Source organism: Cupriavidus oxalaticus, assembly GCF_004768545.1.
GTDB classification, from domain to species: domain Bacteria; phylum Pseudomonadota; class Gammaproteobacteria; order Burkholderiales; family Burkholderiaceae; genus Cupriavidus; species Cupriavidus oxalaticus_A.
The window spans coordinates 170,112-400,797 of sequence record NZ_CP038634.1 but is presented as its reverse complement, the minus strand read 5'-3'; the positions used below and the strand labels follow the sequence as shown (position 1 = coordinate 400,797).

Here is a 230,686-nt window from a genome sequence, read left to right as displayed (position 1 = left end):
CTGTGCGCGGTTGGAGAGCGGTCCCATTTTGGTCTGCGCATCGGCGGGGTCGCCCACCGTGACCGCGTTGGCCACCACCGCGGCAATCTGCACCGCCTGTTCATACTGCGCGCGCGGCACCAGCATGCGGGTCGGCGCGATGCAGGTCTGCCCGGAATTCAGCATCACGTGGGCGACGCCGCTGGTCACGGCGGCCTGCAAATCGGCATCGTCCAGGATCACCAGCGGCGACTTGCCGCCCAGTTCCTGCGTCACGCGCTTGACCGTCGGCGCGGCGCTGATCGCCACCTCGACGCCGGCGCGCGTCGAGCCGGTGATCGAGACCATGTCGACATCGCGGTGCGACGACAGCGCCGTGCCGACCACGCGGCCTTCGCCAAAGACCATGTTGAATACACCCGGCGGCGTGCCGGCGGCATCCATGATCTCGGCAAAGATCTGCGCGTCGAGGGGCGCGATTTCCGATGGCTTGAGTACCACGGTACAGCCCGCCGCCAGCGCCGGCGCCACCTTGGCGGCGATCTGGTTCAGCGGCCAGTTCCATGGCGTGATCAGCGCCGCCACGCCGATGGCCTCGCGCAACAGGTAGCTCTTGCCGCGCTGGCTTTCGAATTCGAACTCGCGCAGCGCCTGCACCGTGGCCTGCAGTTGCGCCAGGCCGATCGCGGCCTGCAGGTTGGTGGCGACGGTGATTGGCGCGCCGATCTCCTGCCGCACCGCCTGCGCCAGGTCGCCCAGGCGCGCCTGGTACGCGGCCATGATGCGCTCGAGCAGGGCGATGCGGTCCTCTCGGGTGGATGCCGACCACGCCGGCAAGGCGGCGCGCGCGGCAGCTACCGCGTGGTCCACGTCGGCAGCCGTGCCCATGGCGATCCTGCCCGCCACCGACTCGGTGGCCGGATCGATGAGATCGGCCTGGGTCGCACCCGGCGCGGGTTGCACCCACTGGCCGTTGATATAGAACTTGTCGACGAGTTTCATCGGGTTTGCCTCGCAGGTCGATGGGAAAATCGATGGGGTAATCGATGGGGAGGGGCCGCTCATGCCGGACGGTCGCCGATGATGGTGGCGCGGTTCATGTGGCGCACGGCGGGGAAGTAGTCCTGCACCGCGTAGTGCTGCGTAGAGCGGTTGTCCCACAGGGCGATGGTGTCGGGCTGCCAGCGCAGGCGCACCTGGTATTCGGGCGCCGCCGCCTGGCGGTACAGGTATTGCAGCAGGTCCAGTTCGGCGGGGCGATAGTCCGAGCCGATGCGGTAGGCCTGTTCCTTGACAAAGTTGGCGAAGTGCGTGGTGAAGGCCTCGTTGACGAAGAGGATCTTCTCGCCGGTTTCCGGATGGGTGCGCACCACCGGATGCACCATCGGCGGGTACTTGGCGCGCATTTCCGCATACTTTTCCTCGGACAGCGCGGCGCCAAAGGCGGGCATCGCGTCATGGACCGCCTTCAGGTTGGCAATGCGCGCCTTCACGTCCTCGGGCAGCTTCTCATAGGCCGCGGCCATGTTGATCCAGATGGTGTCGCCACCCACCTCGGGACAGGTAATACAGCGCAGCATCGAGCCCATCGACGGAATCCCGCGCCAGGACACATCGGAGTGGTACAGGTTCTCGCGCCCGCGCTTTTCGCCGTCGCGGCCGAACACCACCAGCTCGGGATGCTCGGGATGGTTGGTGAACATCGGATGCACTTCGAGTTCGCCGAAGCGGCGCGCGACGGCCACGTGCTGCGCCGGCGTGATCGCCTGCTTGCGGAAGAACAGCACCTTGTGCGTCAGCAGCGCGGCGCGCAGCGCGAGGTAGGTGCCGTCATCCAGGGCTTCGCGGAAATCGATGCCTTCGACTTCGGCGCCAATGGCAGGCGTGCAGCGGCGCACGGTGAACGGCCAGGAGGCCGGGTCTTGGGCGCGGAACGCTTCCGGGCTGAGGGTCAGGGCGGTGGCTTGCATGCGTTGTCTCCTTTGTGATGGCTGTTGCGGATGCAGTTCGCCGCCCGGACCAGCCAGGCGGCGAGGGGTTTTCAGCGGGCCGAGGCCTTGATCAGGTCCGCAGCCTTTTCGCCGATCATGATCGTCGGCGCGTTGGTATTGCCGCCGACCAGCGTCGGCATCACCGAGGCATCGGCAACGCGCAGCCCGTCGATGCCGCGCACGCGCAACTCGGGATCGACGACCGCCATGTCGTCGATCCCCATCCTGCAGGTGCCGACCGGGTGGTAGACGGTGTCCGCGTGCGTGCGGATGAAATGGCGGATGGCCTCTTCGTTGCTGTTGTCCGGGCCGAAATCGTCGGTCAGCAGCTCACGGCCCCCGTATTGCGCCAGCGCCGGCTGGGCGAAGATGCGGCGGATGGCGCGCACGCCGGCCACCATGCCGGCCATGTCCTCCTGCGCCGACAGGAAGCGTGGGTCGATCAGCGGCGCGTCGCGCATGTCCGCGCTGCGCAGGCGCACGTGGCCGCGGCTCTTCGGTCGCAGCACGCAGGCATGGCACGAATAGCCGTGGCCGAGCTTGCTGCGCTTGTCCATGTTGCGGTTGCCGACCAGCGCGACCACGAACACCAGTTGCACATCAGGGATGGAAAGCTCGGGACGGCTGCGGAAAAACGCGCCGGCCTCGGCAAAGTTGGACGTGACCATGCCGGTGCGGTGGCGCCGGTAGCGCATGACCTCGCCCGCCATGCGCAGCAGCCCGCCTGCGGTCTGCCCGAACAGGTCGGTCGAATGCAGTTGCTTGTTGACGATGATGTCGAGGTGGTCCTGCAGGTTTTCGCCCACGCCGGGCAGGTCATGGACCACGTCGATGCCAAGGCCGCGCAGCTGTGCCGCCGAGCCGACGCCCGAAGCCATCAGCAACTGCGGCGAGTTGAAGGCACCCGTGCTGAGCACGATCTCGCGCCGCGCGCGCAGCACCTGCTTCTCGCCGTCGCGCACGATCTCCACGCCGGTGGCGCGCCGGCCCTCGAACAGGATCCGCAGCGCCTGCGCGTCGGTCAACACCGACAGGCCGCTGCGTCCGCCGTTGAAGGCCTTGTCCGCGGCATCGCCGCGATGCAGGTAGGCGCGCGCCGTGTTCCAGCGCTCGCCGTTGCGCTGCGTTACCTGGTACAGGCCGGCACCTTCCTGCGTTAGTCCGTTGAAATCGGCATTGGGCGCCATGCCGGCCTGCAGCGACGCTTCGACAAAGCGCCGCGAGAACGGATTGGGCGAGCGCAGGTCGCTGACATGCAGCGGACCGTCGCTGCCGTGCAGCGGATCACTGGCCAGCCTGGCGTTGTGCTCACTGCGGCGGAAGTAGGGCAGCACGTCGTCGAAGCCCCAGCCCTTGCAACCCAGAGCTGCCCATTCATCGTAGTCATTGCGATGGCCGCGCACGTAGAGCATGCCGTTGATCGAAGAGCTGCCGCCCAGCCCGCGCCCTCGCGGCTGGTAAGAGCGCCGGCCGTTCAGCCCGGCCTGTGGTTCGGTGTAGTACGCATAGTTGCGCGGCCCGGCCTTGGGAACGGTGTGGGCAAAGCCGATGGGCGCCCAGACCGAGAAGTGGTGGTCATGCGGCCCTGCCTCGAGCAGCGCCACGGTTGCGCCACGGTCTTCGGCCAGCCTTGCGGCCACGGCGCAGCCCGCCGAACCCGCGCCGATCACGATGTAGTCAAAGTCCGCCGTCGCGCGCGCGGCGCCTGGTGTTGCGTGGGTATGCAATTGCGTGTCTCCTGAGTCGCCGGCATGCAAGGTGGGTTGGGGAATGTCGGGGGCGCTGGCATGCGCTGGCGATGCGATACTGCCATTACCTGTTATAACAGGTCAACGAGTTTACGGCCTAACCTGTCATGATAGGTATAATCCCTGATCCCCCGCATCGGAGCCGCCGCCAGGCGGAACACAACGTGGCGCTGCCAAGATTCAAGGAAATCGAGAACGAGATCCGGGAGCGGATCGTCCGCAACCAGCTGGGTCCGGGCGCAAAGCTGCCGTCGGAGGCCGAGCTGATGACGGAATTTGCCGTAAGCCGGATCACCGTGCGCCAGGCGTTGTCTGGCCTGCACAATGCCGGGCTGATCGAAAAGGTCAACGGCAAGGGCAGCTTCGTCACGCGCCCGGCCGACACGCCAAGCCTCGGTGCGCTGACCGGTTTCTACGAGACCGCCCGTGCGCGCGGCCAGCTGGCGTATGGCAAGCTCGCCTCGGTCAAGCTGGTCCGCGCGCCGGCGTTCGTGACCAGCGTGCTCGACCTGGAACCCGCGGAGAAAGTGTTGAGCGTGTCGACCGTGCGCTTCTGGGACGATGCGCCGGTGGCGTATTTCACGCTGCTTGGGCGCGAGCCGCTGATGCGGCGGCTGGTGCAGGAAGACCTGGAGACCAATGACGCCATGTCGGTGCTCGAGAGCCGGCTCGGCTACCGCTTCAAGGAGTCGACGATGGAGGCGAGCGCGGTAGCCGCGCCGGCCGAAGTGGCCAGGCGGCTGGGCGTCGCCGAGGGCGAGCCGCTGCTGCGGCTGCGTTGCACGCCGTACGACATCAACGGCACGCCGCTGCTCTGCGCCGAACTGGTGTTCCGGCCGGACCGCTACGCGTACAAATGGACGCTCAGGCGCTAGGTTCGTTTTTCTGTAAGCGCTGAACTAAACCACCGGGGGCGCGCGGTAAGTTTTACGCGCGCCGCGCACTTCTTACTGCAGCAAGCCCGCAGTGTTGTCCTTTCCCGCCGTTGGTCCGGCAACGGCAGCCCATTGCCGGCATCGCTGCGGACTACTGGTACGTCAGTTGCGTGATGACGCAGCGGAGCGGCGATTTCTGCGCGCTCGCCGGCCGGTCCTGCATCGATGCAAGGCCCGGTCGCAACCTGCAAGACGGAGGACCACATGAAAACGACGCTACGCATTGGCACTGCATTACTCGCCTCGCTCGGTATCCTGGCTGGATGCACTGCCACCGGCAGCACCAGCGGATCAGGATCGTTGTCGGGTTCCGGCTCGGTGTCAGAGCAGCAACGCAGCCGCAGCGGCTATGGCTCGCCGAGTTCCAGCACTTCCACCGGCACGTCCGGCGCAACCAGCACCACCAGCCCTGCCGGCACCTCCAGCGGCTCCAGCGGCGCGACCAGCGGCTCGGGCACGGCGCGCTGACACGCCCGCACATCTCTCGCGGCCGCCCGCAAGCATATGGGCGGCCGCCTTTCTTTCGAGCCTGCCGTCGTCAGCGATCCCTTCCTGTATTCACGCGCTCGTCACGGCGCGCGGGCACCACGCCCTCGTCGGCCAGCCGCTGCTGCAGGTCGTTGTTGGGCACGTGGATAAAGTCCTTGTCGATTTCGCGCGTCACCACGTCGGCGACGGCAGCAGGCAGGGTCTTGCGCAGCAGCCCCAGGAAGCGCGGCGCCGCGATCAGCACGAGTTCTTCATAGCGCTGCTTGTTGCGCGCGTCCGCCAGGAAATCCGCGACCCGATGCGCAAACAGCTGCGCTTCCTGGTGCAGTTCGTCCTCGCCCGCGGACGACGTAACCGTGGACGGGCCGACCTGGTGTGCGCCGGGATGACCGGCATCGCCCTGCGAGGCGGCGTGGCCACGCCGGCCGTAGGCATCGCGGCGCAGGTCGGCGCGGTCGGCGTGCGCGGCGGCATCGGTAATTTCTTCGACCACCGCCAGCGGGGCGGCGTCTGCATGCGAGGCAAAGACGCGGGCGACGGATTCGTCCGCCACCAGGATCCAGATGTTCTTCATGATCGCTCCGGTTGCCGGCCCGAACGGTGGGCCTGATTACCGGTGTTGCAAGGGGTACGCCACCCGCCGGCGGCGCGCGGCTGCGCCGGTTCGCGCGCCTCGCGGGCGTCCGGGTGCCGCATGCGGCATGGCATTGCAGTATCGACAGGCACGCCGTGCAACTTTTTCAGGCGGGCGGCGGACGCCACAGCGTCGATTTCCCGAACAGGCTTTCCACCAGGTCCACGGCCAGTTGGCCGGTCTGGTTGCGCACGTCGCAGGCCGGGTTCAGCTCCATCACGTCGAGCGATGCCAGGCGGCCGGTATCGGCGATCATTTCCATGCAGAGCTGGGTTTCGCGGTAGGTCGGTCCGCCCGGCACGGTGGTGCCCACGCCAGGCGCAATCACGCAGTCGAGAAAATCGACGTCGAAGCTGACGTGCAGGTGCGTCTGCGCGTCGATGCCGGCCAGCGCCTGTTGCATGGTGTAGCGCATGCCGTTCTCGTCGATGTAGCGCATGTCGTACACCGCCAGCTGCAGTTCGTGCAGGCGATGCTTCTCCTCTGCATCGACGCTGCGGATGCCGATCTGCCGGATCGCGCTGCGCTCCACCGCCGGCGCCGGCCCGGCCAGCGTGGTCAGCGGCGCGGGGCCGTGCCCGCACAGGCAGGCCACCGGCATGCCGTGCATGTTGCCAGTGGGCGTGGTGGTGCCGATATTGGCGTCGGCGTGCGCATCGAGCCACAGCACCATCAGGGTCTTGCCGGTGTCGCGGCAATGGCGCGCCGCGGCGCTGATCGAGCCGATCGCCAGGCAATGGTCGCCGCCCATCAGCAGCGGCAGCCGGCCTGCCTGCAGCGTGCCGAGGCAGGCGTCATAGACGCCGCGGTTCCACGCCACGACTTCGTCGAGGTGGCGCATGCCATCCTGCGGCGGCTGCCACGGATTGGCGGGGCCGCCCAGGTTGCCGGTGTCCTCGACCAGCAGGTTGTTGCGTGCCAGCGCCTGCGCCAGGCCGGCGACGCGCAGCGCCTCGGGGCCCATCGAGCAGCCGCGCGTGCCGGCCCCGACGTCGGTGGGGGCGCCAATCAGCGTGACAGGTTTCATGGCGGGTGCGGTGAGTGCGGACGCCCCTGGGTTTGCAGGTTCCGTACCCGCCGCGTTCACCACACGCCGAAGAATACGCCGGCCTGCTTGTACACGTTGGTTTTGGCCGCGACTTCCTCGTTGGTCACGGTCACGCGCGGCTTGAGCGTGCAGAACCAGTCCAGCAGCCGCAGCCGCATGGCGTTGCGCACGGCTTCATGGCCGGGGTCGGCGCCCAGGTCGAAGTACTCGTCCGGATCGCTTTCCAGGTCGAACAGCTGTGGCCGGAAGCCTTGCCAGTGGACGTATTTCCAGCGCGCGTCGCGCACCATCCAGGCGCGGCATTCGCCCGGGTGGCGGCCGAGCGCGACCCGTGCGCCGCGGTAGGCGTAGTCGAGTTCGGAAACGACGAAATCACGCCATGGCCCCGCATCGCGCGAGCCGGTCAGGTCCAGCAGCGAGCGGCCTTCGATGCGATGGCCGGCCGGAGGCAGTCCCAGCGCGTCGAGCACCGTCGGCACCACGTCGACCGCCGACACCATGTCCTGCGGCGCGCTGCCGCGGGTGGCATCGGCCTCGGGCGAGGGGTCGTAGACGATCAGCGGCACGTTCTGCACGGTGTCGTAGAACTGCTCCTTCTCGCCCAGCCAGTGGTCGCCGAGGAAGTCGCCATGGTCGGCGGTAAAGACAATGAGCGTGTCCTGCCAGCGGCCAAGGCGTTCCAGCTGGTCCCACAGCAGGCCGAGGCGGTCGTCGATCTGCTGGATCAGGCCCTGGTAGGCGGGACGCACCGTATCCGACACTTCCTGGCGCATGAAGTTGGCGCATTCCTCCTGCGTGCGGTACGCCGACAGCACCGGATGCGGGTCTTCCAGCTCGGCGGCGTGGCGGCGCAGCGGCAGGCAGTCGTCGAGCTTGTAGGCGGCGTGATAGGGCGCGGGCGCGAGGTAGGGCCAGTGCGGCTTGACCAGCGACAGGTGCAGCACCCACGGCTCGTCGCCGCGCGCGCCGATGTACTGCATGGCCTGGTCGACGGTGTACGCCGTCTCGGAATGCGGCTCGGCCACTCGCGCGGGCAGGCCCGCGTTGCGCATGTGCCAGCCGGAGACGATCTCGCCTTGCGCGTTCTCGGCGCTGATGACGTAGTCGGTCCACGGGTCGGCGCTGTCGTAGCCTTGCCGGCGCAGCCAGTCGGCATAGGCGCCGCGCGGCTCGGCATGATGGCCGTCGTGGCGGTCGACCTCGGTGAAATGGCCGCTGCGCAGCAGCGTCTCCAGCTCGGTACCGCCGTCCAGGTGCAGGCGCCTGAGGTTGGCGTTGTCGGGCATCACGTGGGTCTTGCCCGCCAGCGCCAGCGCGCGGCCGCTGTCCTTCAGGTACTCGCCCAGCGTGATTTCGCCCACCGGCAGCGGTACGCGGTTCCAGGTGGCGCCGTGGCTGCTGACATAGCGGCCGGTGTAGAAGCTCATGCGGCTGGGGCCGCAGACGCCGGAGGTGACGAAGGCGCGGTCGAAACGCACGCCGCGCGCGGCCAGCGCGTCGATATTGCGCGTGCGCAGCGTGGGGTGCCCGTAGCAGCCCAGGTGGTCGCGGCGCAACTGGTCGCACATGATGAACAGGGTATTGCGGATCGGCATGGTGGCTCGCTGCGGCTTGTCAGTCGCCGGTATAGCCGGAGGCCTTCACCACCGGCGCCCACCTGGCGGCGTCTGCCTTCAGCACGCCGGCAAACGCGTCGGCCGTGCCGGTGGCCGGTTCGAGCCCAAGCTTCAGGAACTTGTCGCGCAAGTCGGGCGACTGCACCGCCTTGACGATGGCGGCGTTGAGCTTGTCCAGCACCGGCCGCGGCGTGCCGGCGGGCGCCAGCACGCCGTAGCGGCCTTCGCCCTCGATGCCCTTGTAGCCCAGTTCGGTGAAGGTCGGCACATCGGGCAGCGCCACCGAGCGCTGCGTGCCGGAAGTGGCGAGCACGCGCACCTTGCCGGCGCGGTGCATCTCGGTCAGGTCGGCCAGCGTATCGACCGAGGCCGGCACCTGCCCGCCCACCAGCGCGCTCATCAGCGGCGCCGATCCGTTGAACGGCACGTGCAGCATCTCCACGCCGACCTGCTTGCCGATCATCAGCCCGAAGAAATGCGGGATGCTGCCCAGCGCCGGCGAGGCGTAGGAGTTGTTCTGCGGGCCCGCCTTGAGCCATGCCACGTAGTCCTTGAGCGAGCGCGCCGGGCTGGCCGGGCCGGTGGCCAGTGCCAGCTGGAAGTTGGCGGCCTGCGCCACCGGGACAAAGTCGCGCTGGATGTCGTAGTTGAGCTTGCGGTAGACCAGCGGCGCGATCGTCATCACGGCCGAATTGGCCACCACCAGCGTATGGCCGTCGGCAGGCTGCGTGCGAGCATAGTCCATCACCAGCCGGCCGCCTGCGCCCGGCTTGTTCTCCACCACCACGTTCTGGTTCAGGGTCTCGCGCAGCTTGTCGCCGACCAGGCGCGCGGCCAGGTCGGCGGTGCCGCCGGCAGGGTAGCCGACCAGGATGCGCAGCGGGCGCTCCGACTGCGCGCCGGCGGGCAGCGCCCAGGCGGCGGCAATGGCCGCCAGGCAGGCGGCAAGGCGGGGAAGGCAATTGCGGGGGCTCACGGTGTCTCCTCGGTCCGGATCGTCGTTTGGTATTCGTTAGGTATTCGTTTGGTATGGGTGGCACGCTAACACCCGTCGATATAATTGACAAAGTCAACTAATTCGCGGGTGTGGCATGGCACACGACGACGGCGGCGGCCGGCTGCAGCGGCCCAGGCGGCTGGGCGATTTCATCAACTACCGGGTCTATCACCTGAACCGCGTGGCGCTGGGGGCGGCGGGGCTTCATCTGCGCGCCACGGCCGGCGTGACGCGGCGCGAATGGCGCATGATCGCCTTCCTGGGCGAGCAGCCGGGTACCCGGCTGACCGAACTGGCGCAAAGTGCCGGCCTGGACAAGGTGCTTGCCAGCCGGGCCGTGCACGCGCTGGCCGAGCGCGGCCTGGTGCGGCGCGAGGCGCGTGCGCAGGACCGGCGCGCCGCCGCGTTCACGCTGACGGAAGAGGGCGAAGCGGTCTACCGCCGCGCCTTTGCCCAGGCGCGCGCCTTCAACCGCGAGCTGGCAGCATGCCTGAGCGCCGAGGAAGCGCGCGTGCTGTCGCGCTGCCTGGACAAGCTGCAGGCGCGGGCCGAAGCGATGATGGCAGAGGCGCAGGCCTTGCCGCAGCCGGAAGACGCGGCGCCGGCATGGGATCCGCTGCAGGTGTGGCGGGGCGACAGGGGGTGATAGGGGGTGATAGGGGGTAAGGGGTAGGGCTGGCTACGTTGCCCGCCATGGAGCGGTTCTTGCGTTGTATCTGGCGCCGGGGTGGCAGGAGCGCATCATGACAGTCTCAATACGATCTTCGCTGTGCCAATGGTTCCTTGCATGCTGCCTGGGTCTGGTGGCATGCGGTGGCGGCGACGGGGGCAGTTCCGGCAACGCCGGCGGTAGCGGTGGCAGCGGGCCGGGCGGCCCGGGGACGCTGTCGTTGACGGTAACCGGCCTGCCGTCCGGCACTCCGGCTTTGGTTACGGTGACTGGCCCGGGGCAATACCGCCAGGCCGTCGCCCAGTCGACTACCTTGTCCAATCTTGCCACCGGCACCTACACCGTCAGCGCCGCCGACGTGCTCGCCGGCACCAGCCAGTATCAGCCGCAGCCACCGGCCCAGTCGGTGACCGTCGGCGCTGGCGCGGGCGCCACGGCTAACGTCGTCTATGGCTCGCCACAGCCGGTGCGCCTGTCGCTGACGCAAGTGGCCGGCGGCCTGGCCGAGCCGATCTATCTCACCGCGCCCGCGGGCGACGCGCGTTTGTTCATCGTGGAGCGCGCCGGGCGCATCCGCGTCGTGCGCAACGGCACGCTGCTGGGCACGCCCTTCCTTAATATCGATGCGCTGACCACCACCGACGGCGAGCGCGGCCTGCTGTCAATGGCATTCGATCCCGGCTATGCCAGCAACGGCCGCTTCTACGTCTACTACACCGATAACAACGGCGCCATCACCATTGCGCGCTACCAGGTGTCGGCGGGCAATCCAGACGTTGCGGACACCGCAGGCACGATATTGCTGTCGATCCCGCACAGCAACTTCCAGAACCACAACGGCGGCCAGCTGGCGTTCGGCACGGACGGCATGCTCTATGTCGGCACCGGCGATGGCGGTGGTGGCGGAGATCCGTCAGGCAATGCGCAGAACCTCGGCGTGCTGCTCGGCAAATTGCTGCGCATCGATGTCAGCGGCGCATCGGGGCAGCCTTATGGCGTTCCCTCCGGCAACCCGTTTGCCGGCCAGAGCGGCAGGCGTGGCGAGATCTGGGCATACGGACTGCGCAATCCGTGGCGGTTCTCGTTCGATGCCGGTCTGCTGTATATCGCCGATGTCGGCCAGGGCCAGCGCGAGGAAGTCGACGTCGCGGCGGCCACCAGCGCCGGGCTGAACTACGGCTGGAACCGCATGGAGGGCACCGCGTGCGTGGGCGCCGCCACCTGCGATACGGCCGGACTGACGCTGCCGGTGTTCGAGTACGGCCATGAAGCCGGCGCCTGCGCCATCGTCGGCGGCTATGTGTACCGGGGCAATGCGCTGGCTGCGCTGCAAGGCCGCTATTTCTATTCGGACCTGTGCACGGGCAAGCTGTTGAGCTTTGTGTACCGCGACGGTGGTGCAGCCGAGCAGGTCGACTGGAATGTCACCATCCCCGGTAGCGTCTATTCCTTTGGCGTGGATGCCGGGCAGGCGCTGTATGTGCTGTCGGACACAGGAACTTCGGCGGCCAGTGGTGCGGTGTATCGGGTCGATGCGACCGTTGGCGGGCAGTAAGCCGCCCCTGGTCACACGGGTGGCCGGATCCGTGCCATACACGAATCCGGCCCGACCGCGTCTGCGCAGCGGTTGCGTTCAGGCCAGTTCGCCGGAAGGTTGCGCCCCTTCGTCGTGCTGCGCCTCCTCAGCATGTTCAGCCTTGCCGCCCGGCAGCACCAGGTTCAGCGTCACCGCCACCAGCGATCCAACCGAGATCCCCGAGCCGAATACTTCCTGCACAAACAGCGGCAGCCTGGACAGCAGCTCCGGGCGGAAGGTCACCGCCAGGCCGCAGCCGATCGACACGGCCACGATCAGCGTATTGCGCTGCGTGAACTCGATCCGGCTCAGCATGTTGATGCCGCCCGAGACGATCATCGCGAACATCATCAGGCCGGCGCCGCCGAGCACCGGCTGCGGAATCGTCACCACCAGTGCGCCCAGCACCGGAAACAGCCCGGCCAGCAGCAGCATCACGCCGGTCAGCGCCACCACGTGGCGGCTGGCAACGCCGGTCAGCGACACCACGCCGACGTTCTGCGCGAACGTGGACAGCGGCGGGCTCGAAATCAGTGCGGCAAAGGCGGAACCGAAGCCGTCGCACAGGATGCCGCGCGACAGCTTGTTGCCCGTGATCGGCGTCTGTGTGGCCGAGCCGAGCGCCATGAAGGTGCCGGTGGATTCCACCGTCGTCACCAGGTAGGCAATCGCCATTGCAACGATGCCCGACACCGGGAACGTCAACCCGAAGTGCAGCGGCTGCGGCAGCGCCAGCACCGGCGCATTTCGCATCTGCGTGAAATCGACCAGCCCCAGCGCCAGGCACAGCAGGTAGCCGCCCAGGATGCCGATCACGATGGCAGAGGCCGAGATCATGCCCTTGCCCCACTGCACCATCGCGATCACCAGCGCCAGCACGAAGGCCGCAATCGCCAGGTTGCCGACCGCGCCATACTGCGGGCTGCCGCGGCCACCGGCGGCCCAGTCCACCGCAACCGGGATCAGCGAAAGGCCGATCATGGTGACGACCACACTGGTGACGGTATGGGGAAACAGCTTGCGGATGGTCGGCATGAAATGGCTGCCGACGATCATCAGCAGCGAGCCGGCCAGGGCCGAGCCCAGGATGCCGGCCACGCCGTGCTCGGCGCCAACGCTGATGGCAGCGCCGACGAAGGAAAAGCTGGTGCCCATCACGCACGGCAGGCGGATGCCGACCGGCCCCACGCCCTTGCATTGAATAATGGTTACCACGCCCGAGCCGATCAGCGCGGCATTCACCAGCGCAATGATTTCCGCGGTCGGCAGCTTTAATGCTCCGCCGATCACCAGCGGCACCGCGATAATGCCGCCGAGGGCGGCGAGCAAATGCTGAAGCGCCAGCAGCACGGTAGTAATGCGCGGCGGACGGTCTTCCACCTTGAACAGCAAAGGTGCCATTCACGTCTCCTTTTTATGCGGGTGGATGTTTCCACCTTTTTCATTTTCCGGGCCGGTCGGCATATGCCGCCGGGAGGGGCAATGCGCGTGCAGCGAAGCATCGAGGCGGCTACGCGGCGCGCCCGGCATGCTATCCGGAAAGTAAATGAAAAATCAATCCATGTGATTATCAGGAAGCCGTGATGCTATTGGGGCGCGAGGTGGTGTATGTAGGCTTCGTCGGGAAATATTTTGTCGGCCGATAATAACGGAAGCTGGCCCTTGTTGAGGGGCGATGCGAGTCGTGAGTAAATACGACAGGCAATTCCTGCAGTCCGTCTTGTAAAGACGATAATCGGCACCGACATATATCTCCAGTGACAATGTCAGCACCGCTTCGTCGCAGCGCTGGTCATTGTCTTGCTGGATTGTCGTGCACTGGAATGGCGGTCACGCCACGACAGTTTGTGCCGACAATCATGCGGCGGCGGTGCGCCGCCGCACGGGGGATCAGGGAGTCAGCGGGACCCGCGCTGCACGAATCGCCGCTGGCTCATCCACTAGCGCTGGAACGGATCGAGGTTGAGGAACGGCTTGAGGCCGCTGCTCGCGCCGCCCGCGCCCACCGCGCCAATGCACTCCGTGTTGTCTACGCCGTTCCCGGTGCTTCCGTCCTGCAGCAGGGCCCCGGAATCGCCGACCTTATGCCCTTGGGGGACGCACAGCGAGGGGTGGTCGAACGGCGCCTTGCGATAGCGAACGCGGTCATCACTCAGGGCTAGCAGGAAAGCCACCAGGTCTTGCTTGTCCGTCTCGCTCAGGCCGAGCGGCGTAATGCCCCGGTCCAGGTTAGCCCTGTTGACGTCCCCGAAATCGCCGCCACGGTTATAGAAGTCGACCACCTGCATCAGGGTAGATTTGCCGCCGTTATGGAAATAGGGGCCGGTAAACTCCAGGTTGCGCAGGCTTGGTGTCTTGAAGGCACCGTCAACCGCCACCCGCTGTTCAGTTCCGACTGTGGTTTCCTTGGTGGCATCGAAGCCGTTCCCCAGCAAATGGGTTTTGCCCTGCTGCGCCATCCGCGTTTCGGACAACGGATTGCCGAACTGGTCCAGCCCGCCTACGCCGAGATCTTCTGCGGTCGGTTGCACGCCGATGTTGTAGAAGCCATTGTCATAGACCGCTTCGAGCCCGTCACCCATCGGCATCCGCCTGAGCCGCTGCGCGGTCACGCTGGAGAATGAGGCGGCGGTCAGCTCAGCGCCCGAGTGACAGCGGCTGCAGCGACCTGTGCCGGTGAAGATCCTGGCGCCACGCAACTGCTGCTCATTCAGGGCCCCGGTCTGGCCATCGAGGTAGCGGTCGACTGGCGTATCGTTGGCAATCAAGGTGGACTCGTAAAGCTGAACGGCGAGGCCGAAGAAGAGCGCGAAGTTGGCTTCCATCTGGCTTACCTCGAACTTCCCGGTACTCCGCTTGACGTGGCGGGGCGACAAATCCATCGAGGCGAATTTCGCCTCATCCGTAGCCGACATCTTCAAGAGCGTCGGCGAATTCCAATACTGGGAGCGGAATGCCTTCTTGATCATCTCGGAGTAGGTCGGTACCTGATCCTTGTTGCGTAATATCACCAGGGGGCCAAGTACGCTGTCATCCGCCGCGATCGCCTGGCCTGACAAAGGACGCTGGCCGAGCAGCTTCTTGCCGAGTTTCATGAATGACCGTCCATTGCAACTCATCTCGACCGAGCTCAGGGGAGGGCCGCTACCTTGCGACGCCAGGGACGCGCCAGGGATTGCCAGCTTGACTTGCCTGAGGACGCCACCTTCACTTTTCCACACAAGGTCATATGGATTGCGCATGCCAAACGGGTCGCCGCCGTTGAACATGTTGTTGGCGCGCCCATCCCAGAAATTGCGGAAATTGAATACCGCGTTGATGACGGAAGGAGTATTGCGTCCGGTCACCTGCCGCGTGTTGATGCCGTTGATGTTGAATCCCGAGCCGCCGTGGAAGATGTCATCGGAAACATTGGCGCAGGCATCGCCCGTGCTGCCTGTGCCAAAGTCGATGAAGTTGGCCGTGAACACCCCCTGCGAGCCGGAAACCTCGTTGACGTTCGAGAGTTGCGGCTGCGGCTGGTTCACGTCCACATGCTTGGTGAACCCAAAGTCTTCCGGCTTGAAGGTGTAGTTGGGCCGCCCCAGCTGGAAGGTTCTATCGGTGCCGGGCGCACCTGAACCTGGAGAAAGCTGGTTCGTGATGCGGTTATCGACGCCGGCATGGAAGTGGCAGCTTGCGCAAGAGGTATTGTTGTCGCTGCCGACCTTCATGTCCCAGAACAGCGCCTTTCCGAGCTGGATGGCGGCCGCCTTGTCCTTGACGAACTCGTCCAAGACTTCGGCAGGCGGACCGGGAACCGTAACCGTCTTGAGCGAACGCAGACCCGCCAGTGGGTCTGTCACCTGGGCCTGCGGCGTGCGCGACGTTAGGCCTAGTGCGGCAGCCAGGATGGCAGCCGTGAGCATTGGCGTGGCTCGGCCACTACTGATGTTGTTGATCATATCTCCCCTCACCGTAGGCAATTGCACCCCATGAATTCGAGCGGCGTTGTCGTATTCCATGCGTCAACAGGCCGCCTCCCGCCAGCATTGCTGCCTGTCCCTCAGGAGTTGGCATGCAGCCTTGCAAGAGGGCCCGACGGGCCCTTTCGCTATTAATTTGTAGGGGCCGCAGGATGACCAATGGATCGGCTATGTGCGGTACCGCACATAGCCCTGTAACCCCGTCATGGGCTTTCGCCAGCTCGCTCGCGTGGCACGGTCATGTGCCGGAAAGCGTTGTCGCAAAAGGCGAGGCAGGGAGTTGGTTGTCGATGCGCGACCGTTGTCGCGATCAGCGCGTAGGGATTCAAACTGGGAGTGGAAAGAGACACCCAGCTTGGAGCAGGGATGATTGGCAAGGTTTTTGCTTGGGCGGTTTCGCGAGGTGGTCAACGTCGTCCGCACATACCCTCAGTTGACGGTGAAATTCATGAACATAAAATATGATTTATTATCATGAATAACAGTAGGGCTGGCCCTGAACTGGCATAGCCCGCAAACCGGAGACAGCCCCATGACCGTCAACCTGCGCCGCCGCGCGCTGCTGTGTGCCGCCGTGCTGGGCACCCTGCCCACGCTGGCCTGGAGCGATACCTATCCCAGCAAGCCGATCCGCATGGTGGTGCCGTTCTCTCCTGGCGGCGCCACGGATGTGGTGGCGCGGCTGATCTCGCAGAAGCTGGGCGAGGCGCTGAAGCAGTCGGTGGTGGTGGAGAACCGTCCCGGCGCCAACGGCATCATCGGCACCGATATCGTTGCGCGCGCGGCGCCGGACGGCTACACGCTGCTGCTCAACACCGCCGGCGCGCAGACGCTCAGCCCGCTGTTGTACAAGGCAGGCTACGAGCCGCTGAAGAGCTTTGCGCCGATCTCGCTGATCAGCAATATCGGCTTCGTGATGGTGGTGCATCCGTCGGTGCCGGCCAGGACGGTGCAGGAGTTCGTGGCGCTGGCCAAGTCCAAGACCCGGCCGCTGAGCCTGTCGGCAGGCAGCAGCATGATCGAGCTGATCGGCGCGAGCTTCAAGGCAAGCGCGGGCATTCCCGATGTCGTCAGCGCTTCGTACAAGGGCACCGGCCCGCAGATGCAGGCGGTGGTGTCGGGCGAGGTAGACATGACCATCGATCCGTTCAACTCGATGGCGATGATCAAGGCGGGCAAGCTGCGTCCGCTGGCGGTGTTTGCCTCCAGGCGATCGCCGGCGCTGCCGCAGGTGCCGACCATGCAGGAGGCTGGCTTCGACGGCATGGCGTTCAACTCGTGGGCCGGCTTGCTGGCGCCGGCGGGGACGCCGAAGGAGATCGTCAACCGGCTGAACCAGGAGGTGACGCGCATCGTTGCGCTGCCGGAGATGAAGGAGAAGCTGGCGGCGATCGACTATGAGGCGGTCGGCAGCACGCCGGAGCAGTTCGCCACCACCATCGCCGAAGACACGGCCCGCTGGGCCCGCATCGTCAAGGAAACCAACTACAAGGCCGGTTCCTGACCAGCACGAAATCCATGCCGCAGATGGGTTGATCCGCTTCCGACGCAGACATTACACTGCGCCCCGTTCTGATAAACGGAGCTATCCGTGGACAGTTGTTCCAGTCATTCCCGCGGAAGGGGATCGTCCCGGGCCGCCATGGCGCGCTGAGCAACTGCAGTCTTGCGGCTGCAGGCGCGGCATCGCTGCCTGCAGTGGCTTCCATTGGCGACAACCCCATCGTTCCGGGCGGGCCTGCGCTTCTGGGTCGTGCGGGACCGGGTACAGGTCGATACCACCTATGGCAATGTGTTCGGCGGCGGGACCGGCGAGCGGTTTTTTACGATCGGGTTGCGGTTGTTGTTGTCGCCGGCGTTCTTGCCGTAGCGTTCATCAGGCCCTCGACTTCTTCGCGCGACGGCGGATACGCCCCGGCCCGCGTCGCTGCTACCGCCGCGGCTGCCGCAGCAAGTCGCGCCTGCGCCGCCAGATCGTGCGCGGCGCCCGACAGCACGCCGGCCATCCATCCGCCCATGGCAGCATCGCCGCAGCCGACCGTATCGGCGACTTCAACGCGCAAGGCCTGCTGTTCGACCCTGACATCGCCCTTGCACAGCGTCATGCCCTGCGCGCCGCGCGTCAGCATCACGGTGGCGTCCGGCGCCATGGCGCGCACCTGCGCGAGTGCGGCACAGGTGTCGAGGCCGGGGAACAGTCCCGCCAGGTCTTCGTCGGAGATCTTGACGTAGCTGGCCAGGCGCAGCATGTGCGCCAGCACCGCGGCGTAGCCAGGCGTGCGCATCAGGTCGCGGAAGTTGGGATCGAAGGCGATGCGCTTGCCGGCCTGCGCAGCCTGGGTGGCCTCTTCGCACAGCCGTGCGGCCAGCGGCTGGCGCACCAGGCTGATCGAGCCGAAATGCACGACTTCTGCCGCCTGGCGCCAGCCGGCGGGCAGCGCGGCGGCATCGAAGTGCAGGTCGGCGCTGTCGTCGCCGACAAAGAAATACTGCGGCGGATGGCGCGAGGCGACGAAGGCAAGGAAGGGCGAGTGCGGCACGCGCTGCAGGAAGCGCGTATCGAGCCCGGCCGCGGCGCTGGCGCGGGCGAGGTCGTCGCCGAACAGGTCCTGGCTGACGGCGCCGGCGAATGCGGTGGCAAGGCCCAGCCGCGCGCCGGCGCGCGCCACGTTCCAGCACGAGCCGCCAGGCAGGCCCAGCCAGCTGCCGTCGGGCTGGCGCACCATGTCGGTCAGGGCTTCGCCAAAGACGACATAGCGGGGCAGGGAGGTTGGCGTGGACATAAGGGTATCTCCGGCGGAAAGCTCAGGCCGCGGCGTCTTGCGGGGCGAGAGCGGCCTGCGCGCGGCGGATCAGCGCGGCGGTAGAGGCATCGTGCGGGGCCGCGGCCGCCGTGCCTTCCAGCTCGCGCTGGATCGGTGCGGCCAGCTTCTTGCCCAGTTCCACGCCCCACTGGTCGAAGGAATTGATCTGCCACAGCGCGCCCTGCACGAAGGTCCGGTGCTCGGCCAATGCGAGCAGCGCACCAAGGTGCCACGGATCCAGCCGCAGCAGCAGCAGCGTATTGCTGGGCCGGTTGCCTTCGAACACCATGTGGGGTACCAGGGCTTCATCGCTGACGCCTTCGGACCGCACTTCTTGCGCGGTGCGGCCGCGCAGCAGCGCCTCTCCCTGCGCGAAGCAGTTGGCCAGCAGCTTGGCATGGTGCCCGGGCAGGTCGCTGACCGGCTCCAGCGTGGCGATGAAGTCTACCGGAACCAGCTGCGAGCCCTGGTGCATCATCTGGAAATAGGCGTGCTGGCCGTTGGTGCCGGTCGTGCCCCACACCACCGGGGCCGAGCCTGCCTGGATGCTGCCGCCGTCGAGGCGCACCGACTTGCCATTGCTTTCCATCTCCAGCTGCTGCAGGAAAGCGGGCAGCAGTTCCAGCGGTTCGCAGTAGGGGGCCACGCAGCGGCTGCCGGCGCCGAGGAAGCTGCGATACCAGACATCGAGCAGCCCCAGCAGCATCGGCAGGTTCCGCGCTGCAGGCGCGCTGGCGAAATGCAGGTCCATCGCGCGCGCGCCGTCGAGCAGTTCGCGGAAGCGCCCGAAGCCCACTGCCACGGCGATCGACAGGCCCACCGCCGACCACAGCGAAAAGCGTCCCCCTACCCAGTCCCAGAACGGGAACATATTGGCCGGATCGATGCCGAACGCGGCCACCGCGTCGCGGTTGGTCGAGACCGCCACGAAATGGCGCGCCAGGTCCGCGCGCGACGCACCCTGCTGCATGAACCAGTCGCGCGCGGTGCCTGCGTTGGCCATGGTTTCCAGCGTGGTGAAGGTCTTGGAGCAGACGATCACCAGCGTGGTGGCGGCGTCCAGCGGTGCCAGCGTGCGCGCCAGGTCGCTGCCGTCGACGTTGGCGACGAAATGCATGCGTGGCCCGGCGCTGTCGGCACTGTTCGCACTCTCGGCGCCCGACAGCGCACGGCATACCATGCGCGGCCCCAGGTCAGAGCCGCCGATGCCGATATTGACCACATCGGTGATCGCGCGGCCGTCAAAGCCGGTCCAGGCACCGCCACGCACGGCATCGGCAAATCGTTCCATCTGGCCCAGCACCGTGGCGACGTCCGCGCCAACCGGCACGCCAAGCGCGCGGTAGCCGTCCTCGGGGTAAGCGCGCAGCGCGACATGCAGCGCGGCGCGGCGCTCGGTGGTATTGACCGGCTCGCCGGCGAACATGGCATCACGCCGCTCGCTGACGCGCGCCTGTGCCGCCAGGTCGAGCAGCAGTTGCAGCGTCTCGTCGGTGATCCGGTTCTTGGCGTAGTCGAGCGTCAGGCCGCAGGCCTCGGCGGTGAAGCGCTCGGCGCGCGCCACGCCATGCGGGCCGTCGAACCAGTCGCGCATATGGGTGTGGCGCATGGTCTCGGCATGCGCGCGCAGCGCTTGCCAGGCGGGGAGGGTGGTGGTCATGTCGATGGCTCCTACATTTCTTCGTGCCAGGCCTGGCCGTCGCGCGACAGCAGGGCGCTGGAGGCCGCCGGCCCCCAGGTGCCGGCGGTATATGGCTTGGGCGGCGCGGTGGTGTTCTCCCACGCCTGCAGGATCGGCGCGACCCAGCGCCAGGCCTGCACCTGCTCGTCGCGGCGCACGAACAGGCCCAGCCGGCCGCGGATCACGTCGAGCAGCAGCCGCTCATAGGCGCCCACGCGCCGCACGCGCGGCGCCGCGCTGTTCAGCTGCAGGTCGAGCGAAGCGGGCTGCAGCGCCTGCGTGTCGCCCGGCTGCTTGGTCAGGAAATAGAGGCGGATGCTTTCCTCCGGCTGCAGCGTGATCACCAGCCGGTTGCCGGCCATGGTGCCCAGCGGATGCGGGAACAGCGGGTACGGCACGTCGTGGAAATGGATCACGATCTCCGCCACGCGCGACTGCATGCGCTTGCCGGTACGCAGGTAGAACGGCACGCCGGCCCAGCGCCAGTTGGCGATCTCGGCGCGGATGGCGACGAAGGTTTCGGTGCGGCTGTCCGGGGCGATGCCCGGCTCGCTGGCGTAGCCTGGCACCGGGTTGCCCCCCGCGGCGCCACGGCAATACTGGCCGCGTACCACTTTCTCGGCCACGTCCTCGGTGCGGATCGGACGCAGCGCCTTCAGGATCTTGAGCTTCTCGTCGCGGATGGCGTCTTCGGACAGGCTGGTGGGCGGCTCCATCGCCACCATGCACAGCAGCTGCAGCAAGTGGTTCTGCACCATGTCGCGCAGCGCGCCGATGCCGTCGTAGAAGCCGCCGCGGCGCTCCACGCCCAGCTCCTCGGCAATGGTGATCTGTACCTGCCGTACCCATTCGCGCCGCCACAGCGGCTCGAACAACACGTTGCCGAAGCGCATCGCCATCAGGTTCTGCACCGACTCCTTGCCGAGGTAGTGGTCGATGCGGTAGATGCGGTCCTCGGCGAAATGCCGCGCCACTTCGGCATTGATGGCCTCGGACGATGCCAGGTCATGGCCGAGCGGCTTTTCCAGCACCACCCGGCTGCGCTCGCCGGCCAGCCCCACGCGCGCCAGCTGCGCGCAGATGGTGGCGAACAGGTGCGGCGCGGTCGCCAGGTAGCACACCACCACCGGCGCGGCGCGGGCGTTGACCAGTTCGGCCAGCGCGTCGAAGCCGGCATCGGCGTTGGCATCGACCTGCAGGTACACGATGCGCTCCAGGAAGCCTTGCCATGCCGCGGCGTTGCCGGCCAGCGCCGGCAGCACCTCGTCGTTGAGCATGGCCACGTAGGCGTCGTGCGACAGCGGCTGGCTGCCCAGCGCCAGGATGCGCCCGCGCGGGTGCAGCGCGCCGGCGGCGTGCGCATCGAACAGCGCCGGCAGCAGCTTGCGCCGCGCCAGGTCGCCGGTGGCGCCGAACAATACGAAGTCAAATTCGGGGGCGTGGATCGCGGCGGAAGGACTGTCAGGCATGTGGGGTAGAAACGGTGCGTTCGGCAAGAGAGATTGGAAAGATGGCGGGCCTGCCGCTCAGCGCGGCGTAGCCCAGCCCTTGTACTGGCCGACGTTGGCGCGCGTCACCAGGGTCGAAGGCAGCAGCACGGTCGGAGTTACGGGTCGCTGGCCATTCATCATGCCGACGCCCAGCTGCACCGCGGTGCGGGCGATCGCCCACGGGTCCTGGCTGGCCGAGGCCTGCACCAGCGTATCGGCCTTCAGCGCGGCTTCGATGTCGGGCGCTCCGTCCACCGAAGCGATCAGGATGCCGCGGCGGTTGAGCTGGCGCGCGGCCAGGTCGGCGCCCACCGCCTGCGGGTCGTTGATGGTGAAGACCGCGTCGACCTTGGGAAAGCGCGTCAGGTACAGCTGCATCACGTTCAGGCCACCCTCGCGCGAGCCCTTGGCGTCCTGGTCGTCCGACAGGATGCGGATGTCAGGGTGCCGCGCCAGCACGGCCTTGCAGCCCTTGACGCGATCGAGCACGGCCGACACCGGCGGCCCGTTCTGGATGATCACGTTGCCGCGCCCCTTGAGACGCTCGGCGATGAAGCCGCAGGCCAGTTCGCCGGCCAGGGTGTTGTCGGTCTGCACCGTGGCATCGGCGCCGGCGGCGGCCACGTCGACCGCGACCACCACGATGCCGGCCTTGCGCGCCTTGCGCACCGCAGGCTCGATCGCGCGCGCATCCGCCGCGTTGATCAGGATCAGGTCGACCCTGGCGACGATAAAGCTGTCGATATGGGTGAACTGCTTGTTCAGGTCATAGTCCGCCGACAGCACGGTGACCTTGACGTCGGGATTGACCTGCCGGGCCGCGGCCTCGGCGCCGCGCGCCAGCGCGACGAAGTACGGGTTGCCGAGCGAGCCCAGCGTTACGCCGACCTTCTTGAGCTGGCGCTGCGGGGCTTGTACGGCGGACTGCGACGGCGTCTGCGCGGCGGCCGGCAGCGCGCAGAGCGCGGCCATTGCGACCGCTGCCAGTGCGCGGAGGAAGGGAACGGGCTTGATCATCGATCTGTCTCCTGTCAGTGCGTTGCTCAGGTCCGCGCCGAACCCTTCTGACGGTAGCGGTCCAGCGCCACCGCGCCGATGATCACCAGCCCTTTGATGATGTACTGCCAGATGTCCGACACGCCCAGCAGGATCAGCCCGTTGGACAGCACCGCGATGATCAGCGCGCCCACCAGCGTGCCGGCGATCGAGCCGACCCCGCCGACGAAGCTGGTGCCGCCCAGGATCACCGCGGCGATGGCATCGAGCTCGTAGGACTGGCCCAGCTGCAGGCCATTGGCCGCGTACAGCCGCGACGCCGACATGACGCCGCCCAGCCCCGACAGCAGCCCGGACACGGCATAGACGAACAGCAGCACCACCCAGACCTTGATGCCCGACAGCCGCGCCGCTTCGGCATTGCCGCCGACGGCGTAGATCTGCAGGCCCAGCACCGTGCGTCGCAGCACCAGCCACGACACCGCCACCACGGCCGCCGCGATCACCACCAGCCAGGGCACGCCCAGCAGGTCGCCGTTGCCGATGAAGGCAAAGGAGATGTCGGGGTTGTAGACGGTGCTGTCATTCCCAACCAGCCGGGCCAGTCCGCGCACTGCGGTCAGGCTGCCCAGCGTGACGATGAACGGCGGCAGTTTCATGAAGGCGATCAGCGCGCCGTTGACCAGGCCGAACAGCAACCCGCACAGCAGCGCCGCCGGCACGCTCAGCGCCGCCAGCTGCGGCATCAGCGAAACCAGCATCGCCACCACCGCGGACACCGACAGGATCGAGCCCACCGACAGGTCGATGCCGCCGGTCAGGATGACAAAGGTCATGCCCGCCGCCAGTACCAGGTTGATCGACGCCTGCTGCGCGATAATCGACAGGTTCTGCAGGCTGGCAAAGTTGTCGGTCAGCAGCGTGAAGCCGAAGCAGAGCAGCACCAGCACCGGCAGCATGCCGAGCGCGCGCAGGCGTTCCTGCGTGGTGGCGCGGCCGGCGGCGCCGGGCAGGGCGGGGCCGGTGGAAGGTGCGGCCGCGGCAGCGGCGTGGGCGGCGGGGTGGAAGGGGTTGCGCATGTTGTCTCCTTGTCGGAACGTCGTGCCTGCGTGGGCCGACGTGCTTAGGTGCATTTATGTTTTGCGATTGGCGACTGATGAACCGATTGTTTGCTCCCCTCCCGCTTGCGGGAGAGGGGAGCAAACCGCGGGGACCGTCAATGCAGTGTGGTGGGTTGAATGTCCCCACCCGCCCCGGTCGCCAGCGCAATAATCCGTTCCTGCATGCCAGCCGCATCGGCACAACCAGCCACTTCGCCGACCAGCTCGCCTTCGCGCATCACCAGCACGCGGTCGCACAGGCCGACCACCTCCGGCAGCTCGCTGGAAATCAGCAGCACGGCCACGCCCGAGCGGGCCAGCTCGTCCACCAGCCGGTAGATCTCCGCCTTGGCGCCGATATCCACGCCGCGCGTCGGCTCATCCAGGATCAGCACGCGCGGCCGCGTTTCCAGCAGCCGCGACAGCATCACCTTCTGCTGGTTGCCGCCTGACAGCGCGCCCACGTTGACCTGCGGGTGCGCCACGCGGATGCCGAGCGAGCGGATTGCCTGCGTGGTGCGCTGGCGGGCGCTGGCGCGGTTGAGCCGGCCGCCGCGCAGCGCGTCGCGGGCCGCCACGATCAGGTTGATGTTCTCGTGCACGCTCTGATCCAGGAACAGCCCCTGCAGCTTGCGGTCTTCGGTCAGGTAGGCGATGCCGGCGTCGATCGCCTGGCGCGGGCTCGAAATGGCCAGCGGCGTGCCGGCGACGAACACCGCGCCAGCGCTGCGCGCATCGGCGCCGAAGATCAGCCGCGCCAGTTCGGTACGGCCGGCGCCGACCAGGCCGGCCAGCCCCAGCACTTCGCCGGCGCGCAGGTCGAAGCTGCACGGCAGCACGCGCCGGCCATCGGACATATTGCGCACCGACAGCATGATCTCGCCCTGGCGTGTCTCGCCATGGGTCTTGGTGTAGAAGCCGGACAGGTCGCGGCCCACCATCATCTTGACCAGCGCGGCGCGGGTCAGGTTGTCGCGCTCCAGCGTGCCGACGAAGCAGCCGTCGCGCAGCACCGTGACGCGGTCGGCCAGCTCGTCGATCTCGGCCATGCGATGGCTGATGTAGATGATCGCCATGCCTTCGGCACGCAGCTGGCGGATCAGCGCGAACAGCCGGTCGGTCTCGCGGGTCGACAGCGGCGTGGTGGGCTCGTCCATCACCAGGATGCGCGTCTCGAAATGCACCGCGCGCGCAATCTCGACCAGCTGGCGCTGCGCGATCGACAGCGTATGCACCGGCGTGGCTGGCGTGAAGTCTGCCCCGAGCCGCGCCAGCGTGGCTTCGCACGCGCTGGCCATCGCGGCGCGGTCAACCATGCCATGGCGGTGCAGATGCCGGCCGAGGTAGATGTTCTCGGCCACGCTCAGGTTCGGCGCCAGGCTCAGCTCCTGGTAGATCACCGCGATGCCATGCTCGCGTGCCGCGGCCGGGCCGCCGAAAGCGACCGGCTCGCCGGCGATGCGGCATTCGGCGCCGGGATCGGCGGTGTAGGCGCCGGAGAGGATTTTCATCAGTGTCGACTTGCCGGCGCCGTTCTCGCCCATCAGCGCATGGACTTCGCCCGCGTAGACGGTCAGCTGCACATTGCTGAGCGCCTTCACGCCGGGAAAGGTCTTGGAGATATTGCGCAGCGCCAGCAGCGGCCCGGCAGCGGCGGCGCCATGGGGGCGCTGCTGCTGGGGCTGGGGCAGGGTGCGTGATGCTTCAGACCATGGCATGGCGGGCCTCCGGGACAATGGCCGAGGCGCCCTTGAGCAGCTCGGCACGCGGCGAGAAATTCATGAACATCGGCAGCGACGCCGCGCCGACCGCGCCGGCGTTGGCGCCGAAGCAGCCGCGCACCACGGTGGCGGGCGTGCGCGCTTCCGGGGCGCTGTCGTTCAGGGCCTGCTGCAGCCGGTCGATCAGCGCCGGCACCAGCCCGCCGTCGATGTCGGCGTCGAAGATCACCAGCGGCACGTCCAGCACCGCCAGCGCCGATTGCAGCGCCGGCGCCAGCGCGTCGACGCAGTCGTCGATCCATTGCGCCACCGCCGGGTGGCCCAGCTCGGCCTGGCGCTGCAGGTCGGCATGGCCGTCGACCGCCACGCCGTGATAGCGCAGGTGGCGCGTCAGCGCATTGAGCGAGGCGCGCGACAGCAGCAGGTCGCGGCGCTTGCCGGCAGGCGCCGGCGCTGACGGCAGGGTGCTGGGCGGCACCGGCATCATGGCGATGTCGCCGGCATTGCCGGAAACGCCGCGCACGCAGTCGCCGTTGATCACCACGCCGCCGCCGATGGCGGGGCCGAGGAACACATAGAGGAAATGCTGCGCGTGGTGGCGCCCGTAGAACAGCTCGGCTACCGCGGCCGCGGTGCCGTCGTTCTCGCTGAACACCGGCAGGCCAGTGACGGCGTTGAGCATCGCGGCGAAGTCGGCTTCGTCCCAGGCGCGGAAGCTTGCCTGGAAGTCCTCGCCCTGCACGTCGAGCTCGCGCAGCCACGCCCCAAGGTTATAGGGCTGCGCCACGCCGATTCCCAGCAGCCGCTTCTGCTCGCCCGGGCTGAGCCGGGCGCGCATCGCGTCGATATCGCGCCGCACCAGTTCCAGCGCCTGCTCGGGATGAGGCAGGACCAGCTGGTGCGCATGGCTGGCGAGCAGCTCGCCGGCAAAGTCCACCATCACGGTCTCGATGCTGCCGCGGTCGAGCCTCACGCCAATGCCGAAGGCGCCTTTGGCCTTGAGCCGGATCAGGCTGGCGGGTTGCCCGCGCTGGCCCTCGGTGCGGCGGCCGGCCTGCTCCACCAGGCCTTCGTCGGCCAGGGTCTGCACGATGCTGCCGACCGCGGTGTTGGTCAGCTGCGCCATCCGCGCCAGATCGGCCTTCGACGCCTCGCCGGCGCGGCGCAACGCCAGCAGCAGCGCGCGTTCGTTGTACAGGCGCAAGCTGGCGGAATTCACGCCACGGCCTGCCTTGGATGCGGTCATGTTGTCTCCGTCCTTTGGCCGACGCTGGTGGGGGCGTCGGCTCGGTATTAATTAATTCAGGTTGAATTAAAGAATACTCGACGGCAGAACTCAACTGCGGGAAAACCCGTGGGTGAAAGCGCCGCAGGCGGGCTGGAGTGGCTTTTGGAACACTGCGCTTGCGCGGCGGCGCCTGGCTGGCTAGCGTAAAGACAGACCGAAACTAGCAACCCGGAGCAAGAGATGAAGGCCCGCGCCGAGACTGGCCAGTGGAGCCGCTACTACGTGCTGGACCTGAAAAACCGGCCGGTGGAGGTGGCGGCACGTGAGGAATGGGAGCGCTGGATGGCTGAGAACGATCCGGTGTTCCGCCGCACGCTGCTGCAGGACAGCGGCGGCGTGGTCACCACGCGCTTTCGCGGACTGGCGCAGGCATCAGGGGAAGCGCCGCTGTTCGTGACCCGCGTGACTGGCATGGGGGAGCAGGACAACGAAAGCTACGGCGCGCCCACGCTCGCTGCCGCGCTGGCATTGCACGATGACATCGTGAAGAAGCTATTGCGGCAGCTCGGCGGGACGGTGCCGTAGGCGTCGGCTGCAACTCAATCCGGCAGCGCCCCGGCCTGCCGCAGCGCCGCGCGTGCAATCTCCATCCGTGCCTTGGCGTGCTCGGGTTTGAGGAGATCGAGATTGAGCGCGAACAGGTAGTTGTCTCCGCCGCGCTCCACCCATCCCACCAGCCATCCCACTGCCGGCTGCGCCGAATCGGCCCAGCCGGTCTTGGCGTGCAGCGTATAGCCTGCGGTGCGTTCTGTCACCGTCAGCCGGTCCACGCCATCGAACGCGGCCGGCGAGAACGGCAGCGTGCGCTGCACCAGCCCCTTGAGGAAATCGATCTGCTGGTTGGCTGAGATCTGCAGCCGGCCATTGAGCCAGAAGCGGTCGACCGGTCCCGAGCTGTCGGCATTGCCGTAATGCGAGGCGGTCAGGTAGCGCTGGTAGGCCGGGCTGCCGACCCGTCGCGCCAGCGCCTGGTAGGCGGGCACGCATGAGTTGGGGAAGGCCACGCGCAGCGGCACGTCGGCATTGCAGGCTTCGGGCAGGACAGCCTTGCCGCCGACCAGCCAGACCTTGCCGTCCCACGGCAGCTTGTCGTGGTCGATGTCGGCCACGGCGCCGCTGTCCAGGCCGATCAGCGAATTCATGATCTTGAAGGTCGACGCAGGCGAATACGGCCTGGCCGCGCGCGCAGCGTTGTAGGTCAGCACGCGATCGCGGCGCAGGTCGTGGACGACGATGGTGCCGCTGGTACCGGCCTGGCGGAACAGCGCTTCCGCATCGAGCGGTGCAGCTTGCGGTGCGGCGGTGGCGGGCAGGGCGCAAGAGAGCAGGGCGAGTCCCACGGCCAGCGGGGACAGCAAACGGGCGATTCGGATAGGCATGGCAGTAACGTGTTGGGTTGGATAGGAATCCTCTGGTGGCAATCCGGGCCCGGACCGTGGTGCGCAGCATAGGAGAGCGCTCCACGCACGCCAACCGCGCACGCTGTAACCTGCGTAACATGACGGCGTCGCATCCTCTCCGGCCTCCAGCCTGCTACTGCTCCAGCCCATGTCCGCTGCCTTGCTTTGCATCGACGTCCGCGCCCCCTATCGCGTCAATGGCGAGCCCGCCCGCTTCCAGTCGGTCTGGCTGCTGGCGCGCGCCTGGCATGCGCAGCGCAGCGGCGGTGATGTGACAGCGGCGGCCGTGCGCAGCGCCTTCCCGGCCGCCGCCAACCTGCGCATGCTGGTATCGCGCGCCTTCGCGGACTTTGCCCGGTGGGGCGTGACGCTGGGCTGGGGCGCGGACCGGCAACGCGATCCGGCAACGGCCAACCCCGCGCAGCGCAGCCGCGGGCCGTTCTGGATGACGGCGGCGCAGGCCCGGCAACTGCGCTTCGTCGCGCACGGCCGCACGCTGGGCCCGGCGGCGCTGGCGCGGCAGCTGGGCTTTGCCGAGGCGGGGGCGCCAGAGTCCGGCATGGCGGACGGCGCGGCCTACGTGATGCGCGACATGGCCTTCTGGAGCGAACTGACGCAGGCCATGCGCAGCGCGCAGGACGGCTATGCCGGCGCGCACGGCACCGCCGTGGCCGAAGCGTTCCGCGTGGCACAGCGCAGCGCCGGCGATCCGTTCCAGCAGGCGTTGTCGCTGCTGAAGGAAAGCCTGGCCTGGCGCCGCTGCGGCAGCCTCGAGCAGAGCCGCGCCGCGCTGGCGCGCTTTGACCGGCTGTCCCGGGCAGGCAGCCCCGGCGCCGCCGTGCCCACCTTCGCGGCGATGGCGCACGTGGTGCGCGCCTGGGCCCGCTATACGCGCGGCGACCACGACGGCGCCGGCGCCGGGCTGGCCGCGCTGCGTGCGGATCCGGAGCTATCCCCGGCGGTGCGTTACAACCCGCGCCTGCGCTTCGAGGTGCTGAACCTGGAAGGGCTGCTGTACAAGGCCGGTGCGATGGGCAAGGCCGCAGCCGGCAGCGTGGCGCCGGCGCTGTCGGCGCAGCGTGCCCTCGATGCCTTCGCGGCAGCGCTGCAAGCCGGTTACGAAGCCGATTCGGTCGACGCCGTGCAGCATGCCGCGGCCAATATCGGCCTGTGCCTGTGGCTGTTCTGGCGCCATGGGCTGGCCGACCCCGGCCGCGCGCTCGATGCCGGCGCGGTGCAGCGGCAGGCGATGCGCTGGCTGGGGTTGTCGGAATGGATCTGCGACCGCTTCGGGGTGGGCGGCGGCACCGCGTGGAACGCGATCTTCCTGTTGCGCATCGCGCGCGGCAGCTGCGGGCCGGATGCGCCCGGCGATGCTGGCGAGGGCAAGGGCGTGCAGAGCGTGGCCGCCTTTCGCCGCCAGCGCCCGCTGTCCGTAGCCGATGCCATTGATGCGCTGCGGCCCTTCCACGCGCCGTTTGCTCCGGCCAAGGGATTCGTGCGCTGGTCGGCCGTGGCCGCCTTTGCGCTGGAAGACCACGACGCGGGCCATGTCAGCCTGGGGCCGTTGCAGCTGGCCAACCTGTTGCTGGAGTCGGCCTGGTACCTGACACACGAGCAAGGCGCAACCGCCAAAGCCTGCGCGGCGGTGGAGCGGCTGGCAGCGCAGTTGCCGGCGTTGCGCGCGGCCGAGCGGGCGTTCTTTGCGGCGGAGATCCGCGCCCTGCCGCCGGAACTGCGCGACGCGGCGGCGGAGGTGGCGCGCCGGCGGCGCAAGGGATAGCGGGGGATAGCGGGATCGCCGGCGTATTCATTGCGCGGCATCGCGCGCAGCCAGCGTTCAGTCGAACAGCTCGTGCCAGATGCTCTTCTTCCGATATTGCTTCTGGTGGCGTTCGTCGTAATAGCGGTCCCCGTCATGATGACGAGCGCGGCCCCACTCATGGCCGCGGTCCCGGTCGCCGTAGCTTTGCTGGGGCGGCGCAGCGGGCGCCACGGCCTGCGTCGCTGGCACCGCGGCGACGGAACGTTCCAGGATCTTGTCGAGTTCGCCGCGGTCCAGCCATACGCCGCGGCATTTCGGGCAATAGTCGATTTCGATGCCCTGCCTTTCGGACATCACCAGTTGCGTTTGCGGGCACACCGGACAATCCATGCCTTCTCCTCGTTGCTGTCGATAAGTCGAGGTATGACCGGCCCGCCCGGCAATGGTTCGCCAGTGTGCGGCTGTCGCCTGCGCAGAGACGCGCACGCCACGTGGCGGCGTGCGGAATTTGTCGGCCGCGCCGCCGTCGAACCGGAATGCCTCAATTCGATCCCCATCGCGGACCGGCTCCTGAACCGTCCGCTTCGCCAGCATCGGCGCCGTATGGCGATGCGCCGCGCCGCCGGCCGCTGATCGGGCGCCTGGCAGCGCCGGCGATGGTGGCGGCGATCTTGTGGGCCGCCTGGCCATGGCTGCAGCCCCAGCTCGAACGCGCCATCTACGCGGTGCGGCTGGCGGCCCGCCCGGCGCCGAGCGCGCTGCCGGTTCCGGTGCAAGGCGTCGCCCCGCGCGCGCTGCGCGACACGTGGCATGGCGCGCGCTCCGGCGGGCGCAAGCATGAAGGCATCGACATCTTCGCGCCGCGCGGCCGGCCGGTGCAGTCGGCCACGGAAGGCATCGTCTCGCGCGTCGGCACCAATTCGCTCGGCGGCAAGGTGGTCTGGGTGATGGGACCGGGCCGGCAGATGCATTACTACGCGCACCTCGACGACTACGCGGCAATACGCGCCGGCGATATCGTTGCACCGGGCACGGTGCTCGGCTATGTCGGCACCACCGGCAACGCCCGCGGCACGCCGCCGCACCTGCACTACGGCATCTATGCCGCCGGGGGTGCGATCAACCCGTATCCGCTGCTGAAGCGGCCCCCGACAGCCGGCGCGCCGCGGCGCTAGCCGGGGGCTGCGCCGCGCGCAGGAGCGCGCCGGAGGAGTCAGGGCCTGGCGTCGGCCAGGGCCTTCTGGATGGCAGCGTCGGTCTGGGCGTAGTTGCCTTCGCCGAAGTGCTTGTAGACGACGTTGCCGCTGGCGTCGACAAGATACAGCGCCGGCCAGTACTGGTTGTGCCAGGCGTTCCAGGTGGCGTACTTGTTGTCCTGCGCCACCGGGTAGCGGATGTCGAAGCGCTTGATCGCCGCCTGGACATTGGCGGTGGACTTTTCGTAGCCGAACTCGGGCGTATGCACGCCGACCACCACCAGCCCCTTGTCGCGGTATTTGTCGTACCACTGGCGCACATGGGGCAGGGTGCGGATGCAGTTGATGCAGTCGTAGGTCCAGAAATCTACCAGCACGACCTTGCCGCGCAGTCCGGCAAGGGTCAGCGGTTCGGAGTTGAGCCATTTCTCGATGCCGGTGAATTCCGGCGCCTTGCCGAAATCCGCCGGCGCGGCGGCAGCGGGAGCGCCGTGGGTGGCGGCGAAGATGGTGGTGGCGGCAAGCAGGGTACGCAGGATGCGGTGCATGGTGCAGTCTCCGTGTCAGACAGTGGGGGAAGGGTTCAGCGAACAGATTCCGCTGGTGGATTCAGGTCAGCGGGGCCAGCGACGTCAGCCAAGCGACGGCGAGGGTGTCGTACTGGAAGTACATGGCGACGGCCGTGGCCACCACCAGCGCGCCGAAGCCTTGCTGCAGCCGCTGGGTATGGCGCGCCAGCCGGCGCACATGGGTGGTGGCGAACTGGCCGCCATAGGCGATCAACAGCATCGGAATAGCCGCGCCGGCGGCATACATCCCCAGCAGCGCGGCGGCGCGTTGCAGGTCCTGGGCCTTGGCCACCAGCGCCAGGATCGACGCCAGCACCGGCCCCGCGCACGGGGTCCAGACCACGCCCAGCGACATGCCCAGCACAAAGCCGCCGGCCATGCCGCTGCCGCCCACGCTGCCGAGCCGGTCCGCCAGGCGCTCGGCGATACCGCCGAACGGCCCCGTCAGCCGCGCGAAGCCGGCCGGCCACAGCCGCGCCAGTCCGGTCGCCAGCAGGAACAGGATGGCGGCGTTGCGCACCACCCCGTGGGCGTCGGCAAAGGCGCTGGACAGCGCGCCGAAGGCAATGCCGAAGGCCGAGAACGCCGTGACGAAGCCCAGCGCGATGGCCAGCGGGCGCAGGCGGTCCGACTGGCCCAGGGAAGCGCCGAGCAGCATCGGCAGCACCGGCAGCACGCACGGCGAGGCGATCGTCAGCACGCCGGCGAGGAAGGCAAGCAGTGCGTCGATCATTGGCGGCTCCTGCGGGGGCGCGGCGCGGCACACCGCGCGGCAGGGGCAGGCAGGGCAAGGCAGCAGGTCATCGTCGGGCTCCGGTCGGGTCGATGACCGCATTGGAGCGCCCGCGCGTATCCCGCTTGTTTCCGGGCAGCGGCCGGAATGCAAGATTTCATGTCCGGCGCCGCGCCAGATACAGTGCGATACAAAGTGGCGGGTTGGCCGCAGGCACTGAGCGCGTCAGCGGCCTGGAAATGGGCATCGACGGCCAGGTGGCCCGCTGGGGCCGGTGAAATGCCGCCAAAGGGCGGCATTTCTACCACCATAAATCCGCCATTGGGCTGATTTATCGAATTCCGGACACCTGCCAGCCAGCGAATAATCAAGATATTCGTGCGCGAGGAGTTATGTCGGACATTACCTGATACCCCGCCAAATCCGCCCCGGAAACTCCCGCTTTACCCCCCCCGCTTTACCGCGGCTCTCGCGACACCAGGCCAGGCAAGGCGCCTGGCCAGAACCGAGTAATGTTTCCCCCGAACGGGTATTGTCCCGAGCCGCGGAATGCGGCAAGAATTCGCCCCGGGAATTTGATGCAAGCTGTAAATGTGTTTGCGAATGTTCACGATTTGATTTTCGCCACGCGCTTACACTTTCCCCCGATTTGCGGCAACGCACCCCGCCACCGGCGGAGGTAGCGTCTGCACGACGCCATGCCCATCGCGGGCTGGCCATCCGGCGTGGTTCCTCGGTACCCGCCGGATCCCGTAGGCCTGTCCTGCCGCCTCTCTCCTGCGGCCAGGCCCGATCGGGTTCCGTGTCTCCGTGCCGCATGTCATCTGCCGATAACGGACCCCAGGCGCGCGCCCGCTTCCAGCAGGCGAGCCGGCGCTCGGGCATAGATGAGACAGGCTGCGGATCCCATGGATTCACTGATGACGCAACCTTCGTGCGCCGGCACCGGTCCCGCCCGGCGCAAGGCCTTGCGCCGGCGCATGCCGGCCGGGCTCGCGGCCGGGCTGGCGGCGGCACTTTGCTGCATGCCGGCCCCCGCGCAGGCTGACGCCGAATACGCCGAATACGAAGCCCTGATCCAGCGCGCCCGCGCCGGCGACTACGGCAGTGCGCTGGCAATGCTGCGCGAGCGCGTGGCCAGCGCTCCCTCGGACCGGCGCGCGGCGTTTGACCGGATCATCATCGCCGGCTGGGCCGGCCGTTCCGACGAGGTGCTGGCCGCCTACGGCGAACTGGAGCAGGCGGGCGCCACGCGCACCGCGCCGCCGCAGGTGCTGGCCGCGGCGGCGGGCGCGCTGCGCGACCAGAAGCGCTGGGACGAGGCGCTGGCACGCTACCGCGAAGGACGCCAGCGCTACCCCGCCGAGCCGGTGTTCGCGCTGGGCGAGGTCGGCGTGCTGGCCGACAGCGGACAGGCCGCGGAAGCCGTCAGCGCTGGCCAGGCCCTGGTGCGCAAGCAGCCGTATGATGTCGACAGCCGCCTCGCGCTGGCCTATGCGCAGGCCCGCGCCGGCGAACCTTACGAGGCCCTGTTCGAGGCCGACCAGGCCTATACCCGCGCACCCAAACGCGCCGACGCCGTGCGCGCCTATGTGGGCGCGCTGCAGCGCGCCGGGCTGCCCGATGCCGCGCTGCGCGTCGCCGGCGAGCAGCCGACACTGGTCGACACCGCGGCCCGGCAGACGCTGGAACTGGACGCCGCCGCCGAACTGGTGCGGCTGGCCGACATGCCCACACGGATGGAAGCCGAGCGCTTTGCCATCGCCGACCGCGCGCTGGCGCGCTATGACGCGCTGCTGCCCGCACTGCAGGGGCAGGGCAACAAGGAAGGACAAAGCGAGGCCCTGTACCGCCGCGCCCGCATCGACCGCCTCGGCGCGCTGCATGCGCGCTTGCGCATGCAGGACGTGGTCGACAGCTACGAGGCGCTGCGCGCCGAGGGTGTCGCCGTGCCCGTCTACGTGCTGGGCGACGTGGCCTCGGCCTACCTCTACCTGCGCCACCCCGAGCAGGCCGCCGAACTGTTCCGCCAGGTGCGCGAAGCCTATCCGCCCGGACTCGACCCCGAAACGCGCCTGAAGGCCCAGACCGGCCTGTACTACGCCAACGCCGAAGCCGAAGCCTTCGACCCGGCGGGCGAGGCGGTGAGCGAGGCCCGCGCCGAGCAGCCGCAATGGCGCCGGGTGCGCGGCCAGCCGGCGCGCCAGCCCAACGAACTGTGGCTGTCCGCCGAGCAGACCGCCACGCTCGCGCTCCTGCAGGCCGGCGACACCCAGCAGGCCCAGCAGCGCACGGAAGACCTGGTGCGCAACGCGCCCGGCCATTCCGGCCTGCGCGTGGGCCTGGCCAATGTCTACCTGGCGCGCGGCTGGCCGCGCGCCGCCGAGCAGGAACTGAAGGCCGCCGAAACGCTGGCGCCGCGCGCGCTCGCGGTGGAAGTGCAGCAGGGCCACGCCGCGCTCGACCTGCAGGAATGGCGCCAGGTAGAAATGCTGCGCGACGATACCCTGGCGCGCTTCCCTGATGACCTGGCCGCCCGCCGCCTGGCGCGCGAATGGGCCGTGCACAACAAGGCCGAGCTGCGCATCGAAGGCTATCGCGGCCTGGCCAACGACAGCCCGGTGGTGGGCGACGGCAATTTCGGCATCGAGTCGGTGCTGTACACGCCGCCGATCAACTATGACTGGCGCGCCTTCGGCGGCGTGGGCTATGCCACCGGCCGCTTCGACGAAGGGCGTGTCGACTACCGCTGGGGCCGCGCCGGCGTGCAGCGGCGCGTGCGCGACCTGACCGTCGAGGCCGAGCTGTCGATGCACGGATATGGCTATGGCGCGCGCCAGGGCGGCCGGGTGGCGGTGGACTATGACCTGGATGACCGCTGGCGCATCGGCGCCTCGGCCGCGATGCGCTCGACCGCCACGCCGCTGCGGGCGCTGCTCAACGGCATTTACGCCAACAACGTGCAGGTCTACGGCCGCTGGCGCGCCAGCGAAGCCAGCGAGTGGATGCTGACGGTGGCGCCGTCGCACTTCAGCGACGGCAATGACCGGCTCGAAGGCGGCATCTCCGGCGTGCAGCGGATCTACGCCGCGCCGCACCTGAAGGCCGACCTGCTGGTGGACCTGTGGAGCTCGCGCAACAGCCGCACCGACGTGCCGTACTACAGCCCGCGCGCGGACCTGACGGTGTTGCCGTCGGCCCGGCTCACGCACACGCTGTACCGCCGCTACGAGACCGCCTGGGAGCAGCAGTTCCTGGGCGGCGCCGGCACCTACAGCCAGCAAGGCTTCGGCACCGGCGCGATCCTGCTGCTCGGCTACGGCCAGCGCTACCGCACCAACGACGTGTTCGACGTGGGCGCCACCGTCACCGCCAGCAGCCGGCCCTATGACGGCCAGCGCGAGCGCGAACTGCGCATCGTGTTCGACCTGACCTATCGATTCTGACCCGGACCCCCGCCATGACACGATTCCCGCTGAGCGCCTGGCGCCGCCTGTTCTGGCTGCTGCTCGCCGCATGCCTGCTGGCCGGCTGCGCCAAGGACATTCCGGTGTTCACGCCGCCGGCGCAGCGCCCGCTCGCCGCCGCCGAACAGCCCTGGCCCGGCAACCACCTGGTGGTGCTGGCCTACCACGACGTCGAAGACAGGGACCCCGACCAGGCCTACCTGAGCGTGCGTACCGACCACCTGATCGGCCAGTTGGCGTGGCTGCGCGAGAACGGCTACCAGGCGGTCTCGGTCGACCAGGTGCTGGCCGCGCGCCGCGGCGGCAAGCCGTTGCCGGCGCGCGCGGTGCTGCTGACCTTCGACGACGGCTACCGCAGCTTCCATGCGCGCGTGCTGCCGATCCTGAAGGCCTACCGCTGGCCCGCGGTGCTGGCGCCGGTCGGTGCGTGGCTCGACACGCCAGCGGGCCAGCCGGTCGATTTCGGCGGCACGCCGACCGCTCGCGACCGCCTGCTGACGTGGCAGCAACTGCGCGAGATTTCCGCCTCCGGGCTGGTCGAGATCGGCGCGCACACGGACGCCTTGCACTACGGCATCAACGCCAATCCGCAGGGCAATACCGAGCCGGCCGCGGCGGTGCGCGCCTTCGATGCCGGCACCGGCCGCTACGAGACCGACGCAACCTACGCGGCGCGCGTGCGTACCGACATGCAGCGCATCACGAAGAAAGTCCATGCCGTCACCGGCAAGCCGGTGCGCGTCTGGGTATGGCCGTACGGCGCCGAAGGAGGCACCGCGCTGCGCATCGTCGGCGAGAACGGCTACGAGATGGCGCTGACGCTGGAAGACGGCCTGGCCAGCGTCGACAAGCTGATGTCCGGCCCGCGCATGCTAGTCACCGGCGATCCCGGCGTGCCCGGCTTCGCGCAGTCGGTGGCGACGATGGAAGAGCCGAGCGCCATGCGCGTCGCGCACGTCGACCTGGACTACGTCTATGATCCGGACCCGGCCCAGCTCGATCGCAACCTCGACCGGCTGGTGCAGCGCATCTACGACCTCAAGATCAACACGGTTTTCCTGCAGGCCTTCTCCGACGAAGATGGCAGCGGCCTGGTCCGGTCGGTGTACTTCCCGAACCGCTGGCTGCCGATGCGCGCGGACTTGTTCAACCGCGTGGCATGGCAGCTCGGCAACCGCGCCAAAGTCAAGGTCTACGCCTGGATGCCGGTGCTGAGCTTCGACATGGACCCGTCGCTGCCGCGCGTGACCCGCTGGGACCCGGCCACCAATCGCGCCGGGGTCGACGCGAAGCAATACCGCCGCCTGTCGCCGTTCGACCCGGTGGCGCGCCAGCGCATCGCCGAGGTCTATGAAGACCTGGCCCGGCACGCCTTCTTCCAGGGCCTGCTGTTCCACGACGACGCCACCCTCAGCGATTTCGAGGACGCCAGCGCGCCGGCACTGGCGGCGTACCGCAAGGCCGGGCTGCCGGACAACATTGCCGCGCTGCGCGCCGACCCGGAAACGGTGCAGCGCTGGACGCGCATGAAGAGCCGTGCGCTGGTCGATTTCACGCAGGAACTGACGCAGCGTGTGCGCGCCATCCGCGGCCCGGCGATCAAGACCGCGCGCAATATCTTCGCCATGCCCATCCTGCAGCCGGACAGCGAAGCCTGGTTCGCGCAGAACCTCGACGACTTCCTGGCCGCATACGACTGGACCGCGCCGATGGCGATGCCGTACATGGAGCAGGTGCCGCGCGGCCACGAGCACCAATGGCTCGACCGCATCGTCGACGCGGTGGCGCAGCGCCCCGGCGCGCTGCGGCGCACGGTGTTCGAGCTGCAGGCGCGCGACTGGCGCAAGCCAGAAGGTGGGGTTGCAGGCGCAGTCGACAGCAAGGTGCTGGCCGGCTGGATGCAGCGCCTTCAGCGGCGCGGCGCGCGCAGCTTCGGCTACTACCCCGACGACTTCCTGAACAACCAGCCCCGGCTCGACTTGATCCGCCCGGCGCTGTCTAACGCCTGGTACCCCGCACCATGATCGAAAGACTGTTTGCCCTGGTTATCCTGTGCCTCGCGCTGGCGCTGCCGTTCGCGCTGGCCGCGCTTGCCACCGGCGACCTGCTGCTGGCCTTCGTGTTCTTCTATCCGCTGTTCATGTCCGGCTTGTGGATGGCCGGCGGCGTGTACTTCTGGCTGCATTGGGAGCGCGAGTGGCGGGGGGGCGAGCAGCGCGAGGCGCCGCAGGTGCCCGGCACACCGTTCATCTCGATCCTGGTGCCCTGCTACAACGAAGAGCAGAACGGCGAAGAGACGCTGCTGGCCGCGCTGGGACAGCGCTATCCCAAGTTCGAGGTGATCGCCATCAATGACGGTTCGCGCGACGGCACCGGCGCCGTGCTGGAAGCGCTGGCGCAGCGCCATGAGCGGCTGCGCGTGGTGCACCTGGCGCAGAACCAGGGCAAGGCCATGGCGCTGCGCATGGGCGCGCTGGCCGCGCGCGGCGAATACCTGGTCTGCATCGACGGCGACGCGGCGCTGGATCCCGACGCCGCGGCCTACCTGGTCGCGCCGATGGTGGCCAACCCGCGCGTGGGCGCGGTCACCGGCAACCCGCGCATCCGCACGCGGTCCACGCTGGTGGGGCGCATCCAGGTCGGCGAGTTCTCGTCGATCATCGGGCTGATCAAGCGCACCCAGCGCGTCTATGGGCAGGTCTTTACCGTGTCCGGCGTGGTCGCCGCGTTCCGCCGCCGCGCGCTGGACCGCGTCGGCTACTGGAGCCTGGACATGATCACAGAGGACATCGACATCAGCTGGAAGCTGCAGCGCGACCACTGGTCGATCTTCTACGAGCCGCGCGCACTGTGCTGGATCCTGATGCCCGAGACCGTGCGCGGCCTGTTCAAGCAGCGGCTGCGCTGGGCCCAGGGCGGCGCCGAAGTGTTCATGAAAAACGTGCGCTCGATCTGGATCTGGCGCCACCGCCGGCTGTGGCCGCTGATGGCGGAGTACTGCCTGTCCGCGGGCTGGGCCTTTGCCTTTGCCATGTCGATCGTACTGTGGGCGCTGGGGCACTTCGTCGAGCTGCCGGAGCATATCCGCATCCAGAAGCTGATGCCGCCGGGCTTTACCGGCATGGTGCTGGCGGCGGTCTGCATATTGCAGTTCATGATCAGCGTGGCGATCGACCGCCGCTACGAGCCGCGCCTGGGGCGCACGCTGTACTGGATCATCTGGTACCCGCTGGCGTACTGGCTGGTCGGCATGTTCACCACGCTGCTGGCCTTTCCCAAGGTCATGCTCAAGACCCGGCGCAAGCGTGCGCGCTGGGACAGTCCCGATCGCGGCATCCAATCGATGAAATCGTCATGAATCCCGACAACATGATCATCCGTACCCGGCGCGCACCGCTGCGCTGGGCGTTCGACGCGGTGCTGACCGCGCTGGCGTGGACCGGGTTCTTCTACCTCTTCGCCAGCGGCATCCGCGACATCCTGGCGGGAGCGTCGTCCGGCCTCGACGTGCCGTTCTGGTCCGCGATGATGCCCACCATGGGCACGCTGTCGGTGTACGTGCTGGTGGGCGTGTTCAATGGCGTGGTGCTGTTGGTGTGGGCCCTGTACAACCAGATCCGCTTCGCCGGCATGGACCGCCGCAAGCCGCTGCCGCCGCTGGGCGGCGATGAGCTGGCGGCCAGCTTCGGCCTGCCGGAACAGCGCGTCGAGGCGCTGCAGCAGGCCAAGGTGGCGGTCGTCGACCACGACCACGACGGCGGCATCGCCGGCGTGCGCGTCTTCCATGCGAGCGGCTCCCCTTGTGTGGGCGCTTTCCGGAGGAAAAGCGTCGACCCGGACAACGGGTAATCCATTAGTCGCGACCTTGTTTATTTACTCCGGATAATCGCTTATAAATACGTGACATGCTGCGGCTGATGTCACGCATCATGACTCCGCCCGCCGGGACGCCTGCGGGCCTTTTTTTATCCTCGATTATTCCTGATCGATATTAATCAGGAATCTTATTTTGCCCGTTTCTGATTCGGGCTGGTGAAAACCCTGATTTTTCCCGAAACATTACAAAATCGCAATGTTTCTCGGCTGGCCAGCATTTGACATGCTTTTGCCATGGCCGTCAATACTTCCATGAAAGGCGCGCGGCTATTGGGTTACAGGAATGTGACGCGTTTATTCATACGCCTTTCGCACTGATGCGGAAATGACCTGAATCCGGTGTTATAGCCATATTCCTCATTAATCAGCGGGCTAGTGAAAACCCTGCGCCGGTTCGTCTTGAACTCGCTTGATATATCACATACTGTGTATCCCATCGCATCTCGTAGTTTTGAAAACAGGTGAGTGCGGGAGACGTCGATATGGCGTCGCAATAAAAGGCAGTAAATGCCAACGACACAGGAGACAGAAAATGCCAGGAGCCACCTGCAAGTTGACGCGCATGGCGTCCCCACCTTCGTCCATCCCCACGGATTTCCCGAAACACACGGTTCAAGGAGTGCGCTATGAGTAACGCAAACGCAGGGGCCCTGCACCCCAATCACGCTCCGGAGTCCACGCGCTGGATCCAGCTGGTCGTCGGCGTGGTCTGCATGATCGCAACCGCGAACATCCAGTACGCCTGGACGCTGTTCGTGCCTGAAATCCAGGAAACCTACGGCTGGTCACGCGCCAGCATCCAGATCGCCTTCACCGTGTTCGTGCTGGTGCAGACCTGGCTGGCGCCGATCGAGGGCTACTTCATCGACAAGTTCGGGCCGCGCATGATGGTGGCCTTCGGCGCGCTCTTTATCGGCACGGCGTGGGTCATCAACTCGCAGGCGACCACGCTGATGGGCTTCTACGTCGGCGCCGCGGTCGGCGGCCTGGGCGTGGGCTCCATCTATGCGACCTGCATCAACAACGCGCTGAAGTGGTTCCCGGACCGCCGCGGCCTCGCGGTCGGCCTGACCGCCGGCGGCTATGGCGCGGGCTCGGCGGCGACCATCCTGCCGATCGCGGCGATGATCGAGTCGCAGGGCTTCCAGCACACCTTCCTGTTCTTCGGCCTGCTGCAAGGATCGCTCGCCTTCGTCGCGGCATGGTTCCTGCGTTCGCCCAAGACCGGCGAGGTGCGTGGTTCGAAGAAGCTGGCCCAGGCCACGCGCGACTACACCCTCAAGGAAGCGCTGTGCACCAAGCTGTTCTGGCTGATGCTGGTGATGTTCGTGCTGGTCGTCACCGGCGGCATGATGGCCGTGGCCCAGCTCGGCGTCATCGCCAAGGACCTTGGCGTGAAGGAATTCAAGGTTGACCTGCACTTCTTCGTGATGGCCGCATTGCCGCTCGCCCTGATGCTCGACCGCATCATGAACGGCATCTCGCGTCCGCTGTTCGGCTGGATCTCGGACAACATCGGCCGCGAGAAGACGATGGTGATCGCCTTCACGCTGGAAGGGCTGGGCATCATCGCGCTGGGTTACTTCGGCAGCGACCCGTACGCCTTCCTGATCCTGTCCGGCGTGGTGTTCCTGGCCTGGGGCGAAGTCTACTCGCTGTTCTCGGCACTGGCGGGCGATGCCTTCGGCACCAAGCACATCGGCAAGATCTACGGCGTGCTGTACACCGCCAAGGGCATCGGCGCACTGTTCGTGCCGATCGGCAACCTGCTGATGGAAGCCACCGGCACCTGGTCGACGGTGCTCTACACGGTGGCGGCAATGGACCTGACCGCTGCGTTCCTTGCCATCATGGTGCTGCGGCCGGTGCTGGCCTCGCACGTTGCGACCTCCAGGCAGCAGTTCGCGAAGGAATCTGCCGCAGCCGGCGCGCAGGTGGCGGCCTAGTCCACGCGCCGCGCTTCAGATAGACGGATCCACTGTAGTTGGCTGGGCGGGCTTCTTCGGAAGCCCGCTTTTTTTGGGCGTCACCGATTAGAATGCGAAGCTCGATCCACCGGCGATCTCGATGCCTCTCGCACGCGCAATCACCATAGGGCTGCTGCTGTCCACGCTCGCAGGCTGCGATTTCCTGCGCGGCTATGCCGATGGCCAATCCTCGGCCATGCGGGAGTTTGCCGGCAGTGGCACGCCGGCGCAGATCGGCGCGGCGCGCTTTGTGTTCGACGACTTCGGCGGCCTGAGCACTGATACGCTGGAATCCAACGCGCTGCCATGGAAGCTGGCCACGACCGCGCTGGTGCTTGCCAACGCCCCGGATGCGGTGCCTGCGCCGCAGACATTGCGGCGCGCGCTGCGGGAGTTCGGGTTTGTCTATCCCGACGGCATCCTGAACTGGCCGCTTGCGCAGCAGCCGCGCTTCGACAAGCCGCTCGGCATCGTCAGCGGCACCGTCGGCCGCGACCTGCCCAGGATCCGGCTGGAAGTCTCTAACCTGGGGTGCGCGGCGTGCCATGCGGGCGTGACCTACGGCAAGGACGGCCAGCCCAGCGGCAAGGTGTGGCTGGGTTTGCCGAATACCTCGCTCAATCTCGATGGCTTCGTCAACGCGGTCTACCTCGCGGTCAAGCGGGTCAAGTCCGACCCCGACAAGCTGCTGGTCGCCATTCCGAAGCTGTATCCCGATACCTCGGCGGACGAACTGGCGACCATCCGCAAGTTCGTCTGGCCGCGGCTGGTCAGGCGCATCGACGAACTCGCGGCCAGCGGCGATGCGCCGCTGCCGTTCAGCAATGGCGCGGCCGGCAGCACCAATGGCGTGGCGGCGCTGAAGTTCCAGTTCCATCTGCTCTCCGCCGGGACGGGCGCGAGCGGCTCGACCTCGATCCCGGAACTGGGCGACCGGCGCCTGCGCTCGTCGCTGCTCTATGACGGGGTCTATGCCAACAAGGGCGCGGCGCGCTTTGCGCCGGTTGCCGCGGATGCGGCCATGGATCCCGGGCGTCTCGCGCATATCGTGGCCTTCTTTACCGTGCCGACCATGGGCATGCCGCCGGATCGCGCCAGCCGCGCCATCCCGCAGGTGGAGGACGTGATGCGGTTTATGGCGGGCTACACGCCGCCGCCGTTTCCCGGACCGGTCGACCGGGGCCGCGCGGCACGCGGCGCCGGCGTTTACGCGGCGCAGTGCGCGCAGTGCCATGGCAGCTACAGCCAGGACGCGGCGCGTCCCCGGCTGGTCAGCTATCCCAACCGGCTGGTGGCGCAGGCGGAACTCGGCACCGATCCCACGCGCTGGCAGGCGATCGATGCGAGCCTGCTGCAGGCCATCGGGCGCTCCGCGCTGGGCAAGCATATCGATGCGGCCAACACCGGCGGCTATGTGGCGCCCGTCTTGTCGGGCCTGTGGGCGACGGCGCCTTACCTGCACAACGGCTCGGTGCCCACGCTGTGGCACCTGATGCATCCGGAGGCGCGGCCGCGCCGGTTCTGGGTGGGTGGGCATGCGCTGGACTACGCCAAAGTGGGCATTGCCGGGCGGCCCGATGCGCAGGGCGCGTGGGCCTATCCTCCGGACTACCGGCCGTGGTCAAGCCCGGTGCTCTATGACACCGCGACCACGGGGCGGGACAACCGGGGCCATGAGCGGGAGTTCAGCGCCTTGCCGGAAAGCGACAAGGATGCGCTGCTGGAATTCCTGAAGCTGCTCTAGCGCGGGCCGTCCGCCTGCAGCAATTCCGCCGCCGGCAGCCTGGCGCTGCGCGGAATCGCCGCGCCAGGCGCCGGGCCGAAACGCATCACGTTGACCAGCCGGTGGCCCGCTGGCAGCGCCTGGTGGTCCGTCAGCAATGCCGCGTAGCGGGGCGAATCGGACAGGGCCGACATCGGCACGCCGGCAAAGCCGAGGGCGGCCATGCCCAGCCAGAAGCGGTACCAGCGGCGCCCGGCCTCGAAGTCTGTCACGTCGTGCGCGGCGTGGATCAGCACGATCCGGGCGGCGCTGTTGACCTTGGCGGCGTCCGCGGCCAGCAGGCCGGTCAGCGACAGCGCCGACAGCGCGCGCACTACGGCCGGACGCAGGGCCACCGACGCTGCCATCGCTTCCCAGCGCGACAGCGCCATGCACTCGGCCGACAGTCCGTCGCGGGTCCAGCCAGCGGCGCGCGGGGACAGGCGCATCCAGTGGTAAAGCTCGCGCACAAAGGCCGGGTCGTGGAAGGCGGCCGCGGCGGCAGCCTCATGCCAGCTGGCGATCTGCGCCGTGCTGGCGGGCTCCGCCGCCATGGCAACCGGGGCATGAGTGGCGATGCACTGGTCCATGGCCGCGAGCTGCGCGGCGTCGGCAGGCGCGAACGTGCCGCGCCAGGTGCGGCGTTGCTCACAGGCGGCAGCCAGCGGATCGGCGCAGGCGCCCGGCCGGAGCTCGCCTGTGGCCGCGACGCGCGGGCCGGCAGCCGCGGGCGGGTAGGGCAGTGCCGCGACCTCCGGCGGCGAAAGCGCAAAGCCGATGGCCGACAACGCCAGCGCCATGCCTTCCCACGCCATGCCCAGCGCGACCCGGTTATCCCGGCCGGTCGGGTCGCCTACGGACAGCCAGCGCGCGGGATCCTCCAGCAGCAGGATGCGGTCGCCGGCAAAGTGCCAGCGGGCCGGCTGGATATTGTGGGCACTCGGGGCGCGCGCGGCCTGCGCGACCAGGGCCAGTTGCTGGTCTGGTGTCAGCATCGTAGGTTGCCATTCTCCGGCGCCAGCGCCCGGCGGAACAGGTGCAGGCGGTGCAGTTCGGTGGCGCCCAGCTTTTCCATCTGCCGCAGGCTTGCGCCATTGGTATCGGACACCCAGCTGATGCCCAGGTGCGAATAGCCGGCATCGCGCATCGCCGTCAGCAGGCGATGCAGCAGCACGCCGTTGACGCCCTGGCCGTGGAACGCCTGGCGTACCGAGAAAAAGATCACCGCCGCGCGCTTGCGGCTGGCGCGGAACCGCAGCAAGTGCCACAGCGTCGACCATGTCAGCCGGAATCCGGTGGCACGCAGGAACGGGTTGAGGTCCGGCACGCACAGCAGCACGCCGGCCGGCTCGCCGCGGTAATACGCGGTGTACGACAGGCGCTCGTCGATGATCCACATCATGCCGGCGCAGGGGTAGAGGAATTCCGCTTCCGTCAGCGGCACGAACATCGGGTTGCCGGCAAAGCCGTCGTTCAGCACGGCGCACGCTTCGCGCAGGCGCCCTTCAAAGCCGCGGCGGCGGATCGGCGCGAAACGCCAGTCCGGATCGCTGGCCAGCGCACGCTGCCGGTCGCCTAGCAACTGTTCGGGGTCGTAGCCGCGCACGTCCATCTCGAAGGTGCGCATCGGAAAGAAGCGCTCGAAGCCGCAGGCTTCCAGCAGCCGGGCAATGTGCGGCGGCGTGTATTCCTGGTAGGTGTACGGCGCGTGCCCGAAGCCATCGGTGACGATGCCGATCATCTGCGTAATGGTCAGGTTGAAGCTGCCCGCCAGCTCGTCGCAGCCTTGCCGGCTGGCCCATCCGGCAGCCGCATCGAGCAGCGCACGCGCGACGGCGATGTCGTCGATGCAGTCGAACAGGCCGAAATATCCGCGCTTCTGCCCGTACCGCCGGTTAGAGGCATCGTGCACATGGGCCAGGATGCGTCCCACGATCTGCCCGTCGCGGTGCGCGGTGTACCAGGTGCGGCGCGCAAACTGCCGGAACAAGGGGTTTTTCGCTGCATCCAGCGCGCGCGCGAGGTCGCCCTTCATCGGCGAGACGAAATGGGTCTGGTCGCCATAGCAGGCGAACGGCGCGGTGAAGAACGCATCGAAATCGCCTTCGCGCAATTCCACGGTCATGCGGCCTCCTGTCGGCGCAGGTGCCGCGCCAGCCGCAGGATCACGGCGGCGCGCAGCTCGCCGATGGCGGCGTTGGCGCCCTGCGGCAGGTTCAGCAGCACCACCATGGCCGGTTGCCGTGCGATCAGCAGGGCGTGGGTCATCTCGTGGCGCTCCATCAGGTCGACCAGTTGCTCCGCGGCTTCGATGCCGTTGCCGACGCCGCTTGCCTGGGGCTGCCGGGCCCACCCCCTGGCATCACCGATCGACACCGGCTCGCGCCGCTTGCCGGCCAGCGCGAACAACTCGCCCAGTGCATAGCCAGCCAGCTCGGCGTCGCCCAGCACCACATGGTCGGCCGTCTGCGGCAGGCGCCGCAGCGAATGGAGGAAGCCGTCCGGCGTATCGAGCCGGGCATGGAGCAGCCAGCGCAGGAAGGCGTTGCCGTCGCCAGCGAGCGACACAGCGCGGATGCGGACAAAGATGGCGGTCAGCAACACCCAGGCCAGTGCCACCGGCATGCCGCGCACGCCGGCCTGCCAGAATCCCTGGCCCGGCCCGTGCGACGCCAGCGCCATGGCACCGGCCAGGACCACGGCAAAGACCAGCGCGGTGGCAATATGCGCGAGCAGCCCGCGCACGACGCGCTGCGAATCGGACAGGTTCAGCAGCACGTAGACAAAGGCCAGCGCCCCGAGCGCGCCCAGCCGGACCGGCACATGCCCAAGTTCCTCGCGGAAATCCGTCGCCATTAGCGGCACGGCCAGCGCCACCACCACGACCACCGCGCGCGCCAGCCGCTCTTCATTGCTGGACAGGTCGGCATCGCGCAGCCAGAGCAGGAACCAGCCGTTGCTCGCCGTCACCATCGCATAGCAGGCCAGGAAGGCCAGCAGCAGCGGCACGTTGGCGGACAGGTCGGCAACGAGGTTGATGACGAAGAACACCACCGACACACCGAGCGCCAGCAGTTTCAGCCACAACGGATGATGGCGCCGCAGCAGCTGTTCGGCGAACAGCGTGGTCGCGATCGGCAGCAGCGTGGCCGCGGCGAACACCAGCCGGCCGAGTAGTCGGCTGAGAAGTGGGCCGAGAAGTGGGCCGAAATGCGGTCCGCCGAGCAGCCAGGCAAAGCCCCGGACCGCCAGCAATGCGGTCAGCACGCCGAACAGGAACAACCCGGTGCCGGTGCCAGCTTCGCGGCGTGTCCACAGGAAATGCAGGTAGAGGCCGCAGCCCAGTGCGCCCAGCCAGGTCACGGTGACATCGCTGGCAAGCGCGTTAATCACGGAACAGCCTCGCCATGAAGCGGCGCACCGCGGCGCGCACCAGCCACGCCGCCAGCGCATTGCGCGGAGTTTCGACGCGCATGGTCCACGGGTTGAAGAAATAGCCGCGCGCATCCGCCAGCCTCGGCCGCTCCAGCACCAGCTTGGCTGCCTCGAAGGCCATCAGGTTGCCGGTGGTGATTACCATCGGCGCGAACGACATGCGCTTGCGCTTGCCCGAAAGCAAGTCCTTCGCAATCGAAAGATCGACATGGCGGACCGAGCTGGAATGGACCATGACGTACTCCAGCTCCTTGCCCAGGCAAGCCTGCCGGATCTCCGGCGTCAGCGCCCGCCAGTCCATGCCGGCGGTCGGATAGCCCAGGCGCGTCTCCGGCCGCGGGTCGTGCGGCCGCACCACGGTGACCGAGGGCAGCGGCGCGGTATAGGCATCGATGACGGTGGCGCCATGCTCGCGCGCCTTGCGGTAGAGCGCGATGCCCGCGGCCATGTCGTCCATGCCGTTGACCACGATCGGGTAGCGCGCCAGCAGGTCGTCGAGCCGCCCCGGCCAGTCCTCGCCCAGCGTCTCGATCTGCAGCGCGGGGTTGACCTGGCGCAGCTGCGCGACGGTGGCCTCGACCTTGCCGACGCCGACGGTGGCCAGGCTGGCAAACACCTGCCGGTTCATGTTGGACACTTCGAACACGTCGAAGTCGGCCAGCGCAAAGCCGCCGACGCCCATGCGCGCCAGGGCCTGCAGGCAGGCGCCGCCCATGCCGCCGACGCCGCAGACCAGGATGCGCGCGTCGCGCAGCCGCTGCTGCTCGGCCTCGGTCACGAAGCCGATATTGCGGGTGGTGAATTCTTCGTAAGAAAAGGCAGGCGATGCGGTCATGCGTGGTTCCTTGCGCGCAAGTCTTCCATCGGCTCGCGCGGGTTCAGCCAATGCACCAGCGGCAGGACGATCCGGCCGAGCGCGAGGAACGCCACCTGCGACAAGATCGCCGGCAGCGAGTCGCGCGGGACTTCGCGCAGCAGGTACTTGCGCGCGCTGGCCAGGTCCAGCCGCGCAACCTGCAGGAAGTCGTCGCCGCGCTGGTAGTCGAGCTCGCGCTGGCACAGCGCATTGACGCGCTCGTCGCGGTGCTTGGGCGCCGCGTCGAAGGTCTTCTTGAGGTTGTCCGAGCCGCCGCGATACGCGTCGGTGATGACAAAGCGGGCCTCGTCGAAGCCGGCATCCGCGTCGACGCCGAAGACATGGCGGTGCGATTTCATGATCTCGCGCGCCACGCTCAGGTGCTCGAAGCTGCGCCGCGACGGCGCGAACGGATTGGGATACGCCGTGACGAAGACTTCGGCCACCTTGCCGATGATCGCCGGCACCTGGGTCACGTTGCTGATCCAGATCGGGCGCAAGCCGCGGCGGAAGAACAGCAGGATGCAGGTCAGGCCGTACAGCCCCCAGGAAAGTCCCTGCGTGCGATAGCCGGGATCGACCATCACCAGCCCGAGGTGGATGGCCTCTACCGGCCGTCCCCTGACCTCGATCGGCATGATCGACAGCGCGTTGAAGGCGATGGGATGGCCGCTGTCCCGGTCGTAGAGCAGCGTGACCACGGCGCGGCGCAGCCGCTCGGGATCGCCGGACAGCACCCCGTAGTCGAGATCCTTGCCGATGCCCCGCCGCACCACGCCGCGCATCTGGGCCAGCATGGCGTCGAGCCGGGCGCTGTCCATCCACAGCCCGGGCCGCTCGACCACCCGGATGCGCACGCTGCGGCTGGCGTTCAGGGTCAGGTCCAGGTAGCGCAGCCGCTGGCGGATTCGACGGATGACTTGGAACATGCAGGTCTGCCCGATGCCTTGTTCTTATGTAAGCGGTCCAGTAACTCCGGGAAACGGAGGTGCAGGGCGCAGCATATAACAAGATCGGGGCCAGTACGCAATTCGACAAGGCCGTGACCGGGCAATTGCCCTGGGCCTCACTGGCAGGTGCCGAAGTCACGGCGCAGCGCAGCGCGGCGGTGCGCGCCGCCCATGCCGCAATCGATGACGAAGAGACGGGGCGGGTCCTGTTCACTTCGGGCTCGACCGGCGTTCCCAAGGGCGTGCCGCTGTCACACCGCAACCTGCGGTCCGTGGGCGCGCGCTGTTCCAGGTGCAACCTGCCGCGCACGTCGCTTGTGCTGCATAGGCACGGCCAGGCCGGCAGCCAGCCGGCCTGACGCAACCTCGCATGGGCGGCGGCCCGGCCGCCCGGCAAGACTGTACTCCCCGGCCATCCCGCGCTTTGTACGTCTCCGGCGCCACCCCGCCGGCCTACTCTGGTGTCACCGCAACGATCCGGACGCGACCCCTGGTCCAGCCCCCCGGATGCCCCCGTCGTTACAGGACACCACGCCAATGAGCACCCCGACCCCCGAGAAAGGCCACATCGCCCCCTACACCCATCCCGCCGCCGGCTGGGGTGCGCTGAAGTACGTTGCCATCAACCTGATCAAGGAGAAGGTGGCCGGCGGCAAGTACAAGATGCTGTTCAAGCAGAACCAGGCCGACGGCTTTGACTGTCCCGGCTGCGCCTGGCCGGACCGCCAGCACGCGTCGACCTTCGAGTTCTGCGAGAACGGCGTCAAGGCCGTGGCCGCGGAAGCCACCAGCCTGCGCGTCACGCCGGAATTCTTCGCGCAGCACACGGTGACGTCGCTGATGGCGCAGACCGATTACGAGCTGGAGCAGCACGGCCGCCTCACGCACCCCATGGTCTATGACGCGCAGACCGACAAGTACCGCGCGATCGCCTGGGACGAGGCCTTTGCCATGATCGGCCGCCACCTGAATGCGCTGCCGGACCCGAACCAGGCCGCGTTCTACACGTCGGGCCGCGCCAGCAACGAGGCCGCGTTCCTGTACCAGCTGTTCGTGCGCGCCTACGGCACCAACAACTTCCCCGACTGCTCGAACATGTGCCACGAAGCCACCAGCCGCGGCCTGCCGCTGACGGTGGGCGTGGGCAAGGCCACCGTGGTGCTCGATGACTTCGAGCATGCCGACACCATCCTGCTGTTCGGCCACAACGCGGCCACCAACCATCCGCGCATGCTGGGCGATCTGCGCGAATGCGCCCGGCGCGGCGCGACCATCGTGTCGATCAATCCGCTGCGCGAGCGCGGCGTGGAGCGCTTTACCAGCCCGCAGCACCCGGTGGAGATGCTGACCGGCTCCAGCACCAGGATTGCGTCGATGTTCGTGCAGCCAAAGCTGGGCGGCGACTTCGCGCTCATCAAGGGCATGGCCAAGCGCCTGGTCGAGCTCGACGACGAGGCGATCCGGCATGGCCGCGAGCGGCTGGTCGATGTCGACTTCGTGCGCGAGCACACCATCGGCTTCGGCGCCTTCGTCGAAGACCTGCGTGCGGAAAGCTGGGCCGACATCGTCTCGGAGTCGGGCGTTTCGCTGGAAGACATCGATGCGCTGACGCAGGTCTATGCCCGCGGCAAGCGCGTGATCGCCTGCTGGGGCATGGGCCTGACGCAACACAAGCATTCGGTGCCGACGGTGCAGCTGCTGTCCAACCTGATGATGATGCGCGGCAATATCGGCCGTGAGGGAGCCGGGCTGCTGCCGGTGCGCGGGCATTCGAACGTGCAGGGCGACCGCACCGTGGGCATCGAGGAAAAGCCAGAAGCGGCGTTCCTGGACCGCCTGGGCGCCGCCTTCGGCTTCGAGCCGCCGCGCGAGCACGGCTATGACGTGGTCGAGACCATTGCCGCGATGCTGGAGGGCAAGGTCAAGGTCTTTGTCGGACTGGGCGGCAATTTCTCGACCGCCACGCCGGACACGCCGCGCACGCACGAGGCGCTGCGCCAGTGTGCGCTGACGGTGAATATCGCTACCAAGCTCAACCGCAGCCACCTGGTGCACGGCAAGGAGTCGCTGATCCTGCCGACGCTGGGCCGCACCGAAATCGATATGCAGGACGGCGTGCCGCAGGGCGTGACGGTGGAGGATTCGGTCTGCATGGTGCATATCTCCTTCGGCATGAACGCGCCGGCGTCGCCGCACCTGCTGTCGGAGACCGCGATCGTGGCGCGCATGGCCGCCGCCACGCTGGGTACCGGAAAGATCGACTGGCTCTGGTACGCGCAGGACTATGCGCGTATCCGCGATGCCATCGAGCAGGTGATCGAAGGCTTCGACGACTACAACGAGCGCGTCGCCGTGCCGGGCGGCTTCCACCTGACGCCGCCGGCACGCAACCGGATCTGGCAGACGCCGTCGGGCAAGGCGCAGTTCCTGGTCCACGGCATCGACAAGGACACCCCGATCCACCGCGCGCGGGACCAGTACGGCGACAAGCTGATGGTGATGATGACCACCCGCTCGCACGACCAGTACAACACCACGATCTACGGCCTGGATGACCGCTATCGCGGCGTGTTCGGCCTGCGCCGGGTGGTCTTCATCAACTCCGCCGACCGTGCAAGGCTTGGCCTGGAGGCGGGGCAGCACGTCGATATCACCAGCGTCTGGGACGACGGCGTGCAGCGGCAGGTCGAGGACTTCGTGCTGGTCGACTACGACATCCCGCAGGGCTGCCTGGGCGCCTACTATCCCGAGACCAATCCGCTGGTGCCGCTGGAAAGCACCGGCGACGGCTGCGGCACGCCGACTTCGAAATCGGTGCCGGTGCTGCTGACGCCGTCGCGCAGCCAGCCGGCAGTGGCGGCGTGAGCGTGGCCGGCGCTTGCCGTCGCCCCACGCAAACGCTCCTCTCCCGCGCAGTGGGAGAGGGAGCAGACCGGCAGCATTTCACAGGTTCATGAGGTCCCCATGCATTGCTTCGAACAGGCCGGACAGATCGACCAGATCCAGCACACAGGCTATGAATCCCGCCCTATCGTCCGCCACAAGGACATCGCGGCGCGGCCGGCGCTCGACAACGTGGCGGAGGAAGTGCCGGTGGCCCTGGTCTACAACGGCATCTCGCACGCCGTGATGATGGCCACGCCGCTGGACCTGGAAGCGTTCGCCGTGGGCTTCTCGCTGACGGAGGGCATCGTTGCCCACAACGCGCAGATCCACGACACCGAAGTCCGCGTGCACCGGCACAGCGCCGAAGTCCAGCTGCAGATCAGCGAGCAGGCCTTTGCCGCGATGAAGGCGCAGCGCCGTGCGCTGGCGGGCCGCACCGGCTGCGGCGTGTGCGGCATCGAGAGCCTGGAACTGCTGGACCTGCAGCCTGCGCGTATCCGCGAGCCGGCACGGCGGCTGGTGCCTTCGCGCGGGTTGCTCGAGCGCGCCGTGTCGGCGCTGCCTTCGCACCAGCGGCTGATGCGCGCCACCGGTGGCGTGCATGCGGCGGCGTGGTGCAACGCCAGCGGCGAGATCCTGCATGCGTTCGAAGATGTCGGCCGGCACAACGGCCTGGACAAGCTGATCGGCCACCTGGCCATGCAGCGCGTGGCGCTGGACGACGGCTTCGTGCTGCTGTCCAGCCGTGCCAGCTTTGAACTGGTGCGCAAGGCCGCGCGCATGAACATCCAGATGCTGGCGACGATCTCGGCGCCGACCTCGCTGGCGATCCGCATAGCCGAGCAGGCCGGCCTGCGCCTGCTCAGCTTCTGCCGCGCCGACGGCTATGTCGATTACACCGCCGCCGCGCCGGGCATGACTGGAGAAGTGGGAGGGGCAGCGTGCTGAGCTTCGACGAGGCACAGGCAGTGTTCGCCATGAGCGCGGAGCCGGTCCGCGAAACGGAGACCGTATGGCTGGGACTGGCGACGGGGCGCGTGCTGGCACGCGACCTTTGCGCCGTGATCGACACGCCGGCAGCCGACCGCAGCGCGATGGACGGCTACGCCGTGCGCAGCGAAGACTGCCGCGAGGCCTGCCTGCCGCTGCAGCAGGTGGTCTACGCCGGCACGCGGCCCGAGCCGCTGTTGCCGGGCCATGCCATCCGCATCTACACCGGCGGCGTGATCCCGCCCGGCGCCGACGCGGTCGTCGCACTGGAGGATGCCGAGGAAAGCTACCGCGGCGTGGTGTGCGCGCGCGCCCCCGGTGCGGGCCAGCATATCCGCCGCAAGGGCGAGGACGCCCGCCGCGGCGACCTGCTGCTGCCCGCCGGCACGCTGCTGCAGGCTGGCCATATCGCCGCGCTGGCGTCGCAGGGCCTGGCCGAAGTGCCGGTCTGCCGCCTGGTGGAAGTGGCGGTCGTGACCTCGGGAGACGAGGTCGCCGCCAACGACGAGCCGCGCGACGTCTACCAGGTGCATGACGTCAATGGCCCCATGCTCGAATCGCTGGTGCAGTCCATGGGCGCGGTAGTCTGCTGCCATCGCCATGTGCGGGACGACGAGCGGGCGCTGCACGACATCCTGCGCGAACTGGCCGCCGATGCGGACCTGGTGCTGGTGGCGGGCGGCGCCTCGGTCGGGCAGCGCGACCTGGTGGCCGCGGCGCTGGCCTCGGCCGGCGGGGAACTGCTTTGCCGCGGCGTCGACATGAAGCCCGGCAAGCCGGTCACGGTGGGGCGCCTGCGCGGCAAGCCAGTGGTTTGCCTGCCCGGCAATCCGGCCGCGGCGTATGCCACCTTCGCGCTGCTGGTGACGCCGCTGCTGCGCCGGCTGCAGGGCCGCGCGGTGCTGTTCCCGCCGGTAGGGCGCGTGCGCGCGGCGCTGCCGGGTGCGCGGGCGCAGCGCGGTGATGCCTTCTGGCGTGTCGGCGAGCCCGGCAGCCCGGCCGGCCGGGACAGCCTCGTGCAGGTCACCGCGCAGCAGGGCGCGGCGTCCGTGTCCGCGCTCGGCCACGCCAGCGGCTTTGTGCGCGTCGGGCCGCACAGCGCCGGATCGCTCCATCATGTGCCGCTGCCGTACTATGATCTCCATCGTTGGCTCAGCTAACAAGATCGGCAACACGGCAGGCGGGGAGCGCAGCGTGACACTATATGAAAAACTGGCTGCGGATATCGAGGCGCTGGTGCAGCAGGGCGTGCTGCTGCCGGGCGAGCGCATTCCGTCGGTGCGGCAGGCCAGCCAGCACCACCGCATGAGCATCACTACGGTGATCCGCGCCTATGTGCTGCTGGAGAGCCGCGGCGTGATCGAAAGCCGGCCGCAGTCCGGCTACTTCGTCCGCGCACGCCCGGGCGAGCCGGCGATCGAGCTGCGTACGTCCCGGCCCAGCGCCAAGCCTTCGGCGGTCGACGTCAGCGCGCTGGTGCTTTCCACGCTGCGCTCGATCCGCTCGGACGAGGCCGTGCCGCTGGGCTCGCCTTATCCGGATCCGTCGCTGTTCCCGTGGCAGCGCATCAACCAGTACGCCAACAACATCGCGCGCCGCTATGCCAAGTGGACGCTGCTCGACGACTTGCCTCCGGGCAGCCCCGAGCTGATCCGGCAGATCTCGCGCCGCTACCTGGAGAACGGCCAGGCCATCGACCCCAATGAAGTGATCGTCACCATCGGCGCCACCGAAGCCATCAACCTGTGCCTGCAGGCGGTGGCAAAGCCGGGCGACACCATCGCGGTCGAGTCACCGACCTACTATGCCATGCTGCACGCGATCGAGCGCCTGGGCATGCGCGCCATAGAGGTCGCGACCGATCCCGTGGAAGGCATCGACCAGGAGGCACTGGCCCGGCTGATCGACGAGAAAGGCGTGAAGGCGTGCATGGTGATGCCGAACTTCCAGAACCCGCTCGGCTTCCACATGCCCGACGACAGGAAGCGCAGCCTGGTGGCGATGCTGACCGAGAAGGACATCCCCGTGATCGAGAACGACGTCTACGGCGAGCTCTATTACGGCGAAGCCCATCCCAGCTCGCTCAAGGCCCACGACAAGGCCGGCATTGTGCTGCATTGCGCCTCGTTCTCCAAGACGCTGACCAATGCCTACCGCATCGGCTGGGCGCTGCCGGGCCGCTACCGCGAAGCGGTGGAGCGGCTCAAGTTCCTCAATACGCTGACCACGCCGGCGATCCCGCAGCTGGCGATCGCCGAGTTCCTGAAGAACGACGGCTACGACTTCCACCTGCGGCGCGTGCGCAAGGCCTATGCGCAGCAGGCCAGCATCATGGCGGCGGCGGTGCGCCGCTTCTTTCCCGAAGGGACGACCACGTCGCGGCCCGCGGGCGGCTACGTGCTGTGGGTGCAGCTGCCGGAAGGCATCGACGCCATGGAGATGTACCACGCGGCGCTGGAACACCGCATCACGGTCGCGCCGGGCCATATGTTCGCGCCAGGGGCCACCTACGCTAACTGCATCCGGCTGAACTACAGCGCCGAATGGTCGCCCGGCATCGAGTCCGCGGTGCAGACGCTGGGCAAGATCGCGCAGCACCTGCTGGCGCGCAGCCGGCAGCACGAACAGGAGAAGCCGGGCCATGCCGGACCATGACATCGATCCCGCCATCCTCGCCGCGTTGCAGGTGCTGAACCAGGCCCCGCGCGACGCTGCCACGGCGCCCTGGTCGCTCGCGAAGATCGCCAAGCGGGCGCAACTGCCGATGAGCGTGCTGCGGCGCGTGCTGACGCAGCTGCAGTCCGCGGGGCTGGCCGATTTTGCGATCGACGAGGCGGGACACGGCCACGCCAGCCTGACGCAGGCCGGGGCGGAGCTTGCCGCGCAGGCGTTCCCGCAGAATGACTGAACGGCTCAGCCGCCCACCAGCGACATGCGTACGGTGGGGTATTGGCACTTGCCGCTGGCAAGCCGTTCCGCGCGCAATTCGCCGCGCAGTTCGGAGTAGCGGTCGCCGCGCGCCTGCCATGCCTGGCTGATGGCATCGGCGAGTGCTGCACCCGGGCGAGTGGCCGACAGGTGCGGACGCAGGTCGACGGAACTGGTGGCGAACAGGCACAGGTGCAGGCGGCCATCGACCGAAACGCGTGCGCGGGTGCAATCGCCGCAGAACGGGTGCGATACGCTGGAGATAAAGCCCAGTTTCAGGCTGCCATCGGCCAGCATGTAGTTGCTGGCCGTTTCCGCATCCCGCCGCGCGACCGGCAGCAGCGCATGCGTGCGCTCGACCATGGCGCGGATCTCGGCGGAAGGCATCACGCGCGACTGCGACCAGCCGCGCGGGCCCTCCACGTCCATATATTCGATAAAGCGCAGCGTGACGCCGGTGCCACGGAAGTGCTCGACCAGGGGCAACACCTGCGCGTCGTTGGTGCCGCGCTCGACCACGCAGTTGACCTTGACCGGAGCCAGCCCGGCGGCGCACGCGGCATCGATGCCTTCCAGCACCCGTGCCACCGGGAAACCGACGTCGTTCATGGCGCGGAACACGCCGTCGTCCAGGCTGTCCAGGCTGACCGTGACGCGGCCCAGGCCGGCGTCGCGCAGCGCGCGGGCCTTGCGCGCCAGCAGGCTGCCGTTGGTGGTCATGGCCACCTCGACCGGCTTGCCGCCGGGGGTGCGCAACGACGCAATCGCTTCCACCAGCGCTTCGATCCCCTTGCGCAGCAGCGGCTCGCCGCCGGTCAGCCGCACCTTCTCGACACCGAGGCCGACGAAGGCGCGGACGATGCGCAGCAGCTCGGCATCGCTCAATCGTTGCTGCGCCGTCAGGAACGGATAGTCGGGCCCGAAGCGCTCTTTAGGCATGCAATACGTGCAGCGAAAGTTGCACTGGTCGATCACGGAGAGCCGCAGGTCGCGCAAGGGCCGGCCAAGCAGGTCGCGGCAGGCCTGGTCCGGCGCGATGGTGGCCAGGGTGGCGGGGTTGGCTTGGGTAGCGTGCTGGGTCTGCGCAGGCGCGGCTTGCATGGCGGCTCTCCCGGGGGCAATGGGGTGGGGCATGCCGTCCATGGTAAGGACGGCTCGCGGCCCGGCAGGCGCACACTTCGGGCCGGCCCGCAGCAGAACAGTTGGCGCCTATTCGTGCGCGTCGCGGATGCGCACCGTGGCGGTCTGGCCGGCGATCAGGCGTACCCCGGGCGGCACCTTGTCCAGGGCGATGCGCACCGGGATGCGCTGTGCCAGCCGCACCCAGTTGAAGGTCGGGTTGACGCTGGGGAGCATGTTCGGCCCGCTGCTGCGGTCCTGGTCTTCGATGCCGGGGGCAATGCTCTGCACCCGGCCGCGCAGCGGCGTGGGCAGGCCCATGATATGTACCTCCGCGGCACTGCCGACCCGGATCGCGGGCAGCTTGGTTTCCTCGAAATACCCTTCGACGAACTGGGTGCCGCTCGCCACCACCGACAGCGCCGGCCGGCCGCGGCTGGCAAAATCCCCAGCGCGCGGCAGGCGGTCGCTGACATAGCCGTCCACGGGGCTGGTTACGCGGCAGCGGGCAAGGTTCAGGCTGGCCACGTCCACCGCGGCATCGGCCGTGGCGACGCGCCCCTGCGCGCTGTCCGCCGCGGCGGGATCGCGGCGCGCCAGGGCCAGCGCCGCGCGTGCCGAGGCGGCCTCGGCCTGCGCCACTCGCAACGCCAGGCTGAAGCGCGCCTCGTCCACCACGAACAGCACCTGGCCGCGCCGCACCCAGGCATTGCCATCGACCATCACGGCCGTGACCAGGCCGGAGACATCGGGCGCGACCTGGATCACGTCCGCGCGCACATGGCCGTCGCGCGTCCACGGTGCTTCGGTGTAGTACTGCCAAAGATGCCAGGCGGTCAGTGCCGCCGCGACCACGGCCGCCAGGGTCACCGCGTAGGGGCCGAGCAGCGAAAGCTTGCGATTCATGATGGAGCCTGCCAGGCGAGCGCGACGATCGCGCCCAGCACGAGGATATAAAGCGAGAAGTTGAACAGGGACCGGTGCCACACGATGCGGTAGAAGCCGATCCGGCCGAGCACGGCGCGCACGCCGGCGGTGATGGCGAACGCCGCCAGCATCCACACCACGGTGGCCGGCACGAAGACGCCGTACAGGTCGAACTCAGTGGCGTGCATGAGGGCGTCCCTGGTCCGGATACAGCGCCAGCCGCAGGGTGGCGAGCGCCGCCAGCGCGGCGCGGGGGCTGGCGTGGAAATTCGTGGCCAGCGCCGCGGCGGCAGCGTCGATCCGCGCGGCCAGCGCCACAGCGGGTGTGCCGGCATGGCCGATGCGCGCGTACTGCCGGTAATGCCGCGCCACCCCTGCCAGCACGTGTTCCACGGCGCGGCGGCGCTCGGCCGGGCCATCGGCACAGGCGCGCCGCAGCGCCAGCACGGCGGCTTCCACCAGGAAGTCGGCTGCGGCAAGGCCGGCCGGCCTGGTGCTGGCGTTGTTGCGGCGCGTCAGCGGCGGCCACTGGCGCAGCAGCCGGTCCAGCATGCGGCCGCGCAGCCGCGCGCTGTTGACCGCCGCGCGCGGATGCGCGGCCAGCGCGATCTCGTTCCAGTTGGCCCTGGCCAGCCGGTAGGCCACCAGCTGCTGGCCGAAGGGCTGCATCAGCACGGCCCACAACGCGGCGAACACCAGCGCCGCCAGGCTTGCCAGGCTGCTGTTGAAGATGCCGGCGAAGCTGGCTGCACCGAGGTGCTGCGGCCCGGGGAACGACGCCGCGGTGACCGCCAGCAGCACCCCGAACAGCGCATTGCGCGGCTGCGTCGTCATCGCGCCGATGAACAGGTACGGAACGAACAGCAGCGCCACCAGCGAGCCGAAGTCATGCGCCAGCACCAGCACCACGAACTGGTAGTACCAGGACAGCAGCGCGCAGGCGATGCCCCACGCGATCACCCGGCCGGCCACCAGGCGCGGCTCCGCGGTGCTGGCGATAAAGCAGCTGGCAAGCGCGGCCAGCCCGGCCGGGACGGCGCCGTCGATCCAGCCCGAGGCCATCCACAGCAATCCCGCCATTAAAGTGGCCGAGCCGGCGGTGGCGGCGCGGAACAGCAGTTGCGCGTGATCGTGGTGGCGCGCCCGTCCGGCGGGCTCGACCCGATAGCGCAGCGTCGCCGGGTCGCTGCCATGCTGGCGCAGGCTTGCCTGCAGCAGGCGGCAGTCTTGCCACAGCTCGGCCAGCTCATCGAGGTAGGTACTGGTGGCCGCGACCAGGCGCGCATGCCAGTCCGCGGATGGTGCCGGTGCAGTGCCCGAGGGTAGCCAGGAAGGCACCGGGCGGCTCGCGCCCCGCTCGCCGGCGATCCATGCCAGGGTGGCGCGCAGCCGTTGCGCCACCGCGTCAGGCATGCCCGCCGGGTGGCGCCGCAAGGCGCCGGCGGCATCGGCAAGCGCCAGCACCAGCGGCAGCAGGGCCGTCATGCGCTGGTGCAGGGCGCGCGCGTGCCGCAGTGCCGGCGCACCGTCGGTCTCATATCTGAGCTGGGCGAGCTGCGTCTCCATGGCCAGGATATCGGCGGCCAGCAGGCTGAAGCTGTCGTGGCGCTGGCCCGCGCTGGCACCGGTGGCGCCGGTGGCCATGATGTCGCGGATCCAGCGCGAGGCATGGTCCAGCCAGGCGGACGCGCGCGCAGCCAGCGCCGGGGTGGTGCGCACGGGAAAGACCACCGCGCTGACCACGCTGGCGCAGGCGATGCCGATCACGATCTCCTCGATACGGGCAAGGCCCACGCCGAACACGGCCGCCGGATGCGTGACCGTGGGCAGCGCCACGATCGGCAGCGTGTAGGCGGCCAGCAGGCAGATGTAGTTGCGCGGCGCCGGCTCCAGCAGGGACAGGTAGAGCAGGGCGCCGGTCCAGCACGCGATCGCGGCCATCAGCAGCACGGGCTCGTCGACCAGCAGCGGCACCAGCACCACTGCGGACACCGCGCCCAGCAGCGTGCCGAGGATGCGGTAGGTGCCCTTGGCGTGGGTGGCGCCGGCCAGCGGGCTGGATACCAGGTACACCGTGGCCATGGCCCAGTACGGCCGCGGCAGGCCGAGCGCCAGCGCCACGCCGAGCGCCAGCATGGCCGCGCCGAACACCTTCAGCGAATGCAGCCACGGCGCGTATTCCGGGCATGCTGCCGCGAGCGCGCGGAGCCAGCGCTGTGCCTCGGTGGCATCGGGGGCATCCGGTGCATCGTGGCCCGGCAGCGTGGCCCGGGGAAGCGGGTTGGACGAGGCCATGCTTCAGCCCGACAACCCGACCGCCCGCATCAGCAGCCGCATCAGGCTGGCGCACACGAAGACCGTGCCGACGCCCGCCAGCCACAGGGCCAGCAGCCAGCCCAGCCGCGACGCGAGCCGCGAACGCATGAGCCTGGCCATCAGTGGTACCCCTCCCCGCGCTTGACCTTGCCGCGGAACACATAGTAGGACCAGGACGTGTAGGCCAGGATGATCGGCACGATGAACAGCGTGCCGACCAGCGCAAAGCCCTGGCTTTGCGGGGCCGACGACGCATCGAAGATCGAGATCGACGGCGGGATGATATTGGGCCAGATGCTGATGGCCAGCCCGGTATAGCCCATGAAGATCATCAGCAGCGCGTACAGGAACGGCGCCACGTTCGGCTGCTGGTGCAGCGAGCGGTAGATGCCGGCGGCCGCGACCAGCACCAGCAGCGGCACCGGCAGGAAGAAAAACAGGTTGGGCAGCGCGAACCAGCGCTCGGCAATGCCCGGATGCGTCAGCGGCGTCCACACGCTCACCGCCGCGATCATGGCCACCATCACGCCCGTCAGCACGTTGGTCACGCGCAGCATGGTCCATTGCAGCCGGCCCTCGGTCTTCATGATCAGCCAGGTGACGCCCAGGAAGGCGTACGTGATCACCACGCCCACGCCCGCGAAGATCGGGAACGGCGCCAGCCAGTCCAGCGCGCCGCCGGCATAGGTGGTGCCATCCATGGCAATGCCATCGATATAGGCGCCCAGCGTCACGCCCTGGAAGAACGCGGCCATCACCGAGCCCCACGTGAAGGCGGCATCCCAGTACGGGCGGCTGCGGTCGCTGGCCTTGAAGCGGAATTCGAAGGCCACGCCACGGAAGATCAGTCCCAGCAGCATGAACATCAGCGGCAGGTAGAACGCGGTCAGCAGCACCGAGTAGGCCAGCGGGAAGGCGCACAGCAGCGCCGCGCCGCCCAGCACCAGCCAGGTCTCGTTGCCGTCCCAGACCGGCGCCACGGTGTTCATCATCACGTCGCGGTCATGGCGGTCGCCGACGAAGGGGAAGAGGATGCCGATGCCAAGATCGAAGCCGTCCATGACGACGTACATCATCACGCCGAAGAAGATCAGGGCGGCCCAGATAACGGGAAGGTTGATACCCATGTCGATCACCTGTTCAGTGTTCAGGAATCGCGGCGGCCGTGGCGGGCCATCGCGTGGGGTTCGGAAGCCGCGGCGATGGCGGCGGGAACGACGCTGCCGGGGCCGTAGGACGGTGCCTCATGCGGATGTGCGTCAGGGGCGGGGCCGGCGCTGGCCAGCTTGAGCATGTAGCGGATGCCGACGCCGAAGCAGACGAAATAGACCACCACGAACAGCGCCAGCGACAGCGCCACCGGGCCGGCCGCATGCGCCGACACGGCGTCCCGGGTACGCAGCAACCCGTACACCACCCACGGCTGGCGCCCGATCTCCGTGGTCATCCAGCCGGCCAGCAGCGCGATCAGGCCGGTGGGGCCCATCGCCACGGCCAGGCGCAGGAACGCCCTGGACCGGTACATCGCGCCGTTGCGGCGCAGTATCCATCCCAGCAGGCCGAAGCCGATCATCGCCACGCCCAGGCCCACCATGGTGCGGAAGGTAAAGAACAGCACGGTGGCGTTGGGGCGGTCTTCCTTGGGGAAGTCCTTCAGGCCGCGGATCTGCCCGTCAAGGGTGTGCGTCAGGATCAGGCTGCCCAGGCGCGGAATCTCGATGGCGTAGCGGGTTTCCTCGCGCTCCATGTCGGGGATGCCGAACACGATCAGCGGAAAGCCGTTCTTGTCATCCTTCGCGGCCGTGTTCCAGTGCCCCTCCAGCGCCGCGATCTTGGCGGGCTGGTGCTCCAGCGTGTTCAGGCCGTGGGCGTCGCCCACCATCGCCTGGATCGGCGCGGTGACCAGCACCATCCACATCGCCAGCGACAGCATCTTGCGCGCGGCGGGCACGGCGCGCCCGTGCAGCAGCTGCCAGGCCGACGACGCCGCCACGAACAGCGCCGTGGACAGCAGCGCGGCGATGACCATATGGGCGAGGCGGTAGGGGAACGACGGGTTGAAGATCACCTCCAGCCAGTCGGTCGGCACCACCTTGCCGGCAACGATGACGTAGCCGGCGGGCGTGTGCATCCAGCTGTTGGACGCCAGGATCCAGGTGGAGGAAATCATGGTGCCGAGCGCCACCATCACCGTCGAGAAGAAATGGAGCCCCGGCCCGACGCGGTTCCAGCCGAACAGCATCACGCCAAGGAAGCCCGCCTCCAGGAAGAAGGCGGTCAGCACCTCGTAGGTCAGCAGCGGGCCGGTGACGCCCCCGGCAAACTGCGAGAAGCCCGACCAGTTGGTGCCGAACTCATAGGCCATGACCAGGCCGGAGACGACCCCCATGCCGAAGTTCAGCGAGAAGATCTTGATCCAGAACTGGTACAGGGTCCGGTAGACGGTGTCCCGGGTCTGCAGCCAGCGCGCTTCCAGGAATGCCAGGAAGCAGGCCAGCCCGATAGTGATGGCGGGAAATAAGATGTGGAAGGAAACCGTGAACCCGAACTGGATTCGGGCAAGGTCCAGGGCTGTGAGTCCGTGCATTGAGGTGCTCTCCGTGGGGGGCGCCGCCGGCAGATGGGCCGTACCGCGACATTACGGACAAGGGTACGGGTGACAGCCTGCCCGCCAGGGATACAGTTCTGGGGGAACCGTTCAAGCTCAGTTGTTCGGGCCGGGGCGACGCTGGCCAGGCGCGTGGGCGCCACCAGTACAGATAGCGCCGTTGCGCGGGATCACAGGCCGGGATGGATCCCGCGGCATCGACGGGCCCGGAGCCAGGGGCAATCGCATCGGGCGCCGCCGCAAGCACGGAGCGTGCTGCAGCGGACAGCCTGCGCGGTTGCTCAGCTGAACAGCGTCATGGCCTTGCCGAGGGTCGACCAGATGCCCGCGCCCAGCGGGATCAGCACATAGGTCCAGAACGCGAGCAGCAGCAGTGTCTTGCCGAAAGTGCGGCCGTTTTCCATGGTTTGTCTCCTGTGTTCTTGATGGCAGGCCCAGTCAGGCCGCGCTGGCCGCTTCGCGCAGGTGGTGCCGCGCATGCACCGGCCGGATCAGCAGGTTGCAGGCGAAGCCCACCACCAGCAGTCCCGCCATGATGTGCAGGGTGTCGACGTAGACCTCTGACCTGGGCACGCCCAGCGCCAGCTTGTACTCGCGGATGTAGTTCACCAGCGCCGGTCCGGCAATGCCGGCGGCGGCCCATGCGGTCAGCAGGCGGCCATGGATGCCGCCCACGTACGCGGTACCGAACATGTCGGCCAGGTACGCCGGAATGGTGCTGAAGCCGCCGCCGTACATGGTCAGGATCAGGAAATAGCAGGCCACGAACAGCGCCACGTTGCCGGCCGCGCCGATCGCCGGCACGGCCAGGTAGAGCGCGGCCCCGAAGGCGAAGAAGATGGCGTAGGTCAGCTTGCGGCCGAAGTAGTCGCTGGCGGAGCTCCACAGGAAGCGTCCCGTCATGTTGCCGATGCTGAGCAGGCCGACGAAGCCGGCCGCGGCCGCGGCGGTGATGGTGCCCTTGAAGGTTTCCTGGATCATCACCGCTGCCTGGCCCAGCACGCCGATGCCTGCCGTGATGTTCAGGAACAGGATCAGCCATAGCAGGTAGAACTGCGGCGTCTTCAGCGCCTGGTCGATATGCACGTTGGCGTGCGTGACCATCTTGCTCGCCTTGGCCTTGGGCACAAAACCGGCAGGCGCCCAGCCCGGGGCCGGGATGCGGATCGCCAGCGCGCCAAGCGACATCGAGATGAAATAGATCACGCCCATGACCAGGAAGGTCTCGGCCACGCCCGCGCTGGTGGCGCTTTTGAAGTGGTTCATCAGCGCGACCGACAGCGGCGCGCCGATCATCGCGCCGCCGCCGAAGCCCATGATCGCCATCCCGGTGGCCATGCCGCGGCGGTCGGGGAACCAGCGGATCAGCGTGGACACCGGCGACACGTAGCCAAGCCCGAGCCCGATCCCGCCCAGCACGCCGTAGCCCAGGTACAGCATCCAGATCTGGTGCAGCCAGATTCCCGCCGCCGACACCAGGAAGCCGCCGCCGAAGCAGCATGCGGCCGTGAACATGGTGCGGCGCGGCCCGACCTTCTCCAGCCACTTGCCCGCGAACGCGGCCGAGATGCCAAGGAAGAAGATCGCCAGCGAGAACACCCAGCCCAGCGTGGTCAGCTGCCAGTCGCCCGGCGCCGCGCTCGTGACGCCGATGATCCGTGTCAGCGGTTCGTTGAAGACCGAGAACGCGTAGGCCTGGCCGATGCACAGGTGCACCGCCAGCGCGGCGGGCGGCACCATCCAGCGGTTGAAGCCCGGCCGGGCGATGATCGCTTCCTTGGAGAAGGGCGATGGCCGCGATGCTGGCCGCGATGGCGATGGTCCTTGCGATGGCCCGGAACGGTGTTGCTCCTGCTTGGCGGGTGTTTGCGCTTGCGCGGAATAGGACATGAAGTTGTCTCCTACCTGGAAGTGGCAGCCTCTTGTTGCGCGGGTGCGCCGGGCTGAGGCGCGTCGTTCAGCAAGAGCTGTGCCGGTGGCCGATACCGTTTGCCATCAATGGGTTGCGGCAAGCGGCCTTCCGGAAGGGCGGGCCATTGGACAAAATGTCCGGGCACGGGCCCGGCGTGCGGGTCAAAATGTCCATCCACGGCCGCCGCCGCGCACGGTCGGGTCGGTTTAACCCCAATACAGGCGGATCGGGCACAGTCGCTAGACTCTCCGCCTGCACCGCAACAACCAAAGTGATGAGCGAACGACAAAGCAACGCCGCCGAAGCCGATAACTGGCAGCGCCGCACGATCCTGGTGGTGGACGACGAGGCCGGCATGCGTTCGTTCCTGTCGCGGGCGCTGGAAGGCAAGGTGGGCAGCGTGCTTACGGCCGACAGCGCCGAAGCGGGCGCCGCGCTGCTGGAGCAGCGCCATGTGGACCTGATCCTGCTGGACGTGGCGCTGCCCGGCGCCAGCGGCATGGAGTGGCTCCAGGCATTGCGCGCAGCCGGCAATCCCGCCGACGTCATCCTGATGACGGCCTTCGCCGACATGGACACGGCCATTGCCGCGCTGCGCTCCGGCGCGGCGGACTTCATCGTCAAGCCGTTCCGCGTCGACCAGGTGCTCAACGCCATCCGGCGCTGCTTCAACCAGGCCCGGCTCGCGCGCGAGAACTACCTGCTGCGCCGCGAGCTGGACAAGTACACCATCCACAAGGACTTCATCGGCGAGTCCGAAGCCATGAAGAAGCTGATGGCGCTGGTCGCGCGGGTCGCACCGATGCCGTCCACGGTGCTGGTGACGGGCGAGTCCGGCACCGGCAAGGAAGTGGTGGCGCGCGAGCTGCACCGGCTCAGCGGCCGCCAGGGCCAGTTCGTGCCGCTGAACTGCGGCGCGATGGCGCCCGAGATCATCGAAAGCGAGCTGTTCGGCCACGCCAAGGGCGCTTTCACCGGCGCGGCCGGCGCGCGCCACGGGCTGTTCCTCTATGCCGATGGCGGCACGCTGTTCCTGGACGAGATCTCGGAACTGCCGCTGGCGATGCAGGCCAAGCTGCTGCGCGTCATCGAGGACCGGCGCATCCGCCCGCTCGGCACCGAGCGCGAGATCGCGGTGGACGTGCGCATCGTTGCCGCCTGCAACCGCAACCTGGCCAACGAAGTCGCCGCGGGGCGCTTCCGCCAGGACCTGTTCTACCGGCTCGACGTGGTCGCCGTGACCATCCCGCCGCTGCGCACGCGGCCGGAAGACGTGGTGCCGCTGGCCGAGCATTTCTCCGAGCAGCTGTCGGCGCAGCTGGGGCTGCCGCCGGTGCCGCTGTCGCCGTCGCTGGTGTGCCTGCTCAAGGCCTATGACTGGCCAGGCAATGCGCGCGAGCTGCGCAACCTGGTGGAGCGGGCGCTGATCCTGGGCGAGTACCCGGTCGAACTGCTGGCCCATGCCGCCGAGCCGCGTGACGCGGATACGCCGCCGACGCATGACGCAGCCGCCGACGACGCCACCCTGCTCGAAGCCGTCGAGCGCCGGCACATCCTGCAGGTGCTGGCGGCGGAGGGCGGCAATCGCGTGGAAGCCGCGCGCCGGCTCGGCATCTCGCGCCGCACGCTGGACCGCAAATGCCTGCAGTGGGGCCTGCGCGCTTGAAGCCCTCAACGCCCTCAGCGCCCTCAATGCTGCTGCGCCGCTATCGCGCCTCGCTGCGCGCCAAGCTGGTGTCCATCGTGGTCGCGCCCCTGCTGGTGGCGCTGGTGGCGCTGCTGCTGCTGATGGCGCTGTGGGGCAATCGCACGTTCCAGGCCTTGCTGGCCTACAAGGTCAACAGCGACCTGCTGGTCGCCCACGAGTACTTCGAGCACATGGTCGGCGGCATGAAAGACCGCGTCCTGCAGGAGGCCAGATCCTATGCCCTGGTGGACGGTCTTGGCCGCGGCAGCGCCATGCCCGCCATCCTGGCCGACGCGCGGCGTACGCACGGCCTCGACTTCCTGCAACTGCTCGATCCCAAAGGGCGGCTGCTTGCCGCTGCGCCGGCGGGTGCGGCGGGTATGGACTACGCCGGCTGGCGCGTGGTGGAAAGCGCCGCGGCCGGCCGCCCGGATGCCGCCACCGACGCCTGGTCCGCCGCGCAGCTGGCTGCCGTCTCCGGCGACCTTGCCAGGCGCGCCCAGGTAACGCTGCGCGCCACCGCCAATGCGGCGCCGACCGACAGGACCATGGAATCCCGTGGCATGGTGGTGCACGCGGCGGCGCCGGTGTTCGATGCGGCGGGCAAGCTGGTGGCGATCCTGCACGGCGGTACGCTGCTGAACCACAACCTCGGCTTTATCGACGCGATCAACGCACTGGTCTACCAGCCGGAATCCCTGCCCCGTGGCAGCCAGGGCACGGCGACCCTGTTCCTGGACGACACGCGCATTGCCACCAATGTGCGGCTGTTCCATGGCGAGCGGGCCCTGGGCACGCGCGTCTCCCGCGAGGTGCGGGACAAGGTGCTCACGCGTGGCGAAAAATGGCTGGACCTGGCCTTCGTGGTCAACGACCGGTACATGAGCGCCTATGAGCCTATCGTGGACAGCCGCGGCCAGCGCATCGGCATGCTCTACGTGGGCTACCTGGCCAGGCCGATCAGCCAGGCCAAGGACCTCGCGCTGGGCGTGCTGGTGGGCCTGTTCCTGCTGCTGGCCGTGGCGGGAGCGCTATTCTCGCTGCTGTGGGCCAGGCGCGTGTTCACGCCGATGACGCAGATGGTCGGCACCATGCGCGCGCTCGAGGCCGGCAACGACAACGCGCGCGTCGGCCCGGTGCGCAGCGAGGATGAACTGGGCCAGCTCGCTGGCCAGTTCGACCGGTTGCTGTCGGACGTGCAGCAGCGCAATGCCGAGCTCAGGGACTGGGCGGACTCGCTAGACGGCAAGGTCGCCGAGCGGACCCGCGAGCTCGAGGATGCGAACGCGGTGCTGCGCGCGACCCGGCAGCAGCTGATTACCTCGGAAAAGCTTGCGCTCGCGGGGCAGCTTACCGCGGGCGTGGCCCATGAGATCAACAATCCGATTGCGGTGATCCAGGGCAACCTGGACGTGGCCCGCGATATTCTCGGCCCGGCCGCGGAGCCGGTCCGGCATGAATTGCGGCTGATCGACGAGCAGGTGCGACGCATCTACCTGCTGACCAACCGGCTGCTGCAGTTTGTCCGGCCGGAGGCCTACGCCGGCAATACCGAGCGCCTGGATGTGGGCGAGGTCGCGGCCGGCTGCGTGGACCTGGTCCGGCATATGCTGAAGGACGCGGCCATCCGGGTCGAACTGGCCTGCCAGGCCACACGCCGCGTGCGCATCAGCCGCAGCGAACTGCAGCAGGTCATCGTCAACCTGGTGACCAATGCCATCCACGCCATGCCGGAGGGCGGCATCCTTACGCTGGCCACGCGCGACTGGGAAGGGCACGGCGTGACGCTGCATGTGCGCGACACGGGCCGCGGCATCCGCGAGGAAGACCTGCCCAACCTGTTCAATCCGTTTTTCACCACCAAGAAGCAGATGGGGACCGGCCTCGGCCTGTCCATCAGCTATGCGCTGGTAGAGCGCTATGGTGGCCGCATTACGGTGGAAAGCACGGTGGGGCAGGGTGCCGAGTTCATCGTCTGGCTGCGCGAAGACGGGTCTGCGGCGCAGCCAGAGGCGGATGGCCGAGGGTGATGACGACTCACGCCACGGGACACAACTCCTCTGCCATCAGATCAAGTTGCGTTTTGATCATTGCCAGCAGGCAGTGTACGCCGTGGCATGCCTGCAAGCGCTCGCTTTCCACTTCCAGCAGCGACAGGACGCTACCCAGGCCGGCCTTGATCCGGTCGAGCGATTCAAGTGTTTCTGCCGGAATGCCGACGATAATGGCTTCGCGCTGTTGACGGGCTTTCTCTTGCATTGCGTTCTCCTGAAGAAGGTTAGGAGACCCGCCTGATGCAATTGCTTGAGGGGTGGCGGGCCTGACAGCGGGGGTCGAAATACCGGCTCACCAACGAACACCGGCCAGCCTGATTGGCTGCCCCGCCCGGCCCGCCATTGTGAAGCGACGCGCGCGTGCGTTTGAGGATGGTCGCCTGAGCGACCATCCGTTGGTGAAAGCGGGTTTCGACGCCCGATCACCGTTGTCTCGGTGATGGCCTTAGTTTTCCCTTTTCAGTTGGGGATGACGATCAGACGATTCGCAAGCTTCCTTTGGGTTCAACGGAAAGCGGCTTCCGGCGGCAGCTCTGCAACCGGACTCGGCTATTGCCTGACTGAAGTTCATGGCGATGAGGAAAGTAGATGCGGGAGAGTGTCTTCGCTCGCAGTGGGTACGGGCCCTGCCCGTCAGCTCTCGGGGTCATACCCAAACTCGCGGAGTTCCTGCGAGCAGCGGCAGGCTTTGGCGATCTTTGCAGCCCACAGGATGGCGGCTTCGCGCGACGGGAGCTGCAGGACACAGAAGCCACCGTCGAACTCCTTCGTCTGGGGATAGGTTTCGTTTGTGACCGTGCCGTCTGAGGCGACCATGAGTGGTGCGACATCCTCGTTGATACCACCACCGAACACGTACACGCCTGCAGCCTTCGCCTCGCGTATGACCTCGTGCGCAGCTTCGCCCACGGCGGCAAAGTCCTCGGCGGGGACTTGCATCGCCCTTCCAGGAAAGGAGATAAGGTATTTCGTCATCGTTCCATCCTTCGGTTGAGGTTGGTGCTGTTTGGGAGGCCTAGCCTGTTATGGGTTGATGTGTAACGCGCCCTAATACGGATGATGCGCTCTAACACGTGCAGATTCCGAGCATGTAAGCCGTTGATCTTGCAGAGTGGCCTATCGGACGGCAGCAATTCAGTCAGGCGTCTTACTCAGATGCTCGACAAGAAGGGCAGCTGAACCGGACAGAGCGCGGGAGGCGCTCGTGGCGATAAGCAGCCTCCGCTCTGCCCAGTCATCTACAAGCCGAACGGCTTTCAGACCCCACGGCTCGAGCTTTCGAAAGCATGCGCCGAGCGGAAGTACACCTATCCCCAGATTAGAAGCAATCATTTCGGACATGGCGTCAAAGCTTCGAACCTGGATGCGCAGCCGCAACGGAAAGCCAATGTCATGTGCCGCGCTAGAGATGGTGTTAAGCAGCGAACTGCCTCGATTCAGGCCCACGAAGTCATAGGAAAGACAGCTTCGGAAGTCGATTTCGTCCACCCCCGCCAACGGGTGCGTCTTCGAGCAAAGTACAACGAGCCGGTCAGTTTGATAGGGGATGACGTTCAGACCGTGCGTTGGTGGACCCTCGACGAAGATGCCTACGTCTGCCAGTCCTTCCACGATTGCACGGACGATGTCACCGCTGAGTTGCTCTTCGACCTCGACACGGGTGTCGGGGTAAAGGTGCAAAAAGCTTTCTAGTGCAGATGGAAGAAATTCGACCAGGGCGGACATGTTCGCCCAAAGCCGAACGTGTCCCCGAGAACCGCTTGAGTACTCGCTGAGCTCATTACTGAAAAGCTCGAATCCCTGAAAAAGACGCATCGCGTGCTGAAGCGCAACGTGACCAGCGGGCGTCAGCCGAATGCCGTGGGCATTCCGCTCCATCAGGACTGCGTTAGAGGCGGTTTCGAAGTCCGAAATCCGCCTGCTTGCGGCCGATAGCGCCAAGTTACACCGCTCGGCACCCTTGGTGATGCTGCCGGTCTGTGCCACGGCACAGAACAAACGCAGAGTGACGAAATCGACGCGAGCGGGATTGATGAAGTTCTGTGGCATGTAGGCACTTTATCAGTCTGGCAAGCGACCGGCTTCGCAAAATGCGAAGGCTCCATGCGAAATTAGGAATTCCTCCTCTCCTATTCGTGCGCATACATTCGAGGTCATCGCAAAATCGCAAGAAGGAGACGCTGGTGATTCATCACTTGGACCATCTGGTCTTGACGACCAGCAACGAGGAAGCATGTGTCGATTTCTACGTCGGTCTGTTGGGGATGACCCTCGAGACCTTCGCAGAAGGCCGCAAAGCCTTCAAGTTCGGCGAGCAGAAAATCAATCTGCATGTGAAGGGCAAGGAATTCGAGCCGAAGGCCCATCTTCCCGTGCCTGGCGCCCTGGACCTCTGCTTTATCGCGGCGATTCCGCTCGATGAAGTCATCGCGAAACTGAATGCGCGGGGCGCTCGCATTATCGAAGGGCCGGTCGCCCGTACCGGCGCGAACTACCGCCTGCGTTCGATTTACCTGCGCGACCCCGACCTGAATCTGATTGAAATCTCCGAGAGGGCCGACGCATGAGTGCCGCAAATTCCGAGCGCACCATTGTTGGCTTCGTTGGCCTCGGCCAGATGGGCAAGCCAATGGCTCTTAACCTGATTCATGCCGACACGGACCTGCGCGTCACGTCAAAAGTGCAGGACCCGTATCGGGAGCTGCAGGAAGCTGGCGCTACGACAGCCGACAATCTGGCCGGCCTGGCCGACGCCAAAATTGTGTTCCTGAGTCTGCCAGGCACCGCTGCCGTGCTGGATGTGCTATTTGGCGACGGTGGATTGGCAACGCTGCTTCGTCCGGGTTCCATCGTTGTCGATACCAGCACGATGGAGCACGGTGCGACGATGGATATTCATGCACGTCTTACTGCTGCCGGCATCGTGTTCCTCGATGCGCCGGTGTCGGGAATGCAATCGCGGGCTGAAGCCGGCACATTGACTGTCATGTGCGGCGGGGCGGAACAGACCTTTGAAACGGTGAAGCCGTGGCTCGAGCGCATGGGCAACAACGTCCTGTACATGGGTGACGCAGGTAGCGGACAGCTGACGAAGCTCGTGAACCAGTTGTTATTCGATATCAACTGCGCCGCTCTCGCAGAGATTCTTCCCATGTCCCGGAAGATGGGGCTGGACCCCGAGAAGATTGCGTCAGTCATCAACAGCGGCACGGGGCGTAGCTACGCATCGGAATTCTTCCTGCCCCGCATCCTGGCACGCCACTTCAGCGACGGCTATCCGCTCAAGGCGGCCTACAAGGACCTGGTCAGCGCGGCCGAGTTAGGCGCTCGCCATTGCATCCCGATGCCTGTGCTTGCCGCCGCTACCGCCACATATCAGATGAGTCTGTTGGCCGGCCACGGCACCAGCGACAAGGGCGCAATGACGCGTTTCTTTGAAGACATGCTTGCCGTGCAGTTCAGCGCCGCAGCACCCCAGATGGAGAAAGAACATGGCTGAACCGCTTGGCCTAGACAATGGCCTGACAAACTACGGCGACCGGGATTTCGCGCGTTACCTGCGCCGCTCGATGGCGCATTCGATGGGTATCTCGGGAGAGTTGCTTTCGAAACCGGTTGTCGGCATCGCGGCATCGCCCAGCGATTTCAACAACTGTCACCGCTACATGCCACAACTCGTAGAAGCGGTATCGCGCGGTGTGCTCGCGGCAGGTGGCTTGCCGCGCATGTTCCCCACGGTGTCCCTGGGCGAAGTGTTCCTCAACCCGACCAGCATGGTGTACCGCAACCTGATGTCGATGGACGTCGAGGAAATGGTGCGCGCCCAACCGATGGACGCCGTCGTCCTGATTGGTGGCTGCGACAAGACCGTGCCGGCTCAGCTGATGGGCGCTGCTTCTGCCAATCGCCCCGCCATCCAACTGGTGACTGGCCCGATGTCAACGGGTCGCCACAAGGGCGAGCGGCTCGGCGCATGCACGGATTGCCGTCGCTTCTGGGGCAAGTTCCGAGCCGCAGAGATTGACCAGCAAGAAATCCAGATGGTCGAAACACGTCTGGCCACCACTGCCGGCACCTGTGCCGTCATGGGTACCGCCAGTACGATGGCGTGCATTGCGGAAGCGCTCGGCATGTCATTGCCAGGCACCGCGGCGATTCCTGCAGTCGACTCGCAGCGTTTGGTGGCCGCTGAAGAGAGTGGACGGGCTGCAGTGCGACTGGCGCGTTCGCCAATCGTGCCTTCGCAAATCATGACCGAGCAGTCGGTCGAAAACGCCTTCCGCGTCCTGATGGCGCTGGGCGGTTCCACCAATGCCATCATCCACCTCACGGCCGTTGCCGGCCGCCTCGGCATCCGTATCAGCCCGCAACGCCTGAACGAGATTTCGGACGAAACCCCGGTGCTGGTCGACCTCAAGCCGGTGGGCGATGGGTACATGGAGGACTTCCATTCCGCAGGCGGCATGGGCGCGGTGCTGCGCGAACTGCGCCCGCTGCTGAACCTGGACTGCCTGACCGTGGATGGCAGGACGCTGCGCGAGCGCCTGGACGAACCGGTTGGCTGGGTGGACCGCAAAGTCGTCCGGGCGTTTGACAAGCCGGTTAGCGAGGTCGGCGGGCTGATTGCCCTGCACGGCAGCCTGGCACCGGACGGCGCAATCTTCAAGCGTGCTGCCGCCACGCCTTCGTTGTTCGAAACCGAAGGCCGCGCGGTGGTCTTCGAAGGCCTGGAAGACTTGGCCAACCGTGTCGATTCGCCCGACCTGGACGTCAATGCGGATGACATCCTAGTGCTGAAGAACGCCGGCCCGCTGGCAGCCGGTATGCCAGAAGCCGGCTATCTGCCTATTCCGTCGAAGCTCGCCAAGGCCGGCGTGAAAGACATTGTTCGCATCTCGGATGCCCGCATGAGCGGTACCGCATACGGCACCATCGTGCTGCACATCTCTCCGGAGGCGGCGGCCGGCGGCCCCTTGGAAGCGGTCCGCAACGGCGATCGGATTCGCCTGTCGGTGTCTAAAAAGAGAATCGACTTGCTGGTCGAGCCTGACGAAATTGCACGCCGTCTTACGGAGCGCAGGCCGCTGCCTCAGAAGCGCGGCGGTTATCAGCAACTCTATCAGCGCACAGTCACGCAAGCCCCTGAAGGCTGTGACCTCGACTTCCTCGCCCAGCCTCGCAGCTGACACCGTTCGTCACCAACCTTACTCGATTGACCATGAACTTTTATCCTCAGCTGCTCGCGCGCGCCGAGCAGGGAAACCCCGTGCGCGTCGGCCTTATTGGTGCAGGGAAATTCGGCTCGATGTACCTGGCGCAGGTGCCGCGCACGCCAGGCGTGCACATGGTTGGTATTGCCGACCTGAATCCGGCAAACGCCCATGCCAGCCTCGAACGCGTGGGCTGGGAACGTGGCCGTGCGCAAGCAGCGACCCTGGATGACGCGGTCGCCTCGGGCGCCACGCACGTCGGCGATGACTGGGAAGCGCTTGTGGCGCATCCGGGTGTTGACATCATAATCGAATGCACGGGTAACCCGATTGCCGCTGTCGACCACTGCCTCGCCGCGTTCAAGCATGGCAAGCATGTCATCAACGTCACGGTCGAAGCCGATGCATTCTGCGGTCCGCTGCTAGCCCACCGTTCCCGTCAGGCTGGAGTGGTCTACTCCTTGGCCTATGGTGACCAACCAGGCTTGGCTTGCGAACTCGTCGATTGGGCTCGCACTTGCGGGTTCCCCATCATCGCCGCGGGGCGCGGGCACAAGTGGCTGCCCAAGTTCCGGGAATCGACGCCCGATACGGTCTGGGACCACTGGGGCGTTACGGCCGACCAGGCACGCATCGGCGGCATGAATTCGAAAATGTTCAATGCCTTCCTCGATGGCTCCAAGCCAGCTATCGAAAGCACTGCCATTGCAAATGCCACCGGCCTTCATGTGCAGGCCGAAGGTATCACCTTTGCACCGGCGTCCGTCGAGCAGATTCCGACCGTCATGCGGCTCAAGTCGGATGGCGGCGTGCTGTCGCAAAAGGGTGTGGTCGATGTGGTGTCGTCGCTGAACACCGACGGTACTTCCGTAGGGTACGACATCCGTAAGGGTGTGTGGGTCTGCGTCGAGGCACCAACGGAATACATTCGTCGCTGCTTCAAGGAATACCAGGTTTTCACCGACCCCAACGGCCAGTGCATGGTCCAGTACAAGAAATGGCATCTCATTGGCCTGGAGCTCGGCATCTCTGTGGCGAGCGTCGGGCTGCGTCGGGAGTCAACCGGTGTGGGTCAGCACTTTAACGCGGACGTCGTTGCCACGGCAAAGCGGGACCTGAAGGCAGGGGAGATGCTCGATGGCGAAGGCGGTTACACGGTCTTCGGCAAGCTGTTCCCTGCAAAGGAATCGCTCCGTGTTGGCAGTCTGCCCTTGGGTCTGGCGCATCACATGAAACTGCGGCGGGATGTGCCCAAGGACCAGTCCCTCACGTGGGAGGACGTGGTCATCGATGCAGAGCAACCAGCCTACCGCGTTCGTAAAGAGATGGAAGCTCTGTTCCAGAGCTGACAGGCCACCGGAACGAAGCCGGGATGGGACGGACCTTCCCGACTTACATATATCAATAGGAGACGCAGAATGAAATGGAGTGTGAAGATCTCCGCGACAGCGCTCGTGCTGGCGGCCGCAGGGCCGGTGCTTGCAGCTGACGCCTACCCTAGCAAGCCGGTCACGATGATTGTCCCGAGCGCACCTGCTGGGTCGACCGACATCGTCGCGCGGCTAATTGGCGAGCAACTCGCCAAGGACCTCGGCCAGCCTATCGTGATTGAGAACCGGCCTGGCGCCAGCGGCAACATTGGCACAGAAGCTGTCGCGAGAGCCAAGCCGGATGGTTACACGCTCCTCATGCAGTACTCCGGCTATCACGTGGGCAATCCCACGCTGTTTCCCCAGGCGCGCTGGAAGCCTAAGGACTTCGCGTCTGTAGCGCTGGTGATGCGCGCCCCGCATGTCGTCGCCGTCAGCGGAAAGATTCCCGCTCAGAACCTGCGAGACCTGATTGCGTTTGGCAAGAAGGACAACCAAGGCTTGTTCTTTGCGTCATCAGGCAATGGCTCCATCCAGCATATTGCGGGCGTCATGTTCGGCAATCAAGCGCAGGTCCCGGTAACCCATGTCCCATACAAGGGGGCTGGTCCTGTGGTCAGCGACCTCATCGGCGGCCAGGTCGATATGTTCGTGACGACACCGCCGTCAGTAATCGGACAGGTTAAGGCCGGAAAAATCAAGGCACTGGCTTACACGGGGGCTAAACGCCACCCTTCGATGCCTGACGTCCCGACTTCTGCTGAAGCTGGTCTGCCAAGCTACATCGTGGAGTCTTGGTTTGCGGTATTCGCGCCGGCAGGCACGCCGCCGGACATCGTCAAGAAACTCTCCACATCGATTCAGAAAATCGTGGAGAGCCCGGAGTACAAGAAAAAGATTGAGGAGCAGGGCGGCTTTGCTGCCTACATGGACCCTCCGACTCTGGATAAATTTGTGACCCAAGAACTCGCTACCTGGGCGAAGGTGATTAAGGACGGAAGAATCACCGCTGAATAACGGTTGCGACGACCGAAGGTGGGAAGGTCTCTGGCATCGGGGATACTGTGAAGAGCTTCCGTGGGATTCCATATGCAGCGCTTGTTGTCGTTCTCATCGACAAAAACAAGGTCACCCATCACGGAGACCAGCGTCACCACGTAGCCGCCTTCATCGTCGGTGCTGACGACTTCGGGCGTGTGGCAGGACGCGGCGGTCTCGAATACCACGCTGCCAGGACCCGCAACCCAGTCGTGCTCCTTGTATTTCCACTGGCCTTCCAGCGTGTAGACGACGACGGTGCCGGAATGGTGGTGCTTGGGAAGCTGCATGCTCTTGGGCGCCTTCATCAGCACGATGATTTCGCCCCGAATCGGGTCAAGCTTGAAGTACTTCAGCAGGACGTCGTCCGAATAGGGGGTGAACGGAACCCACGGCAGCGATTCGCCATCGATGACTGCAGTATCGATTTGTTGGTAAAGCCTGACTGTCTCCAGTGATTTGGAATAAGACGGCATTTCAATACACCGCGTGATGCAACACGCGTGCGGTGAGGAGCCTCATCCTTCCTCGACATCGTTCCGGATGAGGCGCTGTTTGCCGCCGCCATGGGTTGGCTGGCGGACTTCTCAGGGGTTTTTCCGGCGGACTGTCCGGATCAGGAAAGGGATGTGCCTGTCAGCGTCGCGCGAAGCATCTTGCGTGGCGCATTGCCATAGTCCGCCACGGCATAGTGTTGGCACAGCAGGTTGTCCCACATTGCCACGGTGTTGTCGCGCCATTTCAGGCGCACCTGATACTCCGGAATCGCGGCCTGCGAGCACAGGTAGCACAGCAGGTGGTGCGACTCGGGCATGAAGTCCTGGCCGTAGCTAATGTCCGTGAAGTTGAAATAGTTCACGAAATGGGTCGTGAATGCCGAATTGACAAACAGAACCTTTTCCTGGGTCTCCGGGTGGATCAGGACGACCGGATGTTCACTGCCGGGGTTCTTTGCTGCGGCGGCGTGGCGTTCGTCCTTCGGATACTGAGCCAGGAAGACATGTTCGGCGCTGTGCTTGGCGTACAGGCCGTCAATTCGCTGCTTGATGGCGTCGGGAAGGCGTTCATAGGCCATTACCATGTTGGACCAGATCGTATCGCCGCCGTTTTCCGGTCCCATTTCGCGGCGCAAGACTGCGCCGCGCGGAGGGGCCTTCTTGTAGGTCACGTCCGAATGCCAGACATTCTCCCGGCTGGCCTTCTCGACAAAATTCTGTTTGTTCGGATCCAGATTCCGATAGAGCATCAGAAGCTTGTCGGCCTCCGGATGGCTCGGCGCAAGCGGGTGCGCTTCGAGTTCGGCGAATTGCGCGGCAAACGCCTGCTGCTCCAGCGGGGTAATGTCCTGGTCGCGGAAGAACAGCACCTTGTGCTTCAGCCACAGCGCCCGAATCTCAGCAATGAGGTCAGGATCCTGGGCGGCGTCGGCCAGGCTGATGTTGCTGAGTTCAGCGCCGATGGCCGGCGTGCAAAGCTCCACCTTGATCGAATGTTGACGCACCGATGTCCGGATGATGGCTGGTGCTGTAGGGGAGGCTTGTGTAGCCCAGTTCTGCGCCGTAGTTGCTGCTGTCATAGCTGTCTCCAATCTCAGTCTGGGCCGCGGTGCGCGAGTCGTTGGCAGGCCTTGGTGGTTCGGCACGCCAGCGCATCGACGGCGCTTGATCAAATCCACTTGGATGCAGCTATGGTAGGTTTTGTCGCCCCTCCATGATTCGCCCTATGGGCCAAATTCTTAGCATGTTGGGACACGCCGTCAATTGCCTTCAAGTCGCCCATGCAATGGGCAGTTGGCGCTCTTGCTTGCCGTTCGATGCTAGTCGGTACGAGAACCGGGCAGAAAGCCGTGGGCCGATGAAGCAGCCACACCTGCGTCAGGGACCTCCCAAATGATCATCCACGGTCCACCCGGGGCCTGGCTGTGGCCATGCTCTGCCTGTAGTTAGCCACCCAATCCGATGGGGTCTTGCCGAACTCCCGGCGGAACCAGCGGGAAAAGTCGCCAGCGGTGGAGAATCCAAGCAGTTCGGCGACTTCATATAGCTTGCGCCTGCTGTGGTCGCGAGGCTGACGCCCAAGGCGATTCACAGCACCGCCATGGCGACGCTCGCCCTGGCCTACAACGTCCTCGGCCTGGCGCCGGGTTCCATCGTCACCGGAGCACTGGCAGATCGGGTAGGGCTGACGGTGGCGCTCGAGCTATTGCCAAGAGCAGGGATCGCGTCGGCTGTTGTCCTGTTGATAGGCGTGCGCTATATGCGCGGTGAGAGATGACTGTTCTCGTGTCGGATGCGGAACTGATTACCAGCATTTCGCGGAATCATTGCCTTGTACGCGGCGTAGCCCAATCGCCCCAGCGAGTCGCCCCTCGATGGCGAGACAAGGGCTTACCGAAGGCATCGTAGCGGTAATCGCGATGGTTGGTGGCAAGACCGTCTTGGAAGTGGTGAATCAGACGCGGCGATCCAGATGCGGCTGCTGCGATTCAGTAGCGTGACGCGACGGAAGGCCCGGAACGGATGGGGTGACGCCTGAAGCGAAAATAGCCCCCCGCTGTGTGCGAGGGGCCACCGCTTTCCCTGATCTTCCCGGGCGGACCGGGAAGGCCACGCAGTTGACGCGTTCCGCTATTGCTTGCTGCCGCTATTGGCGCCGTCAGTAAACGGATCGGCCTTCCCTGCCTTCGCGCCGTCGGTATAAGGATCAGCTTTGCCAGCCCTCGCGCCGTCGGTATACGGGTCGGGCTTCTTGGTCGGCGCCAAGTCGGTGCGGGTCGACTCCTTAGCCCCATCCGTATATGGGTCGAATTTTGAGGATTTCGCACCGTCCGTAAATGGATCCGCTTTCCCCTTGGCCCCTTGCGTATACGGATCCACTGCCTTTTGCGCGTAGCCGGGCAGTGCTAGTGATGCTCCGAAGGCCGCAATTACCGCGATAATAATCGCTCTCATTTCTTTCTCCCGTGAGGATCAACTTCACTCAAGCGTAGAACCCGACTGGCGGGGGCGACCTGCCCTGAACTGGCCCTGCCCGAGGCGAATCCGCGACGGGCTGCCTCCCCATAGTAGGTCGTACTGTGCTTGTCTGCAACGGCAACGCCTGTGCCGCGTCGGCGCCGGCGCCGGAGCGAGATGACCGATACTTGACGCAAACGTCATTGCCCGCGGGCTATGCCAGCGCCCGTTTTTGGCCGACGGACTAAACCGCTCACACGGTAACCCTCCGGTCAAGCGCGAAGTGACTCAACCGCCAGCGCTGTTTCCTATGTTGAGGACCGAGGCAATTCGCCTCGAGCCTCGACAGGAGCACAGCCATGTCAGTCGCGACGCCTACCATCAGCCCGCTACGCCAGCGCATGATCGAAGACATGCGGATGCGCAAGCTTGGAGATAAGACCCAGACCCAATACATCCGTGCCGTGCGCCGGTTCGCGGTCTTTCTCGGCCGCTCTCCCGACACGGCTAGCACTGAGGACCTACGGCGCTATCAACTCCATCTGGTCGATCACGGCATCTCCCCGGTTTCGCTCAATGCCGCGATCACCGGATTGAAGTTCTTCTTTGAAGTGACGCTCGGCGACGCGCAACGCATGGCCAAGATGCGACCGGTACGAATTCCACGCACCCTGCCCGTGGTAGTCAGTCCCGACGAAGTCGGCCGACTGCTGGCGGCCGCTGGGAACCTGAAGCACCAGACCGCGCTCGCGGTCGCCTATGGCGCCGGCTTGCGCGCCAGCGAAGTGGCTGAACTCGTACTCGGGCTGGGCGGCGGCGGGCATCGGCTTCTCGCTGAACAACCCGATGCTGATCATCGCCGGCTCGCTGGTGGGCTCAAGCGGTGCCATCCTCTCGTACATCATGTGCCGCGCGATGAACCGCTCGTTCTTCAACGTGATCCTGGGCGGCTTCGGCGGCGATGCGTCGGCTGGCGCGTCCGCCGGCGCGCAGGCGCAGCGCAACGTGAAGTCCGGCTCGGCCGACGATGCCGCCTTCCTGATGGGCAACGCCGAGACCGTGATCATCGTCCCCGGCTACGGCCTGGCCGTGGCGCGCGCGCAGCATGCCCTGAAGGAACTGACCGAACTGCTCACCGAGAAGGGCGTGACCGTGAAGTACGCGATCCACCCGGTGGCGGGCCGCATGCCCGGCCACATGAACGTGCTGCTGGCCGAGGCCGAGGTGCCGTACGACCAGGTCTTCGAGATGGAAGACATCAACAGCGAGTTCGGCCAGGCCGACGTGGTGCTGGTGCTGGGCGCCAACGACGTGGTCAACCCGGCGGCCAAGACCGATCCCAAGTCGCCGATCGCCGGCATGCCGATCCTGGAGGCGTACAAGGCCAAGACCATCATCGTCAACAAGCGCTCGATGGCGGCCGGCTACGCCGGCCTGGACAACGAGCTGTTCTACATGGACAAGACCATGATGGTGTTCGGCGACGCCAAGAAGGTGGTCGAGGACATGTTCAAGGCGGTCGAAGCATAACCCTGACGCCTGGCGTGAAGGCGTCTACGTCTATAACGACATCCCACGTTCTGTCTGTGCCGCGTTTGCGGGCATCTTTATTTTGATGACTGGTGTTACTATAAATAGACAGAGAACAAAGCTGCGCAGCCTGACCTGATCGCTACCGGAACGCCCCGGCTGCGGAAATCGCTAAGACTGCCCAGCGAGGATGATCGACATGAGCACAGCGTTCAGCAACTCCGGCACGAATCGACATATCCAGCGCGTGGATCTCGGGCGCGTCTCGGTCTTCTTTGGCGAGAAGAGCGGCAAGTATCCCGACGGCAACCAGGTATTGATACGGGGCTCCGAAACCCGCGCGGCTTTCGACACGCCGCTTGTCGCGAACTACATCGGTCCCGAGTTTGACGCCACCGAGCTGGTGGTGATGGGCCATGTGCATGAGGACCATATGGCTGGGTTGCATCGTCTACCGGATGCATCGGTCTATGTGCACGAAGGCGATTTACCGGCGGCAAGGAGCTGGGATGGCATGGTCGCCGCTTTCGGTAATGCGGCGTATGCATCGGAGACCCTGCTCAGGTTTCAGCGCGAATTCTTTTATGCGCCGCGGCCCGATGCGCAGGGCTACGTGGACGGTGCGTGCTGGGATCTAGGGCAGACCGGCATTCGGGCTTTCCACCTGCCAGGGCACACCGCGGGCCATACCGTTCTCCTTGTGGAACCGGAGGGGGTGGCTTTCACGGGCGACATCGACCTGACCGGATTCGGGCCCTACTATGGCGATGCAGGGTCCAGCCTGGGGGACTTCCGTCGTAGCCTGGCACGGTTGGCCGAGGTTCCGGCCAAGGTGTGGGTTACCTCCCATCATCGGGGCGTCTATACCGATCGTGAGCACTTCCTGCGCGATCTCGCTGCCTATGCGGCCAAGCTGGACCAACGCGAACAGCGCCTGCTGACCTTGCTGCGCGAATCGCCAAAGACACTGGCACAGCTGGTCGACCTGCGGCTGCTGTATCCGCCGGACTTTCAAGGCTCATGGGTAGTCGATGCCGAGACCCGTACGATTTCCCAGCATCTGGCAGAACTGCTGGCGGACGGGCGGGTTGAGGTGAACAAAGACGGCGTCTACCGGGTGGGATGAGATACCCGGGAGGACCACTTCGGTAGTGGCCGCCCTTGCATCATGTCCCGATGCGGATTGCTGAAGCTGCCCGCATCGGGATTGCATCGGTCTGACGATTTCCGTCGCGCTCAGAAGTTGTGGCGGATGCCCAGCGCGACGCCGAACATGCTGTCCTTGCCAGCAGCGGGCTGATAGCCGTTGTTGAACGCAATGGAAGCGGTGTCCAGGCACAGGCCGGCATTCTTTGCGTAAGCGGTAGTCAGGTACAGGTCCGTACGCTTGGAGAGGCGGTAGTCGGCGATTAGCATCCACTGTCTCGGATTGCCGACAGGCCTTAGCACCGGCAAGGTCGAGGACCGGAACGTCTGGTGGTAGTAGTCCAGCGTCAGGCTCAGCGCAGACGTCATCTCGTAGTAGACGCCGGCCCAGTACAAGTTATCGCGCGTCAGTGTCTGCCCCGGCGCAGTCGACATGCCCCAGCGGTATCCAGTCATGAAGATCGCCGGACCGACGGCGTAGCTGGCTGCTGCGGCGGCCTTTTTGAATGTGCCGGTACCGGCGAAGCCGCCATTGCCGACGATGCTCGGGTTCACCTGGTCGTAGGTGACGGTGGCACTGAATGGCCCCGCCGCATAGGACGCCCGGGCGCCAAAGCCGGTATCGCGGCGAAACTGGCCCGGAACCTCGCCCGAGCCACCCAGGCGGCTCAGGTCCACGGTGCCGCTGCTCCCGCCGGTGCCAAAGCTCCAGTGTGCCCCGACGCTGACCGGACCAAAGGTGCCCGAATATTTGACGGTGTTGTCCTCGCGGTACACCGGTCCGATCTGGGCGATCACGGGCTCATACAGGCTCGACATCGCCGCTGGCGAGAAGTTGGCCAGTGCCTCCAGCATAGAGGTGTATTGGCGACCGAAGGTGATCTTGCCGTAGGTGGCGCTCTGCAGGCCGACAAACGCCTGCCGGCCAAACAGGCGACCGCCTTGCTGCATGGTGCCATTGTCTGCGCCGATGCCGCTTTCCAGCACGAAGACGCTGCTCAGTCCGTTGCCGAGGTCTTCCACGCCGCGCAGGCCCCAACGCGAACCCGACAGACCTTCGCCGTTCAGCGCGTATCGATTGGCCGAGCCGCTGCCGGCGCTCTTGAAGTTGGTGTTGAACTCCAGGTTGGTGTCGAGCGTACCGTACAACGTGACGGATGACTGGGCGTGCGCCGCGCCTGCGAAGACACCAAATGCTGCAAGTGCGACGGCAGGCGTCTTGCCCCAGTCGCGTGCCAGTTTGCACGGCACCGCCGTGACCACAGCCCCATCCTTGTTAGAGGCATAGCGCCTGAATGCATCCATCAACGATCTCCTTGTTTGTCAGTTGCCTGGCGGCCGCATGCAGCGCATCGGCCGCGCACTCGTCCTGAATCTGTCGGCGATTCGCGCAAATCGTGAATTAGAATAACGAGCGTGATGTTAAATAAAAAGGCCGGGTATTCCCTGCCTTGGCGGTACCATGAGCGAGCAGAGGTGTGGCTACGTGGGGGCGTGCGGACGCCGGCACACTACCTGGGTGGAACAGACTGCGCATAGGCCTTGCCCGAGAGGAGCTAGCCGGAGAGGGGCCACGTGGAATCAAAACATAACGATGATTCTGTAAAATCACGTATCTGGCGGCTAACCAGGCTGGCAGCCAGTGATCGTAATGCTCAAGAGACAGAACAAGACAATGGAAAGCGACGACGATATCGAGCAGGTCTCAACCCGGGGTCGTCCGGTCGGCGACCGCGAAGCGAAGCGCAAGGAGTTGCTGCGCGCGGCATCAACGGTGATCGCACAGGAGGGCTATGCCAACGCATCGCTGCGCAAGGTTGCGAAGCATGCGGGCTACACCACCGGCGCGGTGACCTATTACTTCGCAAACAAGGAAGAGCTGGTCGTGGCGCTGATGGAAAGCGCATTCGATCGTTTCGACGCGATGCTGGAGTCCGCTCGGGAAAGCGGTGACATCCTCGCGCCGTTCGAAAGCTGGATCAGGCTGACCGACCGCAGCACCAGGTTCTGGCCGGCGACATCGGAATTGCTGGCGCAGGGACGACACGAGCCTGCGTTTGCGGAAGTCATCAGCAGGCGCTACGCGCGCTATCGTCGCCTGCTCGCCGCCATTGTCAAGGACGCGCAGGAACGGGGGGCGGTCCGCAACGATATTCCGGCCGACATCCTCACCGACCAGCTCGTTGCCATGGGGGATGGATGGATGATGATGTACCCGATCGAACCCAAGCGCTTCACGCCCAAGCGAATGCGGGCGCTCATCGATGCCCTGGCGGTGCTGGTTGCGCCCGTGCCGGGCGAGCAGAAGTCCGGCGGACGGGCGGCGCGCGCGTAGCACGGGATCACAACCGGTGGTCGCCACGCAGGGCGCAAGCGACGTCAATGGCGGCTTTGGCGCCGGTCTCGATGGCACCGTCGATGCCGCCGACCCCGATGGGCGCTATGTCCGCGCCCGCGAAATGGATGCGGCCGTGGGTCTGCCGCATCAAGGGCGCGGCCTGCGTCAGATTGCCGGGGCGGTGATGCATCCATCCTCCTTTGGAGAACGGGTCGTTCGCCCAGTCCTGGCAGACCGTGTCCAACACTTCGATGTCCGGAATGAAATCCCGCAGCGTCTCCTGTACTGCCTCGCGGTCATTGCCGTCCAGCGCCGAGCTGTCGGAACAGAAGCACACCACCAGCGTATCGCCATCGGCGCGCCGCTCGGCATGGGCGGTGTTGATGGGATGCTTGCCCGCTGGTGCATAGATCACGAAGGGCTCGATCTCGCCCTTGACCCGTACCCAGATCTTGCTGGGCATGATCGGGTTTTTTTGCTCGATCATGGCGCGCACGGGGCGCGGCAGCGCAGGCGTGACGGAAAACTCGCTCAGCATGTTCAGCGGCAATGCCACCACGGCTCGCCGGGACCGGATACGCTGTCCATCGCGTGTGGTCACAATGACCTCGTGCCCGTTGTCATCGACAGCGGCCACTGGCGTCGAGAAGGCGCAGTTCGGCTTTCGATTCGGCGCTCATGGCGCCAATCAGGCGACCGGTGCCGCCCTCGATCGGCCAGTGCCCGGCGATTTCCTTGAACGCGCTCCAGTTGCCGAAGCAGATCGCGCACCAGAACAGCAGTTGTGCGAGCCCTTGCTCGCGTTCGGAGCAAACCAGGATGGACATCGCGTTGACCAGCACGTCGCGGTCGTGCGCCGAGAGTTCAAGCGCGTCAAGCCGGTCGCCGATGGTTTGCCTGTCGATCGTGCCGACGTCGGCGGCTGCCAGGTCATCCACCTGGGGAAAGTGCATCCGCGCATCGGCAAAGAAGCGGGCGACCAGCGGCGTGGCCAGTTGGTTGAGTTGTTCCCACGTCCCGGCGTGTACAACGCCGTCGGCGTACCAATAGGCCCTGGTCACCGGCATCGGTGTCGCCAGGCCGATGCCATATCGCTTGAGTTCGCGCCACACATGCGCCTGCGTCCAGTGCACGTAGGTGCCGCCCAGTTCAAGCTCCAGGCCAAGCGCCGTGCTCGACCAAGTCCGACCGCCGATGCGGTCACGCGCTTCAAGCAGTACCACAGAGTGGTCTGCCATGCTGAGGTCCCGCGCAGCGGTCACGCCTGCGAAGCCAGCGCCAATCACGGCAACATCGTACAGATCTGTCATGGGAATTTCCGTTTGAGTTTCAGGTGATACGTGGGCGGGAAAGGATGCTCCCGGCAATTGCGAGTCCGCCTCTCACGCTGCCTCATGCCCGGCGCGCCTTGCGGTTCGAACGTTCATCGAGACCGCTTGCGACATTCAGGGCGCCGTTGAGGGCCAGCCAGCGCAGGGGTTCCGGCAGCGTCGCGGGTGACGCGTGTTGCATCAGCATGACAAGCAGCGGGTTGCCGATGCCTTGGATGTCTTCCGCCAGCATGTGTCCGACCATGCCCTGTGTGCCGACGCCGTGACCGGAACATCCCGCCGCGTAGTAAATGTTCCTGTCTGCTCCTGTGCGGCCTATGACCGGCAGGCCGTCGTCGGCGTAGCTGATGTAGCCGCTCCAGCAGCGCCGGATGGCGATGCCCCTCAAGGGCGGGAAGCGGTAATGCAGGGCCATCCGCAGCGCTCGATACTGGTCGTGCTCGGGCACTTCGGGCGTCCGCGAGCCGAACGGGTAGCGCAGGCGCTTGGTCGTCAAGACCAGCGTGTTGCGCGCCGTCAGGCGATGGCTCTCCATGACCCGGTGCATGGTTGTGATGCCTTCGCGGCGGTGCCATCCAAGCGCCGCCAGCTGTACAGGGGAAAGCGGTTCGGTCTCCAGGGCCGAAAGCCGCAACGGCACCACCTTGTCCGCGAGCGGGCCGAGCTGGGGCGTATAGGCGTTGGTGGCCAGGATCATGACCGGCGCGCTGACGCTGCCGCGAGGTGTCTGCACCCTGACGGTTGGTCCTTCGGTGAAGGACAGCAACGGCGTGTTTTCGTGGATCGTCACGCCTGCCCGCAGGGCCGCGCGCCGCAGTCCCAGGACGTACTTGCCGGGATCGAGCGTGCCGCCGGTCGGCACGTAGCTGCCAAACAGGAACGCTGGCGGGATGCCGCGTGCTCGCATCTCGGCCTGGTCCAGGTACTCCGATGGGCATCCGAGTTCGGCGCCAATCCGCATATCCTCGCGCACCCTGGCTTCCTGCGACGGGTCGATGCCGGCACGGATCAATCCCGACCGGTTGTAGTCGCAGTCGATCCCATGCTCCGCGAACTTGCCTTCGGCGAAGCTAACGCCTTCCTGGTAGAAGCGGACGATCTGCTTCGCTTTCTCATGGCCTGCCCGCTTGAGGAAGCGGTCGTACTTGAGTCCCTGCCCGCCGGCGAGATAGCCCGCGTTGCGGCTGCTCGCTCCATAGCCACAGAACTCGCGTTCGAGCACGACCACCTTCACGCGCTGCCGGGCGAGCTCCAGCGCCGCGCATAGCCCGGCAAAGCCGGCGCCGACGATGACCACATCGGCGTTGGTATGGCCCTCGAGCGATGGCTGCAGGTCAGCCGGCCTTTCTATCCAGCCGCCCAGCGTTCGATATGTCTTGAAGTCTTCAGTCACGTTGCCGCTTTCCTTTGTCTGGTGATCTATGCGGGCGGGAACAATCCGCGCTAGACGCAAATGCCGTGTCAGGCGGCCATGGACGTGTCCGGGCATTGGCGCGCTCCGTTGGCAGCGCCCGACTCGTCGCCGGCAACGGCTTCCAGCGAGCGGTTGGTCGTGCGCGGGCCGAACAGCGCGACGGGGATGGAGAAGACGATGTAGCAGGCTGCCGCCGCTAGCATGACGCCAGCCATGCCGCTTGCGGAGAACAGCGCGGCGCCCAGGACGCCGGCTGCCGCTCCGCCGAACCGCCCGCCAGACATCACGATCCCGCTGCCGAGGGCGCGCAGCTGCGTCGGTATCGTCTCCGGGATGTAGGTGTAGTAGGCGTTGACGACGAGCCCCGTGATGATGGCGGCGAGTCCTCCTGCCCCGATCACTGCCCAACTGGTGGCCGAGATGCCGAGCACGGCCAACGGCAGTGCGCTTAGCACGGACACGACAAGGATGGTGGACTTGCGTTCATACCGGTCGAGAAACAGCATGGCGACTAACGGCGTGGCGCCATAGATCACGTTCCACAGGAACTGGATGAAATACGCATGTTCCTCGGAGTACCTGAGGCTGTATACGAGCGAGTAGACGCCCCATTGGCCGAACAGGTAATAGGCCAGGCTGGCGCCAAAGTAGCCGAGCGTGAGCACGGCTATGGTTCGCAGCAAGGCCTTGTCGTTGAAGAGGTCGCGTAGCGTGGGCGCTGCGGCGGTCGGTTGAACGGTGGCAATTGCGGGTTCGTCGAGCGGACCGCGGCGCAGCGCGCGCGCTTCCAGCTCGCTTACGATGCGTTCGGCGCGGTCGAATCGACCGCGCGAGACACACCAGCGCACCGATTCCGGCAGGATGAAGCGTGCCAGGGGCGCAATCAGCAGGCCGACGCTGCCGCCCAGGAACAGGTTGCGCCAGGCATCACTACTGCCGTGTGGGAGATAGAACATCGCCAGCGCGGCAGCACCGATGCCGGAGACCACGAACCCGATCGTCACTATGGAGACGAAGCGGCCACGTGCCCTGCCGGGAAACATTTCGGCGATATAGACAAGCAGCACCGATGTGGCGGCCTGCACGCCGATACCGGTGATGACGCGGGAGGCCAGTATGGTCTCGTAGGTAGGTGCGAATGCCGTCGCCAACGCTCCCAGCGAGTACAGGACGGTGGTCCATACGAGCACCGAACGTCGTCCCCATTGGTCAGACAGTCTTCCTCCCACCAGAGCCCCGATGATCATCCCGATGAAGAACGCGCTGCTGATGACGCCGATCTGCTCGGTGCTCAGATTGGTGTGGGCCTTGATCGTGGGACTGGCATAGGCAAAGATGGCGTTGTCGTAGTACTCCAGCATCAGGTTGGCCGCGAGCAGCGCGGCCCAGACGTAGTGGGAAGCCATTACCGGCAGGCGGTCAAGCCGCGCAAGAATGCTGGATGGCTTGTCCGGTCTGACGACCGCATTCGGACGCTTCATGTTTATGTCTCCATCAGCTTTGTCGCTGTTCTTTTTTCTAAGGATGTCGTGCCGCGGCCCCGGTGTGCAAACGGGGCACGGCCTCTGCTGTCAGCCGGCGCCGCAGCCGGCGACCGCAATCGCGCGTATCTCGACCAGGAATTCGGGCCGGGCCAATTGGCTTACGCCCACGCCGGTCCAGGAGGGATAGCGGTCGGGGAGGTATTCATCCTTGACCTTCACGAATGCCTGGATGTCGCCGCGCAGGTCGGTGTGGAAAGTCATGATTTCCACGACGTCGGCAAGGCCGGCTCCTGCGGCTTCGAGCACCGCCTTCAGGTTTTCAAACGCCAGCCGGGCCTGCGCTTCCATTCCCTGGCCCACCGTGGCCGTCACCAGATCGAAGCCCACCTGACCGGACACCCAGATCATGTCGCCGACACGGGTCGCCGAAGAGAAGTGAAGCTGGTCGTAGTGCCTTGCCTGCGTGCGGCCGGGATTGATCATTTGTCGTTTCATGGCTGCTGCTCCGTGCAAGGCGATATCAGGCGAGTTGGCGGAAGACAGGCGAGCGGAACGGTTCGCCTTCATTGAGCCTGGCCATTTCTTCCCGGAAGAGCGGCCCGTTGCGGGCATAGCGCGGGTTCGACATTGGCAGGGCGCGGAACGTGGCGTCGTCACCGAAGAAGCGCAGCACCAGCGTGTGGCGGGTCGGGCAGGCGGCATCGACGGCGGCTCCTCCGTGAAGCGAACGTGGATGCAGGAACACGACATCGCCAGGGGTCACCTCCCAGGAGAGCACGTCCCAGGAATTGGGGTCTTCGGCGAGCTCCTTGTCGATATGCGGCAGGCGGGGCAGGGTGCCGTCGCCGTACAGCGGATCGGTCGGGTCATCGGCATTTGCGAAGCTGGCCCCGTCGTACTGGATGCCGAGGTGGGAGCCGCGAATGATCTCCAGCGAGTTCTTCTTTGGAATGGCCTGGAAGGTAATCCACGCGTTGCCCCAATGCTGGCCGGCCCACGGCAGGTTCGCGGTGTCCTGATGCCACGGTCCGCGGCCGCTGTTGCCGCCTTCCTTGGCGAACACCTCCTCGGCGAAATACCAAACATGCTCCGAGCCCCATAACTCCTGGAACACCATTCCGAACGGCAGCGTCGTGACCAGGTCGTCAAGCTTTTGCTTAACCACCGGATTGGCGTTGTCGATATGGGTCTGCAGGCTGGTGCCGTCCAGCGAGCGGAAGTGATATGGGCCCGGGTTGGCGACGTTCCACTTGAAAGCCTCATAGCACCGGGCTAGCTGCACAGGGTCGAGGCAGTTCTTTATAAGTACGGCGCCGTCCTCGCGAAACGCCTCTCGTTGGGATTGGGTGGTAAGCATGATAAGTCTCCTTCATTCCTCGGTGATGGACGCTGGCCGGCGCGATGCATGAACAATAACTCGCAATTCGATTTAAGACAACACTCGTTGTGTTAAAGTGCGAGCATCGGGATTCTTGGAGAATCGTCGAGTTTGCCGTCCGTGTAATCGTGACGAGAGCTCGGCCGTGCTTGGTTCTCCGCGGACAAGAAGGCGTTGTCTAGGTATATGGCTTCAACTCGGGCAAAACGGAGGTGCGGATACCGCGGCGTATGCTGTGGCAACATCCCGCCTCGATTCGTAGCAGAGGGCCATGACCGCCAGACGGGTCTTGGTCGGATCGGGATGGGCCCGCACCCACCGGCTTTTCCGGGCTGGTCGCAGATCGGGTAGTTGAATGTCCCCACCGGGCCGTGCGCACCTGGGTCGTGGAAGGTGCTGTGCGCCGCCGGCCCATGGCCGCCGTCATGAAAGGCGTGAGGCGTGCAAAGTGTGGGGACTGGCGCGACGCCCGCGGTCGACCAAGGCTCAGTTGAAGGCCATCGACAACGTAGGGGTTTCCCGAAACGCTACCTGGGCAAATGGCTGCAAGTGGATTTAGAACGGTCCTTCGCTTCGTCGAGGTCAAAGGCCGCTTATGGCCGGGAAGGGACCTCGGCCCTCCGCTACCTGATTGCCTTCCTCCCCCACTACTGCCGCTCGACCAGCTTGGTAGCAACGATGGCTTGCATGATAGGCACGCGCTCGCGTCGACTGCGGGCGGGGCAGGCCAGGGAAACCACGCTTGAGCGGGTTGGCAAGCGCCAACTGGCAGGCGGCCTGAGCGAGGTCAGGGCGGATTGAATCCACCGTCGTTTTCCGCCTGCCGGCAACGTAGTGATCCCGCTATGCCCCGGTCGACAGAATTATCTTGCCCACGTTTTGGTTCGACTCCATGCGCCGGTGCGCATCGGCGGCCCGGGCCAGCGGGTACACGCTGTCTACCACCGGCACCAGTCCGCTCTCAGTAAAGCCCGGTAGCCAGCGCTGCGAGAAGCGCGCTACCATCTGCCGCTTGACCTCCGGCGTACGCGATTTCATCACCGTGCCGATGATCTGCAGATGGCGGTAAAGCAGCCGCTCCAGCGGTAGATTCGCACCCTCTGCGCCGCCAAGCAGGCCGACCTGCACCAGCCGGCCGCCATTGGCCAGCGAAAGAACGTTTCGCTCCAGGTAGGAACCGCCGATGAAATCAACGATCACGTCTAGGCCGTTGCCATCGGTTTCGCGCCTCACCACCTCGCCGAAGTCCTCGGCCTTGTAGTCGATCGGCACGTCCGCGCCGAAGCCGCGAACGCGCGCCAGCTTGCCGCCATTGGCCGTGGCGAAGACCCGCGCGCCAGTGGCATGCGCCAATTGCACGGCGGCCGAACCCACGCCGCTGGCGCCCGCGTGGATCAGCACCTTGTCGCCAGCCTGCAGACGACCCAGGTGCAGCAGCGCCTCGTGCGCCGTGACGAACACCTCGGGAATCGCGGCGGCATGCACGTAGTCAAGCCGGTCGGGGATGTGCATGGCCTGCCGGTAGTCGATGCGCGCCACCTCGGCATAGCCGCCGCCGCCCACTATGCCCATTACGCGGTCGCCAGTCGCAAAGCCAGCCACCTCGGCGCCGGCTGCGATCACCTCGCCGGCGATTTCCAGGCCCATCACCGTGGAATCGCCAAAGCTGGCGCGGCCATAGCCGCCGCGGCGGTGGATGATGTCGGCGCGGTTCACGCCGGCGGCGTGAGTGCGCACCAGCAGGTCCTGCGGGCGCAGTTCGGGCACGGGCAGATCTTGCAGTTGCAGGACGTCGGCGTCGCCGAAGTCCTGGAAGTCGATGGCTTTCATGGGAATGTCCTTAGTGGATGGGCCGGAGGCCGATGGGCAGATCAGCCATACGCGGCCCGGTTTCTGTGCCAGGGCCTCAATGTAGGTCGGCGCGGCGATGCAGTCATGCTGATATATTCCAGGTCAGCAATGCATTTTTGCATCACCTCATCCGCCTCCTCGGAAGGATCCGATATGAACTGGGACGACACCCGTGTATTCCTGGCCGTGCAGCGCGAGGGCACTCTGCGGCGCGCGGCCAAGGTAGTCAACATGGACCAGGCCACCGTGGGCCGGCGTATCGCCGCGCTAGAACACGCGCTGAGCGCCACGCTGTTCCTGCGCACCTCCGATGGATACGTGCTGACCAACGCGGGCGAGAACGCGCTCAGGTCCGCCGAGAAGATGGAGCAGTCGGCCCACGAGCTGGCCCGGCAGGCACAAGGCGTCGATACCCGGTTGGAAGGCGAGGTGCGAGTGACCACCACCGACACGCTGGCGCTGGGGTTCCTGATCCCGGCCATCGAGCGGCTGCACGCCGAGCACCCGGACGTGCGCGTGCAGCTCAACACGTCCACCCAGATGATGAACCTGGCACGACGCGAGGCGGATATCGCGGTGCGCACGATCAAGCCCGAGAACCCCGACCTGGCGGCCCGCCTGCTGGCCCGCTGGGCGGTGGGACTCTACGCATCGAGGGCATACCTGAAGCGGCACGGCGAGCCGGCCGTCGGCACCGGCTTCGCCGGGCACGACCTCGTCATCTACCAGCCCCATACCAGCGGCAGCCGCCTTCCGACGCTGGTGGGCGAGCCAACCCACGCGGGCCGGCTCGTGTCGGCGGTCAACTCCAGCCTGATGCTGCGCGCGACGATCCAGGCCGGCATTGCCATCGGCGAAGTGCCAGTGCACCTGGCCGAGCGCGACGGGTTGGTGCGGATCTGGCCCAAACGCGAGCGCGCGCAGCCCTACGAGGTATGGTTGGTCACCCATCAGGACCTGCGCCACACCGCCCGGGTGCGGGCGATGATCGAGGCCATCGTGGCAGAATTCGAGGGCAGCCGCTGAGCGAGGGCGGGGTATTGGCAGCAACAAGGATACCAAGTGGCCAGGAGCGTATGAAAAACACCTCCCAGACCTTGGACGGCCGCGTCGGCCGAACTGCGGTCGTCCGCAGATGGTGCGCGAATGACCTTGACCGCCTTCTCGAGTGCTCACGGGGCAGCGATGTCGCCACGCCTTAAATCAATGGAGGCGCCACCAATGGGATTCCGTTTCTGCCTGCGGCCAGATAGAGATCGGCAAGCGACCTCTGCCAGCCACTTGCCAGCAGGCGCTTCCCGACCCACTGCTGCCCTTCGAGCACAAGACGCCGCGACGGCCACTTTCAGAGTACAGCGGCCACTGCTCAATTCCGCACATACTTTCTGGGATCTGCCCAGCGCACAGTGCGGCTGATGACGTCGTCCGGACAGCGATAGCCGCGATTGGGTGGCCCTGACAAGCCGCATCGTCGCCACTGGCATTTGTCGTGGTCGGCGGAGTCGGGGGGGCTGGGTGGATTGCTTTACTCCGCTCGTTAACTTGGTGTACCGTCAGCTCAGGACTCTCGAGCGCATCCAGACGTCACTCAACCTGTCTCTTGCCGCTGGCGCGCTGCTGCACCTGTTGGTTCATCGCATTCCATTGCGGACTTCCTGCAACACCTCATCGAAAGCGTCAACGCGGATCAGGCCTAACCGCGGAAACTCCAAGTCGACGATGACATAGAGTGTCACCGTCAGCGAGGCCACGAAGAAAAGCGCATGCAACCAGTTTCGAGGACTGCGGCTGGCCATGCCATAGCCCGCAAACAATGCCCCAACCCAGCAAAGCGCGAAAAGCATGCCGAAGATGACGCCGGGCGGATGTTCCTTTGTTGCGGCGAGTCGGGTCGATGCCGTGTCGAATGCTGCATTGAGCGCTGGTAACAGAAGCATGGTGGCCGCCGTACTAGCGGATCGCTGGGACTCCGTTACGGATCTTGTCCAGAGGTGTTCACGCAGTACGTCCGAACGTACCAAGAAAGCCTCGACGCGTTTGCGGTCAGGGACGGCTCGATAGGCGCCAAGCCGGGTATCGAGATATTGCCGGAGTATCTCCTGCAACTCACCACGTGCTGGTTGCGGCAGCAGATCCAGACGCAGGTAAGCAGTGCCGATATCGTTGGCTTCCTGGACGATCAGCGTACGCCGCATATCAAAGCGGCTTGCCGCGCCGGAAAAGGTGAAGGCGATCAATAGCCCAAGCAGTGCGAATATCGCGCTTGCGACCGCGCTGACGCCCGTTGTCTCCGGTTCGCGACCGGAGGCAACCTGCCATTGCCACACCAGCCGGCCGAGCTCCAGGGCGATCAGGATACTTGTGAATATTGCGACCGCCAACACCAGCCCGCCGGCCCAACCGGCACCATAAAGTAGTGATGCCAAAATCGTCTCCGGTGCATTGCCGCGATGCGCGCTTTCAACGTTGAAGACGGTATGGAAAAGTTTCGCCACAGTATGTGCGCTTCCGCACCGGCGTCCGATAGCTGGGTGGAACTGACGCTTGAACGTCGGCGTCACGGCATAAGCCAACGCCCGTAGATGGCCGGCAAGCGACTGGCGGGAGCCACGTTTATCAGAGCCGGTCCACTATTGCGTTGCTGTGGGTAGCACGCTTCAGGCGACCGCACCTGGCGGCGCATGGCGTGCCAGGAATCGGTCCAATTGGCCAGCGAACGCCTTGCTATCCTGTGAGGCGTACGGTGCCGGACCGCCGGTATCGACGCCCGAGCCGCGGAGCTGGTCCATCACCTCGCGCATCGTCAGGCGCTCCTGGATATTCTCTCGGCTAAACCAGATTCCTCGTGGGTCGAGCACGAAAGCGCCCTTGCCGAGGGCAGCGGCGGCAAGGGGTATGTCCGCCGTAATCACGAGGTCACCGTTGCTGACCAATTCGACGATACGGTCATCGGCGGCGTCGAAGCCCGCCGGCACTTGCAGTGCCTTGATAAAGCGGGAAGGCGGCGTGCGCATATACTTGTTCGCCACCAGCGTGACGCACACTCCGACACGCTGCGCGGCCCGATACAACATTTCCTTGACGACAACCGGGCAGGCGTCTGCGTCAACCAGTACTTGCATCGCGGTATTTCCAATTGAGGGGCGGAATGCTCATATTACTGCCTGCGTACCGCGTCAGTCCGCCGCGCGCGCCAGCTTCGCAATTGATGTGGCGAAGCGCATAACGCCGCACCTCACCGTCCGCGGAAGCGCATGGCTCCATACGCAAACGGCAAGTTTTTACTTGTAGTACGGCCAGGCTCGACCGGCGGCAGCGCCTACAATCAAGCAACAACAGTGGGCGGTGGGATTGCCGCAGGAAAGGATCGCGCCATGGCTGCATACCTGATTGCTGATGTCGATGTAACGGACCCTGCCATTTTCGACGAGTACAAGCGAGAAGTACCTGCCACTGAGTTCCGCTACGGCGGAAAATATTTGGGCCGTGGTGGTCTGACCAAAGTTCTCGAAGGCGACTGGCAGCCACATCGTCTCGTCATCGTCGAGTTCCCGAGCATGGACTCCTTGATGGCCTGGTATGAGTCACCAGAGTACGCTCGTCTTAAGGCGATCCGTCAAAAATGTGCGACGACAAGGATTGTCGCGCTAGAAGGGATTGCCCCGTAACCTCGTAATTTCAGGATGGCCGGTCAACCCTCATGATCGCGCTGGCCGTGTCGACCACGGCCGCCAGGACAAGCATGGCGATGATCACCGTGCAAGCCTGGGGCATATGGAACAGGGACAGCTCGAAATACAGCATCTGCCCAAGCCCGCCGGCGCCGACAAAGCCAAGGATCGCCGCCGCGCGGATATTGGTTTCCCAGCGGTACAGGGTGTAGGACAGGAACTGGGGCCATACGCAGGGCAGCGTCCCATACATGAAGACCAGTGCGGCGGGGGCGCCTTTTTCCGCCAGCGCGCGGGCGGGTGTGCGCGGCGCATTCTCCAGCGCCTCGGCGAAGAGGCGGCCGAGCACGCCCGCCGTGTGCAGTGCCAGGGCAAGGGTGCCGGCAAACGGTCCAAGGCCGACCGCGAGCACGGTCAGGCCAGCCCATACCAGCTCGGGAATCGAGCGCAGCAGGTTCAGCAGCAAGCGTGACAAGGTGCGCAGCGCATCGCCGTAGAGCCCGGAAGCCGGTAGTGCCAGGCCAAAACCCAGCACCGCCGCACACAGCGTGCCCACGGCGGAAATCGCGAGCGTTTCGAGCATGCTGACACCGGTTCTGGCAAGAAACGCCGGCGACAGCTCCGGCGGGAAGAACGTCAGCAGGAAGCGCAGCATCCCGGCTGCAGCGTCCCGGGAAATGAGCTGGCCCAGGTCAAGCGAGAGCCAGGCGAAACTTGCCGCAACCGCTATGGCCACGGCGAGCAGCGTAAGCAGGCACTTCAGGCAGAGTTGGGCGGCCGTGGGCGTGTTCGTCGCCATGGTTCATTCCAGCATCTTGCGCAGCCGGGCGCTGAGCGCGTCGGCCAGCAGGACCAGCAGCAGGAATACAAGCAGGATGGTCGCGGCTTCGCCGCCGTTGAGCAGCTTCATGGCCTGGTCCATCAGCTGGCCAAGCCCGCCGGCGCCGACGAAGCCCATCACCACCGACGCCCGGATGGCGCATTCCCAGCGATACACCGTGTACGAGACCAGCTCCTGCGCGGCATTCGGCAGCAATCCGTAGGACAGCGCCGCCAGGCGCCCGCTGCCGCCGGTGAGCAGGGCCTGCGCCGCGCGCTGGTCGCTCGATTCGAGGATTTCCGCATAGACCTTCGCCAGCATGCCGCCATAGGTGACCGCCAGCGCCAGCACGCCCGCCGCCGCGCCAAGGCCCAGGGCGCGCACGAAGACCAGCGCCCAGACCAGCTCCGGTACGCCACGCAGCAGCAGCACCAGCGCCCGCACGGCGGTGCGCAACGCTGCCCGCACCCGCTTTCCCGGGCCCGGGCCGATACGCGAGATGGAAAGGCTCCTGGACATTGCCACAGCCAGCGGCGCAGCAATGACAAAGGCCAGCGCGACGCCTGCGGTCGCGATAGCCAGCGTTTCCAGCGTTGCCTTGGCCACGTAGCCAAGAAATTCGACCGAGACCTCGGGGGGCAGGAAGTTGCGCAGGAAGCCGCCCATCACCTTGAGGTTTGCCGCGTCGAACAGCGCCGACGGGCTGAACCGGGACAGCCGCAGCAGGGGCCAGAGCAGCAGCAGCGCCAGCAGCAGGCCGCTGGCCCGCCGCAGCGCCTGCGGGTCGCGTGGATGCGTGGTCATCGGCATGCCGCCCTGCGTGGGTCAACGCTGCCGGCAGTGGCGGCGATGGCCACGGACCGGCTGCCCTGCACGGGTGGCGATTCGCTCTCGGAGGCGTAGAGTTCGCGCAGCAGGGCGTCAGTGACGTGCCCGGCCGGCAGGTCGAAGGCGATCTCGCCCGACTTCAGGCCGATGATGCGGGGAAACCAGCGCAGCGCCAGATCTACCGCGTGCAGGCTGGCGACCAGCGTCACCGCACGCGTATCGGCTTCCTTGCGCAACTCGCCCAGGGTCAGGTTGGCAAGCACGGGATCCATCGCCGAGACCGGCTCGTCGGCCAGGATCAGTTCCGGGCGCTGGTAGAGCACGCGGGCCACCCCGACACGCTGCAACTGGCCGCCCGACAACTGGTCGCAGCGATCGAACAGGCGGTCGGCCAGCTCCAGTCGCGCCAGCTGTTCGCTGGCACCGGCAATATCGGCCGGATAGACCAGCGAGAGCATGGATTTCCAGCCGGGCCAGATACCGAGGCGGCCGGCAAGGATGGCGGTGATCACGCGCTGGCGCGGAGGCATGGGCGGTGCCTGGTGCACCATGCCGATGCGGCAGCGCAGGCGCCGCAGGCGTGCGGCGCTCAGTGCCCAGGGAATTTGCCCCAGGATCTCGACGCGGCCTTCGCCGGGCCGCAGCGACGTTGCCAGCAGGCGCAGCAGCGAGGTCTTGCCGGCGCCCGAGGGACCGATGACGGCGATGCGCTCGCCGCTGCCCGCCGACAAGGCGATCCGGCTCAGCGCGCGCTGCCCGTTGGGGTAGGTGACGCTGGCTGCGTCGAGACTGAAACTCACTTGACCAGGCCCGCGGCGCGGGCCGCGGCCTCGATGCCGGCGTAGTTCTCCGGCCGGGTGGGGATGTACTTGACGGTCCTTTGCAGTGCCATGATCTCCCTGTGCTCGGGATTGGCCGGGTCAAGGCGCAGGAACGCTTCGGTCAGCTTCTTGGCCAAGGCCGGGTCGAGCCCGCCGCGCACGGTCCAGTTGTAGTCGAAGTAGGGCGGCGTGACGGCAAACACCCGGACCTTGCCGGGGTCCACCTTGTGCTGCTCCACCAGCTTGTCCCAGACCGAGGCGTTGAGCACGCCGGCGTCGGCCTTGCCGGCCTGGACGAAGGCGACCGTTGCATCATGGGCGCCCGAGTAGGCGACAGTCTTGAAGTCCCGGTCCGGATCGATGCCGGCCTGCTGCAGGAAACTGCGCGGCATCAGGTGTCCGGAAGTCGAGGACGGCGAGCCGAAGGCGAAGGTCTTGCCCTTGAGGTCGGCCAGGGTCTTGATACTGCTGTCGGCCGTGATGAACTTGCTGGTAAACGCGGCATCTTCCTGTCGCTGGACGATGGGGATGGTGGCGCCCTGCGTCCGGATCTTGCTTTGCACGTAGGTGAAACCGCCCAGCCATGCCATGTCGAGCTTGCCCGTCGCCAGGGACTCGACCACGGCGGCGTAATCCGTCACTGGCACGAACTCCACCTTCATGCCGGTTTCCTTCTCCAGGTATTTGCCGAGCGGCGCGAACTTGCGCTGCAGTTCGGTCGGTGCCTCGTCGGGGATGGCCGACACCTTCAGCACGGTCTGTGCCGCCTGGGCACCGGACAGGCCGGCAAGGCCAAACAGGGCAAGCGCGGCAAGGCGTTTCGCGATACGCGGGAATATGGTCGGGATCATGATCGGGCGTGGTCGAAGAACGGCGGTGATGGTGATGGACTATCCAAAAGGGCGCCTATGCTACCGCAATCCGGGCAAGGCCTCTCCTGGTCAATCCGGCTAGGTTAATCCGGCTTCAGGGCTTCGGCGACAAGCCCAATGACTTCGGCGCGTTCGCGCTCCGGTGCGAACAGCGGCGCCCGCTGTGCGCATTGCTGCCGCAGGCGCGCCAGGAAGGCGGCGTCGCGGCTGGCGCGTTCCAGCAGCTCCGCCAGATGCGCGGCATTGCCCGGCGGGAAATAGCCCTCGTAGTCGCGGCCCAGCATGCCGATGTTGCCGGGGATGCGGCTGGCGAGCACCGGTACGCCACTGGTAACGGCTTCGATGATCACGTTGGCGCCGCCTTCTATCACGCTCGATATGACCAGCGCCTGCGCCTGGCCGATGCGCAGCCGCGTCTCGGTGTGAGGCAGGTTTGCCAGCCAGACATAGCGCTGGAGCCCTGGCCAGCGCTGCGCTTGCAGCGCCTCGGCTGACTCCCGGTAGCTCTCGTCCAGGGCGGCGCCGATATGGGTCAGGCGCACGCGCGAATCCTCAGCAAGCAGCATCACGGCCAGCATGGGCGTCGCCGGGTCTTTTTCCGCCCGCATATGACCCACCAGGACGACGTCAAACGCATCGTGGCTGGTCGCTGCCGGCACGATTGCCGGGGCGGACTGGTAGATGACCCGGCACTTGGCACGATGCCCGGGGGCCAGTTCGGCGGGCCCTTCGTCCTGCAGCACCACCAGGTGGGTGGCAAGCTCCAGGGAGCGCCGGGCGGATGCGTCGCTGCGGATATCGCGGTACAGGTCCGTCCCGGTCAGCACCACCACCAGTGGACGGCCGGGGCAGGCTTCGGCAAACCTGGCGATGGAATCTGCCGAGCGCCGGGCGTGCAGCGCGATCAGGCACGCCGGGACCGCACCGCCTGAGTGGCCCGGCGGCCACTCCGCGGCCACGGTCACACCGTAATCTGCCTGCAGGAAGTGCGACCAGCGATGTGCGGTCTGCCAGTTGCCGTTATTGGCTTTGCGGAGTGCCGGGCTGATAATCGCGACAGTGGCCTTGGGAGGACGCATGACGATCGGCTCTGAAGGGGGTGCAGCCAGAAGGATAAACAAATTCGGGCTCGATGCGGCTTTTACCGATGCGCATCGGCGCACCTGGGCCATCCTGCAGGATCTGTCGCCGTCCCAGTGGCAGGTTCGCTACGACCCGGGGATCAATCCACCCTTGTGGGAATACGCGCATGTCGCGTGGTTCACCGAGCACTGGGTGCTGCGGGATCCGCGTCCGGGCGCGGGCGGCCGCCTGGTCGCGAGCCTGCCGTCGATGCTCGATAATGCCGACCGCTTCTTCGATTCCTCGCTCGTTCCTCACACGGATCGCTGGAAGCTCGCCTTGCCCCCGCTGCGGGAAGTACGCGGCTACGTGGCGGCGGTGCTGGAGCGTGTCCGGGCCAGCCTCGCCGTGGCGGATGATACCGACCAGGCGCTCTATTTTTTCCGGCTCGCCTTGTTCCACGAAGACATGCACGCGGAGGCGCTGACCTATATGCGCCAGACGCTCGATTATCCGCTGCATGCCCCGCTTGGCATGCCTTCCATTGCGCCAGGCGCCGGCTCGGCAGCCGCAGGCGGCGGCACGTTCCTGATGGGGGCGCCCGCAGGGGGCGACGGCTTTGTCTTCGACAACGAGAAGTGGGCCCACCCCGTCCACCTCGCCCCTTTCCGCATCGATCGCACTTGTGTCAGCAATGCCGAGTTTGCGGACTTCGTGGCCGCCGGCGGCTACCGCGATCCGCAGTGGTGGTCCGGCGACGGACGCGCATGGCTGCAGCAGGGCGGGCTGGCGCATCCGGGTCGCTGGCGCCGGCCAGCCGGCGGCCCCCCCGGGCAATGGGCGTTGCGCTGGTTCGGGCAATGGGTGCCGCTGCCGCCCGAACAGCCCGTGTGTCATATCAATGCCTACGAGGCGGAAGCCTATTGCCGCTGGGCCGGCAAGCGCTTGCCCACGGAAGCGGAATGGGAGTATGCGGCAACGCATGACCTGATCCGCTGGGGGAGGGCCGTGTGGGAATGGACGGCTGATCCGTTCGTACCCTACGCAGGATTCTCGCCCGACCCGTACCAGGAATATTCCGCCCCCTGGTTTCACACGCATCGCTCGGTTCGCGGCGGATCGTTCGCTACCCATGCACGCATGAAGCATCCCCGCTACCGCAACTTCTACCTGCCGCACCGCAGCGACCTCTTCGTCGGATTCCGCTGCTGCGGTTGAGGAGGTGCCATAGGCCGTGCCGGGTTTGCCTAGGGTTCGCGATAGGTGATGCCATGCACGATTAGCGCACGGTGCATGATGAGTTCCTTGAGACCTTCACGCATGTTGGTCAGCATTGCCTGCGCACTGGCGCTATCGATACCATCCCGGTTCAACTGAGCGATCCGTAGCTCCTGCGCGGCGATACGTTTCTCGGCCCGCAGGATGGCCAGATCCGTGTCGTCCAGGTCTTGCAGATCCTGCTCTATGCATCGCGCCTCTAATCCGGGTTGCATGATGATCTCCATGCGGAAGCCTGTGCTCATGCCTTTGTGATAGATCAGCGGCAATCGCGTAGCTATCGGGCGGCGTCCTACACCTGGTGAAGATGGCGTCACACGCCGGATTATCCGCGGTGCAGCCTGCCAGAAAGCCTTCACTCCTTGTTGCCGCCTGAATCGGCTGCGAGAGCGGTCAGCAGGCGGACGGTTCCATCCTGGCGGTGGATGTGAAGCTCGGCGTTATCATGCTTCGCCCGGTGCCATCCCGCGGTTATCGCAGCTTCAAGAGAGGTATAAAGCAGGGGCTTTTCCGCAAGACCTTCAATTTCAAGGGCCCAGCCTTGAACTGCCGGAACAACGCGAAAGATTCGCGTAGGCATCTGGATGACCCCGCCGTAGTTGTGACAAGAAAAACAAGCGCACCCTGCCAGAGCGGGCTGGCGCACTATCACTGTCTTATATTGTCTTTGTATTGTCTTATGTGCCCGCCCGAGGGATATACACCACTTAAGTAGGGCGTGGCGCGAATACATCATGCCTTGATATTTGGTGGCCCGCGCGGTCCCTGATTCTTGGCGCTCTTTCCCGGATGTTGCATGTATGAAACGCCATACGGATGATTGCTTCGAGCGTCTCCGATGGCCCGGTTGCGCCATTTGCAGGATGGGCGCACAGACCTCCGCCGCATACGCTTGCAAAAAACGTCATAACAAATGGGACCGGGGAAAACATGGATGGATGCAATCGACGCACGCCTTGTGCACGGCGTGCATGGCGTGAGGCGGCGGCAGGCCGCGCCAGGCTGCTGGCGGCATGCCATGCCGCGCCGCGGCGGCGTGGCGCGCGCGCACGCTGAAGCGCGAGGGCAATGGCCATGCATGCTGCCGCCATCCCTGCCCGGGAGGCCGGGGATACCGGCTGGAACCTGCCGGACCCGGCATGCCGCGAGGCGCGTCCGGACGATCCGTTGCTGGATTGCCTGCTCTGGCTGGCCCGCCACTTCCACCAGCCGGCGTCAGCAGAGGCGCTGCTTTCCGGCCTGCCGCTTGCCTCGCATCGCCTGACCCCGGCGCTGTTCGCGCGGGCGGCGGCCAGGGCCGGCATGTCGGCGCGGCTGGTGCGGCGCAAGCTGGAAGGGATTCCTGACCTGGTCTTGCCCGCGATCCTGCTGCTTGACCAGGGACAGGCCTGCGTGCTGCTGCGCCGGGGCGAGGCGGGCACCGTGGTGCTGGCGCTGCCCGAATGCGGGAACGGCGAGCAGGTTGTGCCCGCAGAAGAACTGCTGGCGCGCTACTCCGGCCATGCCATCTTTGCCCGGCCCGCGCATCGCACGGATGCGGCGGCGCACGATGGCGCGCCGGCTGCGCCCCATGAATGGTTCTGGGGTGTGATGCGCCAGTCCTGGCCGGTTTATGGCGAGGTAATGGTCGCCTCGCTGCTGCTGAGCCTGTTCGCGCTGGCCATGCCGCTGTTCACCATGAACGTCTACGACCGCGTGGTGCCGAACCATGCGCTGGAGACACTATGGGCGCTGGCTGTCGGGGTTGGCCTGGTGCTGCTGTTCGAGCTGGCGATGCGAACGCTGCGTGGCTATTTTGTCGACGTGGCGGGCAGGCGCATCGACGTGACCGTCTCCGCAACGGTGTTCGGCAAAGTGCTGGGCATCGAGATGAAGTCGCGGCCCGCGTCGGCGGGCAGCCTTAGCAGCCAGCTGCACGAGTTCGAATCGGTGCGCGACTTCCTGACCTCCGCCACCATCACCACGCTGATCGACCTGCCGTTTGCCGCGGTCTTCATCGTCGCGATGTTCTGGGTCGGCGGCCCGCTTGCCTGGGTGCCGCTGCTGACGGTGCCGCTGGTGCTGGGTGTCAGCCTGGCATTGCAGGGACCGCTGTCGCGCGCGGTGCGCGCCAGCAGTGCCTGCGCGGCGCAGCGGCAAGCCGCGCTGGTGGAAACCCTGGTCGGGCTCGAGACCATCAAGACGGTCGGCGCCGACGGTGCCGCACAGCGCAACTGGGAACAGGTGGTCGGGCAGATGGCAAGGCTGGGCTTGCGGGCACGGTTGCTGTCAGCGTGCGTGATCAACGTGTCGCTGTTCGCACAGCAGGCCGCCACGCTGGTGGTGGTGGTTATCGGCGTCTACCTGATCGCCGAAGACCGGCTCACCATGGGAGGCCTGATTGCCTGCACCATCCTGGCCGGGCGTGCGCTGGCGCCGCTGTCGCAGATGGCAGGGCTGACCACGCGCTACCACCAGGCACGCACCGCGCTGGCCGGCATTGACCGGATGATGGCATTGCCAGTCGAGCGCCCGCCCGGCAGGCATTTCGTGCACCGTCCGCCGTTGCGGGGCGAGATCGAATTCCGGCAGGTGAGCTTTCGCTATCCGGGCCGCGACGGCGCCGTCCTGGACGACGTGTCCTTCCGCATTGCCAGCGGCGAGCGCGTTGGCCTGATCGGCCGCATCGGCTCGGGCAAGACCACCATCGAGAAGCTCATCCTGGGCCTTTACGCACCGGAGACTGGCTCGGTGCTGGTCGATGGCGCGGATGTGCGCCAGCTAGACCCCGCGGCGCTGCGGCGCGATATCGGCTATGTGCCGCAGGAGGTGATGCTGTTCAGCGGCACCGTGCGCGAGAACATCGTGATGGGCGCACCGTATGCCGACGATGAGGCGGTGCTGCGCGCGGCGCGGCTGGGTGGCGTCAGCGACTTTATCGATCGCCTGCCGGATGGCTATGACCTGCGGCTTGGCGAGCGCGGCGAAGGGCTGTCGGGCGGGCAGCGCCAGGCGATCGCGATCGCCCGCGCCGACTTGCTGCAACCGCCGGTGCTGCTGCTGGATGAACCCAGCAGCGCGATGGACAACCGCACCGAGGAGCAGTTCAAGTCGCGGTTGTCCGCGGCGCTGGGTGGGCGCACGCTGCTGCTGGTGACGCACCGGGGCTCGCTGCTGAGCCTGGTCGACCGCCTGATCGTAATGGACCAGGGCCGCATTGTCGCCGACGGGCCGAAGGCCGATGTGCTGAACGCGCTTGCAGGAAGGAAGCTCCATGTCGCGTCTGCATGAGACCCGGAATCGCCTGCGCCGCCTGGCCGCAGCGCTGCGGCCGCACGCGGATGACACCGTGTTCATGGGCGAGCGCGAGGCCGCAGCGGTGGCGGGGCCGCGCTGGTTCACGCACTGGATCCTGTTGTGCACGCTGCTGTTCGTGTTGGTGGCGCTGGCATGGGCCGCGCTGGCGCGCGTGGATGAAGTGACGGTGGGCGAGGGCAAGGTGATCCCGTCCAGCCAGGTGCAGGTGGTGCAGAACCTCGAAGGCGGCATCGTCGCCGAGATCATGGTGCGCCCGGGGCAGGTCGTGAACAAGGACCAGGCGCTGATGCGTATCGACGATACCCGCTTTACCGCCTCGTACCAGGAAGGCCGCACCAGGGACGATGCGCTGGTGGCGCGTATTGCGCGCCTGAGTGCCGAGTCTGCCGGCACGGCGTTCGTCGCCAGCGCGGCCGGCGATGCAGACAACCGCCGGTTCCTGGCCGAGGAACACGCGCTGTTCGAATCACGCAAGCGCGCGCTCGAAGCCAATCTGTCAGTGTTGCGCCAGCAGTCCGAGCAGCGCCGCCAGGAACTGACCGAGAAGCGCTCGCGCGAGCAGCAGCTGCGGCAGAGCCATCGCCTGGTGGCGCAGGAGCTGGCGATGATGCGGCCAATGGTGGCGCAGGGCGTCGTGTCCGACGTCGACGTGCTGCGGCTGGAGCGGCAGACCAACGACCTGAAGGGCGAGCTCGACGCCACGCGGCTGGCCATGCCACGCCTGGAAGCGGCCTTGCGCGAGAGCCAGCAGAAGCTGGACGAGACGGCCACGCATTTCCGCGCGGAGGCCATGCGCGAACTGAACCAGGCCAAGGCCGAGCAGGCGGCGCAGAGCGCCACCAACACCGCGCTGCAGGACCGTGTCGATCGCACCCTGGTGCGCGCGCCGCTCGCCGGCATCGTCAAGCAACTCAAGGTCAATACCGTCGGTGGGGTGGTGCAGCCCGGCATGGACCTGGTGGAAATCGTGCCGCTGGAAGACACGCTGCTGGTGGAAGCGCGCGTGCGCCCGGCCGATATCGCCTTCCTGCGCCCGGGGCAGCCGGCGGTGGTCAAGCTGTCGGCCTATGACTTCTCGATCTATGGCGGTTTTCCCGGCACGGTCGAACATATCAGCGCCGATACGCTGACGCCGGAACGCCCGGGCGAGCGGCCGGAGAGCTACTACCTGGTACGCGTGCGCACTCGCGACAACCGGCCCGGCGGCAGCGCCGTGCAGGTGCCCATCCTGCCCGGCATGGTGGCCACGGTCGATGTGCTGACTGGCCAGAAGACGGTGCTCCACTACCTGCTCAAGCCCATCATCAAGACCCGGGAGCTGGCGTTCCGGGAACGGTAAGCGCAACAAAAAAGGCACGCGCGCAGCCCGCGCACAATCACAACCAGCAAGGCACGGCCACCAGGCCGGCATTCAGGACGGGGGAACCATGGCAACACTGACCGGCGGCAATGGCATCGACAATATCAGCGGCACCACTTCCAGCGACACCATCCTGAGCGGCAACGGCAACGACTATGTCAGCGCCGGCGATGGCAATGACTACGTCGACGCGGGCAACGGCGACGATATCGTCGAAGGCGGCGACGGCGACGACACCCTGCTGGGTGCGAATGGCAAGGACCGGGTATTCGGCGGGCGCGGCAGCGACAGCCTGGCGGGCGGCAACGGGGCCGATGCGGTCTATGGCGGCAGCGGCGACGATGTAATCGGCAGCCTCGATGCGAGCTCTGCGCTCTACACCGGCGACAACGGCGGCGATACCATCTATGGCGACGGCTTCGACAGCTACGCCGATTACCAGCTTGGGCGCGGCCATGAGTCGGCCCAGCCTGGAAACGACCGCATCGCTGGCGGCAATGGCGATGACCTGATCTACGGCGACAACGGCAACAACGCCGTCGTGGGCGGCGACGACATCATTGCCGGCGGCAACGGCAAGGACACCGTCTATGGCGAAGGTGGCAACGACACCATCGGCGGCGGCGGTGGCGGCGATCTGCTGAGTGGCGGTGCAGGCCGCGATGTGTTCGTCTACAGCGCCGTGATGGATTCTTCTGCGGGCGGCATGGATGTCATCACCGACTTCCAGCGCGGCACCGACCGTCTCGACCTGCGGCCGGTGCTGGGACAGACCGGCTTCGAATGGGGAGGCCGCACGCCGACGGCTCATGGCGCCTGGTTCGGGCAATCGGGCGGCAATACCTATGTCTATGTGGATGTCGATGGCAATCCCGCCACAGCGGAGATGGTCATCCAGCTCAACGGCCTGCATGAACTCGCCAGGAGCGATTTTGCCGGCTACGACAATCATGCGCCCACGGCCGCCGCCGACACCCATGGCATGGCCGAAGACAATCATCCGAATCCGATTACCGGCAATGTGCTGTCCAATGACAGCGATATCGACGCCGGCAACGTGCTGGCGGTGTCCAGTCCCGGCATCTATGTCGGCCAGTACGGCACGCTGCAGATCAACGCCGACGGCAGCTACAGCTACACGCTGGACAACAGCAATGCGCAGGTGCAGGCACTGCGGCGTGGCGACCATGTCGATGAGACTTTCAGCTACAGCGTGACCGATGGGCAGGCGTCGGCATCGTCGGTGCTGACCATCCGGGTCGACGGTGCCAACGATGTGGCCACCATCCATGCGTCAGCCAGCGAAGATACGTTGGCGACAGAGGCTGGCGGGGTGGCCAATGCCGTTGCGGGTGATCCTTCGGCCAGTGGGAGGCTCACCGTCAGCGATGTGGATACCGGTGAAGCGAAATTCGCCGCCGTGCAGGCGGAAAGCCTGGTCGGGCAGTATGGCACCTTCACCTTCGACAGCAACACCGGCGCCTGGACCTACGCTCTTGACGACAGCAAAGCCGAATCGCTGACCGCAGGCCAGCAGGTCACCGATTCGCTGACAGTGGTGTCACTGGACCAGACCGCCCAGCGGACCATCACCGTCAATATCACCGGCGCCAACGACCACGCCACCATCACGGCATCGACCAGCGAAGATACGTTGGCGACGGAGGCCGGAGGGCTGGCCAACGCCATTGCCGGTGATCCTTCGGCCGGCGGAACGCTGACGGTCACTGATGCCGATACCGGTGAAGCGCATTTCGCCGCTGTGCCGACGGACAGCCTTTCCGGAAACTATGGCACCTTCACCTTCGACAGCAATACCGGCGCCTGGACCTACACGCTTGACAACATCAAGGCCGAATCGCTGACCGCAGGCCAGCAGGCCAGCGATTCGCTGACCGTGGTGTCAGCGGACCAGACCGCCCGGCAAACGATTAGTGTCAATATCACCGGCACCAACGATCAGGCCATCATCACCGCATCGGCCGGCGACGAGACCTCGGTGACCGAGGCGGGTGGCGTGGCCAACGGCACCACGGGCGACGCATTCGCAAGCGGCATGCTGACCGTTAGCGATGGCGATGCCGGGCAGTCGCACTTTGCCGCCGTGGCGCCGGACAGCCTGGTCGGCCAGTACGGGAATTTTTCCTTCGACAGCGACACGGGCGCGTGGACCTACACGCTTGACCAGGGCAAGGCGGACGCGCTGGCAGCGGGGCAGCACGTGACCGACACGCTGACCGTGCAATCGTCGGATCTCAGCGCCAGCCAGGTCATCACGGTCAATATCACCGGTGAAAACGATACCGTTGTGAACACCGTGCCAACGGTGCAGGCGGGCCGGGAAGACACACCGCTGGTTTTCAGTTCGGCCACGGGCAATGCGCTCAGCATCGCGGATGTGGACAACGCAAGCCATACCGTGACGCTGACGGCGGCAGCCGGCACGATCACGCTGAACGGCATTGCCGGCCTGCAGTTCCTGGCGGGAGATGGCACCGCGGACGGCACCATGACGTTTACGGGCACCGACGCGGCGATCAATGCCGCGCTGGACGGGATGACGTTCGTCGGCGACAAGGACTATGCCGGCACGGCGTCGGTGCAGATGCAGGCAAGCGACGGCATCTCAGCCGACACCAGCGCCGTTGCCATCACGCTCAGTGCTGTCAACGATGCACCGGTGGCGGCATCCGACCTGGTCTATGTCTCCAACGACAGCAATGGCAACAGCCGCAGCACCATCCTGATTCCGGTCAGCGCACTGCTTGCCAACGATGGCGATGTCGATGGCATGGCGCTGTCGGTCACGGGGCTGGGCTCCGCGAACGGGGGCGTCAGCAACCTGGCTTTCGTCGCGGATACCAACGGCAGCTACATCCGCTTCGACGTCGACAAGACCTCCGGCAGCTTCACCTATACCGTTTCGGACGCCGCCGGCGGCACCAGTACCGCAACTGTCTCGGTCAATGTCATGCTCACCGAGAACGGTGCCAAGGTGTCCCTTGAGGGACTGGAATACCAGGCTTCCTATCTCGATGGCGGCTCCCAGAACGACACGCTGACCGGCGCCGGCATTGCCGACGTCTTCATTGGCGGATCGGGTACCGACTCGCTCAACGGTGGTGCCGGCGACGACGTACTGCGCGGTGCCGCCGGCAACGACACCATCGACGGTGGCGCAGGGATCGACTTGCTGGATTTCTCCGACGCAGGCGCGTCGCTGACGTTCACGCTGACGCAGGGCAACGTCGCCACCCAGTTCAACACGGGCTCGGGGACCGGACTCGGTACCGACACCTACCAGAATATGGAGGGTGTGATCGGCTCGCGCTTTGGCGACACCCTGACGGGCAGCCTGGCCAACGACATCATTCGCGCTGGCGCCGGCAATGACATCATCGACGGCCGCGAAGGCCTCGACCTGCTGGACTTTGCCGATGCGATGAGCTCGGTTGTCTTCACGCTGACGCAAGGCAGCGCGACGACTACCGTCGATCTGGGGACGGCGTCCGGCCTGGGCATCGACAGCTACCGGAACATGGAAGGGGTGATCGGGTCGGCCTTCAACGATACGATTACCGGCTCGGGCGGCGACGACGTGCTGCGTGGGGGCGCGGGCAACGACCAGCTCGCAGGGGGCGGCGGCAACGACCTGCTCGTGGGCGGGGCCGGGGCCGACCAGCTGAGCGGCGGCGGCGGCAGCGATACCTACCGCTTCCTGCGCGCCGATGCGGCCTCGGTCGACACGATCTCCGATTTCGATGTCACGCCCGCGGCGGCAGGTGGCGATGTGCTGGACCTGTCCGACCTGCTGTCCGGCGCCAGTGTCACCACCGCGAACGCGGCGCAATTCGTGCGGCTCGCCGAGATTGATGGCAATACCGTGGTCAGCCTTGACCGGGATGGCGGTGGTTCGGGCGCGGCCTTCCAGGACGTGGCGGTGCTGCAGGGCGTGGTCGGGCTCGACCTGAATACGCTGCTGAGCAACGGCAATATTCATACCGCTTGATTCATACCGCTGATTTCATATCACTTCACCGCTGGCGTCAAAGGCAAGCATCAGGCGCAAGCAGCAAGCTGGGCAAGGCAGGACCGGCGGCACCGCTGCCGGCGCAGTAGAAAACCATAATAAACGGGCAGGGCACCGCGTTGCGCACGCACTGGCACGGCGAGCGCGGTGTACCCGATCTGGGGGAAGCATGACGACAGCATGGTGCCGGCTGGCATCCGTACTGCTATGGGCAGCCATGGCGGCGCCGCCGCACGCGGCCGCCCAGGCGCTGCAGCAGGCGGTGGAGCAGGCCGTGCACACCAATCCCGAAGTGCTGGCGGCGGGCAGCCGCCGCCTGGCCGCCGACGAGGGGCTGAAGCAGGCGCGCGCCGGTTACCTGCCGCGGGTCGACGTCAATGCCGCCACCGGCCGCGTGCGCCTGGACAGCCACAGCACGCGTGCGATGGGACTGGCTGATTCCTCCTATGCCAGCCACCTGGCCGGCGTGACGATTACACAGATGCTGTTTGACGGCTTTGGCGTCAGCAGCGACGTGGAGCGGCAGGGCGCGCGCATCGAAGGCGCGGCCTACCGGGTGGGCGCCACCGCCGAAGACATCGCGCTGCGCACGGTGGGCGTCTATGTGGAGGTGCTGCGCCGGCAGGAAACGGTGGCCATCGGGATGGCCAACCTTGAAGCGCACCAGCACATCTACGACCAGATCCGGCTCGGTGCCGACAACGGCGTGTTGCGCCGCGCCGATCTCTACCAGGCCGAAAGCCGGCTGGCGCTGGCACAGGCTAACCTGCGCGCCGAGCAGGGCGCGCTGCAGGAGGCCGTGACGGCGTTCCTGCGCGTGGTCGGCGCGCCGCCGCAAGGCTTGTCCCGGCCGGAATCGCTGGCGGCCGTGCTGCCCGCCACCGAGCGCGAGGCGATGCTGGTGGCCGGCGCCAGCCATCCGGCGCTGGGCGCGGGGCAGGCCGATATCGCCGAAGCCGAGGCCGCGCGCTCGCTGGCCCGCTCGGCCATGTGGCCGCGGCTGGACCTGGAGGTGGGCGCGGCGCGCGACCGCGACCGGGTGCTCGGCACCACGGATGAGCGCAGTGTAATGCTGCGGGTGCGCTACAACCTGTTCCGCGGCAATGCCGACAAGGCACGGATCAACGAGGCCGGCTACCAGATCCAGGAAGCGGAGCAGAACCTGGAGCGGCTGCGCCGTCAGGTGCAGGAAAGCGTGTCGCTGGCGTATAACGCCTATCGCACCGCGCAGGACCGGCTGGCAAGCCTGGAGCAATATGTGCAGGCTAGCGACGCCACCCGCGTCAGCTACGGCAGGCAGTTCCGCATCGGGCAACGCAGCCTGCTCGACCTGCTCAATGCCGAGAATGAGTACTTCAGCGCGCGCACGGCGTACGTGACCGGCCAGTACACCCAGCTGGCCAGCCAGTACCGCATCCTGGCCGGCATGGGCTTGCTGCTGGCGACGCTGCAGGTGGCACCGCCGGGCGAGGCGCTGATGCAGGCCGGGATACGCAGCCGCCCACGTTAGCCGGCGCCATGTCAAACGCTTCCCATGCTCGCCCGGGCGTCAATGCCGCGTCGCGTCATATCGCATATCGTGGGAAAGACTTCCCTATGCCAGCAAGGGCCAGAGAAAAGGTCATAATGGCCGCAGCGCGGCACCGTAACGAGCCGCTTGCCGCGCAGGGCAATGCCTTGGCACAGATCATGAGCCGCATGGGTCTGTCCCCGGCCAGAGATTTCGTCGCACTCGCCTTCAATGGTGAGTAATGCGGTCGTACGGATGTCTTGTGGTCGCACCGCATGTCCTTGCACCTGCCATGTTCCGCGCGGCAGCCGGAAGTCCTGAAACACTGTGCTGATGGTATCCAGGTAGAACTCTGCCGCCATGTCGAGCACGGCGTTATAGGCGTCCAATGCTTGCCCATGCCTCTGCGCAAGATCGGCGTCGCCGCGCGCAAGACTGAGGCAGAAGTCCCGATACAGGGTCGTCAATGAAGATGACTCCGCCGCGGCCAGGCCGGCGACTTGCACGAAGCTTGGGCAAACCTGGCGTCCGACGCCCATGTACGGCTCGGGCACCGCGTGAATCAGATTGCGTTGAAACCACTGCAGGGAATGACGAGCGGCGAGATCCCCGATCGCGGTCGGGCTGCGACGCGCATCGATCGGACCGCCAATCAGAGTCAAGGTTTGCGGTGTTGGCTCATCCTCGCTCGCCAGCAGCGCAACGGCGGCCAACGTCGGCACAGTGGCCTGGCAGATGGCGAGGACATGGAGCGATTCCGCTTCGATCTGACGAATAAGGCGTTTGATGAAAAGCACATAGTCGTCCAGATGGAAGGGGCCATCACTCACAGGCACGTTGCGCGCATTGCTCCAATCTGTGACATAGACGATATGTTCGTGCAGCAACGACTCCACGACCTCGCGGAGCATGACGGCATGGTGACCCGCCAACGGTGCGCACAGAAGTATTGATGAAGACGGTTGTCCAGCCTCATGTTTGGCGGAGCCAGTCGTGAAGCGCAGCAGGCGGCAAAACGGGTTTTCTAAAAGGACAGTCTCCTCCACCGGGACAACGCAGCCACGAAGCTGAATCGCTGTAATGCTGAACGAGGGCTCATCGCAGGGCGAGCCGACGCGACTGAGCATTTCCCAGCAAGCGGCAAAGTCGCTTGCGCCAGGCACATAAGAAAACGGACTCATGGGGTGGATAAACGCGCGGCTCGCTTGTATCGCCAAGGCCGCCATTGTTGCCCTCTGATACTCCACAATCTGATAGAGCATACCGATCTCACGTCGAAGTAGGTCTGCCAGATAATCACGCGCCACCAGCACCGAACATGGCACGACCCGCAATGCCGAGCGAGGCAAAGTCGGACCGTTCCAATCGCTATGGGCTCGTTCTGCTGCCGCTGCCGATAAAGCGGACTGCCGGCAATGCCTCAGCCCGGAACCACTCCAGCATAGTCCAGGCGGGTTCGGCCTGTGACTCGACTGTAAGCAGGGTACGCGGAGGGGGCTCCATCCTCGCCAAACACGTTATGCCGCGTTTTGGTGTGCCCTATGGGGCACCAATCCGACACAGTGGCATGTAATGCAAAGTCGTTGGCATCCTTTGCATGGCGGGCGGCCCGCTGGCGCCGTTAGGCTATGCCATGTAGGTCATGACCGAAATCAACGCGTGTCCAGCCTGGGCGCGTTGCCGGCATGTCTCGTGTCGCGATGTTCTTGGAAGGATGTAACCAGCATGACTTATTCGCTCTCGCGCGCCGAAGTGGACAGCATTACCGATGGCGACGTGCAGTGCAGCACCATGAAACTGCTGCCGGAATGGGACGACATCCCGGCGGACTTCCGCAACGGCAATCTGTACACCCGTCTGGCAGAGGCGCGCTTGCTCGACTACCAGCTACCCGGTATCTCGATTGCATTCCTGCCAGAGTTCGATGACGCTGCGGCTTGCCAGGCCATCGACCGTTGCATCACCGCGCACCTGAACGCCTTCGCGCCCCGCCACCAGCACCGGATCGCCGGTGTGGGATACATGATCTCCAAGGTTTGCACCGTGACGCGCGTCGGGGTCGACGAGGCGAATGCCGAGCACGCGTACGGGCACCTGCTTCAAGCACCGACGGACGACGAACAACCGGATTGATTATCTGGCGACAGCCGTTCATGCGGGTGCGACAGCCCATCCACTGAATCCTGCGCCTGTCGGCTTCCGCCGATCACCTGCAAATCCCGGCGTCCCCTTGTTTCATCACGCCACGCGCCGCCCAGGCAGCAGTCCCGCATATTCCTTCCCCAGGAACTCCGCAGTGTGCTCAAGCAGATAGCCCCGGCAGCTCTCGCTGGCCGGAGACAGGCGCTTGCTTGCCATATGCGCCACATGCCAGACGCGCTCGATCGGCGTACCCGTCACATCCAGCAACGCGATTTCTCCCGTACGCAGTTCCAGTGACAGCGTATGCAGCGACAGCAGGCTGATCCCCATGCCCGCCATCACCGCCTGCTTGATGGTTTCATTGCTGCCCAGCGTGATCACCTTGGCCGGTGTGAACAGGTGGTCGCGGAACATGAACTCCGCCACGGTGCGGGTACCGGATCCGGGCTCGCGCAGCAGGATCGTCTCGTGACGCAGTTCCTGCAGGTCGAAGCGCTTCTCGCCGCGCAGCGGATGCCGCGGCGAGGCCACCACCACGTACGGATGCGCGGCGATCGGTTCTGACACCGCGTCCAGCTCGCGTGGCGGACGGCCCATCAGGGCCAGGTCGATGGCATTGTCCTGCAGCAGCTGCAGCAGCGTTTCGCGGTTGCCCTCGGCAATGCGCAGGTCGATGCCGGGATGCTGCGCCGTAAACCCCGCCAGCAGCTTGGGCGCGAAGTACTTGGCCGTACTGATCAGCCCGATCGTGATCGAGCCCTGCTCGACATCCTTGACCGCCTGCAGGCCTTCCTCCGCATCCTTGATCTCGCCAAGGATGCGCGAGGCATGGTGCAGCAGCCGGTCGCCGGGCTCGGTCAGCGTGAGCTGGCCCCGGATCCGCTCGAACAGGGCCAGCCCCACCACGGATTCCAGCTGCTTGACCTGCATCGAGACGGCCGGCTGCGTCAGGTGCAGCTCCTCGGCCGCGCGCACGAAGCTGGCGTGGCGGGCCACCGTGACAAAGATCTGGAGCTGGCGAAGCGTGAGGGCGCGCAGGAAGGAGGACATGGGCAGTGGGGGCGGCTTGGGGTTTGTCCTTTGATCTGAGGCCCGGGTGTGCGGCCCGCGCCTCACTTAAAGGATGGCTTATACAGGGGCTAAGAATATCTGAATTTACCTTATGTTGGTGGCCGGATATCTTTCTTTCCAACGAGCAGTCACGCCGCCAAACCACGGAAGGGAGACCAGCATGAACGCACCTGAAACGATCCAAAGCAAGCCGCGCAAGCGCTATGACGCCGGCGTGATGAAGTACAAGGAAATGGGGTACTGGGACGGCGACTACGTGCCCAAGGACACCGATGTCCTGGCGCTGTTCCGCATCACGCCGCAGGACGGCGTCGATCCGGTCGAGGCCGCCGCCGCGGTGGCCGGCGAATCGTCGACGGCCACCTGGACGGTGGTGTGGACCGACCGCCTGACCGCGTGCGACATGTATCGCGCCAAGGCCTACCGGGTCGATCCGGTACCCAACAACCCCGAGCAGTTCTTCTGCTACGTGGCCTATGACCTGTCGCTGTTCGAGGAAGGCTCGATCGCCAACCTGACCGCCTCGATCATCGGCAACGTGTTCAGCTTCAAGCCGATCAAGGCGGCGCGCCTGGAAGACATGCGCTTCCCGGTGGCCTACGTGAAGACCTTCGCCGGCCCGTCGACCGGCATCATCGTCGAGCGTGAGCGCCTGGACAAGTTCGGCCGCCCGCTGCTGGGCGCCACCACCAAGCCCAAGCTGGGCCTGTCGGGCCGCAACTACGGCCGGGTGGTGTACGAGGGCCTGAAGGGCGGGCTGGACTTCATGAAGGACGACGAGAACATCAACTCGCAGCCCTTCATGCACTGGCGCGACCGCTTTCTCTTCGTGATGGACGCGGTAAACAAGGCCTCGGCCGCCACCGGCGAGGTCAAGGGCAGCTACCTGAACGTGACCGCCGGCACCATGGAAGAGATGTACCGGCGCGCGGAGTTCGCCAAGTCGCTGGGCTCGGTCATCATCATGGTCGACCTGATCGTGGGCTGGACCTGCATCCAGTCGATGAGCAACTGGTGCCGCCAGAACGATATGGTCCTGCACCTGCACCGCGCGGGCCACGGCACCTACACCCGCCAGAAGAACCATGGCGTGTCGTTCCGCGTGATCGCCAAATGGCTGCGCCTGGCCGGCGTCGACCACATGCACACCGGCACCGCGGTGGGCAAGCTGGAAGGCGATCCGCTCACCGTGCAGGGCTACTACAACGTCTGCCGCGATGCCTATACCCAGACCGACCTGACGCGCGGGCTGTTCTTCGACCAGGACTGGGCCTCGCTGCGCAAGGTGATGCCGGTGGCCTCGGGCGGCATCCACGCGGGCCAGATGCACCAGCTGATCCACCTCTTCGGCGACGACGTGGTGCTGCAGTTCGGCGGCGGCACGATCGGCCACCCGCAGGGGATCCAGGCCGGTGCCACGGCCAACCGCGTGGCGCTGGAAGCGATGGTGCTGGCGCGCAACGAAGGACGCGACATCCTCAACGAAGGGCCGGAGATCCTGCGCGACGCGGCGCGCTGGTGCGCACCGCTGCGGGCGGCGCTCGATACCTGGGGCGACATCACCTTCAACTACACGCCGACCGATACCTCGGACTTCGTGCCCACCGCGTCGGTGGCCTGAGCCCCCGAGCCCCTGAACACCACAGAACGAGAGGACATCATGCGCATCACTCAAGGCACTTTCTCCTTCCTGCCCGACCTCACCGACGAGCAGATCACCAGGCAGCTCGAATACTGCCTGAACAAGGGCTGGGCGGTCGGCATCGAATACACCGACGACCCGCACCCGCGCAATACGTACTGGGAGATGTTCGGGCTGCCGATGTTCGACCTGCGCGATGCCGCCGGCATCCTGATGGAAATCAACAACGCGCGGAACACCTTCCCGAACCACTACATCCGCGTCACGGCCTTCGATTCGACGCATACGGTGGAGTCGGTGGTGATGTCGTTCATCGTCAACCGGCCGGCCGACGAACCCGGCTTCCGCCTGGTGCGGCAGGAAGAGCCCGGCCGCACGCTGCGCTACTCGATCGAGAGCTACGCCGTGCAGGCGCGGCCCGAAGGCTGCCGCTACTGAACGGCAGCGGCCGCACCGGCGCGTAGCGCAGCCACGCACTGCCCGCCGGCGATTCCCTCACTGTGCAGTCCCACGGGCGCGCCGCGGTCAGGCAGCGCGCGGGGGGAAGCTGCGCCCCGGATTCGATGAAACCTACGGAGCCTGCCATGTCCGCACCTGAAACGACCGCACCACTGCAGCACCCCGCTGCCTTGCCTGGTTCGCTGGCCGAGTCGCTGGCCAGCTCCGGCATCACCGAGCTGCTGGCCCAGCTCGACCGCGAGCTGATCGGGCTGAAGCCGGTGAAAGCGCGCATCCGCGACATTGCCGCCTTGCTGCTGGTGGACAAGCTGCGCGCCGCGCGCGGCTTCAGCGCGGGGGCGCCCAGCCTGCATATGTGCTTCACCGGCAATCCCGGCACGGGCAAGACCACGGTGGCCCTGCGCATGGCGCAGATCCTGCACCAGCTCGGCTACGTGCGCCGCGGCCACCTGGTGGCCGTGACCCGCGACGACCTGGTCGGCCAGTACATCGGCCATACCGCGCCCAAGACCAAGGAGATCCTGAAGAAGGCCATGGGCGGCGTGCTCTTCATCGACGAGGCTTATTACCTCTACCGCCCGGAGAACGAGCGCGACTATGGCCAGGAGGCCATCGAGATCCTGCTGCAGGTGATGGAGAACAACCGCGAAGACCTGGTGGTGATCCTGGCCGGCTACAAGGACCGCATGGACCGGTTCTTCGAATCGAACCCGGGCATGTCGTCGCGCGTTGCCCACCATATCGACTTCCCCGACTACCAGCTCGAGGAACTGCGCCGGATCGCCGACCTGATGCTGGCGGAGATGCAATACCACTTCGACGACGAGAGCCGCGCCGTATTTGCCGATTACCTGGCCCGGCGCATGGCGCAGCCGCATTTCGCCAATGCCCGCAGCGTGCGCAACGCGCTGGACCGCGCGCGCCTGCGCCATGCGTCGCGGCTGCTCGACGATCCCGGCACGGTGGTCGATGACCGTGCCCTGACCACCATCACGGCCGGGGACCTGCGCGCCAGCCGCGTGTTCTCGCAGCCTTCGGCCGCGGAGTAAGCCATGAAAGCCCTGATCTTCGATGTCGACGGCACGCTTGCCGATACCGAGACCGCCCACCTGCAGGCCTTCAACGCCGCCTTTGCCGAGGTCGGCCTCGACTGGTGCTGGGATGAGGCGCTCTACACGCGCCTGCTCAAGGTGGCCGGCGGCAAGGAGCGGCTGCTGCACTACTGGGGGATGGTCGATCCGGAAGAGGCCCGCGGCTGCAAGGTCAGGGAGACTATCGACGCCGTGCATGCCATCAAGACACGCCACTACGCCGAGCGCGTCGGCAGCGGCCAGCTGCCGCTGCGCCCGGGCATTGCCCGGCTGATCGACGAGGCCGGCAGTGCCGGCGTGCCCATCGCCATCGCCACCACCACCACGCCGGCCAATCTCGATGCGCTGCTGCAGGTGCCGCTGGGCCAGCGCTGGCGCGAGCGCTTCGCCGCCATCGGCGACGCCGGCACCACCGCCATCAAGAAGCCGGCCCCGGATGTGTACCTGGCCGTGCTGGAACGCCTCGGCCTGGAAGCCGGGGATTGCCTGGCGATCGAGGATTCGGAGAACGGGCTGCGCGCCGCGCAGGCGGCCGGCATTGCCACCCTGGTCACGCCCAGCGCCTACACCGCGCACGAACGCTTCGACGGCGCGCTGCTGGTGCTGCCGCACCTGGGCGATCCGGGGCAGCCGCTGCCGCAGCAGCTGCCCGGCGCGGCGCAGCGCTGGGCTGACCTGGGCGCACTGCGCAACTGGCATCGCGGCACCCTGTTCGAGGCAGCCTGACATGCATGCCAACGACCAACATGCCGTCCGCCTCGCGCCGTCCATCCTGTCGGCGGATTTTGCGCGGCTGGGCGAAGAGGTGCGCGCGATCGAGGCAGCGGGCGCGGACCTGGTGCACTTCGACGTGATGGACAACCACTACGTGCCGAACCTGACCATCGGGCCGCTGGTGTGCGAGGCGATCCGGCCGCATGTGTCCATCCCTATCGATGTGCACCTGATGGTGGAGCCGGTCGACGCGCTGATCCCCATGTTCGCCAAGGCGGGCGCAAGCATCATCAGCTTCCATCCCGAGGCAAGCCGCCATGTGGATCGCACCATCGCGCTGATCCGCGAGCACGGCTGCAAGGCCGGCCTGGTGCTGAACCCGGCCACGCCGCTGGGCTGGCTCGACCACACGCTCGGCCAGCTCGACCTGGTGCTGCTGATGAGCGTGAATCCCGGCTTCGGCGGCCAGGCGTTCATCCCCGGCGTGCTGGACAAGCTGCGCCAGGTGCGCGCGCGCATCGACCGGCAGGTGGAGGCCGGCGGGCGAGCGGTCTGGCTGGAAATCGATGGCGGCGTCAAGGCCGACAACATTGCGGAGATCGCCCGCGCGGGCGCCGACACCTTCGTTGCAGGCAGCGCCGTGTTTGGCGCGCCGGACGCCGGCGGCGGCTACCGCGGCATCCTGCGCCGACTGCGCGAGGCCGCGACGCTCACCTAGCCCGCGCCGGCGCCAGACAAGAACACATAGCAAATGAAGAGGAGACCTGTCATGCCCGAAGTCCAGAGGATGACCCTGACGCAGTTCCTGATCGAGGAGCGCCGCCGCTACCCGGATGCCGGCGGCGGCTTCAACGGCCTGATCCTTAACGTGGCCATGGCCTGCAAGGAGATCGCGCGCGCGGTGGCCTTCGGCGCGCTGGGCGGCCTGCACGGCCGCGCCGGTAGTGCGGAAGGTAACGAGTCGGCCATTAACGTGCAGGGCGAGATCCAGCAGAAGCTGGATGTGCTGAGCAACGAGGCCTTCCTGCGCGTCAACGAGTGGGGCGGCTACCTGGCCGGCATGGCCTCGGAGGAAATGGAGGCGCCATACCAGATCCCCGCGTGCTACCCGCGCGGCAAGTACCTGCTGGTGTTCGACCCGCTCGACGGTTCCTCGAACATCGATGTCAACGTTTCGGTGGGCAGCATCTTCTCGGTGCTACGCGCGCCCGAAGGCGCGGACGCCGTGACGGAGCAGGACTTCCTGCAGCCCGGAACGGCCCAGGTGGCTGCCGGCTATGCGCTTTACGGCCCCACCACCATGCTGGTGCTGACCGTGGGCAACGGCGTCAACGGCTTCACCCTCGATCCGAACCTGGGTGAATTCTTCCTGACGCACCCGGGCCTGCGCGTGCCCGCCGAGACCCAGGAATTCGCCATCAACGCCTCCAACAGCCGCTTCTGGGAGGCGCCGGTGCAGCGCTATATCTCCGAGTGCATGGCCGGCAAGAGCGGCCCGCGCGGCAAGGATTTCAATATGCGCTGGATTGCGTCGATGGTGGCCGAGGCGCACCGCATCCTGATGCGTGGCGGTGTCTTCATGTACCCCCGCGATACCAAGGATCCCGCCAAGCCGGGCCGCCTGCGCCTGCTCTACGAGGCCAACCCGATCGCCTTCCTGATGGAGCAGGCCGGCGGGCGCGCCAGCACCGGCCGGCAGCCGCTGATGGCGGTGGCGCCGGGCGGGCTGCACCAGCGCATCGGCGTGATCTTCGGTTCGCGCAATGAAGTGGAGCGGATCGAGGACTACCACGCCAACCAGTCGGATCCCGACCTTCCCAATCCCCTGTTCAACGAGCGCAGCCTGTTTCGCGCGTCTGCCTGAGGTGCACGGCCATGTCAGAACGCTATCCCATCATTGCCATCACCGGCTCCTCCGGCGCCGGCACCACGTCGGTGACCCGTACCTTCGAGAATATCTTCCGCCGCGAAGGCGTGAAGTCAGTCGTGATCGAAGGCGACAGCTTCCACCGCTATAACCGTGCCGAGATGAAGGTCAAGATGGCCGAGGCCGAGCGCACCGGCAACATGAACTTCAGCCATTTCGGCCCGGAGAACAACCTGTTCGGCGACCTGGAAAACCTGTTCCGCTCCTATGCGGAAACCGGCACCGGCATGCACCGGCACTACCTGCACAGCGCGGAGGAGGCCGCCCCTTTCGGGCAGGAGCCGGGCACCTTCACCGAGTGGGAGCCGTTGCCCGCCGACACCGACCTGCTGTTCTACGAGGGCCTGCACGGCGGCGTGGTCACCGACGAAATCAATGTCGCCCAATATCCCAACCTGCTGATCGGCGTGGTGCCGGTCATCAACCTGGAATGGATCCAGAAACTCTGGCGCGACAAGAAGCAGCGCGGCTACTCCACCGAGGCGGTGACCGACACCATCCTGCGCCGCATGCCGGACTACGTGAACTACATCTGCCCGCAGTTTTCGCGCACCCATGTGAACTTCCAGCGCGTGCCGTGCGTGGATACCTCCAACCCCTTTATCTCGCGCGAGATCCCGGCGCCGGATGAAAGCATGGTGGTGATCCGCTTCGCCAACCCGAAAGGCATCGACTTCCAGTACCTGCTGAGCATGATCCACGACTCGTTCATGTCGCGCGCCAACACCATCGTGGTGCCGGGCGGGAAGATGGAACTGGCCATGCAGCTGATCTTCACGCCTTTCGTGCTGCGCATGATGGAGCGCCGCAAGCGCGCCGCCCTGTAACAACCGCTGAGCTGCGAGGACAAGAAACATGAACGCACCCGAACGCATCGACTCCGCGGCCCGCTGCGCCAACGCGCTGCGCTTCCTGGCCGCCGACGCGGTGGAACAGGCCAGGTCGGGCCACCCCGGCGCGCCCATGGGCATGGCCGAGATGGCCGAGGCGCTGTGGCGGCGCCACCTGCGCCACAACCCTGCCAACCCGGCCTGGCCGGACCGCGACCGCTTCGTGCTGTCCAACGGCCATGCTTCCATGCTGCAGTACGCGCTGCTGCACCTGACCGGGTACGACCTGCCCATGTCGCAGCTGCGCCAGTTCCGCCAGCTGCACGCGGCCACGCCGGGGCATCCGGAAGTCGACGTGACGCCGGGCGTGGAGACCACCACCGGGCCGCTGGGCCAGGGCCTGGCCAATGCCGTCGGCATGGCGCTGGCGGAGAAGCTGCTGGCCGCCACCTTCAACCGCCCCGGCTTCGACATCGTCGACCATCACACCTATGTCTTCCTCGGCGATGGCTGCCTGATGGAGGGCCTCAGCCACGAGGCCTGCTCGCTGGCGGGCACGCTCGGGCTGGGCAAGCTGGTCTGCCTGTACGACGACAACGGCATCTCCATCGACGGCGACGTCGCCGGCTGGTTTGCCGATGACACGCCGAAGCGCTTTGCCGCGTACGGGTGGCACGTGATCGCCGGCGTGGACGGGCATGATGCGCACGCCGTCGACGCGGCGCTGCACGCGGCCAGGGCGGAGCGCGACCGGCCCACGCTGATCTGTTGCCGCACCGTGATCGGCCAGGGCGCCCCGGCCAAGGCGGGCGGGCACGATGTGCATGGCGCACCGCTGGGCGCGGCGGAGATCGCAGCCATGCGCGAGGCGCTGGGCTGGGAGGCCGAGCCCTTCACCGTACCGGCGGACGTGGCCGACGCCTGGGACGCAAGCGTCCAGGGCGCGGCGAGGGAGGCTGAATGGGAGGCGCGCTTCGCCGCCTATAGCGCCGCGCATCCCGAACTGGCCGGGGAATTCCTGCGCCGCATCAAAGGCCAGCTACCGGAAGGCTTCGATGCGGCACTGATGGCGCTGCTGGACGCGCCCTCGGCACTGCAGGGCAGGATCGCCACGCGCAAGGCCTCGCAGTTCTGCCTGGAGGCGCTGGCGCCGGCCTTGCCGGAACTGCTGGGCGGCTCGGCCGACCTCACCGGCTCCAACCTGACCAATGTGAAGGCTTCGGTCTGGGTCAACCACGAAGGGCACGGCAACTACGTCAGCTACGGCGTCCGCGAGTTCGGCATGGCGGCGGTGATGAACGGCGTGGCGCTGCATGGCGGGCTGATCCCCTACGGCGGCACCTTCATGACCTTCTCGGACTACTCGCGCAATGCCATCCGCATGGCCGCGCTGATGCGGCTACGCGTGATCCACGTGCTGACGCATGATTCGATCGGCCTGGGCGAGGACGGCCCCACGCACCAGCCGGTGGAGCATGCCGCGAGCCTGCGGCTGATCCCCAACAACCGGGTCTGGCGCCCGTGCGACGGCGCCGAAACCGCCTACGCGTGGCAGGCCGCGCTGCAGCGCGAGCACGGCCCGACCTGCCTGGTGCTGTCGCGGCAGGCGTTGACGCCGTTCGAGCGCGATGCCGCCCGGCGTGCGGACATCGCGCGCGGTGGCTACGCCTTGCGCGATGCCGCGGCGCCGCGGGTGGTGCTGGTCGCCACCGGCTCCGAAGTGGAGATCGCGGTGCGCGCCGCGCAGGAACTGGCCGACGCCGGCATCGCCGCGCGCGTGGTGTCGATGCCGTGCGTGGAGCTGTTCTACGCGCAGGACGCGGCCTACCGCGACACGGTGCTGCCGCCGGGCGTGCCGCGCGTCAGCGTGGAGGCGGGCGCCACCTGGTACTGGCGCGGCGTGGTGGGCGAGGGCGGCGTGGCGCTGGGCATCGACACGTTCGGCGAGTCCGCGCCCGCCGAGGCGCTGTACCAGCACTTCGGCCTGACCCCGGCACACGTCGCGGCTGCCGCGCGCGCCTTGCTGGAGGACAAGCCATGACTGCCGCATCTACCGCATCTAGCGCATCCCTGCCTTGCACCGCAGTGCTGGTCGACCTGGACGGCACGCTGGTCGACAGCGCCCCGGACATCGTCGAGGCCGCCAACCGCATGCTCGCCGATCTCGACAGCGCGCCGCTGCCCTTCGATACGGTGGCCGGCTTCATCGGCCGCGGCGTACCCAACCTGGTGCGGCGCGTGCTGGAGACCGCGCAGCTGGCGCCGCGGGTGGAGGCCGCCGCTGCCGAGGCGCTGTTCCATCGCCACTATGACGACACCAACGGCCGCCTGGGTTCGGTATTCCCGGGCGTGGAAGCGGGCCTGGCCGCGCTCAGGCGCGAGGGCTACCGCATGGCCTGCGTCACCAACAAGCCGCGCGCGCTGGCGGCGCCGCTGCTGGCCATGACCGGCCTGGCGGCGTACCTCGACGTGCTGGTGGCCGGCGATTCGATCGCGCAGATGAAGCCGCACCCCGCACCGCTGCGCCATGCCTGCCGGCTGCTCGACGTCGATGCGGCGCAAGGCGTGCTGGTAGGGGATTCGCCAGTGGACGTGGCCGCTGCGCGCGCGGCCGGCATGCCGGTCTGCCTGGTGCGCTACGGCTACGCCGGCCCCGACGGGCCCGCGGCACTGGGCGCGGATGCGCTGATCGACTCGATCGAGGCACTGCCGGTGCTGCTGACGCCGGCGTGGCTCGCACCCGCCGCCTGATATCCGGCGCGGGCCGGCAAGGATACCAAGACAAGTAAACGGAGACATCAGGAGACATCATGACCATCAAGGTTGCCATCAACGGCTACGGGCGCATCGGGCGCAATGTACTGCGCGCCCACTATGAAGGCGGCAAGCGCCACGATATCGAGATCGTTGCCATCAACGACCTCGGCAACGCCGCCACCAATGCCCACCTGACGCAGTACGACACCGTCCACGGCCGTTTCCCGGGCGAGGTCTCGGTTGACGGCGATGCCTTCCGCGTCAACGGCGACCGCATCCGCGTGGTGGCGCAGCGCAATCCGGCCGAGCTGCCGTGGGCCGGGCTGGGCGTGGACGTGGTGATGGAGTGCACCGGGCTGTTCACCAGCAAGGAGAAGGCATCGGCCCACCTGAAGGCCGGCGCGAAGAAGGTGATCATCTCCGCCCCGGGCGGCAAGGACGTGGACGCCACCATCGTCTATGGCGTGAACCACGGCGTGCTGAAGGCGACCGACACGGTCATCTCCAACGCCTCGTGCACCACCAACTGCCTGGCGCCGCTGGTCAAGCCGCTGCACGAGAAGCTGGGCGTGGTGAAGGGGCTGATGACCACGGTGCACTCGTACACCAACGACCAGGTGCTGACCGACGTCTACCACGACGACCTGCGCCGCGCGCGCTCGGCCACCATGTCGATGATCCCGACCAAGACCGGCGCCGCCGCCGCCGTGGGACTGGTGCTGCCCGAGCTGGATGGCCGCCTGGACGGCTTTGCCGTGCGTGTCCCGACCATCAATGTGTCGCTGGTCGACCTGTCCTTCGTGGCGACGCGGCCGACCACCGTGGACGAGGTCAACGGCATCCTGAAGAGCGCCGCCGAGGCCGAGCTCAAGGGCATCCTGGACTACAACACCGCGCCGCTGGTCTCGGTGGACTTCAACCACAGCCCGGCCTCGTCCACCTTCGACGCCACGCTGACCAAGGTCAACGGCACGCTGGTCAAGGTCTCGGCCTGGTATGACAACGAATGGGGCTTCTCCAACCGCATGCTGGATACCGCGGTGGCGCTGGCCAACGCACGCTGAAGGGTGGCTACGATGAGCATTTTCCATGCTACGGACACGCAACCGAAACCCGCGGCGCCGCACACGCTGGCCGCATTGCTCGCCGCCGGCGGGCTGGCCGGCAAGCGGGTCTTTATCCGCGCCGATCTCAACGTCCCGCAGGACGATGCGGGACAGATCACCGACGATACCCGCATCCGTGCTTCCTTGCCCGCGATCGAGGCCTGCCTGCAGGCGGGGGCCGCGGTGATGGTCACCTCGCACCTGGGCCGTCCCGAGGAAGGCAAGCCGGACCCGCGCCACAGCCTGGCGCCGGTGGGCCGCCGCCTGTCGGAGCTGCTGGGCCGGCAGGTGCCGCTGCTGTCCGGCTGGACCGCGGGCTGCTTCCAGGTGCCGCCCGGACAGGTGGTGCTGCTGGAAAACTGCCGCGTGAACAAGGGCGAGAAGAAGAACAGCGACGAGCTGGCCCAGAAGATGGCCGCGCTGTGCGACATCTACGTCAACGATGCCTTCGGCACCGCGCATCGCGCCGAAGCCACTACCCATGGCATCGCCAGGTATGCGCCGGTCGCCTGCGCCGGCCCGCTGCTGGCCGCCGAGATCGACGCGCTGGGCAAGGCGCTGGGCCAGCCGGCGCGTCCGCTGGTGGCGATCGTGGCCGGCTCCAAGGTTTCGACCAAGCTGACCATCCTGAAGTCGCTGGCCGACAAGGTCGACAACCTGGTCGTCGGCGGCGGCATCGCCAACAGCTTCATGCTGGCCGCCGGCCTGAAGATCGGCAAGTCACTGGCGGAAGCCGAGCTGGTCGGCGATGCCAGGGCCATCATCGACATCATGGCCAGGCGCGGCGCCTCGGTGCCCATTCCCGTCGACGTGGTCTGCGCCAAGGAATTCAGCGCGACCGCCGCGGCCATCGTCAAGGATGTGAAGGATGTGGCCGACGACGACATGATCCTGGACATCGGCCCCCAAACCGCCGCGTTGCTGGCCGAGCAGTTGAAGGCCGCCGGTACCATCGTCTGGAACGGCCCGGTGGGCGTGTTCGAATTCGACCAGTTCGGCAACGGCACCAAGGTGCTGGCGCAGGCCATCGCCGAATCCAAGGCCTTCTCGATCGCCGGCGGCGGCGACACGCTGGCCGCCATCGCCAAGTACGGCATTGCCGACCGTGTCGGCTACATCTCCACCGGCGGCGGCGCGTTCCTGGAATTCCTGGAAGGCAGGAAGCTGCCCGCACTGGACGTGCTGGAGCAGCGCGCCGCCGGCTGACCCGTATTACCAAGCATCGACTAAAGGAGCTTCACCATGGCACTCATTTCCTTGCGACAGCTGCTGGACCACGCGGGAGAGTACGGCTACGGCGTGCCGGCATTCAACGTCAACAACCTGGAACAGATTCACGCCATCATGGAAGCGGCCGAGGAGACCGACAGCCCGGTCATCCTGCAGGCCTCGGCCGGCGCGCGCAAGTATGCCGGCGAGGCCTACCTGCGGCATATGGTGCTGGCCGCTGCCGAAACCCATCCGGACATCCCCATCGTGCTGCACCAGGACCACGGCTCCAGCCCGGCCGTGTGCCAGGCCTCGATCCGCTCCGGCTTCACCAGCGTGATGATGGACGGCTCGCTGCGCGAAGACATGAAGACGCCGTCGGACTACGACTACAACGTCGAGGTCACGCGGCGCGTGTGCGAGATGGCGCATGCGGTCGGCGTGTCGGTGGAAGGCGAACTCGGCTGCCTGGGCTCGCTCGAAACCGGGCAGGCCGGCGAAGAGGACGGCGTGGGCGCGGCAGGCACGCTGTCGCACGACATGATGCTGACCGACCCGGCGCAGGCGCGCGACTTTGTCGCACGCACCGGCGTGGATGCGCTGGCCATCGCCATCGGCACCAGCCACGGCGCCTACAAGTTCTCGCGCAAGCCCACCGGCGACATCCTGGCGATGGACCGCATCCGCGAGATCCACGAGCAGATCCCCGATACCCACCTGGTGATGCACGGCTCCAGCTCGGTGCCGCAGGAATGGCTGGAGATCATCCGCCAGTACGGCGGCGAGATCAAGGAGACCTACGGCGTGCCGGTCGAGGAAATCCTGCGTGGCATCAGGATGGGCGTGCGCAAGGTGAATATCGACACCGATATCCGCCTGGCCATGACCGGGGCGATCCGCAAGTCGCTGTCCGAGGACCGCAGCGAGTTTGATCCGCGCAAGGCCCTGCTGGCGGCCAAGAAAGGGGCCAAGGGCGTGGTGAAGCTGCGTTTCGAGGCCTTCGGCTGCGCCGGGCAGGCGTCGCGGATCAAGCCGGTGGGGATGGAAAGGATGGCGGGGCTCTACCGCTAGCGGCGCTCGCAGTACCACCACCCCGCCACGGCGATCCGGCTGCAGAGCCGCAAGCCGTCAGCAGCCCCATCACCCGTAGCGCGATTTTCATCGTCGCGACCCTTTCACCCGGCGCCGCGCACGCCGAAACCGTGCGGGCGTGGTGCGCGGATGTGGCCGCGCTGGTCCGTGCCGTAGGCAAGCGGGTCCAGGGCGGCAACCTTTCCTGTGTCTGCGGCTTCGGATCCGGGGCCTGGGACACGCTGTTCGGACAGCCACGGCCGGCCTCGCTGCATCCGTTCCGCGAATTCGGCAGCGGCGCGCGCCGCGCCATGGCCATGTGACAACATGCCGTTCGGGCAACCGGGCAAGGGCGAGTTCGGTACCTTCTTTATCGGCTACGCCCGCTCTCCCGCGCCGGTCGAGCAGATGCTCGAGAACATGTTCGTGGGGCGCCCGCCCGGCAACTATGACCGGCTGCTGGACTTCAGCGAGGCGGTCAGCGGCAACCTGTTCTTCGTGCCGCCTGCCTCGCTGCTGGAGGCGCTTGCCGAACGCCGCCCGGGAGGCGCCGATACCGGTGAGGCTCGGTAGTTCCGCGTGGCGGTCCGCGACGGCCCGCACGCCGGTCGCTTGCGCAATCGCACCGAGGCGCCAATGCTTGTTGTTATACCCCCTCCCGGAGCAACGCCATGGACACAGCAAGCGAACTGCAAGCCACCGTCGACGCCATGGTGCAGGGCGCCAAAGGCCTGCTGGCCGCCGACGAAAGCGGGCCGACCATCGCCAAGCGGTTCGACCGCATCGGTGTGGAATCCAGCGAGGAGAGCCGCCGGGCGTGGCGCAACCTGCTCCTGTCCACGCCGGGCCTGGGCGAGTTCATCAGCGGCGTGATCCTGTACGAGGAGACCCTGGGCCAGCGGGCCGACGATGGCACGCCGCTGCCCGAACTGGCCGCGCGCCAGGGCATCGTGCCCGGCATCAAGGTCGACAAGGGCAAGCTCGCGCTGGCGCACGCACCCGGGGACGAAATCACCGAAGGCCTCGACGGGCTGGCAAAACGGCTTGCCGGCTATCGCCAGCAGGGCGCGCGCTTTGCCAAATGGCGTGCCGTCTACAACGTGTCCGACAAGCTGCCGGGCCGGCTTGCCATTCACGCCAACGCCGAGGCGCTGGCGCGCTATGCCGCGATCTGCCAGGAGGCAGGGATCGTGCCCATCGTCGAACCCGAGGTGCTGATGGATGGCGCGCACAGCATGGCGCGCTGTGCGGAAGTCACCGAAGCCGTGCTGCATGAGGTGTTCGACGCCTTGCAGCGGCATGCGGTGGTGTTCGAGCACATGCTGCTGAAACCCAGCATGGTGCTTCCAGGCAAGGATGCGGGGCAGGCGGCACCGGCAGAGGTTGCCACGCAGACCGTACAGGTGCTCAGGCGCACCGTGCCCGCCGCGGTGCCGGGTATTTTTTTCCTGTCCGGCGGCCAGACGCCCGCCGAAGCCACCGCCAATCTCGATGCGATGAACCGGCTCGGCCCGTTGCCCTGGCGGCTCAGCTTCTCCTATGGGCGCGCCTTGCAGGAGCCGCCATTGCTGGCGTGGCGCGGGGAGCCGGCCAACGCCGCGCTGGCGCAACGGGCGCTGCTGCAGCGCTCGCGGCTCAACGCCATGGCGTGCCTGGGGCAATACGAAGCGGCGATGGAGAACGCCGCGGCCTGATCAACGCGCAAGATGCCGGCGGGCGTGCTCTTCTATCGCTGAATCGCCGGCGGCCTGCCGCGCCGTTTGCAGGTCCTTCCCGATTCGATTGAAAGAACTTCCGGTCGCCGGCCCGGGTGCGCGTGTGACGCGCGCATCCGGCAAACACCCGGCCCTCCGCTTCGGCAATACGGAACATATTTCACGCTCCACATCCGTCTCATCACCTGCGTGCTGGCATGCCGAATGCAGACGCAGGCACCGAGGATTATCCCGCCGGGGCCGAGGTCCCGGCGGCGCTATCCCGTCCCAGGAGACCCCGTGGAGAAGACAAATGTCAACCGACTTGCAAAGCAGAGTTTTGCCAGTGACCTTCAAACTGGCTCCCGTCCTCGTTGCGACCGTGGCCGGCCTTGTGCTGAGTGCCTGCGGCGGCGGTGACGGTGACAACGATCATCCCCCGCCGGTAAAGACCCCGGTATCGTGCCAGAACTTGCCGGGCAAGACCGTCCCCGCGAGCAGCATCGGCCTGCCTACCAAGGGCGCAACGGTTGCCGAGACCGACATGGTGCCGGCCACCGGCGGCGGGCAGCTGGGCACTGGCGCGTATTGCAAGGTAACGGGGACCATCGCGCCCGTCGATCCGACGGCGCCACCGATCCGGTTCGAGATAAACATGCCCGCCAGCTGGAACCAGAAGGTGGTGATGTTCGGCGGCGGCGGCTATGACGGGACCATTCCCAACACGGCAGGCAATGTGCCGGCCGGACCGACTGACCAGCCCTCGCCACTGGCGCGCGGCTATGCCACCTTCGCCAGCGATTCCGGCCACCAGGCGGGTGCGCTCGGCAGCCGCGACGGCTCGTTCGGCGTCAATGACGAGGCGCTGCGCAACTATGCCAGCGACGCGCTGAAGAAGACGCGCGACGTGGCGATCGCGCTGATCCAGATGCACTACCAGGCCGATGGCCCGAAGAAGGCCTACTTTGCCGGCGGATCGACCGGCGGCCGCGAAGCGCTGGCCGTGGTGCAGCGCTGGCCGCAGGACTGGGATGGCGCCATCGTGCTCTATCCCGCCTGGAATGCCGCCAGCCTGGACCTGCAGTTCGGCCGCATCACCCGCGCGCTGGCCGCGCCGGGCGCCTACCCGAACCAGCCCAAGCGCAAGGTGCTATACGACGCCGCCATTGCCGCGTGCGACGACCTCGACGGCGTCAAGGACGGCCTGATCAGCAATGTCGCCGCCTGCAATGCCAGCTTCGACCCATCCACGGCCATGCTCAACGGCCAGCCGGTCCGCTGCGCCAACGGCGCCGACGCCGGGGACACGTGCCTGTCCGACGCGCAGATCAACGCGCTGAAGGTGTACAACTCGCAAATCGTGTTCGGCTATGCGCTGGGCAGCGGCGAGACGCAGTATCCGGGCTTCAACGTCTGGGGCGCCGACCTCGGCTTGGCCGGCAACGCATCCGTCCAGCCGACAGTCATTGCCCTGGCGCTCAACATCGATGCCCCGGTCAATCCGATGCCCGCTACCGCGCCGTACATGAGCGTGTTCTGGGACCAGTGGGTGCGCTACTTCGTCACGCGCGATCCGACCTTCAACTCGCTGACGCTCGACCCGCAGAACCCGGGGCCCTGGCAGGACCGCATCAGCCAGCTTGCCGGGCTGCAGGACATCAACAAGACCGACCTGTCCGCGTTCATGAACAAGGGCGGCAAGATCCTGATGGCGCACGGCAAGTCCGATGCGCTGGTCAGCACGCGCGCGACCGAGGACTACTTCACGCGCGTACAGGGAACGATGGGCGCGGGCAATGTCGCCAACTTCATGCGTTACTACGAAATCCCGGGCTACGGACACTCGATAAGCTCGGTGTTCAATGCTTCGTGGGACTCGCTGACGGCGCTTGAGAAGTGGGTCGAGCAGGGCACCGCGCCGGCTTCGCTGACGGTGACCGACACGGTCGGCGTGCCGGGCCGCACGCGGCCGCTGTGCGAATACCCGAGCTGGCCGAAGTACAACGGCGCCGGCGATGTGAACCTGGCATCGAGCTTTACCTGCGCGACGCAATAATGCGGAGGCAGGCGTAGGAAAAAGGGGCGAGCCCGCGCGGCTCGCTTCTTTTTGCTTGCTTGCGCTTTTACTTGCTCTTTTACTTGCCTGCCTTACCCGGCACGACGCATGGACTGCGCGAGTTCGCCGAATCCCCGCGCTTGCAGCGATTCCGCGGCACCCAGCCGGTCGCGCGCTTCCCGGTTCTGGCTCAGCTTGACCTTGCCCTGCAGCGCAGTGACGGCGATCTCGATGCCGACGATATGGCGCAGCATGCCGTCGATGAATTCGGGCGTGGAGTCGCCCATCTTCCACGGCCTGGGCTCGTCCGCTTCGTGCCGGCGCGTCAGGCGCGCGACGATGCGCCGGACGAAGCGTTCGTCGTCATGCACGGTGAGCGTGCCGTGCGCGTGCACCACCTCGTAGTTCCAGGTCGGCACCAGGCGGTGCGTCTCGTGCTTGCTCGGGTACCAGTTTGGCGAGATGTAGGCCTCGGCGCCGCGAAAGACGACCATCACCGGCGTGCCGGAAGGGCAGCGCTGCCAGACCGGGTTGGCACGCGCCACGTGGGCGCTGAGCACGCCGTGCGAGCCCGCGTCGGCGTCGAACTCGAACGGAATGTGGTCGGCATCCAGCGTGCCGCTTGCCTGGGTGACCAGCATGCCGAGCGGGTGCGCGCGAATGATGCGCGCAAGTTCTTCTGGGCGGGTTTCTGCGAAGTGGGCGGGGATGTACATGGGGCGAACGGGTGTCCTGGCGTCGTAGATACTGTCTCCTGTAACTGGCACAATCGGAAGGTCCAGTTTTCAGGATTTTTTATGGGCCAGTTTCCCCGACCCAACGGCCCGCGGCCGGGCGCCAGCGGCGCGGGACGCCGCATCTACGACCTGCTGCGCGGCCAGATCTCGGACGGCGTGCTGCCGCCGGGCGCGCCCGCACCGTCCACGCGGGCGCTGGCAGCCGAGCTGGGGGTATCCCGCACCACGGTCACCGCGGCCTATGAGCAGTTGGCGGCCGAAGGCTTTCTCGTCACGTCGGCGGGGCGCGCGGCGCGGGTTGCCAATGCGCTGACGGCGCCGGCGCCTGCCAGCGCGGCCGGGACGCCGCGCCTTGCCTCCCGTTTGCCGCTGTCCCGCTTTGCACGCCGGCTGGCGGACATCGGCATGCCGGCATTCCCCGACGCGGAACCGCTTCGTTTCGACTTCCGCTATGGCGCGGTGGCGTCGCGGGATTTCCCTACGCTGGCGTGGCGGCGCGCCTATCAGGCCGAACTGCTGCGTCAGCAGGACGGCCTTTACTATGCGGCGCCGGAGGGCGACCCTGCGCTGCGCCGCGCCCTGCAGGGCTATCTGCGGCGGGCCCGCGGGCTTGCCTGCGAGCCCGCGCAAATCGTGGTGGTGAACGGCTCGCAACAGGCCATCGACCTGTGCGCGCGGCTGCTGCTGGATGCCGGCGACGCCTTCGCCTTTGAAGATCCCGGCTACCTGATGGCCCGGTGCTGCTTCGCGGCGACCGGCGCCACCTGTCTGCCCACGCCCGCGGACGAACACGGACTGGATACCGCCAGCCTGCCGCAGCACGAGCGCGTCCGCCTGGCATACGTGACGCCATCGCACCAGTTCCCGCTGGGTGGCGTGCTGCCGGTCGGCCGGCGCATGGAATTGCTGCAATGGGCACAGCGCCACGATGCCTGGATCGTCGAAGACGACTACGACGGCGAGTTCCGCTACGGCCAGCGCCCGATCGACACGCTGCAGTCGATCGACACCGACGGACGCGTGATCTACGTCGGCACCCTCTCCAAGGCATTGTCGCCGCAACTGCGGCTCGGCTACCTGGTGCTCCCTGCCGAACTGGTGCCGGTGTTCCGGCAGGCCAAGCGGCTGGCCGACCGCCATGCGCCGGTGCTGGAGCAGCGCGCGCTGGCCGCGCTGATCGAGAGCGGCGCCTACGAACGCCATGTGCGGCGCATGCGCCGGGAGAACGAGCGCCGCCGTGCGGCGTTGCTGGATGGCATTGCCCGCTACCTGCCCGCGGATGCCGAGGTCAGCGGCACGGCGGCCGGCCTGCATGTGGTGCTGTGGCTGCCGTCGCTGCGCCCGCGGGACGAAGCGGCGCTGGCGGCTGCCGCGCGGGAGCAGGACGTGGGCGTTTATCCGTTGTCGCCGCTGTTTGCCTTGCCGCCGTCGCCAGGACCCACACGACCGGCCGGGCTGGTGCTGGGCTATGCCAGCCTGACGACCCGGCAGATTGAGGAAGGCATGCGCATCCTGGGCGCGGTCATCGCGGCTATGGCCGCGTGAACCCTATGCTGCGGTGCTATCGGATCGCGTCTATGCCGGTGTGCTCGAAGGCGCGGAGAACCGATCCCGGCGTCGACAAGCCTAACAGGGAGCAACCGCAGGAGGCTAGCATGTTGCACGTCACTTACCCCAACGAAAGCGCCGAGTACCGCAAGGCGCGGAACGCACTGCTTGAAGAGGAAATTGCGTTGCGAAGGCATATCGAGGCCGTCGCGGCGCAGCGCCGCGCGCTGCCGCCAGGCGGCGAAGTGCCGCAGGACTACGTGTTCGAGCGGATCGGCGCGAACGGCATGCCCGAAACGGTCGCAATGTCCGGGCTGTTCGGCCCGCATCCCACCCTGGTCCTGTACAGCTTCATGTACGGCCCGGACCGCGATACGCCATGCCCGATGTGCACGCTCTTGCTCGACTCCGTCAACGGCGCGGCCAGGCATGTCGGCCAGCGTGCTGCGCTCTATATCGTCGCCAAGTCGCCCATCGCGCGGCTGGTCGCGTGGGCGCGCGAACGGGGATGGGCGCATCTTCAGTTCCTCTCGACCGCGGGCAACAGCTACGACGCCGACTATTTCGGAGACTCAACGAAACTGCCGGCGCAGATCCGGGCGTTGAGCGGCGGGAAGCCCGGCGAGGAATGGGACGACACCGCATTCAACGTATTCCGTCTCGACCACGGCAAGGTCCGCCACTTCTGGGGCAGCGACCTTACCTGGGCACCGGCGGACGTTGGCACGGATCATCGATCCGGCGACGCCGTCAGTGCGCTCTGGGGCCTGCTCGACATGACGCCCGAGGGGCGTGGGCAGTTCATGCCGAAGCTTGCCTACTAACGCCCCGCGCGCGACCAGTCCTTCGTCGCAGGATGCGCTGACAGCGCAGGCCATTGCGACGGCCTGCGCTGCCATCACTTCTCCTGCATCCTGGCCGCCTTGACGATCTCGCCCAGCCGCTTCCGTTCCGCATTGACGAACTTCACGAAATCCGCACGCGTGCCGCCGATCGGCTCGATGCCGACGGCCTTCAGCTTGGCGGAGGCGTCGGGATCTTTCATGGCCTTGTCGACCGCCGCGGCGACCTTGTCGAGAATGGCGTTGGGCGTGCCCTTGGGCGCGTGGACACCGGCCCAGTGGGCGATCTGCAAATCCGGAAAACCCTGCTCGACCGCGGTGGAGAGCTGCGGGTAGGCCGAGATGCGCTGCGTCCAGGTCGTGGCCAGCGCCTTGAACTTGCCTTCGTGCAGGATGTGCGGCAGCGCGATGATGCTGGCCTCGGAGGTGCCCTCCACCTGGCCGCCCAGCACTGCCGTGGTGCTCTCCGACCCGCTCTTGTACGGCACCGGCTGCAGCTTCGCGCCGTACTTTACGTTCAGGATCTCGGCGACAAAGTGGGGCGTGCTGCCGGTTCCCGCGGTGGCGAAGTTGAAGCCGGTGCCTTTCTTCGAGGCCTCGACAAAGTCGCGCAAGTCCTTGTAGGGCGCGTTCTTCGGCACGACGATCACCGACGGCGCGAGGCCGATCATGGCGACCGGCACCAGGTCGTCGTCCTTGAACGGCATCGACTTCTTGATCATGCTGTTGGAAATGACACCGGCGGCGCTGATCAGGAAGGTGTAGCCATCGGGCTTGCTCTTGGCCACCACGTCCGCGCCGACGGTGCCACCGGCGCCCGGGCGGTTCTCGACCAGTACGGTCTGCCCCAGCTCCTTGGAAGCGCCCTCGGCCGCGGCGCGCGCCATCAGGTCATTGGCGCCGCCAGCGGCGAAAGGCACGACAAAGCGGATGGGTTTGTTCGGCCACTGCCCTTGTGCCGAGGCCGGCGTAGCGGCAATCAGGCTTGCCGTGGCCAGCAGGCCCAAGGCGAATCGATATTTCGTGGTCAAGGCTTGTCTCCGTGTGTGGATCAGGGAATCGGCTCGTCAGCGTATGTCTTTTGTGCCGGTAATCCTATATTCACCCGGGGACTGCCCGCAACGACCTGATCTGAGCCGACGCCCGCCTCAGCGCCGACGCAGGCCGCCAGCCTTGTGCTTCCTGGCCGTACGCAGCGCCAGTCCCGCCAGCACCGCGACGACCGCCAGGATGCCGGCGGCGATGAAGAAGGGCAGGGGCCGGTCGATCGCCAGGCTCTCGCCCGCGACGACGATGCCAATCGCATAGCCCGCTTCGGCGATGGCGATGGCGGCCAGGAACTTCGCGAAGGGGTAGCGCATCGTGCCAAAAAGATAGCCGGGAATTTCGGACGGCACCGCGATGCAGAACAGCAGCACCGCCCAGAATCTGATGCGCTTCGATACGTAGTCCTGGTACTTCGCCAGCTTGTCCGCATAACCGCTGCGGGCAAGCAACGGATAGGCGAGACGGCCGATGCCGTAGGCGGCAACCGCGCCCAGCACCCAGCCGCCCCAGAGCAGAAGAACGGTGAGGGGCTTGCCAAACACGGCGCTGGCCGGCGGCACCAGGACCACGCTCGAGGCGAAAGCGACCATGGCAGATACGGCGGAGAACAGGAAGAAAACCAGCGCGCCAGCCCCGGGATGCTGTTCCATCGTTGCCTGGGCCCAGGCGATGGCCTGGTCGGCAAAGCCCTTGACGGGCGGGGACAGCACGGCCAGGGCGATCAGCGCCGCCACGGTGCCGACTGCAGACCAGAACCAGATGGTGCGCCGATTGGCAGACAATTTGCTCAGCATATAAAAATTAGAACCGCGGGCAGGGCCGAAGTTTCGATGCGAGGGCACGGTGGATCACGACGGGGGGCGCCGTGCGCGCGGCCACTGGCGGCAATTTCGAGTTTTAGCTCGCGGCACAAACTGCAAGAGATTGACGGCTCATTGCCCCGCTAGAGACATACGAGCCCCGACGTAGTTGTCTCCTCTCTGAAACGTTCTTTCCGGTTTGCGCTGGCCGGCAATTCTTCCACCGCAAAATTTCCGAACAGAATCAAGACGCTAGCCCGGTTGGCACCGATCTCGCTTAGCCATTTGAATCAATTCGCTATTCCGGGGAGATGCCGGGCGTGGGCCGGCGATGCCGGCACGCGCTCAAGTTGGCAGTGAAGCTACCGCCCGAAGGCAGTATTGGAGGGCGCAGCCGAGACCAGGGATGTCGTCCCGCGCGCTTCCCTGTCTTGCGACGCTGCGGGTGCACCGCATGTCCAGGGCATAGCCAAATGCGCCACGGAAATCAGAGAAGGAGGGCGCCACCAGTACCTTGGTTGAAACAGCTTTTCAAGGGCTGGGGGCACTGCTGGCTGCAGTCCTCCCGGCTGTTTCCTGCATTGATGGCTTCAAAGGTGGTCGTATGGCAAATCGTCGTAAGGCCCTGTCACTGGCGCTGACAGGCACATGCTCGTTCTGGCTTATCGCCGCGCCGGCCGGTACCGCTGCGGCGGTGGAGGCATGCCCTGCCGCGGGTGCGACGGTATGTGGGGTAAACAGCGGTCTGATTCCCGTGCACAAGGATTTCATCCACACCTCGCTGATATGGAATAAGAAGTACGCGGAATGCCCGAAAATGCTGATCTGGATGCGGCCATCTGAGTACAAGCCGAAGCACTATCTGAATCCGCCGGTGCAGGGTGGTGGCTTCCCGGGATTCAACCAGAAGTACATCGAACTGGTACAGGGCGGTTTCGGGCTCGGACAACTCGACGAAAGCGGCTGGTCGCGCTACAGCTCCGACCTCGAACGTGAAAACACCCAGATCGTGGATATCTGTGGACTGCAGTCCCTGATCGATACCGGCATATTCACCAAGACGGCTATCGCCGACCTGACCAGCGCGGACATCAGCCATACCGATCCGTTCTTTTCGGACGCAGGCTTTTCCAGGGGACTGGGATATAACCTGTTCTGCAATGGCCACGTGGCTGGCATCGATGGCCGCATCTATGTAGTCGGGTTGCATGACAAGGGCGGCAACAATGGCGGCAGGAAGGTCAATATATTCGACCCCAAGACCGAGCAATGGGTATTCAGGCCCACGCCCTGCGTCAGGTCAGGCTTTGAATCGGATCCGACCGGCACCTTGTCGCATTGCAATCCCCTCGATGAGAACAACACCGACCCGCCGCTCCCCTCGGACCTGAAGTACCAGCGGTGGTACCCCACCGCCGTGACCCTGCCCGACGGGAAGATCCTGGTGCTGTCCGGCTCGGACCAGGATACCAGCGTGGGGGCGGGCAACGCGAGCGCCACCAAGGTACGGCAGGCGGTACCCGAGGTGTACGACCCCAAGACGGACACGACGGTGGCGCTGGAGAGCGCGCGCAAGCTGTTGCCAATGTATCCGCGCGCCTTTGTGGTCCAGACCGGCCCTGGCGAGAAGGACTGGAAGGTCGCGGTGACATCCGAAGTCGTGCCGCCCCTGCCCGGGGAAACGGGCGGCCTCAACATCCGCGGATATGACCCGTTCTTCTACAGCGGCAAGACCTACCTGTTCGATGTCCAGGCAGCGCTGGCCGATCCGCTGATCGCCACGCCGGCGCAAAACCATTGGCAATATGTCGATACCGCGCAGAATGCCCACGACAGTGGTGCCGGGGCCATCATGGTAACGATCAACGCGGATGGCACGTGGTCGCAAAACGTGTTCCTGTTCGGCGGATCGAATGGCGGCAACACACCGGGATCGGCGGTTGCGGAAACCATCAACTTCTCCAGCGCGACGCCAAAATGGACGTCCCTTAGCAACCTGGCCCAGCCGGTCTCCCAGAACAATGTGGTCGTGCTGCCGGACGGGAAGCTGCTGGTCGTTGGTGGTGCCGAGGGCGACGTCAACAGCCTCGTCTACCAGCTGTACAATCCGGCCGACGGCAGCAGGACCGACGTGGCCACTTCGCCGGTGCCACGGCATGACCATTCCACTGCGCTGCTGATGCCAAATGGCGGTGTATGGGTGATGGGCGGCAACCGGGTCAACCTGATACCGGGATCGCCGCAGACGCAGGCGCAGCGTGACGCCGCCGTACCGGTCATCGAGTTCTACAAGCCGCCGTATTTCTTCAAGGGCGCGAAGCCGGTCATCACCCAAAGTCCCAACAGCATCCACTACGGCAACAGCTTCAAGCTCGACGTCTCCGGTACTGAGGTCGAGTCGGTGGCGCTGGTTCGTACCGGTCCGATCACGCACAACTGGACCTGGGGAAACCGGTACGTGAAGCTGCCGGTGCGGCTTCACAACGACGGCAAGCTGGAGGTCACCGCGCCGCCGCTGCCAGGGCTGGCGATTGCCGGCGACTACGTGCTCTACGCCGTTGGCAAGAACGGGACCGTCAGCGAAGGGCGGCATGTGCTGCTGAAGTCCAAGGGGGAACCTGCGAACGATTAGACATTGGCAGGTATTGACCGCCGGACCCGTCCGGGCCCTTCGTTCGCGAAGCGGCCCCCGACGGGCACGCGGATTTGTTCCATGGCGTTTCTATTCCTGTTCCCGCCGGTGCCTGTATTCCCGGTCAATGCGCACCTAAACTGAGCCTGACAGGAGAAGGCCGAAGACTGCGCTGCCGCCATTCAGGCCAGCCGCACGGCACTCCCGATTCACAGCACACCCGACCAGACTGGAATACATGATGTCCGTACATGAACGACTTTCGGCGCGCGGACTGGCGCTGCCGCGGCCCCCGCAACCACTGGGCAGCTATACCGCCGTCAGCCAGGCGGGAGACCTGCTCTTCATCTCCGGCCAGTTGCCATTGCAGGACGGCAAGGTGGCCTGGCAAGGCCAGGTCGGCAAGGACCTGACGGTCGGGCAGGGCAAGCTGGCCGCCGAACTCGCGGCTCTCAACGTGCTGGCGCAGATCGATGACTGCCTGGGTGGCTTCGAGCGCCTGGACCATATCGTTCGCGTCGACGGCCACATTGCCAGCGCGCCGGGCTGGTTCGACCAGCCCGCGGTCCTCGACGGGGCTTCGGACCTGTTCCGCGATGTGCTGGGGGACAAGGCCGGCCATGCACGGACCATTTCCGCGCATTTCCAGCAGCCCGCCAATGCAGCGGTGATCCTCGTGGTGATTGCGCAGCTCAAGCCTGCGTGAGCGCTCCGCGTGGAGATTTACGCGGAAAACTTCTCCACCAGGAAGTCGACGAAGACGCGCACGCGGCGCGTCACGTGCCGCGCCGACGGGTAGAGCAGCACGAACGGCCGCGTACTGCCGCTGAATTCCTGCAAGACTTCCACCAGCGTGCCGTCGCGCAGGTCCTGTTCCACCACGAAGCGATAGGTCTGGAACAGGCCCGCTCCGGCGCGGACCAGCGTGGCCCCGCCGAGGATGTCTTCGGTCGCCGCATAGCCGCCGGTGGTGACGATATCGGTGTCTTCGCCATTGACGCGGAAGGTCCAGGGAATGCGCCGGCCGCTGCTGGGGCGTTCGAACTGGATGCATTCATGCCTGAGCAGGTCTTCCAGTGACCGGGGCGTGCCGGCGCGCTGCAGGTAGGCGGGCGTTGCCACGACCACCAGCTCGGCATCCTCCAGCTTGCGCGCAATCAGGTTCGAGTCGTCCGGCGCGCGGCCGCGCACCGACAGGTCATAGGTGTCGTCCGCGAAATCGACGTTGCGGTTGCTGATATGCACGTCGACCTCGACTTCCGGGTACTGCGCCCGGAACGCCGGCAGGACCGGCAGCACGCGGTAGTGGGCATAGGGCGTCGGCAGGCTGATCCGCAAGCGGCCCGCGGGCGCTGCGCGCTGGCCGCTGACCTGCCGCTCCGCATCCAATAGCTGCGCCAGCGCGCCCCGGCTTTGCTCGAAGTACAGCCGGCCTTCGTCGGTCAGGCGGATCTGCCGCGTGGTGCGCACGAACAGGCGTACCCCCAGCCGTTCTTCCAGCCGCTGCACGGTGCGGCTGACTGCAGGCGGCGTCACGCCGGCCGCGACCGCGGCGGCGGTGAAGCTGCCCAGTTCGGCGGCCAGGCAGAACAGCTCGATGCTGCCGAGCTGGAGGTCATCGAATTGCCTTTTCATCGGGTCGGATCAGGCGGTGCATCGGGTGGCGGGAAGCGGTGTTCCCATCATATGTGGGCCTTTGCCAGAAGTCGATGGCGGCCGTCTAGCGGGCGGAAAAGCGGCCGGGAGTCGACGTTTCGCCGCCTTGGCAACGGTGCTTCCTGGGCCATTTGTTCCGCGCGTGCATAACTGTTTGTTCCGCCGAGGTCTTCGAACCACGGGACGGTTCTCCTAGATTTGAGCCCATCGGAGCCGTCGGCCCGATCGGCTCGAAGGACCTGAAGGACCCGAAGGCCGAATCAACTGACATCGAGGTAAGAAAATGAGTGCAGCACAGAAGGTTGTCGTCATCACCGGCGCATCGCAGGGCATCGGCGCGGAACTGGTCAAGGCATTCCGCGAGCGCGGCCATCGCGTGGTCGCCACCGCGCGCAGCATCAAGCCGTCGGACGACGCGGACATCCTGGCCGTTCCCGGCGATATCGCCGACCCCGCAACGGCGCGCCGCGTCATCGCCGAAGCCGTGGCGAAGTTCGGCCGCATCGATACGCTGGTCAACAATGCCGGCATCTTCGTCGCCAAGCCGTTCACCAGCTATACCGACGAGGACTATGCCACTGTCACGGGTATCAACCTGACGGGCTTCTTCCATATCACGCAGCTGGCCATTGCCGAAATGGAGAAGCAGCGCAGCGGCCATGTGGTCAGCATCACCACCAGCCTGGTCGACCATGCCATCAGCGGCGTGCCGTCGGTGCTGGCCTCGCTGACCAAGGGCGGGCTGAGCGCGGCGACGAAATCGCTGGCGATCGAGTATGCGAAGACCGGCATCCGCGCCAACGCGGTGTCGCCCGGCATCATCAAGTCGCCGATGCACCCGAAGGAAACGCATGAGGCGCTGGGCGCGCTGCATCCGGTGGGGCATATGGGCGAGATGCGCGATATCGTCGACGCCGTGCTGTACCTTGACCGCGCGCCGTTCGTGACGGGCGAGATCCTGCATGTCGACGGCGGCCAGAGCGCCGGGCACTGAGTCTCCTGCCCGCAAGGGATCGACGGCGCGACGGGGCAGTTGCCCTGTCGCGCCGTTTTGCGTTGAGCCACCGGTGCTAGCCGTCCTGAACCAGCTTGAACGCGGCACGGCACGCGGCGGCCCATTCGCGGGCCAGCGCGCTGCGCTGTGCAAGCCCGATTGCCAACGCCTGGTCCATGCTCGCCGCAAGTTTCTCTACGGGTACGGCCGCCGGCGCGCCGGCCGCGCCCCAGGCCGAGGCGAACGCAACCTGCTTGCTGGCTTCGGGCGGTTGCCCGGGCCGCAGCAGGCCCAGCCTCGGCAAGCCAAAGGCGCCTGCGACAATGCCGCCGTGCAGGCTGCTGCCGATGAAGCCCTGGCTGTGCGCGACCAACGCGCAGATGTCCCACAGGTCGAGCGAGCCAAAGAGCGCGACGTGCGCGCTGCGCAGCCGTGCGGCAAGGCGTTGGTAGCAAGCCAGGTCGTCATGCCATGGCGCGGCGCCGGCGCGGAACAGCACCACGCCCAGGTGCCTGTCCCGGGCGACGCGCTCGAGTTGGGAGGCCAGCTGTGCCAGGGTTTCGTCGTCGCCAAAATCGGCGCTGCACTGCACCGCCAGGTATCCGCCCGGGAAACCCGACCCGATGCGGGCGCATTCGCCATGGCCGGCGCGCCGGCGGATGCGATCGCCGAACAGTTCAGCCACCAGCACCGCCGGATCCGGCTCCAGGCGGCAATCGATGCCGTTCGCGGCGAGCACGGCCCGGGTTTGCCGGTCCCTGACGCCGACACTGGTGGCGGCGCCGAGCTTGGCCACCACTTCGGCCCGCATGCCGGACTCGACCGATCCCAGGTCAATGCCACCGGCGGCGTGGACAATGACGCGCCTGACATTGGCAAACAAAGTGGCAGGCAACAGGTAGGGAGCAAGGTCCGGCACGCCCAGTTGCCGCCGCGCCCACGCCGTGCGCTCGCGCGGATGGCTATCGAGCCGCGCTACCACTGCGCCGGCCTCGTCAGGCGGCAGCAGCATCACGGCGGCTTCCCACGGCGAGCACGTCAGGATTTCGCCGCCCACGTGGATGACCTCGACGGCGGCGTCGCCCACGGTGGCGGACAGATGCGCCAGCGCGCGGACCCGGTGGCCGCCATGGCGCCTCAGGTCGCGCCCGGCAAGACCTCCGAAATAGAGTTTGTCACTGGTGCTGTGCTGGCCGATCATGCGCCGCACCACATGCGCGAGCAGCAGGTCGCCGAAATTGTGGCGGTCGAAGGCGCCGAACAGGATCGTGAAGGTCGCGGCGCCTGCCTGTTCCCGCGGCCCGGACGCTGGCATGGCATCAACGGGCGGCCACGGCCTGCATGTCCGCGCTGTCGAAGCCTTCCGTCAGCCCGGCCCGGATGCCCGCCAGCAACTGGATGGCCGCTTGCTCCTTGCCTTGCTGCCGCCATAGCTGCGCCAGGTCCAGCGCGGCCCGCAATTCCAGCGACCTGGCATGCTGGTGGCGAGCCACTTCCATCGCCTTGTCGAAACACGCTTGCGCTTCGGTGTCGCCTTCAGGCCGCCCCTCGGCAGCCGACCGTTGCCGTACCAGCTCGCCGTTCAGGCGGTGCCATTCCGCGTCGCAATAGTGCTCCCCGGTCTGGTCCACCGCGTCCTTCGCCACGGCAAGCGCGTCCAGCCCCGCCTGCCATTGTCCCTGGCGTCCGTAGGCGTGTGCCAGCAGGCAGTGGAAGTGCGAATTCCCCAGGACCGCACCGGTCGCATGATAGGCGTCCAGCCCTTCATGCATCAGCGCGATGCCTGCCTGCTGCTGCCCCTGTTCCGTTAGCGCCCAACCGCGAAGGATGGTGGTCCACGCGCGCCACAGCGGGAAACCCTGCTCGGTCGACAGCGTGATGGCGGCATCGGCGTATTCCTGCGTGAGTTGGGGCTCGCGGCGGAACTGGTGCAGTTCCGCGGCCTGGCACAGGGCATGCGCCAAACTGAAGGGATGGGATATCTGCCGCGCCAGCGCAAGCCCGTCCTGCGCGCACTGGAGGGCCTGGTCCGGATAGCCAAGCGTCCAGAGCACGAGTGCTGACGCCGACAGGGCGCGCACTTCGGGATCCACGCCATGGACATTCAGGTGGGTGAGATGCGGTCCTGCGCCATAGAGCGCGAGGGCAGCGCGCAGATGGGTATGCGCGATGCCGAACCTGCCCAGGTAATACGCGCTCATCCCAAGCGCGACATGCGCTTCTCCCGACAGCTCCGGATCGTTGGTTCGCCCCGCCAGCCGCAGCAGTTGCTTGCCCAGCCGGTAAGCCTTCGCATGCTCCGCCCGCAGCGAGAAATAGGTACGCAGCCCGACCAGCGTCGGGAACAGCTGTAGCGTGTCGCCGCCCTGGCCGCACAAGGCCAGCGCGCGGCTGTAGGTGGCCTCGACCTCGGCGGCGGCAAAGCCCCGGGCGGCGATCAGTGCCGGCCCGATGGCCAGCCGCAGCGCGAGCTCCTGGTGTGCGCGTTCGGGGGTGTCCGGCTGGCGGCCGAGCAATTCCAGGGCGGCATTCAGGTGGCTGATCGCCTCGTGGTAGGCCGAGCGCTGGATGGCCTGCTGTCCCGTGTACTGCAGGTATTCCACCGCCTTCGGGTCGTTGCCGCTGAGGCTGTAATGCCGCGCCAGTTCGCCGTAGTGGTCCTTCAGCTGGTTCTGGAACAGGGCCTCGATCGCCTGGGCGGTGCGCTGGTGCAGCGCGGTGCGCTGCTCCGTCAGCAGGCTGTTGCCGGCCACTTCCTGGGTCAGCGCATGCTTGAAGGTGTATTCGGTGTCGGGAAAGGCCGGCCGCTCGTAGATAAATTCCCCCGCCTGCAGCTGGGCGAGCAGCGGGCGCAACTGCTCATCGGGTTGCGCGACCACCCGCTGGATCAGGCTGAGCGTAAACTCTTTCCCGATCACGGCGAGGGTTTGCAGCAAGTCCTTCTCGGCACGGGACAGCCGGTCGATGCGGGCGGCAAGCACGCCCTGTACCGTGGTCGGGATATGGAGCGCCGTGGGCGTCTTCTCGATGCGGTAGTGGCCGGGCTCGCCAAGCAGCGCCTTTTCCTCGCACAAGGTTTGCACCACTTCTTCCATGAAGAAGGGATTGCCTTCGGTCTTTGCCAGGATCAGGCGCTTGAGGTCCGCCAGCGCCGGATCGTCGCCGAGGAGCGCGGTGAGCAGTTGCCCGGCTTCCGCCAGGCCCAGCGGGTCTAGCCGCAGCGGCGTGTAGCAGTCAAGATGGCTCCAGCCATGCTGGTACTCGGGCCGGTAGTTCAGCAGCAGCAGGATCCTGGCGTTGGCAAGGCGGTCGACGAGTACATCCAGGAAGGCTTCGGTCTCGCTGTCCAGCCATTGCAGGTCCTCGAACAGCAGCACCAGCGGCTGGTTGCGGCTCTCGCGCGCCAGCAGGGTGGTGATCGCCTCGAAGGTGCGCTGGCGCCGGATCAGCGGATCCATGTTCGGCAACGCCGAGCCCGGCTCGCTGATGCCCAGCAGGTGCAACAGGTATGGCAGCACGTCTTCCAGTCCCCGGTCGAGCATCACCACGCGGCCCGCCACCTTTTCGCGGGCCTTCCGTTCGTCGTCGTGAGCCTCGATCTGGAAATAGTTCTTCACCAGCTCGATCAGCGGGAGGTAGGCAAAGGCCTTGCCGTGGGACACCGAGAACGTCTCCAGCTTCAGGCAGCTGCCCGGCGAACGCGCCTTGAATTCATGGAACAGCCGCGATTTGCCGACTCCGGCCTCGCCGACCACCGCAACGATCTGCCCCTGACCCGCCGCGGATCGCTGCAGTGCCTGGTGCAACGTCTCCAGCTCCAGGCCGCGCCCGACGAAGCACGCCAGGCCCCGATGCGCCGACACCTGCAAGCGTGTACGCAGCGGCCCGATGCCGGTCAGCTCGTAGACGGCCAGCGGCATGGGAATGCCCTTGACCTGCGCAACGCCCAGCGGCTTGAAGGCGAAATACCCTTCGGCAAGCCGCTGCGTGGATTCGCTGACGAAGATCGACGAGAGCGCCGCCATGGTTTCCATCCGCGACGCGATGTGGATGGTGTGGCCGACCGGATCGTAGTCCGTGTGCAGATCGTCCTTGCGGATCGAGCGCACCACCACTTCGCCGGTGTGGATGCCGACCCGGATCTGCAGCGAGATGCCTTGCTCCAGCCTGAGCCTGTCGCTGTGGCGCTGCATTGCCTTCTGCATGCGCAGCGCGGCGTAGAGCGCACGCTGGGGGTGGTCCTCGTGCGCGATCGGTGCGCCGAACAGCGCCAGGATGCCGTCGCCCAATGACTTGGCAACGTAGCCCTCGTAGTAGTGCACCGCCTCCATCATCAGGTCGATCACCGGCGTGATCAGCCGGTGGGCGTCCTCTGGATCCAGGTCGTGGATCAGCGCGGTCGAGCCGGCCATGTCCGCAAACAGCACGGTGATGGTCTTGCGCTCGCCGGCGGGCTCGCCGCGGGCTTCCAGCGCCGCCTGCTCGCTGCGGATGCGCTCGGCGAGGTGGGGTGGCGTATAGGACACCGGGGACACCGGCGAGACCGGCGCGGTGGACGCGGCGGGTGCCGGTTCCCCACAAGGCTCGCCGCATGCACTGCAGAAGCGCGCCGCCGGCGCCAGGGCTTGGCCGCAACTGCGGCACTGGCGGACGAGGGCGCTGCCGCACTGCTGGCAAAAGTTGGCACCCGCGGTGTTATCGCATCCGCACTTTGTGCACTGCGCCATGGGGCCTCCTTGGGGACGCGTCCTTCATAGGATTAGTGCCCAAAGCCGTCCATCGCAAGAGGCGTTGCCAGGGATCGTGGTTCAGCAGGAAAACGCGTTACGAGATGTCTTCCATGTTGTCCTGCTGCGAGCGGATATCCTCCGGACTGAACACGATATACCCGAGCGCCTTCAACAGCTGCACCGCTTCCAGCTCGGCGTCGAGATAGACCGGCCGGTCCGGTCGCCGCAGGCGCGGCGCGGGCTGCCAGCGTGGCAGCCCGCTGGCATGGGGGCCAGCCGCGCCCGGGCCATCCGGTTGCCGCGCGGTCAGGATGCGGCAATGCTCCACGCTGAGCCGCCAGGCCACGTCGACGGCGACATTGAAACGCGCCACGCACAGCCGCAAGCGCTTGAGAGCCTGCAGCCAGCTGATGAAAGTGTCGCGCTTGGATGGCTCGTAGCCCTTGAGCAGCGTAGTGAGCTGATCATGGGCCGCGGGATTGGCCGCTGCCGGGTCGTCGTCGAGCAACGCAAGCTCCAGCGCGACCTGCTGGCACTTGTCCTGATCGTAGATCGTGCACTCGCAGTCGAGTACGCCTTCCTGCAGCAGCTCGCACAGCAGCGCCCACACCCGGGGGTTCTTGTCGAGCCGGCCTTCGAGCGTGGGATCGATCTGGCAGAGGATGTCCGGCAGGGGGCGTTCGGCATCCGCCTGCACGGCATGCGCGAACGCCATCGCGTTGTCCGAGGGCGTATCGCCGCGTGCCAGCCGCTGCAAGGCTGCCTCCTTCAGTTCGTGGATCTCCGCGATGGTGTCGACGGCATGCTTCCAGGCAAACGCTTCCAGCCCGCCCGCCAGCTTGCGAGCGGGCCTGGCAAGCTGGCCTGCCAGCGTCTGGATGAAGCCGGTGCAGATGCTGCACTGACACTCCAGCCGGCCGGCGTGCAGGAAGCCGGCATACAGGCGCTCCCGATGCCCGCAATGCGGGCATTCCACCGAGAACCCGCCCTGCCGTGCCACGCGTTGCGACGCGAGCAGTCCGTCGACCTGGTAGTGCGCCTGGCCATCGCAGCAAGGGCAGATCCATTCCAGCTTGTGCGCACCGTCGCGCGGCGCGACCGCGCGGTCGAACTGGCGCTCGATCGCGCTGCGCGGAATCCCTTGCGAGCGCCCGAGTACGTCGGCGGAATAGCGCCAGTAGCAGTACGAGTGCGCGGCAGCGGCCGCTTCGGGGCCGAGGCGCTGCAGGGCGGAGATGAGATGCGTGCTGCGCCGGATCTCGTCGGCCTTCGCGTCAACCAGCGCGGCCCCGCCGGGCATCACCGCCTCGAGGGCGGCGCGGCTCTGTGCGAGGAAGTCCGGCACGTGGACGCTGCGGATGAAGTCCTCGTTCTCGAGCCAGAACATATGTCCGGGCAGCGATTCCAGTGCATCGACGCCGGACCTGACTTCCGGCATGCCGGGACAGGCGAGAAACGTGAAGGGTTTGCTGAACAGGAATGCATCGGCCATGTTTTGTCAACGGAGAATCCCGCTCACGGCCGGTACTGCACCGCGTGCGATGGTTTCACCCCATGATTCCAGTCAGGCCGAGCGCGCGGACGGCGCATGCTTCTCGCATCAGCCCGTATTTGGGGAGATTCCCCTTGTCCTTGTTATTGTTAATTCTTGTCCGGCTATGTCTTGTACCGCACAGATTCGCCGTGCCGGTTAGGACAGGATAGGCGACGGTCATGGATCCCCGCAATGATCAATAAGCGACGCTTTCACAATGAGAAATGTGCCGCGCAACCATGCCCCGAAAGGGGCAGGATCAGGAACCGGGCCTGCGGACCGAACGCGCTGGCCACACACCGCCGTCGACCAGCCCGGCGGTAATCTCCAGCAACTGCGTCCACACCGTGCTTGCGGCGAGCGTGACCGGCATCGTCGCCGACCGGCAGATCCACACCTGGCGGCTCATGGCGGGCTGCACGCCTTTGATACGTTCTGCCAGGTGGCCGCGACCGACGACGCGAAGGAGGGAATTGCGGCCTTCGTGGAAAAGCGTCGGCCGCATTGGGGGGATAGCCGGGCGCTACGGTGGCCGATCGGATTGTCCACCGTCATGTTGGTCTTAGCGAAGTCGTGGCGGGATGATGGGCACGCCTGTCACTATCCCGGTGCTCCTCAGACGAGAGGCGTACTGACCAAAGGGGCGGCGAAGCTCTCATGGCACTACATGTACCTCGACCACCAAGTGCGTCTGGATGGCGCCACCGTCGCGCCCCTCGGGGGCGGGGCGGATCAAATTGCCGCGATGGGCGGGCACGCTAGCGCCGGCTTATGGCGTCCACGGCATATTGGGGATGCGGCCAGATAAGTCTAATATCGACGCCTGGGCGGCCGACCGGCACACCGTGCCTGGCCGGCGCCCTTGAGTGTTCGACGACCACGGATGCCCCGTGCTCACCTTTCCAAGGAGACACAACATGCCGAGCAAGAATACGATCTGTTTGTGGTACGACCGCGACGCGCTGGATGCCGCGAACTTCTATGCCGAGACCTTCCCCGACAGCGCTGTCAAGGCCGTCCACCGCGCCCCCGGCGACTATCCCGATGGCAAGCAAGGCGATGTCCTGACGGTAGAGTTCACCGTTGCCGGCATTCCCTGCCTTGGCCTCAACGGCGGCCCGCATTTCAAGCACAGCGAGGCGTTTTCCTTCCAGATCGCGACGGACGACCAGGCCGAAACCGACCGCCTGTGGAATGCCATCGTCGGCAACGGCGGGCAGGAAAGCGAATGCGGCTGGTGCAAGGACCGGTGGGGATTGTCGTGGCAGATCACGCCGCGCGCGCTGACCGCGGCGGTATTCGATTCCGATCCCGCGGCGGCCAAGCGCGCCTTCGAAGCGATGATGACGATGCGGAAAATCGATATCGCAAAAATCGAGGCGGCCCGGCGCGGAACCTGATCCCGGCGCGCCTCGAGCCTACGCGTGCTGCGCTTGCTGCGCCTGCTGCGACCGCCACTTCGACACGCTGCAGCCGAACTCGCCGCTGAACCAGCGCGAAAACGTGCTCAGTGAAGTAAATCCCAGCAGCGTGGCCACCTCCGACAGCGGCCTGTCGGGGTTCTCGATATAGCCGACCACCAGCCCCGCACGCACCTGGTTCAGGATCTCGGAATAGCTGGTCTGATCCCGCGCCAGGCGGCGGTGGATGGTGCGCCGGTCCACCCCCAGGTGCTGCGCCACCCGGTCGACCGAGCACATGCCCGTGGGCAGCAGGACGTAAACCAGCTTGCGCACCTTGTCCGGCGCGGTGGCGTTGGCCTGGGCCAGCAGGCTGCCGAGGTAGCGCTTGACCTGGCCTGCCATCGCGGGGTCGTAGGACGGCAGCGGGGCCTCCAGGTCGGCGGCGGCGCAGACGATGCCGTCGAAGTCCTGGTTGAACAGCGGGTCGATGCCGAACACGCGCATGCAGGTCGCCACGCTGGCGGGTGCGGGGTGCGTGAAGCAGATGCTGCGCGGGCGCCACGAAGTCCCCAGGAACAGGCTCAGCATGCGGAACATCACGCCCACGGCCAGGTCGGTGGCCTGGCGCAGCACGCCGGATTCCTCGCTCAGGACCTGGAGCCGGATGATGACCAGTCCTTCGGATTCCTCCAGGCGCATCGCCAGCGATTCGTTCTGCAGGCCCATGTATCGCACCATGGACTCCAGCGCGCGGCGCAGCGTGGGCTGCTCGCGCACCACGAAGGCCAGCGGCCCCAGGTTGGAGAACTGGCGCAGCTCCGCCATGCGCAGGCCGAAGTCGTCCACCTGCGCGGCGCGTGCCGACGCGTCAAGCAGCCGTCCCACCAGCGCGGCAGGGATGCGGATATCGGGATCGAGCAGCACGTCGCGGCTGATCTTGGCCGCACGCATCTGCTGGTGCGGATCGAGGCCGACGGCACGTGCCACTTCAACGTAGTTGGTCAGGCTGGCGCTGCGCAGGTAGTAAGACATCGCGTTATCCGATTGTCGCGAAATGCACGCCGATGGTGTGCGAAGGGCTCATCGTTGCGTGGCCTCGGCACCGGCAGCGCTTGCGTTGCCGCTGGTGTTGCCGTTTGCGTGCCGCCGGCGCCATGCCAGCGGCGGCTCGCCGAACTGGAGCGAGAACCAGCGCGTGAACGTGCTGGCCGAGCTGTATCCCAGCAGCTCCGCCACGCGCAGCATGGCGTATTGCGGGTTCTCCACATAGCGCAGCGCCAGTTCGCGCCGCACTTCATTGAGGATATCGGTGAAGGTTTCGCCGGCTTCGTCGAGCTGGCGCTGCATGGTGCGCAGGCTCAGTCCCAGTCCCTGCGCCACGGCTTCGCAGGTGGCGCGGCCCATCGGCAGCATCAGGTAGACGGCATTGCGCACATCGCGGCCGATGCTGGGCGAGTTGATGCGCGGCAGCGTGTCGACAAAGCGCTCGGCATAGCGCGCCATCGCCGGATCGCCGGTCGGGTTGGGCGCGTCGAGGTCGGCTGCCCGGCACACGATGCCGTTGAATTCGCTGTCGAACTCGAGCGGGCAGCCAAACAGGCGCCGGTGCACGCGCAGGTCGGCGAGCGCCGGGTGCGTAAAGTTGATGCTGAGCGGGCGCCAGTGCGAGCCGAGCAAGGCCCGGCACAGGCGGAACACCACCCCCAGCGCCAGCTCGGTGCCCTGGCGCGAAGGCTGGTCGAGCACGATTTCCTGGCGGATGATGACCGCGCCGCCGGCCTCTTCCAGCAGGATCGACACCGATTCGTTGACCAGGTGCCGGTAGCGGATGATCGTGGCGAGCGCGGCGCGCAGCGTTGGCTGCTGGCTGATCAGCAGGCTCATCACGCCAAAGTCCGATAGCTGCCGGGATTCCGCCATGCGCAGGCCGAAGGTGGGGCAGTCCGCCGCCCTGGCCGCGGCTTCCAGCAGCGCGGCGCAGGCGCCTACCGGGATGCGCTGGTCCGGATCGGCCAGCAGCGCCCGGCTAAGCCTGGCGGTGCGCAGCAAAGGCTGAGTATTGAGGCCGAGCGCGCCGGCCACTTCAAAGAAATTGGTCAGTGCTGCTGCACGTACCAGGGTGTCCAAGGTTGTCTCCCGCTTATGGCGGCTGGCCTTGGGAAGGCCGCCGCATTGTCTTTGCAGCGGCATGATAGGCGGGCTTGGCATGAAATGCAAAGCCGCTGGAGCCTATTGCAAAGCTGCCGCGGCCGCGGCGACCTACATTGGCAGCATGCGCGGCACACATCGGTGCCGCAACGTTCCAAGGAGACAACTGCATGGCAAAGATCGTCCGCATGTATGAGACTGGCGGCCCCGAAGTGTTGCGTTACGAAGACGCGGCGGTGGGAGAGCCCGGCGCGGGACAGGTGCGCATCCGCCACGTGGCGGTGGGCCTGAACTACGCAGACACCTATTTCCGCAACGGCACCTACCCGGTGCCGCTGCCGTCCGGCATGGGCGTGGAAGCCTCGGGCGTGGTGCAGGCCATCGGCCCGGGCGTGACCAACGTCGCCGTGGGCGATCGCGTCACGTATACCGGCTTTATCAACACGCTGGGCGCCTACAGCACCGAGCGCCTGGTGCCGGCGGCGCCGCTGATCCGCCTGCCCGACACCATCGGCTTCGAGACCGCGGCGGCGATGACCATGCGCGGCCTGACTTCGGCGTACCTGATGCGCCGCATCCATGCGTTCCAGCCGGGCGAAACCATCCTGCTGCACGCGGCAGCCGGCGGCGTGGGCCTGATCGTTTCGCAGTGGGCCAAGCTGCTGGGACTGACCGTGATCGGCACGGTGTCGAGCGAGGCCAAGGCCGAAGTGGCGCGTGCCCATGGCTGCGACCACATCATCAACTACAGCCATGAAGACGTGGCCAAGCGCGTGCGCGAACTGACCGACGGCGTCGGCGTGTCGGTGGTGTTCGACAGCGTCGGCAAGAGCACCTTCACGTCTTCGCTGGATTCGCTGCGCCGCCGCGGCACCATGGTCTGCGTCGGCACGGCCTCCGGCCCGATCCCGCCGTTCGACCCGGTGCTGCTGGCGATGAAGGGCTCGCTGTTCCTGACCCGTCCGGCGCTGGCCGACTACATCTTCGATCCGGCCGAGAAGGCGCAACTGGCCGGGGAACTGTTCGATCATGTCGGCTCCGGCCGCATCCGGATCGAGATCAACCAGCGCTACGCGCTCGAAGACGCGGTGCAGGCGCATATCGACCTGGAGTCGCGCAAGACCACCGGTTCGTCGATCTTTGTCATCTGAGGAGCCAAAAGCCATGCGAGTCCAACAACTCACCTGCGCGCTGGGCGCCGAACTGAGCGGCGTCAACCTGGCCGATGCCGTGCGCGACGACGGCCTGTTCGCCGAGATCCGCGCGTTGCTGCTGCAGCACCGCGTGCTGTTCCTGCGCGACCAGAAGTTCAGCCGGGCCGAGCATGTCGCCTTCGCCAGCCGCTTCGGCGAACTGGAAGACCATCCGGTGGCCGGCAGCGACCCGGAACACCCCGGCCTGGTGCGCATCTACAAGACGCCCGACCAGCCCAACGACCGCTACGAGAACGCCTGGCACTCCGACACCACGTGGCGCGAGGCGCCGCAGTTCGGCGCGGTGCTGCGCTGCGTGGAATGCCCGCCGGTTGGCGGCGACACCATGTGGGCGAACATGGCGCTGGCTTACGAACGGCTGCCCGAGCACATCAAGACGCAGATCGCCGACCTGCGCGCGCGCCATAGCATCGAAGCGAGCTTCGGCGCCGCCATGCCGGTCGAGAAGCGCCTGGCGCTGAAGGCGCAGTATCCCGATGCCGAGCATCCGGTGGTGCGCACGCACCCGGACACCGGCGAGAAGGTGCTTTACGTCAACGCCTTCACCACGCACTTCACCAACTACCACACCGCCGCGCGCGTGCGCTTCGGGCAGGACGCCAACCCGGGCGCCGCCGACCTGCTGCGCTACCTGGTAAGCCAGGCGTACATCCCCGAGTACCAGGTGCGCTGGCGCTGGGCGCCCGACAGCGTGGCGATCTGGGACAACACCGCGACGCAGCACTATGCTGTGATGGATTATCCGCCGTGCCACCGCAAGATGGAGCGGGCCGGCATCATCGGCACCAGGCCGTACTGAACCCTGGATTCGAGCGAATGAACATGCAAGACAACCTGATCACGCCGGCCAAGTCGGCCTACGCCTATCCGCTGCTGGTCAAGCAGCTGCTGACCAATGCCCTGAGCCTCTATGGCGACCAGGAGATCAGCTACCGCGGCGAAATGCGCTACACCTTCCGCGATTTCCGCCGCCGCATCGGCAAGCTGGCGTCTGCGCTGGCTGCGCTGGACATCCGCCACGGCAGCACCGTGGCCGTGATGGACTGGGACAGCCACCGCTACCTGGAATGCTATTTCGGCGTACCGATGATGGGCGCCACGCTGTTCACCGTCAATGTGCGGCTGTCGCCCCAGCAGATCCTCTACACGCTCAACGATGCAGGCGCCGCGATCGTGCTGGTGCACCCGGATTTCCTGCCGGTGATCGAGCAGATCCGCCCGCAGCTCACCGGCAACCCGCGCTTCGTGCTGCTGGCCGATGGCCAGGACGTGCCGAAGTCCAGCGTGCCGTTCGCCGGCGAGTACGAGGCGCTGCTGGAGCATGCGCCCGCGGACTTCGAGTTCGCGGATTTCGACGAGAACACCAAGGCCGCCACCTTCTATACCACCGGCACCACCGGCGATCCGAAGGGTGTCTGCTACAGCCACCGCGAGATCGTGCTGCACACGCTGGCGTCGGCGACGAGCCTGTGCTCGCCGCGCGAAGGACAGCGCATGCATCGTGAAGATGTCTACATGCCGATCACGCCGATGTTCCACGTGCTGGCATGGGGCATCCCGTATGTCGCCGTGATGCTCGGGCTGCGCACGGTGCTGCCGGGCCGCTACCTGCCCGACCAGCTGCTGAAATTGCGCGAGACCGAGAAGGTCACTTTCTCGCACTGCGTGCCAACCATCCTGCAGATGCTGCTGCAGGCCTCCGCCGACGGCAAGCCGGACCTGTCGGGCTGGAAGATCATCATCGGTGGCTCGGCGTTGCCGCCCGCGCTGTGCGAGGCGGCCCTGGATCGCGGCATCGACATCTTCGCCGGCTACGGCATGTCGGAGACCGGCCCGATCGTGTCGCTGGCGCAGCTGCCGCCCGGGTGCGTGCCGAAGGACCGTGCCGAAGAAGTGCGCATGCGCTGCTCCACCGGCCGCCCGGTGACGCTGGTGGACTACCGCATCGTCAGCGAAGACATGCAGGACCTGCCGCACGACGGCAAGAGCCGCGGCGAGATCGTGCTGCGTGCGCCGTTCCTGACCAAGGCGTACTTCGGCAAGCCGGCGGCATCGGAAGACCTGTGGGCCGGCGGCTACCTGCACACGCAGGACGTCGCGGTGATGGGGCAGGACGGCTTCGTGCAGATCGTCGACCGCATCAAGGACGTGATCAAGACCGGCGGCGAGTGGGTGTCGTCGATCGAGGTGGAGAATCTGATCACCGAAGTGCCAGGCGTGCTGGAATGCGCGGTGATCGGTGTCCCCGACGCCAGGTGGGGCGAGCGGCCGATGGCGTTCGTGGTACGCAAGCCGGGCGTGGAGGTGAATGCGGAACAGGTCCGCGCGCACCTGCTGGGCCACGTCGAATCGCAGCGCATCAGCAAGTACGCGGTGCCTGAAGCCGACCGCATCACGTTCGTCGAGGCGATCCCGAAGACCAGCGTGGGCAAGATCAACAAGAAGCAGCTGCGGGAAGACGTAGCCTGAAAGGGAAGGTAAGGAGCTTGGCGCCAGTCCTCGGGCGGGGACTGGCGCTTTTTTTTTGTTGAGCTTGCGAAAGGGCGACGCGCTTTCGCCGGCAAGTAGAAACGCCTCCCGAGAAAGGCGTGCGGGGGCTGACGAAGCCTGGTGCCGGCAGCGATGCTTGCCATGCGCCTGCCCTCACCCTCTCTCGCGCAAGCGGAGGAAGCAGCGCAAGCGCCGGCGCAGCCAGCACTCGAGATCGCGCAGCACGCTTGGCCACTCACTGAAGCCGAAGTAGCCCAGCCCAGTGCGACTTCAGGTACCAGGCCTCGTATCTGATTTCTGTTCGTCAGGTCGTGGCTTTGCTCCACGCTTCCTTCAGACCCCACCTCACGGTGGAGCCCTTGCGCTTCGCTAATCCTTCACCACCATCAGGTTGGATAGGGGACCTGCACCACCGAGCTGTTGGGCATGCTCGGCACACATGAGAAACGCCTCCCGAGGGAGGCGTGTGGGTGCGACGAAGCCTGGTGCCGGCAGTGCTTTCTCCTCTCTCCCATTTATGGGAAAGGGAAGCAAACCAGTGGAACAAAAGCGCCCGATCAAGGCTGGATATTGAACGCCTTCACAATCGCGCCATTGCGCTCGAACTCTTCGTGCAGCGACTGCCCGAGCTGCTGCAGCGACTGTGGCTGCATCGGCTCATAGCTCAGCGCCTGCATCCGCTCCTGCACCTTGGGTGTCGCCGCGGCCTTGTAGGTCGCGGTCTGGATCTTCTGCGCCAGTTCGACCGGCACGCGCGCCGATGCGATCACGCCGACCCAGTTGCTGAACTCCACATCGGGATAGCCCAGTTCGGCGAAGGTCGGCACCTGCGGCAGCAGCGGCGAGCGGTTCTTCGATGCCACGGCGTACGGCTGCAGCTTGCCCGCCTTGATCATCGGCAGCGACGTCACCATGCCGTCGTACATCACGGCGATCTGGCCGCCCATCACCTGGGCCAGCGCTGGCGCCGAGCCGGCGAACGGCACGTGCTGCAGGTCCATGCCGGACTTCTGGTTCACGATCACGCCCGCGTAGTGCGAAGCGGTGCCGGCGCTGTAGGAAGCGAAGCTGAGCTTGCCGGGGTTGGCACGCGCGTAGCTCACCAGGCCGTTGAAGTCCTTGGCGGGCAGCGTCGGCGAGCCCACCAGCAGCAGCCGCGAGCGGGCCACGGCGGCCAGCGGGCGGATGTCCTTCATGGTGTTGTAGGGAGTCTTCAGCACGTGCGGCACTTCGGTCAGCACGTTGGTCGCGGTCACCATGATGGTCTGGCCGTCGGGCGGCGCGGCCAGCATCGCGCTAATCGCGATGCCGCCGCCGGCGCCCGGCTTGTTGTCGACCACCACGGGCGTGCCGAGGTCGGCCGAAAGCTGGTCGGCCAGCAGGCGTGCGATCACGTCCATGGTGCCGCCGGCAGGCGCCGGCACCAGCATGCGCACGGGCTTGCTGGTCCAGGCCATCGCGGCCGGCATCGCCAGTGCCAGCATGGCGGCAACCGCGGCGTGGCGGGGACGGAACAGGGTGGGGCGGGTTGGCATGGTTGTCTCCGTTTAAAGATATGAGATGAAACTTGCCCATGCCAGCCTTCTTGTCGGGATGGTCATGGGCTCAGGTTGAAGAGATGGGGGCGCGCGCCGGTTTGAATACCGGCGGGGGAGCTTCAGCCGGCAGCGAGCGTGGCGCGCTGCTTCGCGCGCGCAAGGGCCCGCTGCATGGCTTCGACCAGCACCGAAGGCGGCCGGGCGCCCGACACGCTGTGCGTGCCGTTGAACACCACATGCGGCACGCCGAAGCCGGTGCGCAGCGGCGGGGCGTCCGGGTCGTGCAGCGGGGGCAGCCAGTCCAGATCGGGCAGGTCGCCGTCGGCGCCTGCGTCAGGCAGTGCGATGCCGCAGGCTGCCGCGGCGCGCCGCAGGACTTGCGGATCGCCGATGTTCTCGGCGCGGATGAAGTAGCGCGTGAACAGCTCGTCCAGCAGCGCCGAAGCGGCCTCGGGGCCGGCTTGCCTGACGGCGTGGCGGACCAGCCGGTGGGCCAGCAGCGTGCTGGGAAAGGTCTCGATGCGATCCAGCGCCAGCGTGATGCCGGCTTCGCGCGCGGCAGCGCAGACTTGCGCCTGGCGCGCGGCCATGGCCTCGGGGCCTCCCAGCCGCGCGAGGTAGAACTCGCGGTAGGGCCTGCCCTCCGGTGGCGTGGTCGGGATCAGCGGATAAGAGTGCCAGGCGACCCGGACGGCAACTTTCGGGTACTCCCGGGCGAGCCATTCAATGGCGGTTTCGAGGTGCTTCTTGCCGATCATGCACCAGGGGCAGATCAGGTCGAAGTAGGCATCGACCGTAAGCGTCGTGGGGTGGGTCATGGCAGCAGCTTGATGGCGCCCGCCGCCGCATGCGTGCCTGGCGGCGGGCGAGGGGAATCAGGGGGCGGACGCGGCTTGCGCGCGGCGCCAGGGCTGGCGGGCGGGCAGCTCGGCCAGCACCTCGGCGCGCCGGGCCTCGGTCATCCGGTCCCAGGTGCCGATTTCCAGCGGGGTCCTGCCGCAGCCCTGGCAATACTTGCCGGCCACGTCCAGGCGGCAGATGTTGAGGCACGGATTGGCGACGGCGGGGGCAGGATTCATGGCTTCAGCGGTGTTGTGGTTCGGGCAGGCGCGCGGGGCGCCGATGCCCGGCCGGGGCGGGACGCCCCGCGGCCGGGCGATGCGCGTCAGGCGCGCACCGGCAGGTTCTTCTGCCCGGGCTTGCGGTTGGGCGCCATGCCGTGCGCCGCAAGGGTTTCCTCGGCGCTGTCGTACCAGGTGCCGATGCGGTAGATCTCGCGCGCTTCCTTGCCCGAGGCGATCTCGCGGCCCAGTTCCTTGGCCACCCGCACGCATTGCTCGATCTGCTGCACCGAGGTCATGCGGTTGCCGTGCTGGTCGATGATCGTGTCCTCGATGCCGCAGCGCGGGTGCAGGCCCATCGCCATCGCCATCATGTTGAACGGCAGCACGTTCTTCAGCAGCGACTCGGCGGTCAGCGTGCAGCCGTTGGGCGCGCGGTGGATGAAGTTGAAGAAGTTGAACGGGTTGGGACCGTCGAAGCCGCCGCCGATGCCGATCCAGGTCAGGTTCAGCGGGCCCATGTACTTGCCGGCGCGCACCATCCGCTCGAGGGTTTCGAGGGCGTGCATGCCGGTCAGCTGGAAGTGCGGCTGGACGCCAGCGTTGCTCAAGCGGCGCAGGTGCTCTTCCACCCAGCCCGGGCCGGCCGGCACGGTCATTTCGCGATAAGCTTCGACGTAGGCCGGATGGGACAGCGAGGTACCCGCGGTGTATTCCGGGTACAGCAGCTCCATGATGTTCATCTGCGTGGTGTTGATCGCCACGGTGACCTGGTCCGGCTTCGGGTCCAGTTCGGCCAGCATGTGGCGGGTGTCGTCCGACAGCCACTTGGCGGCCTGGCCGTCGTCTTCCGGCGCGAACGAGATCGAGCCGCCGACCTGGATGATCATGTCGGGCACGGCTGCGCGCACGCCGGCGATCAGCTCGTTGAACTTCGACAGGCGCTTGGAACCCTTGCCATCCAGTTCGCGCACGTGCAGGTGCAGCACGGTGGCGCCGGCGTTATAGCAGTCGACGGCCTTCTGCACCTGCTCTTCCATGGTCACGGGGATGTCTTCCGGGAAATCTGCCGGCATCCATTCCGGACCGTACGGCGCCACGGTGATGACCACCTTGTCCATGTTCTCGGGGTGCAGGGAATCGTCGAGGAATTGCATGCTGTTGCTCCTGGGTGTTGTCGGCAGGCGGTCCGGGCAGAACCTGCTGGTTCGCGTTCCGTCGGCCTGTTTTCATCGTCATTCGATGGCCTGAAGTATCGGCGAACGGCATGAAGCAATTTGACGATCCGGGACGATCGCTTGACATTTCGGGACAGTCAGGGAAAACACGATGTGCGCGGCCGGGGCAACGTTGCACAGTGTCGGGGCGATGGCGCAGACGCGCCGTATTTTCGTCTCCCACCCGCGGCATCCGATGCCGGTTTTTCAAGTGAATTGCCTGTCCCCCACCGTCCCGGTTTCCTTCGTCCATGGCTTCCTGCCCGGTGCCGATCCTGCGCTGATCGCGCAGCTGGCGGCGCGTTCCGGCATTGCCACGGAGCTGATGGACGAGCCCGCGGCACGCGTGACGCAGGAGCAGTTCTCGACCTTGTACCGGCTGCTGGCGCACGAGCTCGACGATGAGATGCCCGGCATCTTCAGCCGTCCGCTGCGCAACGGCACGCTCAAGTACCTGTGCCTGAGCTTGCTGGATGCGCCACGGCTCGAAGTCGCGCTGCATCGCTTCGGGCAGTTCTTCCGGCTGCTGCTGGATGAGTTCCGCGTGGAGTCGCGGCGCGAAGGCAGTGCCGCGCATGTGGAACTGGTGGAGGCTGCAGCCGGTCCGGCCGTGGGCCCGATGGCACGCGAGCTGATGCTGAAGCTGGTGCATGGCGTGGCGTCATGGCTGATCCGCCACAAGATCCCGCTGCAGGCGGTGCAGCTGCCGTCAGCGCGCCCCGCGCAGGCGAGTGACCATCTCTACCTGTTTCCCGGCCCGGTGCATTTCGGCTGCGAGCGCGGCGGCATTGCCTTCGACGCGGCATTCCTCGACATGCCGGTGCGGCAACGCAAGTCCGACCTTGAGAAATTCCTGGCACGCGCGCCCGAGGACTGGATCTTTGTCACGTTTGCCGAGCCCATGACCTGTCATCGCGTCAGGCAGTACGTGGCGGATTGCCTGCCGGTAGCGCCGACCATCGAAGCCGTGGCGGCGGCGCTGCACTGCTCGGTGCGCACGCTCTGCCGCCGGCTGTCCGCGGAGGGCACCACCTTCCAGGCGATCAAGGACGGCGTGCGGCGCGACATTGCCATCCAGCGCCTGACGCGCTCCGATGACGCGATCACGGCCATTGCCTTCGACGTGGGTTTCGACAATCCGACTGCCTTCCACCGCGCCTTCCGGCACTGGACCGGCAGCACGCCAAACACGTACCGCCGCACGCCTTAGCGCAGCAACGGTGCTGGCAATGCCGGCCGCGCGACTGACAAATCCTGCCATTCGGTGCGCCCGCGGAAGCGCATTGCGCGCACGCCGTGCCACGGCCCTGCAAAGCGGCAAGCATTGTCAGCAAATGGGCCGGTTTTGGTAGCCGTGTTTGCGCGCCGCGCCACTACGATGCGGCAGTACAAACATGCGTGCGCCGACACGGTCGGCATGCACGGACGCCAAAGCAAGCAAGGAGGCATATGGCAATCGAAGGTTACAGCATGGGCACGCTCGGCGCATTCGTCGGCAAGGAACTCGGCGTTTCGGCGTGGATGGAAGTGGACCAGGCGCGCATCGATGCATTCGCGCAATGCACCGGCGACAGCCAGTGGATCCACGTCGACGTGGAGCGCGCGCGCCGCGAAAGCCCGTTCGGCGGCACCATCGCCCACGGCTACCTGACGCTGTCCCTGCTGGCAGGGAAGCTGGTCGACATGGGCGTGGTGCCGGCGGATGCGCGCGCCGCGGTCAACTATGGCGTGGAGAAGACGCGCTTCCTCGCGCCGGTGAAGGCCGGGGCGCGCGTGCGCAATCGCGTCAGGCTGGTGTCGGCCGACAACAAGGGCGACGGCCGCGTGCTGCTGCGCACGGAAAACACGATGGAGATCGAGGGCGAAGCCAAGCCGGCGATGGTGGCCGAAGCCCTGGCGCTTGTCATGGCGTGAAACGGTAACAGCGGAAGCAAAAGCAGAAGCAGGAAAGAAAGAGACAGGAGAGCAGTATGACAAATGCAGCCACCATGGAGGCGCCCACCGATTTTCTGGCAGGACCCAATCCCTTTGTCGGGATCCGTCCCGAGGATCTCATCACGGCCGCCCAGCAGATCGGCGCGCAGTGCGTGCAGGAGCCGGTACTGGTGCTCGAGCAGCAGGCGCAGCTCACCCATGACCTGGTCAGCGTGCTGGACGGCTCGGCACCGATGCCGTCGGCGCGCGACCGCCGGTTCGGCGACGACGCCTGGCGCGACCATCCGCTGTTCCGCATGTCGCTGCAGGGCTACCAGGCCTGGCGCGACGCGCTCGAGGGCACGGTGCGGCGTTCGGTGATGGATCCGCGCAGCAAGCATCGCGCGCAATACTTCATGTCGCTGCTGACCGACGCGCTGGCACCGACCAACACCCTGGCAGGCAACCCGGCGGCGCTGCGCAAGACCTTCGAGTCGTGCGGCATGAACCTGGTCAGCGGCATGATCAACCTGGCCAGCGATGTGCTGACCAACGGCGGCATGCCCGCACAGGTCGACAAGGATGCGTTCAGCGTCGGCACGAACCTGGCTGCCACGCCTGGCGCGGTGGTGTTCCGCAATGAGGTGCTGGAGCTGATCCAGTACGCCCCGACCACCGCGAAAGTGCATGCGCGGCCCCAGCTGATCGTGCCGCCGCAGGTCAACAAGTTCTACGTGTTCGACCTTGCGCCTGGCAAGAGCATGGTGGAGTACATGCTGGCCCAGGGACTGCAGGTCTTCGTGGTCAGCTGGCGCAACCCCACGGCGGCACAGCGCGACTGGAATCTCGATACCTATGTCGGCGCGCTGGTCGAGGCGATCCATGCGATGCGCGACATCACCGGCAGTGCCGATGTCAACGTGCATGGCGCCTGCTCCGGCGCGATGACGATGGCGGCGCTGCTGGGCTATTGCGCCGCCAGTGGCGAGAAGCTCGTGCACGCCGTCACGCTGATGGTGGCGGTGTTCGGCCTCGATGCCGAGTCGCAGCTCGGGCTGTTCAGCACGCCCGAGGCGGTCACGGCGGCGCGGCACGGCAGCGCGTCGCGCGGCGTGCTCGATGGCGAGGCGCTGGGCCGGGTGTTTGCGTGGCTGCGGCCCAACGACCTGGTGTGGAACTACTGGGTCAACAACTACCTGCTCGGCAATGCGCCGCCCGCGTTCGACGTCCTCTACTGGAACAACGACACCACGCGCCTGCCGGCCGGCCTGCATGGCCAGTTCCTGGACATGCTGACGCTGAACCAGCTCGCCACGCCGGGTGCGCTGCAGGTGCTCGGCCACGCCATTTCGCTGTCCGACGTGGACTGCGACAAGTACGTGCTGGCGGGCATGACCGACCACATCACGCCGTGGAAGGCGGTGTACCGCTCGGCGCAGGCGTTCGGCGGGCGCACCGAGTTCGTGCTGAGTTCCAGCGGCCACGTGCAAAGCCTGGTCAATCCGCCCGGCAATGCCAAGTCGAAGTATTTCCGCAGCGGCACGCCCGATGCGAACCCCGAAGCCTGGCTGGACGGCGCCACCGCCGAGCAGGGCTCGTGGTGGGAGCATTGGACCCAGTGGCTGAAGAAGCGCTCCGGCCCGAAGCGCAACGCGCCCGCGGCCCCCGGCAGCCTGCGTTTCGCCCCCTGCGGCGAAGCGCCGGGCCGCTATGTGACCGAGGCGTAGCGCGCATGGCGAGACGCCGCAACATCGCAACACCGCAACATCGCAGTACCCAACATCGCGATCTGAATTTCCCAACCCAACCTTCAGGAGAAAGCAATATGGAATCGACCAACACCGCAGGCACATCGGCCGCGCAAGCCCCGCACAAGAAGCTGCTCGACTTCGTGCGCAACAACCGCCTGGACCCGGCCGCGGTCCTGGAATCGCGCCGCAAGGACATCGAGGCGCTCGCCAGCGTCAACGTCATGCTGCTCGGAGGCCTGCAATCGCTGGTGCGCCAGCAGGCAGAGTTCCTGTGCGATGCCGCCGCCGATCTGCAGGCGCTGTCGCGCGGCGGCCAGGCCGTCGATGGCAAGGCGCCCGTGAAGCTGGCGGAAGCCCTGCCGCGCTCGCTGCAGAAGGCCGTTGCCGGCGTGCGCGGCCTGACCGACACGCTGTACAAGGCGCAGGCGGACAGCATTTCCGTGGTCGGACGCCGCCTTGCCGAGAACGTCGAGGAGGTGAAGGGGATTCTGCGCCCGAAGCAATAAATTGCGGCGGGCATGGCCGCGCGCCGGCCATGCCCGTGCGCAAACTCTCCAGGACAAGCTGATGACAACAACAGACACCGGCACGCATGCCGGCCAAAAGCTGCAGGTGCTGACCGTGGACCTGGACGGCCAGGTCGTGCGTGCCGGCATCCGGCCCGGCAGCGATGCCGGACCGCCGCTGCTGATATTCAACGGCATCGGCGCCAATCTCGAACTGCTCGCCCCCTTTGTCGATGCCCTGCCGGGCATCGAAGTCATTCTATTCGACGTTCCCGGCGCCGGCGGCTCGCCCGCGCCGATGGTGCCGTACCGTTTTTCCAGTCTTTGCGTGCTCGCCGACCGCCTGCTGTCGTATCTCGGCTATACGGGCCAGGTCGATGCGCTGGGGGTGTCGTGGGGCGGGGCGCTGGCGCAGGAGTTCGCCCGTCTTTATTCGTCGCGGTGCCGGCGCCTGGTGCTGGCGGCCACGTCGCCCGGCGTGATCATGGTGCCGGGCCGCCTGTCGGTGCTTGCCAGGATGATCGGCGTGCGCCGCTATACCGACCCGCAATACCTGCGCCGCGTCGGCGCCGACCTCTACGGCGGCGCTTTTCGACGTGATCCTTCCCTGCTCGACGAACACGGCCAGCACATGCAGCCGCCGGCCGGGCGCGGCTATCTTTACCAGCTGCTCGCGGCATGGGGCTGGAGCAGCCTGCCGTGGCTGGGCTCGCTGCGCCAGCCCACGCTGGTCATGCACGGCACCGACGATCCGATCGTTCCCGCGGTCAATGCCAGGATCCTGGCCGCCCGCATCCCTGGCTCGACGCTGCAGATGGTCGATGATGGCCACCTCTTCCTGGTGACCGGGCCGGAGCATGCGGCCGGCATCGTCCACGGCTTCCTGCGCCGATAGCGGCGGCGTGCGCCTGGCGCACGCCGCATTTCCACCGTCCCAAAAAAAATCGGCCGTCCCGGAAAGACCGGGCGGCCGCAAAGAGCATCGCTTGCGGGATCGATGCCGCGAGACGCGTTGTCAGAACTTGTGGCGGATGCCCACTGCCGCGCCGAACATGTTGCTCTGCCCGTTGGCCAGCGCGTAGCTGTTGCCCAGCGACAGGCTGTTGGCGTAGACCGTAGCCAGCGATTCCATCATCAGGCCGGCATTCTTGGCGTAGGCCGTGGTCAGGTACACGTCGGTGCGCTTGGAGAACGCGTAGTTGGCGATGAAGGCGACCTGCCACGGGTTGGGGACATGGGTATCGCCATACAGGGTCTTGACGTTGTCGTAGGCGTATTCGAGCGTCAGGCCGATGGCCGGGGTGACCTGGTAGGTGCCGCCGATCCAGTAGAAATCGTCGCGCTGGATCACCACGTCCGCGGCGTTCTTGTTCTGGCCCCAGCGATAGCCGCCCATGATCTTTGCCGGGCCATACGAATAGCTCGCGCCGACCACGGCCTTCTTGACCTCGCCGTTGCTGGTGCCGATGGTCGGGTTCCACTGGTCGTAGCCGACGGTCACGCCGAACGGGCCGCCCTGGTAGGCCACCGCGGCGCCCCACGCGGTGTCGCGCCGGAACTGCCCGGGCACTTCGCCGTTGCCGCCGATCGGCGTGGCAATGCCCACGGTCGCCGGCAGGGCCAGGCCGGTGCCGAAGGACCAGTGCGCCAGCGCGGTGACCGGGCCGAACTGGCCGGTGTACTTGACGGTGTTGTCGGCGCGGAAGTTCGGGCCGGACTGCAGCACCACCGGCTCGTACTGGGTGGCGTAGGCCGCCGGCGAGAAGTTCGCCAGCGCCTCGAACATCGAGGTGTACTGGCGGCCCAGGCTGATCTGGCCGATGCCTGCCTTCTGCAGGCCGACGAAGGCCTGGCGGCCGAACAGGCGGTTGCTTTGCTGCATCGTGCCGGTATCGAGGTTAAAGCCGCTTTCCAGCACGAACAGCCCTTTCAGGCCGCCGCCGAGATCCTCGGTGCCGCGCATGCCCCAGCGCGAGCCGGAGATGCCACCCGAGTTCATGCGGTACACGTCGTTTGCCGGGCCGCGGTTGAACTGGTTGCTCGCCACCGGCACCGCGCCAACATGGTTGGCGTATTCGACGTTGATGTCCACCACGCCATACAGCGTGACGGTCGATGACTGCGCGAGCGCGCTGCCCGAGCAGGCAAGCGCTGCGGCTGCAGCCAGGGTCCTGATCTTCATGGATTGTTTCTCCACTTGTTTCCTTTGGTTTTTGGGATGCGGATATTTCCGTCTCGTTTGGTATTGCCGGGTACTACAAATCAATGCGCTGGATCAGCCGGCGCGCAGCAACTCATCGATCAACGCGGTCGCGCGCGGCCATGGGCCGTAGCCCGCGGCGGGATTGAGGTGGCCGACTTCGCCCAGGTCGACCAGCTTGCTGCCCCAGTCGCTGGCCATTTCGGCGGCGCGCGGGTAGGTCGCCAGCGGATCGTTGCGGCTAGCGGCGAGGATGGTCGGGAAGGGCAGCGGGCTCCTGGGAACGGGCAGCCAGCCGTGCTGCGCCAGCGTGGCGGTGTCAGGGTAGCCGGCCGGCATGGGGGTTTCCAGGTCGGCGGGCGTGGCCAGCAGTGCGCCGCGGATCTTGCGGCGGTTTTCTGCAGCCGCATGCGTGTCCGCATGCGCAGCCCAGTGCACGGTGATCATGACGCCGGCGCTGTGCGCGACCAGCACGACCGGACCGTCGATCTCGGCCAGTGCGGCGTCCAGCGCGGCAACGCGGGCATCGCGGCTGAGCTTGTCGTGCTCGAGCGGCGGCACCGAGCGCGCGTTGGGCAGCTGTGCCTGGAGCAGGGTCTGCCAGTGCTCGGCAACGTGGTCGCGCAGGCCGGGGACCAGCAGCACGGTGGTGTCAGGGGTAAGGCTCATGGTTCCAGATCAGTGAGAAGTTGCGGGAGCGGCGTCTTCGTTCCGGCTCTCCAGGCGGCGCAGGTCGGCTGCGTAGTAGCGGCGGCCGGCAAGGAAGGCGGCGGCGGCGACCAGCGACGCCAGCGGCACCCACTGCAATGCGCCTTGCAGGCCGATGTGGTCGGCGAGCAGGCCGGTGACGAACGGTCCGGGCGCCAGGCCCAGCAGGTTGTTGGCCAGCGTGAGCGTGGCAAAGGCGGTGGCATGGATGGCCGGGCGCGTCAGGTTGGCGACCGCGGCGCTGGCGGGGCCGGCGGTGCCGCCGACAAACAGCATGCCCGCACCGATCAGCGCCAGTTGCAGGCTGCCCGCGGGGAGCCGGAACGCCGTCAGCAGCAGGCCGCAGCAGATCAGGCTGTAGGTCACCGCGACCGCCCACTTGCGGCAAGGCGCCTGGCGGGCGATCCAGTCGGTCATCGCCCCGCACAGCACCATGCCGACGCCGCCGGCCAGCACGAAGCCCGCCGCGACCACGCCGGCGCGATCGGTGGCCATGCCGTAGTAGCGCGCCAGGTAGCTCGGCATCCAGGTGATCAGGGCGCCCATCACCAGCAGTTGCATGGCGCTGCCGACATAGGCGCAGAGGATCGAGCGCGCCGAGAACAGCGCGGCGAGCAGCGGGCGCATGGCCAGGGCAGGCTCGCGCGATGCGGTCTCGGCGTCCTCGCCCAGCGCCTTGCGCCGGGCCTGCAGCCGCGGTTCGGTCACGACCAGGCGGAACACCGCCACCAGCACCAGCCCGAACAGCGCCATGCCGGCAAAGGCCCAGCGCCAGCCGAAATGGGCCGACAACGCACCGCCCAGCGCCATGCCCAGCACGGAGCCGAACGCGCCGCCGGCGATAAAGGCCGAACTCAGGCTCGCCCGCAGGTGGCGCGGAAACACCGACAGCACCACGGCAATGCCGACGCTGCCGTAGGCCGCCTCGCCGATGCCCACGCACAGGCGCGCGATGAACATCTCGCCGAAGTTGTTCGCCAGCGCGCAGCCCAGCGTGGCCAGGCTCCACAGCGCCGCCATCAGCACCAGGCTCCTGACCCGGCCCCAGCGGTCCGCCAGGATCGACAGCGGGAACGTCAGCAAGCCGACCATCAGCGCCACGATGCCGCCCAGCGCACCGAGCTCGGTGTCACTCAGCGACCACTCGGCCTTCAGCAGGGGGAATACCGCGTTCAGTACCTGGCGGGACATGTAGTCCGACAGCAGCAGGCCAAAGCTCAGGGCAAAGACGATCCAGCCGTAGAGGCCGGATTGCGATGCCTTGCCCGAGGGCGTTGCAATTGCGCGATGGGTGTTAGTGGGTTGCCCGATCATGAAAGCTCTTCCAGTAGTGGCCACGGCTACGCCAGCAGGGGAGGCAATGCTCTTGCAGGCGGCGGGCGCAGGTCGGTTGCGACCCGCGAAGTATCTAAGATTGGCTGTCTCCGGTTTGGCTTTCCGGGACAACGTTTTTGCATTCAGGGACAGTGCGGGAAAACGAGGAGGGCGGGGGAGCGGGGCGCGAGCCGTGGCACCGCCCGCGTCTGGCGCCGCCGGCAAGTAACCCACCCGCGGCATGGCAAGACTGTGCCGCCAACGCCTATATTCGATGCGTATCGGACAATTAAGGCTGCCATGGAATCCGGGAAACTGACGCCCTTCGCAGGACGAGACGATGGCAAGGCCGCCGGGTGGCTGCGCTGGCTGCCAGGCGTCCGGATGCTGAAGTCCTACCGGCCGGACTGGTTGCCGCGGGACCTGGCGGCGGGGCTGGTGCTGACCACCATGCTGATGCCGGTCGGCATCGCCTACGCCGAGGCCTCCGGCGTGCCCGGCGTCTACGGGCTCTACGCCACCATGGTCCCGCTGCTGGTCTACGCCTTGTTCGGGCCGAGCCGGATCCTGGTGCTGGGCCCGGACTCGGCATTGGCCGCGCCGATCCTGGCCGTGGTGCTGCAGGTTGCCGGCGGCGATCCGGCGCGTGCCGTGCTGGTGGCCAGCATGATGGCCGTGGTCTCGGGCGTGGTCTGCATAGTGATGGGGCTGCTGCGCCTCGGCTTCGTCGCCGAACTATTGTCCAAGCCGATCCGCTACGGGTATATGAACGGCATCGCCCTGACCGTGCTGGTGAGCCAGCTGCCCAAGCTGTTCGCCATCCCGGTCGAGGATGCCGGGCCGCTGCGGGAGATGGTTGCGCTGGGCAGCGCCATCGTGGCCGGGCAGACCAACTGGTACAGCTTTGCCGTCGGCGCCGGCAGCCTGGCCCTGATCCTGGCCCTGAAGCGCTTCGAGCGCGTGCCGGGCATCCTGATCGCGGTGGTCCTCGCCACGCTCGCGGTGAGCATGTTCGGCCTGGACCAGCATGGGGTGAAAGTGCTGGGCAAGACGCCGCAGGGGCTGCCCGCCTTTGTCGTGCCGTGGCTGGACGGCGCCGACCTGATGAAGATCGTGCTGGGGGGATGCGCGGTGGCGCTGATCGCCTTCGCGGACACCAGCGTGCTGTCGCGCACCTATGCCGCGCGCACCAATACCCGCGTGGACCCCAACCAGGAAATGGTGGGGCTGGGTGCCGCCAACCTGGCGGCGGGACTGTTCCAGGGCTTTCCGATCAGCAGCAGCGCCTCGCGCACGCCAGTGGCCGAAGCCGCCGGCTCCAAGACCCAGGTCACCGGCGTGGTGGGCGCGCTGGCCGTGGCCGTGCTGCTGATGTTCGCGCCCAACCTGCTGCAGTACCTGCCGAGCAGCGCGCTGGCCGCGGTGGTGATCGCCGCGGCCATCGGCCTGTTCGAGTTCGCCGACCTGAGGCGCATCTACCGCATCCAGCAATGGGAGTTCTGGCTGTCCATGGTGTGCTTCGCCGCGGTGGCCGTGTTCGGCACCATCCAGGGCATTTTCCTGGCCGTGGTGATCGCCGTGATCGAATTCCTCTGGGACGGCTGGCGGCCGCACTATGCCGTGCTGGGGAAGGTGGAGGGGCTGCGCGGGTACCACGATACCGAGCGCTACCCTGAGGCCAGGCGGATCGACGGACTGGTGCTGTTCCGCTGGGACGCGCCGCTGTTCTTTGCCAACGCCGAGCTGTTCCAGGAACGCCTGATGGAAGCGATCGACGCCTCGCCGACGCCGGTGCGCCGCGTGGTGGTCGCCGCCGAACCGGTGACCAGCGTCGACGTCACGTCGGCCGACATGCTGCGCGATCTGAGCGCCTGTTTGCGCGAGCGCGGCATCGACCTGCATTTCGCCGAGATGAAGGACCCGGTGCGCGACAAGCTCAAGCGCTTCGAGCTGATGGAAGCGTTCGGCGACAAGTTCCACCCTACCGTGGGCAGCGCGGTCGATGATTACCTTGGCAAGGAAGACTGATGCCGTACGCGGCCGGCGCCAGCGCCTGCAGCTCACGCCACGCTTGCCAGGGCACCACGTCGAAGGAGCCTTACATGAACCGCCGATTCCGGGTCTTGCCCGCGCTGGCATGCGCCGGCGCGTGCCTTGCCGCGCTGGCGCCGGCAGGGACGGCCTTTGCCTACTTTGATCACTATCTTTCCGGCACTGTTGTCGGCACGCTGACCCAGAAGCAGTTCGACGTGCTGAACGACGTCTTCCGCAGGACGCTGGACCAGGGGGCCGACGGTGCGCGCGTGCCGTTCACGCTGCCGCCGGACACCCGCGAGCGCAAGGTCGAAGGCGCATTCACGCCGCTGCGTTCCCGGCAGGACCATGGCGACCGGTGCCGGCAGCTGCACAGCGAGTTCCGCCGTGCCGGCGTGTCCGAGAGCTGGACCGGCTGGTATTGCAAGGAGAAGAACGGCGACTGGAAGTCGCGCAAGCTGCGCGACTAGGCCGACGGCTGCCTCGTACTCCTCGTACTAATACCGCGACTCCACATGCCGGTAGGGGTAGTGGGGCTCCTGGTATCCGTGCGCCTTCTGCCGGGCCGGCAGCTTGACCGGCTTGCGCTCGATCTCCTGGTACGGGATCCGGTCCAGCATGTGCCGGATGATGTTCAGCCGCGCCCGCCGCTTGTCATTGGAATCGGCGACGTACCACGGCGCGAAGTCGCTGTCGGACGCCTCGAACATGGCGTCGCGCGCGCGCGAATAGTCGTACCAGCGGCTGTACGAGCGCAGGTCCATGTCGGTGAGCTTCCAGGTCTTGCGGTCGTCGTGGATGCGTCCTTTCAGGCGGCGCGTCTGCTCTTCGGGGCTGACTTCCAGCCAGTACTTGATCAGGATAATGCCGGAATTGACGATGGCCCGCTCCACCAGCGGGACGGCGCGCAGGAACTCCTCGGCCTGGGTCTCGGTGCAGAATCCCATCACACGCTCGACGCCGGCACGGTTGTACCAGCTGCGGTCGAAGATCACGATCTCGCCTGCCGCGGGCAGATACGGCAGATAGCGTTGCATGTACATCTGGCTCTTTTCGCGATCGGTCGGGGCCGGCAACGCGACCACGCGGAACACGCGCGGGCTGACGCGTTCGGTGAGCGCCTTGATGGTGCCGCCCTTGCCGGCGCCGTCGCGGCCTTCGAAGAGCACGCAGACCTTGGTGCCGCTCGCCTGCACCCAGCGCTGCAGCTTGACCAGTTCGCCGTGCAGGTGGCGAAGCTCCTTCTGGTAGTCCTTCTCGGACATGCGTTCCTGCAGCGGCTCCCGCCCTTCGTCCTGCCGGTCCTCGGCGTCATCGCGCGGGCGTGGCGGCTCGGTCTCGGCCGCGGCCTGCTCCCTGTCCTTGTCGTGGCGCTTGTCTTTATGCTTGGCCATGGTTCTCCTCCATAGGTCCATAGGGTTCGAGCATCGGGAGAGGTGGCAAGGCATACGGCGGCCCGGCCTGTGTCATGCGGCACCTCATCACAATAGCAAAACCGCGGGCATTGGCCGCGTTGTCCGGACCGGCGGGCGGCAAAAGTTTTTCCTATTTCACTTTCGCAAAGTTTTCATCTCTGGAGGCGGCGCCGGCACCTATAGTTTGTCAGGGCAATACATCGTGATCGCTAATTACCTTTTCCAGGCCTGGCGCGGACACGGAGCGGACGGCAGGCCGGAAGTTGAGCCCCGTAACGGCGCTCGGCGACGGGGCAAGGGAGACGGCCATGGAGGGGCGGGAAATGCGTCTTTGGCGCCGTGTCGGCGCCTGCCTGTGCGCGGGCCTGGCATGGCTGGCGCTGAGTGCCCATGCGCAGAATGCGCCAGCCCAGCCGGCACCGTTCAAGCCGGAAGAACTCGAGGCCCTGGTTGCACCCATCGCCCTCTATCCCGATTCGGTGCTGTCGCAGGTGCTGATGGCCTCCACCTATCCGCTCGAGATCGTGCAGGCGGCACGCTGGGTCAAGGCCAATCCCAAGGTGAAGGGTGACGCCGCGCTGAAAGCGGTCGAGAGCCAGAGCTGGGATGTCAGCGTCAAGTCGCTGGTGGCGTTCCCGCAGGTGCTGGAGCCCATGAGCGACAAGCTCGACTGGACGCAGAAGCTGGGCGACGCTTTCATCGGCCAGGAGAAGGAAGTGCTCGACGCCGTGCAGCGGTTGCGGGCGCGCGCGCAGCAATCGGGCAATCTCAAGTCGAACGAGCAGCAGAACGTCATTGTAGAACCTGCGCCGGCGCCGTCGGCACAGGCAGCGCAGTCGGCAGCGCCGGCGCAAACCATCGTGCGGATCGAGCCGGCGAACCCGGAAGTCATCTATGTGCCGGCCTACAACCCGACGGTGGTGTATGGCGCCTGGAGCTATCCCTCCTACCCGCCGTATTACTGGCCCCCTTATCCCGCCTACTATCCCGGCGCCGCGCTGATGACCGGCTTTGCCTGGGGCGTTGGCCTGGCCGCTGCGGGCGCGATTTTCGGCAACTGCAACTGGGGCGGGGGCGACGTCAACATCAACGTCAACAAGGCTGCCAATATCGATCGCAATTTCGACCGCACCAAGGTGCAGGGCGGAGGGAAATGGCAGCACGACGCCTCGCACCGCAAAGGGGTGGCGTACCGGGATAACGCGACGAGCGAAAGGTTTGGCGGGCGTGATGCGGCTGCCGCCAACCGCCGCAACGAGTTCCGCGGCCGCGAAGGCGCGGGTGGCGTGTCCGACCGCATGGCGGGCGGGGATCGCGGTGGGCGCGGCGGCGTCGGTGACCGCGGCGGCGTTGGCGACCGCGGCGGTGTTGGCGACCGCGGCGGTGTTGGCGACCGCGGCGGTGTTGGCGATCGCGGCAGCGTCGCGGACAGAGGTGGCAATCGTGGCGGTGCGGGCGATCGCGCCGGCGTGTCCGACCGGGCAGGGGTGTCCGATCGCGCCGGGGCGTCCGACCGGGCTCGCGCTTCGGACCGGTCCGCTGGCGGTGGTCGCGACAACGCATTCCAGGGCGTAGGCGGCGGAGGCGCGGCCGCGCAGCGTGACTTCGACCGCGGCCGCGCCAGCACGCAGTCAGCCTCGTTCCGCGACGGTGGCGGTCAGCGTGGCGGCGGTGGCGGCTTCAGCGGCGGCGGCGGCGGCCGTGGCGGCGGGGGCTTCGGCGGTGGCCGCGGTGGTGGTGGCGGTGGCCGTGGTGGCGGACGGCGTTGAGCGGGGGACAGCGATATGCAGCGCACGCAACGATCGGGCCTGGCCTGGCCCTGCCGCAAGGCGTTGTCCCTTGGAGGGCTGCTGCTCGCCCTGGCGGCGGCGCCGGCCTACGCGCAGAAGAGTTTCGCCACGCCCGAGGCGGCAATGAACGCATTCGGCGAAGCGGTTGCCACCAGCGACGACGCCGCCATGAAGTCGCTGCTCGGCGCCCGCTATACCGACCTGATCCCGCCGGTCGGCGCCGAGATCCGCTACAGGTTCCTTGAGGCATGGCACCAGTCGCACGCAATCCGACCCGACGGGCCAGACCGCGCCCGCATTGCCGCGGGCAATGACGGCTGGACCATGCCGGTGCCGCTGGTGAAGACTGCCAAGGGCTGGCATTTCGACACGCGCGCCGGCGTCGATGAGATGCGCCTGCGCCGCATCGGCCGCAACGAACTGTCGGTGATGCAGACCTTGCTCGCCGTGTGCGACGCGCAGAACGAATATGCGCAGCTGATGCGCCAGGACCGCGGCGTGACAGCGTACGCCTCGAAGCTGGTCAGCTCGCCCGGCAAGCACGATGGCCTGTACTGGCCAACGCGCCCCGGCGAACCGGAAAGCCCGCTGGGCCCCGCCTTTCTCAGCGCGGAGCATCGCAGCGCGCCGGGCGCGGGCTACCATGGCTACCGCTACCGGCTGCTGACGTCGCAGGGCGCGCACGCGCCGGGCGGCAAGTATGACTATGTCGTCGATGGCAAGCTCTTTGGCGGGTTTGCGGTGATCGCCTGGCCGCTGCGGTACGGGGATACCGGCGTCAAGAGCTTCATGGTGAGCCACGACGGCCGCGTCTACGAGCGCGACCTGGGTCCGGACAGTGCGGCAAGGGCCGCTGCGATCCGGTCCTTCGACCCCGGCCCGGGGTGGACCGAGGTCAAGCCATGACGCCCCGGGCGGCGGAATGTCCGTCGCCCTTGTACCAACAGCGGAGGTGATCCATGTCCGTTCTCATGCTCAGCAACATCGATGCCGGCGTCACCGACGAAGAAATCGGCGCCTTCCTGGTGAAGTACGGCTTCCCGGAATACAACAGCATCGAACATATGGAAGGCGACGGCACCCGGCCCGCGGTCAGGCTGACCTTCGACACGCTCGACGACGAGACCCTGGACAAGCTCAAGGGCCGCATCCACCAGATGTTCTGGCACGGCCACAAGGTCAGCGCACTGGTCATGCGGGATCGCTTCAGCTGAAGCGGGCGTCACTTCGCGGCCATCGGCCCGTGCGGCCGCCCGTACTGCTAATCCGCCCGGTTGAGCTTGCGATACTGGTTGAAGTGCCGCACCGCCTTCTCGAAGTGCCCCAGTTCATGATGCAGCCGCGCGGCGTTGTAATGTGCATCCGCATCGCCGGGCGCAAGCGCAATGCAGCGATCGTAGGCCGCCAGCGCCGACTGCGGCGCACCAATATCTTCCAGCGCGACGCCCAGGTTGAAATGCAGCTGCGGCGCGTCCGGCAGCCAGCCCAGTGCGCCTTCATAGAGCGCGATCGCGTCGTCGAAGCGCTGCTGGTCCGACAGCAGGCAGCCCAGGTTCAGGTAGGCGTCCAGCATGCCGGGCGCCAGCGACAGCGCGCGCCGGTAGCCGGCTTCCGCGGCGACGGCATCGACGGGCTCGAGCGCCTGCGCGCGCGCAAAGGCTTGGCCGGCCGCTGTTTCGCCGGCGGCGGCACGCGCCAGTTCCACCACGCGCACATCGTCCGGCGCCGGCTCGAATTCCATCAGCCGCTGCCCGCTCTCCACCAGCCACGCGCCATGCCGGTCGCGCACCGAGACCTTGCCGCTGCTGGCGGACATGCGCATGCCTGACAGGTGCCGGTCCGGCGCCAGCCGTTCGAGCCGCTGCAGCGCCCGCAGGATCTGCGCCGGTGCCACGCGTGCCTGGTGCAGCGAGGCCGCGGTGCGGATCAGCACCACGTCCTGGAACGAGAACACATGCTCGCCGCGCGGACCGCGCGCGGGCGTGACCAGCCCGGCGCTGACCAGGCTGCCGATCAGCCGGCGCGATACGCCCAGGCGCGCCTCCAGCGCCCGCGTGGTCAGGCCTTCGCCGCGGTTCACGCCGATTTCTTCGCGGTGCGCCGGATCGGCGTGGGCGCTGCCGGCGTTGCGGCGCGCTTGCCGGGACGGCGGGCGGACGCCGTTTCCGCGGCGGCCTTGCCCTTGGCCGCAGGCGCTCCCTTCTTCGACAGGCTGGCGCGCAGTGCATCCATCAGGTCGATGACCTCGCCGCCGGCGGCAACCTCGGCCGGCTCCGGCGACACGATCTGCTTGCCGGCGATCTTGGCGTCGATGGCGGCGAGAACCCTGGCCTTCTCTTCGTCCTTGTACTGGGCCGGGTCGTACTGGTCTTCCGATGCCTGCTCGATCAGCTGGACCGCGAGTTTCAGCTCGGCATCCGAGACCGCCACCTCATCGATATGCAGTTCCGCGATATTGCGCACTTCATCGGCGAACAGCAGCTGCTGGAACACCAGCCCGCCTTCGACCGGCCGGATCTGCACGATATGCGACTTGCCCTTGGCGGCCCACTTGGCGATGGCGCAGCGCCCGGTCCTGGCCATGGCTTCGCGCAGCAGGCTGTAAGGCTTGCCGCCGCGCTTGTCCGGCGCGATGAAATAGGCCTTGTCGTAGTACAGCGGATCGACGCTTCGCTCGGGAATGAACGCGACGATATCGACCATGTGGCTGGCGCTTTCTTCCAGCGCCTTGAGCTCGTCGGGAGAGAAGGTCACGAAGCGGCCCTTCTCGAATTCATAGCCCTTGACCATGTCGGCCCGCTCGACCACCTCCTGCGTCTGCTCGGAGATGTACTGCTGCTTCAGGCGCGAGCCTTCCTTGCTCAGCAGGTTGAAGCGCACCGCCGAGCTGGTTTCGGTGGCCGTGTAGAGCTTGACGGGGATCGATACTAGGCCGAAGGAGAGGGACAGCGAGGCGAGGGATCGGGCAGGCATGGAAGTCTCCGCAATGCAGTACGGCTGGAATCAGCTTAAGCGCTCGATGGCGGCGGTCAAAGTCTGGCGGCTGTCCCAATAGGACTGCCACGGGTCGGCGACCTGGAAGCTGAGGTACTCGCGGGCATCGCGGATGGTCCACTGTGCGCCACTTTTCAGCTTGCCAAGTTGCTCCCACGACACCGGCATCGAGACCCCGAGCCCCGGCCTGGCCCGCGCCGAGAACGCCGCCGCGGTGGTCTGGGAAAAGCCGTTGCGCAGGTAATCGACAAAAATCCGCCCCTTGCGGTTGGCCGCGCCGGAGCGGGCGGTGAAGCGGCGGGGCAGGGTGGCGGCCAGGTGCTTCACCGCCGCCCGTGAGAATGCCTTGACTTCATCGTACGAGCGGCGCGGCGCCAGCGGCACCACCACATGCAGTCCCTTGCCGCCGCTGGTCTTCAGCCATGCCTGCAGGCCGAGCTCATCGAGCAGCGTGCGCACCAGCATGGCTGCTTCGAGCATCGATTCCCATGGCACGCCTTCGCCGGGATCGAGATCGAAGATGACCCGGTCGGGATGGTCGATATCGCGTGTGGTGGAGTTCCAGGTATGGAACTCCACCACATTCATCTGCGCCGCGGCGACGATGGCTTCGGCCGAGTCGGCCGTCAGCAGCGCGCCGTGGCCGGGCCAGAGCGACGCGGGGCGCTCGGTCAGTCCCGGCATTGCCGTTTCCGCATACTTCTGGAAAAACGTCGGCCCGTCGATGCCTTCCGGCGCGCGCACCAGCGACAAGGGGCGCTCGGCGAGGTGCGGCAGCATCAGGCTGGCGACGCTCTCGTAATAGCGCACCAGTTCGACCTTGGTGAAGCCCCCGGCCTTGTCGATGACGCGCGCGGGGTTGGTGACCTTGATGGCGGCCATGCCATGCGGCGTCACGGCGGTCTGGACCGCTTCGCGCCGGACCGACCCGGCGGGGCGGTCGGTGCGCAGGCCCTTGAAGCAGGCATGGCGGACCTGGCCCTCCGGCGTCCAGTCGGAAAACTCGACCTCCGCCACCAGCGTTGGCTTGACCCATCGCGACACGGCGGGACGGCCACGGCCCCAGCGGCGGCTGCCACGCGCTTCGTTGGCGAACGGGCTGTCGTCGACCTGCAATGCCGCCAGCCGCTTGTGCAGCTTCGCGGCCATCTCGCTGTCCCAGCCGGTGCCGACGCCGCCCACGTAGAGCAGTTCGCCCTTGTTGCCCTCGTCATAGACACCCAGGTGCAGCCTGCCGATTTCAGTCTTCGACCCTTCGCGGTCCGCGAACCCGCCGATGACGAACTCCTGGCGCAGCTTGCACTTGATCTTCAGCCAGGTCTGCGTACGAGCGGAAACGTAGGCCGCATCCGCGCGCTTGAACATCAGGCCTTCCAGGCCGAGCTTGCACGCCGCCTGGAACATCTGCGCGGCAGGCGCATCGAAGGCCTCGCTGAAGCGGACCCGCTCCGTGCCCGTGGCGACCAGCGTGGCCAGCTTTTCGCGGCGCTGCGCCAGCGGCAGGCCGCGCAGGTCGCGGCCTTCCCAGTAAGGCAGGTCGAAGGCAAAGAAGACAATGGCGTCGTGCCGCTGCCCGTCGATGGCGTTCTGCAGCGCATTGAAGTCCGGCATGCCGTCGCGCAGCACGACGATCTCGCCATCGAGCCAGCCTTGCGAGATATCGAGCTTCTCGATCTCGGCGGCCAGCGAGCCGAGCTTGCGGGTCCAGTCATGGCCGTTGCGGGTGAAGAGCGTCACCCGCGCATCGTCGATCCGCGCCAGGATGCGGTAGCCGTCGAACTTGGTTTCGATGATCCAGCCGGTGCCGCCCGGTAGCGTGGGCGAAGGCGTTGCCAGCTGCGGCGCCAGCTTCGCCGGCAGCGGCGCGCGCGGCGCGTGCCTGACCGCCTCGGCCGCGTCGTCAACCAGGCCTTGCCCGGATTCGTTCAATGCGCCCAGTGGCCTGGCGATGACGCTGTCCGGCAGCGCGGCCAGCACATCGAACTCCGACAACGGCCGCGCCCACGCGTCGCGCTTCTTGAAGAGGATCCACTGATCCGACTGGTCGCCCGGCCTGGCGATGCGGACCAGTTCCCAGCGGCCGGCCAGCTTCTCGCCGGACAGGTCGAACACCAGCTTGCCGGCTGCCATGCCCTCACGCGCGTCGCCGACCGGCGCCCACGTGCCGCGGTCCCAGACAATGACCGAGCCGGCGCCGTACTGTTTCGGTGGAATCTCGCCTTCAAAATCCGCATAGTCGAGCGGATGGTCCTCGACATGGATGGCAATGCGCTTTTCGGCAGGGTCGTAGCTGGGTCCCTTGGGCACGGCCCAGCTCAGCAGCACGCCGTCCAGTTCCAGCCGGAAATCGTAGTGCAGGCGGCGGGCCCAGTGCTTCTGCACCACAAAATGCAACGGCTGGCGCAACGGCTGCGCCTTCCCCCTGCGCCGTGTGCCGGCGGGCTCGGGGGTAATGTGGAAATTCCGCTTTTCCTGGTAATCCTGAAGGCTGGCCGGCCGCTCCGCAGCGCGGCGCCTGGCCGTTGTCGCCCTTGGGTTCGTTGCCATAAGACTTCCGCGCCTCAGCCGCGCCACGAGAGCGCCCGCGATTCCAGTCTAGGGGGCGCGCCGGATACGGTGTATCGGGCGGTGTCTTACGTTGGAGGGAAGTGCGTCATCGGGCATTTCGAGGGGGCGCTCCCATCCACGGCCCGCATCGGCCGCCGACCCGGAGCCTGACACACGACCTGTTATGGGATAATCCCCGGTTTGCCCAGGGCGCAGCTCAAGAGGTTGTCCGCACGGGCGCGCGCAGGGCCGTTCATCCCGTGGCCCGCAACCTTTCTGGCGACATTCCTTAGCAAAACAATGCCCACATACCGTTCCAAAACCTCCACCGCCGGCCGCAACATGGCGGGGGCCCGCTCGCTGTGGCGTGCCACCGGCATGAAAGACGACGATTTCAACAAGCCCATCGTCGCGGTGGTCAATTCGTTCACCCAGTTCGTGCCCGGGCACGTGCACCTGAAGGACCTGGGCCAGCTGGTCGCGCGCGAGATCGAGGCAGCCGGCGGCGTGGCCAAGGAATTCAACACCATCGCGGTCGATGACGGCATCGCCATGGGCCACGACGGCATGCTGTACTCGCTGCCCAGCCGCGACATCATTGCCGACTCGGTCGAGTACATGGTCAACGCGCACTGCGCCGATGCCATGGTGTGCATCTCCAACTGCGACAAGATCACCCCGGGCATGCTGATGGCCGCGATGCGCCTCAACATCCCGGTGATCTTCGTCTCCGGCGGCCCGATGGAAGCCGGCAAGACGCGCCTGGCCAATCCCGTCACCAAGGCCGTCGAGTTCAAGAAGCTCGACCTGGTCGACGCCATGGTGATCGCCGCCGACAGCGCCTATTCCGACGCCGACGTGGCCGAGGTGGAGCGCTCGGCGTGCCCGACCTGCGGTTCGTGCTCGGGCATGTTCACGGCCAACTCCATGAACTGCCTGACCGAGGCGCTGGGCCTCTCGCTGCCGGGCAACGGCACCGTGGTGGCAACCCACGCCGACCGCGAGCAACTGTTCAAGCGCGCCGGCAGCCGCATCGTGGAGCTGGCACGCCAGTACTACGAGCAGGAAGACGCGCGCGTGCTGCCGCGCTCGGTGGGCTTCAAGGCGTTCGAGAACGCCATGACGCTGGATATCGCCATGGGCGGCTCGACCAACACCATCCTGCACCTGCTGGCGATCGCGCAGGAAGCGGGCATCGACTTCACCATGGACGACATCGACCGCCTCTCGCGCGTCGTGCCGCAGCTGTGCAAGGTCGCGCCCAACACCAACAAGTACCACATCGAAGACGTGCACCGCGCCGGCGGCATCATGGCGATCCTGGGCGAGCTGGAACGCGCCGGCAAGCTGCATACCGACGTGCCGACGGTCCACGCCCCCTCGCTCAAGGATGCGCTGGAGCAGTGGGACATCGGCCGCACGCAGGACGAAGCGGTCCGCCATTTCTACATGGCCGGCCCCGCCGGCATCCCGACGCAGGTCGCGTTCAGCCAGGACACGCGCTGGCCGAGCCTGGACCTGGACCGCGCCGAGGGCTGCATCCGCTCCTATGAGCATGCGTTCTCCAAGGAAGGCGGCCTGGCCGTGCTGAGGGGCAACATCGCGCTCGACGGCTGCGTGGTGAAGACCGCCGGCGTGGACGAGAGCATCCTGGTGTTCGAGGGCACGGCGCATGTCACCGAGTCGCAGGACGAGGCGGTCGAGAACATCCTGAACGACAAGGTAAAGGCCGGCGACGTGGTGATCGTGCGCTACGAAGGCCCCAAGGGCGGCCCCGGCATGCAGGAAATGCTGTACCCGACCAGCTACATCAAGTCCAAGGGCCTGGGCAAGGCGTGCGCGCTGCTGACCGACGGCCGCTTCTCGGGCGGCACCTCGGGCCTGTCGATCGGCCACTGCTCGCCCGAGGCGGCAGCCGGCGGTGCGATCGGGCTGGTGCGCGACGGCGACAAGATCCGCATCGACATCCCCAACCGCACCATCGACGTGCTGGTGTCCGACGAGGAACTGGCGCGCCGCCGCCAGGAGCAGGACGCCCGCGGCTGGAAGCCGGCCAAGGCGCGTCCGCGCAAGGTGTCGGCCGCGCTGAAGGCCTATGCCAAGCTGGTCATGTCGGCCGACAAGGGCGCCGTGCGCGACCTGTCGCTGCTGGACGACTGACGCCAGGTTGACTGTCGTTCCCGCGCAGGCGGGAACCCGGTGACTTCAACGACGCTGGATTCCCGCCTGCGCGGGAATGACTGAGGTGAATATCACCAGACTCGGGCCGCTCCTCGGAGCGGCCTTTTTTGTGCGCCCAGCATGGGCGCACTCTTGTGGGTGCAAGTCCCACCGTAAGCTGATCACAGCGAACGAAGCGAAGCGCAACTGCGTGAGGGCGACCGAGCGTGGGGAGGAAGCGTGGAGCGTAAATCGTGAGCCGATGAACAAGAACCACATAGAAGGCGCGGCTGAGCAGGGCGAGCGGGCGAGAAACCGCGAAGCTCTTGTGATCAAGGCGAGGCAGCGTAAATGTGGCGGCTGTGCGATGAAGGAGTGCGTTCTTACCTGGGGAGACCTCACCTCGATCCCGAAAGGGTAACGGCGTCGAGCCGGAGTGAGGAGTCAGCAGAGGCCGTAGTAGCCAGAGGACAGACCGGCAAGGTTGGAGCTATTGGCGAAGGGCCGAACGAGAGGAAGTGTCAGAAGCCATGACGATGTTGGAGGCCAGGCGCCAGAAGCCCGCGCGAGCGGGGCGGGACACCGAAGCAAGGGGTGAAGCCCCGGATGGAGTGTGTCGCGGCGAAGCCGAAATCCCGCGGCATGAAACGGACGGCACAGGGTCGGCGCTGCTGGAAGCGGCGCTGACGCGCGAGAACTTGCGGCAGGCGTTCAAACGGGTGCGGGCGAACAAGGGGTCGGCGGGTGTGGACGGGCTGGACATTGACCAGACGTCGCGCAAACTGGCGTCCGAGTGGCCTCGTATCCGTGAGGAACTGCTGCGGGGGACGTACCGGCCCAGTCCGGTACGACGGGTGACGATCCCGAAGGCGGAAGGTGGCGAGCGCGAGCTTGGCATCCCGACGGTGACGGATCGGCTGATCCAGCAGGCGCTGTTGCAAGTCCTGCAACCGCTGCTTGACCCGACCTTCAGCAAGCATAGCTACGGGTTTCGGCCTGGACGGCGGGCACATGATGCGGTGTTAGCCGCTCAGTCGTTCGTGCAGTCGGGCCGTCATGTGGTGGTGGACGTGGACTTGGAGAAGTTCTTCGACCGGGTCAACCACGACATTCTGATCGACCGCCTAAGGCAACGCATCGCCGACGCCGGGATCATCCGGCTGATACGAGCCTACCTGAACGCGGGAATCATGGATGGCGGGGTGGTCATGGAACGGCATCAGGGAACGCCGCAAGGTGGTCCCCTGTCGCCGCTGCTGGCCAACGTCTTGCTAGATGAGGTGGACAAGGAGTTAGAGTGGCGGGGTCACTGCTTCGCGCGGTATGCCGATGACTGCAACGTCTACGTTGGCAGTCGTCGCGCTGGCGAGCGGGTGATGGCTCTGCTACGAAGGCTCTATGACCGCCTCAAGCTGAAAGTTAACGAAGCCAAAAGCGCCGTGGCGCCGGTATTTGGTCGCAAGTTCCTTGGGTATGGCCTATGGCAAGCCCGGGACGGTGTGATCAAACGTGTGGTGGCTGCTAAGCCAATGGCGGCGTTCAAACAGCGTGTCAGGGTACTGACGCGGCGCAATGGTGGGCGCAGCCTCCAAGCCGTAGTCGATCAGTTGCGCCCTTACCTGCTGGGCTGGAAAGCCTACTTCGGGCTGGCGCAGACCTCCAGAATCTGGCGTGAGTTGGACAGCTGGATAAGGCGGCGGCTTCGGGCCTTGCAGCTCAAACAGTGGCGCAGGGGCAAGACTATCCACCGCGAACTGCTTCGCCTGGGGGCCTCACTACCGGTGGCGCAGTCGGTGGCGGCGTTAAGCCGTCGCTGGTGGCACAACAGCCTATCGGCGATTCATCGGGTGCTGACCACTGCCTACTTCGATAGTCTGGGACTGCCCCGTCTCGTCTGACCTCAACCTCTCGAACCGCCCGGTGCGGACCCGCATGCCGGGTGGTGTGGCAGGGGATGCAGCCCGATGGGCTGCCCCCTATGCCGATTGGCTGATTTTCCGGCCCGTATTTGTATCGGCGTATCTGGCATCCACATCCGGATACACAGCGATACAAGACGCCGGATTCCCGACACATTGCGCTTGCCAGCGCCTCCTAGACTCGTGCCTGGTTCGATCACCAGATAGGAGAGAGAGATGTCAAACACCATCGACCTGCCGCGCCGCGGCTTTCTCGGCGCTGCCGCGCTGACGCTGGCCGCCGCGCACGCCGGCCTGGCACAAGCCGCCCGTCCCGAAGCCGGCCTGCCCAAGACCGCGCCGTTGCCGTCGACCACGCCAGGCACCCATACGAAGTTCGCCGCGCTCCGCCAGGTCAATGCCGGCGTGCTCAACGTCGGCTATGCCGAAGCCGGGCCGGCCGACGGCCCGGTCGCGCTGCTGCTGCACGGCTGGCCGTATGACATCCACAGCTTCGTCGACGTAGCGCCGTTGCTGGCGGCACGCGGCTATCGCGTGATCGTTCCCTACCTGCGCGGCTTCGGTTCGACGACCTTCCTGTCGTCCGGCACGATGCGCAACGGACAGCCCTCGGCCATCGCCGCCGACATGATCGCGCTGATGGATGCGCTGCGCATCCCGACCGCCGTGGTCGCCGGCTTCGACTGGGGTGCGCGCACCGCCGCCATCATGGCCGCGCTGTGGCCGGACCGCTGCCGTGCACTGGTCTCGGTCAGTGGCTACCTGATCGGCAACCAGGCCGCCGGCAAGAAGCCGCTGCCGCCCGAGGCAGAACTGCAATGGTGGTACCAGTTCTATTTCGCTACCGACCGTGGCCAGGCTGGCTACCAGCAATACACGCACCAGTTTGCCAAACTGATCTGGAAACTGGCGTCGCCGAAGTGGGAGTTCGACGATGCCACCTTCCATCGCAGCGCCGTGGCGCTCGACAATCCCGACCACGTGGCGATCACCATCCACAACTACCGCTGGCGACAGGGCCTTGCGGCCGGCGAGTCGCACTTCGACGAGTTCGAGAAACGCCTTGCCACGGCGCCTGCGATCAGCGTGCCCACCATCACCATGGAAGCCGACGCGAACGGCGCGCCGCACCCGGCGCCCAGTTCGTATGCGAACAAGTTCACCGGGCGTTATGAGCACCGCCAGCTGGGCGGCAAGATCGGCCACAACCCGCCGCAAGAGGCGCCGGTGGCGTTTGCGCAGGCGGTACTGGACGCCGACAGCCGCTGATGCCCGAGGGGAGGCCGGAACGTTCGCGGCTCCGGCATCCCTTACCGTTTACGCGGGCCGGTCGCTGCACTAATCTGCACGGATGCGGATTCGGTGCTCGCCTTCGTCTCGTGCCGGGAATGCCATCGCGATCGCCCCTGCCATCGCGCTGGCGCTGGCATTCGCGCTTTCGGGTTGCGCTGCCATACCGGCTGCGCCATGCGCGGCCGGAGAACAGGCGGCCATCGGCGAACTGATCTACTTCGGCATGGCAAAGCCCGGCGGCACGGTGTCCGAGGCAGAATGGGATGCCTTTGTGCAAGGCTCCGTGGCACCGCGCTTCCCGGACGGCTTTACGGTCTGGCCGGCTTCCGGCCAATGGCGCGGCGCGGATGGCAAGGCCGTCAGCGAGGCGACACGCGTGCTCAGCCTGGCGCATGCCCCCGACGAACGCAGCGAGGCGGCGGTACGTGCCATCGCCAGCGAGTACAAGGCCCGCTTCCGGCAGGAAGCGATGCTCAGGGTGCGCAGCAACGCCTGTATGTCGTTCTAGGACTTTCCAATCCGTGCCAGCCGCATTTCGATGGTGGACAGCGCATCCTTGTACAGCGAATGCCAGCGATCGGATGGAGCCTCGCCCAGGGGATGCCAGAAGAATTTGAACACGTGGCCGTCATCATCGGCGGTAAGGTGCTCCCAGGTGTCCGGCAGCGGCTGCGATGGCTCGCAGAGGTGCAGCGACCATATCTGCTCTTCATGACCGGATTCCCACAACCCCAGGTCGGCCGTCACTACGCCAGCAATGCCGGACTCCTCGCGCAACTCGCGCACGGCGGCATCCGCCGGCGGTTCACCCGGTTCGATCTTGCCCTTGATGATCTGGAGTCCGGAGAGGGGATGCTCGAATGCCAGGATCTCCAGGCCGTTCGGCGTGCGTCTCAGGACAATCGGACAGGCTTTGTTCGGCTTCATCTGGAAGTCCTTATCAGGAATTGATGCGAACTGTCCGCAGCACCGGCGGCTGCGATCTTCCGGTTGGACCGTCGGATATCGGGAAGAATCCGGCCTTCACACGCTGGCAGCCAGAAACGCAGGCTCGCATGGCGTGTCCGGGGCGCACCGGCTCAATTGACGAGAATATCGGACAGGATGCGTTCCGTACGGGCTGGGCATCGGCGCCGGCGGCGGTACGCCGACGCCCGCGCAGGCCGAAGATGAATCGGTGGTCTACAAGACCAAGGTGGCCGTGACGGCCATGCAGGTTGGCTTCGACCAGCGCACGGCGGGCCAGCAATGGCTGCGCCTGCGTCTCGGTGAACTGTTTGGCCAGTGAGGCGTGCCGCGATGAAACGCCTTATTTCAGCTTTCCCCCTGTTGGCACTGCTGACACTTGCCGGCTGCGGTGGCGACGATGCGCCGGGCAAGACCAGCCCGGGCGCGTCGCGAGCCTGCCGGTCACGGACCTGGAGCCCGGCGCCTACGTCGTCAGCGTTGGCGATGCCGACAATCCCACGGTCGGCAAGTACTATGCCGCCACCGATGGCAGCCGTTTCCCTGCCTGACCGCGCAAGCGGCGGCATGGCGGCATGGCGGCCGCATCCTGAGTGCTTGCGTCACCGGGCTCCGCGGGCAGTCCCGCGGTCCCGGCAGCCTGTGCGAGCGAGCCCATGTGGTGGCGGCGAATGGGGTGTTCGGAAATTGCAGAGGCAGGAATTCTCGCGGGCGGCGATGATAGTCATCGTTACAGACCGCTTTCCGAGCCACCATGCGCGTCCATTTGCAGTCCCCCATGCATATCAGCCTGCAGCGGCTGCTGCTGGCATTTCCGCTGTCGGTCGCGGTCACGCAAGGCAGGGTGGTGGTCAGGCGGCGCGGCTTCGATCGGCTGCTGGTGGCCGGCCAGGAGATGGCGGTCGCGCCGTTCGAAGCCATCGATCTGCATCTGGACGGCAGCGGCGCCCAGCCCGCGGCATGCCATCTCGAACTGCATGGCGTGGTGCCGGCGGCGGCACAGGCGGCGCTGCATCACCGAGTCTCCAAGCGGGTTTTCCTGCAGCCGCAATACGCCTGGAGCGCCGCATTCATCGCCGAACGGCTCGACATTTCCGCAGCACGGGTGCGCCGCACGTTGTTTGCGCAGGGCACGGCACTGACCGACCTGTGCCGGACGCAGCGGCTCATGCGCGTGCTGTTCGAAGCCATGTCGGGGCACGTGGCGACGGCCGACCTGGCGCGCTTTGCGGGCTGGCCCGCCAATAGCGACCTCGACTGCGCCTTCTATGACCGCTTTGGCCTGTCCATGGATGCAGCGCGCCGTCTCGCGCTGCATCACGCCCCGGAACGGCACCGTTCGGTAGCCTGAGCCGAACGACGCGTTCGTTTCGCTGCCGCCCGGCACCCAAGCGCATCTGCCTTCCAGCCCCGCGCGGCTTCCTGGCACTATTGGCTAACCTTTGCCTGTCTTGCGGACAAGGCGCCAACGCTGGGCGATATTCGCCCCGGCGGTGCGGCATTCGCACCGGCGTCGTGTACGGGCGCCGCCTTTGCGCGATAATCCCGTACCACGCTAGGGAACGACGTAATGCGCTTTGATCTGGTCGATCTGAAACTGTTCACGCATATTGCCGAGGCCCAGAGCCTGACCGGCGGCGCGCAGCGTTCCCACCTGTCGCTGGCCGCGGCCAGTACCCGCATCAAGAACCTGGAAGAGTATGTCGGCGTCAAGCTGCTGAGCCGCAGCAGCCAGGGCGTGAAGGTCACCGGTGCCGGCGAGACCCTGCTGGCGCACGCGCGCCGCGTGATCCGCCAGCTGGAGCAGCTCAGCGGCGATCTGCAGGAATACGTGGCCGGCGTGAAGGGCCATGTGCGCGTCTTTGCCAACACCACGGCGATGAGCGAGTTCCTGCCCGCGGTGCTGCGCACCTACCTGGTCAGCAATCCCGACGTCACCATCGACATGCAGGAGCGGCTCAGCCCGGACATCGTGCGTGCGGTGCAGGAGGGGATGGTCGATATCGGCATCATCGCGGGCAATGTGCGCACCGAAGGGCTGGAGGTCATGCCCTACCGGCGCGACCGGCTCGTGCTTGCGACCGCACTGAGCCATCCGCTGGCCGAGCGCGACACCGTGGATTTCATCGATACGCTCGACTACGACTTTATCGGCCTGCCGGAAGCCAGCGCCATCCACAACTTCCTCAAGCGCGCCGCGGCCGACCTGCAGCGCGAGCTGCGCTGGCGCGTCCAGGTCAGCAACTTCGAGACCGCCTGCCGCATGATCGAGGCCAATGTCGGCGTCGGCGTGCTGCCCGAGAGCACGGCTGCGCGGCACGCCGGCACGATGGCGCTGCGCATCGTCCAGCTCAACGACGAATGGGCCGAGCGCAAGCTGCAGGTGTGCGTGGCGGATGTGGGCGCATTGCCGCTGTTCGCGCGCAAGCTGGTCGACCTGCTCGTCGAGGACGGACTCGGGCGGCAGGACTGAGCGCCGCCGCTGCCGCTATCGCCACCGTTATCGCCACCGCTAATTCTGCTGCGAAACCATCTGCTTGAGCTGGTGCTTGAGCAGCTTGCCGCTGGCCGTGGTCGGGATGCTGGCGACGCGCAGGATCTTTTCCGGGCGCTTGTACGGCGACAGGCGGTCGACTAGGTAGTCGTGCAGCGCCTGCGCATCGAACTTCTCGCCGTCCTTGATCTCGACAAAGGCAATCACCTGCTCGTTGCCGTCCGCGGCCGGCTGGCCGACCACCGCCGACACGCGCACCGACGGATGCGTGTTGATCACCGATTCGACCTCGATCGGATAGACGTTGAAGCCAGAGTGGATGATCAGGTCCTTGGTCCGGCCCACGATGAACAGCGCGCCGTCGGGCCCCAGCCGGCCCAGGTCGCCGGTGTTGAGCCAGCCGCCGGGGCGCAGCGCCTCGGCGGTCAGCGCCGGTGCGCGGTAGTAGCCGCGCATGACACCGGGGCCCCTGACCCACAGCTCGCCGGGCTCGCCGGCCGGCACGGGCTGGCCGTCGGGGCCGACCACCCGCAGTTCGGCGCCTTCCACGATCTCACCCGCCGAGCAATCGCCGCGCGGGCGGTCCACGCGCGTGACGAACAGCGAGCCCGCGTACTCGGTCATGCCGTAGCCATGGTGCAGCGGCTGGCCGAACATCGCTTCGACTTCCTGCTTGAGCGTCGGGTCGAGCGGTCCGCCGCCGGTGTACAGGTAGCGCAGCCTGGGTGAGGGCGCCAGCGGCATGCCGCTCGCACGCACATGCGCGAGGATGCGGCCGAACATGGTCGGCACGCCCTGCAGCAGCGTGATCGCCCCTTGCCGGATTGCCGCGATGACGTCCGCCGCGTTGAAGCGCGCGCTCAGGTACAGGCTGGCGCCGGCCTGGAAGGTCGACACCAGCAGCGTGCCCAGTCCGAACACATGCGACATCGGCATGACCGCATAGGCGCAGTCATCCGGCTGCATGCGGCGCGATTCCACCGTGACACGGGCAAAGTGCAGCAGGCCGCGGTGCGTCACCATCACGCCCTTGGGCTGCCCGGTGGTGCCGGAGGTGTAGATCAGCACGGCGACCTCGCGTGCCACGGCTTCGGGCTCGCGTTCGCTGGCGCTGTCGGCGGCGCTGGCCATCAGCGGGCCGAGTCCGGCCGGCGCGATTTCGCGGGCACGGTGGCGCACGCCGTGCCGCAGCGCGTCGGGCGAGGCACCGTGGGTAAAGAGCATCAGCCGGGGCTGGCAGTGCGAGCGGATCTCCTCGATCTCGCGCTCCGACAGGCGCGCGTTGACCACCACCGGCCATGCGCCCAGTTCGGACAGCGCGAACACCAGCGTGATCACGGCCAGGCAGTTCTCCGCCACGACCAGCACCCGGTCGCCGGTGCCGACGCCTTGCGCCTGCAGGTAGCCTTGTGCAGCCTCGATGCCCTGCCACAGCCGCGCGAAGGTCACGATGCGGCCGTCCTCGAAAACGGCCGCGCGGTCTGGGGCCTCGGCGGCCCAGTGGCGGGGGATATCGCTGATCCGTTGCGGGTTGGCTCGGTCCGGGGGCATCGCGCGGAAAGTCCTTGTGCGGGGTAGAAAACCGTCCGGCAAACCGGACGACGCCAGTGTATGTGCGCGGCAATTGCGCTGCAATCGGCTTACACTACGCCCCTGGTGCGCAGTGCTTCAACCTGCTTCGCGTCCAGCTTCAGGTAGTCGCGCAGCACTTCCTCGGTGTGCTGGCCCAGCGCCGGCGGGGCATAGCGCAGCGTGGGCGGCGTCTCCGACAGGCGCAGCGGGCTGGCGGCGGTGACGACCCGATTGACGCTCTGGTCCGCAGGCGGCTGCGCGCCCGGATAGCGCGACTGCTCGATGCGCAGCCCACGCGACTGCACATGGGGGTCGGCATACGCCTGGGCGATATTGTTGATCGGGCCGCACGGCACCGAATTGGCTTCGAGCAGCGCGACCCATTCGGCGGTGGTGCGGGTGCGCGTCAGCTCCATCATCATCGCGATCAGCACCTTGCGGTTGTTGACGCGGCCGGTGTTGGTGGCATAGCGCTCGTCGCGGGCCCAGTCCACGCCCGCGGCCTCGCAGAAGCGCGCGAACTGGCCGTCGTTGCCGATCGCCAGCAGCATGTTGCCGTCGGCGGTGGGGAAGTCCTGGTAGGGCACCACGCTCGGGTGGATATTGCCCTGGCGGCGCGGTACGTCGTCGGCATTGAGAAAGCCCGCGCCCTGGTTGGCGAGCACGGCCATCGCCACGTCAAGCAGCGCGATGTCGATATGCTGGCCGCGGCCGGTGTAGTGGCGCGCTTCGAGCGCACTCAGGATCGCGGTGGTGGCGTACATGCCGGTGAACAGGTCGATCACCGCCACGCCCACCTTCATCGGGCCGCCGCCGGGTTCGCTGTCGGCATGGCCGGTGATGCTCATCAGGCCGCTCATGGCCTGGATCAGCAGGTCGTAGCCGGGGCGGGCCGCATACGGCCCGGTATGGCCGAAGCCCGTTACCGAGCAGTAGACCAGGCGCGGATTGACCGCGCTCAGGCTCTCGTAGTCCAGGCCATAGCGCTTGAGGCCGCCGGTCTTGAAGTTCTCCACCACGACGTCGCTGTGGCGGGCCAGTTCGCGGATCAGTGCCTGGCCTTCGGGCTTGGACATGTCCACGGTGACCGAGCGCTTATTGCGGTTGGCCGCGGTGAAATAGCTCGCCTGCCGCGTGGGCACGCCATCGTCGCCCGACAGGAACGGCGGGCCCCAGTGGCGGGTGTCGTCGCCTTCGCCGGGCTTTTCGATCTTGATGACGTCGGCGCCCATGTCCGCCAGGTTCTGGGTGGACCACGGCCCGGCCAGCACGCGCGACAGGTCGAGCACGCGCAGGTGGCTCAGCGCGCCCGTGCGCGGCGAAGGGGGGGGCAGTTCGGGAAGGGAATTGGCGGCGGAATCGGTCATGGAAATCGTGGCGGTTGCGTCGTTGCTGCCCGTCGCGGTGCGGGCAGCGTGGGGGCATATCGGCAGCGCGGCGCCTCGCAAATCATGTTGCGGGCGATGATGACCTGCTGGATCTGCGTGGTGCCTTCATACAGCCGGAACAGGCGCACGTCGCGGTAGAAGCGCTCGATGCCGAACTCGGAAATATAGCCGGAACTGCAGGGACGACGGCTCGACGACGGTGCATGCGATCAGCAGCGCTCGAACACCGCGGCGATCCCCTGGCCGCCGCCGATGCACATGGTCTCCAGGCCATAGCGGCCGCCACGGCGCTGCAGTTCGTGCAGCAGCGTGGCCAGGATGCGCACGCCGGTGGCGCCGATCGGGTGGCCCAGCGAGATGCCCGAGCCGTTGACGTTGAGCTTCTGCTCGATCGCGTCCTGGTCGTTCCATTCCCAGCCCTTCAGCACGGCCAGCACCTGGCAGGCAAAGGCTTCGTTCAGCTCCACCAGGTCCATCTGGTCCAGCGTCAGGTTCAGGCGCTTGAGCAGCTTCTTCACCGCCGGAACCGGGCCGATGCCCATGTGCGACGGCTCGCAGCCCGCTGCCGCCCAGCCCACCAGCGTCGCCATCGGGGTCAGGCCAAGCTCGGCCAGCTTGTCTTCGGCCACGATCAGGCAGGCGGCGGACGCGTCGTTCTGCTGGCTGGCATTGCCGGCGGTGACGGTGCCGTTGGGCATCAGCGCGCGCAGCTTGCCCAGGCTTTCCATCGAGGTGCCGGGGCGGAAGCCCTCGTCACGCGCGAACGTGACCGGGTCGCCCTTGCGCTGCGGCACCTGCACCGGCACGATCTCGGCGTCGAAGCGGCCGGCTTCCCAAGCGGCCGCGGCGCGTTCGTGGCTGCGCACGGAGAAGGCGTCGGCCCGCTCGCGCGTAATGCCGTAGTCGCGCGCGAGGTTTTCGGCGGTCTCGATCATCCCGGAGATCTTGCCGAAGCGCTCGACCGGCTGCGAACGCTCGCGGCCGCGGTCGAGGCGGTCGTAGAACTTGACGTTGCCCGAGCGCGAGCCCCAGCGCATGTCGGTGGTGTAGTACTCGATATTGCTCATGCTCTCGACGCCGCCGGCAATGACCACGTCGGCAGCGCCGCTCTGCACCATCATCGACGCCGTGACGATGGCCTGCAGGCCGCCGCCACAGCGGCGGTCCAGCTGCATGCCCGGCACTTCAACCGGCAGGCCGGCCTGCAGCGCGGCCCAGCGGCCCACGCAGGGCACTTCGCTGTTGGCGTAGGACTGGGCAAAGACCACGTCATCGATGCGGGCGGGGTCGATGCCGCTGCGTTCGACCACGGCGCGCACGGTGGTGGCGGCCAGTTCCTCGACGGACACGGGGCGCAGGCTGCCGCCGAAGGTGCCGACGGGAGTACGGAGGGGGGTGACGATTGCGGCTCGGCGCATGGAAGTCTCCTTGGAAATTCTGTTGGGTAGCGAGGCAGGCGCCCGGTCAGGCCATGCTCGCCGTGGCAACGAAAACCGCGCCGCACTGGCGCAGCAGGGCGTGGGCCTGGCGCTCCAGGTCCTCGCGGTGTTCGGGGGCGGCGATGTCCAGCATGCGGCGCACGCGCTGCGACAGGGTCTGGCCGCGCAGGTCGGCGACGCCGTGTTCGGTGACGATCAGGCCGGCATCCGAGCGCGGCGTGCTGACCGGCCCGGACAGCTGCGCCACGATGCGGCTGGCGCCCTTGGCGGTCGCGGGCAGGGCGACGATGGGCAGGCCGCCGCGGCTGCGCGCGGCGCCGCGCAGGAAGTCGACCGCGCCGCCCACGGCGCCGACATAGACGCCCGCCGCCACTTCGGCATTCACCTGTCCGGTCAGGTCGACCTCGATCGCAGAATTGATCGCCGTGAGCTTGTCGATGCTGGCCAGCACTTCGGGATGATGCGTGTAGCTGGTCTCGCGCAGTTGCAGCTTCGGGTTGCGATGGGCCCAGCGGCGCACCCGCTCGCTGCCCATCAGGATGCCGCCGATGCCGATGCCGGTATCGATAGTCTTGCGCGCGTTGGTCAGCACGCCGGCCTCGGCCAGCGCGGCAATGCCGTCGCCCACCGCGCCGCTGTGCAGGCCCAGGTCGCGGCGGTCGTGCAGCGCGGCCACCACGGCCTCGGGCAGGTTGCCGATGCCCATCTGGAGCGTGGCACCGTCCTCGACCCAGCCGGCGATATGGCGCGCGATCGCCTGCTCCGCCGCGCCGGGGGCGCCGCGGTCCAGGCTGATCGGTGGATGCGCGGCATCGACCAGCAGGTCGATCTCGTCCGCGGTGAGATGGCGGCTGCCATAGGTCCACGGCACGTCGGGGTTCACCTCGGCCACGATCACGCGGGCCCGGTCCAGCGCCGCCGGAATGTACTCATGCACCAGGCCCATGCTGTAGCGGCCTTCCTCGTCGGGCGGCGACACCTGCACCAGCACCACGTCGGCGCGCAGCGCGCCCTGGCGGATCAGGCCAGGCAGATGCGAGTAATGGCTGGGCACGATGTCCAGCACGCCGGCCTTGGCCAGCGCGCGATGCGGACCGCTGGCGGCATAGCCGAAGAAATCGATCACGTCGGCCTGCGCCGGCTGCAGCGTGTCTGACTGGCCGATGCCGACAAACACGCTCAGCCGGCTGCCCCGGGCCAGCGCGTGGCGATGCCCGACCAGCGCGCGCGTCAGCGTCAGCGGCTCGGCGGTGGCCTGGCCCCACCAGATATGGTCGCCGGGGCGCAGCAGTGCCTGCAGCGCGGCGCCAAGTTCGTTGTTATCCACGGTAGCAGGATGCATTGGGCGGTGCAGGCTCAGGCGATCTCGGCCCAGCCATGGCTGAGCACTACCTTGTCGCGCTCGGCCACGCGTGCGCGTAACCGGAAGTGGTTAGGATTGTCCGGCGTGCGCCAGATCTCGGTGACCAGCGTCTCGCCCGGGAACACCGGCGCGGTGAAGCGGATATCCAGCGCGCGCAGGCGGGCGGGATCGTGGTCCGCGCACTGGCGCACCAGCGCATGCGCGACCAGCCCGTAGCTGGCCAGGCCGTGCAGGATCGGACGCTCGAAGCCTGCGGCCCTGGCAACTTCCGGGTCGGCATGCAGCGGGTTGAAGTCGCCCATCAGGCGATACAGCAGCGCGGCCTCGGGGCGGATTGCCTGCGCGTCGGTGAAGTCCGGCGCGCGGTCTTCCGGCGTGGGGCGCAATGCGGGCAGCGGCTCGTCGCTGGGCTGGCCGCCGTCGCGCTGGCTGTAGCCGCCATCGCCGCGCAGGAAGCTGACCTGCTGCACCGTCGCCAGCAACTCGCCGTCCGCCGTTTCGAGCCGGCGCTCGGTCACCATGATCGCGCCCTTGCCTTCACCCTTGTCGGTCAGGTGCGTGATGCGGTTGTTGCCGACGATGTCGGCGCTGGCCGGCAGCGGGCGGTGCAGCCGCATGCGCTGCTCGCCGTGCAGCAGCTTGACCCAGTCGATGCCGGTATCGGCCTCGCGCGCCCAGAAGCCCGGATAGCCCAGCACCACGGCTTGCGACGGCAGCGTGCGCAGCCCGCCCGCGGCGCCCTCGAACACGAAGGGCAGGGCGGCCGCATCCAGCGGATCGTTGCCCAGCCCCAGGCTGAGTGCGTACAGCATGGTGTCGCGCTCGGTATAGCGCTGGCGTACGGGGGCGAATGGTCGCTGCTTGAGGTGCTGGTAGCTCACTGCCATGTCCGGGGGTCCTATGTCTTCATCAGGAGATAGCCGTGAGGATGTCGCCAAAGTGGGTTTTGCGCTATTTGACAATGCCAATGGTCGGCTTCGGCGTTCGCGAAAACGGCACTCGGCGGCCCCGGATGCCGGCCTTAAGCGCAGTGGAAGGCGCGCTTTCGCAATGGTTGATTGCCCGGGGCGGCGATCGCAGCGACCATTGCGGCCAAGACAACATCGGCGGTCGCCGCGGGCATTCCGTGGGACCGATGCGCCGCAAACTCCGTCCGCAATTTCGTCCGTACCCAAGCCAACGACGCGCCATGATCGAACAGACCCAATCGAACAACTACCAAGAAATCCGCGATGCCGTGCGCGCGCTTTGCGCCGAATTCCCGGATGAGTACTTCCGCAAGGTCGACGAGCAGCGCGCCTACCCCGAAGCCTTCGTCAATGCACTGACCGCGGCCGGCTGGCTGGCAGCACTGATCCCGCAAGAGTACGGCGGTTCCGGCCTGGGCCTGACCGAAGCCTCGGTCATCATGGAAGAAATCAACCGCAGCGGCGGCAACTCCGGTGCCTGCCACGGCCAGATGTACAACATGGGCACGCTGCTGCGCCACGGCTCCCAGGCGCAGAAGGAAAAGTACCTGCCGAAGATCGCCTCGGGCGAATGGCGCCTGCAGTCGATGGGCGTAACCGAGCCCACCACCGGCACGGACACCACCAAGATCAAGACCTCGGCGGTCAAGAAGGACGGCCGCTATGTCGTCAACGGCCAGAAGGTGTGGATCAGCCGCGTGCAGCACAGCGACTTCATGATCCTGCTGGCGCGCACCACCGCGCTGGCCGACGTGAAGAAGAAGAGCGAAGGCATGTCCATCTTCATGGTCGACTTGCACGAAGCGCAGAAGAAGGGCCTGACCGTGCGGCCGATCCCGAACATGGTCAACCACGAGACCAACGAGCTGTTCTTCGAAGACCTGGAAATCCCCGAGGAAAACCTGATCGGCGAAGAGGGCAAGGGCTTCAAGTACATCCTCGACGGCCTCAACGCCGAGCGCACCCTGATTGCCGCCGAGTGCATCGGCGACGGCTACTGGTTCATGGACCGCGTCACCAAGTACGTCAGCGAGCGCGAAGTCTTCGGCCGCCCCATCGGCCAGAACCAGGGCGTGCAGTTCCCGATCGCCGAGTCCTTCATCGAGCTGGAAGCCGCCAACCTGATGCGCTGGAAGGCCTGCGAACTGTTCGACAAGCACGAGCCGATGGGCGCCCAGGCCAATATGGCCAAGTACCTGGCGGCCAAGGCCAGCTGGGAAGCCGGCAACGCCTGCCTGCAGTTCCACGGCGGCTTCGGCTTTGCGTGCGAATACGACGTCGAGCGCAAGTTCCGCGAGACGCGCCTGTACCAGGTCGCGCCGATCTCGACCAACCTGATCTACTCGTACGTCGCGGAACATATTCTCGGCCTGCCGCGCTCGTTCTGAGCGGGCGGGGGGCCGGCGCGCTTGCGCGCCGGCTTTTGCAAGCTGGCCGGCGCGGCGCGACTCCGCTAGCGGGTGGGCGTTGCAGGGCGGGTGTCGCGCGCCGTGCCGGGCGCCGGATATACCTCGTCGCCAGCCGCAATCGGCAAGCGTGGCGGCGGCGGAGTCATGGAAGTATCGCGAGGCGGGGCTTCACATCCAGCCACGGCTGCCGCAAGCAGTGCAATACAAAACGCATGGCCTGGCCGGCAGCGCCAGGTGCGGTACCGGTTGAAGATGAACGTGTCTGGCATGGAGCGGCCCTCTTTGCGCGGAGTGCGTTCAGTGTAGCCAAAGGTGACAGCTACCATTGCCAGGACGACGATTTGCCGAGTGCTCCGCGAGCCGCACTGATCCATTCCCAACACCTGCTTCCAGGTTTCCGTATTGCGGCGATCTGGCTGGTGAGAGCGCGGATTTCACACATGGGGCCGCATCGGAGATGCCTGCACGGTTCGCGAGGCACTTTGCAATCGGAACCTGACAGGCTAATGTTGGACTATGCTCCGGGGTCAGACGACGGAGGCGCTTATGAGCACGGTCTCAATAGAACCCGGCAGCTATCACGTTGCACCGCCGCAAAACCCCGGTGAAGTCATCGCTCTGATCAAGGAGCATGCGATCCAGGTCATTGACCTCAGGTTCACGGACTTGCCCGGCGTGTGGCAGCACTTCTCAATCACGCTGCCGGAAGTCAATGACGATTTATTCTCAGCCGGCATCGGGTTCGACGGGTCGTCCATTCGTGGGTTCCAGCAAATACACGAATCCGACATGCTGGTCAGGCCTGACCCGGCCACGGCATTCATCGATCCGTTTTGTACGGCACCAACGCTGGTCCTGATCTGCGACGTGCTGGACCCTGTCCTGCACCAGCCATATTCGCGCGATCCGCGCCACATTGCGAGAAAGGCGGAGCTTTATCTCCAGCAAACCGGTCTTGCCACGGTTTGCTACATTGGCCCCGAACTGGAGTTTTTCATTTTCGACTCCATTCGCTTCGGCCAGGACCAGCACTCTGGCTACTACCATGTCGAATCCGCCGAAGGCGAATGGGCCTCCGGCCGTGACGAAGGCGCCTATGGCGGAGGCAATCTTGGGTACAAGCAGCACTACAAGGGAGGATATTTTCCCGTGCCGCCAAGCGATACGCTGCAGGATATCCGCTCCGAAATCGTACTCGCGCTGATGCAGGCTGGCGTCCGGGTCGAGGTGCATCACCATGAGGTAGCCACGGCGGGCCAGAATGAGATCGACATGCGCTTTGCACCGCTGACCCGAATGGCGGACAACGTGATGATGTATAAGTACTTCTGCAAGAATGTTGCACGCCGCCACGGCAAGGTCGCCACATTCATGCCTAAGCCCCTGTTTGCCGACAACGCGAGCGGCATGCATTGCCACCAAAGCCTCTGGCGCGGCGACGAGAACCTCTTCTACGACGAGAATGGCTGGGCGCAGACGTCCCAGATGTGCCGGTGGTACATAGGCGGCTTGCTCAGGCACGCCCCCGCCCTGATGGCGTTCTGTGCGCCGAGCACAAACTCCTACAAGCGACTGGTGCCCGGATACGAGGCGCCTGTCAATCTGGCCATGTCGCAGCGCAACCGATCTGCCGCCGCCAGGATTCCAATGGTTTCTGATTCCCCAAGCGCCAGGCGCGTTGAATTCCGCTGCCCTGACCCGTCGGCCAATGCCTATCTCGCCTTCTCGGCAATGCTGCTTGCCGGCCTTGACGGTATTGAAAACCAGACGGACCCCGGCGACCCGCTCGACAAGAACATCTATGATCTGCCACCGGAGGAAGCCGCCGGCATCCGGCAGGTTCCAGGTTCTCTCGAAGAGTCGCTTTCCGCACTGGAATCCGATTCTGCATTCCTGCGAAAGGGAGATGTCTTTACTGAAGACCTGATCAGGACCTGGATTGACTACAAGCGCACGCACGAGATCGATACATTGAAGTTACGCCCGCACCCGTGGGAGTTCTATCTGTACTTCGACATCTGATCACTGCGCACGGCTCTGGCGTTTGCTGGTGGCAACGAAATTCTACCGGCTGATGGGCCGCTTGCACCTCCGGAAGATCCGTCTGGCCCCGGTATCCCATGCTGGTGGCATCGCCATCCGCACCCGTTACCCCGGCACCGCGCGGCGATGACCGAAGCATCGAGCTGCATGACCAGCGACAGATATGGCGCGATGATGCTGGCGCGCGTGACCTGGTCCACCCTCCGGCAAAACAAAAAAAAGCCACGCTCCGACGTCGGGGCGTGGCCTGGAATGCCGACCCTCCCTCTGGCCGGCGGGGGAATTTATTGTTCTGGCACCTGGACTGATTCCGCCTTCCAGTGAAGGCGGCCTGGCCCGGCCGATGCCAGGGCGGCGGGCGCGTTCTTGCGTATCTCTGCTTGCGTCACCATTGAACGCCGCCGACGTGGTGCGGCTCTGTGCGGCCTCTGACAGAGGCGCGTTTCAAAACCGAGGCGGGCGGCCGCTCAGTGCGGCAACAGGTCGCGCAAAGCCGGGGGTTCGCGCGGCCGCGCCGCTTCATCCTTGCTACGCGAACATCGCCACGATGATCCCGCCCATTTCATGCCGGCGTGCCGCCGACATCCGCGACGCAGTCGAAACGATGCTGATGGCCGCCTCCGCGCCCATTGCCAGCGGCAGGGCGTAGCCCACGCCCGCCACGCCTTCCGCGCCGGCCAGCGCGTAGCCCAGCTTGCGGCTGCGCTCGACGCCGCGCATCAGCCGGAGCAGGCTGAGGCCGCCGGCTTCGTACTCGGCGCGGTGGCGTTCGTAGTGCGCGCGGACCGCGTCGTTGTCCATCTTGGCCAGCAGCGCCATGCTGCCGGTGCCCTGGCCCAGCAGGCGCGAGGTGCCGGTCAGCATGTGGAAGGTCTTGATGCGATGGCTGCCTTCCTCGGTATGCAGGCAATGACCATGGTCGCCGATGCGCACGATCAGGAAGACCGCGTCGCCGGTCAGCCGCGCCAGTGCCTTCATCTTGCTGACGAGGGCGCTGTTGGGCGGCGGCCGGTTCATCGCGCGCAGCCCGAGCGCCATCGCCGCGGTACCGAGGTGATAGCGCTTGCCGGCCGATTCGCGCTCGATATACGCGCCGGCTTCCAGGAAGCGCGCCATGCGGTGGGCGGTGGTGCGGTCGATGCCGGCCATGGCGGCAAGGTCGGGCAGCGCCAGCCCGGCGTCATGGTGTTCGGCCAGCAACTGCAGCAGGGTGAAGGCGCGCGCCAGGCTCTGGACGCCGCCGGGGGCAGGGGATCTGGGGGGCATGGCTGGATGCGCCGGCGGCGCCGCGCTGGTTCGGCAGATTGTGCACATTATGCACAATCTGAGCGATTGCGGTTGTCGCGCCGTGCGCCGTGGTTTGCAATCCATCCATCACGGAACCACAGGCACGCGCCATGATCTCCATCGAATCCCGCATTGACCCGTCCTCCGACACCTTCGCCGGCCAGCGCGCCGGCATGCAGGCACTGATCGACCGCCTGCACGGCCTGGAGCAGCGCGCCGTGGCCGCGTCCGAGCGCTCGCGGCCCGCCTTTGCAAAGCGTGGCGCGCTGCTGCCGCGCGAGCGCGTCGGCCGCCTGCTCGACCCGGGGGCGCCGTTCCTGCCGCTGTCCACGCTGGCGGGCTTCTGCATGGACGATCCCGATCCGGAGACCTCGGTGCCCGGCGGCTCGCTGGTGGCCGGCATCGGCTTCGTGTGCGGGGTGCGCTGCATGGTGCTCGCCACCGATTCCGGCATCGATGCCGGCGCCATGACCGAGGCCGGCAACATGAAGCTGGTGCGCTGCCAGGAAATCGCGCTGGAAAACCGGCTGCCCTTCATCCACCTGGTGGAGTCGGCCGGCGCCAACCTGCGCAAGTACCGCGTCGACAAGTTCGTGCGCGGCGGCGCCATCTTCTACAACCTGGCGCGGCTGTCGGCGGCCGGGCTGCCGGTAATCACGGTCGTGCACGGCTCGTCCACGGCGGGCGGCGCCTACATGCCCGGCCTGTCCGACTACGTGGTGATGGTGCGCAGCCGCGCCCGCGCCTTCCTGGCCGGGCCGCCGCTGCTGAAGGCCGCCACCGGCGAGATCGCCACTGACGAGGAACTGGGCGGCGCCGACCTGCATGCCACCGCCACCGGCCTGGCCGAATACCTTGCGGAAGACGACGAGCACGCCATCGCCACCGCGCGCGACATCGTCGCCAGCCTGGACTGGCCCCGTGTGGAGCCCCAGCCAGCACAGCCGGCGCGCCCGCCGCGGCTGGACCCGTCGGAACTGGACGGCGTCATGACGCTCGACATGAAGCGCCCGGTGGACATGCGCGAGGTGATCGCGCGCATCGTCGACGATTCGGCGTGGCTGCCGTTCAAGCCCGACTACGGCCCCGGCACGGTGTGCGGCCATGCCCGCATCGAGGGCAATACCGTGGGCTTGATCACCAACAACGGCCCGATCGATCCCGCCGGCGCAACCAAGGCCGCGCAGTTCATCCAGCTGTGCAACCAGTCCGGCACGCCGATCGTATTCCTGCAGAACACCACCGGCTTTATCGTCGGGCGCGCGTCGGAAGAGGCCGGCATGATCAAGCACGGCGCCAAGATGATCCAGGCGCTGTCCAACTCCAGGGTGCCGCAGATTACGCTGTACTGTGGCGCCTCGTTCGGCGCGGGCAACTTTGGCATGTGCGGGAGGGGCTTCAAGCCGCGCTTCTGCTTTTCGTGGCCGAACGCGCGCACCGCGGTGATGGGCGGCGAGCAGGCCGCCATGACGCTGGAGATCGTGGCGCGCCAGCAGGCGGCGCGCAAGGGCAAGCCGGTCGACGAGGCGCAGCTGGCCGGCCAGACCGCCGAGATCGTCGCCAACTTCGAGCGGCAGGCGAGCGCATTCGTCACCAGCGGGCTGCTGCTCGACGACGGCGTGATCGATCCGCGCGACACGCGCGCCGTGCTCGCCTTCGTGCTGGTCACCGCGCGCGAGGCGGCGCTGCGCCGGCCGCATGCCATCCAGTTCGGCGTCGGGCGCTTCTGAGCGCCGCCGCCTCCAGACAACCAGAACGCAACGAAATCCGGGAGACCAGCATGCTTTACACCGAAGACCACCGCAACATCATGGACAGCATCCGCCGCTTCGTCTCGGCGGAGATCGATCCCTTCGTCGACGAATGGGAAGCCGCCGAGGTGTTTCCGGCGCACGAGCTGTTCAAGAAGATGGGCAACCTCGGCTTCCTCGGCATCACCAAGCCGGTGGAGTATGGCGGCATGGGGCTCGACTTCTCCTATGCCGTTGCCGCCGCCGAGGCGCTCGGGTATGCGCGCGCACAAGGCGTCGGCATGGGCGTGGGCGTGCAGACCGACATGGCCACGCCGGCACTGACTGCGTTCGGCTCCGATGAACTGAAGCGCAACTACCTGGCGCCCGCCATCGCCGGCGACATGGTGTGCTCGATCGGGGTGTCCGAGGCGGGCGCGGGTTCCGACGTGGCCTCGCTCAAGACGCGCGCGGTGCGCGACGGCGACGACTATGTCATCTCCGGCTCCAAGATGTGGATCACCAACGGCACCCAGTCGGACTGGATCTGCCTGCTGTGCAACACTTCCGACGGGCCCGTGCACAAGAACAAGTCGCTGATCGTGGTGCCGATCAAGGAAGACGGCAAGCGCGTGCGCGGCGTGGAAGTGCAGAAGATCAAGAAGTTCGGCATGTGGTGCTCGGACACTGCGCAGATCTTCTTTGACGAAGTGCGCGTGCCGGTACGCAACCGCATCGGCGAGGAGGGCATGGGCTTTATCTACCAGATGAAGCAATTCCAGGAAGAGCGGCTGAACGGCGCGGCGCGCCGGCTCGCCTGCACCGCGCTGATCGAGGAAACCGCCGAGTACCTGCGCCAGCGCATCGCCTTCGGCAAGCCGCTGCTGGACAACCAGTTCATCCAGTTCAAGCTGGCCGAGCTGAAGACCGAAATGGAAGCGCTGCGCGCGCTGGTCTACCTGGCCACGCAGACCTATATCGCCGGCGGCGACGTGGTCGAGCTGGCGTCGATGGCCAAGCTCAAGGCCGGGCGCCTGTCGCGCGAGGTGGCCGACTGGTGCATGCAGTTCCAGGGCGGCATGGGCTACACGTGGGACAACCATGCATCGCGCGCGTACCGCGACTTCCGCCTGGGCTCGATCGGCGGCGGCGCGGACGAAGTGATGCTGCAGGTCATCGCCAAGCAGATGGGCCTGATGTCGCGCGGCTGACAGGCAGGAGGCGCCATGACCGACCCAACGCAAACCGAATCCGTGATCGTACGCCGCGCCGGCGGCGTGCTGTTCGCCACCCTCAATATCCCGGCCACGCGCAATGCGCTGGCGCCCGAGGTCGTTGCCGCGCTGGCGGCGGCGGTCGAGCAGGCCGAAGCCGGCCCCGAGGTGCGCGCGCTGGTGCTGCGCGGCGCCGGCGGCATGTTCAGTGCCGGCGGCAATGTCGGCAACTTCCAGGCGCGGCTCGATGCCGAAGCCAGCCGGGAAGACCCGGTCGCCACGCGCAACCGGGAATTCGGCTATTTCATGCAGCGGCTGGGCGCATTGCCGGTGCCGGTCATCGCCGCCGTGGATGGCGCTGCAATGGGCGGCGGCATGGGCCTGGCGTGCGCCGCCGACATCGTGCTGGCCACGCGGGATGCGCGTTTCGCGCTGTCGGAAACCACGCTCGGCATCATCGCCGCGCAGATCGCGCCGTTCGTGGTGCAGCGCATCGGCGCGGCGGCCACGCGCCGCCTGGGCCTGACCGGCGAGCGCATCGGCGGAGAGGCAGCGGTGGCGATCGGGCTGGTCGACCAGCTGGCCGCCGACAGCGCCGAGCTGGACGCGCTGGTCGCCGAATGGCTGACGCGCATCGGCCGCTGCGCCCCCAATGCCAACCGCGTGTTCAAGACGCTGGTCAGCCGCTGCGGCCAGGAGCCGGCGGGACCGCTGCTGGACGAAGCCTCGCGGCTTTTCGCCCAGTGCATGCGCAGCGAAGGCGCCGAAGGCGTGGCGGCCTTCCGCGAGAAGCGTGACGCGAGCTGGACCGTGCGCTTCGATGCCGATGCCGTGCGCGCAGCGCAGTCGCCGAGCTGAGCTGAACTGAGGGCTGCCGCCTGCCAATTTCCGGTAATTCAAAGGATTCCCACATGTCTGCAACCAGCCGACCCTTCCATACGCTGCTCGTCGCCAACCGCGGCGAGATCGCGGTGCGCATCATGCGCACCGCGCGCCGCCTTGGGCTGGCCACCGTGGCCGTCTACTCCGAGGCCGACCGCCACAGCCCGCACGTGGCGTTCGCGGACCGCGCGGTCTGCATCGGCGCCGCCGCGCCGCGCGAGTCGTACCTCAACATCCCTGCCATCATCGAGGCCGCCCGTGCCAGCGGTGCCGATGCCATCCACCCGGGCTACGGCTTCCTGGCCGAGAACGCGGGCTTTGCCGAGGCCGTGGTGGCGGCGGGCCTGGTCTTCGTCGGCCCGCCCGCCGGGGCGATCCGCGCCATGGGCAACAAGGCCGAGGCCAAGCGCCTGATGCTGGCCGCCGACATGCCCTGCGTGCCGGGCTACCAGGGCGCGGCGCAGGACGACGCCACGCTGCTGGCCGAAGCCGGCGCGATCGGCTTTCCGTTGATGGTGAAGGCCGCGGCCGGCGGCGGCGGGCGCGGCATGCGGCTGGTGCGCGAGGCGGCGGCGCTGCCCATCGCGCTGGCCAGCGCGCGCTCCGAGGCCGCGGCCGCGTTCGGCTCCGACGAGCTGATCCTGGAGCGCGCCGTGATCGCGCCGCGCCATGTGGAGATCCAGGTCTTCGCCGATACGCAGGGCCATGTCATCCACCTGGGCGAGCGCGACTGCTCGGTGCAGCGCCGCCACCAGAAGGTCATCGAAGAGGCGCCGTCGCCCGCGGTCAGCCCGGCGCTGCGCGCGCGCATGGGCGAGGCCGCGGTCCGCGCGGCAAGGTCGATCGGCTATGTCGGGGCCGGCACCATGGAGTTCCTGCTCGATGCCGACGGCAACTTCTACTTCATGGAGATGAACACGCGCCTGCAGGTCGAGCATGCGGTGACCGAAGCCATCACCGGTTTCGATCTGGTCGAATGGCAGTTGCGCGTGGCGGCGGGCGAGCCGCTGCCGGTGACGCAGGAGCAGGTGAAGCTCGACGGCCATGCCATCGAGGTCCGCCTGACCGCCGAAGACGTGCCCGCCGGCTTCCTGCCGCAGGGCGGGCCGCTGCTGCGCTGGCGCCCGCCCGCCGCCGGCCGCGACGTGCGCGTCGACCATGCGCTGGAAGAGGGCCGGGCCATCCCGACGCATTACGACTCGATGGTCGCCAAGCTGGTTGCCCGCGGCGCCGACCGCGAGGAAGCGCGCCGCAAGCTGCTGCGCGCGGTGGAAGACTGCGCGTTGCTGGGCGTGCCGAGCAACCAGGGCTTCCTGGCCGACTGCCTCGCGCATCCGGCCTTTGCCGGCAACGACGTGCACACCGGCTTCGTCGATGCGCATATGCAGGGCGCGCTGCAGGCGCCGCTGCCGCCACTGTCAGTGATGGCGAGCGCCGCGCTGGCCGCGTCCGGGCTGCTCGGCGACAACGGCAAGCCGGCCACGCTCGCGCGCGCCGCCGCCAGCGTGGTGCTGTACGCGGCCGGCGCGGCGTGGGAAGCGACCTTGCGCGTTGCCGCCGACGGCTGGCGCGTGATGCTGCGGCAGCGCGAAAGTGATCAGCAACCCGGCCAGGAACCGGTTGCCTGCGCGCTGCGCGTGCTACGCGCCGACGGCGACAGCGGCACGGCCCTGGTCGAGTGCGACGGCGTGGCCTATCCGCTGGTGTTCGCCGCCGACAAGCAGGTGCTGCACCTGTTCCAGTCCGGCCGCGCCTGGCAGTTCCCTCTGCACGACCCGCGCCGCCGCCGCGATGCCGGTGAAGCCGGCGGGGTCCTGCAGGCGCCGCTGACGGCGCGCATCGTCGCGGTCCACGTGGCCGAGGGCGAGCGTGTGGAGGCCGGCCAGCCGCTGGTGGTGCTGGAGGCAATGAAGATGGAGCACACCATCGCTGCGCCGTTTTCCGGCGTGGTCGCTGAACTGGCCGCGCGCGCCGGCGGGCAGGCCAGCGCCGGCTCGCTGCTGGCGCGCGTCGAAGCCGATGTGGTGGCGAAGGAGCCGGCATGAGCGAACTGGCAAATACCGCGACACACACCGGCAAGACCGTTCGCATCGGCGGCGCCTCCGGCTTCTGGGGCGATTCCGCGATTGCCACGCCGCAGCTGCTGTCCGTGCCCCGCCTGCAGTACCTGGTCTACGACTACCTGGCCGAGACCACCATGTCGATCCTGGCGCGCGCCCGCGCCAAGGACCCGGCGCTGGGCTATGCCACCGATTTCGTGCAGGCAGCGATGGCGCCCAACCTTGCCGAAATCCTGCGGCGCGGCGTCCGCGTGGTCGCCAACGCCGGCGGCCTCAACCCGGCAGCCTGCCGCGACGCGCTGCTCAAGGTGGCCGCGCAGCAGGGCCTGAAGCCGCGCATCGCCGTGGTCACCGGCGACGACGTGCAGCCCCGCTTCGCGCAATGGTGCGCCGACGGGCTGACCGACCTTGCCGGGGCGCCGGTGCCGACCACCGAGCCGTGGTCGGCCAACGCCTACACCGGCGCGCAATGCATTGCCCGCGCGCTGGCGCTGGGCGCCGATATCGTCATCGCCGGGCGTTGCGTCGACAGCGCCGTGGTGGTCGGGGTGCTGGCGCACGAGTTCGGCTGGGACTGGACCGACTGGGACCGCCTTGCCGCCGGCACGCTGGCGGGCCACGTGATCGAGTGCGGCGCGCAGGCCACCGGCGGGTTGTTCACCGACTGGGAGCGCGTGCCCGGCTGGGACCGGATGGGTTACCCGGTGATCGACTGCGCGCACGACGGCAGTTTCGAGCTGAGCAAGCCGGACGGCACCGGCGGGCTGGTCGACCCCGCCGCGGTCGCAGAGCAAGTGCTGTACGAGGTGGGCGACCCCGCTAGCTACCTGATGCCGGACGTGACCTGCGACTTCCGCATGGTGCGTACCGAGCTGGTCGGGCCGGGCCGCGTGCGCGTGGCTGGCGCGCGCGGCAGGGCGCCCGGCACCCACTACAAGGGCAACGCCACCTGGCAGGACGGCTTCCAGATCAGCCTGATGATGGCGATCCGCGGCATCGACGCCCCGGCCAAGGCGCGGCGCACCGCCGAGGCGCTGCTGGCGCGCACCCGCGCCATGCTGGCCGAACGTGGCATGCCCGACTACACCGACACCGTGGTCGAGCTGCTGGGCTGCGAATCGCAATACGGCGCCCATGCGCGCGAGTTGCCGACGCGCGAGGTGGTGCTGCGCATCGGCGCGCGCCATCCGCAGGCGCGGGGCCTGAGCTTCCTGCAGCGCGAATGCTCGTCGGCGGGAACGTCGATGGCGGCCGGGACGCGATCCTCGTTTGCGGGGCGTGTCGATATCCAGCCGGTGGTGAAGGTGTTCTCCTTCCTGGTGCCCAAGGCCGACGTGCCGATGCGCGTGGAATTCGAGGGCAGCGTGATCGCGCTGCCTGATGCGGCAGCCAGCGTCGCACCCGAGGCGCCCGCCGTGGTCGATGGCCCGCCACTGCCGCCGGTGCCCGACGAACCGCGCGTTCAACGGCCATTGGTCATCCTTGCCTACGCGCGCAGCGGCGACAAGGGCGACGACGAGAACATCGGCGTGATCGCGCGCAAGCCGGAGTACCTGGCGCTGCTGCGCGAACAGCTGACGCCGCAGGCCGTGCGCGCGTACTTTGCCCACCTGGTGGTGGGACAGGTCGAGCGCTTCGACGTGCCCGGCCTGCATGCGCTGAACTTCCTGATGCATGGCGCGCTGGGCGGCGGCGGCGTGGCCAGCCTGCGCTCCGACCCGCTGGGCAAGAGCTATGCGCAGATGCTGCTTGATTTCCCGCTTTCCGTACCGCGCAGCTGGGCATAGACCCGGCCAACACTGACCAAGGAGGAGACACATGACCCGATCCATGCGCAACCCGCTTGTCCGCCGGCTGCTGACGCTAAGCCTGCTCGCCAGCAGCCTCGCTGGCGCAATCCCGGCCATGGCGCAGGGCGACGCCTATCCGAACCGGCCGCTCCGCGTGGTGGTGCCGTATACGCCTGGCGGCGTGTCCGACGCCGTGACGCGGCTGGTCATGCAGAAACTGTCCGAGCGCATCGGCCAGCCCGTGGTGGTCGAAAACCGTGCCGGCGCCAACGGCATGATCGGCTCGGAAAACGTCGCCAGATCGGCGCCGGACGGCTATTCGCTGCTGGTCGTGGTCGCCGCCCACGCGATCAACCCGAGCCTGTACGGCAAGATGAGCTATGACCCGGTCAAGGACCTGACCGGCGTCAGCATGATCGGCCGGATCCCGCTGCTGCTGGTCGGCAGCGCACAGCTGCCGCCGACCACCGTTAAGGAACTGGTTGGCTGGGGCAAGGCCAATCCGGACAAGATGACCTTTGCGTCCAGCGGCACCGGCTCCGGCGCGCACCTGGCGGGAGAACTGCTCGCGCAGGCGGTCGGCATGAAGATGACGCATGTGCCGTACAAGGGCATCTCGCCGGCATTGCCCGACCTGTTTTCCGGGCAGGTCGCGGTGATCTTCGATTCGGTGCAGACCATGATGCCGCAGGTGAAGGCTGGCAAGGTGCGCGCGCTGGCGATTACCAGCCCGACGCGCTGGCCAGCCGCACCGGAGGTGCCGACCATGGCCGAGGCCGGCTTCCCGGCGGTGACGGCTGGCAGCTGGATCGGCCTGCTGGCGCCGGCCAAGACGCCGCCGGCGGTGCTGGCAAAGCTGTCGGCGGACATGGACGCGGTGCTGCAGCAGCCGGACGTGCGCGCGCGGCTGATCGACTACGGTATCGATCCGGTCGGCGGCAAGCCCGAGCAGTTCCAGGCCTTTATCAGGACGGAAGCGGTGCGCTGGGGCGAGGTGGTGAAGAAGAGTGGGGTGAAGCTGGAATAAGCAGGACTTGCGTAGGGAAAGCGCCCGCGGCAGAAGCCGCGGGCGCTAGGCGTTTAAAGCCCCAACTGCTTCGCCGCCAGGTCCTTCATGATTTCCTCGGCGCCGCCGCCGATCATCATCACCTTGACCTCGCGATACAGCCGCTCCACGCGGCTGCCGCGCATATAGCCCATCCCCCCGAGCAATTGCACCGCGCGGTCCGCGCAGAACTGGAAGGTCCGCGTGGCCATGTTCTTGGCCATCGCAATCTGCGCCACCGGCGCGGCGCCGTCGTCCAGCCGCGCGGCGAGGTCGTCGAGCAGGGCGCGCGTGGATTCGATGCGCGTGGCCATGTCGACCAGCTGGTGGCGCACCACCTGGTGGTCGGCCAGCCGCTTGCCGAAGGTATGGCGGTCGCGCGCCCACGCCAGCGCATCGTGGAAGCAGACCTGGGCATAGCCGCAGGCAGCCGCCGCCAGCGCCAGGCGCTCGTGGTTGAAGTTGCGGGTGATGGCGGCAAAGCCCTTGCCTTCCTCGCCGACCAGGTTTTCCACCGGCACGCGGCAGTCCTCGAAGAACAGCTGCGCGGTGTCGGACGCCCACCAGCCCATCTTGTTCAGCGGCGTCCGGCTCAGCCCCGGCGTATCGCCTTCGATCAGTAGCAGCGACACGCCACCCGCACCCGGGCCGCCGGTACGCACGGCCACGGTGATGTAGTCGGCGCGCATGCCGGAGGTGATATAGAGCTTGGTGCCGTTGACGACATAGTGGTCGCCCTCGCGGCGCGCGCTGGTCGACAGCCGGGCCACGTCGGAGCCGGCGTCGGGATCGGTGATCGCCAGCGCGGAAATCTTTTCGCCCGACAGGATCTGCGGCAGCACACGCGCCTTCAGCGCCTCGCTGCCCACCGCGGCGATCGGCGGTGCGCCGATGGTGTGCGAGAACAGCCCCGAGGCGATCCCGCCCGAGCCGCCCCAGGCGCGCTCCTCGAACAGGATCATGCGGTAGAAGGCATCGCACGGCGCGCCGCCGTACTCCTCGGGAAAACCGGGCGCCAGCAGGCCGGCTTGCGCCGCCTTGCGGTACAGCTCGCGCGGGAAGCTGCCGGCTTCGTCCCAGGCCTCGGCATTGGGCGCGACTTCCTTTTCAAAGAAGCGCCGCACGCTGGCGCGGAATGCTTCATGGTCCGCGCTGTAGTAGCGCGGGTTGGGCGGTTGCAGGGTCATGGTGTTCGCTTACTCGTTGGACGGCGCCAGGCATTGCGGCAGCGTGTAGAGCGGGAAGCCGTTGTACGGCTGCGAGCGCTGGTGCTGGGGCTGCGCCCAGGTGTGCTTGGCGTTGGGCACGCCGCCGTCGACGCGCAGGGTCGAGCCGGTGATGAAGGCCGCCGCCGGCGACAGCAGGAACACCACCGCCGCGGAGACCTCGGCCTCGGTGCCCAGCCGCTGCAGCGGCACCTTGCGCGCCAGCTGGCGGATCTTGACCTGGAATTCGGGCGGATAGGTGTCAAAGCCGCTGGACGCGATCCATCCCGGCGCCACGGCGTTGACGCGCACGCCTGCGGCGGCCCATTCGCACGCCGCCGTTTCAGTGAACGACAGCATGCCGGCGCGCGCCGCGCCCGAATGGCCCATGCCCGGCATGCCGTTCCACATGTCGGCGATGATGTTGACGATGGCGCCGCCGTTGGCTTCCATCCATTGCGTGAAGCATTCGCGCGCCACCAGGAAGCCGCCGGTCAGGTTGTTGCGCACCACGGCTTCCCAGCCCTTCTGGCTGATGTCGCGCAGCGGCGACGGGAACTGGCCGCCGGCGTTGTTGAAGAGGCCGTCGATGCTGCCGTGCGCCGCCAGCACCGCGGCCACGGTCTCGCGCACCTGCGCCTCGTCGCGGATATCGCAACTGTGCAGCGTCAGCCGGTCTGCGGCGTCGGGCTCGGCGTCGAGGATTTCGTCGCGGACCTGTTCCAGCTTTTCCAGCTTGCGGCCAGCCAGCGCCACGCGCGCGCCCAGGCTGGCCAGCTCGTGCGCGGTGCAGCGGCCGATGCCGCTGCCGGCGCCGGTGACCAGCACGGTACGGCCGGCGAACAGGCCGGCGTGGAAGACGGATCGATATTGCATGCGGGCTCCGGGATCAGCACATCAGGGGTTGGCAGTCAGGCCCAGGCGCTTGACCAGCTTGCCCTGGCTTTCGTAGCGCTGGCGCGCGAAGGCGGCGTAGTCGGCGCTGTTGAGGTAGGCGCTCTCCTGGTCGAGCCGCTCCAGCAGCTTCTGCATCGCCGGCTCGTTGAGCGCCTTGCGGAAGGCGTCGTGCAGCACCTGCACAGCCTGCGCGTCCATGTCGCGCGGGCCGGCGATGCCGAACGGCGAGGTGGACACGATGTCGACGCCGACATCGCGCAGCGTCGGCACGCGCGGCCAGCGGCGCGAATGCTCGGCGGTCCAGAGCACCAGCCAGCGCGCCTTGGCGCTGTCGACATAAGGGCCGATGCCGCCGGCCGTGACACCCAGGTCGATATGCCCGCCCATCAGCGCGGCGATGATCTCGGCCTCGCCCTTGTAGGGCACATGGTTGAACTGGACGCCGAGCTTCTGCCCGATCTCTTCCATGGTCACGTGCATGGTGCCATTGGTGCCGGTGCTGCCGTAGCTGATCTTGCCGGGACGGCGGCGCGCATCGTCGATCATTTCCTGCCACGATTTCCACGGCGCGTCGGCGCGCGCCGCGACGCCCAGCGTGTAGCCGGTCAGGTGGATCACGTAGGTGAAGTCGCGCAGCGGGTCGTACTGCGTCTTCTGCAGGTGGGGCAGCCGGAACACGGGTTCCGGGATCACCGTCAGCGTGTAGCCGTCAGGTTTGGCGCGCGCGACTACATTGGCGCCCAGCACGCCGGCGGCGCCGGGCTTGTTCTCGACTACCACGGGCTGGCCCAGCGTCTTGCCGGCGCTGTCGGCCAGCGTGCGTACCAGCGTATCGGTGGCGCCGCCGGCCGCGAACGGCACGATCAGCGTGACCGGCCGCATAGGGAAATCGGCCGCCCGCGCGCCGGAGGACAGTGCTCCCAGTGGCGCCAGCGCGCCCAGGCCCAGCAGCGCCAGCGTGTCGCGGCGGCGGGTGTCGATGGTGTCGTCTCTCATTGCCGGTCTCCGTCGTGGTTCGGCTGCTGCGTCAGCACGAGTGCGTCGAGCGCGACCGCACCGCGGCCGGCTTCGCGCACCAGCAGGGGATTCACTTCCATTTCAGCGAGCGAGTCGCCGAGCGCCATCGCGGCGTCGGACAGCGCGGCAATCGCGTCCGCGGCCGCGTCGATATCCGCGGCGGGCTTGCCGCGGAAACCGGTCATCAGCCGGTAGCCGCGCAGGCCAGCGAGCATCTCGCGGGCCATGGCGCGGTCCACCGGCAGCAAGCGGTGCGCCACGTCGTGGAAGACCTCGGTAAAGATCCCGCCCAGGCCGACCGTCATGGCCGGGCCGAACACCGGGTCGCGCGTCACGCCGACGATCAACTCGCAGACGCCGCTGGCCATCTGCTGCACCAGCACGCCGCGCTGGCGTGCGTCCGGCCTGGCGCGCGTTGCGGCGGCAACCACTTCCGCGGCGGCGTCGTGCACCTGCTGTGCATCGCGCAGTCCCAGCCGCACGCCGCCGATTTCGGTCTTGTGGGCGATGTCGGGGCTGAGCACCTTGACCGCCACCGGGAAGCCGAGGCTCGCGGCGGCGCGTGCGGCGTCGGCGGGTGTGGCCGCGACCGCTTCCACGCCGATCGGCACCCCGAAACCGGCGAGCCAGTGCTTGGCCTGATACTCGTCCAGTGCGTGAGCGGGCAGTTCTGCGGCCTGCGGATGGTCGGTGGCGCGCGCGCGCAGTCCCATCCACTGCGTGGTCCGGGCCTGCGTGCCGAGCCAGTCGACATACGTGCCCAATGCCCTGGCGGCGCGCGCCACGTCCGGGAACAGCGCCACGCCGGCCGCCGCCAGCCGGGCGCGGCTGGCCGGCTCGCCGGTGGTGGCGACCACGATCAGCCGGCCGGTCTTGCCCGCCACGTCGATCAGTTCATCCGCCACGCGGTCGAGCAGGTAAGCGGTGGCGTACAGGAAGATCACATCCACGCCGTCGAACGCCGCCAGGTTGTCGAGCACGGCATAGGCGAGGCCGCTGCGGTTGAACAGCTGGCCGGTCAGGTCGACCGGGTTCGCCACCGAGCCGATCTCCGGCACGGCCGCCTGCAGGCGCTGCTGCACCGGCCCGGGCAGGCTCGGCACGTCCAGGCCGGCGGCGCTGAGCAGGTCGGCGGAGAGCGCACCCATCGCGCCCGACACCGATGCCACCACCACGCGGCGGCCCGCGCTGCGCTGGCGCAGGCCCGACAGGTAGGCCAGGTCGGTCAGGTGGGTCGGATCGCTGGCCTGCATCGCGCCGGCCTGGGCGAAAGCGGCGCGGTAGATGGCCTGGTTGCCGGCCAGCACCGCCGTGTGCGATTGTGTGGCTGCCGAACCGGCCTCGCTCTCGCCGGCCTTCAGCACGATCAGCGGCTTGTCCGCCGCGCGCATCCGCGCCGCGGCGTCGATAAAGCGCGGGCCGTTGCGCAGGCCCTCGACGTATCCGACCACGGCGCCGGTCCGGGCATCGTCGGCGAGGTAGCCGAGATAGTCGGCATAGTCCAGGCAGGCTTCGTTGCCGGTATTGATGAACTGGTGAAAGCCCACGTCCATCTGCCGGCCGGTGGCATAGACGATGGCGCACACATTGCCGCTCTGCGTCAGCAGGCTGACGGCGCCGGGGCCGTCCTGCGGCGGGTAGGCGCGGAAGGTGGTGGCAAAGGCGGTGATGGCGCGCGTGGTCAGGTTGGCCAGCCCCATGCAGTTGGGCCCGGCGATGGCCATGCCGCTTGCGCGCGCGAAAGCGGTCAGCGCCGCCTGGCGCGCGACGCCGGCTTCGCCCGCCTCGGCAAAGCCCGACGCATAGAGGATGGCGGCGCGGATGCCGCGGGCATGGCAGCGCTGCAGCTGCGGCAACACTTCGTCGGCGCCGAGCGCCAGCACCGCCACGTCCGGCACCGCCGGCAGGGACTCGACATCGGGATAGCAGGCCAGCCCGGCGATCTCCGCGTAGCGCGGATTGACCGGGTAAACCTGGCCTCGGTAGCCAAGACGCTGCAGGTGGTCGAGCGCGACGCCGCCGATGCGGCTGGTATCGCGCGAGGCGCCGATGATGGCGATCGAGGCGGGCTCAAGCAGCTGCGCCAGTTCGGTGCGGCCAGCGCGTACCGGTGGCCGCGCCGTGTTGGAAAGTGGCATCTTTGTCTCCATCCTTCCTCTGCCGGAAGGGTGACCCGATTCAAGCGTATCGGGTGGATGGGGACAAGCGGACGGACGCTCGGTGTGCACAATGTGCACAATTTCCGGTTCGGCCGGCAGCGGGGATGCTGCAACGGCCTGTAGCAGGATTTCAGTTGGCTTGAGAGCAGCAACGCCACCAAGCCCGACGATCGAAGCACGTTCTGCGGATTTTTGTCGTTGCCCCCTTTCAAAACCCGCCAACGTTGATGTAGAATCCGCGCTTCGCTGAAAACGCGATGAATTCCCCGATAGCTCAGTCGGTAGAGCGACGGACTGTTAATCCGCAGGTCCCTGGTTCGAGCCCAGGTCGGGGAGCCAAAGTACGCGGGAGTAGCTCAGTTGGTAGAGCGCAACCTTGCCAAGGTTGAGGTCGCGAGTTCGAGACTCGTCTCCCGCTCCAAATCTTCCGGTGTTCGCCGGAGCGTGCGCCCATGTGGCTCAGTGGTAGAGCACTCCCTTGGTAAGGGAGAGGTCGGCAGTTCGATCCTGCCCATGGGCACCACCCCCTTTCGTTTCCCTTCTGTTTTTTCGTTTCGCCCCGCACGGCGCTGCGGCTAGCCGCCCTGGTCCTTTGGCCAGAACGTGATGTTGATGCTCGACGGCGCGACACCGTTCTCGTCGCGCGGCAACGGGTCCGAGCGCGCGACCGCGCGCAGCACGGCGTTGTCCCACCCGGCGTTGCCGCTCGACTTGGCCAGCCGCGTCGACAGCACCGAGCCGTCCGGCGCCATGTGCACCGCCACCACCGCCGCCGGATTGCCGGCGACGTCTTCGTTGAAGATGATGTTCGGCTTGACCCGCTGCCGGACCCGTTCTGCATAGCCCGACGAAGGCCGCGCGGAGGTGCCGGAACCGGTCCCCGCGTTGGCGTGGCCCGCCTGTGCCTGCAACCGCGCCAGTTCGCCCTGGCGCCGCGTGTTGTCGGCCTGGCGCAGTTCTTCCTGCGCCTTGCGTTGTGCTTCCTTGCGGGCCGCGTCGGCGCGGGCCTGGTTTTCACGCTGCCGGGCCTGCTGCGCTTCGTCGCGGGCGGCACGTTCGGCCTTGCGCTGCTTTTCCTGCAGCGAGATATCGGCGTCCTCCTCCTCGACGGGCTTTGGCGTCGGCGTCGGCGTGACCGCCGGCGGGGGGATGACCACTTCAGGCACGGACTCCCACAGTTCGGCTGTCACGCCTTCCGGCACGGCGTTGCGCCAGCGCACGCCGTAGTAGAGCAGGGCACCCAGCAGCAGGTGCATCAGCAGGGCCAGCAGGAAGCAGCGCATGGTGCCCCGTTCCGGCACCGGCTGGTAGGGATAGGCGACAGCTTGCATGGCGGTGGCTGCGGCGGAACCCCGGCCGCTTGTCCAGGAATCAACTTCATTCTATGAAGTGCGGCGTGCCGAACCAAGGTAGAGGGAACGGCACCTTCCCAGGCCAATCTGTACGGACAGTGTCGGAATCGGCGCAAAATTGCCGTTTGACTTTTCAAGACGACTGGTCATATTATTCCAGCCATGGCCCGCACCGCAGACAAGACCGACATCCCGAACCGCCTGACCAAGGCAGGGCGCGAACTGTTTTCGCGCCACGGCTACAACGCCACCGGCATCCAGCAGATCACCGACCATGCCGGCGTGCCGAAGGGGTCGTTCTACAACCATTTCGACAGCAAGGAAGCGTTCGCCGCGGCGATCATCGCGCAGTACGCGGCGTACCTGCAGCGGTCGTGGGAAGCCATGATGGAAGCGGCGCCGCCGCAGCCGATGGCGGCGATCCGCTATGTCTTCGAGCGGATGATTGCCCACCACGAAGCCAAAACGGAGCGCGCCGGCTGCCTGGTCGGCAATTTCGCCGCGGAAATCGCCTCGTCCAGCGACACCTGCCGCGTGGCGCTGCAGGCGGCGCAACTGGCCTGGCGCGAGCGCCTGGCCGGCATGATCGCCGACGCCCAGGCGGATGGCGCCATCCGCACGGATATCGCGGCCGCCGAACTGTCCGGCCTGGCCTGGGATACCTGGGAAGGCGCCTTGCTGCGCATGAAGCTCGAACGCTCGGTCGAGCCGTTGCGCCGCAGCGTCGACCTGATGTTCAACCACCTGTTCCAGCCGGCCGCTGCTGTTTCTGCTGCGGCCGGCCAATCACCAACCTCGGAGTAAGCCATTCATGGGTGCACAGAACGAAGCCTTTCTCGCCGATGCGCTGTTCCAGCCGGTCAGGCTGGGCAAGCTTGAACTCGCCAACCGCATGGCCATGGCGCCGCTGACGCGCAGCCGCGCCGACGACGACCTGGTGCCGACCGACATGGTGGTCGAGTACTACAGCCAGCGCGCCAGCGTGGGCCTGATCATTGCCGAGGCCACGCAGGTCTCGACCACGGCCCAGGGCTACACCAACACGCCTGGCATCTATACGCCGGAGCAGATCGCAGCCTGGAAGCAGGTGACCGACGCGGTGCACGCGAAGGGCGGCAGGATCTTCCTGCAGATCTGGCACACCGGGCGCATGTCGCACACGCATTTCCAGCCGGACAACCAGGCGCCGGTGGCGCCGTCGGCCATCGCGGCCAACGCCAAGACCTTTATCAACGGCCAGGGCTACGTCGAATGCTCGCTGCCGCGCGCGCTGGAGGCGGGCGAGATTGCCGGCATCGTCGATGACTTCCGCACCGCCGCGGCCAACGCCATCCGCGCCGGCTTCGACGGTGTCGAAGTGCACGGTGCCCACGGCTACCTGCTCGATGCCTTCCTGCGCGACGGCACCAACAAGCGCACCGACGCCTACGGCGGCAGCGTCGGGAACCGCGCGCGCTTCCTGCTCGAAGTCATGGCCGCGGTGATCGCGGAGATCGGTGCCGAACGTGTCGGCGTGCGCCTGGCGCCGGTGTCGCCGGTCAACGATGCGCTGGAAAGCAACCCGAAGCCGCTGTTCGAGCACGTCGTGCGCGAACTGGAAAAGCTGCACCCGGTGTATATCCATGTGGTGGAAGGCCACACCGGCGGCCCGCGCGACAACGTGCCGTTCGACTACGAAGCGCTGCACCGCCTGTACAGCGGCGTGTGGATGGTCAACAACGGCTACTCGAAGGAAATGGCCGAGGAAGCCATCCGCAGCGGCCGCGCCGACATGGTGTCGTTCGGCCGCAAGATGATCACCAACCCGGACCTGCCGCGCCGCTTCCGCGAAAACCAGCCGCTGAACAAGCCGTTCGAGGACGCATCGCTCTACGGCGGCAACGGCCCGCACGGCTACGTCGACTATCCGGCGCTGGCCTGAGCCGGCCCCGAGCGTCAGGAACTCCGGTGCGTCGCCAGCGCACGCTCGATGCACCGGAGCATCTCGGTTTCGTCAAACGGCTTGCCGAGGAAGCAGGCCGCACCGGCGGCCCGTGCGCGCAGCGCGAAATCCTGCAGGTCGAACGCCGTCATGAAAATGACCGGCACGCGCAAGCCGCGCGCACGCAGCGCTTCACACAGCGCGAAGCCGTTCATGCCCGGCATCTGCACATCGGTGATCACGCAGTCGATGCGGTCGATCGACGACGACTGCAGCAATGCCGGCCCATCCGCGTACAACTCCACCGCCATGCCGAAGGCGCGCACCAGCCTGCCGATGGCATGCCGCACGGCAGCGTCGTCGTCGACGATGGCAATGAACGGCGTGGCATTCACACGGTCTCCCCGGGCCGGGCGCGTGACCGGAGCCGGTCAGTGCGTTGCGCCGTCCACGGGCGCCTTGCTGGCGGCGTTCAGCGTCGGGCCTGGGGTGCCGGTGATCTTGGGCACGCATTCCGAATGGAACCATGCAATGGTGACCGGCTCGCCGGCGAGCAGGCGCTTGACCGGCGGCACCACCTGTTCGCCGATCAGCATGCCGAGCAGGCCGACCAGCGCCACCACGGGCGGCGCCGGCGAACGGACCTGCATCAGCGCGTAGATGATGCCGACAAGAATGCCGGCGCCGAGGGAGACAAGGTAAAGCTTCATCGGAAAGCCTCCAGCAAGAAATACATGAGGATCAGTGACGCGCTGCCGGGGCAGGCGGCAATCCGACGCCGAGCAGGTGCCGCACGCGCGGCGGCTTGTCGCCGGCATGGAAGCGGGTGACCTCGCGCTGCAGGTCGGCATCGGCATGAGGCACGCGCTCGTGCTGGCGCAAATGCTCGGCCCACGATTCGACCAGGAACCACTCTGTCAGCAGCTCCGGGTTGGCCGGGTCTTCCAGCACTCCCCAGTTGAAGGCCCCGTCGCGCAGGCGTTCTTCGGAAAGCTGGTGGACCGCGCGCAGGAAGGCATCGCGGTCCGGCGCGCGCACGCAGTATTCGATCAGGATCATGACCGGGCCGCGGTCATGCGCGATATCGGCGGCGCCTTCGGGTTCGGGCCAGTGCCGTGCCGGCCCCAGGTCCTCTTCGCCGCGGGGCAGGCGCAGCCGGTGCAGCAGCAGCGCTGCCGCCAGCATGCCGACCGCCGCCACCAGCAGCCCGCCGGGCGTGCCCAGCGCCTGCGCGACAAAGCCCCACACCAGGCTGCCCGCCGCCATCGCGCCGTTGAACACCATCTGGTAGACCGCGAGCGCGCGGCCGCGCACCCAGTTGGGCAGGATCGCCTGCGCCACGCCGCCGAGTGTCGTCAGCGCGATGATCCAGGCCGCGCCCAGGAACAGCAGCAGCAACAGGGCGATCCAGACCGGCGGCGCCACGCATAGCCCGGCCATCACCACCGCGGTGGTGATGGCAGACAGCAGCATCAGCCCGTCGGCGTCCAGCCGCCGCTGCAGCCGCGGCAGGACCAGCGCACCGAGGATCGCGCCCAGCCCGACCGCGCCCAGCAGCACGCCATAGAGGCTGGCGCCGCCTTTCAGCAGTTGCCTGGCCACCAGCGGCAACAGCGCCCAGATGCTGCTGCCGAAGGCAAAGTGCACCGCGGCCCGCGCCAGCACCACATGCAGCTTGCTGTGGGCGCGGGTAAAGCGCAGCCCGGCGCGGAACGCGCCCAGGAAATGCTCGCGCAGCGGGTCGGCGGCGCGCACCGGGCGTTTCCACCACAGCAGCGCGGCGACCACGAAGACATAGCTGAGCAGGTCCATGCCATAGGTGACGGCCGCGCCGAACGCCGCCAGCAGCAGGCCGCCGGCCGCCGGGCCGATCGCACGGGCGATGTTGACACCCAGGGAGTTGAGCGCAACCGCGCGCTTGAGCTCTTGCTGCGGCACCAGCTCGGGCACGATCGATTGCCACGTCGGCCCCATCAAAGCCGCACCGACACCGCCCAGGAAAGCCATGCCGATCAGGATCTCGATCGTCAGCGCATTGCGCCAGGCCAGCATCGCCAGCGTGCCGCTGACCAGCGCCAGCCCGACCTGGATCGCGATCAGGAAGCGGCGCCGGTCGAGGATGTCGGACAGCACGCCGGCCGGGATCGCCAGCAGGAATACCGGCAAGGTCGCGGCGGCCTGGATCGTTGCGACCGCGGCCGGCGACGACGACAGGTCGGTGGCCAGCCAGGCGCTGGCCACGTCGCGCATGAAGCTGCCGACGTTGCCGAGGATGGTGGCCGCCCACAGCACGGCAAACGTCGCCTGCGCCAGCGGCGCGAAGGCGCCGCCGTCGGCGGTGCGGGACGGGGAGGGTGTTGCTTGCTCTGCCATTTTGGTCAGCCGTGCCGGGTTGCGCGCTCGTGCAGGTCGTGCCAGGCCACCAGCAGGAAGCCGCCGGCCAGGCCGAGGTGCTCGAAGAACGCGTTGGTTATCATGAAGCGGGCTTCCGGCGGGGTTTCCCAGAAGCGGTTGGCGATGAAGGTCGCGCCGACCGTGAACGCCGCCAGCGCCAGCGCGCCCAGCCAGCGCCGCCAGCCCAGCAGGATCATGGCGCAGGCGCCCAGTTCCAGCACGATGGTGGCGGCCGCCATCGGCACCGGCGGATTCAGCCCGAAGTGCCGCATCTCTGCCACCGCGCCGGGAAAGTCGGCCAGCTTGAACAGGCCGCCCTGCAGGTAGGCCGCACAAAGCAGCAGCAGGGCCAGCCAATGCATCCAGCGCGGCAGCCCGGTGGCGCCTGTGGACGCCTGGGGAAGGGAAGTCATCGGTTCAGGCATGGCCGGTCTCGGTTGGCTAAGGTCAGAAGGCCCAGCACGAGCAGCCCAGCGCGCCCCAGAACGTGCTCTCGTCCGAGGCCGGCACGCCGGCGGTCCAGGCCCTGGCGTGCGCATGGCCATGGACGCCGCACGAACTCGCGCATCCGCACGCCGTGTTCAGCGCCAGCTTGCGCGCTTCGGGCCGCGGCTGGTAGCCGCCCACGTGGCGCACCGGCGACCAGTCCGGCATCGGCGGAGGCAGTGCCGGCGACAGCTTGCTGAAGTCGGCGTCGCCATAGACCACTTTGCCGCCCAGGATAGTCAGCACCGAGGTGATGTCCTGGATGTCGTCGCCGGGCACGCTGAAGTAATCGGCCGACAGCACCGCGAGGTCGGCGAGCTGGCCGGCCTTGATCTGGCCCTTCTTGCCGACTTCCGAGGAGAACCACGTGTTGGCCTCGGTCCACAGCCGCAGCGCGGTCTCGCGGTCGAGCAGGTTGGCCTGCGGGTACATCGCCATGCCGCCCACGGTCTTGCCGGTGGTCAGCCAGTACAGCGACACCCACGGGTTGTACGAGGCCACGCGCGTGGCATCGGTGCCGGCGCCCACCTTGACGCCTTTTTCCAGCATCTTCTTCACGGGCGGCGTAGCCTCGGCGGCGCGTGCGCCGTAGCGCTCGACAAAGTACTCGCCCTGGTAGGCCATGCGGTGCTGCACGGCGATGCCGCCGCCGAGCGCGGCGATGCGGTCGATATTGCGGTCGGAAATGGTCTCGGCGTGGTCGAAGAACCAGTTCAGGCCGTTGAACGGGATGTCTTTCGCGACCTTCTCGTAGACATCCAGCGCACGGGAGATAGTCTGGTCATAGGTCGCATGCAGCCGCCACGGCCAGCGCTTTTCCGCGAGCAGGCGGATCACCGGCTCGAGGTCGGCCTCCATCGACGGCGCCATGTCGGGGCGCTCGACGCGGAAGTCCTCGAAGTCGGCCGCGGTGTAGACCAGCATCTCGCCCGCGCCGTTGTGGCGGTAGAGGTCGTCGCCCTGGCCCGGCTTGACCTTGGCGGTCCAGGTCTTGAAGTCGTTCAGCTCTTCCTTGGGCTTCTGCGTGAACAGGTTGTACGCCAGCCGCACCGTCAGTTGGCCTTCCTTGTGCAGTTCCTCGATGATGCTGTAGTCCTCGGGGTAGTTCTGGTACCCGCCGCCCGCATCGATCACGCCGGTCACGCCCAGCCGGTTGACCTCGCGCATGAAATGGCGCGTCGAGTTCTTCTGGTATTCGGGCGGCAGCTTGGGGCCCTTGGCCAGCGTCGCGTACAGGATGGTGGCGTTCGGCTTGGCCAGCAGCAGGCCCGTGGGATTGCCGCGCGCGTCGCGCACGATCTCGCCGCCCGGCGGGTTGGGCGTGTCCTTGGTGTAGCCGACCGCGCGCAGCGCCGCGCCGTTGAGGATGGCGCGATCGTACAGGTGCAGGATGAATACCGGGGTATCGGGTGCCACCGCGTTCAGTTCGTCGATGGTCGGCAGCCGCTTCTCGGCGAACTGGTGCTCGGTGAAGCCGCCGACCACGCGCACCCATTGCGGTGCCGGCGTGCGCGCGACCTGGTCCCTGAGCATGCGCATGGCATCGGCCAGCGAGCGCACGCCGTCCCAGCGCAGCTCCATGTTGTAGTTCAGGCCGCCGCGGATGATGTGCATGTGGCTGTCGATCAGCCCGGGAATGCCGCGCCGGCCGTTCAGGTCCACGACCTGCGTCTGCGCGCCGGCCAGCTTCATGATGTCCTGGCGCGTGCCGACGGCGACGAAGCGCCCGTCGCGGATGGCCACGGCGTCCGCCTGCGGGTTGGCCTTGTCGAGCGTGGTGAACTTGCCGTTGACGAGGATGAGGCTGGGTGCGGCGCTGGGTTGCATGCCGAAGATCTCCGGGGAAACGGCCGCGCCGAGCGCGGCCGCGGTGCCAATGAATTGCCGGCGCGTGAATGACATCGAACTCAGCCCTTCAGGAAGGCGAGCAGGTCGGCATTGACCTGGTCGGCGTTGGTCACGCACATGCCGTGCGAGGCGCCGGGGTAGACCTTGAGCGTCGCGCCCTTGACCAGGTCGGCGGCGCGCCGGGCCGAGGCGTCGATCGGCACGATCTGGTCGTCGTCGCCATGCAGGATCAGCGTGGGCACGTCGATCTTCTTCAGGTCCTCGGTGTAGTCGACCTCCGAGAATTCGCGGATGCATGCGTACTGCCCGACGATGCCACCGGCCATGCCCTGCGCCCAGAAGGCATCGATGGTGCCCTGCGAGACCCTGGCGCCGGTGCGGTTGAAGCCGAAGAACGGCACCGCCAGGTCCTGGTAGAACTGCGAGCGGTTCTCGGCCACGCCCTTGCGGATGCCGTCGAACACGTCCAGCGGCAGCCCGCCCGGGTTGGCGTCGGTCTGCAGCATCAGCGGCGGCACCGCGCCGATCAGCACCGCCTTGGCCACGCGTCTGGTGCCGTGGCGGCCGATGTAGTGCGCCACCTCGCCGCCGCCGGTTGAGTGCCCGACCAGCACCGCGTCGCGCAGGTCCAGCGCCTCGATCAGCGCGGCGAGGTCGTCCGCGTAGGTGTCCATGTCGTTGCCCTGCGCGGGCTGGTCCGAGCGGCCGTGGCCGCGGCGGTCATGGGCGATCACGCGGAAGCCCTGGCGCGCGAGAAACAGCATCTGCGCGTCCCATGCATCGGCATGCAGCGGCCAGCCATGCGAGAACACGACCGGCTGGCCCGCGCCCCAGTCCTTGTAGAAGATGCGGGTACCGTCCTGGGTGGTGATGGTTTTCATCGATCAGGCCCTCCTGGAAGCAGGAAGTGGAAGAAGGCACCCTGGCGGTGCCTGGCAGGTTGGCTTGCGCGCCGCCGTAGCGGGCGCGCGCAAGCCGCGGTCATTGCGGGATGCCGGGATCAGCGCGCCGGCACCGGCGCCACCGACTCGTGCGGCGTGGCGGTGCGCTGCGGCGCCTTGTGCACCATCGTGTAAGCGTAGTCGACGCCCATGCCATAGGCGCCGGAATGTTCCTTGACCAGTTTCATCACGGCGTCATACGTGTCGCGGTGGGCCCAGTCGCGCTGCCATTCCAGCAGCACCTGCTGCCAGGTCACCGGCACCGCGCCGGCCTGGACCATGCGCTGCATGGCATAGTCGTGCGCTTCCTTGCTGGTGCCGCCGGAGGCATCGGCCACCATGTAGATCTCGTAGTTGCCTTCCAGCATCGCGCACAGCGCGAAGGTGGTGTTGCAGACCTCGGTCCACAGGCCGGCGACGATCACCTTGTTGCGGCCGTTGGCCTTGAGCGCGTCGCGGACCTTCTGGTCGTCCCACGAGTTCATCGAGGTACGCTCCAGCGTCTTCTGCCCGGGGAATACGTCGAGCAGCTCGGGATAGGTGAAACCGGAGAACGATTCGCTTTCGACCGTGGTGATGGTGGTCGGGATATTGAAGATCTTGGCGGCCTTGGCCAGGCCGACGACGTTGTTCTTCATGGCCTGCCGGTCCATCGACTGCACCCCGAAGGCCATCTGCGGCTGGTGGTCGATGATGATCAGCTGGCTGTTTTGCGGGGTCAGGACTTCGAGCTTTGGGTTGGACATGGTGTCGATCCTCGGGACAGGGGTTTGAGCGCAGGCGCAGGCCGACGGCGGCCGCCGGCATGCGGAACGGCAAGGCACGGCAGCGCGGCCCGGATAAGAAGACTAGACGGCAGGCGCAGGAATCGCCATTGCATGATGGTATTAATCGGTCCGGCGACGCTTGCACCGGAAGCGAGGCGAGCAATTCGGCGCCGGCGCGCGCCTGACTAATACAATGGTATTAGTGACGTGCACTTCTCCCGTGCTGGCATGACGGTCATTGCCGATGGCGGCCTGCTGGTTATAATCCGCTGCTCGTGCGCCCCCGCACGCGCGCCCTGGAGAGCAGACCGTGACATCCCCAAGCCTGGAGCCTGCCGACGACAGTGCCTGCGATGACGCGACCGTACTGGTCGTCGACGACGATGCCGGCGTGCGCCATGCGCTCGGCAACCTGTTCCGCTCGGTCGGCCTGAGCGCGGTGCTGTTCGAGTCCGCCGCCGAGCTGCTGGCCTTTCCGTTGCCCGATACCCCATGCTGCCTGGTGCTCGACGTCAGGCTGCGCGGCCCCAGCGGCCTGGACCTGCAGGGCCGGCTGGCGCGCATGGGCGTGCCGCTGCCGATCATTTTCATGACGGGCTACGGCGACATCGCCATGAGCGTGGCCGCGATGAAGGCCGGCGCCGTGGACTTTATTCCCAAGCCGTGCCGCGACCAGGACCTGCTCGACGCGGTGAGCGCCGCGCTGGCCAGGGACCGCCTGCGCCGCAAAGGCGCGCGCAAGGCCGACGAATTGCGCGCCAGCTACGAGACCCTTTCGCCACGCGAGGCCGAGGTCATGGGCCTGGCGGTGTCCGGCCTGCTGAACAAGCAGATCGCGGCCGAAATCGGCATCAGCGAGGTGACGGTCAAGATCCATCGCGGGCAGGCCATGCGCAAGATGAAGGCGCGCACCTTTGCCGAGCTGGTGCTGATGGCACAGCAGCTGGGCCTCTGCCAGGCCGGCCAGTGACGGGTAAGCCGGCGCCACCGGCGCTGCAAGTCCCGGCGCGCCTGGTAGGGCGCGCCCGCGAGATGGCGCTGCTGGCCGATGCGCTGGGACGCGTGTGCCTGAGCGGCAAGTCCGAGCTTGTGCTGGTCGCCGGCGGTGCCGGCACCGGCAAGTCCGCGCTGGCCAATGCCTTCTCGCGCCAGGCCGCGGCGCAGACCGGCGCCCGCATTGCCGCCGGCAAGAGCGACCAGCTCCAGCTCGATATTCCGTATGCGCCGGTGGCGCAGGCCATCCTCGGGCTTACGCTTGGCTTGCTGGATGCGCCGCCGGCCACGCTGGCGCCGCAGCGCGAGCGCTGGCTGGGCATGCTGGCGGGCCAGGGCCGGGTGGTTGCCGAACTGGTGCCGGAGGCCGAACAGGTGCTGGGCCGCACGGCGCCGCTGGCCAACGTGCCGGCACAGCAGGCGCAGGCCCGCGCACTCGGGGCACTGCTGGCCACCTTTTCCGCCTTTGCCGCGCCGGGCCAGCCGCTGGTACTGTTCTTCGACGACCTGCAGTGGGCCGACGCGTTCACCGTCGCGCTGCTGGAAGCCTTCACGGTGCAGCGTCCGGGCGGCATCCTGCTGATCGCCGCGTACCGGGACCACGGCCAGGACGTCGAGCAACGCTTCTCGTGGCTGCTGCATGCCAATCGCGGCGGCGCGCTGGCGGTCACGCGCATCCCCGTCAGGCCGCTGGCGCCCGCTGACCTGGCCGAGCTGGTCGGCGCCGCGCTCGACGAGCCGCCCGCGCGTATCGCGGCGCTGGCGCACGCCGTGCACGACCGGACCGCGGGCAACCCGTTCTTTTCCTACCAGTTGCTGCGCACGCTGGTCGACGACGGCGTACTGACCAGGCAGGCCTGCGGCACCGGCTGGGACTGGCATGCCGCCGAGGTCGACGACCAGCATTACACCGGCAACGTCGTCGACCTGATGATCCGGCGTTTTGCCAGGCTGCCCCGCGCCGGTACCGGACTGCTGCAGCAGCTGGCCTGCGTCGGGCTGCGCGCCGACGCCGGCCTGCTCGCCCGCGTGGCCGGCGTCAGCGCCGCACAGCTGGCCAGCCAGCTGCAGCCGTTCGTCGAGGCCGGCTTGCTGGTGCAGGCGCCGTGCGGCTACGCGTTCCAGCACGACCGCATACTGGAATCCGCGTATTCGATGATCGAGCCGCATGCGCGCCCCGCCGAGCACGCGCGCATCGCGCGGATCATGATTGAGCACTGGCGCGGCCAGCTGGCGGACCATGCGTTCGAGATCTGCAACCAGATCGAGCGCGTAGCCGTCCGGGCCAGCCAGGCGTTGCCGATGCCGCAGCGGGTGGCCTTCGTCGAGGTGCTGCTGGTGGCGGGGCGGCGCGCCTGGCGCTCGGGCGCGATCGGGCAGGCGCTGCACTACATGGACACGGCCCAGGCGCTGATGCAGCCGGACTGGTGGGAAGCGCACTATGGCCTGGCCTACGCCGCCAACCTGCTGCGTTGCGAATGCCTGCTGGCGCAGGCCCGGCTCGATGCCGCGTCGGAGGGCATCGATGCACTGCTCGCTCGCGCGCATGACGCGCTCGACCAGGCCGCCGTGTACCGCCTGCGCGCCAGCCTGCAGACCGTGCGCTCGGACTACGAAGGCGCGATCAATGCGGCCTTGTCTGGCCTGGCGCTGCTCGATGTACACCTGGAGCGCGCGCCGTCGTCGCAGCGCATGCGCGACGCTTACGACGCCGTGCGCGCCGCGCTCGGCACGCGCCCGATCGCCACCCTGGCGTCGCTGCCCGCCACCGATGACCCGCGCATCCATGCCGTGATGGGGCTGCTGTCCACGCTGATTTCTTCGCTGTTCGTGCGCGATGGCATCAGCTTCCTGCATGTGGCCAAGATGGTCGAGCTGACCCTCGACCATGGCGCCACGCCGGAGTCTCCGTACGGCCTGTCATGGTTCGGCGTGTTTATCGCCAGCCTGTACGAGGCGTACGAGGACGGGCTCGCATACGGGCAGGCGGCGATGGCGCTGATCGACCACCATGGCTATGAAGCGGGACGCATCGCGACGCTGGTCGCCGTGGACCAGGTCAGCGCCTGGACGCGTCCGCTGTCGTATGCGCTGAGCCACGCGCAGCAAGCCGTGACGCTCGGGCGCGCCTCCGGCGACATCGGCATGGCCTGCTATGCCTGCAACCATATCGCGTCCGACCTGCTGGTCATGGGGGAGCACCTGTGCCTGGTGGCGGAAGAGATCGCGCGCGGCCTGGCGCTGACGCGCCAGGTCCAGTACCGGGACATCGAGCTGATTTTGCATTCGCAGCTGCATTTCGTGCAGCGGCTGCGTGTTGGCGACGAACGCGGCGACGAACGTGGCGAGGGCGGCGAAGGTGTCGAAAGCAGCAGCTGGCAGGAGGACGCCGCACACTGCGGCACCGCCGCGCAGCGGCTGGCACGCAGCAACTCGTTGCCGACCCGCTTCTGGATCTACCTGTACGACGGCATGGCCGCGGTGTTCCTCGGTCAGTTTGCGCAGGCGGTGCACAGCCTGCGCCAGGCCGAGACACTGATCTGGTCCGCGCCCGCGCATATCAATGTGGCCGACTGCCGCCTGTTCCTCGGCATTGCGCTGGCGCACGCGCAGGCACCGCAGGCGGCCGCCGACATTGCGGCACACCGCGCCTGCTTCGCGCGCTGGGCAGCGCTCAATCCGCTGACGTTCCGCAACAAGCTGCTGCTGGTCGATGCCGCGCTGGCCCAGGCGGATGGCGATCCGCTGCGCGCGCTGGCCTGCTACGAGCAGTCGGCCGAGGCGGCAGCTGCAGCGGGCTTCGTGCATGAGCAGGCGCTGGCGCATGAACTGGCCGGCATGCTGTGCGCCCGGCACGACCTGCATACGGCGGCCCGGCAGCACCTGGCGCTGGCGCGCGCGTGCTACCAGCGCTGGGGCGCCGAACACAAGGCGACGCTGCTGGCCGCGCAGTATCCGCAGCTCGGCGCACCCGTGGCCGACGGCACGCCGGCACCGCCGGCCGCCAGCTGGGAACTCGGCCGGCAGGCGGCGCGTGCGTTGTCCAGCGAGATCGTGATGGATCGGCTGGTCGAGAGCCTGCTGAGCACCGTGATCCTGCACGCGGGCGCCCGCTACGGGCTGCTGGTGCTGATGCGGGATGACGAGCCGATGATCGAGGCCTCGGGCCGGGTGCTCGACGACAGGGTGACGGTGGCACTTGGCTCGGCGCCGCCTACCGAGCACGCGCTGCCGCTGGCGGTGCTCAACAGCGTGCTGCGCACGCGCCAGACGCTGGTGCTAGCCGACGCCATGGTCGACGCACCGTCGATCCGCACCAGGGCCGCCATCGACAGCGGCGTGCGCTCGGTGCTGTGCCTGCCGCTGGTGCGTGGACAAAGCCTGATCGGCGCGGTCTACCTGGAGAACAACAACGCTCCGGGCGTGTTCGGTGCGAACCATGTCGCCGAACTGGAGATGCTGGCGCCGCAGGTCGCGATCTCGCTGGAAACGGCGCGGCTGTACGAGCAGCTGATCGGCGAGAACAACCGCCGCGTGGCCGCCGAGATCGGCCTGCGCGATGCGCGCGCCGAGCTGGCCCGCACCTCGCACCTGACCGTGATGGGAACGCTGGCGGCATCGATCGGCCATGAAGTCAACCAGCCGCTGACAGCCATTGTCGCCACCGCCGATGCCAGCGTGCGCTGGCTGAAGCGGCCGCAGCCGGAGTTCGGAGAGGCGCTGGAGGGCCTTGCCTTTATCCGCCAGCATGCGCTGCGCGCCGCCGACATCGTGCGTGCGCTGCGCGCGCTGGCGCGGCAGGCGCCGGCGGTGCTCGCGCCGCTTTCTCCGGACGAGGTACTGCGCGAGGTGCTGGAGATGGTGCGGCCCGATCTGGACGCGCACCACGTCAGGGCCGTGACCCGGCTGACTGCCGGCGCCACGCAGGTGGAAGCGGACCGCGTACAGCTCCAGCAGGTGGTGCTCAACCTGGTCACCAACGCGCTCGACGCCATGGCCGGCACGCCGGTCGAGCAGCGCGAGCTGCTGGTGGCTTCGTACCGCGAGCAGGAGGCCCAGGAGATGGTGGTGGTCAGCGTGCAGGATCACGGGACCGGCATTGCCGAAGATGTGCTGCCGCGCGTCTTCGATGCCTTCTTCACCACCAAGGACGACGGCATGGGGATGGGGCTTGCGATCTGCCGCTCGATCGTCGAGGCGCACGGCGGTACGCTGGTGGCCAGGCGCCGCCGCAGTGGCGGCAGCGAGTTCATGTTCCGGCTGCCGGTGTTCCTCTCTCCGGCACCGGCTGCGGCGCACGACCCCTGACGGGCTTGCGCGGTGCATATGCTTCAGGTCTTCGGGGCCGATGCCACCAAGATGCCGAATACTGTCTGGATAATAAGGTACGTGCGGCAAAGCGGGAACATCCCGATATCTCACGCGCAAAACCCCCGCTTATAATCCCTGGTACCGTATCTTCGAAAAACCGGTCCGCCCATCCGCGCACCGGACCGCTCATGCTCACGGACCAGTCGGAAGCCAGGCAGACCCGCCGTTATGTCGAAAAGCGCGAAGGCATCCTCGATGCCGCCGCGGCGCTGTTCAACCGCAAGGGCGTGCGCGGCACGACGCTGTCGGACGTCGGCCAGCTGGTGGGGTTGAACACCAACAGCATCACGTACTACTTCCGCAAGAAGGAAGACCTGGTGCTGGCCTGCCTGATGCGCACCATCGAGGAAATGCGCGGCCTGGCCGGCGCGGCTGCGCAGCACGGCAGCGCCGGCGAGCGCGTCGCCGCCTTTATCGCGCTGTTCGTCGCGCGGCTGGCGCGCACCGCGGCGGGGGAGCGGCCGGAGCTGATGAGTTTCCGTGAGATCCGCGCGCTGCCGGCCAGCCATGCCGACGTGGCGTTCTCCGCCTACAACGACATGTTCCGGCAGATCCGCGGGCTGCTGCGCGATGCCACGCCCGCCGACCCGGCACAGCGCAGCGCGCTGAGCGCGCGGGCCCACCTGCTACTGTCACTGACCAGCGGCGCGATGAGCTGGATCGAACGCTACGAACCGGCGGACTACCCCAAGGTCGCGCAGACGCTGGCGGACATCGTGCTCAATGGCATTGCCGCGCCCGGCACCGCGTGGCAGCCGGAGCTGGATGCCGAAGCGCTGCTGCCGACGCTGGGACAGCCGGAAACAACGCAGCAGGCGTTCCTGCGCGCCGCCACCGAGCTGCTGAACGAGCAGGGCTACCGTGGCGCCTCGGCGGACCGGATCTCGGCGCGGCTGAACCTGACCAAGGGCGCGTTCTACCACCACAACGAGAACAAGGACGACCTCATCTCCGCATGCTTCGACCGCATGTCGGCGGTGATCCGCGATACCCAGACGCTGGTCGACGAGATGCCCGGCACCGGCTGGGACAAGCTGTGCGCGGTGTCGCGCGCGCTGGTGCATTACCAGTTCTCCAGCCAGGGACCGCTGCTGCGGCTGACCATCTACGGCGCGCTGCCGGAAGAGATGCGCATCGCCAAGATGCAGGACATGGCGCGTCTGTCCACGCGCTTTGTCCGCTTCCTGGTGCAGGGCATGCAGGACGGCTCGATCCGGCCGCTGGACCAGTCGATCGCCGCGCTGCAGGTGCATGGCATGATCAACGCCGCGGTCGAGCTGCGCCGCTGGGTCCGCGACGCGACCGCCGACAACGCCGCCGATCTGTTCGTGCGGCCCATGATGATGGGCCTGCTGCGCTGAACTGAGCTGAACCGGCGCGGCAGCGCCCGGGGGGTTTGCCGCGAGATGTCAGTCGTACAGGTGGCAGGCCACCATCTGGCCGTCGCCCTGGTCGCGCAGCACCGGGTCGGCGCTGCGGCACTGGGGCATGGCCGAAGGGCAGCGCGTATGGAAGCGGCAGCCCGAAGGCGGATGCATCGGGCTGGGGACTTCGCCCTGCAGCACGATGCGCTGGCGCTGGCGTTCAGCGCGCACGTCGGCCACCGGCACCGCCGACAGCAGCGCGCGCGTGTACGGGTGGCGCGGCTCCGCGTAGAGCTGGTGCCGGCTGGCGATCTCGACGATGCGGCCGAGGTACATCACCGCGATGCGGTCGCTGATATGGCGCACCACCGCCAGGTCGTGGGCGATGAACAGGTAGGACAGGCCCAGGCTGCGCTGCAGCGCCATGAACACATTGACCACCTGCGCCTGGATCGACACGTCCAGCGCCGACACCGGCTCGTCGCAGACGATCAGGCTCGGTTTCAGCGCCAGTGCGCGGGCGATGCCGATGCGCTGCCGCTGGCCGCCCGAGAATTCGTGCGGATAGCGGTCGGCCATGTAGGGCAGCAGGCCGACCATGTCGAGCAGCTCGGCCACGCGCGCCTGCAGCGCGGCACGATCGCCGGCCAGGCCGTGGACGTGCAGCGGCTCGGCGATGATGTCGCGCACCTTCATGCGCGGGTTCAGCGACGCGAACGGGTCCTGGTAGACCATCTGCACGCTGCGGCGGAAGCGCTTTTCGCGCGCGCCGCTGAAGCCGGCCAGGTCTTCGCCATCGAAGGCGATCCGGCCCGCGCTGGCGGGCAGCATCTTCATGATGGCCAGCCCGGTGGTGGACTTGCCGCAGCCGCTTTCACCCACCAGCCCCAGCGTCTCGCCGCGGCGCAGCGTGAACGAGACGCCATCGACCGCCTTGACCGAGCCGACCTGCCGCTTGAGCAGCACACCGCGCGTCACGGGGAAATGGACCTTCAGGTCTTCGACCTGGAGGATCGGGTCGCCGGCCTGGGGCGGCTGACGACTGGCCGGCGCCTCGGCGCCTGCGCTGCCATGCGTGCGATCCGTGCGATCCGTGCGCTCAGGCGGCGCGACGCTGCGCGCCAGGGGCGTGTCAATGGGCGTCATGGAGGAAGCAAGCCTTGAGGTGTTGGTCGGAAGTCCGCACAGGAATCACGCGCAGCTCGGGCGGCGCCTGGCGGCACTGTTCCTGCGCCAGCCGGCAGCGCGGCAGGAAGGCGCAGCCCGGGCCCAGCGCGGTCAGGTCGGGCGGCTGGCCGTCGATCGGCACCAGCGGCTGGCTGGTGTCGCCATCCAGGCGCGGCACGCATGCCATCAGGCCGCGCGTGTAGGGATGCGCGGGATGGCGGTACAGTTCGTCCGCGGTCGCCGTCTCCACCAGCCGCCCGCCGTACATCACCGCGACGCGGTCGGCATAGCGCGCCACCACGCCAAGGTCGTGCGTGATCAGGATCAGCGCCGTGCCGGCCTGCTGCGCCAGCCCCTTGAGCAGATCCAGGATCTGCGCCTGCACGGTGACGTCGAGCGCGGTGGTCGGCTCGTCGGCGATGATCAGCTTCGGCTTGCAGGCCAGCGCCATCGCGATCATCGCGCGCTGCCGCATGCCGCCCGAGAACTGGTGCGGATAGGCGTGGACGCGGCTGCGCGGCTCCGGGATATGCACCTGCGCCAGCAATTCCGCGGCCTCTTCGTAGGCATCGCCCCAGGCGCGGCCCTGGTGCACGCGGATCGGCTCGGCGATCTGCTTGCCCACCGTCAGCGCCGGGTTCATCGACGACATCGGCTCCTGGAACACCATCGCGATGCGGTTGCCGCGAATGGCGCGCATGGCCGCCGGCTTGAGCCTGAGCAGATCCTGTCCCTCGAAACGGATCTCTCCGGACTCGATGACGCCGGGCGGCTGCGGGATCAGGCCGAGGATCGACAGCGCGGTCACGCTCTTGCCCGAACCCGACTCGCCGACGATCGCCAGCGTCTCGCCGGCGGCCACGTCGAACGAGACCCGGTCCACCGCGGTGACCACGCCGCGGTCGGTGCGGAAGCGCGTGGTCAGGTTCTTCACCTGCAGGATTGGCTCTGCCATGGTTGCGTCCCGGTTGTCGGTGGGAAGATCAGAAGCCGAGCTTCTTCTTCATCTCCTGGTCGATCCAGGCGCGCGCATAAATGGGCCCATTGCGCACCGCGCCGGCGCGCAGCTCGCCGTCGTAGTTCTTGACCCACGGCCACCACGCGGTGAACAGGTAGGGCGTCGGCAGCCAGATATACGGCGCTTCGGCCAGGATGTCGCGCGTCATGGCACGCAGCGCTTCCTGGCGCTTGCCCAGGTCGCGCATCTGGAAGGCCTGGTTGACGCGGGCATCGAACCTGGGGTCGTTCCACTGCGAGGCGTTCCACACCTGTCCGGCGACGAAGCTCTTGCGGATCGTCGTGGTCGGGTTGGTATGGCCGTTGCTCATCATGTAGCCCGGCGCATTGGTCTTGGTGGTCATCGCCGACAGGAAGGCGCCATACTCCATCGGCTGGATCTCGATGCGCACGCCTACCTGCTCCAGGTACGCTGCGATCAGCGGCAGCATTTCCATATGGTCCTGGCTGCAGGCGCAGACCTGCACCTTGAACTTGAAGCCCTTCGGGTAGCCGGCCTCGGCCAGCA

Annotated in this window: 191 protein-coding genes, 3 tRNA genes and 4 pseudogenes (2 of these 198 only partly in view); 95 read left to right on the top strand and 103 right to left on the bottom strand. The window is 67.0% G+C overall.

What is annotated here, in order from left to right; all coding sequences use genetic code 11:
- From E0W60_RS01765 to E0W60_RS01755, 3 genes are all read right to left on the bottom strand, one after another.
- Positions 1–981, bottom strand: partial view of an aldehyde dehydrogenase family protein gene (locus E0W60_RS01765; protein WP_135702825.1) — the 5' portion only. 441 nt of this gene lie to the left of the window's left edge; the window shows 981 of its 1,422 coding nt (coding positions 1–981); the start codon lies at positions 979–981; its stop codon lies off the left edge, out of view.
- A gap of 59 nt (positions 982–1,040) precedes the next feature.
- Positions 1,041–1,949 (bottom strand): TauD/TfdA dioxygenase family protein, encoded by a 909-nt coding sequence (locus tag E0W60_RS01760; protein WP_135702824.1) that lies wholly within the window; start codon positions 1,947–1,949, stop codon positions 1,041–1,043.
- 71 nt (positions 1,950–2,020) lie between these two features.
- Complete coding sequence (locus E0W60_RS01755; protein ID WP_135702823.1) at positions 2,021–3,697, bottom strand: GMC family oxidoreductase; 1,677 nt, start codon at positions 3,695–3,697, stop codon at positions 2,021–2,023.
- A 185-nt stretch (positions 3,698–3,882) separates the two neighbouring features.
- On the opposite strand from E0W60_RS01755, the gene E0W60_RS01750 reads away from it, so the two are divergent.
- Positions 3,883–4,593 carry a GntR family transcriptional regulator gene (locus tag E0W60_RS01750; RefSeq protein WP_133094532.1) on the top strand — a complete coding sequence of 237 codons (711 nt, stop codon included), beginning with the start codon at positions 3,883–3,885 and terminating at the stop codon, positions 4,591–4,593.
- Positions 4,594–5,191: 598 nt separating this feature from the next.
- Here E0W60_RS01750 and E0W60_RS01740 read toward each other — a convergent pair.
- The 4 genes from E0W60_RS01740 to E0W60_RS01725 all read right to left on the bottom strand — a co-directional run bounded on the left by E0W60_RS01740 (position 5,192) and on the right by E0W60_RS01725 (position 9,416).
- Positions 5,192–5,716, bottom strand: coding sequence for a host attachment protein (locus tag E0W60_RS01740; protein WP_133094533.1), 525 nt, complete (start codon positions 5,714–5,716; stop codon positions 5,192–5,194).
- A 166-nt stretch (positions 5,717–5,882) separates the two neighbouring features.
- Positions 5,883–6,803 carry an arginase gene (rocF, locus tag E0W60_RS01735; protein ID WP_135702822.1) on the bottom strand — a complete coding sequence of 307 codons (921 nt, stop codon included), beginning with the start codon at positions 6,801–6,803 and terminating at the stop codon, positions 5,883–5,885.
- 56 nt (positions 6,804–6,859) lie between these two features.
- Positions 6,860–8,419 carry a sulfatase-like hydrolase/transferase gene (locus E0W60_RS01730; RefSeq protein WP_135702821.1) on the bottom strand — a complete coding sequence of 520 codons (1,560 nt, stop codon included), beginning with the start codon at positions 8,417–8,419 and terminating at the stop codon, positions 6,860–6,862.
- A gap of 19 nt (positions 8,420–8,438) precedes the next feature.
- A complete protein-coding gene (locus E0W60_RS01725; RefSeq protein ID WP_135702820.1) occupies positions 8,439–9,416 on the bottom strand; it encodes a Bug family tripartite tricarboxylate transporter substrate binding protein in 978 nt (325 codons plus the stop codon).
- A gap of 115 nt (positions 9,417–9,531) precedes the next feature.
- On the opposite strand from E0W60_RS01725, the gene E0W60_RS01720 reads away from it, so the two are divergent.
- Entirely contained in the window at positions 9,532–10,083 is a 552-nt protein-coding gene (locus tag E0W60_RS01720; protein ID WP_133094537.1) for a MarR family winged helix-turn-helix transcriptional regulator, read from the top strand.
- Positions 10,084–10,180: 97 nt separating this feature from the next.
- Positions 10,181–11,662 (top strand): PQQ-dependent sugar dehydrogenase, encoded by a 1,482-nt coding sequence (locus E0W60_RS01715; protein WP_135702819.1) that lies wholly within the window; start codon positions 10,181–10,183, stop codon positions 11,660–11,662.
- Positions 11,663–11,740: 78 nt separating this feature from the next.
- Here the strand turns inward: E0W60_RS01715 and E0W60_RS01710 are convergent, their stop codons facing one another.
- Together E0W60_RS01710 and E0W60_RS01705 are read right to left on the bottom strand one after the other, a co-directional pair.
- A complete protein-coding gene (locus E0W60_RS01710; protein ID WP_133094539.1) occupies positions 11,741–13,084 on the bottom strand; it encodes a nucleobase:cation symporter-2 family protein in 1,344 nt (447 codons plus the stop codon).
- Between the two features lie 539 nt (positions 13,085–13,623).
- Positions 13,624–15,687, bottom strand: coding sequence for a cytochrome-c peroxidase (locus tag E0W60_RS01705; protein WP_240745809.1), 2,064 nt, complete (start codon positions 15,685–15,687; stop codon positions 13,624–13,626).
- Between the two features lie 493 nt (positions 15,688–16,180).
- On the opposite strand from E0W60_RS01705, the gene E0W60_RS01700 reads away from it, so the two are divergent.
- Entirely contained in the window at positions 16,181–17,152 is a 972-nt protein-coding gene (locus E0W60_RS01700; RefSeq protein ID WP_135702818.1) for a Bug family tripartite tricarboxylate transporter substrate binding protein, read from the top strand.
- Positions 17,153–17,471: 319 nt separating this feature from the next.
- Here the strand turns inward: E0W60_RS01700 and E0W60_RS01690 are convergent, their stop codons facing one another.
- The 7 genes from E0W60_RS01690 to E0W60_RS01660 all read right to left on the bottom strand — a co-directional run bounded on the left by E0W60_RS01690 (position 17,472) and on the right by E0W60_RS01660 (position 26,686).
- A complete protein-coding gene (locus E0W60_RS01690; RefSeq protein ID WP_135702816.1) occupies positions 17,472–18,431 on the bottom strand; it encodes a carbohydrate kinase family protein in 960 nt (319 codons plus the stop codon).
- Between the two features lie 22 nt (positions 18,432–18,453).
- Positions 18,454–20,112 (bottom strand): glucose-6-phosphate isomerase, encoded by a 1,659-nt coding sequence (gene pgi, locus E0W60_RS01685; RefSeq protein WP_135702815.1) that lies wholly within the window; start codon positions 20,110–20,112, stop codon positions 18,454–18,456.
- A gap of 11 nt (positions 20,113–20,123) precedes the next feature.
- A complete protein-coding gene (zwf, locus tag E0W60_RS01680) occupies positions 20,124–21,602 on the bottom strand; it encodes a glucose-6-phosphate dehydrogenase (RefSeq protein WP_135702814.1) in 1,479 nt (492 codons plus the stop codon).
- A 57-nt stretch (positions 21,603–21,659) separates the two neighbouring features.
- A complete protein-coding gene (locus E0W60_RS01675; RefSeq protein WP_135702813.1) occupies positions 21,660–22,640 on the bottom strand; it encodes an ABC transporter substrate-binding protein in 981 nt (326 codons plus the stop codon).
- 26 nt (positions 22,641–22,666) lie between these two features.
- The gene (locus E0W60_RS01670) at positions 22,667–23,698 is read right to left on the bottom strand and encodes an ABC transporter permease subunit (RefSeq protein ID WP_135702812.1); all 1,032 of its coding nucleotides are present in this window, start codon (positions 23,696–23,698) and stop codon (positions 22,667–22,669) included.
- A 137-nt stretch (positions 23,699–23,835) separates the two neighbouring features.
- The gene (locus E0W60_RS01665) at positions 23,836–25,437 is read right to left on the bottom strand and encodes a sugar ABC transporter ATP-binding protein (protein ID WP_240745808.1); all 1,602 of its coding nucleotides are present in this window, start codon (positions 25,435–25,437) and stop codon (positions 23,836–23,838) included.
- Entirely contained in the window at positions 25,424–26,686 is a 1,263-nt protein-coding gene (locus E0W60_RS01660) for an ROK family protein (RefSeq protein WP_135702811.1), read from the bottom strand. Before E0W60_RS01660 ends, E0W60_RS01665 begins: the two co-directional genes overlap by 14 nt.
- Before the next feature lie 222 nt (positions 26,687–26,908).
- Between E0W60_RS01660 and E0W60_RS01655 the strand changes: the two genes are divergently transcribed.
- The gene (locus tag E0W60_RS01655) at positions 26,909–27,253 is read left to right on the top strand and encodes a hypothetical protein (protein WP_133094548.1); all 345 of its coding nucleotides are present in this window, start codon (positions 26,909–26,911) and stop codon (positions 27,251–27,253) included.
- Positions 27,254–27,267: 14 nt separating this feature from the next.
- Here E0W60_RS01655 and blaOXA read toward each other — a convergent pair whose 3' ends face one another.
- Positions 27,268–28,107 (bottom strand): OXA-1206 family carbapenem-hydrolyzing class D beta-lactamase, encoded by an 840-nt coding sequence (gene blaOXA / locus E0W60_RS01650; RefSeq protein ID WP_135702810.1) that lies wholly within the window; start codon positions 28,105–28,107, stop codon positions 27,268–27,270.
- A 169-nt stretch (positions 28,108–28,276) separates the two neighbouring features.
- Here blaOXA and E0W60_RS01645 point away from each other — a divergent pair, with 169 nt between their 5' ends.
- Positions 28,277–29,911: a hypothetical protein gene (locus tag E0W60_RS01645; protein WP_135702809.1), complete on the top strand. Its 1,635-nt coding sequence runs from the start codon at positions 28,277–28,279 to the stop codon at positions 29,909–29,911.
- A 57-nt stretch (positions 29,912–29,968) separates the two neighbouring features.
- On the opposite strand, the gene E0W60_RS01640 is transcribed toward E0W60_RS01645, so the two are convergent.
- On the bottom strand, positions 29,969–30,283 hold the full coding sequence (locus tag E0W60_RS01640) for a zf-TFIIB domain-containing protein (protein ID WP_135702808.1): 315 nt from the start codon (positions 30,281–30,283) through the stop codon (positions 29,969–29,971).
- Positions 30,284–30,549: 266 nt separating this feature from the next.
- Between E0W60_RS01640 and E0W60_RS01635 the strand changes: the two genes are divergently transcribed.
- Positions 30,550–31,068: a M23 family metallopeptidase gene (locus E0W60_RS01635; protein ID WP_133094739.1), complete on the top strand. Its 519-nt coding sequence runs from the start codon at positions 30,550–30,552 to the stop codon at positions 31,066–31,068.
- A 38-nt stretch (positions 31,069–31,106) separates the two neighbouring features.
- Here E0W60_RS01635 and E0W60_RS01630 read toward each other — a convergent pair whose 3' ends face one another.
- On the bottom strand, positions 31,107–31,637 hold the full coding sequence (locus E0W60_RS01630) for a thioredoxin family protein (RefSeq protein ID WP_133094552.1): 531 nt from the start codon (positions 31,635–31,637) through the stop codon (positions 31,107–31,109).
- 61 nt (positions 31,638–31,698) lie between these two features.
- Entirely contained in the window at positions 31,699–32,391 is a 693-nt protein-coding gene (locus E0W60_RS01625; RefSeq protein ID WP_135702807.1) for a cytochrome c biogenesis CcdA family protein, read from the bottom strand.
- A gap of 920 nt (positions 32,392–33,311) precedes the next feature.
- Here E0W60_RS01625 and pgaA point away from each other — a divergent pair.
- The 6 genes from pgaA (at position 33,312) to E0W60_RS01595 (ending at position 43,445) form a co-directional block, all read left to right on the top strand.
- Entirely contained in the window at positions 33,312–35,837 is a 2,526-nt protein-coding gene (gene pgaA / locus E0W60_RS01620; protein ID WP_240745807.1) for a poly-beta-1,6 N-acetyl-D-glucosamine export porin PgaA, read from the top strand.
- 14 nt (positions 35,838–35,851) lie between these two features.
- Positions 35,852–37,882 carry a poly-beta-1,6-N-acetyl-D-glucosamine N-deacetylase PgaB gene (pgaB, locus tag E0W60_RS01615; RefSeq protein ID WP_167884540.1) on the top strand — a complete coding sequence of 677 codons (2,031 nt, stop codon included), beginning with the start codon at positions 35,852–35,854 and terminating at the stop codon, positions 37,880–37,882.
- Positions 37,879–39,216, top strand: coding sequence for a poly-beta-1,6-N-acetyl-D-glucosamine synthase (gene pgaC / locus E0W60_RS01610; protein ID WP_135702805.1), 1,338 nt, complete (start codon positions 37,879–37,881; stop codon positions 39,214–39,216). The genes pgaB and pgaC overlap by 4 nt, the downstream gene beginning before the upstream one ends.
- Positions 39,213–39,707, top strand: a complete 495-nt coding sequence (gene pgaD, locus E0W60_RS01605; protein ID WP_135702804.1) for a poly-beta-1,6-N-acetyl-D-glucosamine biosynthesis protein PgaD — start codon at positions 39,213–39,215, stop codon at positions 39,705–39,707. The genes pgaC and pgaD overlap by 4 nt, the downstream gene beginning before the upstream one ends.
- Before the next feature lie 653 nt (positions 39,708–40,360).
- Complete coding sequence (gene oxlT, locus E0W60_RS01600) at positions 40,361–41,680, top strand: oxalate/formate MFS antiporter (RefSeq protein WP_133094557.1); 1,320 nt, start codon at positions 40,361–40,363, stop codon at positions 41,678–41,680.
- A 121-nt stretch (positions 41,681–41,801) separates the two neighbouring features.
- Positions 41,802–43,445 (top strand): c-type cytochrome, encoded by a 1,644-nt coding sequence (locus E0W60_RS01595; RefSeq protein ID WP_135702803.1) that lies wholly within the window; start codon positions 41,802–41,804, stop codon positions 43,443–43,445.
- On the opposite strand, the gene E0W60_RS01590 is transcribed toward E0W60_RS01595, so the two are convergent.
- The 5 genes from E0W60_RS01590 to E0W60_RS01570 are packed head-to-tail and all read right to left on the bottom strand — an operon-like array spanning position 43,442 to position 48,683.
- Positions 43,442–44,458, bottom strand: a complete 1,017-nt coding sequence (locus E0W60_RS01590) for a hypothetical protein (protein WP_135702802.1) — start codon at positions 44,456–44,458, stop codon at positions 43,442–43,444. The genes E0W60_RS01595 and E0W60_RS01590 overlap by 4 nt on opposite strands.
- Positions 44,452–45,588 carry a GNAT family N-acetyltransferase gene (locus E0W60_RS01585; protein ID WP_135702801.1) on the bottom strand — a complete coding sequence of 379 codons (1,137 nt, stop codon included), beginning with the start codon at positions 45,586–45,588 and terminating at the stop codon, positions 44,452–44,454. Before E0W60_RS01585 ends, E0W60_RS01590 begins: the two co-directional genes overlap by 7 nt.
- Positions 45,585–46,856, bottom strand: coding sequence for a hypothetical protein (locus E0W60_RS01580; RefSeq protein WP_135702800.1), 1,272 nt, complete (start codon positions 46,854–46,856; stop codon positions 45,585–45,587). The genes E0W60_RS01585 and E0W60_RS01580 overlap by 4 nt, the downstream gene beginning before the upstream one ends.
- Positions 46,849–47,733 carry a HesA/MoeB/ThiF family protein gene (locus tag E0W60_RS01575; RefSeq protein ID WP_135702799.1) on the bottom strand — a complete coding sequence of 295 codons (885 nt, stop codon included), beginning with the start codon at positions 47,731–47,733 and terminating at the stop codon, positions 46,849–46,851. The genes E0W60_RS01580 and E0W60_RS01575 overlap by 8 nt, the downstream gene beginning before the upstream one ends.
- On the bottom strand, positions 47,730–48,683 hold the full coding sequence (locus E0W60_RS01570) for a hypothetical protein (protein WP_135702798.1): 954 nt from the start codon (positions 48,681–48,683) through the stop codon (positions 47,730–47,732). The genes E0W60_RS01575 and E0W60_RS01570 overlap by 4 nt, the downstream gene beginning before the upstream one ends.
- Positions 48,684–48,742: 59 nt before the next feature.
- On the opposite strand from E0W60_RS01570, the gene E0W60_RS01565 reads away from it, so the two are divergent.
- The 6 genes from E0W60_RS01565 (at position 48,743) to E0W60_RS01540 (ending at position 55,488) form a co-directional block, all read left to right on the top strand.
- Positions 48,743–49,063 carry an AMP-binding protein gene (locus tag E0W60_RS01565; RefSeq protein WP_135702797.1) on the top strand — a complete coding sequence of 107 codons (321 nt, stop codon included), beginning with the start codon at positions 48,743–48,745 and terminating at the stop codon, positions 49,061–49,063.
- A 178-nt stretch (positions 49,064–49,241) separates the two neighbouring features.
- On the top strand, positions 49,242–51,569 hold the full coding sequence (locus E0W60_RS01560) for an FdhF/YdeP family oxidoreductase (RefSeq protein ID WP_135702796.1): 2,328 nt from the start codon (positions 49,242–49,244) through the stop codon (positions 51,567–51,569).
- Between the two features lie 99 nt (positions 51,570–51,668).
- Positions 51,669–52,538, top strand: a complete 870-nt coding sequence (fdhD, locus tag E0W60_RS01555) for a formate dehydrogenase accessory sulfurtransferase FdhD (RefSeq protein WP_135702795.1) — start codon at positions 51,669–51,671, stop codon at positions 52,536–52,538.
- Complete coding sequence (locus tag E0W60_RS01550; RefSeq protein WP_135702794.1) at positions 52,532–53,740, top strand: molybdopterin molybdotransferase MoeA; 1,209 nt, start codon at positions 52,532–52,534, stop codon at positions 53,738–53,740. The genes fdhD and E0W60_RS01550 overlap by 7 nt, the downstream gene beginning before the upstream one ends.
- A 34-nt stretch (positions 53,741–53,774) precedes the next feature.
- A complete protein-coding gene (locus E0W60_RS01545) occupies positions 53,775–55,235 on the top strand; it encodes a PLP-dependent aminotransferase family protein (protein ID WP_133094566.1) in 1,461 nt (486 codons plus the stop codon).
- Positions 55,222–55,488: an Rrf2 family transcriptional regulator gene (locus E0W60_RS01540; RefSeq protein ID WP_133094567.1), complete on the top strand. Its 267-nt coding sequence runs from the start codon at positions 55,222–55,224 to the stop codon at positions 55,486–55,488. Before E0W60_RS01545 ends, E0W60_RS01540 begins: the two co-directional genes overlap by 14 nt.
- 5 nt (positions 55,489–55,493) lie before the next feature.
- On the opposite strand, the gene moaA is transcribed toward E0W60_RS01540, so the two are convergent.
- The 9 genes from moaA to E0W60_RS01500 form a co-directional block, all read right to left on the bottom strand.
- Complete coding sequence (moaA, locus tag E0W60_RS01535) at positions 55,494–56,609, bottom strand: GTP 3',8-cyclase MoaA (RefSeq protein WP_135702793.1); 1,116 nt, start codon at positions 56,607–56,609, stop codon at positions 55,494–55,496.
- A gap of 108 nt (positions 56,610–56,717) precedes the next feature.
- The gene (locus tag E0W60_RS01530; protein ID WP_135702792.1) at positions 56,718–57,533 is read right to left on the bottom strand and encodes an HlyD family efflux transporter periplasmic adaptor subunit; all 816 of its coding nucleotides are present in this window, start codon (positions 57,531–57,533) and stop codon (positions 56,718–56,720) included.
- Entirely contained in the window at positions 57,530–57,742 is a 213-nt protein-coding gene (locus tag E0W60_RS01525) for a DUF1656 domain-containing protein (RefSeq protein ID WP_135702791.1), read from the bottom strand. The genes E0W60_RS01530 and E0W60_RS01525 overlap by 4 nt, the downstream gene beginning before the upstream one ends.
- Positions 57,729–59,849, bottom strand: coding sequence for an FUSC family protein (locus E0W60_RS01520; RefSeq protein ID WP_135702790.1), 2,121 nt, complete (start codon positions 59,847–59,849; stop codon positions 57,729–57,731). The genes E0W60_RS01525 and E0W60_RS01520 overlap by 14 nt, the downstream gene beginning before the upstream one ends.
- Before the next feature lie 3 nt (positions 59,850–59,852).
- Positions 59,853–59,978 (bottom strand): DUF2474 family protein, encoded by a 126-nt coding sequence (locus E0W60_RS01515; RefSeq protein ID WP_431189862.1) that lies wholly within the window; start codon positions 59,976–59,978, stop codon positions 59,853–59,855.
- An 11-nt stretch (positions 59,979–59,989) separates the two neighbouring features.
- The gene (cydB, locus tag E0W60_RS01510) at positions 59,990–60,997 is read right to left on the bottom strand and encodes a cytochrome d ubiquinol oxidase subunit II (RefSeq protein WP_135702788.1); all 1,008 of its coding nucleotides are present in this window, start codon (positions 60,995–60,997) and stop codon (positions 59,990–59,992) included.
- A gap of 20 nt (positions 60,998–61,017) precedes the next feature.
- The gene (locus tag E0W60_RS01505) at positions 61,018–62,457 is read right to left on the bottom strand and encodes a cytochrome ubiquinol oxidase subunit I (RefSeq protein ID WP_135702787.1); all 1,440 of its coding nucleotides are present in this window, start codon (positions 62,455–62,457) and stop codon (positions 61,018–61,020) included.
- A gap of 302 nt (positions 62,458–62,759) precedes the next feature.
- On the bottom strand, positions 62,760–62,882 hold the full coding sequence (locus E0W60_RS37305) for an MFS transporter small subunit (RefSeq protein ID WP_198065771.1): 123 nt from the start codon (positions 62,880–62,882) through the stop codon (positions 62,760–62,762).
- Positions 62,883–62,916: 34 nt separating this feature from the next.
- A complete protein-coding gene (locus E0W60_RS01500) occupies positions 62,917–64,368 on the bottom strand; it encodes an L-lactate MFS transporter (protein ID WP_135702786.1) in 1,452 nt (483 codons plus the stop codon).
- A gap of 296 nt (positions 64,369–64,664) precedes the next feature.
- On the opposite strand from E0W60_RS01500, the gene E0W60_RS01495 reads away from it, so the two are divergent.
- On the top strand, positions 64,665–66,056 hold the full coding sequence (locus E0W60_RS01495) for a sigma-54-dependent transcriptional regulator (RefSeq protein ID WP_135702785.1): 1,392 nt from the start codon (positions 64,665–64,667) through the stop codon (positions 66,054–66,056).
- Positions 66,057–66,082: 26 nt separating this feature from the next.
- The gene (locus tag E0W60_RS01490) at positions 66,083–68,107 is read left to right on the top strand and encodes a sensor histidine kinase (protein WP_240745806.1); all 2,025 of its coding nucleotides are present in this window, start codon (positions 66,083–66,085) and stop codon (positions 68,105–68,107) included.
- Positions 68,108–68,114: 7 nt separating this feature from the next.
- Here the strand turns inward: E0W60_RS01490 and E0W60_RS01485 are convergent, their stop codons facing one another.
- From E0W60_RS01485 to E0W60_RS01475, 3 genes are all read right to left on the bottom strand, one after another.
- Positions 68,115–68,336, bottom strand: coding sequence for a DUF1484 family protein (locus E0W60_RS01485; RefSeq protein WP_135702783.1), 222 nt, complete (start codon positions 68,334–68,336; stop codon positions 68,115–68,117).
- A 428-nt stretch (positions 68,337–68,764) separates the two neighbouring features.
- Positions 68,765–69,106, bottom strand: coding sequence for a YciI family protein (locus E0W60_RS01480; RefSeq protein WP_167884539.1), 342 nt, complete (start codon positions 69,104–69,106; stop codon positions 68,765–68,767).
- 159 nt (positions 69,107–69,265) lie between these two features.
- Positions 69,266–70,180: a LysR substrate-binding domain-containing protein gene (locus E0W60_RS01475; RefSeq protein ID WP_135702782.1), complete on the bottom strand. Its 915-nt coding sequence runs from the start codon at positions 70,178–70,180 to the stop codon at positions 69,266–69,268.
- 134 nt (positions 70,181–70,314) lie between these two features.
- Between E0W60_RS01475 and E0W60_RS01470 the strand changes: the two genes are divergently transcribed.
- From E0W60_RS01470 to E0W60_RS01450, 5 genes are all read left to right on the top strand, one after another.
- A complete protein-coding gene (locus E0W60_RS01470) occupies positions 70,315–70,698 on the top strand; it encodes a VOC family protein (protein ID WP_135702781.1) in 384 nt (127 codons plus the stop codon).
- Positions 70,695–71,630: an NAD(P)-dependent oxidoreductase gene (locus E0W60_RS01465; protein WP_135702780.1), complete on the top strand. Its 936-nt coding sequence runs from the start codon at positions 70,695–70,697 to the stop codon at positions 71,628–71,630. The genes E0W60_RS01470 and E0W60_RS01465 overlap by 4 nt, the downstream gene beginning before the upstream one ends.
- A complete protein-coding gene (locus E0W60_RS01460) occupies positions 71,623–73,317 on the top strand; it encodes an IlvD/Edd family dehydratase (protein ID WP_135702779.1) in 1,695 nt (564 codons plus the stop codon). Before E0W60_RS01465 ends, E0W60_RS01460 begins: the two co-directional genes overlap by 8 nt.
- Positions 73,318–73,349: 32 nt before the next feature.
- Positions 73,350–74,690: an NAD(P)H-dependent oxidoreductase gene (locus E0W60_RS01455; RefSeq protein ID WP_135702778.1), complete on the top strand. Its 1,341-nt coding sequence runs from the start codon at positions 73,350–73,352 to the stop codon at positions 74,688–74,690.
- Between the two features lie 69 nt (positions 74,691–74,759).
- Entirely contained in the window at positions 74,760–75,728 is a 969-nt protein-coding gene (locus tag E0W60_RS01450) for a Bug family tripartite tricarboxylate transporter substrate binding protein (RefSeq protein ID WP_135702777.1), read from the top strand.
- On the opposite strand, the gene E0W60_RS01445 is transcribed toward E0W60_RS01450, so the two are convergent.
- Both E0W60_RS01445 and E0W60_RS01440 read right to left on the bottom strand, forming a co-directional pair.
- Positions 75,635–76,225, bottom strand: a complete 591-nt coding sequence (locus tag E0W60_RS01445) for a 2,4'-dihydroxyacetophenone dioxygenase family protein (RefSeq protein ID WP_240745805.1) — start codon at positions 76,223–76,225, stop codon at positions 75,635–75,637. The genes E0W60_RS01450 and E0W60_RS01445 overlap by 94 nt on opposite strands.
- A gap of 140 nt (positions 76,226–76,365) precedes the next feature.
- Complete coding sequence (locus tag E0W60_RS01440; protein ID WP_135702776.1) at positions 76,366–77,325, bottom strand: TauD/TfdA dioxygenase family protein; 960 nt, start codon at positions 77,323–77,325, stop codon at positions 76,366–76,368.
- Between the two features lie 521 nt (positions 77,326–77,846).
- On the opposite strand from E0W60_RS01440, the gene E0W60_RS01430 reads away from it, so the two are divergent.
- Entirely contained in the window at positions 77,847–78,023 is a 177-nt protein-coding gene (locus E0W60_RS01430; RefSeq protein WP_240745804.1) for a hypothetical protein, read from the top strand.
- A 353-nt stretch (positions 78,024–78,376) separates the two neighbouring features.
- On the opposite strand, the gene E0W60_RS01425 is transcribed toward E0W60_RS01430, so the two are convergent.
- The gene (locus E0W60_RS01425; RefSeq protein ID WP_135702775.1) at positions 78,377–78,700 is read right to left on the bottom strand and encodes a hypothetical protein; all 324 of its coding nucleotides are present in this window, start codon (positions 78,698–78,700) and stop codon (positions 78,377–78,379) included.
- 362 nt (positions 78,701–79,062) lie between these two features.
- Here E0W60_RS01425 and E0W60_RS01420 point away from each other — a divergent pair.
- The 3 genes and pseudogenes from E0W60_RS01420 to E0W60_RS01410 form a co-directional block, all read left to right on the top strand.
- A pseudogene (locus tag E0W60_RS01420) lies at positions 79,063–79,500 on the top strand (tyrosine-type recombinase/integrase); the annotation flags it as partial.
- Positions 79,493–80,233, top strand: a pseudogene (locus tag E0W60_RS01415) (NAD(P)(+) transhydrogenase (Re/Si-specific) subunit beta); the annotation flags it as partial. The pseudogenes E0W60_RS01420 and E0W60_RS01415, both read left to right, overlap by 8 nt.
- Positions 80,234–80,432: 199 nt before the next feature.
- Positions 80,433–81,359, top strand: a complete 927-nt coding sequence (locus E0W60_RS01410; protein WP_135702774.1) for an MBL fold metallo-hydrolase — start codon at positions 80,433–80,435, stop codon at positions 81,357–81,359.
- 110 nt (positions 81,360–81,469) lie between these two features.
- On the opposite strand, the gene E0W60_RS01405 is transcribed toward E0W60_RS01410, so the two are convergent.
- Entirely contained in the window at positions 81,470–82,684 is a 1,215-nt protein-coding gene (locus tag E0W60_RS01405) for a porin (RefSeq protein ID WP_135702773.1), read from the bottom strand.
- 370 nt (positions 82,685–83,054) lie between these two features.
- Here E0W60_RS01405 and E0W60_RS01400 point away from each other — a divergent pair, with 370 nt between their 5' ends.
- Positions 83,055–83,714 (top strand): TetR/AcrR family transcriptional regulator, encoded by a 660-nt coding sequence (locus tag E0W60_RS01400; protein WP_135702772.1) that lies wholly within the window; start codon positions 83,055–83,057, stop codon positions 83,712–83,714.
- A gap of 7 nt (positions 83,715–83,721) precedes the next feature.
- Here the strand turns inward: E0W60_RS01400 and E0W60_RS38015 are convergent, their stop codons facing one another.
- From E0W60_RS38015 to E0W60_RS01370, 7 genes are all read right to left on the bottom strand, one after another.
- Positions 83,722–84,318 (bottom strand): flavin monoamine oxidase family protein, encoded by a 597-nt coding sequence (locus E0W60_RS38015; RefSeq protein WP_276609551.1) that lies wholly within the window; start codon positions 84,316–84,318, stop codon positions 83,722–83,724.
- A 19-nt stretch (positions 84,319–84,337) separates the two neighbouring features.
- Positions 84,338–85,084: a flavin monoamine oxidase family protein gene (locus E0W60_RS38010; protein WP_276609550.1), complete on the bottom strand. Its 747-nt coding sequence runs from the start codon at positions 85,082–85,084 to the stop codon at positions 84,338–84,340.
- A gap of 25 nt (positions 85,085–85,109) precedes the next feature.
- Positions 85,110–86,441 carry an NAD(P)/FAD-dependent oxidoreductase gene (locus E0W60_RS01390; protein ID WP_135702771.1) on the bottom strand — a complete coding sequence of 444 codons (1,332 nt, stop codon included), beginning with the start codon at positions 86,439–86,441 and terminating at the stop codon, positions 85,110–85,112.
- Positions 86,442–86,509: 68 nt separating this feature from the next.
- On the bottom strand, positions 86,510–87,943 hold the full coding sequence (locus E0W60_RS01385) for an MFS transporter (RefSeq protein ID WP_135702770.1): 1,434 nt from the start codon (positions 87,941–87,943) through the stop codon (positions 86,510–86,512).
- A 90-nt stretch (positions 87,944–88,033) separates the two neighbouring features.
- The gene (locus E0W60_RS01380; protein WP_240745803.1) at positions 88,034–88,429 is read right to left on the bottom strand and encodes a RidA family protein; all 396 of its coding nucleotides are present in this window, start codon (positions 88,427–88,429) and stop codon (positions 88,034–88,036) included.
- Positions 88,430–88,466: 37 nt separating this feature from the next.
- On the bottom strand, positions 88,467–89,303 hold the full coding sequence (locus tag E0W60_RS01375) for a phytanoyl-CoA dioxygenase family protein (RefSeq protein WP_135702769.1): 837 nt from the start codon (positions 89,301–89,303) through the stop codon (positions 88,467–88,469).
- An 864-nt stretch (positions 89,304–90,167) separates the two neighbouring features.
- Positions 90,168–91,154 (bottom strand): NAD(P)H-quinone oxidoreductase, encoded by a 987-nt coding sequence (locus tag E0W60_RS01370; RefSeq protein WP_135702768.1) that lies wholly within the window; start codon positions 91,152–91,154, stop codon positions 90,168–90,170.
- 174 nt (positions 91,155–91,328) lie between these two features.
- Here E0W60_RS01370 and E0W60_RS01365 point away from each other — a divergent pair, with 174 nt between their 5' ends.
- Positions 91,329–92,201 carry a LysR family transcriptional regulator gene (locus E0W60_RS01365; protein ID WP_135702767.1) on the top strand — a complete coding sequence of 291 codons (873 nt, stop codon included), beginning with the start codon at positions 91,329–91,331 and terminating at the stop codon, positions 92,199–92,201.
- Between the two features lie 605 nt (positions 92,202–92,806).
- Here E0W60_RS01365 and E0W60_RS01360 read toward each other — a convergent pair.
- Together E0W60_RS01360 and E0W60_RS01355 are read right to left on the bottom strand one after the other, a co-directional pair.
- Positions 92,807–93,670 carry a DUF4239 domain-containing protein gene (locus E0W60_RS01360; RefSeq protein ID WP_240745802.1) on the bottom strand — a complete coding sequence of 288 codons (864 nt, stop codon included), beginning with the start codon at positions 93,668–93,670 and terminating at the stop codon, positions 92,807–92,809.
- Positions 93,671–93,832: 162 nt separating this feature from the next.
- The gene (locus E0W60_RS01355) at positions 93,833–94,297 is read right to left on the bottom strand and encodes a YaiI/YqxD family protein (RefSeq protein WP_135702766.1); all 465 of its coding nucleotides are present in this window, start codon (positions 94,295–94,297) and stop codon (positions 93,833–93,835) included.
- A gap of 132 nt (positions 94,298–94,429) precedes the next feature.
- Between E0W60_RS01355 and E0W60_RS01350 the strand changes: the two genes are divergently transcribed.
- A complete protein-coding gene (locus E0W60_RS01350; RefSeq protein WP_240745801.1) occupies positions 94,430–94,843 on the top strand; it encodes a DUF1330 domain-containing protein in 414 nt (137 codons plus the stop codon).
- Between the two features lie 10 nt (positions 94,844–94,853).
- Here the strand turns inward: E0W60_RS01350 and phnE are convergent, their stop codons facing one another.
- From phnE to senB, 5 genes are all read right to left on the bottom strand, one after another.
- The gene (gene phnE / locus E0W60_RS01345) at positions 94,854–95,645 is read right to left on the bottom strand and encodes a phosphonate ABC transporter, permease protein PhnE (protein ID WP_135702765.1); all 792 of its coding nucleotides are present in this window, start codon (positions 95,643–95,645) and stop codon (positions 94,854–94,856) included.
- 3 nt (positions 95,646–95,648) lie between these two features.
- Positions 95,649–96,470 (bottom strand): PhnE/PtxC family ABC transporter permease, encoded by an 822-nt coding sequence (locus E0W60_RS01340; protein ID WP_135702764.1) that lies wholly within the window; start codon positions 96,468–96,470, stop codon positions 95,649–95,651.
- Positions 96,467–97,294 carry a phosphonate ABC transporter ATP-binding protein gene (locus E0W60_RS01335; protein WP_133094584.1) on the bottom strand — a complete coding sequence of 276 codons (828 nt, stop codon included), beginning with the start codon at positions 97,292–97,294 and terminating at the stop codon, positions 96,467–96,469. The genes E0W60_RS01340 and E0W60_RS01335 overlap by 4 nt, the downstream gene beginning before the upstream one ends.
- Complete coding sequence (locus tag E0W60_RS01330; protein WP_135702763.1) at positions 97,291–98,166, bottom strand: putative selenate ABC transporter substrate-binding protein; 876 nt, start codon at positions 98,164–98,166, stop codon at positions 97,291–97,293. The genes E0W60_RS01335 and E0W60_RS01330 overlap by 4 nt, the downstream gene beginning before the upstream one ends.
- 104 nt (positions 98,167–98,270) lie before the next feature.
- Entirely contained in the window at positions 98,271–99,266 is a 996-nt protein-coding gene (gene senB / locus E0W60_RS01325; RefSeq protein ID WP_135702762.1) for a selenoneine biosynthesis selenosugar synthase SenB, read from the bottom strand.
- Here senB and senA point away from each other — a divergent pair.
- Positions 99,265–100,467, top strand: coding sequence for a selenoneine synthase SenA (gene senA, locus E0W60_RS01320; RefSeq protein WP_135702761.1), 1,203 nt, complete (start codon positions 99,265–99,267; stop codon positions 100,465–100,467). The genes senB and senA overlap by 2 nt on opposite strands.
- 29 nt (positions 100,468–100,496) lie before the next feature.
- Here the strand turns inward: senA and E0W60_RS01315 are convergent, their stop codons facing one another.
- Together E0W60_RS01315 and E0W60_RS01310 are read right to left on the bottom strand one after the other, a co-directional pair.
- The gene (locus E0W60_RS01315; RefSeq protein ID WP_240745800.1) at positions 100,497–100,754 is read right to left on the bottom strand and encodes a hypothetical protein; all 258 of its coding nucleotides are present in this window, start codon (positions 100,752–100,754) and stop codon (positions 100,497–100,499) included.
- Positions 100,755–100,882: 128 nt separating this feature from the next.
- Positions 100,883–101,107: a DUF2188 domain-containing protein gene (locus tag E0W60_RS01310; protein WP_135702760.1), complete on the bottom strand. Its 225-nt coding sequence runs from the start codon at positions 101,105–101,107 to the stop codon at positions 100,883–100,885.
- Positions 101,108–101,601: 494 nt separating this feature from the next.
- Here E0W60_RS01310 and E0W60_RS01305 point away from each other — a divergent pair, with 494 nt between their 5' ends.
- The 4 genes from E0W60_RS01305 to E0W60_RS01290 all read left to right on the top strand — a co-directional run bounded on the left by E0W60_RS01305 (position 101,602) and on the right by E0W60_RS01290 (position 110,724).
- Positions 101,602–103,797, top strand: coding sequence for a type I secretion system permease/ATPase (locus E0W60_RS01305; protein ID WP_135702759.1), 2,196 nt, complete (start codon positions 101,602–101,604; stop codon positions 103,795–103,797).
- A complete protein-coding gene (locus E0W60_RS01300) occupies positions 103,781–105,163 on the top strand; it encodes an HlyD family type I secretion periplasmic adaptor subunit (RefSeq protein WP_135702758.1) in 1,383 nt (460 codons plus the stop codon). Before E0W60_RS01305 ends, E0W60_RS01300 begins: the two co-directional genes overlap by 17 nt.
- A gap of 88 nt (positions 105,164–105,251) precedes the next feature.
- Positions 105,252–109,193: a beta strand repeat-containing protein gene (locus E0W60_RS01295; protein WP_135702757.1), complete on the top strand. Its 3,942-nt coding sequence runs from the start codon at positions 105,252–105,254 to the stop codon at positions 109,191–109,193.
- A gap of 190 nt (positions 109,194–109,383) precedes the next feature.
- Entirely contained in the window at positions 109,384–110,724 is a 1,341-nt protein-coding gene (locus tag E0W60_RS01290; protein ID WP_135702756.1) for a TolC family outer membrane protein, read from the top strand.
- A gap of 11 nt (positions 110,725–110,735) precedes the next feature.
- Here the strand turns inward: E0W60_RS01290 and phaZ (E0W60_RS01285) are convergent, their stop codons facing one another.
- Positions 110,736–111,986 carry a polyhydroxyalkanoate depolymerase gene (gene phaZ, locus E0W60_RS01285; protein ID WP_135702755.1) on the bottom strand — a complete coding sequence of 417 codons (1,251 nt, stop codon included), beginning with the start codon at positions 111,984–111,986 and terminating at the stop codon, positions 110,736–110,738.
- Between the two features lie 463 nt (positions 111,987–112,449).
- Between phaZ (E0W60_RS01285) and E0W60_RS01280 the strand changes: the two genes are divergently transcribed.
- Positions 112,450–112,857, top strand: a complete 408-nt coding sequence (locus tag E0W60_RS01280) for a hypothetical protein (protein ID WP_195427216.1) — start codon at positions 112,450–112,452, stop codon at positions 112,855–112,857.
- A gap of 105 nt (positions 112,858–112,962) precedes the next feature.
- On the opposite strand, the gene E0W60_RS01275 is transcribed toward E0W60_RS01280, so the two are convergent.
- On the bottom strand, positions 112,963–113,916 hold the full coding sequence (locus E0W60_RS01275) for a LysR family transcriptional regulator (RefSeq protein ID WP_133094590.1): 954 nt from the start codon (positions 113,914–113,916) through the stop codon (positions 112,963–112,965).
- A 181-nt stretch (positions 113,917–114,097) separates the two neighbouring features.
- Between E0W60_RS01275 and E0W60_RS01270 the strand changes: the two genes are divergently transcribed.
- The 15 genes and pseudogenes from E0W60_RS01270 (at position 114,098) to E0W60_RS01200 (ending at position 130,493) form a co-directional block, all read left to right on the top strand.
- Positions 114,098–115,558, top strand: a complete 1,461-nt coding sequence (locus E0W60_RS01270; RefSeq protein ID WP_133094591.1) for a form I ribulose bisphosphate carboxylase large subunit — start codon at positions 114,098–114,100, stop codon at positions 115,556–115,558.
- A gap of 39 nt (positions 115,559–115,597) precedes the next feature.
- Positions 115,598–116,017, top strand: a complete 420-nt coding sequence (locus E0W60_RS01265; RefSeq protein WP_135702754.1) for a ribulose bisphosphate carboxylase small subunit — start codon at positions 115,598–115,600, stop codon at positions 116,015–116,017.
- A 146-nt stretch (positions 116,018–116,163) separates the two neighbouring features.
- The gene (cbbX, locus tag E0W60_RS01260; RefSeq protein WP_135702753.1) at positions 116,164–117,087 is read left to right on the top strand and encodes a CbbX protein; all 924 of its coding nucleotides are present in this window, start codon (positions 116,164–116,166) and stop codon (positions 117,085–117,087) included.
- Positions 117,088–117,090: 3 nt separating this feature from the next.
- Positions 117,091–117,855 (top strand): HAD family hydrolase, encoded by a 765-nt coding sequence (locus tag E0W60_RS01255; RefSeq protein ID WP_135702752.1) that lies wholly within the window; start codon positions 117,091–117,093, stop codon positions 117,853–117,855.
- Position 117,856: 1 nt separating this feature from the next.
- Positions 117,857–118,561 (top strand): ribulose-phosphate 3-epimerase, encoded by a 705-nt coding sequence (rpe, locus tag E0W60_RS01250; RefSeq protein ID WP_135702751.1) that lies wholly within the window; start codon positions 117,857–117,859, stop codon positions 118,559–118,561.
- A gap of 51 nt (positions 118,562–118,612) precedes the next feature.
- A complete protein-coding gene (locus tag E0W60_RS01245; RefSeq protein ID WP_133094596.1) occupies positions 118,613–119,707 on the top strand; it encodes a class 1 fructose-bisphosphatase in 1,095 nt (364 codons plus the stop codon).
- Positions 119,708–119,718: 11 nt separating this feature from the next.
- Entirely contained in the window at positions 119,719–120,597 is an 879-nt protein-coding gene (locus E0W60_RS01240; protein WP_135702750.1) for a phosphoribulokinase, read from the top strand.
- Positions 120,598–120,625: 28 nt separating this feature from the next.
- Positions 120,626–122,641 (top strand): transketolase, encoded by a 2,016-nt coding sequence (gene tkt, locus E0W60_RS01235; protein ID WP_135702749.1) that lies wholly within the window; start codon positions 120,626–120,628, stop codon positions 122,639–122,641.
- A complete protein-coding gene (gph, locus tag E0W60_RS01230) occupies positions 122,638–123,351 on the top strand; it encodes a phosphoglycolate phosphatase (protein WP_133094599.1) in 714 nt (237 codons plus the stop codon). The genes tkt and gph overlap by 4 nt, the downstream gene beginning before the upstream one ends.
- A gap of 59 nt (positions 123,352–123,410) precedes the next feature.
- Positions 123,411–124,421, top strand: coding sequence for a type I glyceraldehyde-3-phosphate dehydrogenase (gene gap, locus E0W60_RS01225; RefSeq protein ID WP_135702748.1), 1,011 nt, complete (start codon positions 123,411–123,413; stop codon positions 124,419–124,421).
- A 12-nt stretch (positions 124,422–124,433) separates the two neighbouring features.
- Positions 124,434–125,669, top strand: coding sequence for a phosphoglycerate kinase (locus E0W60_RS01220; RefSeq protein ID WP_240745799.1), 1,236 nt, complete (start codon positions 124,434–124,436; stop codon positions 125,667–125,669).
- A 36-nt stretch (positions 125,670–125,705) separates the two neighbouring features.
- Positions 125,706–126,743 carry a class II fructose-bisphosphate aldolase gene (gene fba, locus E0W60_RS01215; protein ID WP_133094601.1) on the top strand — a complete coding sequence of 346 codons (1,038 nt, stop codon included), beginning with the start codon at positions 125,706–125,708 and terminating at the stop codon, positions 126,741–126,743.
- Between the two features lie 68 nt (positions 126,744–126,811).
- A pseudogene (locus E0W60_RS01210) lies at positions 126,812–127,280 on the top strand (Dyp-type peroxidase); the annotation flags it as partial.
- A gap of 134 nt (positions 127,281–127,414) precedes the next feature.
- A complete protein-coding gene (locus tag E0W60_RS01205) occupies positions 127,415–128,437 on the top strand; it encodes a class I fructose-bisphosphate aldolase (protein ID WP_135702747.1) in 1,023 nt (340 codons plus the stop codon).
- 313 nt (positions 128,438–128,750) lie between these two features.
- Positions 128,751–130,493 (top strand): tannase/feruloyl esterase family alpha/beta hydrolase, encoded by a 1,743-nt coding sequence (locus E0W60_RS01200; protein WP_135702746.1) that lies wholly within the window; start codon positions 128,751–128,753, stop codon positions 130,491–130,493.
- Positions 130,494–130,585: 92 nt separating this feature from the next.
- Here E0W60_RS01200 and E0W60_RS01195 read toward each other — a convergent pair whose 3' ends face one another.
- Positions 130,586–131,209 (bottom strand): FMN-binding negative transcriptional regulator, encoded by a 624-nt coding sequence (locus tag E0W60_RS01195; RefSeq protein ID WP_135702745.1) that lies wholly within the window; start codon positions 131,207–131,209, stop codon positions 130,586–130,588.
- A gap of 81 nt (positions 131,210–131,290) precedes the next feature.
- Here E0W60_RS01195 and E0W60_RS01190 point away from each other — a divergent pair, with 81 nt between their 5' ends.
- Entirely contained in the window at positions 131,291–132,775 is a 1,485-nt protein-coding gene (locus E0W60_RS01190; RefSeq protein ID WP_135702744.1) for a PLP-dependent aminotransferase family protein, read from the top strand.
- 110 nt (positions 132,776–132,885) lie between these two features.
- Positions 132,886–133,602 carry a DUF899 family protein gene (locus E0W60_RS01185; RefSeq protein WP_135702743.1) on the top strand — a complete coding sequence of 239 codons (717 nt, stop codon included), beginning with the start codon at positions 132,886–132,888 and terminating at the stop codon, positions 133,600–133,602.
- A gap of 74 nt (positions 133,603–133,676) precedes the next feature.
- Here the strand turns inward: E0W60_RS01185 and E0W60_RS01180 are convergent, their stop codons facing one another.
- Positions 133,677–134,627 (bottom strand): Bug family tripartite tricarboxylate transporter substrate binding protein, encoded by a 951-nt coding sequence (locus tag E0W60_RS01180; RefSeq protein WP_240745854.1) that lies wholly within the window; start codon positions 134,625–134,627, stop codon positions 133,677–133,679.
- Positions 134,628–134,768: 141 nt separating this feature from the next.
- Positions 134,769–135,401, bottom strand: coding sequence for a TVP38/TMEM64 family protein (locus tag E0W60_RS01175; RefSeq protein ID WP_240745798.1), 633 nt, complete (start codon positions 135,399–135,401; stop codon positions 134,769–134,771).
- A 580-nt stretch (positions 135,402–135,981) separates the two neighbouring features.
- Between E0W60_RS01175 and E0W60_RS01170 the strand changes: the two genes are divergently transcribed.
- Both E0W60_RS01170 and E0W60_RS01165 read left to right on the top strand, forming a co-directional pair.
- Positions 135,982–138,099 carry a kelch motif-containing protein gene (locus E0W60_RS01170; RefSeq protein WP_135702740.1) on the top strand — a complete coding sequence of 706 codons (2,118 nt, stop codon included), beginning with the start codon at positions 135,982–135,984 and terminating at the stop codon, positions 138,097–138,099.
- A gap of 241 nt (positions 138,100–138,340) precedes the next feature.
- Positions 138,341–138,805 carry a RidA family protein gene (locus E0W60_RS01165; protein WP_135703942.1) on the top strand — a complete coding sequence of 155 codons (465 nt, stop codon included), beginning with the start codon at positions 138,341–138,343 and terminating at the stop codon, positions 138,803–138,805.
- Positions 138,806–138,822: 17 nt separating this feature from the next.
- On the opposite strand, the gene E0W60_RS01160 is transcribed toward E0W60_RS01165, so the two are convergent.
- On the bottom strand, positions 138,823–139,734 hold the full coding sequence (locus E0W60_RS01160) for a LysR family transcriptional regulator (RefSeq protein WP_135702739.1): 912 nt from the start codon (positions 139,732–139,734) through the stop codon (positions 138,823–138,825).
- Positions 139,735–140,038: 304 nt separating this feature from the next.
- Between E0W60_RS01160 and E0W60_RS01155 the strand changes: the two genes are divergently transcribed.
- Entirely contained in the window at positions 140,039–140,749 is a 711-nt protein-coding gene (locus E0W60_RS01155) for an SDR family NAD(P)-dependent oxidoreductase (RefSeq protein WP_135702738.1), read from the top strand.
- Positions 140,750–140,825: 76 nt separating this feature from the next.
- On the opposite strand, the gene E0W60_RS01150 is transcribed toward E0W60_RS01155, so the two are convergent.
- From E0W60_RS01150 to E0W60_RS37300, 4 genes are all read right to left on the bottom strand, one after another.
- Positions 140,826–142,064: a polysaccharide pyruvyl transferase family protein gene (locus tag E0W60_RS01150; protein WP_135702737.1), complete on the bottom strand. Its 1,239-nt coding sequence runs from the start codon at positions 142,062–142,064 to the stop codon at positions 140,826–140,828.
- Between the two features lie 4 nt (positions 142,065–142,068).
- Positions 142,069–145,476: an adenylate/guanylate cyclase domain-containing protein gene (locus tag E0W60_RS01145; protein WP_135702736.1), complete on the bottom strand. Its 3,408-nt coding sequence runs from the start codon at positions 145,474–145,476 to the stop codon at positions 142,069–142,071.
- A 97-nt stretch (positions 145,477–145,573) separates the two neighbouring features.
- Entirely contained in the window at positions 145,574–146,971 is a 1,398-nt protein-coding gene (locus E0W60_RS01140; protein ID WP_135702735.1) for a hypothetical protein, read from the bottom strand.
- A gap of 301 nt (positions 146,972–147,272) precedes the next feature.
- Positions 147,273–147,518, bottom strand: a complete 246-nt coding sequence (locus E0W60_RS37300; protein ID WP_205751615.1) for a hypothetical protein — start codon at positions 147,516–147,518, stop codon at positions 147,273–147,275.
- A gap of 412 nt (positions 147,519–147,930) precedes the next feature.
- Here E0W60_RS37300 and E0W60_RS01130 point away from each other — a divergent pair, with 412 nt between their 5' ends.
- Complete coding sequence (locus E0W60_RS01130) at positions 147,931–148,413, top strand: VOC family protein (protein WP_133094750.1); 483 nt, start codon at positions 147,931–147,933, stop codon at positions 148,411–148,413.
- A gap of 18 nt (positions 148,414–148,431) precedes the next feature.
- Here the strand turns inward: E0W60_RS01130 and E0W60_RS01125 are convergent, their stop codons facing one another.
- Both E0W60_RS01125 and E0W60_RS01120 read right to left on the bottom strand, forming a co-directional pair.
- Positions 148,432–149,448: an AraC family transcriptional regulator gene (locus tag E0W60_RS01125; RefSeq protein WP_135702734.1), complete on the bottom strand. Its 1,017-nt coding sequence runs from the start codon at positions 149,446–149,448 to the stop codon at positions 148,432–148,434.
- Between the two features lie 48 nt (positions 149,449–149,496).
- A complete protein-coding gene (locus tag E0W60_RS01120; RefSeq protein ID WP_205751614.1) occupies positions 149,497–150,543 on the bottom strand; it encodes an AraC family transcriptional regulator in 1,047 nt (348 codons plus the stop codon).
- A 191-nt stretch (positions 150,544–150,734) separates the two neighbouring features.
- On the opposite strand from E0W60_RS01120, the gene E0W60_RS01115 reads away from it, so the two are divergent.
- Genes E0W60_RS01115 through E0W60_RS01105 form a run of 3 tightly spaced genes read left to right on the top strand, consistent with a single transcriptional unit; the run spans position 150,735 to position 154,247 of the window.
- Entirely contained in the window at positions 150,735–151,715 is a 981-nt protein-coding gene (locus tag E0W60_RS01115; RefSeq protein WP_133094618.1) for a quinone oxidoreductase family protein, read from the top strand.
- Positions 151,716–151,728: 13 nt separating this feature from the next.
- Positions 151,729–152,577, top strand: a complete 849-nt coding sequence (locus tag E0W60_RS01110; protein WP_135702733.1) for a TauD/TfdA dioxygenase family protein — start codon at positions 151,729–151,731, stop codon at positions 152,575–152,577.
- A 23-nt stretch (positions 152,578–152,600) separates the two neighbouring features.
- Entirely contained in the window at positions 152,601–154,247 is a 1,647-nt protein-coding gene (locus tag E0W60_RS01105; protein WP_133094751.1) for a fatty acid--CoA ligase, read from the top strand.
- A gap of 578 nt (positions 154,248–154,825) precedes the next feature.
- Here E0W60_RS01105 and E0W60_RS01095 read toward each other — a convergent pair.
- The 4 genes from E0W60_RS01095 to E0W60_RS01080 all read right to left on the bottom strand — a co-directional run bounded on the left by E0W60_RS01095 (position 154,826) and on the right by E0W60_RS01080 (position 158,024).
- Positions 154,826–155,803, bottom strand: coding sequence for a tripartite tricarboxylate transporter substrate binding protein (locus E0W60_RS01095; RefSeq protein WP_133094620.1), 978 nt, complete (start codon positions 155,801–155,803; stop codon positions 154,826–154,828).
- Between the two features lie 122 nt (positions 155,804–155,925).
- On the bottom strand, positions 155,926–156,624 hold the full coding sequence (locus E0W60_RS01090; RefSeq protein WP_133094621.1) for a DsbA family oxidoreductase: 699 nt from the start codon (positions 156,622–156,624) through the stop codon (positions 155,926–155,928).
- A gap of 57 nt (positions 156,625–156,681) precedes the next feature.
- The gene (locus E0W60_RS01085) at positions 156,682–156,885 is read right to left on the bottom strand and encodes a DUF1289 domain-containing protein (protein WP_133094622.1); all 204 of its coding nucleotides are present in this window, start codon (positions 156,883–156,885) and stop codon (positions 156,682–156,684) included.
- Positions 156,886–156,971: 86 nt separating this feature from the next.
- Complete coding sequence (locus E0W60_RS01080) at positions 156,972–158,024, bottom strand: 3-keto-5-aminohexanoate cleavage protein (protein ID WP_133094623.1); 1,053 nt, start codon at positions 158,022–158,024, stop codon at positions 156,972–156,974.
- Positions 158,025–158,295: 271 nt separating this feature from the next.
- Between E0W60_RS01080 and E0W60_RS01075 the strand changes: the two genes are divergently transcribed.
- The 5 genes from E0W60_RS01075 to phaZ (E0W60_RS01055) all read left to right on the top strand — a co-directional run bounded on the left by E0W60_RS01075 (position 158,296) and on the right by phaZ (E0W60_RS01055) (position 163,150).
- Positions 158,296–159,294, top strand: coding sequence for an AraC family transcriptional regulator (locus tag E0W60_RS01075; RefSeq protein ID WP_240745797.1), 999 nt, complete (start codon positions 158,296–158,298; stop codon positions 159,292–159,294).
- A 239-nt stretch (positions 159,295–159,533) separates the two neighbouring features.
- Entirely contained in the window at positions 159,534–159,998 is a 465-nt protein-coding gene (locus tag E0W60_RS01070) for a MaoC family dehydratase (RefSeq protein ID WP_133094625.1), read from the top strand.
- A gap of 56 nt (positions 159,999–160,054) precedes the next feature.
- Positions 160,055–161,725, top strand: coding sequence for an alpha/beta fold hydrolase (locus E0W60_RS01065; protein WP_133094626.1), 1,671 nt, complete (start codon positions 160,055–160,057; stop codon positions 161,723–161,725).
- 98 nt (positions 161,726–161,823) lie between these two features.
- The gene (locus E0W60_RS01060; RefSeq protein WP_135702731.1) at positions 161,824–162,255 is read left to right on the top strand and encodes a phasin family protein; all 432 of its coding nucleotides are present in this window, start codon (positions 161,824–161,826) and stop codon (positions 162,253–162,255) included.
- A 61-nt stretch (positions 162,256–162,316) separates the two neighbouring features.
- Positions 162,317–163,150, top strand: a complete 834-nt coding sequence (phaZ, locus tag E0W60_RS01055) for a poly(3-hydroxyalkanoate) depolymerase (protein WP_133094628.1) — start codon at positions 162,317–162,319, stop codon at positions 163,148–163,150.
- 120 nt (positions 163,151–163,270) lie between these two features.
- Here phaZ (E0W60_RS01055) and E0W60_RS01050 read toward each other — a convergent pair whose 3' ends face one another.
- From E0W60_RS01050 to E0W60_RS01040, 3 genes are all read right to left on the bottom strand, one after another.
- Positions 163,271–164,437 carry a porin gene (locus tag E0W60_RS01050; protein ID WP_133094629.1) on the bottom strand — a complete coding sequence of 389 codons (1,167 nt, stop codon included), beginning with the start codon at positions 164,435–164,437 and terminating at the stop codon, positions 163,271–163,273.
- A gap of 93 nt (positions 164,438–164,530) precedes the next feature.
- Entirely contained in the window at positions 164,531–165,124 is a 594-nt protein-coding gene (locus E0W60_RS01045) for an RBBP9/YdeN family alpha/beta hydrolase (protein WP_135702730.1), read from the bottom strand.
- A gap of 9 nt (positions 165,125–165,133) precedes the next feature.
- On the bottom strand, positions 165,134–166,477 hold the full coding sequence (locus E0W60_RS01040) for an MFS transporter (RefSeq protein WP_135702729.1): 1,344 nt from the start codon (positions 166,475–166,477) through the stop codon (positions 165,134–165,136).
- A gap of 300 nt (positions 166,478–166,777) precedes the next feature.
- Between E0W60_RS01040 and E0W60_RS01035 the strand changes: the two genes are divergently transcribed.
- Complete coding sequence (locus E0W60_RS01035) at positions 166,778–168,505, top strand: SulP family inorganic anion transporter (protein ID WP_133094632.1); 1,728 nt, start codon at positions 166,778–166,780, stop codon at positions 168,503–168,505.
- Positions 168,506–168,579: 74 nt separating this feature from the next.
- Positions 168,580–168,981 (top strand): hypothetical protein, encoded by a 402-nt coding sequence (locus tag E0W60_RS01030; RefSeq protein WP_135702728.1) that lies wholly within the window; start codon positions 168,580–168,582, stop codon positions 168,979–168,981.
- A gap of 27 nt (positions 168,982–169,008) precedes the next feature.
- Here E0W60_RS01030 and ppk2 read toward each other — a convergent pair whose 3' ends face one another.
- Complete coding sequence (gene ppk2, locus E0W60_RS01025) at positions 169,009–169,905, bottom strand: polyphosphate kinase 2 (protein WP_135702727.1); 897 nt, start codon at positions 169,903–169,905, stop codon at positions 169,009–169,011.
- Between the two features lie 344 nt (positions 169,906–170,249).
- Between ppk2 and E0W60_RS01020 the strand changes: the two genes are divergently transcribed.
- Genes E0W60_RS01020 through E0W60_RS01010 form a run of 3 tightly spaced genes read left to right on the top strand, consistent with a single transcriptional unit; the run spans position 170,250 to position 172,930 of the window.
- Entirely contained in the window at positions 170,250–171,695 is a 1,446-nt protein-coding gene (locus tag E0W60_RS01020; protein ID WP_240745796.1) for a DUF3300 domain-containing protein, read from the top strand.
- Positions 171,696–171,710: 15 nt separating this feature from the next.
- Positions 171,711–172,622 carry a DUF2950 domain-containing protein gene (locus E0W60_RS01015; protein ID WP_135702725.1) on the top strand — a complete coding sequence of 304 codons (912 nt, stop codon included), beginning with the start codon at positions 171,711–171,713 and terminating at the stop codon, positions 172,620–172,622.
- 53 nt (positions 172,623–172,675) lie between these two features.
- Complete coding sequence (locus E0W60_RS01010; protein WP_133094637.1) at positions 172,676–172,930, top strand: RNA-binding protein; 255 nt, start codon at positions 172,676–172,678, stop codon at positions 172,928–172,930.
- Positions 172,931–172,977: 47 nt separating this feature from the next.
- On the opposite strand, the gene E0W60_RS01005 is transcribed toward E0W60_RS01010, so the two are convergent.
- The 3 genes from E0W60_RS01005 to ligD are packed head-to-tail and all read right to left on the bottom strand — an operon-like array spanning position 172,978 to position 177,257.
- Positions 172,978–173,796 carry a tetratricopeptide repeat protein gene (locus E0W60_RS01005; protein WP_135702724.1) on the bottom strand — a complete coding sequence of 273 codons (819 nt, stop codon included), beginning with the start codon at positions 173,794–173,796 and terminating at the stop codon, positions 172,978–172,980.
- Positions 173,793–174,689 (bottom strand): Ku protein, encoded by an 897-nt coding sequence (locus tag E0W60_RS01000; protein WP_135702723.1) that lies wholly within the window; start codon positions 174,687–174,689, stop codon positions 173,793–173,795. The genes E0W60_RS01005 and E0W60_RS01000 overlap by 4 nt, the downstream gene beginning before the upstream one ends.
- 30 nt (positions 174,690–174,719) lie before the next feature.
- On the bottom strand, positions 174,720–177,257 hold the full coding sequence (ligD, locus tag E0W60_RS00995) for a DNA ligase D (RefSeq protein ID WP_135702722.1): 2,538 nt from the start codon (positions 177,255–177,257) through the stop codon (positions 174,720–174,722).
- A 300-nt stretch (positions 177,258–177,557) separates the two neighbouring features.
- Between ligD and ilvD the strand changes: the two genes are divergently transcribed.
- The 4 genes from ilvD to E0W60_RS37415 all read left to right on the top strand — a co-directional run bounded on the left by ilvD (position 177,558) and on the right by E0W60_RS37415 (position 183,137).
- Entirely contained in the window at positions 177,558–179,417 is a 1,860-nt protein-coding gene (ilvD, locus tag E0W60_RS00990) for a dihydroxy-acid dehydratase (protein ID WP_133094641.1), read from the top strand.
- A gap of 530 nt (positions 179,418–179,947) precedes the next feature.
- Entirely contained in the window at positions 179,948–181,315 is a 1,368-nt protein-coding gene (gene ltrA / locus E0W60_RS00980; protein ID WP_135702721.1) for a group II intron reverse transcriptase/maturase, read from the top strand.
- Between the two features lie 237 nt (positions 181,316–181,552).
- The gene (locus E0W60_RS00975; RefSeq protein ID WP_135702720.1) at positions 181,553–182,605 is read left to right on the top strand and encodes an alpha/beta fold hydrolase; all 1,053 of its coding nucleotides are present in this window, start codon (positions 181,553–181,555) and stop codon (positions 182,603–182,605) included.
- Between the two features lie 247 nt (positions 182,606–182,852).
- Positions 182,853–183,137: a DUF3574 domain-containing protein gene (locus tag E0W60_RS37415; protein WP_240745795.1), complete on the top strand. Its 285-nt coding sequence runs from the start codon at positions 182,853–182,855 to the stop codon at positions 183,135–183,137.
- On the opposite strand, the gene E0W60_RS00965 is transcribed toward E0W60_RS37415, so the two are convergent.
- Positions 183,134–183,556: an NUDIX hydrolase gene (locus E0W60_RS00965; protein WP_133094644.1), complete on the bottom strand. Its 423-nt coding sequence runs from the start codon at positions 183,554–183,556 to the stop codon at positions 183,134–183,136. The two genes, E0W60_RS37415 and E0W60_RS00965, sit on opposite strands and share 4 nt — an antisense overlap.
- An 817-nt stretch (positions 183,557–184,373) precedes the next feature.
- Here E0W60_RS00965 and E0W60_RS00950 point away from each other — a divergent pair.
- Both E0W60_RS00950 and E0W60_RS00945 read left to right on the top strand, forming a co-directional pair.
- Positions 184,374–184,946 (top strand): AraC family transcriptional regulator, encoded by a 573-nt coding sequence (locus E0W60_RS00950; protein ID WP_240745794.1) that lies wholly within the window; start codon positions 184,374–184,376, stop codon positions 184,944–184,946.
- A 219-nt stretch (positions 184,947–185,165) separates the two neighbouring features.
- Complete coding sequence (locus tag E0W60_RS00945) at positions 185,166–186,068, top strand: LysR substrate-binding domain-containing protein (protein WP_133094646.1); 903 nt, start codon at positions 185,166–185,168, stop codon at positions 186,066–186,068.
- 39 nt (positions 186,069–186,107) lie between these two features.
- Here E0W60_RS00945 and E0W60_RS00940 read toward each other — a convergent pair whose 3' ends face one another.
- The 6 genes and pseudogenes from E0W60_RS00940 to E0W60_RS00915 form a co-directional block, all read right to left on the bottom strand.
- A complete protein-coding gene (locus tag E0W60_RS00940; protein WP_135702717.1) occupies positions 186,108–187,640 on the bottom strand; it encodes a class I adenylate-forming enzyme family protein in 1,533 nt (510 codons plus the stop codon).
- A gap of 89 nt (positions 187,641–187,729) precedes the next feature.
- A complete protein-coding gene (locus E0W60_RS00935; RefSeq protein ID WP_135702716.1) occupies positions 187,730–189,028 on the bottom strand; it encodes a CaiB/BaiF CoA transferase family protein in 1,299 nt (432 codons plus the stop codon).
- A 71-nt stretch (positions 189,029–189,099) separates the two neighbouring features.
- Positions 189,100–189,222 (bottom strand): annotated as a pseudogene (locus E0W60_RS00930) (acyl-CoA dehydrogenase family protein); the annotation flags it as partial.
- A gap of 36 nt (positions 189,223–189,258) precedes the next feature.
- Positions 189,259–190,467 (bottom strand): acetyl-CoA C-acetyltransferase, encoded by a 1,209-nt coding sequence (locus E0W60_RS00925; RefSeq protein ID WP_133094649.1) that lies wholly within the window; start codon positions 190,465–190,467, stop codon positions 189,259–189,261.
- A 46-nt stretch (positions 190,468–190,513) separates the two neighbouring features.
- On the bottom strand, positions 190,514–191,830 hold the full coding sequence (locus E0W60_RS00920; RefSeq protein ID WP_135702715.1) for an acetyl-CoA hydrolase/transferase family protein: 1,317 nt from the start codon (positions 191,828–191,830) through the stop codon (positions 190,514–190,516).
- A 14-nt stretch (positions 191,831–191,844) separates the two neighbouring features.
- Complete coding sequence (locus E0W60_RS00915) at positions 191,845–192,738, bottom strand: MaoC/PaaZ C-terminal domain-containing protein (RefSeq protein ID WP_135702714.1); 894 nt, start codon at positions 192,736–192,738, stop codon at positions 191,845–191,847.
- Positions 192,739–193,040: 302 nt separating this feature from the next.
- Here E0W60_RS00915 and E0W60_RS00910 point away from each other — a divergent pair, with 302 nt between their 5' ends.
- Positions 193,041–194,207 carry an acyl-CoA dehydrogenase family protein gene (locus E0W60_RS00910; RefSeq protein WP_029048285.1) on the top strand — a complete coding sequence of 389 codons (1,167 nt, stop codon included), beginning with the start codon at positions 193,041–193,043 and terminating at the stop codon, positions 194,205–194,207.
- A 567-nt stretch (positions 194,208–194,774) separates the two neighbouring features.
- Positions 194,775–196,250, top strand: coding sequence for a type I glutamate--ammonia ligase (gene glnA / locus E0W60_RS00905; protein WP_133094652.1), 1,476 nt, complete (start codon positions 194,775–194,777; stop codon positions 196,248–196,250).
- Between the two features lie 549 nt (positions 196,251–196,799).
- Here glnA and E0W60_RS00900 read toward each other — a convergent pair.
- The gene (locus tag E0W60_RS00900; RefSeq protein WP_135702713.1) at positions 196,800–197,537 is read right to left on the bottom strand and encodes an IclR family transcriptional regulator; all 738 of its coding nucleotides are present in this window, start codon (positions 197,535–197,537) and stop codon (positions 196,800–196,802) included.
- 131 nt (positions 197,538–197,668) lie between these two features.
- Between E0W60_RS00900 and E0W60_RS00895 the strand changes: the two genes are divergently transcribed.
- From E0W60_RS00895 to E0W60_RS00870, 6 genes are read left to right on the top strand one after another with little or no spacing between them, the layout of a single operon-like run.
- Positions 197,669–199,288: an acyl-CoA carboxylase subunit beta gene (locus tag E0W60_RS00895; RefSeq protein ID WP_135702712.1), complete on the top strand. Its 1,620-nt coding sequence runs from the start codon at positions 197,669–197,671 to the stop codon at positions 199,286–199,288.
- Positions 199,289–199,338: 50 nt separating this feature from the next.
- Entirely contained in the window at positions 199,339–200,499 is a 1,161-nt protein-coding gene (locus E0W60_RS00890) for an acyl-CoA dehydrogenase family protein (RefSeq protein WP_133094655.1), read from the top strand.
- 15 nt (positions 200,500–200,514) lie between these two features.
- Positions 200,515–201,360, top strand: coding sequence for an enoyl-CoA hydratase/isomerase family protein (locus E0W60_RS00885; protein WP_135702711.1), 846 nt, complete (start codon positions 200,515–200,517; stop codon positions 201,358–201,360).
- 53 nt (positions 201,361–201,413) lie between these two features.
- Positions 201,414–203,429, top strand: coding sequence for an acetyl-CoA carboxylase biotin carboxylase subunit (locus E0W60_RS00880; RefSeq protein WP_135702710.1), 2,016 nt, complete (start codon positions 201,414–201,416; stop codon positions 203,427–203,429).
- Complete coding sequence (locus E0W60_RS00875; protein ID WP_135702709.1) at positions 203,426–205,231, top strand: acyclic terpene utilization AtuA family protein; 1,806 nt, start codon at positions 203,426–203,428, stop codon at positions 205,229–205,231. The genes E0W60_RS00880 and E0W60_RS00875 overlap by 4 nt, the downstream gene beginning before the upstream one ends.
- Positions 205,232–205,262: 31 nt before the next feature.
- The gene (locus tag E0W60_RS00870) at positions 205,263–206,261 is read left to right on the top strand and encodes a tripartite tricarboxylate transporter substrate binding protein (RefSeq protein WP_135702708.1); all 999 of its coding nucleotides are present in this window, start codon (positions 205,263–205,265) and stop codon (positions 206,259–206,261) included.
- Positions 206,262–206,314: 53 nt separating this feature from the next.
- Here the strand turns inward: E0W60_RS00870 and E0W60_RS00865 are convergent, their stop codons facing one another.
- The 4 genes from E0W60_RS00865 to E0W60_RS00850 are packed head-to-tail and all read right to left on the bottom strand — an operon-like array spanning position 206,315 to position 211,536.
- Positions 206,315–207,466: an acyl-CoA dehydrogenase family protein gene (locus E0W60_RS00865; RefSeq protein ID WP_135702707.1), complete on the bottom strand. Its 1,152-nt coding sequence runs from the start codon at positions 207,464–207,466 to the stop codon at positions 206,315–206,317.
- Positions 207,467–207,475: 9 nt separating this feature from the next.
- A complete protein-coding gene (locus E0W60_RS00860; RefSeq protein ID WP_135702706.1) occupies positions 207,476–208,360 on the bottom strand; it encodes an SDR family oxidoreductase in 885 nt (294 codons plus the stop codon).
- A 21-nt stretch (positions 208,361–208,381) separates the two neighbouring features.
- On the bottom strand, positions 208,382–209,377 hold the full coding sequence (locus E0W60_RS00855; protein ID WP_135702705.1) for a tripartite tricarboxylate transporter substrate binding protein: 996 nt from the start codon (positions 209,375–209,377) through the stop codon (positions 208,382–208,384).
- The gene (locus tag E0W60_RS00850) at positions 209,374–211,536 is read right to left on the bottom strand and encodes an acetate--CoA ligase family protein (RefSeq protein WP_135702704.1); all 2,163 of its coding nucleotides are present in this window, start codon (positions 211,534–211,536) and stop codon (positions 209,374–209,376) included. Before E0W60_RS00850 ends, E0W60_RS00855 begins: the two co-directional genes overlap by 4 nt.
- Before the next feature lie 284 nt (positions 211,537–211,820).
- Here E0W60_RS00850 and E0W60_RS00845 point away from each other — a divergent pair.
- From E0W60_RS00845 to E0W60_RS00835, 3 genes are all read left to right on the top strand, one after another.
- A tRNA-Asn gene (locus E0W60_RS00845) sits at positions 211,821–211,896 on the top strand.
- A gap of 6 nt (positions 211,897–211,902) precedes the next feature.
- A tRNA-Gly gene (locus E0W60_RS00840) sits at positions 211,903–211,978 on the top strand.
- Between the two features lie 27 nt (positions 211,979–212,005).
- A tRNA-Thr gene (locus E0W60_RS00835) sits at positions 212,006–212,080 on the top strand.
- Between the two features lie 52 nt (positions 212,081–212,132).
- On the opposite strand, the gene tolA is transcribed toward E0W60_RS00835, so the two are convergent.
- The gene (gene tolA / locus E0W60_RS00830) at positions 212,133–212,888 is read right to left on the bottom strand and encodes a cell envelope integrity protein TolA (RefSeq protein ID WP_135702703.1); all 756 of its coding nucleotides are present in this window, start codon (positions 212,886–212,888) and stop codon (positions 212,133–212,135) included.
- Positions 212,889–213,071: 183 nt separating this feature from the next.
- On the opposite strand from tolA, the gene E0W60_RS00825 reads away from it, so the two are divergent.
- Together E0W60_RS00825 and E0W60_RS00820 are read left to right on the top strand one after the other, a co-directional pair.
- The gene (locus E0W60_RS00825; RefSeq protein ID WP_135702702.1) at positions 213,072–213,713 is read left to right on the top strand and encodes a TetR/AcrR family transcriptional regulator; all 642 of its coding nucleotides are present in this window, start codon (positions 213,072–213,074) and stop codon (positions 213,711–213,713) included.
- A gap of 7 nt (positions 213,714–213,720) precedes the next feature.
- Positions 213,721–214,830: an alkene reductase gene (locus E0W60_RS00820; protein ID WP_135702701.1), complete on the top strand. Its 1,110-nt coding sequence runs from the start codon at positions 213,721–213,723 to the stop codon at positions 214,828–214,830.
- Positions 214,831–214,844: 14 nt separating this feature from the next.
- Here the strand turns inward: E0W60_RS00820 and E0W60_RS00815 are convergent, their stop codons facing one another.
- The 7 genes from E0W60_RS00815 to E0W60_RS00785 all read right to left on the bottom strand — a co-directional run bounded on the left by E0W60_RS00815 (position 214,845) and on the right by E0W60_RS00785 (position 221,245).
- On the bottom strand, positions 214,845–215,225 hold the full coding sequence (locus E0W60_RS00815; RefSeq protein WP_135702700.1) for a response regulator transcription factor: 381 nt from the start codon (positions 215,223–215,225) through the stop codon (positions 214,845–214,847).
- Between the two features lie 36 nt (positions 215,226–215,261).
- On the bottom strand, positions 215,262–215,540 hold the full coding sequence (locus tag E0W60_RS00810) for a XapX domain-containing protein (RefSeq protein ID WP_135702698.1): 279 nt from the start codon (positions 215,538–215,540) through the stop codon (positions 215,262–215,264).
- Positions 215,541–215,571: 31 nt separating this feature from the next.
- Entirely contained in the window at positions 215,572–217,203 is a 1,632-nt protein-coding gene (locus E0W60_RS00805; RefSeq protein WP_133094669.1) for an MFS transporter, read from the bottom strand.
- A 5-nt stretch (positions 217,204–217,208) separates the two neighbouring features.
- Positions 217,209–217,649, bottom strand: a complete 441-nt coding sequence (locus E0W60_RS00800) for a DoxX family protein (RefSeq protein WP_133094670.1) — start codon at positions 217,647–217,649, stop codon at positions 217,209–217,211.
- A gap of 22 nt (positions 217,650–217,671) precedes the next feature.
- Positions 217,672–219,537, bottom strand: a complete 1,866-nt coding sequence (locus tag E0W60_RS00795) for an amidohydrolase (RefSeq protein WP_205751613.1) — start codon at positions 219,535–219,537, stop codon at positions 217,672–217,674.
- Positions 219,538–219,617: 80 nt separating this feature from the next.
- Complete coding sequence (locus tag E0W60_RS00790; RefSeq protein ID WP_135702694.1) at positions 219,618–220,439, bottom strand: alpha/beta fold hydrolase; 822 nt, start codon at positions 220,437–220,439, stop codon at positions 219,618–219,620.
- A gap of 119 nt (positions 220,440–220,558) precedes the next feature.
- Positions 220,559–221,245, bottom strand: coding sequence for a hydrolase (locus E0W60_RS00785; protein ID WP_135702692.1), 687 nt, complete (start codon positions 221,243–221,245; stop codon positions 220,559–220,561).
- Positions 221,246–221,576: 331 nt separating this feature from the next.
- Between E0W60_RS00785 and E0W60_RS00780 the strand changes: the two genes are divergently transcribed.
- The 3 genes from E0W60_RS00780 to E0W60_RS00770 all read left to right on the top strand — a co-directional run bounded on the left by E0W60_RS00780 (position 221,577) and on the right by E0W60_RS00770 (position 227,991).
- A complete protein-coding gene (locus E0W60_RS00780; RefSeq protein WP_135702690.1) occupies positions 221,577–222,236 on the top strand; it encodes a response regulator transcription factor in 660 nt (219 codons plus the stop codon).
- Positions 222,233–226,567: a trifunctional serine/threonine-protein kinase/ATP-binding protein/sensor histidine kinase gene (locus E0W60_RS00775; RefSeq protein ID WP_240745793.1), complete on the top strand. Its 4,335-nt coding sequence runs from the start codon at positions 222,233–222,235 to the stop codon at positions 226,565–226,567. Before E0W60_RS00780 ends, E0W60_RS00775 begins: the two co-directional genes overlap by 4 nt.
- Before the next feature lie 191 nt (positions 226,568–226,758).
- Entirely contained in the window at positions 226,759–227,991 is a 1,233-nt protein-coding gene (locus E0W60_RS00770; protein WP_133094675.1) for a TetR/AcrR family transcriptional regulator, read from the top strand.
- Positions 227,992–228,039: 48 nt separating this feature from the next.
- Here the strand turns inward: E0W60_RS00770 and E0W60_RS00765 are convergent, their stop codons facing one another.
- The 3 genes in view from E0W60_RS00765 to E0W60_RS00755 are tightly spaced (at most 28 nt apart) and all read right to left on the bottom strand, a layout consistent with a single transcriptional unit that may run on beyond the window.
- Complete coding sequence (locus E0W60_RS00765; RefSeq protein ID WP_135702688.1) at positions 228,040–229,140, bottom strand: ABC transporter ATP-binding protein; 1,101 nt, start codon at positions 229,138–229,140, stop codon at positions 228,040–228,042.
- Positions 229,127–230,116: an ABC transporter ATP-binding protein gene (locus E0W60_RS00760; RefSeq protein ID WP_135702686.1), complete on the bottom strand. Its 990-nt coding sequence runs from the start codon at positions 230,114–230,116 to the stop codon at positions 229,127–229,129. The genes E0W60_RS00765 and E0W60_RS00760 overlap by 14 nt, the downstream gene beginning before the upstream one ends.
- Positions 230,117–230,144: 28 nt before the next feature.
- On the bottom strand, positions 230,145–230,686 hold the final stretch of the coding sequence (locus E0W60_RS00755; RefSeq protein ID WP_135703939.1) for an ABC transporter substrate-binding protein. It continues 1,114 nt past the right edge of the window; 542 of the gene's 1,656 nt are visible here — the last part of the coding sequence; its start codon lies off the right edge, out of view; the stop codon is at positions 230,145–230,147.

Coding starts and splice junctions, on each gene's coding strand:
- E0W60_RS01760 (WP_135702824.1), bottom strand. CDS start 1,949: ATGCAAGCCACCGCCCTGACCCTCAGCCCGGAAGCGTTCCGCGCCCAA.
- E0W60_RS01740 (WP_133094533.1), bottom strand. CDS start 5,716: ATGAAGAACATCTGGATCCTGGTGGCGGACGAATCCGTCGCCCGCGTC.
- rocF (WP_135702822.1), bottom strand. CDS start 6,803: ATGAAACCTGTCACGCTGATTGGCGCCCCCACCGACGTCGGGGCCGGC.
- E0W60_RS01730 (WP_135702821.1), bottom strand. CDS start 8,419: ATGCCGATCCGCAATACCCTGTTCATCATGTGCGACCAGTTGCGCCGC.
- E0W60_RS01720 (WP_133094537.1), top strand. CDS start 9,532: ATGGCACACGACGACGGCGGCGGCCGGCTGCAGCGGCCCAGGCGGCTG.
- E0W60_RS01715 (WP_135702819.1), top strand. CDS start 10,181: ATGACAGTCTCAATACGATCTTCGCTGTGCCAATGGTTCCTTGCATGC.
- E0W60_RS01710 (WP_133094539.1), bottom strand. CDS start 13,084: ATGGCACCTTTGCTGTTCAAGGTGGAAGACCGTCCGCCGCGCATTACT.
- E0W60_RS01705 (WP_240745809.1), bottom strand. CDS start 15,687: ATGGAATACGACAACGCCGCTCGAATTCATGGGGTGCAATTGCCTACG.
- E0W60_RS01700 (WP_135702818.1), top strand. CDS start 16,181: ATGACCGTCAACCTGCGCCGCCGCGCGCTGCTGTGTGCCGCCGTGCTG.
- E0W60_RS01690 (WP_135702816.1), bottom strand. CDS start 18,431: ATGTCCACGCCAACCTCCCTGCCCCGCTATGTCGTCTTTGGCGAAGCC.
- pgi (WP_135702815.1), bottom strand. CDS start 20,112: ATGACCACCACCCTCCCCGCCTGGCAAGCGCTGCGCGCGCATGCCGAG.
- zwf (WP_135702814.1), bottom strand. CDS start 21,602: ATGCCTGACAGTCCTTCCGCCGCGATCCACGCCCCCGAATTTGACTTC.
- E0W60_RS01675 (WP_135702813.1), bottom strand. CDS start 22,640: ATGATCAAGCCCGTTCCCTTCCTCCGCGCACTGGCAGCGGTCGCAATG.
- E0W60_RS01670 (WP_135702812.1), bottom strand. CDS start 23,698: ATGCGCAACCCCTTCCACCCCGCCGCCCACGCCGCTGCCGCGGCCGCA.
- E0W60_RS01665 (WP_240745808.1), bottom strand. CDS start 25,437: ATGCCATGGTCTGAAGCATCACGCACCCTGCCCCAGCCCCAGCAGCAG.
- E0W60_RS01660 (WP_135702811.1), bottom strand. CDS start 26,686: ATGACCGCATCCAAGGCAGGCCGTGGCGTGAATTCCGCCAGCTTGCGC.
- E0W60_RS01655 (WP_133094548.1), top strand. CDS start 26,909: ATGAAGGCCCGCGCCGAGACTGGCCAGTGGAGCCGCTACTACGTGCTG.
- blaOXA (WP_135702810.1), bottom strand. CDS start 28,107: ATGCCTATCCGAATCGCCCGTTTGCTGTCCCCGCTGGCCGTGGGACTC.
- E0W60_RS01645 (WP_135702809.1), top strand. CDS start 28,277: ATGTCCGCTGCCTTGCTTTGCATCGACGTCCGCGCCCCCTATCGCGTC.
- E0W60_RS01640 (WP_135702808.1), bottom strand. CDS start 30,283: ATGGATTGTCCGGTGTGCCCGCAAACGCAACTGGTGATGTCCGAAAGG.
- E0W60_RS01635 (WP_133094739.1), top strand. CDS start 30,550: ATGGTGGCGGCGATCTTGTGGGCCGCCTGGCCATGGCTGCAGCCCCAG.
- E0W60_RS01630 (WP_133094552.1), bottom strand. CDS start 31,637: ATGCACCGCATCCTGCGTACCCTGCTTGCCGCCACCACCATCTTCGCC.
- E0W60_RS01625 (WP_135702807.1), bottom strand. CDS start 32,391: ATGATCGACGCACTGCTTGCCTTCCTCGCCGGCGTGCTGACGATCGCC.
- pgaA (WP_240745807.1), top strand. CDS start 33,312: ATGACGCAACCTTCGTGCGCCGGCACCGGTCCCGCCCGGCGCAAGGCC.
- pgaB (WP_167884540.1), top strand. CDS start 35,852: ATGACACGATTCCCGCTGAGCGCCTGGCGCCGCCTGTTCTGGCTGCTG.
- pgaC (WP_135702805.1), top strand. CDS start 37,879: ATGATCGAAAGACTGTTTGCCCTGGTTATCCTGTGCCTCGCGCTGGCG.
- pgaD (WP_135702804.1), top strand. CDS start 39,213: ATGAATCCCGACAACATGATCATCCGTACCCGGCGCGCACCGCTGCGC.
- oxlT (WP_133094557.1), top strand. CDS start 40,361: ATGAGTAACGCAAACGCAGGGGCCCTGCACCCCAATCACGCTCCGGAG.
- E0W60_RS01595 (WP_135702803.1), top strand. CDS start 41,802: ATGCCTCTCGCACGCGCAATCACCATAGGGCTGCTGCTGTCCACGCTC.
- E0W60_RS01590 (WP_135702802.1), bottom strand. CDS start 44,458: ATGCTGACACCAGACCAGCAACTGGCCCTGGTCGCGCAGGCCGCGCGC.
- E0W60_RS01585 (WP_135702801.1), bottom strand. CDS start 45,588: ATGACCGTGGAATTGCGCGAAGGCGATTTCGATGCGTTCTTCACCGCG.
- E0W60_RS01575 (WP_135702799.1), bottom strand. CDS start 47,733: ATGACCGCATCGCCTGCCTTTTCTTACGAAGAATTCACCACCCGCAAT.
- E0W60_RS01570 (WP_135702798.1), bottom strand. CDS start 48,683: ATGTTCCAAGTCATCCGTCGAATCCGCCAGCGGCTGCGCTACCTGGAC.
- E0W60_RS01560 (WP_135702796.1), top strand. CDS start 49,242: ATGAGCACCCCGACCCCCGAGAAAGGCCACATCGCCCCCTACACCCAT.
- fdhD (WP_135702795.1), top strand. CDS start 51,669: ATGCATTGCTTCGAACAGGCCGGACAGATCGACCAGATCCAGCACACA.
- E0W60_RS01540 (WP_133094567.1), top strand. CDS start 55,222: ATGCCGGACCATGACATCGATCCCGCCATCCTCGCCGCGTTGCAGGTG.
- moaA (WP_135702793.1), bottom strand. CDS start 56,609: ATGCAAGCCGCGCCTGCGCAGACCCAGCACGCTACCCAAGCCAACCCC.
- E0W60_RS01530 (WP_135702792.1), bottom strand. CDS start 57,533: ATGAATCGCAAGCTTTCGCTGCTCGGCCCCTACGCGGTGACCCTGGCG.
- E0W60_RS01525 (WP_135702791.1), bottom strand. CDS start 57,742: ATGCACGCCACTGAGTTCGACCTGTACGGCGTCTTCGTGCCGGCCACC.
- E0W60_RS01520 (WP_135702790.1), bottom strand. CDS start 59,849: ATGGCCTCGTCCAACCCGCTTCCCCGGGCCACGCTGCCGGGCCACGAT.
- E0W60_RS01515 (WP_431189862.1), bottom strand. CDS start 59,978: ATGCGTTCGCGGCTCGCGTCGCGGCTGGGCTGGCTGCTGGCCCTGTGG.
- cydB (WP_135702788.1), bottom strand. CDS start 60,997: ATGGGTATCAACCTTCCCGTTATCTGGGCCGCCCTGATCTTCTTCGGC.
- E0W60_RS01505 (WP_135702787.1), bottom strand. CDS start 62,457: ATGCACGGACTCACAGCCCTGGACCTTGCCCGAATCCAGTTCGGGTTC.
- E0W60_RS37305 (WP_198065771.1), bottom strand. CDS start 62,882: ATGGAAAACGGCCGCACTTTCGGCAAGACACTGCTGCTGCTCGCGTTC.
- E0W60_RS01500 (WP_135702786.1), bottom strand. CDS start 64,368: ATGTCCTATTCCGCGCAAGCGCAAACACCCGCCAAGCAGGAGCAACAC.
- E0W60_RS01495 (WP_135702785.1), top strand. CDS start 64,665: ATGAGCGAACGACAAAGCAACGCCGCCGAAGCCGATAACTGGCAGCGC.
- E0W60_RS01490 (WP_240745806.1), top strand. CDS start 66,083: ATGCTGCTGCGCCGCTATCGCGCCTCGCTGCGCGCCAAGCTGGTGTCC.
- E0W60_RS01485 (WP_135702783.1), bottom strand. CDS start 68,336: ATGCAAGAGAAAGCCCGTCAACAGCGCGAAGCCATTATCGTCGGCATT.
- E0W60_RS01480 (WP_167884539.1), bottom strand. CDS start 69,106: ATGACGAAATACCTTATCTCCTTTCCTGGAAGGGCGATGCAAGTCCCC.
- E0W60_RS01475 (WP_135702782.1), bottom strand. CDS start 70,180: ATGCCACAGAACTTCATCAATCCCGCTCGCGTCGATTTCGTCACTCTG.
- E0W60_RS01465 (WP_135702780.1), top strand. CDS start 70,695: ATGAGTGCCGCAAATTCCGAGCGCACCATTGTTGGCTTCGTTGGCCTC.
- E0W60_RS01460 (WP_135702779.1), top strand. CDS start 71,623: ATGGCTGAACCGCTTGGCCTAGACAATGGCCTGACAAACTACGGCGAC.
- E0W60_RS01455 (WP_135702778.1), top strand. CDS start 73,350: ATGAACTTTTATCCTCAGCTGCTCGCGCGCGCCGAGCAGGGAAACCCC.
- E0W60_RS01450 (WP_135702777.1), top strand. CDS start 74,760: ATGAAATGGAGTGTGAAGATCTCCGCGACAGCGCTCGTGCTGGCGGCC.
- E0W60_RS01445 (WP_240745805.1), bottom strand. CDS start 76,225: ATGCCGTCTTATTCCAAATCACTGGAGACAGTCAGGCTTTACCAACAA.
- E0W60_RS01440 (WP_135702776.1), bottom strand. CDS start 77,325: ATGACAGCAGCAACTACGGCGCAGAACTGGGCTACACAAGCCTCCCCT.
- E0W60_RS01430 (WP_240745804.1), top strand. CDS start 77,847: ATGGCGACGCTCGCCCTGGCCTACAACGTCCTCGGCCTGGCGCCGGGT.
- E0W60_RS01425 (WP_135702775.1), bottom strand. CDS start 78,700: ATGAGAGCGATTATTATCGCGGTAATTGCGGCCTTCGGAGCATCACTA.
- E0W60_RS01410 (WP_135702774.1), top strand. CDS start 80,433: ATGAGCACAGCGTTCAGCAACTCCGGCACGAATCGACATATCCAGCGC.
- E0W60_RS01405 (WP_135702773.1), bottom strand. CDS start 82,684: ATGGATGCATTCAGGCGCTATGCCTCTAACAAGGATGGGGCTGTGGTC.
- E0W60_RS01400 (WP_135702772.1), top strand. CDS start 83,055: ATGGAAAGCGACGACGATATCGAGCAGGTCTCAACCCGGGGTCGTCCG.
- E0W60_RS01385 (WP_135702770.1), bottom strand. CDS start 87,943: ATGAAGCGTCCGAATGCGGTCGTCAGACCGGACAAGCCATCCAGCATT.
- E0W60_RS01380 (WP_240745803.1), bottom strand. CDS start 88,429: ATGATCAATCCCGGCCGCACGCAGGCAAGGCACTACGACCAGCTTCAC.
- E0W60_RS01375 (WP_135702769.1), bottom strand. CDS start 89,303: ATGCTTACCACCCAATCCCAACGAGAGGCGTTTCGCGAGGACGGCGCC.
- E0W60_RS01370 (WP_135702768.1), bottom strand. CDS start 91,154: ATGAAAGCCATCGACTTCCAGGACTTCGGCGACGCCGACGTCCTGCAA.
- E0W60_RS01365 (WP_135702767.1), top strand. CDS start 91,329: ATGAACTGGGACGACACCCGTGTATTCCTGGCCGTGCAGCGCGAGGGC.
- E0W60_RS01355 (WP_135702766.1), bottom strand. CDS start 94,297: ATGCAAGTACTGGTTGACGCAGACGCCTGCCCGGTTGTCGTCAAGGAA.
- E0W60_RS01350 (WP_240745801.1), top strand. CDS start 94,430: ATGGCTCCATACGCAAACGGCAAGTTTTTACTTGTAGTACGGCCAGGC.
- phnE (WP_135702765.1), bottom strand. CDS start 95,645: ATGGCGACGAACACGCCCACGGCCGCCCAACTCTGCCTGAAGTGCCTG.
- E0W60_RS01340 (WP_135702764.1), bottom strand. CDS start 96,470: ATGACCACGCATCCACGCGACCCGCAGGCGCTGCGGCGGGCCAGCGGC.
- E0W60_RS01330 (WP_135702763.1), bottom strand. CDS start 98,166: ATGATCCCGACCATATTCCCGCGTATCGCGAAACGCCTTGCCGCGCTT.
- senA (WP_135702761.1), top strand. CDS start 99,265: ATGACGATCGGCTCTGAAGGGGGTGCAGCCAGAAGGATAAACAAATTC.
- senB (WP_135702762.1), bottom strand. CDS start 99,266: ATGCGTCCTCCCAAGGCCACTGTCGCGATTATCAGCCCGGCACTCCGC.
- E0W60_RS01315 (WP_240745800.1), bottom strand. CDS start 100,754: ATGGAGATCATCATGCAACCCGGATTAGAGGCGCGATGCATAGAGCAG.
- E0W60_RS01310 (WP_135702760.1), bottom strand. CDS start 101,107: ATGCCTACGCGAATCTTTCGCGTTGTTCCGGCAGTTCAAGGCTGGGCC.
- E0W60_RS01305 (WP_135702759.1), top strand. CDS start 101,602: ATGCATGCTGCCGCCATCCCTGCCCGGGAGGCCGGGGATACCGGCTGG.
- E0W60_RS01300 (WP_135702758.1), top strand. CDS start 103,781: ATGTCGCGTCTGCATGAGACCCGGAATCGCCTGCGCCGCCTGGCCGCA.
- E0W60_RS01295 (WP_135702757.1), top strand. CDS start 105,252: ATGGCAACACTGACCGGCGGCAATGGCATCGACAATATCAGCGGCACC.
- E0W60_RS01290 (WP_135702756.1), top strand. CDS start 109,384: ATGACGACAGCATGGTGCCGGCTGGCATCCGTACTGCTATGGGCAGCC.
- phaZ (WP_135702755.1), bottom strand. CDS start 111,986: ATGCTCTATCAGATTGTGGAGTATCAGAGGGCAACAATGGCGGCCTTG.
- E0W60_RS01280 (WP_195427216.1), top strand. CDS start 112,450: ATGACTTATTCGCTCTCGCGCGCCGAAGTGGACAGCATTACCGATGGC.
- E0W60_RS01275 (WP_133094590.1), bottom strand. CDS start 113,916: ATGTCCTCCTTCCTGCGCGCCCTCACGCTTCGCCAGCTCCAGATCTTT.
- E0W60_RS01270 (WP_133094591.1), top strand. CDS start 114,098: ATGAACGCACCTGAAACGATCCAAAGCAAGCCGCGCAAGCGCTATGAC.
- E0W60_RS01265 (WP_135702754.1), top strand. CDS start 115,598: ATGCGCATCACTCAAGGCACTTTCTCCTTCCTGCCCGACCTCACCGAC.
- cbbX (WP_135702753.1), top strand. CDS start 116,164: ATGTCCGCACCTGAAACGACCGCACCACTGCAGCACCCCGCTGCCTTG.
- E0W60_RS01255 (WP_135702752.1), top strand. CDS start 117,091: ATGAAAGCCCTGATCTTCGATGTCGACGGCACGCTTGCCGATACCGAG.
- rpe (WP_135702751.1), top strand. CDS start 117,857: ATGCATGCCAACGACCAACATGCCGTCCGCCTCGCGCCGTCCATCCTG.
- E0W60_RS01245 (WP_133094596.1), top strand. CDS start 118,613: ATGCCCGAAGTCCAGAGGATGACCCTGACGCAGTTCCTGATCGAGGAG.
- E0W60_RS01240 (WP_135702750.1), top strand. CDS start 119,719: ATGTCAGAACGCTATCCCATCATTGCCATCACCGGCTCCTCCGGCGCC.
- tkt (WP_135702749.1), top strand. CDS start 120,626: ATGAACGCACCCGAACGCATCGACTCCGCGGCCCGCTGCGCCAACGCG.
- gph (WP_133094599.1), top strand. CDS start 122,638: ATGACTGCCGCATCTACCGCATCTAGCGCATCCCTGCCTTGCACCGCA.
- gap (WP_135702748.1), top strand. CDS start 123,411: ATGACCATCAAGGTTGCCATCAACGGCTACGGGCGCATCGGGCGCAAT.
- E0W60_RS01220 (WP_240745799.1), top strand. CDS start 124,434: ATGAGCATTTTCCATGCTACGGACACGCAACCGAAACCCGCGGCGCCG.
- fba (WP_133094601.1), top strand. CDS start 125,706: ATGGCACTCATTTCCTTGCGACAGCTGCTGGACCACGCGGGAGAGTAC.
- E0W60_RS01205 (WP_135702747.1), top strand. CDS start 127,415: ATGGACACAGCAAGCGAACTGCAAGCCACCGTCGACGCCATGGTGCAG.
- E0W60_RS01200 (WP_135702746.1), top strand. CDS start 128,751: ATGTCAACCGACTTGCAAAGCAGAGTTTTGCCAGTGACCTTCAAACTG.
- E0W60_RS01195 (WP_135702745.1), bottom strand. CDS start 131,209: ATGTACATCCCCGCCCACTTCGCAGAAACCCGCCCAGAAGAACTTGCG.
- E0W60_RS01190 (WP_135702744.1), top strand. CDS start 131,291: ATGGGCCAGTTTCCCCGACCCAACGGCCCGCGGCCGGGCGCCAGCGGC.
- E0W60_RS01185 (WP_135702743.1), top strand. CDS start 132,886: ATGTTGCACGTCACTTACCCCAACGAAAGCGCCGAGTACCGCAAGGCG.
- E0W60_RS01165 (WP_135703942.1), top strand. CDS start 138,341: ATGTCCGTACATGAACGACTTTCGGCGCGCGGACTGGCGCTGCCGCGG.
- E0W60_RS01160 (WP_135702739.1), bottom strand. CDS start 139,734: ATGAAAAGGCAATTCGATGACCTCCAGCTCGGCAGCATCGAGCTGTTC.
- E0W60_RS01155 (WP_135702738.1), top strand. CDS start 140,039: ATGAGTGCAGCACAGAAGGTTGTCGTCATCACCGGCGCATCGCAGGGC.
- E0W60_RS01150 (WP_135702737.1), bottom strand. CDS start 142,064: ATGCCAGCGTCCGGGCCGCGGGAACAGGCAGGCGCCGCGACCTTCACG.
- E0W60_RS01145 (WP_135702736.1), bottom strand. CDS start 145,476: ATGGCGCAGTGCACAAAGTGCGGATGCGATAACACCGCGGGTGCCAAC.
- E0W60_RS01140 (WP_135702735.1), bottom strand. CDS start 146,971: ATGGCCGATGCATTCCTGTTCAGCAAACCCTTCACGTTTCTCGCCTGT.
- E0W60_RS37300 (WP_205751615.1), bottom strand. CDS start 147,518: ATGCGGCCGACGCTTTTCCACGAAGGCCGCAATTCCCTCCTTCGCGTC.
- E0W60_RS01130 (WP_133094750.1), top strand. CDS start 147,931: ATGCCGAGCAAGAATACGATCTGTTTGTGGTACGACCGCGACGCGCTG.
- E0W60_RS01125 (WP_135702734.1), bottom strand. CDS start 149,448: ATGTCTTACTACCTGCGCAGCGCCAGCCTGACCAACTACGTTGAAGTG.
- E0W60_RS01115 (WP_133094618.1), top strand. CDS start 150,735: ATGGCAAAGATCGTCCGCATGTATGAGACTGGCGGCCCCGAAGTGTTG.
- E0W60_RS01110 (WP_135702733.1), top strand. CDS start 151,729: ATGCGAGTCCAACAACTCACCTGCGCGCTGGGCGCCGAACTGAGCGGC.
- E0W60_RS01105 (WP_133094751.1), top strand. CDS start 152,601: ATGCAAGACAACCTGATCACGCCGGCCAAGTCGGCCTACGCCTATCCG.
- E0W60_RS01095 (WP_133094620.1), bottom strand. CDS start 155,803: ATGCCAACCCGCCCCACCCTGTTCCGTCCCCGCCACGCCGCGGTTGCC.
- E0W60_RS01090 (WP_133094621.1), bottom strand. CDS start 156,624: ATGACCCACCCCACGACGCTTACGGTCGATGCCTACTTCGACCTGATC.
- E0W60_RS01085 (WP_133094622.1), bottom strand. CDS start 156,885: ATGAATCCTGCCCCCGCCGTCGCCAATCCGTGCCTCAACATCTGCCGC.
- E0W60_RS01080 (WP_133094623.1), bottom strand. CDS start 158,024: ATGCAATTCCTCGACGATTCCCTGCACCCCGAGAACATGGACAAGGTG.
- E0W60_RS01070 (WP_133094625.1), top strand. CDS start 159,534: ATGGCAATCGAAGGTTACAGCATGGGCACGCTCGGCGCATTCGTCGGC.
- E0W60_RS01065 (WP_133094626.1), top strand. CDS start 160,055: ATGACAAATGCAGCCACCATGGAGGCGCCCACCGATTTTCTGGCAGGA.
- E0W60_RS01060 (WP_135702731.1), top strand. CDS start 161,824: ATGGAATCGACCAACACCGCAGGCACATCGGCCGCGCAAGCCCCGCAC.
- phaZ (WP_133094628.1), top strand. CDS start 162,317: ATGACAACAACAGACACCGGCACGCATGCCGGCCAAAAGCTGCAGGTG.
- E0W60_RS01050 (WP_133094629.1), bottom strand. CDS start 164,437: ATGAAGATCAGGACCCTGGCTGCAGCCGCAGCGCTTGCCTGCTCGGGC.
- E0W60_RS01045 (WP_135702730.1), bottom strand. CDS start 165,124: ATGAGCCTTACCCCTGACACCACCGTGCTGCTGGTCCCCGGCCTGCGC.
- E0W60_RS01040 (WP_135702729.1), bottom strand. CDS start 166,477: ATGATCGGGCAACCCACTAACACCCATCGCGCAATTGCAACGCCCTCG.
- E0W60_RS01035 (WP_133094632.1), top strand. CDS start 166,778: ATGGAATCCGGGAAACTGACGCCCTTCGCAGGACGAGACGATGGCAAG.
- E0W60_RS01030 (WP_135702728.1), top strand. CDS start 168,580: ATGAACCGCCGATTCCGGGTCTTGCCCGCGCTGGCATGCGCCGGCGCG.
- ppk2 (WP_135702727.1), bottom strand. CDS start 169,905: ATGGCCAAGCATAAAGACAAGCGCCACGACAAGGACAGGGAGCAGGCC.
- E0W60_RS01020 (WP_240745796.1), top strand. CDS start 170,250: ATGCGTCTTTGGCGCCGTGTCGGCGCCTGCCTGTGCGCGGGCCTGGCA.
- E0W60_RS01015 (WP_135702725.1), top strand. CDS start 171,711: ATGCAGCGCACGCAACGATCGGGCCTGGCCTGGCCCTGCCGCAAGGCG.
- E0W60_RS01010 (WP_133094637.1), top strand. CDS start 172,676: ATGTCCGTTCTCATGCTCAGCAACATCGATGCCGGCGTCACCGACGAA.
- E0W60_RS01000 (WP_135702723.1), bottom strand. CDS start 174,689: ATGCCTGCCCGATCCCTCGCCTCGCTGTCCCTCTCCTTCGGCCTAGTA.
- ligD (WP_135702722.1), bottom strand. CDS start 177,257: ATGGCAACGAACCCAAGGGCGACAACGGCCAGGCGCCGCGCTGCGGAG.
- ilvD (WP_133094641.1), top strand. CDS start 177,558: ATGCCCACATACCGTTCCAAAACCTCCACCGCCGGCCGCAACATGGCG.
- ltrA (WP_135702721.1), top strand. CDS start 179,948: ATGACGATGTTGGAGGCCAGGCGCCAGAAGCCCGCGCGAGCGGGGCGG.
- E0W60_RS00975 (WP_135702720.1), top strand. CDS start 181,553: ATGTCAAACACCATCGACCTGCCGCGCCGCGGCTTTCTCGGCGCTGCC.
- E0W60_RS37415 (WP_240745795.1), top strand. CDS start 182,853: ATGGCAAAGCCCGGCGGCACGGTGTCCGAGGCAGAATGGGATGCCTTT.
- E0W60_RS00965 (WP_133094644.1), bottom strand. CDS start 183,556: ATGAAGCCGAACAAAGCCTGTCCGATTGTCCTGAGACGCACGCCGAAC.
- E0W60_RS00950 (WP_240745794.1), top strand. CDS start 184,374: ATGCATATCAGCCTGCAGCGGCTGCTGCTGGCATTTCCGCTGTCGGTC.
- E0W60_RS00945 (WP_133094646.1), top strand. CDS start 185,166: ATGCGCTTTGATCTGGTCGATCTGAAACTGTTCACGCATATTGCCGAG.
- E0W60_RS00940 (WP_135702717.1), bottom strand. CDS start 187,640: ATGCCCCCGGACCGAGCCAACCCGCAACGGATCAGCGATATCCCCCGC.
- E0W60_RS00935 (WP_135702716.1), bottom strand. CDS start 189,028: ATGACCGATTCCGCCGCCAATTCCCTTCCCGAACTGCCCCCCCCTTCG.
- E0W60_RS00925 (WP_133094649.1), bottom strand. CDS start 190,467: ATGCGCCGAGCCGCAATCGTCACCCCCCTCCGTACTCCCGTCGGCACC.
- E0W60_RS00920 (WP_135702715.1), bottom strand. CDS start 191,830: ATGCATCCTGCTACCGTGGATAACAACGAACTTGGCGCCGCGCTGCAG.
- E0W60_RS00915 (WP_135702714.1), bottom strand. CDS start 192,738: ATGGCAGTGAGCTACCAGCACCTCAAGCAGCGACCATTCGCCCCCGTA.
- E0W60_RS00910 (WP_029048285.1), top strand. CDS start 193,041: ATGATCGAACAGACCCAATCGAACAACTACCAAGAAATCCGCGATGCC.
- glnA (WP_133094652.1), top strand. CDS start 194,775: ATGAGCACGGTCTCAATAGAACCCGGCAGCTATCACGTTGCACCGCCG.
- E0W60_RS00900 (WP_135702713.1), bottom strand. CDS start 197,537: ATGCCCCCCAGATCCCCTGCCCCCGGCGGCGTCCAGAGCCTGGCGCGC.
- E0W60_RS00895 (WP_135702712.1), top strand. CDS start 197,669: ATGATCTCCATCGAATCCCGCATTGACCCGTCCTCCGACACCTTCGCC.
- E0W60_RS00890 (WP_133094655.1), top strand. CDS start 199,339: ATGCTTTACACCGAAGACCACCGCAACATCATGGACAGCATCCGCCGC.
- E0W60_RS00885 (WP_135702711.1), top strand. CDS start 200,515: ATGACCGACCCAACGCAAACCGAATCCGTGATCGTACGCCGCGCCGGC.
- E0W60_RS00880 (WP_135702710.1), top strand. CDS start 201,414: ATGTCTGCAACCAGCCGACCCTTCCATACGCTGCTCGTCGCCAACCGC.
- E0W60_RS00875 (WP_135702709.1), top strand. CDS start 203,426: ATGAGCGAACTGGCAAATACCGCGACACACACCGGCAAGACCGTTCGC.
- E0W60_RS00870 (WP_135702708.1), top strand. CDS start 205,263: ATGACCCGATCCATGCGCAACCCGCTTGTCCGCCGGCTGCTGACGCTA.
- E0W60_RS00865 (WP_135702707.1), bottom strand. CDS start 207,466: ATGACCCTGCAACCGCCCAACCCGCGCTACTACAGCGCGGACCATGAA.
- E0W60_RS00860 (WP_135702706.1), bottom strand. CDS start 208,360: ATGCAATATCGATCCGTCTTCCACGCCGGCCTGTTCGCCGGCCGTACC.
- E0W60_RS00855 (WP_135702705.1), bottom strand. CDS start 209,377: ATGAGAGACGACACCATCGACACCCGCCGCCGCGACACGCTGGCGCTG.
- E0W60_RS00850 (WP_135702704.1), bottom strand. CDS start 211,536: ATGCCACTTTCCAACACGGCGCGGCCACCGGTACGCGCTGGCCGCACC.
- tolA (WP_135702703.1), bottom strand. CDS start 212,888: ATGCAAGCTGTCGCCTATCCCTACCAGCCGGTGCCGGAACGGGGCACC.
- E0W60_RS00825 (WP_135702702.1), top strand. CDS start 213,072: ATGGCCCGCACCGCAGACAAGACCGACATCCCGAACCGCCTGACCAAG.
- E0W60_RS00820 (WP_135702701.1), top strand. CDS start 213,721: ATGGGTGCACAGAACGAAGCCTTTCTCGCCGATGCGCTGTTCCAGCCG.
- E0W60_RS00810 (WP_135702698.1), bottom strand. CDS start 215,540: ATGAAGCTTTACCTTGTCTCCCTCGGCGCCGGCATTCTTGTCGGCATC.
- E0W60_RS00805 (WP_133094669.1), bottom strand. CDS start 217,203: ATGGCAGAGCAAGCAACACCCTCCCCGTCCCGCACCGCCGACGGCGGC.
- E0W60_RS00800 (WP_133094670.1), bottom strand. CDS start 217,649: ATGCCTGAACCGATGACTTCCCTTCCCCAGGCGTCCACAGGCGCCACC.
- E0W60_RS00795 (WP_205751613.1), bottom strand. CDS start 219,537: ATGCAACCCAGCGCCGCACCCAGCCTCATCCTCGTCAACGGCAAGTTC.
- E0W60_RS00790 (WP_135702694.1), bottom strand. CDS start 220,439: ATGAAAACCATCACCACCCAGGACGGTACCCGCATCTTCTACAAGGAC.
- E0W60_RS00785 (WP_135702692.1), bottom strand. CDS start 221,245: ATGTCCAACCCAAAGCTCGAAGTCCTGACCCCGCAAAACAGCCAGCTG.
- E0W60_RS00770 (WP_133094675.1), top strand. CDS start 226,759: ATGCTCACGGACCAGTCGGAAGCCAGGCAGACCCGCCGTTATGTCGAA.
- E0W60_RS00765 (WP_135702688.1), bottom strand. CDS start 229,140: ATGACGCCCATTGACACGCCCCTGGCGCGCAGCGTCGCGCCGCCTGAG.
- E0W60_RS00760 (WP_135702686.1), bottom strand. CDS start 230,116: ATGGCAGAGCCAATCCTGCAGGTGAAGAACCTGACCACGCGCTTCCGC.